The following is a 214142-nucleotide window of genomic DNA, read 5'->3' as shown; positions in this document are numbered from 1 at the left end:
GCCATAATAGCGGGAACAGAAACCGCAAGGAACGTACTCAGGGTAGACGAGATAGTCCCCAGAAAATGAAAAATGAGTACGCGGAAAAAGCCGGAAAAAAAATCAGAAAACGGAAATCAGGAATAAAAATTAAAAAATCAATCACGCTGATGACAATGCCTTTATCCCTCTCTCAATGGGCATTGTTATCATATCCCCCAGATAGTGAGTTAGACCTGCAACGCCTTCCAGGACAGGCATAAGTTTGCCATTTAAGTGCCCTCCGGGAAGAAGAAAGTCTAGATCCACAAAATCCCCGGAAAGAGCGGTTAAGACCCGGCTTTGCCATTTGCCGGGCAAATGCCTGCCAGAAACCGGAGATAAAATGTCAGGTGCTTTCGTGCCCTGTACCTCCGGGCAAGGAAAAGCACCGAACGGAAAACAGGAGGAATCTGCTTTATCCGACCCTTTTGCCATTTTAAGGGCCTGAAAGCAGTATTGATAGTCCTGAAAAACGGAAATGGATCGGAAGTCCCCACTTGCTGCCTGAATCCTCCGGGCAGGAGAGGGGCTCAAACCGGTCTTATCAAACCAATTTACGGTCGTCTCACGCTTTTCAATTCCTGCGGATAAAACCTATAGAAGGTGGCAAAGCCATGAAGTGCATGATAATCGGTGGGTTCCTCGGAAGCGGAAAAACCACAACAATAAGAAAACTTGTGGAACACCTGGGAAAACAGGGACAGAAAACTGCAATCATAGTCAACGAGATAGGGGAAATCGGGATTGACGGGGACACAATTTCGCAAGGCGGGATTGAGACCCGGGAGATCACAAGCGGCTGCGTCTGCTGTACCCTCAGGATCAGCATGGAGCATACCCTGAAAAGCCTGATGGCAGAATACAGCCCGGACACTATTATAATAGAGCCCACAGGAATAGCCTTCCCCAGGCAAATAAAAAACAATATCGAAAGCATGGCCCTTCCCGGACTTTCCTTTGCCCCCGTAGTGAACCTGGTGGATGCCAACCGCCTGAGCACGGACCCGGAAGAGCTCCAGAATTTCATGAGAAACCAGATTGAAGAAGCCGATATCCTGGGCATAAACAAAGTCGACCTTATTAAACAGGAAAGGCTCCTTGAAATCTGCATCTTCCTGCGCAAACTGAACCCGAAAGCCAGGATGTTCCATTTCTCAGCCAGGACAGGAGGAGAAACCCTCGGCACCCTGCTGGAAATGCTTGGAGAGAGCAGCAGGAAACAGGATGTTTCAGCTTCAAGGAACTCGGTCGACATGTCAGGGGTTTCGGCCTATTCCTCGGAATTCGAAATAACATCCCCGGAAATCCCCCTTGAAACAGCGGTTTCGGTTTCCGGGCAGATCCTGGAAGACATAAGAAACAGGGCCAGGGAGCTGAACCCCGAATTCATAGGCCATATCAAGCTTTCCTTCACCCATGGCGTGACCCTTGTAAAGGGGAGCATAACCGCAGCCCATGAAAATCCCGAACTTGAAGTCCTTAAAAAAGAGGGAAATCCGCGCTCACGGATAAAGGTGCTTTCTGCCGTAACAGCCGTGCCTCGGGAAGAACTTGCCAGAGCCGTAGATGCAGCGGTGTGCGGAGGGCTCGGAAACCGGCAGATATCATTCAAAAAACAGGAGCATAAAACCCACAGAGGACACAGCCCCGTATCAATCGGGCCTTTTAAGCCGGCAGGGCTTTAAGGAAATATGTTTCCGGTTCAGGAAAGCCCCGGGCCGGCACGCGAAAAGTTTAAATATAATAAAAAGGTCATCGCCCCCTGTACAGGGAACTCCCCTCCCCTGAAAGAAAAACGTAACTCTTTCACGGAACTCTTTCAGCCAGGTAGAAGAAACGGGCTTCACGCGGGCAGCAGTCCAAAAGCTTGCTGCAGAGAAAGAAAATCCGGACAGAGACATAATAAGTTGAGAGGGCAAAGTTCAACAAAAGCCAAAAAAACGGGTAGAAAAACGGCAAAAAATTGACTTCCACCTTATTAAGGAAAAAAATACGGAGTTGAATTTTGAAAGCTTTCTCCTGTTATTCCGAAAAGCGGGAGAAATACCCGGCATCTCCTGGAAGATTGCCGAAAGGTTCATTTCACTTGCACGCTTTCAAAAAAAAGACTTGAACATCTGATTTTGCCGGCATGGATCTCCCGGAAGAAAAACAATTAAACTTGAGTGAGCCCGGAGTTTGGAGAAAACCCCGGAATTCAGACCCCCCGTTGCAGCAATAAATTCTCCCCGACAGGAGAACAACGGCCCTGCAAATTTTAAAGGCATTGATCAGATCAATGCAAGCAAAAAACCTACTTCTTTTTTATTAAATCATTCACATGGAAATTTGTGTGAAGTATTATAAAATTACAGGAGCCTAAAAATTAGCATCGGTGAAGGTATATGCAATTAAATCCAACTGTCATTTGCAAGTGCAGTCCCGAATAATCAGGGATTAAAACCCTGTAACTCACTGGGAAGAGAAAAGGCCCAAAAGGCACCGGGATACGAAAGATCGGAAAAGAAGGAGTTCCTGATCTATATATAATCCCATGGGTGCCAGGAACCGGAACTTATTGAAAGGTGCCTGAAAAACGAAATATTCTAAGAAGGTGCCTGAAAACCGGGAAACGAACGGGCCTTAAAATATCAGCACATTGGTGCTGGTCTGGCACATCACCAGGAAGTTATGCAAACCCTCAATGTGAGGAGTTCGATCTGGAGGTTTTCGAATTCGTTCACATTTCTAATAAGGAGCACGCAACTTGCAGAATCAAGGATCTGAGCGGATCCGAGATCTAATCTTTCAAATGGAGGTTAAAATATGTTGGATTTGAAACTGGAAGACATCGATGGCATATTAGTACGCTACAACGTCGCCCTCGAAAAGGAAATGACTCCTGACGAAGCAGCAGAAGAGCTCTATCCGAAGGATGAACTTATCTACCCGATTGCAAAGTCAATCTATGAGGGTGAAGAAGACGATGTAGTTGACGGACTTAAAGCCGCAATCGCTGCTGGAAAGAACCCAATCGACCTCATCAACGATGCCCTGATGGTAGGAATGGGTGTTGTTTCCCAGCTCTACGATGATGGTATCATTTTCCTCCCGAACGTTATGATGTCTGCTGACGCAATGCTTAACGGCATTGAATTCTGCAAGACCCAGACCACCGAAGTACCCGAGCCCAAGGGCAAGGTCGTCTGCCACGTAGCAGAAGGTGACGTCCACGACATCGGTAAGAACATTGTTGCTGCCCTCCTCAGAGCAGCCGGCTACGACGTAGTCGACCTCGGCAGAGACGTCCCTGTTGACGAAGTCATCGAGACAGTCGTAAAAGAGAAGCCGATGCTGCTTACAGGTACTGCCCTCATGACAACTACCATGTACGCATTCAAGGAAATCAACGACAAGCTCCTCGAAAAGGGAATAAAAATGCCCTTTGCATGTGGTGGCGGTGCTGTGAACCAGGACTTCGTTTCCCAGTATGACCTTGGTGTCTACGGTGAAGAAGCCTCAGACGCAGTGAAGATCGCTGACTTCATCAATGCGAACGGTACCGAAATTGAAAAATTAAGAGAGGAATTCCACAAGCACTAATCGGAGGGAGCAAGAATGGTACAGAAATACACTTCAATGGCTTATGCCAAAGCAGACGACATGCTTTTCGGGAATGCAAAGTTCCCCGTAAAGGCAGGACTTGGCCTCGAGATCGGTGCAGGCTATGCAACCCCCGAACTGAACTACGCCCCAAGGCCCCAGGCAGGCAAGTCCAAGGACAAACTCGTAAAGGAATACGAGAGGATCACAACCGACGCAATGGCAAGGATGGTCCAGATCGGTGCACCCTCTGTAGTGCTTGAAACCGAACACGTCGAACAGATGTCCAACAACCCCGACTGGGGAGCAGCAGTTGCACACGCCCAGAAGACCATCATGGAAGAATACCACGATGAATACGGCATAAAGTGCGCACTCCGCCACACCATCGGTGACATCCGTGAAGACCGTGACTACCTCCAGCTCAGAGGAGACAAGTACAACACCTTCATGGAAGCCTTTGAACAGTGCGCCCAGAACGGTGCTGACCTGCTTTCCGTTGAGAGCATGGGTGGTAAGGAAGTCTTCGACTACTCCATCCTCAGGAACGACACCGCAGGTATCCTCTTCGGTATCGGTGTGCTCGGCAGCATGGACATGGAAATGGTCTGGTCTGACATTGCAGCAATCGCAAAGAAGAACGGCGTAGTTGCAGCCGGTGACACAGACTGTGCCCAGGCAAACACTGCAATGTTCATCGCAGGCGGCCTCCTTGACAAGAACCTTGCCCACACCATCGCAATCGTTGCAAGGGCAATCTCTGCAGCAAGGTCCCTCTGTGCATACGAAGCAGGTGCAACCGGCCCGGGTAAGGACTGCGGATACGAAAACACCATCATCAAATCCATCTCAGGTGTTCCGATTGCTCAGGAAGGTAAGACCTCAACCTGTGCCCACTCTGACCTGATGGGTAACCTGACCATGCAGTGCTGTGACCTGTGGTCCAACGAATCCGTTGAATACCACGGTGAATTCGGCGGTACCACCGTTCAGTGCTGGGTCGAGTCCCTCGCATACGACTGTTCCATGATGAACACCTCCCTGAAACTCGGGAAGGCAAAGGACCTCAGGGACATTCTCGCCCTCTCTGACAAATACAGAGACCCCCAGGGATACGTGCTTGCCTACGACAACGCCTACAGAGTAGGAGAGGCAATCGCAAAGGATGGAAGCGACAACTACCTCCGTGCAAAGAACGCTGCAGTCGAATGCTGCAACATTGTCGAAGAAGGTATCGCATCCGGCAAGCTCAGACTCACAAGGTTCGAAACCAATGCTCTTGCAAAGGTTAAGGCTGACCTTGAAGCCCTCACGGACGACAGCAACAAGTTCATGAGTGACTGCCTGACCAGGTTCAAAGAAGAAGTTGCAGTTTTCAGGCCCGAAAACTACGGGCTTTAAACTCTAAACTTCTTTTTTTTAATTTTTTGAAAAACTGGCTTCAGGGGGATATTGAATGACACAAAACGAAGGAGTTGCCACTTTAATCCTTGACAAGACTGCTGACCCCGCCCCGCTCGGTTTTACCGGTCTCGGCCTGTCTGCAGTCCTGTTGAGCCTTAGTTACATAGGTGTATACCCTGTAGGGTCCATGATCGTATCCATGGCAATATTCCTGGGAGGCTTTGCCCAGGTGTTTGCAGGGATCATGGCCTGGAAAAAAGGAGACATCTTTGCAGGCACTGCATTTTCGGCTTTTGGACTCTTCTGGTTCTCACTTGCCGGATTGATCATTATGCCTGCCCTTGGCTGGGTTGAGGCCCCCTCTTCCATTGCCATGGCTGCATACCTCGCAGTATGGGGCGTGTATACCTTTGTTATGCTGATTGCTACGATGAAGATTGGAGTCCGCGCCATTCAGTTTGTATTTGTGACGTTATTTATATTATTCATGCTGCTGGCCGTTGTAAACGCAACCGGAAGCACCGGGCTGCTTGTAGTGGCTGGCTTTGTCGGACTTATTATGGGCCTTGGCGCCCTCTACACCGCGTTATCCATAGTACTGAACAATGTCTACGGAAAGACGGTGGCTCCACTCTGAAGATAAACTGGTAACAGCATACAAAATCCTGGAAAAACGACTACAAAGGATTAATAGCGACCTCGAAAGACCTGCATAAAAACCAAAAAAACGGCAGGGGAAAAAACAGAAAAGATATCCCTAATAGAACCCTGAATTGGAAACACGGGTCTCAGGATCTGTGTTTCCAATTAACCCTCTCTAAACCAATCTGTTGCTCTCTTAAGTAAGTAAAAAACGCTGCATTATCGTACCGCGCTCAAGAAAACTGTCGTCATTCGAGGATCTACTTAATTTTTTTTAAATCCCCACATTCCCCCTTATCATTCTACTGACCCGGCTTAGAAGGGTCCGCTTCACGAGGGAGGATTCGAAAATTTAGAAGGTGAGTTCTAAATGAAAGCGGACAAAAACTTGAATAGGGCCCGGGGAATATCATACACCAGACTTTTTTTAAGCCTTCTGCTTACAGTTTTAAAATTTTTCGCGGGACTTTTTGGAAACAGTACCGCACTTCTGGCAGACGCTGTCCGTTCTTTTTCGGATTTCCTGGCCGAATCCGTGAAGCTCCTTGACCTTTGCATAGCCAGCAAGCCCAAAGACGAGAGCCATAATTACGGGCACGGAAAAGTTGCAACCCTCTGTGTGGGAGCAGGAGCGCTCTTACTTCTTATCACCGGAATTCAAGCCTTTTCCCTGGGTCTTGAAGAGCTGTTTCTATTTATACATGAAAAAGAGCCGGGAACTCCTGAAACAATTGCACTCGTCGTAGCAGGTGGGGCTTTCATATCAAGAGAAATTTTCCTCCGTATCAGCAGGAGAAGAGGCCTGGGGCCTGACAGCAGCAGCTATGCAAGCTTCCAGCTCCCCGGCAAAAACACCTTCATTTCGGGTGTTGTTCTTCTCGGAATCGGGTGCACGTTCCTTCCCGGGAATGGGTGGGATGCAGCCGATTCCTTTACTGCGGTGCTGGTGAGCCTTTATCTCCTCGGAACTTCGGCCAAACTTCTCTACGGAACCGTCGATGAGCTGATAGAAGCTTCCCTTGACGAAGAAAGCAACCGGCAAATAAGGAAAATAATAGACGAAACTGAAGGAGTTATTGCTTCTCACGAGCTAAAAACCCGGAAGATCGGAAAAGGCATTGCCATAAATGTCTGCATCAGCGTACATGAAACCCTGAACGTCCAGGAAGCAGCAGAGATCTCAAAAAGGGTTGAATCCCGATTGAAAAAAGCCTGCGGACCCGAGACTTACACCCTGATAAAAGCAGAACCTGACCCCGGAAGGAACTGTCACATCCATAACCGGAACCGGTTCAGGAACGGGCTTGCAGAAGAGGGAGGAAACAAAACAGCAATGTGAAATAAACCATGTAGATGAATAGTATCCAAAGATTAAAATAATAATATGAATATAATTGACGCTGATAAAACTTCAGATAGAAAAAAATTTTAAAGTTGCCCGCATATCCCTCTAAGACTTACGATCTCAATTCAAACTTACGATCTCAATTCAAACTTACGATCTCAATTCAAACTTACGATCTCAATTCAAACTTACGATCTCAATTCAAACTTACGATCTCAATTCAAACTTACGATCTCAATTCAAACAGGCAATACAGGTTAAATCACTATATGACTAACTCCCGCACAGGCTTCAATGACTATCCGGGCTTAAAAAACAAAAAATATTCAGTCGCAAGAGTGACTGACAAAAAAACAACTATCCAATTAGCTACTACATACTTTAACAACTATTCAAGCTTAAATTATTGCGGGCTTTAAGCGCACCTGGCTTTATTGCAATCCGGACACAAACTCATCTATAAGATAAATATGATTCTCCGAAATCTAAAAGCCATGGGAGAAGCCTGGAGAAGTCAAAACCAAGTTTACAAAAGAGGTTCATAATAATGCATTATAGTCTTGGAATCGATGCAGGGGGCACCTATACGGATGCCGTTATCGTAAGAGATTCAGACGGATCAGTCATCGAATCCAGCAAGGCGCTTACAACCTATCCCGACCCCCTGCCGGGAATGAGAAATGCAATTGACAGGCTGGACCCCGGATACATGAAGGACATAAAACTCGTATCCGTATCCACAACCCTTTCCACAAATACGATCCTGGAAGGCACCGGTTTTCCCGTCGGGCTGATAATGGTAGGGGACTATGTGATTCCCGAAGACCTCCCGAGCGACTACTGGATAGCCGTATCCGGAGGGCATGACAGCGACGGGGAAGAGTTAAAGACCCTGGACCTGGCTTCAGTTGAGGAATTTGCCCTGAAGGTAAAGGATAAGGTTTCGGCTTTTGCGGTTTCTTCCTACTTCAGTACCCGAAACCCCGAACACGAGTTTGATGTCAAAAAAGCTGTAAAGGAACTAACCGGGCACCCTGTTGTCTGCGGACATGAACTGTCCCAGGACCTGGGGGCTTATGAAAGGGCTGTAACGGCTTTTTTGAACGCACAGCTTATCCCGATCACCCACAAATTCATCCAGTCAATTATCGAAGAGTCTGAAAGCCGTGGAATTGACGCAAACCTGCTGATGCTGAAATGCGACGGTTCCGTGGTGGGAATTGAAGAAGCCCTGGAAAAACCCATCGAGACCATTTTCTCAGGGCCTGCAGCAAGCCTTGTTGGGGCTTCCCACCTGAGCAAGCTCGAAACCTGCGCCGTAATCGACGTGGGAGGCACGAGCACGGATGTGGCCATGATGCAAAACGGTCTCCCCGAACTCAGCAACACCGGCGCGGTAGTCGGGGGCTGGCAGACCAGGGTGAGAGCCATCCGCATGGAAACCTCGGCAACCGGGGGAGACAGCCATGTATGGATAAAGAACGACAGGGTCCATGTGGGCCCGAGAAGGGTGATCCCCCTCTGCAGGGCTTCGAGAATTTACCCTGGCTTTCTGGAAAAGTTAAAGCAAAACCGGGTTGCAAAGGGATACCTCTGTGAAAACATCCAGGTTACGAAATTTTTTGTCCGTACGGACTTTCCCCCTATCGAGTTGAAACCAAGGGAACGGGAAATCTACAGGTATATAGAAAAAGAGCCCGTATCCTTCGGGGACCTGCTCATAAAACTGAAAAAACGCCCTTCCCCCATGGCCCTGGATTCCCTTGTCCAGAAGCGGCTGATCCAGGCAATAGGTTTTACCCCCACGGATGCCCTGCACGTGCTGGGGGAATATAACGAATGGGACACCGACGTTGCAAGGGCCGGGGCTTCAATGCTGGGAAAAATGCTGAAACAGAGCCCCGAAGAGCTCAGTGCCGATGTGAAGCAGAGGGTCTCACGCAATATTGCCGAAGACCTGATAGCCTATCTCGTGCAGGGGATGCCGAGAAACGAGATTGACAGGGTACTTAAAGGAGGGCATTTCACCCGCTTCAGGGTAGAAATCCCGGTAATTCTTCTGGGCGGGCCCGTAGGGGCATACGCCGAAGACCTGAGCAAACTCATAGATGCCGACTTCAGGGTCCCGGAACATGCCGATGTTGGCAATGCCGTAGGAGCCCTTGTGGGAAAAGGGATCAAGAGAGTAGAGATTCTCATAAAAACCAGGGTTGTTTCGGCCGGGGAAGAAAACCCGGAAAATGTGGAGTCCGAAAATGTGGAATCCGAAACCTCTGTAAGTGAAGGATCCGGAACTCAGGAAAGTGAAGTAATAAAAGACACCCTGAAAAAGGAAAAGAAAACCGAGTTCCTGGTATTTTCCCCTGCCGGCAGAAAGAGATTCGATGTGCACAGCGAGGCCCAGGAATACGCAGAAAAACTTGGCAGGCAGCTTGTTATGGATTACATGATCAATGCAGGACTTGAAAAAGAGAATATAAGGATAGATGTCAGCAAAAAACACCTGGCTCCGAAAGGATGGACTGAAATCCCCCTGGAAACTAAAATCGTGTTTGTAGGGGTTGGAGTCCCCAGAAACCTCCTGGTGGGCTGACAGAATGAAGAGATAGAATTTAAAAACTCAAATAATAAACAGAGATATATATCCCATGGGCCGTAATTTAGTAAAACCATCTAAAAACGAACTGGATCGCCCAGGAAACGAACGCTAAAAATGGGGCTGTTTTAATATGCAATATAGTCTGGGTATTGACGCAGGTGGAACTTACACCGATGCTGTAATCCTGAGGGATTCGGACAGCAAGATCCTTGATACCAGTAAGGCACTTACCACCTATCCGGACCTTATGACCGGAATTAGAAATGCGATAGAGAAGTTAAATCCGGAATACCTTCAGAAAGTAAAACTTGTTTCGGTTTCCACAACACTCTCAACCAATACGATTCTGGAAAGGACAGGGTATCCTGTGGGCCTGATCCTTGTAGGAGACTACACCGTACCTAAGGAGCTGCCTGCCGAGTACTGTATAACCGTGAGAGGTGGGCATGACAGTAACGGAGAAGAACTCCAGCCCCTGGACATTACCACGGTAGAACAGTTCGCAATGAGCATGAAAAAGAAAGTCTCCGCATTTGCCGTTTCTTCTTATTTCAGTACCCGGAACCCGGAACACGAACTGAGGATAAAGAAGACGATCCTAAAACTTACCGGCCACCCCGTAGTCTGCGGGCATGAGCTTTCCCAGGAACTTGGAGCTTACGAAAGGGCAGCAACCGCAGTTTTAAACGCCCAGCTGATCCCCATCACCTACCAGTTTATCCATTCCATTATTACCGAAATAAGGGAGAGAAACCTTGACGCCAAAGTGCTCATGCTGAAATGCGACGGCTCTGTCATAGATATCAAGGGAGCAAAATTGCACCCCATCGAAACCATTTTTTCAGGCCCTGCAGCAAGTATTGTCGGAGCGTCCCACCTTTCCGGGCTGGATACCTGTGCCGTAATCGACGTGGGAGGGACCAGCACGGACGTTTCCATAATAAAAAACGGGATCCCTGAGCTTTGCGAAAAAGGAGCTGTTGTGGGGGACTGGCAGACCAGGGTAAAGGCAATCCGGACGGAAAGCTCCGCAACTGGAGGAGACAGCCATGTATGGATCAAGAAGTGCGTGAGGATAGGCCCCAGAAGGGTCATGCCCCTCTGTATGGCTGCGATAAAGTACCCGAATTTCAAAGAAAAGCTGGAAAATAACCCTGTACCCCTGAGGACAATGCTAAACGAGCATATCCAGCCGACCAAGTTCTTTGTCCGGACAGGGCAGATGCCAGTTAACCCCACAGAAAGTGAGACAAAACTACTTGAAGTGATAGGAGACGAGCCCCTTTCAGTCCATGAAATCTTGAATAAAATGAAAAGATTTCCCTCCCCTGCCGTCCTCGACTCCCTGATCCAGCAGCGGGTGATTCAGGGCATAGGCTTCACCCCTACGGATGCCCTCCACGTCCTGGGAGAATACACGGAATGGGATGTAGAAACCGCACAGATAGGAGCCAGAAAGCTTTCCCGCTTTACCCATATGGGGGTCCACACATTCTGCAAAAAAGTAAAGAAGCAGATTGCCATTAACATGGCTTACAGCCTGATGTCCTTTATTTTGGAAGGCCGGGGCAAAGAAGGGATTAAGAAGATGCTGGAAGGGGAAATCCCTGCCCAGTATAAGGTAAACATCCCTATTGTCCTGCTCGGCGGGCCGGTAAAAACCTATTATGAAGAACTGAAGGACCTGATTGATGCGGACATCATAGTCCCGGAGCACTCCAGCGTAGGCAATGCCGTGGGAGCTCTTGTAGGTAAAGGAATCAAAAGAATTGAAATCATGATCAGGCCTCAATCCATGGACAAACCGGACCAGAATTTCCTGGTATTTTCCCCTATGGGAAGGAAGAAATTCGATCAGTACAGGACTGCACTTGAATATGCCCAGAAAACAGGAGAAGAGATGATCCGTGACTCGATGAAGGATTTCGGACTTCCTGAAGGTTCAATAAAGATAGACACCAGCACAGAATACCTCATCCCTCCGGGATGGAAGCACATCCCGATGGAGACAAAAATGACATTTGTCGGGGTCTGTGCTCCGGGCTATTCAGGAGACGGCCCGGATTGAGATTGAAGGTCCGGAAAGGCAGCCTGAAAAAGAATCCCGGAGAAATCCCGATTAGAGCGAACAGTCAAAGAACCGGCCAGCCGAGAAGAAGGATCGGCGGCACAGCAGGAAATATATAAAGGAAGTAAGGAGATATGGAGTCTTCACTTATTGACCTGGTTTTTCGCTCCGAAAAAAGAAAAAATCTTCTCATAATGCTGGACAGCGGGTCTAAAAATATTGATGAAATCAAGGACGAACTTGATGTTACTGCCACATCCATCCTTCCCCAGATCAAGAAACTGATAGATAATGACCTGATAGTACAGGAAGAAAAGGTCTATAAACTCACCGTACTGGGGGAGTTTATTATCAGGAAGGTAAAACCGCTGATCAGCGCTCTTGATGTTGTGGAAAAGAGCAACCATTACTGGACAGGGCACGACCTGAACTCAATCCCCCGCCACCTTCTTGAAAGAATCGCCGAACTCGGGGACTGCACCATGATAGAACCGGACCTCAATCACATTTATGAGCCGTCCCAGAAAATCATTGACAGCATGGCGAATTCAAAGCGTGTGGCAACATTTGCTTCTTATTTCAATCCTGCTTACCTGCCCCTTTATGTGGAACTCGGCAGGAAAGATGCCGAACTTTCCCTTAATTTCACCCAGTCGGTCTGGGACCACCTCTCAAACGAGCACTCCAAAATGCTAAAAGAAGCCATAGAGATGGATAACGTAAGCCTCTATATTTCCAAAGAAGGAATAAGGATTACCGAAATCACTGTGACGGATAAGATCATGCTTCTCGGGCTTTTCGATAAAAATGGCAAATTCGACCAGCAGTTTATTATGAGCTTTGAGCCGAGTGCCCTGCGCTGGGGACAGGAATTGTTTGATTATTTCAAGAGACTCTCAAAACAGGTAAATAAGATATAACTCTGTTTTGAAAAAAAATGGCAAGAGACGAAGAATATCCCGAAAAGATTCACAATGGAGTCCAAAACGGTTTTTGGCAACAACCGAAGTTTCAACCTTCCGGAACACAGTAAAAAAATGGCATGAAGAAATTCTTATGTAAGGTTTCTTCACGAGGACACGAGAAATAAAGGTAATGATAAATAATTATATATTTTATAGTAGTGATATATTGAGAGGATTTACATAAAAAGAATTTAGGATTCTCCGGATGTCCTCGGGTTTATTCCCATACAGCCATCTCTCCAAAAAACAACATAAAAAGATAACATAAAAGGGGTAGAGGCATGGGAATCGTAAAGTAGTTGATATCGTATATATATACAATGTTAGATATAATGGGAAGAGACATAAAGAGAGAGGGAATCAGAATGGAGTCATCATTACTGGACGTTCTCTTTCTTTCGGAAAAAAGGAAAAATCTCCTTCTGCTGCTCCTTGAAGGACCAAAGAACATCGAAGAGATCAAAGATACACTTGATGTTCGGTCAAGCCCTATAATGACCCAGATAAAGATCCTCATGAAGCACGACCTTATAGTTGAAAACAACCGGCTCTACAAACTGTCAAATATAGGGGAGATTCTGGTCCCCAAGATGAGGACAATTCTCGAAACATTCAACGTTTTTGATAAAAACCATGAGTACTGGATAAACCAGGACATGACGTCAATTCCTCCGGAGTTTCTGGACCGGATCGGGAAGCTTGGAGATTATACGGAAGTGAACCCTGACCGCAACCATATCTTTGAATACCCCAAAGAAGTGGTAAAGCACTTATCGGAATCCCAAAAGGTGATGATCTCCTCGTCCTTTTTCCTGCCCATCTATCCGTCCCTCTGCATCGAACTTGCCGCCAAGGGTACGGAAATCACCCTGGTGTTTACGGAATACGTCTACGACAGGATGCTGAACGATTACAGACGGGAACTCGAACATTTCCTGAACCTTAAATATACAAAGCTCTACGTCTGCAACAACAACAACATGAAAATCGCCTCAAGCATCGTCACGGAAAATTTCATGGCGCTTTCCCTCTTCTGCAACAGCGGGATCTACTACAACCATAACCTGGTAAGCTTCGATGAAAGTGCACTTAAATGGGGCAAGGAACTTTTTGACCATTACAAGAGCATGGCAAGGCCGATTTCCAGAGTTTGAGTAAAGAAACCGGAATATTCTTCCGGAGAACAGGGAGTTCGGAACAGGAGAATTCCCGTCCATACATCTTAAAAGAGCCGTCTGTTTAAACCCTCAATTCCATGAACAATTTTTCCCTCCGTACGTTTTACTCTTTTATAGGCTTGCCTTTTGACAGTACTGCAATTTCTTGTAGTCCATTAGTCATATTACATCGTTTTTGTCCCCGGGGATCAAGCCCGGAATTTAAGCCCGGAATTTAAGCCTGGAATTTAGGTCCGGAATTTAAGCCCGGAATTTAAGCCTGGAATTTAGCCCGGCTTTTATTTATTTTTTGTTTCCGCAGTCAAGAGAAGTAATTCTCAGGCCAGCCAGATCATTCCTCCAAATCCAGGCTCTCTCTACGGTATTCAGATGGCAGCTTTTTTGGGGTTTAATCCGGACAAAGCAAATGTAACCACATAGTTCAGTTACCCCTAAAAACCTCTTTAGACCTATTTTTCAGATCCCTGCGCTCTCACCGTCTGCGAAGCAGACGGCCTTTTCCAAAAACATATTTGAATGGATAAAAAGAACATTACGATGACTGAGGAAGTATATTTGAATGAATAAAAAGGGCATCAGGATGACTGAAATAATACAGATGGACAAAAAAGATCCAATTGACTGAAAAGGGCATTAGAATAACTAAAAAAGTTATCCTGATGACTGAAATAATGCATTGATAACACAAAATATTTGGTTGACTAAAAAGGGTATTGGAATGACTTAAAAGGTCAGTGAGATGACTAAACGGCATATAAGAAGGGGATTCAGGGTGCCTTAAAAGTGTATTTGCATGAATAAAAAAGCATCCTGGAAACTGAAGATAGGGGGATCAGAAAAATAAGGATTTAATTTTGAATCGATCTGCCAGTATCCCTCCGAAGAGATTCTTATGGAACCTCTGCCCTGCAAATTGTGCAGGAGATCTGCCCCCAAATAACCCAAAAATCTTTAAAAAAAATTGTCCAAAAAAGATAGGATATCTAACTAAAGCTCTGAAATACATTTTTAAAATTTATCTTAAAATAAATAAAAATTAATTGTTAAAGTTTCGCTGTGAACACAATAAATATAGTAAATTGTTAAATCAGAAAATCCCGATCTTGAGCCGGATTCTAGACCTTTATCTTATTCCCTAACACAATCAAAAGCCACTATATTCAGGAGATCAGCCCCTGCCCGGGGGAATTACCCGGCTTTACAGTCCAATGCAAAACCTCATGCAAAGTCACAAGTTCTTTTTTTCAAGGCACCTGACACTTGATTTCACTTCAGTTTAATGTAATGGCAACGAGGGAAAAGAAACAGAAGAGTTGGATTTTAGAGGGCACCTGCTGGCTTTTTAGCAGGACAATATAAAATAAATGATCAGTAACATAGTAAGAATTTTAATTACATATATTAATAATTTATATACAATAAGAAACATTTTTTAGATATGTTGAGAATTGTTTTAACTGTTTAAGATTGTTAACCACTTTAGGATGTATAGAAGAAGCTTACCCTAAAAAACTGTAAAGGGAAAACTATGAAAAAAGCATTAAAAACCCTCAGTATATTATTGATAATCTGCTTTATTTTTAGCCCTTCGCTGGCTTCGGCAGATTCAAACTTTTTTTTACAAAACACAAGTTCAGGAAACTGGGAAACAACAGTTTCACCTGAAACAGTATTACCTGAAATTGAAATGCTGAATGGAGAAACCTTCCTTGCACCGGAAAACCCCGAATTTATCCGATACCGGGAAAATGCGGCAAAAGGAATGCAGGTCCGGGTTGAAAAAGCATCAACCGAAAAGTATTCGGTTCTCTCCGCTTTTTCCACTGAAATCCCGGCTGCAGAACCCACTCTAGGACTTGTCCCTGCCCCTGTGGACCTTTCCCACCTGTCCAGCACACAGGACTTCCAGGAAGGAGTGGAAGAAATTGCCTTATACGCGGGTGAAGATGTCGGAGCACCTGCCCTGTATGACCTCAGGGCCCTGAACCGGGTAAGCTCCGTAAAAAACCAGGGATCTGCAGGGGTCTGCTGGGCCTTTGCAACATACGCCTCTCTTGAATCATACCTCAAACCGGGAGAAGAAAGGGACTTTTCCGAAAATAACATGAAAAACTTACTTTCCTCAGCATATCCCGACGGTTTCGACCGCGAACATGATGACGGAGGAAACCACTTTAAATCAACGGCATACCTTGCCCGCTGGACCGGGCCTGTGGACGAAAAAGACGACCCTTACGCCCCAACTTCAGGATACTCGCCTGCCGGTTTGCCGGCCCGGAAACACGTCCAGGAAGTCCTTTTTCTTCCAGACAGGACCGGGTACCTGGACAACGACGACATAAAATGGGCAGTCCAGAACTACGGGACGCTGTACACTACCATGTACTACAGCAGCAGCGATTACAACTCCCTGGAACACAGCTACTACTATAGAGGCACCCTGGGCGCCAACCATGCGGTGGCCATCGTGGGCTGGGACGACTCCTATGACAGGAATAAATTCTCCCAGGTACCCCCCGGAGACGGGGCTTTCATAGTAAAAAACAGCTGGGGAACCTATTGGGGCGAGAGCGGATATTTCTATATTTCCTATTATGATTCGAAGATCGGCCGGAGCAACGCCATCTTTACCGCGGAAGCCGCAGACAACTACGAAGAAGTTTACCAGTACGACCCCCTCGGCTGGGTGAGGACCACAGGCTATGGGAAAAGCGTTGCCTGGGGAGCAAATGTCTTCAGCGCAAAAGCCGAAGAAAGCCTCAACGCCGTGAGCTTCTATACAACAGGATCGAACACCGGGTACGAGATTTATATTTATACGGACCCTGAAAACGGCCCCCTTAACCCTGCAGGCCCTGCCTTTACGGTAAGCGGGACAATCCCGGCTGCAGGTTACCACACCATACCCCTGGAAACCGGAGTCCAGCTGAGAGAAGGCCAGAAATTTTCAGTGGTGGTTAAGTTCAACACCCCGGGTTACTACTACCCGATTGCCCTGGAGGCCCCGGTCTCCGGCTGGAGCAGTAAAGCCACGGCAAACTCCGGAGAGAGTTATATCAGTTCCGACGGGAAGTTCTGGACCGATGCCACGAAAAATTATGCAAATTCGAACGTCTGCATCAAAGCTTTTACAGGCAGGAGTTCGGAACCCTCGCCTGTAGAAAAGCCTCCTGTAGCCGGGTTCTTTGCGGACAAAAGGGTGGGGCAGACCCCGCTGACAGTCCTTTTTGCAGACGAATCCACCGGAAGCCCCACAGCATGGAAATGGGAATTCGGGGACGGATACACATCAACACAGCAGAACCCCACCCACACATATGAAAACGCGGGAAGCTACACAGTGAAACTTACGGCAAGCAACCCGGCAGGAACAGACACTGAAACTAAATACGGGTACATAACTGCAGAAGAAACAGTTAGTCCGCCTGCTGCCGGGTTCTTTGCAGACAGGACATCAGGGCAGGCACCTCTGGCAGTAAGGTTTGCCGACATAAGCACAGGGAGCCCCACAGCATGGAAATGGGAGTTCGGGGACGGATACACATCAACACAGCAGAACCCCACCCACACATATGAAAACGCGGGAAGCTACACAGTAAAACTTACGGCAAGCAACCTGGCAGGAACAGACACTGAGACTAAATACGGGTATATAAGTGTGGGAGAAGCAGCCGGACTTCTAAAAGCTGATTTTTCCGCAAACCAGAGAGCCGGAAATGCACCCCTGACAGTCATATTTACCGATGAGAGCACAGGGGATCCGACCTCCTGGAGATGGGAATTCGGGGACGGATACACCTCAACCCGGAAAAAACCGTACCATATTTACAAGAATGACGGGAGCTACACGGTAAAGCTTACGGTGAGCAACTCGGCCGAAACGGACACGGAAACAAAATACGCATATATAACCGTGGGAAGCGGCCAGGAATCTCCGGATTCGGCCTTTTCTGCGGATGTCACAGAGGGAAAAAACCCTCTTACCGTCAGGTTTACAGATGAATCTTCCGGGAACCCATCGTCCTGGACATGGGAGTTCGGAGACGGATACACATCAACCCGGCAAAACCCCGAACATACTTACTTAGAGGCAGGGAGCTACACAGTAAAACTCATTGTGGGCAATTCGGCAGGCACTGACACGGAAACAAAAGACTCATACATAAATGTGGAAAACGCCGCAGGGCTTCCTGAGGCTGAATTTTCCGCGGATAAGACGTCAGGACAGGCCCCTCTAGGAGTAAGTTTTACAGATAAAAGTACGGGTGCCCCCACAGCATGGAAATGGGAGTTCGGGGACGGATACACATCAACCCGGCAGAACCCCACCCACACATATGAAAAAGCAGGAAGCTACACAGTAAAACTTACGGCAAGCAACCCGGCAGGAACCGATACGGAGACTAAATACGGGTACATAACTGTGGAAGAAACAGCCGGACTTCTAAAAGCTGATTTCTCCGCAAACCGGAGATATGGGAATGCACCCCTGACGGTCTTGTTTTCCGACAAAAGCACGGGAGATCCGACAGCCTGGAAATGGGACTTCGGGGACGGGTACACCTCAACCCGGAAAATGCCCTACCATATTTACAAGAATGCCGGAAGCTACACAGTGAAACTTACAGTGAGCAGCGCTGAAGGGACGGATGTGGAGACAAAGTACGCATATATAACCGTCACTTAAACCCTTTAACCCAAACCCATTAAGCCAAACCCTTTAACCCAAACCCAGTAAGCCAAACCCAGTAAGCCAAACCCTTTAAGCTGCTGGCTTATAAATAGAAAAAACTTAGGCCAAAAACGGGAATAATGAAGGAGGGTTAAAAAAGATATACCCCTCCTGAATACCCTGGAAATAACCTGCAACTGAGAATATGCCTGTGATTTTCGAAAGAATTACAGGCAGCTTTTTTGAATGGAAGGTGGGCAAGGAAACCTGTGGAACGTTTGCGTCAGGCCCCAAACCCAGAAAAAGACCTGTTCAGCTCACCCTGACGGTCATGTTCATAGCAGGCACGTCTCTCACACCGAAATGATAGACTCCGGCCTCTTTGAACGTATAACTGAAAGGAACACTGTACGACAGTTCCGTATCCTCAAAGAGCCCTTCTTCACTGAATAGCACATAAAGATCACCCTGCCTTTTGTAGCTCCACCAGGAAATAGTATCCCCTCTCGGGATATCAAGCTCCGAAGGTCTAACCACTTCATAATACTCAAGGCGCATAACGTGTTCTTCGCCCTGCCCTACAGAAGTGCTTTCTTCGGTCTCTTCAGATACAGCTTCCGTGACCACCGCACCATCTTCCCCCGGCGCAGGTCCCGAACCATCCTCCGCACAGCCGGAGGCAAATAAGAACGCAAGTACCAGGAACAAAACCAAAAACTTCCCTTTCATAAACATCCACTATCCTTCATGCTTCATTGTATGAGTTTTTATAAGGTTCGACTTTTTTAAGGTTCAATAATAATCTTACATTATCTTTTGCCTATTTATTCATATACATTTAACGATCTGTTTCAACTGTCTGCTTCGCTTCCTATTTATGTTCCCGTCTCACCCCATTCATACCCCCATTTCAGCCACTCTTCAGTCATATAACAGGTACGAATACAGCCTCAAAAACATTATTTGATCTATTTTTTATTTCTTATGGGGAAGCGCCGCCGGGCACGCGTGCGGGGCATTTTATAGAATTTGGATTGAAAAGAGGTATAAGGGGTTCATGAATAATTTCAACTGATTAATAAGGAACCACAAAAAAGTGAGCTTGAGGAAAAACCGGAAGCTAAGGGGCAGAAAGCAAATTCAAAGATAGAAAGAAAAGAGCAAAAAAATAATCAAAAATAAAAAATTACGTCCCGACTGAGAATTGAACTCAGGTCTAAGGCTCCGCAGGCCTCAAGGATATCCGCTACCCTACCGGGACGCACTGAACAAGCGAACACCATCCATAAGCACATTCAATGATATAAAGTTTATTCCCCGAAAGCCTGGAAGCCCCTTTCCGGCCTGGCCGGGAATTTCCGGGGGTTTGCCTGAAAAACCTGTTTCCCTGGCATCAATATCAATAAAGATTAAATGCAACTAGTTCGTTTTTATAATTTATGTCGATGACAATAGGACTTGCAGGAAAACCCAATGCCGGGAAATCCACTTTTTTCAAAGCTGCAACCCTTGCAGATGTTGAAATTGCAAATTATCCTTTCACAACCATCAATGCCAATCACGGCGTAACTTACGTGCGGACGGAGTGTCCCTGCAAAGAAAAAGAAAAAACCTGCGGGAAGTGTCTGGACGGGGTCAGGCTCGTCCCGATTGACATCATTGACGTTGCGGGGCTGGTCCCGGACGCATACAAAGGGAGAGGGCTCGGAAACACTTTCCTGGACGAGCTGCGGCAGGCCCAGGCGATCATCCACGTGGTCGACGCCTCGGGAGGGACGGACGCGGAGGGTAATCCCGTAGAGGTGGGGGACCATGACCCCCTCGAAGATGTGGCCTTCCTGAACAGGGAAATTACCATGTGGCTCTACGGGATCCTGGAGCGGAACTGGTTCAAGCTTTCCAGGAAAATCCAGGCTGAAGGGCTCAAGCTGGAGATCGTGATTGCCGAACAGCTGGCAGGAGCAGGGATAAAGGAATCCCACGTAAACGCCGCCCTTATGGAAACCGGGCTTGCCCGGGTGGACCACGTAAAATGGAGCGAAGAGGACATGATCCGGCTCTGCGACTCCATGAGGGAAATCAGCAAACCCCTGCTCATTGCCGCAAACAAAGCCGATGTCGCCCCCCGGAATAACCTGGAAAAACTGGAGGAACTTGACAGGATAGTCGTGCCCACAAGCGCAGCCGCCGAACTTGTACTGAAGTCTGCAGCAAAGAACGGGGCAATAAAGTACTCCCCCGGCGACGGGAGTTTCGATCTGCTGAAAGAAGACCTCACAGCCGCCCAGAAAAAGGGACTTGAAGCCATCCACAAGGTAATTGAGCGGCTTGGCAGCACCGGCGTCCAGGAATGCATCAACAGGACAGTCTTCGAACTCCTGGACCTGATCGTGGTCTATCCCGTGGAGGACGAGGGAAAATGGAGTGATAAAAACGGGAATATGCTCCCGGATGCATACCTCATGAAACGGGGTTCCACCTGCCACGACCTGGCCTACCAGATCCACACTGAAATAGGGAACCGGTTCCTGTATGCAGTAGATGCCAGGACCAGGCTCAGGCTAGGGGAAAAGCATGAGATGAAAGACGGAGATGTAATTAAGATCGTATCCACCGCAAAGTAAATACAGGAAATGAAGGAGCCTCTTTTCATCCAATTAAAGGGATTTTCAAGATGAACCGGCTTTCTTTTGCATATCCGCTCTACGAGCGATACCTTACATGGCAGATGGCAAAATCCTCTTCGAATACCCCGGGGCACATAGCGGTCATTCTCAAGGAAACCGACCTCCTGGACCCCGAGGGGATGGAAAAGCTCCTGTCGGCTCTCCTCTACTTAGAGAAGTTCAAAGTCAAACTCGTAAGCATTTATGTGGATATCCTCAATGCCGACCCCGAACTAAAAGCAGAACTCGCATCCGGGCTCGGGGCCAGGCTTGAAGAGAGCTTTGCCGGCCTTCCGGAAACCGTGGGATACGAAATCTGCGGCCTTGGGGGGGAAGTGGAAAAGCAGAGAAAAGGTGGGGACTTTTTCGTATACGTCTCGCTGGGCTTCGGAGGCAGGGGGGAGATAACAAGGGCTGTGCTTTCCATCCTGGAAGATGTGAAAGCAGGAAATGTCAGGCCTGAAGAAGTGGATGAAAAATTGCTTGAGTCCCGTCTCCTTATCAGGCACGAACCCGACATCATTATCCGTTCGGGAGGACAGAAACTTGCGGATTTCCTGGTATGGCAGTCGGTGTATTCGGAACTGTATTTCACGGACGTAAACTGGAAGGAAGTCCGGAAACTTGACCTCCTCAGGGTGATCAGGGATTTTCAGAAAAGGCAGAGAAGGTATGGGAGGTGAGCTTGCTGGAGTTTGGAGATAAACCGGGAGAATTCCGGTATATGGTGATTGTATGTCCCAGATGCAGGGAACATGCCCAGATAACCGAAGCCGGGAAAAAAACCCTTAGCTGCCAGCACTGCGGGGCTCGCCTGCAGGCCAGGAAACTGAGAGTATTGTATTTTTCCGAGGAACTGGCCGAAGCAGTGGCATTCAGGACCAGCCTCCAGGCCAGGCTTTCGGGAAAAGGGAAAGAAGGGACTGCAGGAAAATTCTCTTTTGCGGAGCCAATTGCCGGGAAATCCTCTTTTGCGGAACCAATTGCAGGAAAATCCTCTTTTGCAGAGGCTATTGAAGAGGAAAGTCTCTTTACAGGGCCGGAAGCTTCTAAACACGGAAACAAAAGGTCCCTTACCGAAAACGCCGGAAAAGAAAAGACCTGTAGTGAAAACGCCGGAAAAAAGTCAAAAGTGCCAGCAAGCCGGTCATCGGAAGCAACGCCCCCTAAAAAAGCCCCCAGGATAATTGTTTTGGGGCTCCTTGAGGCTGCCGGAGGAAAAATGAAGCTTGAAGACCTACGGGAAAAAACCCTTGAGAAAGGGATTTGCCCGGAAAAATTCGATAAGACCCTTGAAAAGCTTCTGGAAGCAGGCAATATATATTCCCCTGCCCCCGGAGAAATAAAACTGGTGTGAACTACTGCCGTCTTATGAACTACTGTCGCCTATTACCGGCGTATGAATTGTTATCGCCTTAACAATGACAATTTAGTTACGGAATTTATAAGGGACCAGACATTTAAAGAAAAGAGAATATGAATTCCCATGAGATTGGTTTCCCCGGATTTTTACGGGACCTTTTCTGAGTTTCCGGAGACAAACTTAGACAAACTTATATTAAGTACGAAAAGATTTACTATAATTGAATATTTAAAATCGATGTTGAATCCGCTTTAAGAAGCGGAACGAGAATCAGCCAGACCAGAAATTATTATATTTATCTTAAACGTTTCATCTGAAACTCGTTATTGTTGGTCGTGGGTATTATCACGATTATCCGTAAAGGTCATGTTTATCGATACTAAAAGTCATGTTTATCGATACCAAAGGTATAACGGGATTTACAAGGGAATAACGGTTACAAGGATATAACGGTGTTTAACATGATGGATCCGCAAATCGAGCGAAAACTCATAGAGATCATGAGGGTGATTCACGAAAGTGACAAACCCATAGGAGCCCGGGCTATAGCTGATGAACTGAATAACAGGGGCTACGATATAGGAGAAAGGGCTGTTCGCTACCACCTGAGGATCCTTGACGAGAGGGGTTTTACGCGCAAGCACGGGTATGCCGGGCGCACACTTACGGAACTGGGAGAAAGCGAAATGAACGACGCCCTCATAGGAGACCGCTTCGGTTTTGTGATCTCCAGGATAGAGGAGATGGCGTTTCGGACAACCTACAACCCCGAAACCAACAAAGGGGACGTGGTGGTAAACATATCATATTTTGATAAGGATGATTTCGAAACCGTCGTTGATGTGCTTTCATACACGGCCCATTCCGGGTACATGATAAGCCCCAGGGTCAGGATCTTTGAAGAGGATACGGAGGCGGAAATTTATCTCCCTCCGGGGAAAATCGGAATTGCTACCGTCTGCAGCGTTACGTTTGACGGGCTCTTCCTGAAAGCCGGGATCCCTGTGGAACCGGCATACGGAGGAATCCTCCAGATTGAGAACAGGAAGCCCTCCCGCTTTCTGGACCTGATCTCTTACAGCGGGACGTCCATCGATCCGATAAAGATCTTTATGAGTAGAAAACCTACCTCAGTGCTCGATGTGCTTGAGAAAGGGGAAGGCAGAATCCTTGCCAATATGCGACAGATCAATGCTTCAGCTTACGACCAGGCTCTGGAAATAATAGGAAAAGCAGAAAAAGCAGGGTTAAAGGGCTATCTCCCTCCGGGGGAAGTGGACGAATTTTTGTTTGGGGCTCCTGTAGAAACAGGAAAGTTCGGGATTGCGGTCGCGGGAGGAATTAACGGGATCTGTGCCCTTGAAGAAACCGGGGTTGCAATTGAGACAAACCCGATTTCAACCGTGCTGGAATATCAGACCATGTCCGAACTCTGAGGCAGAAATTCTGAGGCCGGAAATGATCCGCCTGAAAGTGATATACGATAACGAGGCAAAACCCGGGTTTACAGGGGGCTGGGGCTTTTCCGCCCTGCTTGAAACGGAGGCGGAAACCCTTCTTTTCGACACGGGATGGGACGGGACCCTTCTCCTGGAAAACCTTGAGAAAATGGGAGTCTCCCTGCCCGATGTCCGGAAACTTGTCCTTTCCCACCAGCACTGGGACCACATAGGAGGCCTGCCCGAAGTCCTGAAAGCAAACCCCGGGCTTACGGTCTACGTGCCTTCATCCTTTTCCAAAAACCTCAAAGCGGAAATCGCAAAAAGGGCAAAACTTGTGGAAATCGGAGAAGCCCAGCAAATTTCCCCCGGCATCCGGAGCACAGGCGAACTCGGGGATAAAATCAAGGAGCAGTCCCTCCTTCTCGACACAGGAAAAGGGCTTTATGTGCTTACCGGCTGCGCCCACCCCGGGCTTGCCGAAATCCTGGGAGCAGCACGGCGTTTCGGGAAAGTGAGGGGAATAATAGGTGGGCTCCATGACAGCAAGGAATTTGGCGAACTTGAGGGGCTGGAACTGATAGCTGCAGGACACTGCACCACCCATAAAGAAGAGATTAAAGAACTGTACCCCGCCGAATTCGTTGAAATCGGGGCAGGACTTTGCCTTGAACTCGAGTGAGTTATTCTTATATTCCGTGACTTTACTTATTTATTCAGTGATTTTACACTTGAGATATTTTTTATTCAGCGATTTTACACTTGAGATATTTCTTAAAGGATTAAATTTGAATTTTTGAGATTTATCTTCTGCTTCTGAGAAGAAAATGTCCGGATGTCAGGAGGACATATAACTAGAAATATGATGCATCCTTAAAAATAATACAGGATTTATGCGGGGAAAGCGGGAAGTTAAACAGAGGTGCCGGAGTCACTGGAGATTTGCCGGTTTTCTTGCTTTATAAGAAATATAAAAGTGCGTGAATTTTTTTAATAACCTGGTTTTTAGATAAGCGGATTTTGAAGGACTGCTTTCTCCGGATACGGAAAAAAGGGAAGGGAGCCGTAAAGGAAAGAAATTGAGGGAGAAAAAGAACAATGTTGAAAATAGAGGACCTGACGGTGGAGGTCAATGGGAAGACCCTGCTCCGTGACGTCAACCTGGAAGTCAAAAAAGGGTATACCAATGTGCTTTTCGGGCCGAACGGGGCGGGAAAATCAGCCCTTATGAGGACGATAATGGGCTTTAGCGAGTACAAAGTCGTGAAAGGCAGGATCCTGTTCAACGGAGAAGATATTACCGGCCTGCCGGTAGACGAAAGGGCCCGCAGGGGGTTAGGAATTATGATGCAGCGCCCGCCTGATATGTCGGGGATCAAGCTCAGGGACCTTGTGAAAGCGGTGTCAAAAGAAAAGAAGGACCCTGAAAAACTGGCAGAAAACCTTGATATGAAGCGTTTTCTGGACAGGGATGTAAATGTGGGCTTTTCTGGAGGGGAAATCAAACGTTCCGAACTCCTGCAGCTTGCAGCCCAGAACCCGAGCCTCTACCTTCTGGACGAACCTGAGTCAGGAGTGGACCTTGTAAGCATAGAACAGGTAGGAAAGACGATCAGGGAACTGCTTGAAGACGGACTCGAGTGCCCGGGGGAGCGCTGCACAAGAGGGAAATCAGCCCTTATTATCACCCACACCGGCCAGATCCTTGATTACGTGCAGGCGGACAGGGGGTACATTCTCTGCAGCGGGACAATCATGTGTTCCGGAAATCCCCTGAAACTGCTTGAAGAAATAAAGAGCAAAGGATACGAGGAGTGTATAAAATGCAAGCTGATGAGGTGAACCTGAAAAAGAGAGCCGAGAGTGCAGCCGAAAAAAAGGCGGCTTTCGGAGAGGATTTTGAGCTGGAAAAATTCGGGGAAGCTTCGAAGGTCAGCAAACCCGTCGAAGACCTTCAGGTCCTGGACGAAGAAAGCAAAAAGACCCTGCTCCAGGTAGGGGTAATCCCCAGCGGGGAAGGCAGGGCAGGAAGCCTCCTGATGCTGGACAACGCAATCTCGCACTCTTCTCTCAAAGACGAAAGCGTGGAACTCACGTCTACCAAAAAAGCCCTGGAAAAGCACGAATGGCTAAAAGACTACTTCTGGAAACTCGTGCCCGTGGATGCGGACAAGTATACGGCAAAGACTTACCTTGAAGATGCCGACGGGTACTTCATCCGGGCGCCTGCGGGCAGGAAAAGTGCCCTTCCGGTCCAGACCTGCCTCCTCCTCGGAAGCAAAAAGGTCTCCCAGACCGTGCACAACATCGTAATAGTCGAAGAGGAAGCCCAGCTCGACATCATAACGGGGTGTACCACAAAAAAAGGCGTGGAAGAAGGGCTGCACCTGGGAATTTCCGAGATGTACGTTAAAAAAGGAGCCACCCTTAACTTTACCATGATCCACAACTGGGCCGAGCAGATAGGGGTCCGCCCGAGGACCGTGGTCCATGTAGAAGAAGGCGGGACTTTCATAAGCAATTACATCTGCCTCAAACCCGTGCGTTCGGTCCAGACCTACCCCACGGTCAGGCTCGAAGGAAAAGGAGCCGTAGCCAGGCTCAACACCATCGCAATTGCCCATCCGGGCTCCGAACTTGACCTCGGGAGCAAAGCCCTCTTCAATGCCCCGGGAACCAGAGCCGAACTCATCTCCAGGACAATCACCACAGGCGGGAAAGTAATCGCAAGAGGTGAAATGATAGGCAATGCCAAAGGTGCAAAAGGGCACCTGGAATGCAAAGGGCTGGTCCTGAGCGAAAAAGGCAGCCAGAGGGCAATCCCCATCCTGGAAGCAAACGTGGACGACATTGAGCTGACCCATGAAGCAGCCGTCGGAAAGATTGCCAAGGATCAGGTGGAGTACCTGATGGCAAGGGGCCTTAGTGAAGAAGAAGCCGTGGGCATGATTGTGCGCGGGTTCCTGGATGTAGGGATCAGAGGAATCCCGGAGGAGCTGAGAAGCGAAATTGAGGATACGATCACCCAGACGGCTCTCGGGATGTGAACGCCTCTCATTGAGAAATTCGGAAAAAGATCGAAACGGAATATCAATAGAAATATCAGTTGGAATATATCGGAATATCAATCGGAATATCAATAGAAATATCAATCGGAATATCGAGCCGCGAAATCAACAATAGTTTAATTAAAAAAGAGGTGTGGAGCCGGCAGGGAAAAAGGATCAAACCTGCCGGCTGTTTTCGTGGAGTATTGTGGAGTATATGTGGATTTCAATGAGCTGAAAGCATGACTCAGGACCGGATTTCTTTGTGGAGAAGAAACCAGGGAGCAAGTACCGCTCATTAAACCGCAATTTTCAAATTAAACAGGGGATATAAAAAGGTATCCGTCCCAGCCAGGAAATGGCCAGCTATTGAGACAATAGTAGAAAAAACTCTGTGGATTAAAAAGACACTAACACAAAAAGAGAAAAAAGACAGCTATTCCGGATAAGATAGATTTACGGAAAAGACCCGGAGCCCGGGGAACCAGGATAATGATTAATCAAGTAGATTTGATTTAGATTTATTTATGAATAATCCGGAGATTCCCGGAATAGGAATTATTCGGGGCGATTTAAAGGCCCAATAAAAAGCCGTATAAAAAGCCCAATAATGATAAAAAAGCTACAGTGCTTATGTTTTGTTGAAGACTGTAATTCAGACCCACCATTTTATATTCGATGCTGTGATAATAATACAGTACCGTAATATTACAGAGGGATGGAATGATAGACTTTGCATGCAAGGAGTTCAAGGTAGAAGACGTAATAAAATGCGCCCTGAACCTTACCAGGGCTGACCTGAAGGTATTGAAGCACTTCATAAACGATACCGAACACTGGTTTGACACTGACACCCTTTCAAAAGCCCTGAAACTCGACATCTCTACGGTCCAGCGCTCCGTCAAAAAACTGCATGAAAAGGAGATCCTGCAAAGGTCACAGCAGAACCTGGACGGGGGAGGCTATGTCTTCATCTATAAAGTCCATTCAAGAACAAAAATCAAAAACATAATAATGGGCGTTGTCCAGAGCTGGGCTGAGAGGCTAGGGCAGGAACTGGAGCAATGGGAAAGCAGAGCCTGATCACCCTCTCAAACCTCCCGGGATAACAGATACCCGGAAATTCCGGCCCTTATCGAAAGCCTTTGAAAAGGTCGGCATGATCCTTGCCGTCACCTGCCTCGTCACAACTTAAACTGTAAGTTACCCATGAGGCAGGGCAGGGATATTTTCTAACTCACTCGTTTTCTACCTAATGGTCACCCACTCTCTACTTGATGGTCACATGTTCTTTATTTATGTTATTTATTCAACGGTCACCCACTCTCAATTTGAAGGTCACTTGTTCTCGATTTGACAGCTGAAGCTGCCTGAAACATTTCCCTTTCAGGAATACTAATGGGAATCAAGAAATTACAGAACTTCGGTTTTTTGACGGCAGGATTCCGTACTTCTCAGCGTATATATATGGCGGCCAACTTATAACAGTACTGCAGTAGTTATGAGGTAATGCGATGATAGATTTTGCCTGTAAAGAATTCAAGGTAGAAGACGTAATAAAATGCTCCCTGAACCTTACAAGAGCCGACCTGAAGGTATTGAAGCATTTCTTCAATGACACTGAACACTGGTTTGACACTGACACTCTTTCAAAAAAACTTGAACTCGACATCTCCACAGTCCAGCGTTCCGCCAAAAAACTGCATGAAAAAGAGATCCTGCAGAGGTCACAGCAGAACCTGGACGGGGGTGGCTACATCTTCATATATAAAGTCCATTCGAGAACAAAAATCAAAAACATAATCATGAACGTTGTCCGGACCTGGGCTGAGAGGCTCGGGCAAGAACTGGAACAATGGGAAAACGGAGCTTGATAACTTGTTAAAAATAACACCTTACCTGGGAATCCTGGTACTTATCGTCTCAATCGGAGGGCTCTGGTATCCGGCCCTCGGGTATTTCATGCTGCTCATCTTTGCCGCAATCTTCCTTATCAGCCCCTTCAGGGGCCGGTGGTTCTGCGGGAACCTCTGCCCGCGGGGAAGCCTGGTTGACTTCTGGGTCAGCAAGATTTCAAAGAGAGGGAAGATCCCCGGAATTTTCAGAAGCCTCTGGATACGCCTTCCGATCTTTATCCTGCTCATGGGCTTCATGGGCTACAGGATTGCAAGCATAATAGGGACACTGAACATTTTCGAAAAAGTCGGCATGGTCTTTGTTACCATGTGTATTGTGACAACGGCAATCGCAGTCCTTCTCGGCAGCTTCCTGAGCCCGAGGGCCTGGTGTTCCTTCTGCCCCATGGGAACAGCCCAGAACCTGCTGGGAGGAAAGAAGTACCAGCTGAAACTTGAAAAAGACAAGTGCATCAACTGTAAGAAATGCGAAAAAGCCTGTCCCATGCAGCTTAAGGTCTGCAAAAACGAGACAAAGCCCGACTGCATCAAATGCGGACGCTGTGTGAGTGTCTGCCCGAAAGATGCCCTGCATTTCTAATTATTATTTAATTTGAAGATATTTTTTAATTTATTTTTTAAATTTATTTATAAGTAGTTTCAATTTGTTAAGTTTTTCAGAAAAAACGGAAAGAAAAAAGAAAAAAATCCTGCAAACGGATAAAATATCTTAAAAAGAATATTTTTAAGACATCGTTATATAATATAATATATAGGACCGCCTGATAAAATCTGTATAAATCAAGTTGCCTGACGGTCAAAAGCGGCCATCCGTGCACACCTCCGCAACTGTGTGCAATCCGACCGCAACTCCAGGAGGAAAAGAACATGACAAGCCGCGTCCCGGAACTATCAGCTGCACAGAAAAAAGAACTCTCCGAGCTCTTCGGAGAATGCGTCAATCTTGACAAACGCGAACGCCACTACTACAACCACGATATAGGAGCCCTACCCCCTCTTGTCAAAAAAGTGGTAGGGAACACTGATCCGGCAGCTGTTGTAAAAATCCGGACGGAAGAAGACGCCGTAAAGCTCCTGGAATTTGCAAACCGGCACAGGATTCCTGTAGTCCCCCGTGCAGGGGCATCCTCGGGGTACGGAGGGGTAATCCCTACAAAAGGAGGGATTGTTGCCGATGTCACCCTGCTGAACAGGGTGCTCAGCATCGACCCCGAAGGGCAAAAAGCAGTTGTGGAGAGCGGGATAATCTGGGAGAAGCTTGAGAGGAAGCTGAATGAAGAGGGCCTCTCGGTCAGGGCAATTCCTTCAAGCGCCCCTTCTTCGACCGTCGGGGGCTGGCTCATGCAGAGTGGGGCCGGATATGGAAGTTATGAGTTCGGCTGGGGCCACGAGAGCATGGAAAAAGTCAGGGTTGTCCTCCCCAACGGAAAAATAAAGGAATTTTCAGGCCCCGAACTCAGGAAGATCACAGGGACTATGGGGACGACGGGCATTATCACCGAAATAACCCTGAAGGTCCAGAAACAAGAAGAGAGAAGGGCTGTTTCCGCAAGTTTCCCTGATGCTTCAAGCATGAAAAAAGCAGTCGAAACCATAAGGGAAAAGAAAATCCCGCTCTGGTCGATCTCATTCCTGAACCCCGAATGGGCGGACATGAAGAATAAGGCGCCCAGAAAACTCCACTACGGGGAAATCGTGGACAAAGATAGGCCAGTGCTGCCCGTGGCTTACGTCTGCACCTTCATGTACCCTGCCTCGAGGGCCATCTCAGGCTTAAAAGAAGCAATAGAGAGCGCTGGCGGCACGGTCCTTCCCGAGGAGATTGCAAAGCACGAGACCGAGGAATGGTTCAAGTCCATGAAGGTCAAAAGGCTCGGCCCCTCTTTCATCCCTGCCGAGGTCCTGGTGCCCCTTGAGAAGATGGACATTACTTTTGAAGAGATAAAAAAGAGGGTAAAACTCCCGGTACTTACCGAAGGCATGGTGATAGGGGATGGAAACGTCGTGCTCCTCTGTTTCATGCGCCACTCCGAGCGCTCCGTCCTTTTCAACACAGCTTTTGCCCTTTCCCTGAGCATCCTGAAGGTTGCGGAAGAAAACGGGGGCAGGGCTTATTCTTCCGGGCTTTTCTTCGCCTCAAAGAAAAAGAGCGTCTTTGGGGACAGGCTTTCGGAAATCGAAGCCCTCAGGAAAGAATTCGACCCCAACGGGATCATGAACCCCGAGACCCTGGAAGGAAAGGGGCTCCTGAACACCGCAGTCTCCCTTGGCTCTTCTTTCGAACCCATGGGCAGGCTTGTGGGGAACATGTCAGGGATCGGGGAAGTTTCCTTCAAAGACGAAAAAGGCATTCCGGCCGACATTGCCGAACTTGCCTACTCCTGTTCCCAGTGCGGGTACTGCGTGAGCGAATGTGACCAGTACTACGGAAGGGGCTGGGAGTCCCAGTCGCCCAGGGGAAAATGGTTCTTCATCAAGGAATACCTGGCAGGCCGGGAAAAGCTTGACCAGAGGCAGACAAACACCTTCCTTGCCTGCACCACCTGCCAGATGTGCGACTCCCGCTGTGAACTGGACATGCCAATCGAACATGCCTGGATGACCATGCGCGGAAAGCTGATTGAAGAAGAGAAAAAAATGACCTTCCCGCCCTTTGAGATCATGGCTGCAAGCCTCCTGAAAGAAAGGAACATCTGGGCAAACTACAGGAAAGACCGGGACAAATGGATCCCGGACGATATCCGGGCAAAGATGAAGGACGAAGCCGAATACGCTTACTTTGCAGGCTGCACCGCCTCCTTTGTGGAAAAAGACGTTGCTGTCGGAGCTGTGCGTATGCTCGATGATGCAGGTGTCGAATTCACGGGGCTTTTTGACAAGGAGGCTTGCTGTGGAATTCCCATGCTCGTTGCAGGAAAGTGGGACGTATTTGAAAAGATCATGAGGATGAACGTCGCTAACATGAAAAAGAAAGGCGTAAAAACCGTGATCACTTCCTGCCCTGCCTGCTGGCTCATGTGGCATACAGTCTATCCTCAGTGGGCGGAAAAACTGGGGATCGAGTACGGGCTTGAGACAAAGCACTATTCCGAAGTCCTGGTGGAGCGCCTGGACGTGCTGAAGCCCAAATTCAAAAAACCTCTGAATAAAGTGGTTGCCTGGCATGACTCCTGCCACCTGGGAAGAGCCGGCGGGAAGGTGTACGAACCTCCGAGAGAGCTGTTGAAAGCCATCCCCGGCCTCCAGTTCAGGGAACTTGAGCACAACAGGGAACATGCCCACTGCTGCGGCTCGGTGGTGAGCCTTATTGCCGAGCCTCCGGTTGCATATAAACTTGGAGGTATGAGGCTTCAGGAAGCTGTAGATGTGAATGCAGACATCCTTGCGGCCCTGTGCCCCTGCTGTACGGTCCAGTTCCGTGTCGCAGCCGAGAAAAACAACATGAACATAGAGTCCCAGGACCTCGGCGCCCTTGTGGCCAGAAGCCTCGGCTATGACATCCCGGACACGACAAACTTCGCCCTGCAGTCATGGGTGCCTTTTGAGAAAATGATCGCACTCATGCAGCCCGAAAACATGACCGACTTGATGGTAGAACTCCTGCCCGAGATGATGGCAGCCATGCCCTCTCCACTTCAGGCCATGATGAAAATGGTCAAATACGTGCCTGGCATGGATGCCATGATGAAGCCCATGATGCCCATAATGATGCCCAGGCTCATGCCTTCGGTCATGCCCAAAGTCATGCCTGACATGCTCAAGGCCGTGGAAAGGCGGGTCCCGATGCCCGATCACATGAAAGAGCAGCTCCCTGACCTCATGCCAAAAGCCATGGAAAACCTCATGCCTAACATGCTGCCCCAGATTATCCCGCTGCTGACCCCGAGGATGATCGAGTACATAAAGACGCACTGAAACCTGAAAGCAGTGAATTCAGGAACAATTGAAACCTGAGTAATGAGAAACTGAGTAATGGAGAAATACTCCACATGACACTGGAAGTTTTCCCTTGACCCCGGAAACCGTTTTTCATTTCAGGTGATACGGGAGGGCACCCCGCCAGCTTGCCTGGCGGCGCCTCCCAAAAATGAAAATAAAAGATAGAATGTTCCTAAAAAGTAGAATGTTCCTAAAAAGTAGAATGTTCCTAAAAAGTAGAATGTTACTCTGAAAGAAGCACAAAATTAAAAGGATAATATATTTTCAGGTTGTGACGGCCAGCAAATTAATCCAAATTGGACCCTGTACTTTTTTCTTAGAGGCTGTCTTAAAATTCAAACCATTTCTACATTTGGATAGTAGGGTTTGTTGATCTTAAGTTCAAACTGTAAATTAATTACATCAGACTTATTTGCCCGATGAATAATATCAAATGCATTAGACATCATGGTTAAAATTTACACTTTAGACATTTAACGGTTTAACGCTACCGATATGGGATCCAAATCCGTGAGTCCTATCCCAATTGTATAGTCAAATTGAATTTTAAGACACGCTCTTAGATCTCACACGTCATCGGACTGTTCTTTTTTGTTATACCGATACAGTTTCAGGTCACTCAGATGCCCTTTATGGGCATCAAAATATACTTGCCATAATCTGAATACCCCTTTATACGAGTTATCCAGCTGCTTTTTGCTTCTTCATATACATTTTACGGAAAAGGCCGGCTGCTTTGCAGCCGGAGAGAGTATCGGTACCTGAAAAGCAAATTGAAAAAGGTTTTATTTTTTTGATTTAACCAAATAAATGCCAACAGTGAAAAAGAGGAGAAACAGAAAGCCTGCGGATATTTTATACTGCAAGCCCCCGGACCGGCATACTGAGCCTGCCAGGAGATAGCAGGAAAAGTTTCCAGCCTGCTCGAACTTAAAGGTCCGTCAGGTCAGCTTAAAAGGCCGGACATTTAAAACAGAGTCTATGAATCGCGAAACCCACGCCCAAACATTGAAATATTTTTTATACGTAGTGGTTATTCACATTTTCGGAGTTTCTGCATGGAAAGTACCCGAACTTATCTAAGTACGGTACGTATGCAGGAGTTCAGTTTTCATAATGTTGGGGCTTAAAATAAGAGAAGGGGGACATCAAAATATTAGAAGAAAGGATGTAAAAAAGAAAAATTAAAAGATAAATATTTTTATGATAAAGACCTACAGGTAATTAAATAGGTTCTCAGGGAATTTATCAAAAAATTTATAAGCAGTACAAGTAGCCTTCACGAAAAAGCTCCAAAAATATTAATTGAGAAGTGGAAGCCTGGATTTCAGGGAAGGTTTTGTTTTAAAAACGATATAATGAAAAGGAGAAAGAAGATTGAGCATTGCCCATGGAAAGGAGAGAACATGAGAAGATTTCTGGCCAAAACGTTGATTTTATTTGCAATACTGTTCACAGCTTTTGATTGGGTATACAAAACAGTAAACGACATAAATTACCTTTCCAAGGAACAGTGCTTTGTTTATGCGAATCTTCCCGAAGTTCAGAGGCTTTTCTTTGAGTATTTTGTAGAATCCACAGTAACACTTCTGGTAAGCGTCTTCCTGGCAGTGCTCCTGAGCCGTTATTTTGCAAGATTCGGGAAATTTTATCCCAAAGGGCAGGTCACCGCCTTCATTTACGCATCCATCCTGCCTTTATGCTCCTGTACGGCAATTCCCTTTGTCGAAACCATGAAAGACAAGATGAAACTGAGGACACTCGTAACCTTCCTTGTAGCGGCACCTATCCTGAACCCTTATATCATCATACTTTCCTTCTCCGTACTGGGCGTGGAATTCGGCATCTTCAGGATTCTCTGTGCTTTCGTGCTTGCAGTGTCCACCGGAATCATTGTGGAGAAGCTAAGAACGGAAAGCTGGAAAGGGCCTGAAAAAGTTTCCGCAAACCCTGCAACAGCTCCCGGGACTTCACGGACACTTTCCCTGCACCCCATTCAGGGAAACCCCGGTTTGAACGGAGTGACCGAAACCGGACCCTCGACAAGGAAACCGGAAAAGGACGTTTACGAGTCAACCTTTGATGTATTCAAGTCCGTGTTCCCCTATCTCATGCTAGGAGGAGTCGCAGGGCTTTTATTCGAGCTGTATTCCCCTGAACTTGCCAGCTTATCCTCCCTTCTTTCGAGTAAAGTTGGAAGTATCTTCGTTGCCCTGGGCCTGGGCATCCCTGCATATTTGTGCAACGGAGGAGATGTTTTTGTACTGAGGCCTCTTATGGAGGGAGGCAGGCTGCCCATGGGGGCTTCTCTTGTGTTTTCCCTTAGTTCGACGGCAATATGCGTGACCTCGTTTTTCATGCTGCTCAAGGTCCTCGGGAAAAAAGAAACAACCGTACTTCTGGCAAATATTGTAATTATGCTATTTTTGATGGGTTATGCCCTTAATGTCCTGTTCTGAAAGTTCAGGATTTTTTACAAATTTCCCGGAATACTGAGCAGAGGGGCTCAAAGGGGGGAGGGGGGAGAAAACTCCCTGAAGGGCTTTTCATTTGAAGCAGGAAAAAAGGACCTGCACTAGAAAGTGTATACGGCCAGGCCCATACACCCGGACTTCGGGACAGAGCCTGAGAAAGGGACCCGAAAAGAGGATGAAAAGGATCAGGAGGCGCATTTCACACATTTAAAGTGCTTCTACCCGGAGGAATTCTTATATAGAAGTGCTTGCATTAAGAATAGGAAAATTACGCAGCAAAAATCGCGTGTTCAAGGATTCAACTAATAAAAAATTCATATAAAATTCATATCATTATAAAGGAGATTGAAGCTTGGCAGCACAACCAATCTTTATTTTAAGAGAAGGCAGCAAGAGGACACACGGTTCCGACGCCCAGCACAACAACATCATGGCCGCAAAGGCCGTAGCTGAGGCAGTCAGGACCACTCTTGGGCCAAAGGGTATGGACAAGATGCTTGTAGACTCCATGGGAGACGTTGTCATCACCAACGACGGGGCAACCATCCTCAAGGAAATGGACATCGAGCACCCGGGTGCGAAGATGATCGTGGAAGTTTCCAAGACCCAGGACGCTGAGGTAGGAGACGGGACCACCACCGCAGCCGTACTTGCAGGAGAACTCCTGGAAAAGGCAGAAGAACTGCTGGAAAGTGGCGTGCACCCCACCCTGATTGCCAGCGGGTACAGGCTCGCAGCAAACCAGGCCGAAAAGATCATTGACAGCATCACAATCAGCGTTTCTCCGGAAGACACCGAAACCCTTGAGAAACTGGCAGCAACCGCAATCACAGGAAAGGGAGCAGAAGCCCACAAGGACCACCTCTCCAACCTTGCAGTCCAGGCCGTGAAGTCCGTTGTCGAGGTAAGCGAAGATGGGAAGATCACCGTTGACATCGAGGACGTAAAGACCGAAAAGAGGCCAGGCGGAAGCATCAGAGACTCCGAGATTATCCAGGGCGTTCTTGTTGACAAGGAACGTGTCCACACCGCTATGCCGGAACTTGTGGAAAACGCAAAGGTCCTGCTCTTAAGCGTGCCAATCGAACTCAAGAAGACAGAAACAAAAGCCGAGATCAAGATCACCACCCCTGACCAGATGCAGCTCTTCTTAGACCAGGAAGAAGCCATGCTCAGGGAAATCGTGGAAAAGGTCATCAAGACCGGCGCAAACGTAGTCTTCTGCCAGAAGGGCATTGACGACCTTGCCCAGTACTACATGACAAAGGCAGGCATCTTTGCCATGCGCAGGGTCAAGAAGAGCGACATGGACAAGCTCTCCAGGGCAACCGGCGCAAGCGTAATCACCAACCTTGACGAGATCGAGGATTCCGACCTCGGCTACGCAGGCCTTGTGGAAGAGAAAGATGTCACAGGCTCCAGGATGACCTTCGTCACAGGCTGCAAGGACAGCAAGACCACCTCCATCCTCCTCCGCGGCGGGACCGAGCATGTGGTTGACGGCCTGGAAAGGGCCCTTGAAGATGCCCTCAGAGTCGTGGGCGTTGCCCTTGAAGACCAGAAGATCGTCGTGGGCGGCGGCTCCGCAGAAGTCGAGCTGGCCCTCAGGCTGAAAGAATACGCAGCAACCCTGAAAGGCAGAGAGCAGCTTGCAGTGATGAAGTTTGCCGAGTCCCTTGAAGTCATCCCCCAGACCCTTGCAGAAAACGCAGGTCTCGACCCCATCGACATGCTCGTTGAGATGCGCTCCCAGCACGAGAAGGGCAACAAGAGGGCAGGCCTCAACGTCTACACCGGCAAGGTCGAGGACATGTTCGAGAACAACGTCATCGAACCCCTCAGGATCAAGACCCAGGCAATCAACGCAGCAACCGAAGCTGCAATCATGATCCTCAGGATTGACGACGTAATTGCATCCTCAGGCATGAGAGCAGGCCCAGGCGGCGCCGGCGGAGAAATGCCTGAAGATATGTAAACTTTCCTTCAAAAACTCACAAACCACGGGTTACCGGAAAAGCCCAGGATTAAAAAATTCCCGGGTTTCCGGAAACCATCTTTTTTATTAATTAACTCGCCGGGTCGGAACTGACAATCATAACGGACCGGGATCGGAGAACAACTGACAGAGGTCAGAGATCAGAACTGACAGAGATCAGGGATCAGAACTGACAGAGATCAGAACTGACAGGCAAGGGATTCTATTCGCAATAAAGGGATTCCATCCACAATAGAAAGAAGATCCTGCGAACCTTTTTGAAGAAAAAAGAGAAAAACCGTTTTTTGAAGAGATTTGCACCTTTTAAACGAATTTTGGTTCCGAAAAGGAAAAACTTTTCAGGTAATAAAACGGGATAAGTACCGGAAACTGTTTTGTTAGAACAATTAATTTATCGGGCTTCGTAGCAGGAAATCTCCCTGGCATCTACAACTACCGGTTTTCCCAGTTCGTTTGAGACGACATTGCGGACCCTTGCCATGCACCTGCACTCAAGCTGGATGCGGGCAGAGACAGCTTCACGTTCCTCAATGTAGAACTCACTTGCACTTATCACGGAATGGGTAGAGATCTGCCTCTGCAAAACTTTTGCTACCAGGCCTGTGGTCCCATCAGTCAGGTCGTGGAAGCTGGTGGAGGTGAGGAGGACATAGTCCCCTGCATTGAGCCCGAGCACTCCGAAGAAATTTTGAGGGGTCCGGATCTCAAGAGTCCGGATGGTGTGGTTTTTCAGGACTTCGATCACGGAGTCGGCAATCCCTGTTAATGCAATATACTCCATAGAATCACCCGTACATTGGGAATTCCTTTTTAACTTCTCCCTTCTGCTCGGTGGTGCTTACATCTTCAGCAAGCTTTTGGAGTTCGGTTTCTATGCGCTCGGCCTGTTCTATAAGCCTCTCGGTACTGACCGAAAGCCCGTAGAGTTCATTCAGGACTTCAATGACAGCAGAAGCAGCTCGCGGGTCCGGGTTCTGGGTCCTGGTAGCTCCGAGCAAACTCAGTGCAGGGATCCCGCGGAGCAGGCACTCGGCCATTACGCTGCCTGAAATCCCTGAAATCGTCCCCATCTGGAAAATTTCCACCTTTTCCTTGATTTTTTCCAGCATGTCCTTAGTGGTGGCTGCCCCAAAGACTTTGTGTTCCTTGTCCATGATGGCAATTCCCGCAATTGAGGCAATCTCCCTGACGTTTATGGACTCAGCCCAGTCAACCAGGGCGTTGCTGACATCGTAGGAAACCGAATGGCTGATCGGGATATCGGAGATCACGATGATCAGGTTGTGTTCCACACTTTCGTAGATCCGGACAGGCATGTTGATGAGCCCCTCATAGAGCACTGCAATCGAGGGGAAATACCTGGATTCGATGGAACCGATGTATTCCATATTCATTTCTTCGATCAGGTGCTGACTTGCAATATTCCCCACAAGCCCGATTCCGGGAAAACCTTCAATCAAAACAGGGTTTTTTGACTGCACAGGTCTGGTAATAATCTTTACATCATTGTTATCATAGTCCGTAGTCGACAAAGAACCACCTCAATGAAATAAATGCATACGCCCATATGACTATTGAGCTAAATGCATACGCCCCTATGATTATATTTGAGCTAATCCTACATAAACAAGTTTCCCAGCGGCCCGGCCTGCGGCGCCTCCTGTGCACCTCACGGCAAAAAATATAGATAGTTTTGAGGCTCTTGAAAAACCATACCCTCTCTATTAGTAAAAAAGAATCTTTTTGATATATATCTTTTCTTCAGACTTTAGAAAATAATTAACATGAAAAAAATCAAGACGGAGCGGGACTTCCCCTTTTTTGACCGGAGCCGTACTGAGAAAGCACCGGAAAAGAGAATATAGGAGAAAAAAGGGAAGGGGAAAAAGAGAAGGGGAAAAAGGAAAGGGAAGGAAAAAGAGGGGAAAGAGAAGGAAAGGGGAAAAAGGAAAGGGAAGGAAAGGGGAAAAAGGAAAGGGAAGGAAAAAGAAGGGAAAGAGAGGTAAAAAGAGAGGAGTACCGCAAAAAGAAAAAGAAAAAAGAGCCCTACAGGAAGTAAAAAAATCAGAACATAAGAATAAGAGGAGAAAAATACATGGAAAAACCAATTCTTTACCTGGACAATGTAGGAGAAGTAAATACCTGCGCCGTTGTGGAAGCATCGGCAAAGAGAGCCGCAGAACTGGGGATATCCCACATCGTGGTCGCAAGCACCAGCGGAAAAACCGCTCTCAAGATGGCAGAGGCGGTAAAAGGCAGCGGCATAAAGGTAATCGGCATAAGCCATCAGTACGGGCAGAAAGAGAAAGGCGAATGGGAAGTGGAAGAAGAATATAAACGGAAACTTGAAGAGCTCGGAGCCGTAATCACAACCCAGTCCCACATGTTTTCCGGAATAGAGAGGTCCATTACCAAAAAGTTCGGAGGCTATTCCCGGATAGAAGTGATTTCCGATACCCTGCGTTCCCTCTTCGGGAAGGGCTTTAAGGTCGCAATAGAGGTTGCCATAATGGCCGCAGACTCCGGGCACATCCCCGTTTCCGAGGATACGGAGATCATTGCAATCGGCGGCACGCGGTGGGGCGCAGACGTGGCCCTTGTGCTCAGGCCTGCCCACAGCGGCGACTTTTTCTCCCTGCAGGTAAGGGAAATCATTGCCATGCCCCGGGCAAAAGAAGACTAAAAAAGAATAAACAGAAAAGTAAAGAAGATAAAAAGTGAATGGGCCCCAGCCTCAAAGAGGCAGTCCATTTCTATTTTAAAACAGTTTTTAAGCCATCCTCAAAATGGGATTTAAGCCATCCTCAAAATGGGATTTAAACCATCCTTAAAACTGATTTTAAGCCATTCCAAGCCTTTTGAGGATCTCCATCCGGTCTTCTTCTGTAAAGGACTCACCCTGGAAGGTCTCAACCGCGTTCTTCAGGAGGGTCACTGCAAAGGACATAGAAGGCCCGCCGCCAAAGGCAACCGCAACCATGGAAGCCTGCATGATCTCTTCTTTTGTGGCTCCGGCCTCAAGGGCATTGAAAGCGTGGAGGGAGATGCAGTAAGGACAGCGGTGGTAGAGAGCAACGCCGATAGCAATCAGCTCTTTGGTTTTGAAGTCAAGGACCGAAGTTTCAAAGCTTGCCCCGACCATGCCCATAAACGCTGCAGCCTGCTTTCCCTGAACTTCGGTTTCGGAAGCAAAATCTCCGAGTCCGGCCGTAAAGTCAAATAACAATTTTTTCGGGTCTTCAGTCATATTATCACCTGTACGTTTTCTGCTGCATAACTCTTGATTGTAGAGGGATATAACGGTTGTGCATGGATGAGGCAAAACTATACAAAAAGGAAAAATGCTTAAGGACCCGGCAGAAACTGAAATATTCCAGGAAAAAATAAAAGGTAAAGAGGAAAACTGAAAAAAAGTGCAGGAGCCTTCTGAAAAAACCCTGCCAAACCCGCCCCACCCGGGCATCCCTTTTAGTTCCCAAAGTTAAATATATCTGAGAGGCATCTATAACGCCGGCATGTCAGCTATATTCGAAATTCTCGACAAGGACGCAGGCGGCAGGATTGGAAAACTCAGGACCCCTCACGGGACCGTAGAGACGCCCACCGTCATGCCTGTGATCAACCCGAACATTCAGCTTATCCCCCCGAATGAGATGCGAAGCTTCGGGGCAGAAATCCTGATCACCAATTCCTATATCATCTACCGGAAGGAAGAACTGCGAAACGTTGCCCTGGAAAAGGGGCTGCACGGGCTTTTGGGCTTTGACGGGCCCATCATGACCGACTCGGGGTCTTTCCAGCTTTCCGTATACGGTTCAGTGGAAGTTACGAATGAGGAGATCCTGGGCTTCCAGCAGAAGATAGGAAGCGATATCATCGTCCCCCTGGACATCCCGACACCACCGGACGTCCACTACAGGAGAGCAGAGGAAGAACTTGCAGTCACAGCCGAGCGCCTGGAAGCCGCCCGGAAATTCGTGCAGGGAGAACAGCTCCTGGCAGGGCCGGTCCAGGGCTCAACTTATCCGGAACTCAGGGAAAAAGCAGCCTCCCACCTGAAAGACCTTAATTTTGAAGTATACCCCCTCGGGGCGGTTGTCCCACTTATGGAATCCTACCGGTATGCAGAACTCGTAGACGTGATTGCCGCATCCAAAAAAGGGCTTTCCCCGACAGCTCCCGTCCACCTCTTCGGAGCAGGGCACCCGATGATGTTCGCCCTTGCCGTGGCCCTTGGCTGCGACCTCTTTGACTCGGCAGCTTACGCTCTCTATGCAAAGGACGGGCGCTACATTACCGCAACCGGAACATACCACCTGGACAAACTTAACTACCTGCCCTGTTCCTGCCCGATCTGCTCAAAATACACTGCTGAAGAGTTGAAAAAGGCCAAAAACCGGGACGAACTCCTGGGAAGGCACAACCTCTACGCAACCTTTGCAGAAATCCGGCTGATCAAGCAGTGCATAAAGGACGGAAAACTGCTCGAACTTGTGGAGCAGCGCTGCCGTGCCCACCCGAAGCTGCTTGACGGGTTAAAAAAGCTCTACACCCATTCCTCCTGGCTGGAACAGTTAGACCCCGCCACCAAAGGTACCTTTTTCTACTGCGGGCCCGAATCCGCCTCCCGCCCCGAAGTCCTGCGCTTCGGAAAGCGCCTGGAACGGTTTAATATTGAAGGAAAAGCCCTTATCCGGGCAGGTCCCGTAAAAGGCGAAAGAAGCTATGACCAGGTCCTTGCCTTCAAAGCCCCGTTCGGAGCATTTCCTGTGGAAATGGAAGAAGTGTACCCCTTCAATGCCGAGGTCTCAAAAGCTCCCGATTACGAAGCCCTGAAAACAGCCCTTTCAAATACCCTAAAATTGATAGAGCTGAACCCGAAGGCAGAGTTTACCTTCGTCTGCGAACCTGAGTTCGAACACCCCCTTCTCGAAAAGATAAAGGAAAAAGCAGAACTGGTATACAGGGACGCCTGGAAAAAAGAGTAAAACTCCGCCTGCAGGAAGAGGCCCTTCCTGCGGACACCCACCTTTCTAAAAAGGATAAAAAAGAAAACTTTTTTGATATGCGAACGTTAATAGGACTTGCTCCTACTCTCAAAAAAGAAATCCCCGAAATCCCACACCACCCTTAAAAACAACCCCCTAACATAACAAACCCCGGATACAAACCAGAAAAGCACAGGTGAAAAGATGTCCCTTACAGCAAGAATAGGGGAACTCAGCCCTTATCTCCGGTTGCTGAGACCCGAACTCTACTACATGGACCTGACCCTCCCCGCCGCAAGTGCAATCCTGGCTTCCTACCTGGCAACCGGAGGGCTCCCTGAATTCCTTCCCTTCCTTATTGCCGTTATCGGAGGCTTTGCGGCCATCACCAGTTCATACGTTTTTAATGACTGCTTCGACATTGACATTGATACCATCAACATTCCGGACAGGCCCCTGCCCTCCTCGAAAATTTCAAGGAACTCGGCAATGGGGTACGCCCTCTTTCTTCTATTAATCGCAGGCGCAGCAGCCCTGTACCTGAACCCGGAATCCCTTGTAGTCCTATTTATCGCAGCTGCAACCATAACCATCTACTCCATCTTTGCAAAGCGGAACACCTTCCTGAGCTTCCTGCCTGTGGGCATCTCCTACGGGCTCGTGCCTGTGGGGATCTGGCTGGCCTTTGACCCTGCAGGGGTCCTGAAAGGCAGTGACGGGGTTATCCTGCCCCTCGCAGGCGTCTGCTTCGGGCTTATGATGTGCGTTACGGACTGGGCCTTTACCCTGGGAGGCGTGGCCCGGGACGTGGAGGGAGACAGGCTGAAAGGTGCCCCGACCATGCCAGTTACCTTCGGCATCCCCTTTACCGCCAGGTTTGTTACCTTCTGGTGGATCGTGGGAGTCATAGCTTCGGTTATCATAGGCTGGTCAGCCGGACTGGGGCCCGTGTACTTCGCAGGTGCCCTTGCCTCAGGGCTCTGGATGCTTGCCCAGTGTTTTGACTTTATCAGGAACCCCACACCGGAGCGGGGCGGCAGGCTCTTCCTGAACGGCTCGAACTACAGGGCAATCATGTTCGGGTCCATGATCCTGGACGTTATGCTGTGCATATATCTTGGAGCTTACACCTCCATCCTCTGGTAAAAACCCTAATAAACGGATGCTTAAGGCAGAAGGAGAAATTAAAGCTTAATAAGGATAGGAAAGAATGGATGCGGATATCATTGTAATCGGGGCATCTCCGGCAGGGCTGATGGCTGCCCGGAATGCCTGTGAAAAAGGCGCGGATGTCCTTTTGCTGGAAAAAAAAGAAGAGATCGGGCATCCCCCCCATCCGGCAAACTCTTTTTTCAAGGGGATGCTTGACAGATGCGGAGAAAAGGCAGACCCTTCATACGTGGTCCACAACCTCAAAGGCATGCGCATCATTTCGCCCTCAAAGCGCGAGATAGTGGTGGAAACCCCGGGATACTCCATTGACAAGACGAAGTTTGACAGGTTTTATGCGGAGAAAGTCACAAAAACAGGTGTTAACCTCCGCACCGGGATAGAAACTTTCAATATCCTCAAGGACGGGGGAGAATTTGCAGTCAGCAGTTCGGACGGGGTGTTCAGGTCAAAGCTTGTGATCATTTCCGACGGGATCAATTCAAAGATGGCATCCCTGCTTGGCTTAAAGACCATGAAACACCCGGAAGACATCGCCTGGGGCATTGAAATGGAAGTCCGGGCCCCTGGCCTCGGGGAACAGGACATGTTCGAGTACTATGTGGGAAACCACGCCCCCGGCTGGAAGACCACCTACGCCCCCAGGGGAGGGGATAATGCCGCAATCGGGGCCTATGTGCGCAGGTGCGGGAAGGACGCAAAACCCTACCTTAATGCCTGGGTTGAGCGTTTCAAGAAACTCAAGGGCATAGAAGAGCTTGAAGTCGTAAGGAAACTTGCAGGAGGAGATCCCATCGTGACCATCCCGAACGAGTACATAAGCGACGGGGTAATGGTTGTAGGGGGCGCAGCCGGGCAGTCAGGGATCGGCTATGCCATGCGGGCAGGGCAGATCTGCGGGGACGTGGCAGCAGATGCAGTCAAAAAAGGCGACGTCTCAAAACATGCCCTCTCGGAATACCGGAAGACCTGGGAAAAAGAGTTTAAGACCGAGCACTACATTGGCAGGATAGGGCTTGAGACCCTCAGGAAGATGACGGACCGGGAAATTGACGACATGGCAAAAGTCTTTGAAAAAGAAGACCTCTCTTTTATCCACGGCAGTGCCTTTGACCAGGCAACACAGGTCTTTTTCTTCATGCTGAAGAAAAACCCCACGGCAATGCTCAAGTACAGGGCACTTCTCAGGAACAAATGACCCCATTATTTAAAGCGGAAACCGGAATAAACAAAAAACGGGAAAAGTAAAACAGGGACAGGACAGACACAAGAAAAGCAGGAAAAGCCAGGGACCGGAAAAGACATGCAGTACGATTTTTACAAAAACCCCCTCTTCAGGGCCTATGCCGAAATAGAAAACGGGCGCTTGCGGATGAAGACCGGGGGGATAGCGTCCCCCTTCATGAAAAAAGCCGTTTCAGGGAACTTCTCTATCTTCGAAGGCGAAAAGCCTGCAAAAGTGGAGGGCGGCCGGCTGATCTATTCTACCTGGATGCCCCCCATCCCGGGGCCGGGTTTTGACCGCCTGGTAAGAAGCCAGCTCCTGGCAATGTTCGGGAAAATGGTCCCTGACCAGGTTACGATCTCCATTACCGAGGACTGCCCGAACAACTGCATTCACTGCGCCCTTCCGGACACGAAAAACCGCTCGAAACTTGCCCCCGAAACCGTGAAAGCCGCAATCGACCAGGTGCTTGAGATGGGCACGACCTTTGTAATCTTTGACGGGGGCGAACCCCTGACCTATCCCGGCCTGGAAAACCTTATAAGGTACGTGGACCCCGAAAAGGCCATCACCGGCATGTTCACCTCGGGGGTCGGGCTGACCGAAGAGCGGGCCAGGAGCCTCAAAGCTGCCGGGCTCTACTCCCTGACCGTCAGTTTTGACAGCGCCTTTGAGGAAAAGCACGATTACGTGAGGGGCAGGGAAGGGGTCTTTAAAAGTGCGGTATCCGCCGTCAAAAACGGGCTTGCTGCCGGGCTGCTGGTAAACATCTACGTGGTGCTTTCGAGGGACAACGTAAACGAGCTTGACGAAATCTACGCCCTTGCCGCAGGACTCGGCGTCCACGAACTCTCCTTTTACGAAATCGTGCCCACGGGCAGGTGGATGGAACACGCAACCGAGATCCTGACCCCCAAAGACCTGAGAAAATTTGACGATTTCGTGGCCAGGGCAAGGGAAAAAGAAGGCCCGAGGGTCTTTGCAATCCCCCAGGTAATGAGGACCACAGGCTGCATGGCAGGCCGGAAATGGCTGCACATCACCCCCGAAGGAAACATCCTCCCCTGCGCCTGCATCCCCATCCCTTACGGAAACGTCCATACAGATAAGATACAGGACGTATGGAAAAAGATCAGGAGGGACACCGCATATAATGCAAAGTCCTGCCTGATGAGGGACCCGGAATTCAGGGAAAAGTACCTGAAACTTTCGGACTGAAAAATTATAGCATTGACAAATATAGCATTGACAAATATAGCATTGACAAATATAGCATTGATTATCGTACGGGATTGAAACGAAAGGCATTATGCAGCCGTTTCATTCGCTTCCCCGTTTTCCGGGACGTAAATCACCCTGCCGTCTGCCAGCCTGTAGGCCGTCCCCAGGGCTTCTCCGGTTTCCCCGCCGATATTGTTGGTCATGTTCAGGACCTCAATTGGCTGCCCTTTTTCCTTGATGATGATCTTCATATCTGGGCCCCCGGGTTTTTCACGATGGTTATGTCCTCTTCGGGGTTAAGGAGTTAGGGGGAGGTTGAGGCGTGACCAGGACTACCAGCAGGGCAACGGAAAAGGCCACAGCTCCGGCTAAACCGGAAAAATTTCAAAGGAAAAAAAGAGATGCAGGTTAAAGCCTGCACCTGCTACGGAAATTAAATATCTTCAGGGATGCAAATATCCGTGATCTGGATTAAACAAGGCCTGATCTCTGAAGAGTCATCAGGTCTTCAGTGGTGAGTTTTGCGCCGCCCTTGAACTTCTCGAAGATGGATTTGGCATCTTTCTGGAGTTCGGACTTGACAACGCGGGACTTACCGTCCTTGTCCTTTTTCTTAAGCTTGAAGAGTTCCTTGTCAATTTCCCTGATTTCTTTCTGGGCATTGATGAAGACCTTATGCTGCTCGTCAGCTGCTTCCTGGGCTTTTACAAAGTCCCTGTGGGCGATGTCCGACTCTGCCCTGGTCTTGTCAGCTTCTTTGAAAGCGGCAATCATCTTCTCATGGTATTCCTGGGCCTGCCGGGCATACTCTGCCAGCTCATTGTGGAACTCAGAAGCCTCGTCGCGGATCTTCTGGGCTTCGTCCAGGATATCCTTCAGTTCGAGGTTGTTCTCGAGCTGGACTTTTTTAACATGATACTGCTTCTGGAGTTGAGTGATCTTGCCGACGAGTTCCCTTTCCTTGCTGGTGCTCAGCACTTCGGTCTGCTGGGCAAACTCAAGGCGGTCGATGTCCTTCCTAAGGGCCTTGATCGAGGGGCCACCCAGGTTGTTTTGCTTCCTGATGGAATCGGCCTTTGCAAACAGTTCATTTGCCTTGGCATTGGTATCGTCGCGCTTGTTCTTGTATTCGCTGACCTTCTCGTTGATTTCATCCCTGGCAACCTTAAGTTCCTGGGCTTCGTTGATGAGGTCCTTCGTCTTCTTGTTCAGCTCGTTGCGCTTTGCAGCGAGGGTGCTTGCTTCTGCATTTAAAGAGTTCCTTTTTTCCTTGGATTCCTCGGAAATGGTCTTTAAATCAGTTCTTTTTTTCTGCAGTTCTTTTAGCATCTCTTATTGTACCTCCCGGTCCAGCAAAAAAGCTGGCATTTTAGTAGCTCATTCCTGTTCGTTGTCGACATGCTGTGCCTGGTTACGAGATGGATGAGAAAGAGATTCAAGGATAGGAATTATGGTTTTGAGGTCTTTTCTGGTTATGACCACGTCCGCATATTCCTTCAGAATGGGCTTGGGGTTAAAAGCTATTGCAAACCCTGCCCGTTCAAAAATACAGGCATCGTTTGCGCCGTCACCGACAACCACGCAATGTTCAGGCCTGACCCCGTTGATTCGGGCCAGTTCCTCAAACACCGTTGCTTTGGAATCACTTTTTGTGATTGGACCGATTACCTCACCCGTGAGGCAGCCGTCTTCCACAAGCAATTCATTGGAAACCACGAAGTCGATATTAAGCGCCTTTCCGACCCTGTCAGCTGAGATGGTAAATCCGCCAGAAATCATTGCAGTCTTATAACCCAGTTCCTTGACATAACGAACCAGCTCTGCTGCTCCCGGCATAAAGGGGATCCGGTCCACCGCTGCCAGGGCATTTTCAAGGGAAAGACCTCTAAGGAGGCCGACCCTTTCGGCAAGCGACTGCCCGAAATCGAGATCTCCACTCATCGCTCTCTTCGTAATCTCCTCCACTTTGCTTACAACACCTGCGGCCCTGGCGAGCTCATCGATAGTCTCAGCGTCTATAAGGGTGCTATCCATATCAAAAACGATCAGCTTACATTCACTGGAAATATGCGTAGGACAGTTCACTCAATCAAAACCTGGACCTGATGATGATAGATATATACCGGGACCATTTCCCGAAAAAGGGCACACTACCCGAAGTACCGCTTTAGAGGTACCCCCGCAGATTAGTGTAACATATTTGCCCTGACATTAAAAGCCCACCAACGGAGAAAGCTATTTCAAATCATAATATGGATTTTGCCAGAAACAAAACCACAAAACAACAGCATTGATCTCAACGTTTTTGACTGAAATAAATCACATCCCTTTTAAGCTTTTCGGAGGGGAGGGAGAATGTGCCGAATAATCATTATAAATAGGAAGAATATTTATAAAATATCGTTGATAAGAAGAGGGAATCTCCAAAAGGATTATAAACCCTATGGGAATTCCAATATTGATTAAAAGGTCAACACAGGATTTTGAAAAAATGGTCAACATAGGATTCTTAAAACTGGGCAACCTGGGAATGAGTCAGGTTATCAACCTGATCCAGGATGAAATTGCAGCACGAGAGGGAATCACCGTACGCGTTTTCGGGACAGGCGCCAAGATGAGCCCCGCTGAAGCCGCAGACACTGAAAGCTTCAAGCAGTGGAACCCTGACTTTGTAGTCATCATCAGCCCGAACGCAGGGGCTCCGGGCCCGACTGCCGCCCGTGAACTCTGGAAAGACACACCCTGCATCGTGGTCTCTGACGGCCCCACCAAGAAGGAAGCCCGCCAGGCGTTTGAAGACGAAGGCTTCGGATATATTATCCTGCCAATAGACCCCCTCATCGGAGCAAAGAGAGAGTTCCTGGACCCCGTAGAGATGGCATCTTTCAATTCCGATGCAATGAAAGTGCTTTCAATCTGCGGTGTTGTTAGGCTTATCCAGGAAGAACTCGACAGGGTAACCGAGCAGGTAGCCTCCGGGAAATCCGGGAAGGAACTCGAACTCCCCCACATCTTCGCAAAAGCCGAAAAATGCGTAGAGCACACAGGCTTTGCAAACCCCTATGCAAAAGCAAAAGCTCTTGCTGCCCTGCACATGGCTGAAAAAGTCGCACAGGTCAACTTCCCTGCCTGCTTCATGTTAAAGGACATAGAACAGGTATGCCTTACAGCCGCAGCCGGACACGAGATCATGGGAGCCGCTGCCCAGCTCGCAACCCAGGCAAGGGAAATCGAGAAATCCAACGACACAGTCTTCAGGCAGCCCCACGCAAAGGACGGCAGACTGCTGAAAAAGACCGGACTGTACGAAAAGCCGGAATAAACACCGGAAAAAGTCTTTCAAGGATTAAAATAAGGATCTTAATTGGAGGAAACCGGAAACTGTCCCGGGCTAATCAAGCAAGGGACAAAACCCTCCAATAATACATCCCTTTTTTTATTCAGGAGAATACATCCCTTTTATTACTCAGATTTGTTCTTCACCAGATTCAAGCTTTTTTTCTTCCACACACTTCTTTGCTTCCTCGACTTCCTCCAGTACGGAAGGGTATCCCTGGAAGACAACAGAGAGGTCAATGGTTGCCAGCAGGTCCACTATCCCGAGTGCTGCAACAACCTCGCCTTCCTTTGAGCGGATGGGAGCAACTGCCACATGTTTTCCCCTGTACATGCCTTCTTTGGGGACCTCATGTGCGATTTTGTTGGTCCTGAGCACCTCTTCGAGTATCGGGCCCGTGTAGTCCCTGTCAAGGATTTTTCCCTTTTCCAGGCGAAGCCCCTTTCGCTTGAGACTTCGGATGGTGGTTGGAAGCCCCACCAGCGAATGCACGGCAAATGCTATTGCTTCGAGTTCTTCAGGCCCTGAGTCTTCGGATATTGTCATGGATTTAATGTTCTCACCCCCGGCACGGCATTAATAACCTGTGCAGGTAGAAAAGCCGGCAAATTCTCAGAAAAAACCGAACCCCACGAAAAAACCGGCCATATATAGAAGATATTTTTTCAAAGAATATATAGTCACTCCTCATTTTCAAGTGCTTTTATCAGCGCCTGCTTATGCAGTTCCCCGGACATATGGATCCCGCCCATTTCCCCCCGGACCGCACGGCAGGGGTACTGCTGGACAATAAGCCCGGCTTTAGGGGGGGCGTCCTTTACGGGAACTCCTACGAGTTCTTTTGCCATGTGCCAGGTGCTTCCGCAGGGTGCGCCTTTTATAACTTCAACCCCGGCAATTTTTCCATCCTTTGTCTTTACTTTCAGGACAGGAGACCCGAAAATATCCGCAAAGGGCCGGTTGCAGGCGTTGGCTTCCAGAGTACAGCAGATCTCGTCCACTTCAATGTCCATGCCAGAGTCTGCGGAGATCTTTTCAAGTTCCGGAATGGAAGCCCTGGAAGGCCCGCCCGGCACGATCAAAGAGCGTACACCGGCTCTGGCTGCAAGTTTGGCAATTGCAGAGGTAAGGTCCGGATGCAGGGAATAGGTAATCACTATCTCAGCCGAAAATACCCTCCGGTCAAAATTCAGGTTCTCCAGAAATTCATCAGGCTCCTCAATGAACACGGGCACAAACTCAGGCAGGTCGGTAGAAACAACCGAAAAATCACTGTGTTCCCTGACGGCCTCAATCAACCGGTGCCCGTATTTGCCCCGGGTGATAACTCCGATTACAGTCATTACTGTAAGTTATTTTTGATATTGTATATATAGGTGCTTATTTTATATCGGATTCGGCCGTCTGTCCCTCCTTCGGCCCCTCTTCGGCCTCCCTTTGGCCTCTCCTTTGGTCTCTTCTTGGGCCTCTCCTTCGGCCCCTCCTTCGGCCCCGGGGAAAAACCCCACATAGAGATATAAATAACAAAAAGCATTTCAGTAAAAACCCTGTAAAAGAAGAAGAAGAAGAAAAAGAAGAAAAAGAAAAAGAAGAAAACGGCGGTCGTATGAAAGGCAAACTGATAACTCTTGAAGGCATTGACGGCTCCGGCAAAAGCACGGTTGCAAGAAAACTGCAGGAAAACCCGGAACTCCTGAGACTTAACCCGGTATTTACCCGGGAACCCACCCGCGGGACTTTGACCGGGGATGCAGTTGAACAGGCCATCCAGTCGGACACCGACCAGCTTGCCGAACTCTTCCTTTTTACCGCCGACCATGCCGAACATCTGGCAAAACTCGTAAAGCCCGCCCTTGAGGACGGAAAAGCCGTAATATCGGACCGCTACTCGGACAGCCGTTACGCTTACCAGGGTATGACCCTGAAAACCCGCATGGAAAACCCCCTTGAATGGGTCAGGAACCTGCACAGGGGCTGGACCGTTGTCCCTGACCTGACATTCCTCTTTGACATAGAACCCGAAACCGCAGTTGAACGCTGTGGAAAGAGGGGAGAGCAGACAAAGTTCGAAAAAATCGAGTTTTTAAGGGGAGTGCGGGAAATCTTCCTGAAACTTGCCGCAAAAGAGCCCGAACGTTTCATGATAATAGATGCCAGCAAACCCCAGGAAGCCGTGGAAAGGAAAGTGGTGGAAAAACTCCTGGAATTTCTCCGGCAGTAATTGACAGAGAGTGAAGGAGAGAAAAAAGAAAGATAAAAGGAAAAAAAGCCCCCTGAAAGACCTTAAGAGACTACCTGGGGCAGAGGTATACAGGTCACAGCCCGTTGTCATCTGCAAATTTGATAAGGGCTTCCCCGAGCATCCTGACATGGGAGGGGTTCAGGTTGAACCGGGACTTTTTTACGCCCCCCCGCTCTTTTGCGAGTTCGACGTATTCTTTTTCGAAGCGGTCGCTGTGAGCAAGGGAAACAGTCATGTACCATCCGCCTCCCATTTTTATTTCCACATACCCGTCTCCGCTGCTTTCCTCAGAGCTTTCCTCAACGCTCTTTTCGGTACTCTTTTCGGTACTCTCCTCGGTACTCTCCTCAATGATCTCCTCGGTTATTTTCTTCTTTGCCATGCTGTAAACCTCATGAAATCTGTGTTTAAGATGAAATCAACTGATCTCATATAAATGATACTCAAGATCTTATATAGTCCCTATCAGTCCCTACACACCCTGACTACACACCCAACCAGGGCCTCAAAAAAACTCCTTAAAGCCCTGACCTCAGCACTTCCGGAGAGACAGCGCCCGAATGAACAGCTGTTGCTACCAGAGCGCCCCTGACTCCGAGCTTATCAAGGGTAAAAAGGTCATCCATATCCTTGACTCCTCCTCCCAGCAGCACGCTGTGTCCCGATTGTTCGGCCAGTTCTTTGAGGAACTCAGAATCAAACCCGGAAGCAGTCCCGACCCTGTCAAGGTCAAGGAAAATGAGGTCTTTAAGGGGAAGCCCGTTAAGCATCTTTACGATTTCGAAGGGGTCTTCCGGGAGTTCAGGGTCCTGCTTCAGCACTTTTCCGTGCTTCATATCAATGCTGACACTTATCCTCCCCGGATTTTCAAAAGCCGCTTCCCGGATCGATGCAAATGTGCCGGTCTCCGTGCCTACGACTGCCGTGCCCGCAATAGACAACGCTCTTTTTGCTCCTTCCGGAGACGAGACCCCGAAATCAAGCATTGTGTCCGCCTTCAAACTCACGGCCCTGACTACCTCCGCATTTATGTCAGGGGAGCCTTTGCCCTGCAGTACATTGAGGTCGGCAATGTAGACTTCCCGGGGCTGCAGAGCCCCAACGATCTCCAGTGGGTCCGAACCGGAGCACACGCTGCTGGAATCCGAAACGGGACGGTAATGTTCCCGGACTCCTCCTTTTGCAAGAACCACGTTACGGTTAAATATGTCCATTACAAAAACTACTCGGAACATACTTATCCCATAGTTACATCATCCTATAAAAAAATATAAAAATAAGATGCATTGTATAAAAGAAAAAATATTCATTATTTGAAATCTAATCCCACGGCATTATAAGAGATATTTTATAAGAGGCATTATATGAAACTGCTTGTAAGTCCAATTAACAGGGAAGAAGCGGTCATCGCTTCCAATGGCGGCGCAGACATCGTTGACGTCAAAAACCCTAAAGAAGGTTCCCTCGGAGCCAATTTCCCCTGGGTCATCAGGGAAGTAAAAGAAGCCGTAAACGGCAGGCAACCTATCAGCGCAACCATAGGAGACTTCAACTACAAGCCCGGGACCGCCTCCCTTGCAGCCCTGGGGGCAGCAGTTGCCGGGGCAGACTACATCAAGGTGGGGCTGTACGACATCCAGACCGAAGCCCAGGCTCTTGAACTGCTCACCAGAATTACAGAGGCTGTAAAGGATTACGACCCCACGAAAAAGGTAGTTGCTTCCGGGTATTCGGACTACAAACGCATCAATTCGATCTCTCCCATGCTGCTCCCCGCAGTTGCCGCAGAGGCCGGGGCAGATGTGGTTATGGTGGACACCGGAGTCAAGGACGGAAAATCCACCTTTGAATTCATGGACGAAAAAGAACTTACCATGTTTGCGGAACTTGCCCACGAACACGGACTTGAAGTTGCAATTGCCGGTTCCCTGAAATTCGAGGACCTTCCCGTACTCGAAAGGATCGGACCCGATATTATAGGAGTCAGGGGCATGGTCTGCGGCGGAGACCGGAGCACGGTCATCCGGCAGGAGCTTGTGGAAAAGCTGGTAAGTGAGTGCCAAGCCTGAAATATTTCACGAGTTTTGAATAAGAAAACCTGAACTTTGTGCCGGCAGGTCATTTCGGCAGGTCGGCTCAACAAACATTATAAACAAATAGATATGTTATAAAAAAAAGGCTTTTTTAAAACCCGATGTTCATTTTCGGGCATATAGGAATCACCCTGGGGATTTTTTATTCACTGGACCATTTATTTCCTGAAAAAAACTTCAGGTTCGATTACCAATTGGTTGCCTTTGGGTCGCTCTGTCCTGACTTCATCGATAAGCCCCTGGGAAGGATAATCCTTGCGGAAACTATCGGAAGCGGCCGGATTTTTGCCCATACCCTGCTCTTCGTGATTTTGCTAGGCCTTGCAGGGTATTTAGTTTACCGGAGGAAACTGTATTCACTTCCCCTGGTCCTTGCAGGAGCCTCTTTTTGCCACCTGCTCGAAGACCGGATCTGGAACAGCCCCGAAGTCCTGTTCTGGCCGCTTTTTGGCTGGGGGTTTCCACAGGACACGATTTACGGGAATTTTCTTGAGTACTTCATGGTAATTCTCGGCCGTGCTTATGACCCGGTTTATGCAGGGGTTTTCGCGTCCGAAATAATAGGGCTTGGGATTACCCTGCTGTTTACGGCCAGTTACGTAAGGCTGAAAATGAAAAGCAGCAAGTTAATGAAAAAAAATGGATTCTTGATAAAATAGGTGAGATAAAAAAGAATCATAAAAACGGTGAGATGAAAATGCCCTTACCGGGCTTCCCGTCTCACACGTCAAAAATCAATTCTACCACTTTCACTCCTTTTCTTTTCGGCCTGCATGTCAAAGAGCATCCCGAAAAGAAGCATCTGTACCCCCATGCCCAGCATGAAGAGGTCAAGCATGGTGTAGTAGGAGGGAAGAGGGTTTTGCAGCAGTGACTGTAAAAAGATCAGGAACCCAAGGATCATGCCCGCAGGCAGGGCAAGCATCCCCACCACATAGAAGAGAACCAGCGGGTGGAAGTCCAGGACAGTGTACTTGACCCTGAGCCTCCAGAGAAAGCCCCTGAAAAGCATGGGTGAGACCTTGAGGATATATTTGCTGTATTTTATGGACGATTTCTCCCTGCCGTAGCGGGCCGGGATCACCACGTCCATAACCCTCATTCCGAAAGCGTTCAGTTTGATCAACAGGTCGTTACAGTAGCCATAGTATGGATAAACCGAGTCCAGCTCAAGGACCTCGAGCGCACGCCTGGAAATGGCTGTATAGCCGTTCTGGGGGTCCATGACCTGCCAGTACCCGCTCCCGATCTTCGTCAGCAGGCTGAGGAGCAGGTTCCCAAAAGACCTCCACCTGCTCATCCCGACCATGAAATCTTCGGAGAGAAGCCTGTTGCCTTTGGTGTAGTCTGCCTCCCCTTCAAGGATAGGGAAAAGCAGCCTGGGAAGCTGGGCAGGATCCATCTGGTTATCCCCGGCCATAACTGCAACTACATCCATTTCGTCCCTTAAGGCCAGTTTGTACCCGTTAACTATCCCTGCCCCTACCCCCTTATTTACCTCATGGCGGAAATACACGACCCTGGGGTCTCCGGAACTTTTCACGACCTCCCCTGTCCGGTCCGTGCTTCCGTCATCGATCACATAAATCCTGTCCACATACTCCGGAATCCCCTTCAGAGTATCCCCGATGAGCAGTTCTTCATTGTAGGCCGGCACCACAACTCCGATCCTGCAGCTTTCAAGCTTCCTGAACAGAGGGTCCGCCTCAAAGCTCATGTAATTAATCTTCAGGTTTTCCGCTTTTGCGGCAGAGAGCAGAGCTTTTAAAGACAGGTTCTCCTGGCCGGAACTGAGTTTTTGGAGTGAAGCCGCGGTTACGGCAAGAAAGCCCACATTATCCCTGGTAGTTTTTTTCCCGTTAAGAAGCATGACGTTTTCCAGTTCGCATGAGAGCCTGCACGGCCAGGAACCCACCGAAAGTTCACAGCCGCCCTGTCTCAGAGGCTCAAGGACGTGAGACAGCAAGTCTATGTCCTGCATGCACTCCGGATAAATGAGCGCCACAAGTTCCGAATCAAGGGAAGCCCTGTAAAGAGACTTGAGAAGCGCTTCCTCTCCCCCGTTAAGAGGTACGACCCTTGCCCCCCCAAGAGCCGCAACTTCCATAGTCCGATCAGTAGAACCCCTGTCAAGCACAAGCACACGGTCAGCATAACTTGCCGCAAGCAAAACTTCACTGCCGATGGAAGATTCCTCATTAAAAGCCGGGATCACGACCGTAAGTTCATGCCTTATCAGCCTATCGGAAAGCTGGGACGAAGACGACACTATATTTATAGGATCGGAGATTAGAGAATGAAGTCCTATAGCAAGGGCTGAAGACATACCCTATTCACTCCCCTGGTACCTGTACATATGAATATAAAACCCCCCTTACGGATATAAATGCAAAAATATTAAAGGCTATCATATAAAAAATAAATAAACAAAAATATAATATAAAGTTTAAAGTATATAGAAGAAAGTTTTTTAGGGATATCCGGCCCCCAAAGAAAGAGGCATCAGGAAAAAGAGGGACAGGAGACCATGAGATCCGGGAAATCAGAGCAAAAATCCAGAAGGTGTCCCTTAGCCAGGCTCAAAGGCAGTATTTGCAGCCCGCCTTCTAAGGACCGGTTCTCAGGAATTGACATCTCCCCGGGCCTGCACCGGTTCCCTTAACAGCAGAAAAGTATTATATCTCCTCCTTAGATACATTTAACGAGGGGTAGAAATAACGAGGGGTAGAAATGGACTCATCCGCTGCCAGAATACATCAATCTGCAAAAATATATGGCTCCACCGTAATCGGCAAAAACAGCCTGGTCCTGGAAAATACTATTCTCGGGTATCCAGAATTCAGGATCCTCAAGGAAATAATGGAGCTTGGGAAAGAAATAGAAGAACATGACTTCCAGGGCTGCATAATAGGCCCTGACTCAGCAATCCGTCCCGGCACGACTATTTTTTCAAGAGTGAAAACCGGAAGAAATTTCAAAACCGGGCACAATGCGATGATCAGGGAGAATACCGAAATAGGGGACAATGTACTTGTAGGGAGCAACGTGATCATTGACGGGAACGTGAAAATCGGAAACAATGTCAGCATCCAGGGAAACGCCTACATCCCTACCAATGTCCTGATCGAAGACAACGTGTTTATCGGGCCCTGTGCCGTGCTTGCAAATGACAAATACCCTATCCGGAAGGAATACGAACTAAAAGGGCCCGTACTCCGGAAAGGGGCTTCAATCGGGGCCAACGCAACCCTTCTTCCGGGTGTTGAGGTAGGGGAGGGGGCAATGGTTGCAGGAGGCGCTCTCGTAACAAAGGACGTACCCCCCTGGAGCCTTGCCATAGGAGTCCCTGCAGAAATCAGGAAGCTGCCCGAAGACCTGAAAAAGCTGAACAGGATATGAGTAAAATACCGGAAAAATAGGGGCCGGAATTTCAATTTAAATGGACAGTAAGGGGTTGCTGCCAGGGAAAGACCACTGAGAAATAATTTTAGTATAAACCTAAAACTTATATTGTAATAATATTTATTCAAATAGGGGGATACTTTTAGAATGATAGGTATTGCAGAGCCTCAAATAGGGGTAGAAGAGGTTGAGGCTGTCCAGGGGGTTCTGCGTTCGGGGATTCTCGCACAGGGCCCGAAAGTTGCGGAATTTGAGGAGGCATTTGCCGGGTATGTGGGATGTGAACATGCCGTTGCCGTGAATTCCGGAACGGCTGCACTGCACTGCGCCCTGCTTGCCCACAGGATAGGGAAAGGGGACGAAGTTGTGACAACGCCGTTCAGCTTTGTTGCAAGTGCAAACTCTGTCCTGTATACGGGGGCAAAGCCCGTGTTTGCAGACATCGAACCCGAAACGTTCACTCTTGACACTGAAAAGATCCAGGAGAAAATAAGCTCGAAAACCAGAGCCGTCCTTCCGGTGCACCTTTACGGGCACCCTGCGGGAATGAAAGCGATTCTGGAGCTTGCAGAGGACTACGGGCTCACCGTAATAGAAGACGCCTGCCAGGCGCACGGGGCGGAATACCGGGGAAAGAAGGTAGGGAGTTTAGGGACAGGGGCGTTTAGCTTCTACCCTACAAAGAACATGACCACGGGAGAAGGAGGAATGCTCACAACCGACGACAGGGAGGTTGCAGAAAAAGCAAGGCTGCTGCGGGCACACGGTTCAAAAGCAAGGTACCTGCACGATGTGCTCGGGTATAACCTGCGCATGACAGACCTTTCGGCGGCAATAGGGCTTGTACAGCTGGGAAAACTGGACAGTTTCAACGCCTGCCGGCAGAAGAATGCGGAATTCCTGTCCCGTGGGTTTTCGGGGCTCCCGGGGATTAAAACCCCTTCGGTGAAAGAAGGGTGTACCCATGTGTTCCACCAGTATACGGTCCGGGTTGAGCAAAGGAACAGGCTGGCAGCCTTCCTGGGAGAAGAGGGAATAGGGAGCGGAGTCCATTATCCTGGAACAATTCCCACCCAGCCCCTGTACGAAAAGCTCGGATACGGGGACATGCTGCCTGAGGCTGAGAGAGCTGCAAAAGAAGTGCTTTCCCTGCCCGTGCATCCTGGGGTTTCGGGAACCGACCTGGAAAAAATAGTAGAAACAGTCACAGCTTTCTTTACTGATAAATGAAAACCGGATTTGTGGTGTCCTGATTCATTTTTGCAGGAATTCCGGAAAATTGGACGGGGAAACCCGGAACATGGAAAAATATTAGGGGGGTAAAAAGCGTTGATACGCGTAGGAGTCATTGGAACGGGTTACATGGGGGAGAACCATGTCAGAATTTACAGTGAAATGGAAGACGTAAAACTTTTCGGGATTTCCGACCCGAACGTTTCCAGGGCAAGGGAACTGGCAGACAGGTATGAAACAAAACCTTTTGCAGACCATAGAAAAATGTTTGAAAAACTTGAGCTCGATGCAGTAAGCATTGCAGCCCCCACCACCCTGCACTATCCGATAGCTCTTGATGCACTGCGGGCCGGAGTTGACGTGCTTGTAGAAAAGCCCATTGCCGACAGCATCGAAAATGCAGCCGCAATGATCGAATCGGCTGAGGAAACCGACAGGCACCTGATGGTTGGGCATATAGAGAGGTTCAACCCCGCAGTCCTGAAACTAAAGGAAATAATCGATTCGGGCGCCCTGGGCAAAATCGTATCCATCTCAGCCCGGAGGGTCGGGCCTTATAACCCCAGAATAAGGGACGTAGGGGTAATCCTGGACATAGGGGTGCACGACATCGATATCATCTCCTACCTCTACGGAATGAAGGTAAACCAGGTCTATGCCGTGGCCGGTTCCGACATACATTCATTTGAAGACCATGCAAGCATCCACCTGCGCCTGAACCATGCATACTCGGGCCTTGTGGAGACAAACTGGCTCACCCCACATAAAATCCGGCAACTCACGGCTGTGGGCCTGAAGGGGGTGGCTTATCTGGACTACCTGGAACAGAGTGTGGAACTGCACGACGACGGCTGGATCAGGAAAGCCAGGGTGGAGAAATCCGAGCCCCTGAAAAAAGAGCTTTCCCATTTCATCCGTTGTACCCGGGACGGCACCTGCCCGAAACCCTCAGGAGAAGAGGGTAAGCACGCCCTGGAAGTGGCAATGGCTGCAATCCGGTCTTACACGGAAGAAAGAATGGTTGAGATCTGATGATTGAGATCTGATGATTGAGATCTGATGATTGAGATCTGATGATTGAGATCAAAAATCCAACCGGAAATCCAACAGTTTGAAGTGGTTACATGGACTTGTCCTCTAGCAAACTCCGAGCCCTCCTTGAAAAAAGAGGCCCCATCAAAAAGATAGGGGTAATAGGAATGGGATATGTGGGAATTCCCGCAGCAGTGCTTTTTGCAGATGCCCCCTGTTTTGAGAAGGTGCTGGGTTTCCAGCGCGACTCAAAGACTTCGGGACACAAGATAGAGATGTTAAACCGGGGGGAAAGCCCGCTTAAAGGGGAGGAGCCCGGGCTTGAGCCTCTTTTAAATAAGGTTGTCGCTGCCGGGAAGTTCGAATGCACCTCCGATTTTTCCAGGATATCCGAACTTGATGCAGTCACTCTGGCAATCCAGACGCCCTTTAAGGACCAAAAAGACCTGGAGCCTGATTTTTCCGCCCTTGTCGAAGGCATCAGCAAGGCAGGGAAATACCTCAAACCTGGAATGCTCGTGGTGCTGGAATCCACCATCACTCCCGGTACAACTACAGGCATGGCAAAGCAGATCCTGGAGGAAGAATCGGGCCTTAAAGCAGGGGAAGACTTTGCCCTGGCCCACGCCCCCGAGAGGGTGATGGTGGGCAGACTCCTGAAAAACATCAGGGAACACGACAGGATCGTTGGCGGCATTGACGAAGCCAGCACTGCCCGGGCCGTGGAACTGTATTCCCCCGTGCTCACTAAGGGAAAGGTTATCCCGATGTCTGCCACCGCAGCCGAAGTCACAAAGACTACAGAGAACACTTTCAGGGACCTCCAGATAGCAGCTATCAACCAGCTTGCCCTCTACTGCGAAGCCATGGGCATAAACGTCTACGATGTGAGGACCGGGGTGGACAGCCTCAAAGGCGAAGGTATCACGCGAGCCGTCCTCTGGCCCGGAGCCGGGGTAGGAGGCCACTGCCTGACCAAGGACACCTACCACCTGGAAAGGGGGGTCAAACTTGCAGGAAACGCCCTGGACTACCCTGAAGCTGCGGACTCGATCTATGTGCTTGCCAGAAAGGTTAATGACTTCATGCCGCTGCACATGTACAACCTGACCGCCGCAGCCCTTGAGAAGGCAGGGAAAAAGATGGAAGGGGCAAAGATTGCCATGCTCGGCTGGGCTTTTATAAAGGACTCGGACGACGCGCGGAACACGCCTTCGGAACCTTTCAGGGACCTCTGCCTGGAAGCCGGAGCAAAAGTAGCGGTGCACGACCCGTATGTCCGGAGCTATCCGGGAGTGGAGATTTCGGAGGAGCCGGAAGAGGTTTTAAGGAATGCGGACGCAGCCGTGGTCTTCACAGGGCACAGCATGTACTTCGCCCTTGGGCCTGAAAAGTTGAAAGAGTTTATGGAAAAAGCCCGTCCCGTAGTTGTGGACGGGAGGAACGTGGTTGACCCAGACGCTTTTATAGAGGCAGGGTTCGTGTACCGGGGGATAGGGAGAGGAGACAAAAACGGGCATGAGTTAAAATAAAAAAGCATTAAAAAGCATTAAAAGGCTATAAAATGCCTTAGAAGACACCAGGAGACCCTTGTAAAACTTAGTTCAGCTGCAGCAGCAGCTCGCCTTTTTTTAATGATGTTCATGAAAAGAGCTCAGGACCGGAGAGAAGAAAACCACAGGCCTCAACACAGGCATCAAAACCGGAAAGCTCAGAACTCCCTGGTTAGGGAATCGGGTTCGAGTTAAGGGACCAGGCAGGAGATCAAGCTAAGGGATTGGGTTAAAGTATCAGGCAGGAGGATCGGGCATGGGGATCAAGCTAAGGGATCGGGCCCAAGGTCCAGGGTTCACACCCCATCACGGCCTGCCTGCCCGGAGAAGGTTTGCAGCTTTTGGCACAGAATTACACCGGAGTGAAGCAAACCCCGGGCCTGGCATGCCCCAAAACCCCAGGTGCCTGTTTTATTGCCCTGAAATGCCCCGAAATATACTGAAATGCACTGAAATAACTGAAATATACTGAAATGCACTGAAATTTGAGGCCATAAAATATAAGGAAGTAAATAATTTAAAGGCGATTAACGTAACTATGTGCTCAATAGAACTACTTTCAAATTCCGGGAAACAGGGATACTCAGTAAAGCATTCATATTAAAAGAAGCCTGAGTACAGGGAAAAAGAAGCCTGGGTACAGGTAAAAAAACGTAACGAAAAATATGGAAGAAAGGTTTTCAAATACATCCCGACTTTCGGACAAAAAGAGGAACATCAATGAAAGTTTCGGTAATAGGTTCAGGGTATGTGGGTTCGGTCACTGCCGCATGTTTTGCCGATGCAGGGCATGAAGTAGTCTGCGTGGACGTAGATGAGAAAAAAGTGGAGCAGATAAATAAGGGAGTCCCCCCGATCTATGAGGAAGGGTTAGAGGAGCTTTTGCAAAAGTATGCCGGAAAGAGGCTCATTGCAACCACTGACTACGAGTTTGCGGTAAAAGAAACTGAAATCTCATTTATTTGCGTCGGGACCCCTTCGGGAGAAGACGGAAGCATCGACCTTTCAATCGTCCGGGCAGCGGCAGGCAGTATAGGGGCTGCCCTGAAAGAAAAAGAAGGGTACCACGTTGTGGTGGTAAAGAGTACGGTGGTGCCCGAGACTACGGAAAAAGTCGTCCTCCCGATCCTTGAAGAAAAATCGGGGAGAAAAGCCGGAAAAGACCTGGGAGTTGCCATGAACCCCGAGTTCCTGCGGGAAGGAAAAGCCGTCTACGACTTCATGCACCCGGACAAGATCGTTGTCGGGGCAATCGACCGGAAAGCCGGAGACCTGGTCTCGGAACTTTACAGGGACTTCGGCTGTGAGGTCACCCGCACGATTCCCAGGACTGCGGAAATGATCAAGTACGCAAACAACTCCTTCCTGGCGACCAAGATTTCCTTTGCAAACGAGATAGGAAACATCTGCAAGAAAATGGGGATTGACACCTACGAAGTCATGCAGGCTGTGGGCAAGGACTTCAGGATCTCCCCGAACTTCCTTAACTCAGGGGCCGGGTTTGGGGGGTCCTGCTTCCCCAAAGACGTAAAAGCCCTGATAGGAAAAGCAAAGGATATCGGGTACTCTCCCGTGCTTCTGGAATCCGTGATTGCCGTAAACGAAAAGCAGCCCCTCCTTATGACCGAACTGCTGCAGAAAAAAATCGGAGATCCGGAAGGCAGAAAAATTGCAGTCCTGGGCCTGGCCTTCAAGAACGATACCGACGACATAAGGGAATCAAGAGCGATCCCCGTCATTGCCGAACTTTTGAGGCTGGGGGCAAAAGTTTCCGCCTACGACCCCATGGCTGCCGACAGCATGAAAAAAGTCTTCCCGACAATCGAGTATTTCGAAAGCGCAGCCGAAGCCCTGAAGGACGCCGAAGCCTGCCTGGTGATGACAGAGTGGGAAGAGTTCAAAACCCTTGATTCCGAATTCGAGGGCATGAAAGAAAAAATAGTGATCGACGGAAGAAGGGTCATCAAGGCGAAAAACGTGGATTACGAAGGACTCTGCTGGTAAAAGACCTGCAGAACCTCGTTCCCTCTTTTAAATTTCCCTCTTTTCCCTTCCTCTCTTTTAAATTCCCCTCTATTCCTTTTACCCAATTCCTTAATCCGGGTTCCATGCCCGGGCTTATTTTTCCTTGGCCTGTGCTTCCGGGGCAGGGGTTTGAGAGGCCAGGACTTCTCCGAGGTATTCGAGCACGTCGTCCCGGAGGGTATCGTTTTCCAGGGCAAAGTCCAGAATCGCCTTTACATACCCGAGCCTGTCCCCGGTATCAAAGCGTTTTCCCCTGAATTTGCAGGCATAGATGGTCTGGGACTGGTTAAGGACCCTGATCCCGTCCGTAAGCTGGATCTCGTTTCCGACCCCTGAACCGGCTTCTTTGATGCAGTCAAAGATCTCGGGGGTAAAGACGTAGCGCCCGATTGCCCCTATGTTTGAGGGGGCGGCTTCGGGAGCAGGCTTTTCCACTATGTCTTCGAGTATGTAGAGGAGGTCTTCCAGGGGGCGGCCCTTTATGATCCCGTAGCTGCTCAGTTTTTCATAGGGCACCTCTTCCACCGCTATCGTGGAACGCCCATATTTTTCGAAGTTGTCAATAAGCTGGGCTGTGCAGGGCTGGCTGTTTACGATGATGTCGTCTCCGAGGAGCACGGCAAAGGGCTCGTTTCCGATATGGTTTTCTGCCCTGAGGACCGCATCACCCAGGCCGTTTGGCTCTTTCTGGCGGATGTAGTGGATGTCCACAAGAGAAGAGATGTCCCGGACCAGTTTCAGCATGTCAGTCTGGTGCTTTTTTGCAAGGTGCATCTCAAGTTCGGGAGACTCATCGAAATAGTCTTCTATGGCCCTCTTTCCTCTTCCAGTGATGATGATTATATCCTCGATCCCCGAAGCTATGGCCTCCTCTACCACGTACTGGATGACGGGCGTGTCGATGATCGGGAGCATTTCCTTTGGCATGGACTTGGTAGCAGGCAGGAAACGGGTCCCAAGGCCTGCAGCCGGGATGACTGCTTTCTTTACTTTCAAGATGGACACTCCGGTGAAGGGAAATATTGCAAATCAGGCAATGATCTATATGTTTGCTATACTATGTTTACTCTACTACATTTGATCTCTATATTTGATCTCTATATTTGATCTCTACGTTTGATCTGCTACGTTTAATCTGCTATGTTTGATCTACTATGTTTAATCTGCTAGTTCTGGTTTAGGTTCCAACTTATGTTCCAACTTATTTTACGGTTTATGTTACGGTTTATGTTACGGGTATTTTTACATCGCAATAGAATTAATTTTTTCCTGTTAGATGGGCGGAAAACAAATGAATAAAAATATTAATACGGAGAAGGGAGATAACTGGGAGATTCTTATGCCCGCAAAAAAGAAAATACTCGTAACCGGCGGGGCCGGCTTTATAGGGAGCAACCTGGTCGACCGCCTGATGGAAAGGGGAAACCGGGTCGTGGTTTTTGACAACCTCAGTTCCGGACACACGGAATTTATAGAGCAGCACTTTGAAAACCCGGACTTTACGCTCATCGAGGGGGACGTCCTGGACACCGGGGCCATAGAGAAGGCCTGCCAGGGCACCGATTTTGTCTATCATGTGGCCGCAAACCCTGACGTCAAGCTGGGAGCTTCGGACACGAAAGTCCATTTCGACCAGAACATAACCGCGACCTACAACCTCCTGGAAGCCATGCGGAAAACCGGGACCGGAAAAATTGCTTTCACCTCAACCTCCACGGTGTACGGGGAAGCAAAAATAATGCCCACCCCGGAGGACTACGGCCCCCTGATCCCGATCTCCCTTTACGGCGCCTCCAAACTCGCCTGTGAGGCCCTGATAACTTCTTACTCCCATACCTTTGACATGCAGGCCTGGGTCTTCCGCTTTGCAAACATAGTCGGCCCCCGCTCCACCCACGGGATAACCGTGGACTTCATCCGGAAACTCCGGGAAAAACCGGAGCAGCTTGAAATCCTGGGGGACGGCAAGCAGGAGAAGTCCTACCTGCACGTCTCGGAATGCGTGGACGCAATCCTCTTTGCCGTGGAAAACAGCCCTGAGGAGGTCAACATCTTCAATATCGGTTCGGAAGACACCATCAGCGCCACAGGGATAGGAAAGATCGTTGTTGAGGAGATGGGACTTTCAGGAGTGAAGTTTACGTATACGGGCGGAAGCCGGGGCTGGAAAGGGGACGTGCCCAGGATGAGGCTGGGGATTGAAAAGTTAAAGGCACTTGGCTGGGAACCTGAGTATTCCTCAGAGAGGAGTGTAAGGGAGACGGCAAGAGCCCTTCTGGACCTGGAGAAAAACCCGAAGGTGGACTAAAAGCCCAAAGCCCCAGGCATGCCAAAAAAGCCGGAGAAATTCCGCCAAGAAGAAAAGAACACAGGAAAAGCGGACCTGTTTATACAATTTACAGTGAATGAAAAATTTAGTTAAAAATTCCTGCAAAATAAAGCTTCCTGAAAAGTAAATCCCAAAAAACCCGAAAAACAAAAACCCGAAAAACAAAAACCCGAAAAACAAAAACCCGAAAAAACAAAAACCCGAAAAAACAAAAACCCGAAAAAAACAAAAACCCGAAAAAAACGAGGTCCCATGAATACCGCCCGGAAAGCAGCTAAAAACGCAGGAATCCTTTTTTTCTCCCAGCTTATGACTTACCCGCTGGGTTTCTTATACATCGTGTATACTGCGAGGTACCTGGGAACGGAAGAGTTCGGGGTCCTTTCGTTTGCCCTGGCTTTTGCTGCGATTTTCAAGATCCTTGTGGATATGGGCTTCGACGGCCTGGGTGTAAGAGAGATTGCCAGGGACAGGGAGCTTGCGGGAAAGTACCTGGGAAACGTCATCCCTGTAAAGATCGTGCTGGGCATAAGCTGTTTTGCCCTGATCGTCCTTTCCGTAAAGCTTCTGGGGTACCCGGAAGAGACTGCCAGGGCCGTGTACCTGGTCTCTGCAGGAGTGCTTTTTACTTCATTTACCGAGATGTTCAACGCCATTTTCCGAGCTTTTGAAAGAATGGGACCGATCTCCGTCGGACTGGTTACAAATAAGGTGACCCTGCTTTCCCTGACCCTGCTTGCAATTTCCATGGGCTTAGGGCTTGAGGCGATTTCGGCAATTTATTTAGTGGCAAGCGGGCTTGCCTTTGCATACGCCCTCTTTACCTGCACCCGGAAATACGTGCTCCCGGCAATCGAGATCGACCGGGTTTTCTTAAAGGAGACACTGAAAAAATCCCTCCCCTTCTTCCTCTCCGCAGCCGTAAACATAATCGCCTTCAAAATAGACATGGTCATGCTCTCCATGCTCAAAGGCGATGCCGCGGTCGGCTATTATTCCGCAGCCTACAGGCTGATCGAAGCCCTGCACGTAGTCCCGGTATCCCTAGCAGGCTCCCTCTACCCGGTCTTTTCCACGTTCCACGTCTCTTCAAAAGAGGCCCTGAACTCTGCATACGAAATCTCCTTCAAGCTCCTTTTAATAGCAGGCCTCCCTATAGCAATCGGCACCACCCTACTTGCCGACCGGATAGTCCCGCTTATGTACGGAAGCGAATTCGCCCCTTCAATTCCTGCCCTCAAAATCCTGATCTGGACAATCCCCCCGATCTTTCTTTCCTACATTATCGGGACCCTTTTCTCCTCCATAAACCGGCAGGTCCTCTCCCTGAAAATTAACACCTTCACGACAGCCCTTAACATCGTCGCAAACCTCCTCCTTATCCCCGGGTACGGCTTTTTAGGGGCAGCCTTTGCCACGGTGCTGACCTACACCACATCCTTCACCCTGGGCTTTTATTTCACTTCCAGGCTGACCTGCAAAATTCCCCTTACCGGTTTTGCCCTTAAACTCCTGGCAGCAAATGTGGGGATGGCACTTTTCGTTCTCAGCCTCCCGGGGGCAAATCTCATTTTGCTTATAGCGGGCTCGGCAGCCGTATACCTCGGGGTGCTGAACGTGTTCGGGGTTGTGTCGAAAAAGGACTATGAAATGTTATTCCGGCGGGAAGATGAGATGCAAGGACCATCCATGGATGCCGTGTAAGAACCACTCACGGATGCCGCATGCGGACCTCTTTTTTCAAGAACAGCTCAGGACCAGAACCGCAAGCTCGAACAGGAAAACCGGCACCGCGATATGATAAAACGGCTTCCATTCTCCCCCGCCCCTCAAGATCACCACAAGCAGCCCGAGCCCGAGCTTCAACCGGTTTACATAACCACCGGCTGCCCCGGGACTGCCCCCGGATCCCATTATTTGTATCCGGAGCCCTGCTCTTTCCGCATCCCCGAGGATTTCGCGGCCTGGGCCCGGGCCCGAGCCGCAGGACTCAAACCTGAAGAGGCCTGCCGCAGATGCTGAGAAAGCCCAGAAACCACTATGTCTTTCCCCGATTTTGAGCCCGATGTTGGAGCCCGGCCACCTGCTCCCAATAACCAGGTCAGCCGCCCCCTCAAGGACAGGCGCAGCCAGGTCAGGGATTACGGCAGGGTCGTGCCGCCAATCCGCATCGAACGCAACGACCACTCCCTCCCCTTCAAGGGCATCCACTGCAGCCTCAAACCCCATTTTCCAGGCATCAAGCGCCCCCACCCTGCCAGACCCCCTGAGCACCACAGCCCCCGCCCTTTCTGCGATCTCCGCAGTCCAGTCAAAACTCCCGGCATCCACAACAATCACCAGCCCCGCATATTTTTTCGCAAGCAAGACAAGGCTCCCGATGTAAAACTCCCTGTTATAAGCCGGAATAACCACCGCTATCCTGCAAGAACCCCGGTCCACGCACTCCCCCCCGTATACAAACAAAGTAAGAAATTCAGAGATATCAGAGATATATGAGATTCAGACATAAAGTAAGAAACTCAGATACATTGGAAAATGAGGTTAACGAAGAAATAGTCTTAAGAAAGATTGTTTCTGAAAAATGTTCAGCAAAAGTTCATAAAAAATGTTACCCAGGGGCGAAAAACTCCGCAGGAACAAAAAGTTCCCTCCCCCGGAAAAACCTGAATCAAAAACACGAAAACAAAAAAACTACCCTTGAATTTTATACCAAAGCAGTCATATACCAATTTTAAGGAAAAAGCCGGCTGCCTTCGGCACCCTGTGAGAGCCCTGGTACCTGAAAAAGAAAAGGAAAAAAGGTTTTCCGGGGAGAAAAAATTGGCTGATCCAGCCGAACTGCTATTTGGAAATGAGAGCAAATGCATAATTTCAAAACTCATTTTTTATATTTCACCTGTCGGTGGTATACTCTCCGAACTCCCCCAACATAACCTTAGCCGAATCACGCCCAACTCCCCCAACATAACCTTAGCCGAATCACGCCCAACTCCCACGACAACCTTTTCATCCGGTTCGCAGCTCCACGATGAACCGGCAGTTTAAACCCGCTGAGCTCACCCAAACTTACTTCCTTAAAAATTCATAGAAAAAAAGTAGAAACCTGAAAGAAATCCGCCGAAACTTACTGCTCAGCCGGCAAAAAGCCTTCCCTGTTCCCTGACGTTTCCTGAACCTTTGCCAGGCATTCAAGAGTGCAGTAAACCGCCTTTTCTTCCGCATTTTTCAAAACGGAGAATTCGCTGCCGCAGACCGGGCAGATTTTTCTTACATAGTTCATACATATATCACCAGGGCGTAGACTTAATAGTGTGAAAAACTGTACATACTTGTTACTTTAATATATATAAATAAATCGAAACATTTCAAATTTTAATATGCAACGGATAACCGGAGGTTTGTGCTCCTCTTGATGGGAAATAAGTCCTGAGGCTTATATTTTTTGCTCGGGACTCAGGCAACATTTATCTGCACCTGAGGGGTAGCTGATGGAAAGTGGAAACGTTAAAAAAATGAGGGAGAGCGCTGCTTTATTCTGATAACCAAATCACTTAAATAATTATGAAGTGTATCAGGGCAAGATTTTTAGATAGTTGTCAAATTAGCTTTATGAAAATCAAGAGAAAACGCGTGAAAGTTGTGATCATCCTCGGGACCCGGCCAGAGTTTACCAGCATTCATAGAATGTATAAATTCTTGAGAACATTTAAGTTCACTTGATAAGCTAAAAGGTCAAAAAATGTGAATCAAAGTTGCGCTGGCGCACCCCACTGCAAGCAACGGGGTATGTTCGCGCCACCGCTGAAAATTCCGTAAAAGAAGACAATAGACCTGACGCGGTTTAGTTCGAGCAGAAGTTAACAAACAAAAAATGGGTTTGAGAAATCGTATATCATCAACGGTTCTCGGGGAAGTGTCCATCCCCGCAGCAAGCTGCGGGGTATTCGACTGAAATAAAAAATATTAGGAACTAGTTATAAGGAGGCAAAAATATGAAATGTATTATTCTCGCGGGAGGTTCTGGAACCCGCCTTTGGCCACTGAGTCGAGAACTATACCCGAAACAGTTTTTGAAATTTGGCAATCACTCTCTTTTCCAAGACACCGTTCTTCGCTGCCTTGAAATATCAGACATTTCTGGAATTTTTGTAGTTACAAATGAAGCCCAAAAGTTCTTTATTCGAGGTCAGATAGAGGAACTTGGATATGAAATCCCAGAAGAAAATATCCTTATAGAGCCTGATGGAAAAAATACGCTTCCTGCAATAACCTATGGGATGTGGGAGATAAAGAAAAAATATGAAGAAGTAGTAGTAGGAGTCTTCTCATCAGATCATATACTGGACATAGAGGCAATGAAGACGATCGAAGATGCAGAAGAACTGACAAACGAATATCTTGTAACTTTTGGAGTAAGTCCAACTCATCCTCACACAGGTTATGGTTACATCAAAACCAACAAGATTCTCTTGCCAAGGTGTGGAAATAAAGTGTCAGAATTTCGAGAAAAACCAGATGTTGAAACTGCAAAACACTACATTGAAGAAGGCTGTCTCTGGAACAGTGGAATATTCCTTTTTAACACTGAGATTTTCTTTTCCGAACTAAAAAGACATTTTCCTGAAATTTTCAACAAATTTTCAGAAAATGAAGACATACTTGAAATTCCCAAAATCTACCAAAGCCTCCCATCTATTTCAATAGACCATGGGATAATGGAAAAGTCCTCTAGGATTGCAGTAGTCGAACTCACAAAACATTGGAGCGATCTTGGCAACTTTACTGCCATTTATGATGAATTTGAGAAAGATGAATCGGGTAACTGCATAAATGAATGTGACTACATTCTTCTTGGTTCAGAAAAAAACATCGTATACTCAAGACCCAAAAAAATGATCTCCTTAATTGATGTCAAGAACATGGTCATTGTTGACACCCCAGACGCCCTTCTAATCTGCCCAAAAGAAAGTAGTCAAAAAGTAAAAGAAATAGTTTCTGAACTTAAGGCAAGAAATGACGAAAGAGCTAAAATAGGACAAACTGTTTACCGACCTTGGGGGTGGTACACACTGCTTGAAAAATCTGGGAAACATAAAATCAAAAAGATTACAGTTTTCCCTAAACACAGCTTAAGCCTGCAACTCCACTATCATAGAAGCGAACATTGGGTCATCGTGAAAGGTATGGCTTGCGTGCAGGTTAATGAAGAGAAGTTCTTCATTAGACAAGGTGAGAGTACTTTTATCAAAGCTGGCGAAAAGCACAGGCTATCGAATCCAGGAAAAGTTCCACTCGAAATTATTGAAGTGCAGTTAGGCGAATTCGTAGAAGAGGAAGATATTGTAAGATTTGAAGATATATATGGAAGAATATAATAGAAAAATAATTTCAATATTAAAATAAGTCAGTAGTGCATAAAAATTTAGACACTTCTATTGACTCGGTTTTGAAACAATAATTCCAGATTAAAAACACTGAGAAGATTGACAAAAGATTGACACATATTCGAGACCTAGGTTCCATACAGATAGTGTCCCGAATTTACTGTAAAATAACAAATTTCAATAAGTAATGTTGAAGGAAATCCCACTTCAAGAGAACCAAATTTACAGCAAATTCTCGACACTACCCACATAAAGTAAAAGCGTGTTTATTGTTGAATGTATAGGATGCTTTTTTAGAGAGATGTCAAAAGGCATCATAAGACCCATATTCAGCGGATGTCCACAAAAATCATCTAGTTTCTTAAGATGAAAACCGCTTAAATGATCATATCGCTTAAAATGAACTATATTGGACAAATCGGCAACTAAATTCTACTACTGTGTACATCCGTGGAACGTAGGATAAGAAATTATCCAGTAAATACAAATTACCTGCAAAGTGTAGGATAGATTGATGAAAACTCAAAAATTTTATCTTCAATATACAAAGTGAAATCATATTTTATTTTAGGACTTATCCTGTACACTTTGAAAGATAGACAAAATCATACATCATTCATGGCAAATCCAAGAAGATAGATTTTAGCATTAGAAGTGGATGAAAATGATAAACATATCTGTAAAGAAGATCATAAAAAACATAGGATTGATGATGATTTCTAATGTTGTTAGCAGAATGTTTTTGTTTTTTTTTATAATGTATACTGCGCGTTATCTTGGCGCTGAAAATTTTGGAGTTCTCTCATTCGCTATCGCATTTACAGGAATTTTTGGAGTTTTTTGTGACATCGGGATGAATACGTTAACAACTAGAGAAGTTGCAAGGAATGAATCCCTTGCCTTAAAGTATTTTGAGAATATTACTTTGATTAAAGTAATTTTTTCCATAGCAATGGTAGTAATAATTGTCTTAGCATTAAAAGTGTTAACGATACCTAAACAAACATTTGTTGTTGTTCTTATTATTACATTATCCATAATTTTTTCATCATTCACGGGATTATTCAATTCAATATTTCAAGCAGCTGAGAAAATGGAATATATATCTGTAGGGCAAATATTGAATAGTATTTTTATGTTAATAGGCGCCTTATTTGCCATAAAACAAAAGTTAGATGTAGTAAGTTTTGCTTATATATATGTAATCGTAAATGGCATTATTTTAGCATATAGTTCAGTAATTTGTTTTAAAAAATTTTTTATTCCTAGAATTAGAATCGATTTAAAATTTTGGACTTATGTTATAAGATCTGCACTGCCTTTTGGATTATCAAGTCTTTTCATAATAATATACTTCCAAATAGATTCCATAATGCTAGCCCTGATGAAAGACAATAGTGCAGTTGGATTCTATAGTGCAGCATACAAGCTGTTGACAGTATTGATTTTTATCCCAAGTGCAGTGACTTCATCTTTATATCCTGTATTTTCTAAATTACATTTAACTTCAAAAAACTCATTAATAAGATATTATAAAGTATCTTTGAAATTAATGTTGATTATTAGTATTCCTATCTCTATAGGCACAACATTATTAGCAGAAGAAATCATTACATGGATATATGGCAATTCATACATTCAATCGGTCTATGCACTCAAGATTCTGATTTGGGCAACAATTCCAATATTTACCGGACATGTATTTGGAACAATACTGAATTCAATAAATAAACAAGCTTCGCACACCAAAATTACGATATGGGGGACAATCGTCAACCTCGTTTTAAATTTTATATTGATCCCCAAATTTAGCTATATTGGAGCTGGGGTAGCAACAGTGATCACAGAAATGATGGTTCAAACGCTTCTGTACTACAATATTTGCAAATATTTAAGTAAAGTAGAAATGAAAAAAATGGTATTAATTCCATTCATATCTGCAATACCGATGTCTCTATTTATATTGTATTTCAAAAATAGTAATTTATATGCCTTAGTATTTACTTCAATAATTATTTATTTTACTTGTTTATATATAATGAAAGGAATTACTAAAGATGAGGTGAAAATTATTACATCGTTGAAATCCTCATATTAACTTATATATTTAAGCCAGTATTTAATGCAAAAAACAAAATGATTACTCACAAAGTAATATTGCATTATTCACAAAGTAACTATGTCTCACATTTGCTATCTGTATATTAGCACCAAAATAACCTACTTTCGGCAGGTCGACATTAGGAATTAAAATATGTTTCATGATGTCTTTTCAAAATCGCCATCAGCAAAAATTATGAAAAACTAAATGTCAACCTGCCGAAAGAAATAAATAAGGTATTCCAGAGAATGATAGAGGAAGTAACTTATAAAAATAACAAAATGTGAAATTCATGAGATACAAATGGATAGATGCACTTAAAGGATTTGGAATTATATTGGTAATTTTGGGTCATCTTCCTACATTTCCAGAACTCCACACGTACATCTACTCTTTTCATATTCCGTTATTTTTCTTTATTTCGGGATACTTATTCAGCAAAGAAAAATATACGACAGCAAAAAAATATGTAACTTCGAGAATTAGAGGACTAATTTGGCCATATTTTTCATTTACACTTCTTAGCTACATAATTTTTGTCATGACAAGTTATTCTCTTTCTGAGCATAAATTTCTTCTTCCATATGAAGGAGATATTATGAAGACTTTCTATTCTATGTTATATGCAAGTGCCAATTCTACGCATTTTGAGCTGGTAATAATTAATCAGACTTTATGGTTTTTACCTTGTTTATTTATTACATCAATGATTTTTTATCTGTTGTTCAGATTCTTTGGACATTCACCAAAAGCATTCATTTCAGCCACAATTGTGACTTCATTGATTGGGTACTATTTAATCAAGTATTTACCTCGATCTTTACCTTGGTCTGCTGACACCGCATTAAGCGCTGTGACGTTTTACTCCGGCGGGTATCTATTCAGAAATTACTTTGAAGAGAAATTTTTTAATGTAGGAGATTTTGTTGTTGTCAACGCCGATTTAATTTTCCCCTTTTTGGCCGGTTTTAATTTCCCTCTTTTTTGATATAAATTTTACTCAGTTTTTCATGAATTCTTTAGAAATTACTGGTACATATTTCCTGTTTTTATACCCTGTTTCTTCCTCTCTTTCAGCCTGTAACTTTCCCCTCTAATGTTGATCGTCGTTGAATGGTGAAGTATCCTATCAAGTACAGCCGCCGCTATTACATGATCCTTGAATATCTCTCCCCATTCTCCATACGACTTATTTGATGTCAAGATCGTTGAACTCTTTTCATAACGTCTGGAAATCAGCTGAAATAGGCAGTGAGCTCCTTCTTCGTCAAAGGGGAGATATCCTATTTCATCTATTATCAGCACTTTATATTTCATCAAGTCCTTGAGTTTCTTTTCAAGCATCCCTTCTCGATTTGCTATTTTCAACTTCTCAATAAGGTTTCCGGTATTGGTAAAATGAACCGAAATCCCTGCTTTTGCTGCTTCAATCCCAAGAGCTATTGCAAGATGAGACTTTCCAACTCCAGGAGGACCGAGGAAAACAACATTCTCTGAATTATGGACAAATCTCAAGGTTGCAAGGTCTTCGATTACTTTTTTATCAATAGATGACTGAAACTCAAAATCAAATTCCTCAAGATTCTTTTTAACAGGAAAAGCTGCACTTTTCATCCTTCTCTCAATTGCAACAGCTTCTCTGTGCTTCTTTTCCTGTTCAAACAGATAATCAAGGACTTCCATTGTTGTCTTGCTGTCCCTTGCAGCAATTTCAAGGCAGTTGTCAAGGAGCTCTTCAACAGTATTCAGTTTCAGGTACTGCAGGTTGTTGTGAAGCCTCTCGTATGTGAAGTTGTTCATTCAACACCACCTTCGCTAAATGTTTCATAGACATCAAGAGACCTCTTTTCAACTTCAGGACCTGAGAATTTCAACGGAATCTGTGAGCCTTTCTTGCATTTCGAGTTCTCTTTAAGAATCTCACTCAAGAGACCCTGGAAATGTTCCTTTTTCTTTGAAACTCTGCAGTTTCCAGGAAGGATTTCATGTTCACAGATCTTCTCATAATCAACATAGACCTCTAACTTTCCTTCAAAAATCCGAAGTTCTGCAGTTCTTCCTGCAAACCTGTAAGGAACAGAATACTTATTTCCAAGGAACGAAATATAACAGTCTCTGGAGACCTTTCTGGTCTCCTTATGGACAACTTTGTAAGAAGGAAACTGATCCAGAGGTTTCAGTTTTTCCTCCTTGAAGCGGTCAAGAGGGATTTCATGAGTAGTTCCATGGACAGTTGAATTTACCCTTTCCAACCATCTGTGAACTTGGGCGTTCAGGTCTCCGAGAGAGGTAAACCTTCTTCCAAGGAAGAAATCCCTTTTGACGTAACTGACTGTATTTTCAATTTTGCCTTTTGTCTGAGGCCTGTAAGGCCTGCATAACCTGGGAATAAAACCAAAGCATTTGAAGAAATCCTCAAACTGCGAGTTCCATTCAGAATCTGATGATTTCAAGGCTCTTTTGATAACAACCTGTTTCATGTTATCGTAGAGAATCTCCTGTGTAAATCCTTTAAAGTACTCAAAAGCATTAAGATGACACTGGATAAGAGTAGGTGTGTCTATGCTCAGTGTAAATTCAACAAATCTCATCCTGGAATATCCAAGAATCATGTTGAAGCAAAAGAGTTTCTTTACCTTTCCATCAACCTCAACTGTTCCTAACTCTCCCCAGTCAACCTGAGCCTGGACACCTGGTTTTGTTTCATAGCGGAGTACGGCAGGGATTCCCCGCTCAGGTCGGACTTTTTGGACGAAGTCCTTGACTATGGTTATTCCTCCATCAAAACCCATTTCTTTGATTTCCCGATAGAGGCGAGCAGCAGTATAGGGACCTTCTTTGAGTTTTTCAAGAATGTAAGGTTTGAAAGGATCAAGCTTGCTCTTTCTTCCAGGACGTTTCTGGGGTTCAGGCAAGGTTTTAAGCCGAAGATATTTCCTCACAGTTTTCTTGTCAAAACCTGTTTGTCTGGCGATTTCATTGATGCCAAAGCCTCGTGAATACAAATCTCGTATCAATAGCCATTCCTCCGTTTTCAGCATGATTTATGATCCTTGAGCTTTCTCAAGGATTGTAAATGGGGGAATTATAACCCGGCCAAAAGGAGGAATTATTCACCGGCCTTGACAGTTGTAGTTCCTCTTATGCTGATCCCCTTACTGTCCCTAGATGTGACTCATGGCACAGATATGAACACATGGCAATTCAATGAGAACTACTTAAAATTTTATTTTTATTCATTTAGTGGGATACTTTCATATGTATATATATTCAAAAAGATGGAATCTTCAAAAGTGTTGGAGTATTATGGAAAAAACAGCTTAATAGTTTTTAGTTTACATGGCCCAATTTTATGGATTATACATGATTTAATCAAAGTTATTTCTATAATCCAAGGAGTAGATATTCCACAAGAAAATTTTGGTTTTTCAATTTTGAAACTTTTTCTCGTTTTGATTTTAGTACTACCTTTTATTTTGGTCGTCCATTGTTATCTGATTGGTGTTTTGAAACACTTAAATGTTAGAAGGTCTCTCAGCTTCCACTTTGAATCGGTAATCCCTGCTTCTCTTGCTGGCGTATTCTCACATTCAACGCCTCTTTCATCTTTATATCTCAATCCACCATGTTCTCTGCAGAAGTTAAAATGGGTACAGTAGAGCTTCATTTGATTTACTAACCATTTTGCTACTTTAGAGAATCCGATTGTTTTTCTCGATACTCTATTGTTGTCCTGTCTGAAGGTTAGGTTTTGTCTTTCAATTAGGTTTGTTGAGATTGCGCTTTGCTCGATGTCTTTTCCAAATATGACCTTTTTCTCAACCTTCTGTAGCTTTCCTCCCTTTCTCTTTTTGACTACCTGTGCGTACTTCAGATCCTCAGGAGGAACAATCTTTGGATTCTTTGGTCTACCTCTTTTCCCTGTTTTTGGATACTCAACGCGCACTCCATATTGATTCAAGAGGGCTCCTCTGTAAAAGTCCAGCCCATCTGTGACATAAACAGGTATCTCTTCAGAAAGACGATTAGCCGTTAACTTCACTAATTCATCCGCAACATACTGTTTTCTTGGGCCGATGATAAAAGCAATTATTAACCTACTATTTGGTGCAAAAGCTACCCACATCCATGGACCATCATCTTCATATACTTCCATTCTTGGAACTACTTTTTTTCACTATCACCCACATCTCGTCCATTTCTATCCTTGGTACATTCAAATCCTTCATCATAGTGTCATTTACTTTATCACACTGCTCAGTTGCACGGGCTAACCATCGTTTTACGCTAGCTGGATCTACCTCTAAAACCTCTGCAATGGCTTCAATACTCATCCCTTTCATGGACATTTTTAGAGCTAAATCGATGGTATTCTCATCTTTGCGAAGATCATGATAGAAAGTGCCTGTATGGTCACAAAATGCTTTGCCGCAATGATGGCAAATGTATCTTCTTGTTTTTTCCCCACGGCTTATGTATGTTCCATTTCCAGTAACATTCTCTTGACCAGTTTGGCCATAGAGTTCACATTCCTTATTCGGACAGGAAACATTAGTGAATTGCGTTTTTGGACCTCGCTTTCCCATGGGTACCATATATATAACTAATGATATATAATGCCAATCGGATACAAATGGATGACCTTTATTTTTGCATTTAATAAATTCGGTTACAGTGTAGCGAAAGTTCGGGTCGGAAAAATAGATTGATTCTGTATCCTTTTTCCTCCACCATAACAAACAGGATGCAGAATCAATCATAGAATAAAACTTTAGCTACACTGCCAGGCTACCTAAATGATTGCTTCATCTTTTCGCTAATAATGATTCGTATATACGTTCTAGTTTTTCAACATGACTCTCCAAAGTGAAATTTTTATGTAGAAGAGAAATTGCGTTATTTCCAAAGTTTCTTCTCAAATCGTCATTAGATAGTAAATATATTATTCTTTCTGCGATTTGATCAGAATTTTGTGGTTCAACTAGAAAACCACTTTCACCATCTGTAATTAGATCTGGAATACCTCCAATATTGCTACCAATAACTGGCTTACCATAAGCCATTGATTCATAAACTACAAGTGGACTATTTTCCATCCATATAGAGGGTACTACTACTAAAGATGCTGCATTATATGCTTCATGTACTTCATTCTGAGACACAAAACCATGAAAAATAACATTTTCTTCAATTTTTAACCTTTTAACTTGTAACTTTAGCTCTTTTTCTTCAGGCCCACTTCCGATGAGATGTAATTTTGCTGTTGGAAAATTCGTAAGTACATTTGGCATTGCTTGAATCAAATAATAGATACCCTTTTCCGCTTGCAACCTTCCAATCGACAAGATGGAATAATCTTGTTCATCAGACGGTAACTCATTTGGCTTATTTTGTATTTCATAAACTGAAAAATTAGGAAGATTAACGACGTTTTTAAATCCATATAATTCAAGTTTCTCTTTCAAGCATTTACTAGGTGCAATCAATTTGTTAACAGATTTATTTACCAAAAAACATCTGATTCCATATAATACACTTTTCAATAAAAATGCCTTTAACGAGATACAGCCATTTTTTACGCAATCAAAGTTAATTCCACCGCAAACCTTAAAATATTTTTTATCCACATACCAAGAAGTGAAACATACTATTCCAAAATCATGAACTGTTTGAACTACGTTATTATTACGGCAAGCTAACAATACGGAAAAAGGGTACTTATAATTGTGGTGGATGTGAATGATATCGGGTTTAATGGCGTTGATTTGACGTTTCAATGAACAATAAACAGAAGGAGAAAATATGTAAGACTCAATTAATCGGGAGAATCTATTAGAGGGTTCTCTATAAAAAGAATAATAATTCTCGAAGTCAAGACCTGGACTAAAAGAAAAAATGGATACTTCATGTTGCTTTCTTTTTTGGCATTCAGCCAAGCCTTGGATGTATTTTTCAGCGCCTCCGTGCTGAATAAAATCATCGTGTATGTGTAAAATCTTCATATTAATCAACTAAATTTAAGTATATTTCCTTAATAAGTTTGCAGTTATTAATCCAATCATATCTTGTTTGAGCTTTTTTTCTTGCATTGTTGCCAAGCTCTTTTCTTAATTCCGGAGAGTTAATTAACACCTCAATGTAACGAACAAATTCATCAAGAGAGTTTGCTATTAATATATCGTGATTGTGTGATGCATCTAATCCTTCGGCCCCAATTGCAGTAGAAACAATTGCTTTTCCAGAAGCCATATATTCTAATATCTTTATTCTAGTGCCTCCACCACTAACCAAAGGTACAATAGCTATGTCAGCACTAGAAATATACTGATTAAGATTTTCCACAGGTCCCGTTATTATAATGTTTGGATTATCAATTGAAGGAGGATTTTTTCCGACTAACAGGAGTTTCACAAAAGGATATCTTTTATTAATTTGAGGCATTATATTTTTGGAAATAAGTTCTACAGCCTCTTTATTGCTGACATAATCTAAAGTACCATGAAAAATTAGAGTAATTGCATCAAGTGAAAATTCCATTCTCACATTGGGTCCAGAAGGGACATATATGTTACAATCAATAGAATTTGGAACAACTTGAATTTTCTCTTTCGATACACCATTAGAGATCAAGAAATTCTTGTCTACTTCTGAAACAACTATAATTACATTGCTTTTTCTACAATATTTTAATTCAAGTGATTGTAGAATTTTCGTGAATATTTTATTAGCTCCTTGTCTCTCAATTCGTATCCACTCAACATTATGTTCACTGAATACTGAGGGAAGTCCAAAAATTTTACTGATTTTTGCGCAAACACCCATGCCAGAGGGGTGTTCTCCTTGAAGGGCATCAATATTTTCTACTTTTGTTACATAAAATAGCTTCACGAGCATAAAAATGTTATATTCAGATAAAATATGAGATAGTTCATGAGAAGGACCAATCAGACATCCAATACTTTTCCTAAAAATAAACAAGAATATATTGAAAACATAAAAAAGTTTCACATAGGAAGGATACGGAAATTCATTAAGTGCAGCTTTCTCAGCATGATAATAATTATTTCGGTTCCCATCAACAATATAAACATCCACATTGCATTCAGAAAGTTTTTTTGCCATTTCAGTTATTCTATTAACTCCTCCAGAATATTTATCTTGAAGACTATGCGTTGTGCAAATACAAATACTCGGAGAGCTTTTTTTTTTCATAATTTAGACCTCATATTTACAACAAATAAACTTTGCTTTTTCCATTATTATAAAATAAAATTTGATGCGATAAAAACGATTTAATCTTAATCCAAGGAATCTCCACATTAAAACGAATTTTATAATAATCAAGTTTTTCGTCATGTGGTAAAAAGACGTAGTTCGCTCCATTAAAATCTGTATAGGCATGTTCCCAAGATAAAGAACTAGAAAAATTATCGATACTTATAAGGTTTGAACGCCCAGTCGGATTTGAATTATAAAAGCTTGCTTTTTCATCCACGGGAACGACAATGGATTCGTTCATTGAAAATTGAGTGACTTTTTCCATACAAGCCATTTCTTGTATAGAAACTTGAGTTTGTGGACTATTAACATGATCAATGAATCCAAAAAATGTGATAATAATCACAAAAAAATAAAAAATAAAAGTATAGTTCCCATGAATAATTTTAAAATGTTGGGCTGAAATGGAAGCTAGTAAGCAAAGGTATATCCATAAATATTGAGATAATCTCAAACCATAAGATGGAGCTAAGTATCTAAAAAGTATACCGCCAAATCCGATACAAGTTATTATGCAGATCAATGGTATTACAAATTCTTGTTCTTTTTTTGTCAACTTCTTGTAATTAAAGGAAATCCAAATTGCTAACAGTGCAATAATCCATCTAAATAAACTGGATATTTTTTTTATTATGAGAAGCATTTCTGAATTAGGTAATCCCAAATACGCAGGGATATTATAGGCAGCTACTAACTCTTGTCCAGACAAAAAATTATAGAGATTACTTACAGCGTCAGAAAAGATAAAGTAACTTATATAAATGTGATGGGCTAAAATAAATACAAGAAAAATAGCAACTAACCTTACTGCAAGTTTATATAAAGGAAAAATTTTGCTGATAATCAACACACTTAATATGAAAAAAAACGCAAACACGCTAGAGAAAAGATGAACTGTTATTATTGCTGGAATTAATATTAACAGAAGTATTTTCCAATTGACTTCATTTTGATTAGTCAATAGTTTAAAGAAACAAAATCCAATCATTGCAAAGAATAAAAGTCCAATTGTAGCTGGAACTAAGTAATAATAGGAAAATAAAGATCCTGTAGCCAAGTATAAGATACTCCCCAGATTAGTGTTTGAAAAATATTGAGAAATGAAAAAGATACAAATTACTATTAAAAAGGAAATTAAACCAAAATAAATGGGATAAATTTCGAATAAATCCATGTCTGTAACCAAACCTAAAATACAATTTAGGATCAAGTGAGCAGGATAACCGCCATATCCTACATCAGTTAGAGGTATCCCTTTCATTAGTAGTTCAACATCAGTAGTTACAGATAAAATATCTGAAGTTGGTATTGAAGGAAAAATCGAGACTTGTGATAAAAAATAAGGAAACAACAGTATGAGTGGAAAAAATATACTATTACCATTTAAAAAAGTACAGTTAGATCTCTTAGATATTACTGGAACTATGAGATACCCTAAAATAAAAGATTTAGAACTCAGACTAATTGCATTAAGTTCAGTAGAAACTACACCTTCATAATAAAATTTGAAGCAAAAAAAAGTTAAATCAAATAGAAATAAGAGATATGATAGCATAAATAAATTATTATTTAATTTGTTAAACTTCATCAAAACACCTTTGAATATTAAACCTACAGTTATTGATATAGAAATCAAATAAGTTCCTTATATATTCTCGATACTTCATCTCCAATTTTTTGCCAATCATATTTTTCTAAAACTACGTTCCTTCCATTACTCCCAATTGATTTGCATAATTTCTCATTATAGAGAAGTTTTTCAATATTCGCTCCAAAGTCTTCAACCGAGCAAATAATTGAATCCCCATTATTAAGAGTTAACCCTCTTGCTCCTACATCAGTAGTGATAATAGGAAGCCCAGATGAAAGATATTCCAACATTTTAAGGTTTGAGCCACTTCCAGATTTCATCGGGTTTATTGCTATATCAGCAAGTTTATAATAAGGTTCGACTGACTCAACTCTGCCTGTAAAAAGAATATTATTTAATGTGTTGTTGTTATCATAAAGGAATCTTTCACCCACTTTCCCCACAATTAAAAAAACTAAATTATCATCATTTAATTCTTTAGAGATACGAATAATCTCCTCCACTGCTTCATAATTAGGTTGATACGCCCAACCTGTGAACAAAACGATTTTTTTCCCCACAAGATTAAACTTCTGCTTCAATAACTCTTTCTCTTTTTCCGTTGATGGCTTGAATAGAGCAGTATCTACCCCATTAGGAACAACATAAATTTTGCTCTTATCGACATCATAATACTCTATCAATTTATCTTTATCTTCATTAGAAACTGAAAAAATAGCATTTGATTTATCTAAAGCGAAAGCCTCATTTTTTTCCACATATTGTAGAAAATTCTTTGAAAATTTTGATCTTAGGAGTTGATCTTGAAGACATAACTCAACATTATGCTCTACGAAAATAATAGGCGTGGTTGTATTTTTATTTGAAAATGCATATTTAAATTGCCAAGGGTGTTCTACTTGGATTAAATCGCTGGTTTCAAGCCTATCTTTTAAGGATGAAGGATTAATGAATCTTAATATATCGTTAAAAAATACAGGCGGTATTGTCATTTTTGATAAAAGGTGAGTGAAGAATAAAGAAGGAATATTTATAAATCTATATTCTGTATAATTGGGATTAATTTTAGTGACCCATGATTTAGAAGACAATCGAAACTCGTGAGATCTTAACCCTTGAGAAAACAAAAAAATATCATATTCCTTAGACAGTCTCATATTTAAACTGTTTATCCGAATAGATCCTCCATTAGTCGGAGGGAATACCCCAAAAGGAGCAATATCAAGAATTTTTTGTGGATCCATAATAAAATCACCGGCTCGATTAATATTCATCAGGAAATAAACAATTAAATAATTTTTAAGAAAATGATACAATATAATTTAAAGTATCAGTTTCATACAAATGCAAAGAGATTATAATTTGGCATAAAGTTTAATATACTGATCAATCATTTGATCTGAAGAAAAAAGATTTTCGACTCTCCTCCGATTAAATCTGCCCATTTTTAATCTCATATTCTCATCATTTGCCAACAAACGTATAGATTCAACAAACTCTTGTGTACAGTCAACGTTGCATAAGAATCCTCCTTTTCCATCCATAACCAGCTCAGGTAATGATGAACAATCCGTTGTAACAATAGGTTTTCCACATGACATAGCTTCTGCAACAGCCAAGCCAAAACCTTCTAGTCTGGATGGAAATAAAAAAATATCACATAAATTATAAATATTCACTAATTCGTCTTCACTGAGCCTTCCAAGTGTCATTATATTAGTAAAATGATCTTTAAAATTAGAGCGAAGCCCTGAAGTAGTTACTAACAAAAAATCATCACCTAATTCCCTCATAATCTTAGGCAATAAATCTGCACCCTTTCTTATAGATAAGTTCCCTGCAAAAAATAACACCGTTTTGTCGGCATCTACCCCATATTTTTCCTTAATTATTGAAATTGGCCTAAAAACATTAGTATTTACTCCATTATAAATAAGTTTAGAGTCGTAATATTCAAACACCTCCTCTAATTTTTGTTTAGTATATTTACTAACGCAAGTGACTGTATCAGCTACTTGCAGACATTTTTTTTCAGATAGATATACAAATTTATAATATGCTTTTTGTGAGAGAGATGTATATTGAGAGAAAGAAGGATCATGAACCAAATGATGTTCAGTAACAACTAAAGGACCACTTGTTTTAAAATAAGACCCGTATGCAATGTTTGAATGAGTTATATAAAAGTCATAAGAATCTTTTTTTAAAGAGAGAGCTTGCGGAAAAAATGCATAGAATGGAGAAAAATATGAAACTGAGCTATCAATCCCATTTTCTACCAGGCCACTTGATAGATTATTAGCCCATACATCTACGCCAGAACCACCGACTATTTGCTTAAAAATCACTTTCATTGAAATACCCTCTGATGAATAATTTAAATTTATCTTACAAAGACTAAACCATATGAGACCAATAGACAATCAAACATCATAAATATTCACACAGTCATAATATATAGTCGAAAAATCATCGATTACCCGATCCCAAGAAAACTTATTCTTAATAGTGTTAAAACCATTATAAGTAAATTTTATTGCAATCTCCGAATCAGATAACAATTCAATAATTTTAGTAGATAATTCACCAGGAGATTTTTCAGGAACTAAAAAACCATTATAACCATCTATTATAATATCCTTTATTCCTCCAATATCGCTGCCAATTACAGGAGTTCCGCATGCCATAGCTTCCAATAATACTACACCCAACCCTTCTACAATACCACCAATATTTTGTGAAGGCAAAACGAAAATATCTGATGATGCATAAAGTGATGGTAAAAGAGAATGCTCTACAGAACCAACAAAAACCACATTTTCATTTAAATTCAAATTCTCCACTAATGTCTCTAGTTTATTTCTTTCGGGACCATCACCAACTATGAATAATTTTACATCTGGAAATTTAATTACCACTTCTTTCATTGCAAGTATCAAAACATCTACACCTTTTGACTCCACCAATCTCCCAACACTTAGGATTTTAGAATCCTTTTGATGCATTTCTTGTAAAATTCGTCCCTGTTGTAAAAAATTAATATCTACTCCAATAGGCACGATTGATACTTTTTCCCCAGCACTTGGATCGATAGATAAAATCAGTTCTTTTGTATAATTACTATTCGTAGTAATCCAATTAGAATTCTTGATAATAAATACACATATTCGCCTAAGAATCTTGGATTTTTTTATTGTATTTATATCACTTCCATGAACCGTTGTAACATGTGGAATCCCAAATAACTTGTGACAAATAGCTCCAATTAATCCTTGCGGCAATAACCAATGTGTATTTATGAGATCAATTTTTTCTTTTTTGACGTGAATCAAAGCACTTACGAATTCACTGAGAACAAACAAAGGAACCTGAATTTTTGCCAATATATTCTTTTTTATATTGTATGGGATTCCATCCCCATACGCAAGTTTCTGTGAAGAAAAAGGGAAAAAATAGGGAAATCTTAAAACATTTACACCATCAAACGATTCTGTAAATTTGGAACCATAACAATGAGGAGACAAGACAACTACATTAAATCCTTTATTTGTCAATCGTTTACAAATCTCATGAACAAACCAACCATAGGAGCTAGTAGAATTTATAGGATAGTTACTAGCAATTACCATTATGTTTTTCATAGGAAAACACCAAAAATGAATAAAATCGTTTATTCAGTTATTTATATCTACTATTAATCAATTCATCAAAACCAATTTGGATAAATTTTAAACTGGGTAATGGATCACATAATGAGAAAACGTCATCTTTAGCAGAGAATGGGAAAAATTCCTTTACCAATTTGAAGTCCTTATTTTTTTGGAAACTTTTTATAACTGCAAAAGAATCTATAAACATATTTCTTGTCTTGACACCTACCTTATAATCTAATACAGGTTTAACGTCCCCTTCCAATGCCATGGTGTAAAGAAGATAAGGGAAGTCAACTCCAGATTGTACCGCCTGATTTATTGACCCCCAAAATCTGGGATTGATTTCCATCAAAACTGGCTCATTATTTTTCCGATCCAGTTTGAATTCTACCATGGCGACACCATGCCAGCTGAAGTAATCCAGAAGTTTAGTGGCTATTTTTTCCATTTTAGGGTGCTTTACACTGATTCTATAGGTGCTGGGACCTCCACTAATAGGATATTCTCTTAAACGCTTATGAGTAAATTTGGCCCTCAATGAACCTTGGTTATACAAAAGTGAAACACCATATCCATCACCTTCAATGTACTCCTGAATAAGGGGGTATTCAGAAGGGGAAAGATTGAATTTTAAAATTGTTTCTTCATATTTTTTGAATAATTCTTCCTTTGAATAGACATATGAAAGACCAATACTACTAAAACTATTTCTCAATTTGATGACCAGAGGAAAACCAATCCCATTTGCAATGAAATCTAGTTCATTCAAATTTCCTGGGTAAAATGTCTTCGGAACCCTGACACCGAGATTATCTGCAACTTTCATCAAATACCCTTTATCATTAACATTCATTATCGTAGAATAATCATGAAGTGGGATTTTTGTATAGGGCTCAAACTTGGATTTGTACTTTGCAATAAGATAGGTATCTTCGGAATGAACTGGAATTAAAACATCATATTTGTTTTTAGAAATAGTTTGGATCAAAGAAGTAACGAATTCTGAAGGAAACTTTTGAGGAGAGGGATAACTTACAAAGTTATTTGAATATATTGAATAAGAACTTAAAGAAGAATTACTTTTATCCCCGGTAGTAACTTCAACTCCTTTTCTTCCCAAGCTCCGAGCTACTACCAGTGCTTTTAAACTATTAGAAGAAGTGATAAACGCACTCATGAATACTCCAAACCCATTAAACGTGATATGAAATGTCAAAAGATATGCATTTTCTTTAAGAAATGACTTAAAAATATACACGAATCCCTTACGAAAATATTATTCATTTTACGGAAGAACGTCAAGTTATTGCTCAAAATCCTTTTTCTCAACTCCTCTTCCTCAAAGAATGGAGATTTAGTGCAATTCATAAAATTACCTAACTCAAACGAAAAGTGAGCGTCACTGCCTCCGACTACAGGCAGACTCAAATTTTTCGCAAGAAATTGAGCTTTGCAATTCAATTCATCGGAAGTTCTCCCATTTACTTCTTCAATAACATTTACATTTTTTAGCATCTCAGTAGTTGGAAATCTCTTTCTTCGATATGGATGAGGTAATATTACAATACCATCTTGTGCCTTAATTTCATCAGCAACATCTAGAAATGATCGAGATCTAATCTCTTCATTCAAGAACAATCCGATCAAATCTCCAAAATCAGTCTTGATTTCCGCTCCAATAATTACCATCACTGAATCTTGGCTAATTGACTTTGCTTTTAAACCTCCAAGAATGGTATCATGATCGGTAATTGCAACTGCATCAATGCCTTTTGCTTTCGAAATTTTAATGATCTCATGGGGTTTCAGGAGAGAATCTTTAGAATAGATAGAATGGACATGGAGATCAAAGTAGAAATCTTCTCTCATTTCCTGACCGCCATTAACCCCTTTTTCACAAAGTTGACTGCGAAGTCCATGCCGAAATATAATCCCCAGTCGAACATTGAGCAGGACCATCTTTCGGGGTGGCTAAGGATGTAGATGTTATTTAATTTTTTGCTCTCAACCAAGTCGATTAGTTCAGGTGTGGTATCGACGGAGAAATTTTCTGTTTTTCCGGGGATGAAGTCCCTCAGGCTGTTCTTTGAGCCCCAGCTCCTGCCGGTGTCGGAGAAGTAGTTGAGTTCTTTGCCTGCGGAGAGGTAGGCTTCGCCGAGGAGGCCGAACTTCCGGAAATCGTGGACTTTCCAGAGGTCGCGGTTGTCGAATTTAGAGAGGGGGCGACCGTGCATGCAGATCGTATTGACGTCGCAGATCTTGCGGAACTTTTTGAGGTTCTTTTCAAATATGGCTATGGCTTTGTCGTAGTCGCCGTTGGTCTCGCTCAGGACTTCGTAGTGGTAGCCTACTTCGTGGCCGAGGTTGGAGACTTCTTTTATGATTTCGGGGACAAAAACGTTCTTTGTTGTCCTGAAATAGTAGGTGGCTTTTATTCCGAGTTCTGATTCTATTCGAGCGGTTTCCAGGGCGTTTTCAGGCAGACGGTCCACATCATGGCGGATTAGCGCAAACTTTTCAGGAAGCTCTTTGGAACTCAGGTATTCGGACATTGTTATTGTGTCGTAGTTGCTAACTAACGCATTTGATAGTTCCCAGAATTCATGGATTGTGAAGTCAAGGGTATCGAAACTTAACATGGGGGGTCACCTGGGGGAATGGGTTTTTTAATTAAATTTTAATAAATAAGTTTAGCATGTTTTGCAACATAGCAATACTTTTCAGCCTCATCTGTTCAAGGACCTCTTTTTAAAATCAAACAGCCCTTCCATCTGTGCTCTTGTTCACCTGCATGCCAAGTATGGGGTAGCATGAGTATTTCAGATGCCATACAGCAACCTCTTCAACATGACTTTTCGATATCTAATTGCATCATTCAAAGTAGGACTGGGATAATAAGTTGCTAAATTTGGATTGTTTTTGATTAGCCTAGATTCATAATTTCCGGACCGGATAACCTCTATTGCTTCAAGCATAGCATCAGGCACAACAGAAAATACTTTTTTCAACAAAGAGTCAAATGTATCAAATCTTTTAATCGGGATCTTTTTCTGGACAACTATGTCGCCGTTGTCGATCTTCTCATCTATGAAATGGATGCTGACACCGGTTTCGTTTTCCATATTGAGGTATGCCCAGAAGGGAGCAAGCCTGCCCCGATATTTAGGGAGAAGTGCTGCATGCCTGTTTAAGCAGCCTACAGAGGGAATGGAAAGGAAATCCTTTTTCAATATTGCCTGGGCCTGGTTGATAACGAGGTCCGGCTCCAGGTCTTTCAAATATGCAAGGAATTCTTCCGAATTGATATCTGCAACATATTTAACAGGGATATTGTATTCCTTAGCAACCTGTGAAACGGATAATGGATTTTTACTTTTCAAAAATCCTATTTTGTTGAACAGATTGAAAGAAACAAGCAGGAAAAATCTCCTGAACAACTCCACAAGTCCGCTAATTAAAGCAATTGTAAGCAGATATTTGATTTTATCAGATAGGCTTTTGCCGCTGACAAGGGAACCGGATACAATGCCAACACCTATAATTTCCGAGGGGATAGACTGGATAACTTTTTTTAGGAATGGATTAATGAATAGGGGTTCTTCCGTAATAGTGATATAAATTCTCATATTTTCACCGCAGATTTATATTTAAACAATCCAGTCTAAGAGATCAACCTCTTTTCCAAACAAAAATTTCAAACAGCCCTTACATCTGTGCTATTGTTAACCTGCATGTCGAAGAACATCGCAAAAAACAGCAACTGGATACCCATCAGCGAAATGAACACGTCCAGCAGGGGATAATTCGCTGAAACCGGACCGTGGAACACAACTTTCTGCAGGACGATCCATACTCCGAAGAGGAAGCCCAGGGGGACAAGCACCATGCTTGCAATGTAAAACAGCACGAGGGGATGAAAGTCAAGGACCATGTACTTCATCTTGAGCCGCCATAAGAAACCCCTGAAGATCATGGGAGCGACTTTGCGGATGTACTTGCCGTACCTTATTTTGGACTTCTCGGTGCCGTAACGGGCAGGCATTGTGACGTCGACTACGCGCATCCCGAAAGCGTTCATTTTTATGAGCATGTCGTTGCAATAGCCATAGTAAGTGTAAATTGAGTCAAGGTCGAGGGTTTCTAAGGCATGGCCTGAGATTACGGTGTAGCCGTTCTGGGGGTCGGCGATGTGCCAGTAGCCGCTACCTATTTTTGTGATAAGGGAGAGGAGGCCGTTTCCGAAGGCACGCCAGGCTGGCATCCCGGTGCGCATTTCCCGGGAGAGGAGGCGGTTGCCTTTGGTGTAGTCGGCTTTGCCCTCGATAATGGGCATGATGAGTTTGGGGAGCTGGGTGGGGTCCATCTGATTGTCCCCGGCCATGACTGCGACCAGGTCCATCCTGTCGGCAAGGGCACGTTTGTATCCGTTTATGATGGCTGCACCTACGCCTTTGTTGACCTCGTGGTGGATGGGAACTACGCGGGGGTCGGTCGTGCTGTTAATGATCTCAGCTGTGCGGTCCGTGCTGCAGTCATTTATGACGTAGATCTTGTCCACGTAGGCAGGGATGCCGTCAATTGTCTCCTGGATAAGGTTCTCTTCGTTGTATGCAGGGACCACGACTCCTATTTTGTAGGCCCTGAAAAGGGATGATTCGTGCTCTTCCTGAATGTCAATATGCAAGATTCTCAGGTTGGCTTCCTCAGCTGAAGTCATGATAGAGTGAATGGAAGACAGATAAACATGAGAAAAGTTGATTTTCGAGAGACACTCCCTTGAAAAGGCCATGAAACCCACTGGCTTGCTCTCGGATTCCTTGTTGTTGATGAGGAAGACATTCTCGGAACCTTTTCTTTGCTTGCTAAAACAGGTACCTACAGCAAGATCAAAATCCCCATCTCTAAGCGGAGCAATCATTCTTGGGATCAGACCGGGATCATGGCAGACGCCGGTTTCCATTGTTACGATGAAATCCGAATCATCTGCAGCTTCAATTCCTTTTTTTAAGGAAATCTCCTTTCCTCTGGTTACGGGGTTACGTACAACTCTGGCACCTGCCATTTCAGCAACTTCTACAGTGTGGTCAGAACTGGCATCGTCAACCACAATAACTCTATCAGAAAACTTTCTCGCTCGCAGAACCACACTGCCGATTGAAACCTCTTCATTATAAGCAGGAAGGATTACGGTTATGTTCTGGGGAGCAATCTCCCTTACGCGAGAGGGGTCCTCGAGTGCGGTGCACAGGGAACCGGCATCCAGAAGCAATTCGGTATTCATTTTTGATACGACCCCTTTGAAAGATTGAGATAGTAATAGGAATTTTATACTCTGATTAGTCCAGCATCATATGTAAATTTTACTAAGAGTATATAAAACCATACAGAAATTTTTGAGGTTGTTTTTTTACGAGGTAATAACTGGAAACGATTATATAAATATATTGATAGCACGACTTAATAAAATAAAAAGGTAAATATAAAAATATTCGGCAAGCGGCTAAGTTTATGCTTGAAAAATTATATGATTGAGCCAATCCCCGGGAATCCGGGCTGTGTTTAAACACATTCTGAATATAATACTATATAAAAATATTGATCCGGAAGTTGAAAAAGAGTTGCAGGAAAACTCAAACCTTCATCCAGGCGGTGGCCGGGGTCCGGGACACGGCATGGAATATTTTTTATTAGGGCACCGGGATTCGGACTGGCCCTGCTTTAAGGCAGCAACTTGCCGCAGTTAGGAAGGAGGAATGTAAGGGGGGTGCAGGACAATAAAAGGGAAGAGAGCAGACGGTAGAAAGAAGGTAGAAAGAAGGTAGTGAGAGAGAAGGAGAAATTGGGGAAAAAGAACGATAAAAAAGTAGATGAAGATAGTGAGACGGAGAAAGAAGGAAGTGAGAAAGATCACGATAAAAAAATAGAGAAGATGGAGGGAGAGAAAACGTAAAACTTTCATACCAGAAAGAAAAACATCAAGGAAAAAGGAGAGATAAAAAATTTGAGAATTGAGATAGTAGGGGAGGAGGACTGAAGGAGCGGTGAAACAGAGGACATAAGGGGGCAAAAAGGCCTGGAAACGGGGTTTTAAGAGGGAAAACTTACGTCCGGATACTTCCGCAATAAATAAGGGTGCATGCAAAAATTAAAGCAAAAGAATAAAAAGGATGAAAAAGTACTAACCCTTCCTGAAAGAGACATACAAAATATAAAATTTTTGATTAAGAGCCGGATGACCTGAATGACCGGAAAAAAAGTTTCTTCTGACCTCTCACTTGTAACGGGCCTTGTGCTCCTCACGGACATCTTCGTGCTCATGCCGGGGCTCAACGAGACCTTCCTGCGGACCGTGCTCGGGCTGCCCATGGTGCTCTTCTTGCCGGGGTATGCCCTGATTGCGGCCCTCTTTCCCGCAAAAAAAGACCTGGACGGGATAGAACGGGTTGCGCTCTCCTTCGGGCTTAGCATAGCGGTCGTGCCCCTGATCGGGCTTGGGCTCAACTACACGCCCTGGGGGATAAGGCCACTCCCCATCCTCATCAGCCTCTCGGCATTCACTCTCCTGATGTGCGGGCTTGCGTACTACAGGAGACAGCAGCTGCCTGCAGCCGGGGCTTTTGAGGTGCCTTTCAGGGAAGGGGCCCTGGCCCTGAGAGCCGAGCTCCTGGAAAAGCCGGAATCAAAGCTCGACAGGGCGCTTACAATCATCCTCATCTTCTCCATCCTGCTCTCGGTCGTAACCCTAGTCTACGTGATCGTGACCCCGAAAGAGGGAGAGCATTTCACGGAGTTCTACATCCTGGGGCCCCAGGGAAAAGCGGACAACTACCCAACGCACTACATGCCCGGGGAAAGCGGGACTGTTATCATAGGGGTCGTAAACCACGAGTACAGGACGGTTAACTACAGCCTGGAGGTCAGGCTTGAGAACAGGTCCCTGCCCCTTCCGGAAAAGCTGCGCCACGTAAGCCTGGCCCACAACGTGACCTGGGAAAAGCCCCTCACCATTACCCCCCCATTTGAGGGAAAGGACATGAAACTCGAATTCCTGCTTTACAACGACACGGAAAAAACCGTACCCTACAGGGACCTGCACCTCTGGATAGACGTAAACTCAACAGGGACTGCAGAGGCAGTAAGGACAGTAGAAGCCGTAAGGGCAGCAGGAGAAGCAAAAGCCGCGGAGGCTGCAGGAGCATGAAAGAGGATTTTCCGCCCCTCAGGGCGCTCAGGGAGCTAAGGAAGCCCGGAAAAGCAGGAAATCCCGGAAACCCCGGAAAAAACCCTGACCTCCCTGAAAAAAAGGAAGCGCGAGAAGGGGGCTGGAAAAAAGACACACCCGAGTTCAGGAGGCTTGCCCTTCTTACCGGCATTCCCGTCCTCAGCATCGCCCTGGCCGAGCTCCTGATCTACTCCGGAAAAATGGGAGCTGCGGTCTGGCTGCACATCGCGACCCTGATAGCCCTATCTCTCTCTTCCATGTCCATAAAAACCCGGGGCGTCAACCAGATCTACCAGGCCCTTATGCTGCTCCCCATCCTCCGCCTGGTCAACCTTTCGATGCCGGTCTTTTTTGAGACAACACTCTATACCTTCATCTTCATCTACGGCCCCCTGGCAGTTCCGGCAGCGATTGTGGCAATGAGCCAGCAGCCCACCCTCAAACAGATGGGGGTCACTTCCGAAAAATTAGGACTCTACCTGCTCCTCTCAGTCCCCCTGGGCTTCCTGCTCGGGCTTGGGGAATATGCGACCATCCGGACAGGCTACCTGATCCCGGACCTCTCTCTGGAAAACGTCCTCAAACTCACCTTCATAATGATCTTTTTCGTGGGCCTGATCGAGGAGGTCATCTTCAGGTCGATCCTCCAGACGCGGCTCGAGGAGGTGCTGGGAATGCGGGAAGGAATGATTATCGCAAGCCTCCTTTTCGGGCTCATGCACTCCGGATACGGCACTTTCTACGAAATCCTCTATACCGGCTTTGTAGGGCTTTTCATGGGCTTTGCCTTCCAGAAAACCAGGAGCCTCCCGTTTGTTGTCACCCTTCACGGCTTCGTAAACGTCTTCCTCTTCGGGATCATACCCCACCTGAGTATGGCAGCTGGCCACCTCTAATTTATTCTGCCCGGAACGTCTCTTTCAATCCCAGAATTCTCCTTTCCACTATCTTTCTTCCTATTCTCTCCTCCTTGCTCCTCAATCCACCATCTTCTTCCCCTATCTCCTATTCTTCCTTCATATTCGTCTCTCCTTGCTCCACAATCCACCATCTCCTTCCCCTATTCTTCACTCCGTATCCTTCGATCTATCTCTTTCCTCTATTCCCCTCTGTCCTCTATCCTATTAATTTCCTGTATTCACCTCCATGCCCATCTATCAATCATCTCCCCTCCTCCATTCTCTCCGTATCCCCCTGAAAAAGCGGCAGGATAGAAAAAGGATCGGTGAACGCATAAAGAGAGTGGAGAAGAAGAAAAGATAAAAAGAAAAGATCTGGTTTGGAAAGCAGAAGAAATGAAGAAAAGATAAAGAGTTAAAAAAAGAGAAGAGTTAAAAAAGAGAAAAAGTCAAAAGAAGAGAAGAGCTAAAAAAGAGAAAAAGTTAAAAAATAACTAAATGGTTGTCGGGATCAGGAATCAGAGGATCGCGACAATCTTAAATAAGACAATCGCTGCAAAACAAACAAGCAGAGGCATGATTGCCAGGTTAAAAGAATTATTCAGGGATTTGTTCCATTTGTCGGATGCGGACAGGACCTCTTTTAAAGAGAGTAGAGCTATGAGCCCCACTACTACTGCAGCCCCGTACTGGGGGAGGCCCGGGCTTGTAACCATTGAAATGGCGCTTGAGGAAATAGCGCTTGATGAGATCGCACTTGAAATTATACTTAAGAGTATAAAGGATACCTCCTGCAAATGACTACGAAGAAATAAATTTAATATGTGAGGTACTACATCTCCATCCTATAAAAGAGTTCTGCCACATGATATACGATTAATATATAGAATAAATTAATAAAGTAAGCAGTAAATTTAGAAATTACCTTAAAAAAAGATATTAATAAGCATCTTCTTAAATTAGCAAGGAAATTTTAAATATGTATAATTGGAGTATTCATTATATCAGTAAAAGATAAAATTTTTAATAAAACTTTATTTTTTCATATGTAGTAGGTAGTCAAATACCATAAAAACCTCTATAAAGAGCCTTTAACATTATAAATTATTGATTGAATATATGGTACAAAATTTTTACATTTATACGTATAAAAATCAGACCCGGACCTGAAAAGAGTAATTACATGAAAAAAGATGCGAATTCCCATAGAAGACTGAAAAAAGCTGCTGGTTTGATAGCTACCGTATCATTCCTGGCCTTTTTTTTACTTGCTATTTTTCCTGCGGGTGCATCAGTCAATGATTGGGAAACCTCCCCCCAGAAACCGATTGTAGGTGACACCCTCAGGATAAAGGGAAGTGCGTTCCCGGAAGAGGAAATAGATGTGACTGTAACTTTTGAAAAAATAGTCCCGGTATCCGGGGGAAAGTACGAGTACATCTTAGAAGACGTAAATATCCCGGGAGGTTTTGATAACAGCTTTACTGTCCGGGCTACCAGCGCAGAAAACCTGAACGTAAGGGTGAAAATGGTAGTCTGGATAACGAAAAGCTCAGGGGCCTCGGGGAGCACCGCAACAGTCTCCCAGTCCGGGGTCCCGCCAGGAACCTACAAGATAAAGATTGACGGGAACGCGAAAAGCGGAGCCTCAACTGTCGAACTGAAAATTACAGCCCGCCAGCAGATAAAAGCTGACTCTGAAGGGGACTTTATCTACTCCTATAACACAAAAGCCGTCCCTCCGGGAGACTTTGAAATAAAAGTGGGCGACAGCACAAAAACAATTACCCTCAACCCCGAATCTGTGCAGGTCATACCTCCCGCCCCCCCGGAACCCCAGATCACACCTGTCCCGGAACCGGAACCTGAGATGGAACCTCCCGAAGCCCTGAAAGAAACCCGGGAGAGGGAAACAGTCCACGAAGAAAACGAGGAGGACGAAAACTCGAAAACGAAGGTTACAGGAGATGAAACCCCAATACCCGAAACTTCCCTGAAAAAAGAATTCCTGCTGGATAACACCTATGTGCTGGGAGGAATCGGGGCATCGGTTCTTGCTCTGATTATAAATTCAAGAAGAAATGGGAAAAAGAGAATCCCTTGAATATCCCCCGGGGGACAGGAATTCCGGGAACCGGCAACCCGGAAAAGTAACAGGAATAACTGGAGGCATACAATTTGAGAAAGGGTATGTTGATATTGTTAGCATTAATCTTCTTCATTATAACCTCTTCAACAGCAATGGCAAAGAATTCAGGACCCATTGCCAACCTGACATTTAACGACACGGATGTTTACTTCCTGGACCATACCGATGACCCGGAGGAAGGAAACTGGATAAGCCTGGGAAGCCCTGCGGATGTAAGGAGGATTCAACTCCCCGACCCTATAAAGTTCACATATGACGGCCCGAAGTCCAGAGAATACGGCGGAGTTTCCGCAACCCTGAATAAAGACGAAGATGAAGAGTATACGATAAGCTATCCCTATACCACCCATCCCGTATATTTGCCTGATGAAAACGTGACCATGAGCTTCCTCGGGGAGTCGGGGCTGACAGGGGATGTGGACATCTACCTCTTCAAAATTACCTGCGATTCTGCATACGGGCTTATTGATGCCCTCATGGCAGGCGAGAACATCGGCAATTTAAGTGCCCTTTTCCACGACAACATGGACGGGAACTATGAAATGTTCTCGGCTGACCTGGACGGAAACGGAGACCTTTTAGACTATGACTTCGGCCCCCTGGAAGCCGGGCAGTACTGCATAGTGCTGCTCCAGAAAAACGGGGACAATAGCCTTACAGCCCTTTCAGCAACTGCTTTTGTGGTTGTGGAATACGAACTGGATGTCACAGCCCCGGAAAACATCGTGAAAGGCAATGACCTTGGCATAGTCCTGGAGATGCCGGGAGCATCCGGAAATGACAACTGCACCTATGGAGCAGTGCTGATAAGGGACAGTGCCTATAAAGCCAACATTGAAATCGATTCCGACGGCACAAAGTCCGGAACTTCCGTCATAGTAAACGAAATTGACATTATTGAAGAATTTGACATAAATTCTTCCAACTACAGGTCAAAGCTGACCAAAAACGAACTCCAGACAGATATCCAGACAATGATAGGAGAGGGAAAAGGCACCATATCTATAGGGGAAGCCGGCCAGAATTCACTTTCACTTACTACCTTTGACCTTCCACCAGGGGACTACTTCCTGCTTGCCGGCGTATACCAGCCAGGGAGGGGACTTATTGCCCTTGACCAGAAAGAACTGGAGATCTTAAATAAAGGAAATAAGGGCAAAGGAAGCGGCAGCTCAGGGTCAGGAGGAGGAGGAAGCGGGTCCCCCGAACCTGCAAGTAACGTTAAGGCAAAAGAACTGGCCCAGCAGTTTGTTTCAAACGGGCACCGTGTGAGGTTTGAGTTTACAAGGGAAGGCTCCTCAGTCGGTTATGTGGAATTTGACGCCAGAAAGACTGCCGGAAAGATCACAGCTATCATTGAAGAACTGAAGGGAAAATCTTCCCTGACTCCCACCAAACCTGAAGGAGAAATCTACAGCTACCTGAACATCTGGGTTGGAAACGAAGGGTTCCCCACTCCGGAAAACATTGAAAATCCCATTGTGGGCTTCAGAGTGAGCAGGGCCTGGATAACTGAAAACAAAATTGGTGAGGACTCAATAGTTCTTCAGCATTTCAGCGAGAATCAGTGGAATCCACTACCGACTGTAAAAGTCAGTGAAGACGAGGAATACATTTACTTCGAAGCCGAAACCCCGGGATTCTCCCCATTTGCAATCACATCAAGAAAGAAAACAATAGTGATTGAGGCAAAAAGTGGAGAAAAAGAAATAATGTCCATAGAAACGAATCAGGAACCAGGAGCAAGCCAGGAGCCTGAAACCACCGGAGGAAAGCTAACAACAGTCATTTCAAAATTCATAAGCTTCTTTGTAGGGGTCATGATAGTAATCATGATGACATTGACCCTGAAGAAGAAAAAAGAGCCATAAACCAGAAAGAGTCATGAACCTGAAAAAATAAAAAAACAGAAGGCTTCATGTCTTCTGTTTAAATCCCATTTTTAAAAAAGGCTTGCCGGTTTGTCCATGTTGTTCAGGCTTCCGGATAAGAAGAAATTGATAAACCAAAAAGCATCCGGATCTCTTTTATTTAGGAGTAATAAACCTGCCAGCAGCCCAGGACCAATCGGCCGATATAAACGGACGTAAGACTAACTGAATTCCGGTTGTAAGGACCATAATGTAGGATTTCGGGCCGCGTTATTTTCTGGTGGGGGGCCATATATTAAAAACCGCAAGTATTAGGAGAGCTATTAAATTTATCCGAAATTTTATTGAGTTGCCCCGGACTTATAAATGTTTTTCATCAGGACCCCATCAGGACATGGAGCGGGCTTCCTTTGAAAAAAAGATGAAACTGAGAAAGCGGCCCGGGGGCAGAAGATACGGGTAAAACCGAAAAATGAACCAGAGGTACCAAAAGGAGTAAAAGGAGTAAAAGGAATTAAATTGAGTTCCGGGATCCGGAATCAGAGGATCGCGGAAATCTTAAATAAGACAATCGCTGCAAAACAAACAAGCAAAGGAAGGATTGCCAGGTTAAAAGAATTATTCAGGGATTTGTTCCATTTTTCAGACGCTGACAGGACCTCTTTTAAAGAGAGGAGAGCTATGAGCCCCACTACTACTGCAGCCCCGTACTGGGGGAGGCCCGGGCTTGTAACCATTGAAATGGCGCTTGAGGAAATAGCACTTGATGAGATCGCACTTGAAATTATACTTAAGAGTATAAAGGATACCTCCTGCAAATAAATGATAAATTGATAATGTCCACCTTACTTTATAAAATAACTAATTGTAAATCTATCAAATCCTATAAAAAACTTATGTATATTATTAGAACAAACAGCCTTTTAATATATTAACAAAGAAAGTAAAGCCACATAGATATAAAAAATTTACATAAATGTCCGGAATTAACACCTTAATAAGTCGCAATGAAAAAATAGAATAAGTTTTGGTTTTAAGGACCCGTAAATTAATGTTTATGAAAAAGTAAAGAAACCGAAGCAAAAAAGTATCCTTTTATCCGGCAACTGTAAACATTTCTGCAAAAGACTATCAACAAAACTTTATTATAGGTGTGGTGTAATATTCACCAAAACTTTATAAAAAATAAAGTCAAACAGTGTTCCACAAGAATTCTTTTACATAATCATAAATTTCAGATATAGAACTTAAAGGAGTTATTTCTGTGAAAAAAGACATTGGTACTCATTACAGGCAAAACAAGCTGCCGGGTTTTGCAGCCACCCTTTTAGGGCTGTTTCTGGCCTTAATGATCGTTTCCCCCGCGCTTGCCGTCCCGGCCGCGGAATGGGAAGTCTCCCCCTCAAGCCCCTATGTAGGAGATACGCTTGTTATAACAGGGACCACCGACCCCAACGTAGGGCTCCGGGCAGACGTCTCGTTTGAAAAAACCGCATCAGTATCCGATGGGGCATACTCTTACAGGCTAGCTGAAGTTAAAATCCCTTCAGGGGAAGAAAACTGCTTTACCGTAGAAGCCGAGCCCGTGCAGAGCCTGCAGGTCGCAGTGAAAAAACTGATATGGATCACACTCAACGGGAATGTAAACGAAGGCGTTGGCACAGTCTCCCACTCAAATGTCCCCCCCCTGACCTATGAGGTCAAGATATACGGGAACGCCCAGGAAGGGGAATCCAGTGTAAACCTGACGATAACGGCGTCCCAGACCATAACCGCCGACTCCGAAGGGAACTTCAGGTATGAATACGACACCGACTCAATGCCTGCAGGGGATTACGAAATAAGCATTGGCGGGGATTCAAAAACCATAACCCTCAGGGAAAGAAGTTCTTCCTCCGGAGGAGGCTCTGGCACAGGGTCTGCAACTATCAGACCTGCCGAGCCCGAAGAAGAAGCTCCGGAAGTAACGGAGAATGAGAGCGAAGAAGAGGGAGATGAAGACGGATCTTCAGGAGCAATAACAATAACTCCCGATCAGGGAGCTGACGAGGCAGAAAATACAGGATCCGAAACCCAGGACAAAACACCTGAGGAAGAAGAGCCTGCCCTTAATGGAAGCTTCATGGTCTTCGGAATTATAGCAAGCCTCCTCGTGATATCCCTCTTCCGGAAATCAAGGAAATAAAAACATTTTTGAAAAATAGGACCTGCCTGTTAGGTGAACCGGATAAAAGGCGGATGCCTGCTTGAAAAGCAGCCTGCCTTCTTATTCTCTTTTTAATCTTTAACGGTAAAACCTCAATTGTTTAAAGCAGGTCCTTTAACCCGTCCCTGAGTTCGACCTCTCCTCTCCACCACCCGGAAATTTTTGAGACATCAGCCCGGGAATCCCGGACGTCACCTGCCCTCTGCCCGGCATGGACGATCTTGCTCGAAGAGCCTGTGAGCTCAAGGATGGTTTCCGCAAGTTCCAGGACTGTAACGCTCTTGCCCATTGCCACGTTAAAGACCTCTCCGTCCCCGTGTTCCAGGGCCGCAGCGTTTGCCCTGACAACATCTCTTACGTGCACGAAGTCCCGGCTCTGAAGCCCGTCTCCATAGACAACCAGGTCCTTTCCGGCTTTTGCCCGCTCAAAAAAGATCGGGATCACTGCAGCATAGGGGGACTTTGGGTCCTGGCGGGGCCCGTAGACATTGAAATAACGCAGGCAGGTGGTCCGGAGCCCGTGCTCCTCGTAAAACATCCTTGCCAGAAACTCCCCGTCCAGTTTGGAAATCGCATAGGGAGAAGCTGGCTCAGGGTACATGTCTTCCCTTTTCGGAAGGACCGGGTTGTTCCCGTAAACCGCAGCAGAAGATGCAGTCACGAACTTCTCGACCCCGGATTCCACACAGGCCTGCAACACGTTCAGGGTCCCAAGAGTGTTAATCCGGAACGCCTCAACCGGTTTTTCGCAGCTAAGCGGAACGGACACAAGAGCCCCTTCATGGAAGACGCAGTCCATGCCAAAAACAGCTTTTGAAACAAGAGAAGGGTCGCAGATGTCCCCTTTAATAAACTCGATGTTTTCATGCAGAGGAATGTTCCCAGGGAAACCCGTGGCTAAGTTATCCAGAATCCGGACTGTGTTTCCGGCTTTTGCAAAATACTCAGCTATGTGTGAGCCTATAAAACCTGCTCCGCCTGTAACCAGCACTTTCATGTTTCAAGAGAAAGGGAAAACACAAAATAAGATTTTCCATGCAAGTCCGGAAATCAAGGGTTATATCGGAGATATTGCTCAAAATCCATAAAAATGTTCCAGGGTTCTAGGAGGGCAACTAAAAAATGCCGAAAAATATTTCATAGAATGAGACAATATGGGTAAGGGGAGCTAAAAAACTTGGGGAAATTCCAGGGGACTTTTCAGCAGGAGAGAATCCGGAAAAGGGGAGCGAAGCTTATCCCAGATTTCGGCATCCGGATACGATAGGTACGATAAAGGGTTCCGGAAACTAATACTTTTTTTCCCATGTTTTTCCTGAAAATCCGGATTATCGGAACGAATAAAGCGGAATCAACCGGAGTCCGGGAAAAAGAAAAACGGCAGAGTTGACTGGTGGATTCAGAAAAAATGGATTCAGAAACGAAAATGTAAAAAATTACCACAAGTGGTAAAAATGGCCGGAAACAGACAATTTCCCTCGGACCTGATGTTAGTTGCGGGTCTTGTTATCCTTACGGATATCTTCGTGCTAACACCGCCTCTAGGCGCCAGTTTTATCCGGACAGCCCTGGGCCTTCCAATTGCGCTCTTCCTTCCGGGGTATGCCCTGATTGCAGCCCTTTTTCCCGCAAAAAAAGATTTGGACGGAATTGAGAGAGTTGCACTCTCCTTCGGAATGAGCATTGCGGTGGTGTCCCTGATAGGACTTGCGCTCAACTACACCCTCTGGGGAATAAGGGAAATTCCAATCCTCCTGAGTCTTTCCATATTTATCCTCGTAATGTGCGTTGCGGCATACATCAGGAGAAGCCAGCTGCCAGAGGGGGAGGTCTTTTCTGTTCCCCTCAAAGTTTCTTTCCTGGCCCTTAAGGCCGAAGTACTGGAAAAACCAGAATCGAAAACCGACAGAATTCTCACAATCATCCTGGTTCTCTCCATCCTTGCCTCGGTTGTGGCCCTTGTCTACGTAACCGTGGTCCCGAAGGAAGGGGAGCACTTCACGGAGTTCTACATCCTGGGGCCCGAGGGCATGGCGACCAACTATCCTACACGCTACACGCTAGGAGAGAGCGGGACTGTTATCATCGGGATAGTAAACCACGAGTACAGGACCGTTAATTACAACCTGGAGGTCAGGCTTGAGAACAGGTCCCTGCCCCTCCCGGAAAACATGCGGCATGTAAGCCTGGACCACAACATGACCTGGGAAGAGCCTCTTACCATCACTCCACCTTTCGAAGGTAAGGACATGAGCCTCGAGTTTTTACTCTTCAACGAAAGTGAAAAGGAAGTGCCTAACAGGGACCTCCGGCTCTGGATAAACGTGAATGAAACAGCAGAGGAGGCCTGATGATGGAAAGTTCGGAATTTACAGGCAGCCCTGAAGAACTGGAGAAAGATTACTCCTCTCTACTGGGACTGAAAAAGGAACTTGAAACGCATAATGAAGAAAAAACCGAATTCAAAGAAGAAAAAACCAATCTACTTAGAACGCTTCCCTTTGTAGTTGCTCCCATAATTGCGATTGTTTTTATAGAACTGCTGCTCTACGAAGGAAGGACAAAAGAAACCGTGCTTGCGCATACCCTCCTCCTTCTGGGCTTTTCTTTCATCATCACGGCCACAAAAGACAGGGAAATGAAAAAACTCTACCAGGCTTTTATGCTCCTCCCCATCCTCCGCCTGGTCAACCTTTCAATGCCCATCTTTTTCGACGCCTCCCTGTATTGTTTTATATTCGTTTATGCCCCTCTGGCAATTCCTGCAACAATGGCTTTCATACACCAGGGAATCACCTATGAAAAAAAGGAGAGGACTCTCAAAAATATATGGATTTATCTTCCCTTTTCCCTCCTTGCAGGCTTACTCCTGGGGGCAGGAGAGTACTCATTCATCCGGACAGAGCCCCTTATCCCGGACCTCTCCATCGTAAACCTTCTGCAACTTATAATCGTAATGGTCTTCTTCGTAGCCCTGATAGAGGAGCTCATCTTCAGGTCAATCCTCCAGACAAGGCTGGAAGAGTTTTTTGGATCTGCAGGAGGCATCTTCTTTGCAAGCCTTCTTTTCGGGGTCATGCACTCAGGGTACGGAAGCCCTTACGAAATTGCGTATGCTTTCTTTGTGGGGATTTTCATTGGAGACATATATCGCAGAACAAGGAGTATCTTCCTCATCACACTGATTCACGGTTCTTTAAATGTGTTCCTGTTCGGGATAATTCCCCATCTGAGCCCCTTAATAGGACTCTATTGAATAAAAGGCAACTAAATAAAAAAACCTTAAGTGAAAGATAGACCTCCCATTAAATTCCAAAGAAGAGACGGGCAAGAATCGTAAACTTCTGATTGCCTGGTCTTATAAAAGGTTAGTTTAAGAATTACATAAAATAGATTAATTAAAATCAAAATAGTTTAATTGATGTAAAATTAAAACAGTTTAATTAATTAAAATCAAAATAGTTTAATTGATGTAAAATACATTAAAAAATAATCGTATATATTTTAAAGAAATTATTATATATGTTTCCAGAGAAAATTCTAGAAAAACTTCTCTAATAAAGCTCTTAAAATCATAAAGCAGCTAACTTACAGGCTTTAGATAGACAAAACTTATAGCAAATTTTGAGAAGAATGTCCTTGAAAAAAATGAAAAGTATAAGTACTTTGAATCAAGAAAAACTGAAGATTTAAAAACCTGGAAAAATGCAACATAAATAAACTTAAGAAGAAAAAAAAGAAGATGCGGGAGAAGATTTTATGAAAGCTAAGGCGCCCAAACAACACTGGATAGGGGGGACAGCGTCAGGCTGCCTGCTTTTTATAATCCTGATCATGTTAATCGGGATGACGGCCCTTCCTGCTGCTGCAGAAGTGAGCAAATGGGACATCATCCCTGAAAACCCTGAGGCAGGAGAAGCCTTTAAGGTAAGGGGAACTGCTGCTCCGGGAGAAGAAGTAGAAATTTCCATCTCATTTGAAAAGACAGTTCCGGTCTACGTCGGGGAATACAGTTACGAACTTAACGATGTCGAGATCCTGAATTTTGAAAGCCTTTTTACTGTCAGGGCAGAAGAAGTAGAGAACCTGAAAGTTAAAATGAAAAATGTCCTCTGGATAACAGAAAGTGCCTGGGCAAGCGGTGGGACCGCCAGCGTGTCCCATACAGGAGCCCCTCCCGGAGAATACCATGTCCTGATAGACGGCAAAGCAAAAAAGGGAGTTTCGGGCGTGAAACTGAAAATTATCTCTCTTCAAAAACTGAAAGCAGGCCCTGATGGAGCATTCAGCTACACCTACAATACGGAATCGGTCCCTGCAGAGAACTTTGAAGTGGAAATTAAAGGTTCGGAGAAGAAAATTATTTTAAGCCCGGATGGGAGCGAAACCGTCCAGCAGGTTCAAACCCTGCCTGAAGAAAACGAGGGTATAAGCATCTCAAGTGTACAGAGCATTTCTGAACAGCGCGAGAACATAGCCCAAAACGAAAATTCTGAGATTACTTCAAAAGAGTTCACCCCGGAGAGCGAAAGTTCCTGGATGGGTGAATTCGCTATTAACTTATTATATTTGTTTGCAGGAAGTCTAACAGGTGCGGTGTTTCTTCTGACAACCTCCAGGAAAAAAAGAAACGATGGAGAGGAATAATTTTGCTGGACCAGTTCACTGCAAACCTGAATTGCATACGAGAAAAGAATGGAGAAAATGGAAAAAATACAGAATCACCTATCTTTCTGCCAGATAAGAACAGGAATGAGAAAACTCGCGGGGGAATGGGATCTGAAAAATAAACCAGGAATATTATTGGCATTTATAGTGTTGAGCTTGAGCATCACAGCCCCTGCTCTTGGAGGAACCTTCCCGGACGATACATACATCGCCAGAATGGAAGACGGCGGAGAGTACCTGTGGTTTGCGGACCACAGCAGCAGCCCTACCGAAGGAAACTGGGTCGTCTTCTGTGGAGGAAAACAAGTCAAAATCCCGGAACTTACGTTCACATATAACGGGGTAAACCACATGAGGTACGGAGGTGCCGACCTCTACCTTAATGTGAACAATTACAGCGATTACTTCCTGAGCTATCCATACTCCACCCACAAAATTTACACGGTCAACGATGAAGTCTGTGTGGAATTTAAAGGTGCTGATACCTTCAAGAACGAGAAGGTCGACATTTATCTGGCCAATGCAAGCTCCGGTTCACTTGAAAACGGAATTGATTACCTGATAAATGGGGAACTTGCCAGCTGCAATGCCTTTTTTGACAATATTACCAATTCTCATGAAAAAATTAATACAGTGACCCTGAACGCCTCAGGGGATTTTTCGGCCCTGAACCTCGGAAAGCAAAGTGCAGGCCTTCACGGAATAGTTATCCTGCTTAACGGAAGCAATTCCGGAAACATAAAAGTTCTTTCTGCGACAGCCTTTGAAGTCGTGGATTACACAGTCAACGTCTCAGCTCCCTCAAGCCTTGAAGAAGGAAATGACCTGGAAGTGTGCATGGAACTGGAGGATTCAGCCGGAGAAGCAGAGTATACTTACGGAGCTTTGCTGATTGAAGAAAGCGCATACAGAGCTGACATAAGGCTTGAATCCAACGGTACATGGAACGGGACCGACCTCTTCATAAACGGTATAGAAATGATCGGAGAATTTGGGATTAATTCCTCGAACTACAATTCCAAACTGAATAGAAATGAACTCCAGGAAAAAATCCCTAAGATTATAGGAGAAGGGAACGGGAGCATTATAATAGGTAACCAGAGTGCGTTTTCCCTTACAACCGAAGACCTTCCACCAGGAGACTACGTCCTGCTTTCCGGGGCATACCAGCCCGAAAAGGGGCTTGTTGCCTTTGACCAGAAGGACCTGGAAATCCTCGAAAAGAAGACGGGTGGTGGCGGAAGCGGCGGAGGCGGTGGAGGAGGTTCCTCAAGCGGAGGCGGCGGAGGTGGTGGAGGAGGTTCTCCCGAGCCTGCCAGTAACGTAAGGGCCAGGGAACTTTCTCAGCAGTATATTGCCAGCGGCAACCACGTGAAATTCATATTCCCGATGAACGTGACCTGTGTTGATTATGTGGATTTTGACCCGAAGAGAACTTTAGGAAAGGTCACCACCATAGTCGAGATGCTAAGGGGAAAGTCCACACTTGTCCCGGAACTGCCCGAAGGGGAAATTTATGAGAATATGAATATATGGGTAGGAAATGAAGGGACCGCAAGCTCCAAAAATATCGAAAATGCAGTCATAGGGTTCAGGGTCAGGAAAGAATGGCTCACCGAAAACGGCATTGAAGTCGGCTCAGTAGCTATGGAAAGGTTTAATGAAGGAAAATGGACCCGGCTTACTACCCGGCAGGTGGGCGAGGACAGCAGCTACCTATATTTTGAAGCCGAAACTCCCGGGTTTTCTCCATTTTCCATAGCTGCCCGGAAAATAACTGATCCCGTAGAAATAACCCCTGAAAAGGACCCGGAAACGGCAATCCAGGATAAAACAGGAGGACTTGCGTCAGGGGATTCAGCTGTTGAAGAAGCAGGAGCCGTCCCTTCTGAAGTAAAAGAGTCTTCCTGGATAAAGAATATGCTTAAGGCAGCCAGTTTCATCATTGGGTTTGTACTTATAATCATGTTATGGGTGGCTACAAAGAAAAAGAAGGAGTAAAGGAAAAGAGGAGGTAAAGGAAAGGAGGAGGTAAAGGAAAGGAGGAGGTAAAGGAAAGGAGGAGGTAAAGGAAAGGAAATGAAAAACCAGTGGAAAAGGGAAAAAAGAGCGAAAAAACCAAAAACCTTTTACTTTTTTCCATTCCCTACTTCCCGAAAAAAAGACCTGAGCCTGCGTTTGGATCTCACTTCCGAGCCTATTTATATAGGAGGTTTCATAGGTTTTTTCAGGAACGTATTCCAATGCACCTGCAAACAAACCGTTTCCCGGAAATCGACTTAATAAGGGGGCTAGCTGTCCTTTTCATGCTGGTATACCACTTTCTCTATGACCTTGATTTTTTCGGGATTGCCGAATTTAAACTCAATTCAGGACCCCTGCTCTGGGCGGGCAGAGGTTCGGCCTTTCTCTTCATTATGGTTTCCGGAACCGCCCTTTCGATCAGTTATTCAAGAGCTCACAAGAAGAAACCGGAAATTGAAGGAAATACCTCCCCGGGGATATTCCCGAAATACCTGAAAAGGGGAGTAAAACTCTTTTCCCTGGGGCTCCTGCTTACAGGCATAACCTGGATTTTTCTTCCCGGACAGTATATTATCTTCGGGATCCTGCACTTTTTCGGGGTCTCAGCCGTACTCGCTTATCCATTCTTGAAGTACGGAAAAGAAAACCTGTTTTTCGGCCTGTTTTTCGGCCTTTTCGGGCTTTACCTCAGACACAGGACTTTCGGATTTTCCTCCCTGCTCTGGCTCGGCTTCCGTCCCGAACACTTCCGGAGCCTGGACTATTTCCCGATCTTCCCCTGGTTCGGGGTGCTTTTGCTTGGAATTTACCTGGGCAGTTCCCTGTACACAGGGGGAAAAAGGCAGTTTGAAGTCCCCGGATTCGCTTCCGGGACAGATATTTCCTTTAAAGGCCTTTCCTCCCTGGGGAAACATTCCCTTGCCATATACTTCGCCCACCAGCCGTTTTTCCTGGGGCTGTTCTTCCTGGGCGGGTTCATTGACCCTGGGATCTTATAAAAAAAAGGAAAAGGGAAAGGGAAAAGAAGGGAAAAGAAAGAAATACAGGGTTTTCGGGAAATAATAAATACTTTCCAGATAATCTTTTTTCAGGGGATTATCAGGGGAATTATATGTTTTCAAGGCCTTTTACGTTATCAGACTTTTCACTTCTGGACCAGATTCTTGCCTTTGCAATTCTCGTTTATGCCCTTTACAGGAAAAAAAAGAGCATAAGCCTGCACGGGAAGATTGCTACAATCGCCTTTTTCCTGACCGTCCCATCCGTACTCTACATGCTGTACTCAGCAAGCATAGGCCTTACACTTCCTTCATACCAGGCAGTCCTTACCCTCCACAGGCTCATGGGAACTCTTACGATCCTCCTCGGGATAATCTTTGTCACTAACCGCTGGAAATGGAAGGGCAAAAAATACATGGACCTGGGGATCCTTTGCTGGGCAGGGACTTTCTTAATGGGAATCGGGGTGTATTTGCTGCTTTTCGGGTTCATCTCCTGAAAAACATTTGTACCCGGATGCATCCACGTTTAAATTACCGATATTTTAGGATTTAACATTAAATTTTGTCTCTTTTGGATTTCATCAAGCACAGGCCGTTACATTTAAGCTTCTCCGAATTCCCGGCTTTTATCCGCAGGAGTAAAACAGAATGGTTTTATATATTAGCTCATACACCTGATTCTTACATACCTTGCCCGAAGGGCTTAAAATGCCGGTTTTAGCCGGTTACAAGAAAAAAGAACGGAGAAGAGAATGTATCTGGAAATTGCAATGTTTGCCTACTTTGTGGTCCTTTTCCTGACCCTCCGGGACATAAGGATTTACAAAAGGACAGGCTTTCGCTCCTACCGGAAAGGAGCCCTCAAAGGGCTTGCAGCCTCGTCCCTGATCCTGGTAGGGGCCGCTGCCGTGGAGGCAAAACCGGACCTGGGCCTTCTAATAGTTTTGCTCGGGCTTTTTGTCAACCGCAAAGGAGCCAGGGAGAAAGTTTTCACTGATTCCGGGACCCTTGACCGGTTCCTTGGAAAAACGGACTACAGGAAATAAGGATCAAACGCAAGTAAATGGCAGGGAGCCTTAATAGGACAGGGAACCTTAATAGGAGAGAATCGGGAAAAGGCCCGACTTTCCGGGCAAGTCCCCGGTCCCTCCCTGAAAAAACGGAAGGCTCAGGGATTTATAAAAAGGTAAAGGCCATTGCCCGAAAATCTTTTTTACCCCAAAACTTATAAATCCCAAGTTACCTATTAGTCGACAAAATTATTAATTAATTAAATTTTTGCATCCAGTTTCCATTAATCACTTAAATCGGAGACGAAAGGAGGCCTGGTTCAGGTAATTACCCGGTGCCTCTCCGACTTTACGCTAACCGAATTCATAAGGAAACATGGTAGCCAATCCAAAAATAAACCATTAAGCTAAAACAAACCAGAAATTAAAACCCTGGAAAAACATCAAAAAACATAATGAGGAGATATACATGGGAAATATTCGCCAGACAAACATTAAAAGAACCGCATTCAGGCTGATTGAAAACTACGGTGACGTCTTTACAAAGGACTTCGAGACAAACAAAGTCCTTGTGACCAAATACACGACCATCGAAAGCAAGGTCATCAGGAACAGGGTCGCAGGCTACGTCACAAGAAAAGTTGCACGCATGAAAGTATACTGAAGGCTGAAGGAACGGCTTACTAATTTCCGGGAAACAGGTGGGGATCTGACATGTTTGAAGGAGCAATGCCTGCCCTGATCACTCCTTTTACGAAGGACGACAGGATTGACAGGGAAGGCCTGCAAAGGAACATCGCGTTTGTAGAAGAAGGAGGGGTTTCGGGGATAGTGCCCTGTGGGACCACAGGGGAATCTGCGACCCTCTCCGCAGCCGAGCACGAGGAAGTGATCGATATCGCCGTGGAATGTTCAAAAGTCCCGGTGATTGCAGGAACAGGGTCAAACAACACGGGAGAAGCCCTCCAATTCACAAAACACGCCGCAGATGCGGGTGTGGACGGCGTGCTCCTGATATCTCCCTATTACAACAAACCGAACCCTGCAGGCTTGATTGCCCACTTCAAGAAAATTGCCGAAGCTGTGGACATCCCTATGATCCTTTACAATGTTCCCTCCCGAACAGGTCAGGACATGCCTGTGGAAGTCATCGCCGAACTTGCCAGAGTAGGAAACATCGTGGGAATCAAGGAAGCCAGCGGAAACGTCGGCAAGGTTACCCAGATCCTGGAACAAACCGTAGACGAGGACTTTGTGGTCCTTTCAGGTGAGGACGGGCTGACCCTTCCGATCCTGTCTGTAGGAGGCAGCGGAGTCATTTCCGTTGCTGCAAATATCGTGCCGGACAAGATGTCCGGGATGGTGAATGCGGCCCTCAAGGGAGACTATGAAACCGCAAGGAAACTCCACTTTGAAATGGCCCCCCTGATCCGTGCCCTCTTCCTTGAAACAAACCCGATCCCGGTCAAGAAGGCCGCCGAACTGGTCGGGCTTGCGAGCGGGCATGTAAGGCTCCCCCTGGCTCCCCTCAGCGATGCAAACACTGAAAAGCTTGCAAACGAACTAAGGAAAATCGGGGTTCTGGCATGATCAACGCAGCAGTAGTCGGAGCCTGCGGCAGGATGGGCTCCTTAATTATCGAAAACATAACCTGCTCCCCGGAAATGCAGCTTGTTGCCGCCTTTGACATAGGCAACGTCGGAAAAGATGCAGGGGAATTCGCCCATGTGGGCAACCTGGGAATCCAGATATCGGACGTAAAAGACCTCGAAACGGTCCTGCAGAAGACCGAAGCCGATGTCCTGATCGACTTTACCGTAGCCGGCGCAACCGTGGTTAACGCCCCGATAGCCGCAGGGTGCGGAGTCAACCTGATCATAGGCACAACGGGCCTGACTCAGGAACAGAGGACTGTAATTGACGGCGCGATCCAGAAAAACAGGGTCAGTGCAGTGATCGCCCCGAACTTCTCGGTAGGTGTCAACGTCTTTTTCAAGATCGTCAGGGAAGCTGCAAAGTACCTTGCAGATTACGACATCGAGATCATCGAGGCCCACCACAACCAGAAGAAAGATGCCCCAAGCGGCACTGCACTCAGGGCAGCTGACGTGATCAGCGAAGCCCTGGGCGGCAAGGAATACGTCTACGGCAGGGAAGGCATTGCCCCCCGCGGCAAGGAAATAGGAATCCACGCCGTGCGCGGAGGAGATATCACCGGGGACCACACCGTACTTTTCGTAGGCAACTCCGAAAGGATAGAGGTCCGCCACATGGCCCACTCCCGCCAGATCTTTGCCAAGGGTGCAGTCCGCGCAGCCGAATGGGTCTGCGGGCAAAACCCCGGAATTTATAATATGGACGACGTGCTCGGGCTTTAATCAACAGGCCTGAACCAGTAATTCTGATAAACCGGCACGGGCCCTGCAAATATCCGGCAGGCCCGAGTCCAGAACTTTTTTTCTGCTATTGGTAGTTGATTTGTATCAGGCTTTTCCACTTTTTAATGCACCTTATATAAGGTCCCTTTTCCAGAAAATTTTCCCGGCATCTTGAGATATTTATAAATATCATTAGCTAGGAAAACGGATAGTGCTTGCTTGCAAGCAACCTCCCCCTGAAGCCTAAAAAACATCATTTTATCCACAGTACACAGGATGCTTGCCTGCGAGCAATACCTTCCAATAAAACCATTCCTTTCAAAGAGGCGGCCCGAGCTCCCTGAAAAAAACGCAAGCTAAAAACCAGATCTCATGAACCGGAAAAGAGCCCGGGCAAAAACAAATAGAACTCATCCTTTGCTGAAAATTAATCCAGAACTGAGGTTTTCGATCCTGTCCGCAACAATAACATTCCCTCTTACCCCGATTTTTTTCCCCGGGCGCTGTTTTCCGTTAATGATAAGCCTGTCACACCTTTCGAAACCAGGCAGACCCCGTGATACAGAACAACTGCCGATCCTCCATCATATTCCATGGAAAACAAGCTCCAATACATGCTAAAAACTCCTCCGAGCACGAACCCGAAGGGTATGCCAAAGAAGAGAGAAGGCTTTTCATAAACTTTTGAGTCGCTAAAAGCCTCTGATTCAACTCCACGCCCCCCGGATTCCCTGCCCTCACTTTTCCAGGAAAAGGCAAGAGGATCCGTAAAAACGAGAATAAAGAAAAGAAAAAACGAGATTAGAATAATTATTCCCGCAGCTATAATTCCCCAGAGGAGCTGGGCTTTAAAATAGGAGTAAATAAGGATACACAGGATCAGTACAGCCAGAGCTGCAGAAGCGGCGATAAAATGAGCAAATTCTTTTTTGTCCAATATCATCCCTCCAAATCTAACAATTTATTTTCTCACCAGAATCTTCAATTCAAACGGTAATCTCCCCTATGGAAAGGGACCGGCCTTCCGCATAATCGGCATAGAGTTCGACTTCAACAGTATTCCAGGGCTGGATGTTCGTACTGTACGTTTCCGTAATCATTCCATCCAGTGTGAATTTGAACGTATAATCCACAATCTCAAAACCCGGAACCCGGAACCTGAAAGGTTTGGGGTGGCTGATTCTTTCATCAGGTGCCAGTTCGTATGTTTCGTCAAGCACGGAATTATTCTCCGAATCAAAGACCTCCACCCTGAGCTCATGCACTTCGGTGTCATGGTTCCTGGCAGTAAAAAGCGGGGTTGGCGGCCCGGCAATTAGATATGGAAGAGCTACGAACAGCAATACGAACAATATTACTAAAACTGCGCTTCCAATCAGGATTTTTCTATTGAGACCTGTCATGCTATGCCCTCCGGCATTGCTCCGATATTTACCCGGCGACATTCCACGATAACGGCAGGCTTCAATGCCCCCTCGGCTCCGAGATTAAGATAGGCTGGTCTTCTTCTCCGTATACCACAATCTCAACGTTACTCCAGGTAGAAACTTTAGTACTGTACGTTTCCGTAATCATGCCGTCCAGTGTGACTTTGAACGTATAATCCTCGTCCCCGATACCCGGTGGCACCCGGAACCTGAAGGGTTTTGGGTGGCTTATTCTTTTAAGCGGGGTCAGTTCGTATGTTTCGTCAAGCACGGAATCATTCCCCGAATCAAAGGCCTCCACCCTGAGTTCATGCACTTCGGTTTCGCAGTTAATGGCAGTAAAAAGAGGGCTAGGAGGCCCTACTATTAAATAGGGCCCGACTGTGAACAGGACTGCCAAAAGCAAGACAAGAATAAACGCACTTATAAGGGCTATCCTTTTGGGATTTTTCATCGGATTTTGTCCCCCTGTCAGCTTTGATTCCCATCATCAATTATTCTCAGCAACTCCTCAAGCTCGGCGGTCTCTCCGGACTTTACGGCTTTCCCGTCCCCGGTCAGGGCATACTTACCCTGAAAAGACCCGGTGACCCGGAAATGTTCAGGCTCCAGGTCCTTCGTAGCCGGCTTTGTATCCTCCACCAGGAAAAGAAGGACATCTTCCCCCGACTCAAAAGAGGGTTCGTCTTCCACATCCAGTGTAAGGTTTCCGACTGTCCCTCCCAGCACCCTCACAATAACCTCATTTGAAGAGAGAGGGTTCTTGAAATATTGGTCCACCGAAATCACAACATCCCTGTAAATCACATCATTCAAGCCAGAGCCCTCAAAGGCGTTTTCAGGCTGCTTCCCATCAGGAGTATTCCACCTTGCAGGCAGAATTTCCTTTACCGAACCGATAAGGATCAGGTAGGATTTATTAGCAAGATCTTCAGGGCTCAGGTATTCGACCAAGGCGCTGACTGCAATGGTCAGAGGTGCATCGGGAGCATTTAACTCCTCAACTGCCCCCTTTTCGGAAGAAGAGCCGGGCTCCAGAAGTGAGGAGTTGTTTTCAGCCTCCACGAAAATAGTGACATTATTCGAGCGAGCCCTGCCTATCCAGTAGGGTTTGGTGATGCTCTCCCCTGAGGAAGTGTGGTACTCGGTAAAGAGGGTGTATACCCCCGGTGGTAGAGTCCAGCAGCTCGAATCCCGCCATACCTGCAGGAACTCTCCGGGCTGCAGTTCTATAAGGGCGTCGTCCGTCAGCTGTACTCTTTCAATCACACCGCATTCGTAGAACACATACGAACCATTGGGGTACAGGAAAAAGATGTCATAACTTACCTGCTCTTCCATTTTCCACACGTTTATGTTTTTACTGCCCGTGTTTTTCAGGAAAAGCCCAATGTCAAAAACTTCCCCTTCCGCGACCCGGGTTTTTTCAGGGATTACCGTGAAATTCAGTTCCCCTTCCTGGGAAGCCGGCTCTCTGCCCCCGATGCAGCCCGCTGCACCCACAATAAAGCATAAGATAACAGAGAGCAGACACATCGCATAGAAAGCTTGCTTTGCTTTTATCGCATTTACCGGGTTTTCAGGTTTTGAGGAAATTTCCCCTTTTCTTGCCTGCATTTAGACCTTCCTCCTTTTTGCGTCGATCCGATACCTATCCTCGCCTGCGGTATTGATCCCCTTTATGCTACCTCCGATGAAATTACCTTTCAGGGTATTGTTTTTGGAGGCATTTTCCAAGATCCAGGCCTGCCTCTTATCAGAGCCATCAAAGCCCCGGGCTCCGCTCAGCAAGTAATTGTTTAAGTAAAAGAGTTCGATTCCGTACCTGCAGTTTATGCTTACAGTGTTGTTACAAAGAAGATTCAGGTCCGAAAAATTCAGGCCTATGCCCCTGCGGCTGTTTGGGACAGGATTGCCCTCCAATTCATTCCCCCGGGCTTCCTGCAGCAGGATACCGGAGTATGTAGTGTCCAGAATTGTATTCCTAATTGTATTGTTTTCCAGCCGGTTGCTTCCGGCCTTCTCAAGCCGGATGCCGTAGCTGCCGTTAACCTCTACAGTGTTATTCATCAGGCTGCAGCCGTCCGAATTTTCCAAGAAAATGGCACAGGTATTGTTCCTGAACACGTTGTCTGCAAGTGTGCAGCTCCGGACCCCATCGAGAAAAATGCCGGTACTTTTTTCAGGATCGTTACTCCCGTTCGCTCCTTCCACAGTAAACCCACTTATCTCCACCGCCCTCCTTGTCACATGGAAAACGGGAGAGCCAGGATCTGCTGCCCTTATCACAGTATCCTCCGGGTTCCCGGACTCAGCCCGGATCGTCACCTGGGAATCCACAACCAGGTTTTCAGTATAGGTGCCAGGGGCAACAAGAATTATTTCCCCGGCAAAAGCATACTTCAGGCCCTCTCCGATTGTCAGGAAGGTCCCACCCCCGCTTCCGTCCACCCTTACAGTTAAGGGGGGCCAGCCGAAACATGTAAAGTTATCAGGAGAATATACGGGAAGTTCGGCATCTCCCGTGCAAGCTACGGGAACTGCAGTAAAAAACAATATAAGAGTTAGCAGAACCCCTGCTTTCAGACTTTTATTTAGCTTCATTTCAACACCTTACTTAAAGACCCTGCATTTCCGGAGTTGTGAAAAATAAACCATGGAAGAAAAATTAGACAGGGTAGAGGTCCGGATCATCCTCCATACACTCCTGAAGCAGGCCGGAAAGTGCGGTTCTGGTGACAGTGTTTCTCCCCGGAATGAGGATTATCAACTTCTCGACAGGCTCGTAGACCTTAATTTTTCGGCCTCTTTGACTCCATTTTACCTCCGAAATCCGTATAAGGTCGGCTTCAAGCAGTGCATCGAGATGGTACTGGAGGGTGTTTAGCCGCAGGTCAAGCCCGCCTGCAAGCTCACTTGCAGACATATCCCCGGTTTCCAGAAGCTGCAGGACTCGGATTGAAGTTTCGTTTGAGAGGGTCTGTATGATTTTTCTGGAATCATTAGAAAGAGACAGAATCCGCAGTTTTTCTTCAAAATCTTGTGTTTTCATACCTGATCCTCTGTTCTTATCCATTGATAACTCCGGGAATATTCCGGTTACCCGACAAGCCTTTCAAAAAGGCATAGTACAGGTCATTTCTTTTAATCAGGAGATAATAACAAGCCAGATGGCCATTCCTGTTGGAAATCTATCTTATTAATTTTTTATATATGACTAAAGAAAATTGAGATAGCTTACATATACCTTTTGTGGCCAAACCATCAAACTATTTGAAGAACAATATAAGAACATGTGATAAAATTAGTCCAAAACTTGAATTTTTATAAATACGGCATGGATAAATATAAAAAGATCACAAAATATAAGTAGTCAACATCCGTATGTTTACATATGTTCCTTCCGGCAGGAGATAAACAGTTCGAATTCTGGGTCCTGCGCCGAAACGGCCTCCCGAACATCAATATAGCCAAACAATTCGGAGTTTCCAGGCAGGCGGTCTCGCGAGCCCTCCTCAGTATGGATAAGCGAATTGAAGATACCCTGCTTGAGATGGCGCAGGCAAACCGGATAGAGGTGGAAAGGGTCAACCCGAAGAAGGGAATCCTCTTCGGGCACTCGATCCCCTTCAAAGCCAGCGCAATTATTTTTATTTCGGCCAAACACGGGATGCAGGTCTGGTACGAACATGAAGGGGACTGCGGGTCCTGCGAGCGGTACAGGGAATGCATCGAACTGCTATGGGACTTTGCAGAGGAAATGCAGATAAAACTCAAGAGCTCAGAGGACCCGACAAAAATTGCAGATGAGTTGTTCGGAAAATTGAAGGAGTTGACTGAACAGGCCTGAGACCGGTTAGGCAAAATTGAAGGCAGGGTAAAGAATGAATGAATTCACAGAGGGTATAAGGAAACTTATGGGCTGGTGTCCAAATGCAAAAACACTTGAAACCAGGCATTCCATCTGCCCTGGATATTTTGGTGCGAATACCGGCGCCGGAGACAGAGATTCCGGAGACCCGGTAAATCCCTGTTGGTCCCGGAAACTGAGCAGCAGGTTCCTCCTGGTTGATTCTTTCCTTACACTTGCATATCTCCTTGTAATGGCCCAGCTGGGTGTGAATAAAGAAGCATTCCTTGCCGGTGTTTTCATTTCCGTAACGTTTTTCGCCTCTGGCTGGAAGAAACAAATGCACAGGTACGATACTCTCGCACAAAAACCATTTCTCGATTATTCCGGTAAGGAAAAACCGTACAGGAGACTGTTCCGGACAATAACTCTAATTTTTTATGCCGCACTTTTTTGCTGGATTTTTGCGGGAGGTCCGGAAAGGAATTTTCTCATGAAAGGGACCCTGTCTTTCTTTGCAGGCGGGCTTGTATCCCTGTGGTTTTGCTATCTCCAGATACTCTACTGGGAGCGGAAAAACCACAAAACGATTTATCTCAACAAAAGCTTCGGAAAGTGGAAAAGATCGTATTTTATCAGGGAGAAATGATAAATGCCTGCGAAAGCTGTTGCTTTTGAGCAGATCAAAAAGCTGATGGGATGGTGCCCGAATGCAAAAACTGCTGAAGCCGGACCCTGGATTAGCTCTGTGAATTTTGAAGAATATGGAAGACCAGGAGAGGAAAAAGCAAGAAGTCCGGCGGTTCCCGGCCAGCATTCCAGGCTTGATACCCAACTCCTCCTGTTACCAATTTTCTTTACTCCTGTTTATATAAACCTATTTCAAAAAGGTATAAACACCGAGGCTTTCCTTCTTGGCCTTTCACTTTCTTTACCGATATATCTGCCCGGCTGGAAAAAGCAGATGCATCAATACGATGCCGCGAAAAAAAATCCTGTTATTTCACCTTTCTTTAGAAGATCGTTATTCTGTGTTATCTTATTCCTGTTTTTAGGTTTTACTTTGCTCATGGCTTTCTTGCCTTATATCTCATCTCATGCGGCCCATCTTCTTAACGATCAGACACTGAATTCTTTTGTTTCAGGAACTCTGATTCCGATGTGGGGCTTCTATTTCCAGCTAATTTACTGGGAGAGGAAAAACCATATGAAAATGTTTATGAAAAGAGAAAAGGGACAGCAAATGCTGTATGCACTTGGGGAAAAGGGGGGAAAACGATGAACCTGAATACCGATTACGTCAAAAAGCTGATGGGGTGGTGTCCGGCCTGCAAGAAAATCGAATCGGAAAAAGAGCAAACATTCTGCTTTGCAAACCGGGCCGCAGTTTCCGATAGAATAGGGAACTATCAGGACATCCAGACTTCAAACGTAATCTTTCCTGCAAATAACTCCCTCTTTTGCCTCCTGTTTGCAGCAGGCTTCAACCTGCTCCTGAGGTTCGAAGACCTTCAGCCCTTTCTGGCCGGCCTGGTACTGCTAAACGCAGTATACTGCTTGTTTGTCATCAAGGTCTTGAGCGCGGGGATTCTGGTTGACAGTAGAGGGGTGCATTTGCAGGCTTTCAGAATGAGGAATTTTGAAATACCTTACGAAGAGATTGAAGCTGTCGGGGAATACAAACTCGAAAAACGTTCAAAGAAAAACTCTCGGCTCCTGTACATGCTGGGAGTAATTGCCCTTTGTGGCATTGCCTATGTGGCCCTGGCGGGAGAATGGCGAGCTTTTGTGCTGATAATATCCACTCTTCCTCTTTCCCTGTGCCTGGAGAAAAAAAGAAAAAGTCAGTACCGGGACCTGGATACGCGGCTCTACATAAAAACCAGGAATAAGAAATGGTATGAGTGGACACCATACTACTCCATAATAACGGACGAAGCTTCAGCTGCCAGGCTTAAGTCCTTTATTGAAAGGAACTCGGGGAGAAAGTGAGATGGTTTTTCCGGGCTACTTCCGAAAACTTATGGGCTGGTGCCCTATGAAAGATGCCCTCCGGGAAGAGAGGCAGGAAGACGGCTTCCGAAGTTTTGGACTGGAAACCGGAAGCTTCCAGCAAGGGGCATCCCCTACAGACCTGTCAAAAAGCAAGACATTAAAAATGTATGTCAGGCTTTCCAGGGGCGAGGGAATTGGAAAAATCATATTTCCGGCCTTAATAGCCTCCTTCGTTCTGGGCGTATACAGTCCTGCCGACTCCTTTCTCAGCATACTCTCCGCCCTTATCCCGTACATTGCCCTCCTTTTCCTGGTCATTTATCATCGCACTTCCGTGGAATTAACTCCCGAAAAAGTGGTTATTCTCAGGCCTCTGCTCAGGCCGCTGGAGATACGAAAAGAAGACATTGTGCAGACCTCGATAAAAAAGAATGAAAGCCATTCCCTCCGCTGGCCGTTCCGCTTACTTTACATAGCTGTAGTGCTGCCCCATGCCATAGAATGGATAGCAAGGGCTTTACAGAACCTGGAAGGACCAGCTCCCGCCCCCGCAAAATTCAGCCTCTTCCTGGTGCAGCTATGGGGAATCGCATTTCTTCTTGTGCTTTATTACAACTTCGAACTCCTGGCGTCTTATCAGCATGCCCTCAAAGTTGCCACAAGCTCAAAAATGACGATGTGGTTCTATATAAGAGAACCGGAAGAACTTGCCATTTCCCTCAAAAAATAGAATGAGTGAAAAAAGGATAAAAAGAAACAAGCTTCTCACTTCAGGCTCTTTATAAGCTCCTGAAAGCGCTTTTCGTCCGAGACTTTCTGGGCGTTGAGCATCCTTTTGAGGTCATCGGCTGCTCTCTCCCCGCCTTTCCCCTCGAGCCTGTCCTTCAACTCCATAGCCGCCCGCAAAAGCCCGACGGCTTCTTCATAGAGGGATTCGGCTTCGGCTTTTGTAAGCTCTTCTACCTCAAGCATTTCCTCGTCTGCCTTTGCCCTTTCCCTGAGTTTGGGGATAAGAGCCTTTAATTCGGCAGTTTCTTCAGGCTCGTGGAATTCCTTGTCCCCAAAGGTCCGGACCATGTCCCTGAGCCTGTACTCTTTCCCGTCTATTTCGATACTTTCCGGGATTTTCTTTCCTGCCCAGGCAAAATCGCTTCTGAGGCTCCAGAGCAGCTTATTGCGCTCAGGCGTGCTGATATATTCCGAACCTGTGTCTTCCGTGTCTTTTCCTTCCTGAAACATGCAAAGCGTTCCCCCGAAAACCCGATAGATTCCGGATAAGTTTATCTGAAATTCACAATAAATTCTCTGCGATATTTTCCGAAATTACATGTTCACAGTAGAGGCAGCGGAGGGTGACTACGCCGTCTTCGGACTGGAGCACAGAAAATTTGGATTTTATGGGTTCACTGCTGTTGGAGATGCAGTTTGAGTTGGTGCAGCGGACCACGCCTTCAACATAAGAGGGGAGCACGACCATGTTTTTCTGAACGACTTCAAAGTCCCGGATGATGTTGATGGTGGCTTTTGGAGAGATCAGGGCAATCCGGTTGAGTTCCGCAACATTGAGTTCCCTGCCTTCGATTTTCACTACATCCTTTCTGCCCCCGGAGCCGGGAGCGTTCATGACAAAACTGACCGTGCCCTTACAACCCGAAGAGATCCCCAGGATGCGCAGGACGTTTAAGGCCTGCCCTGCCTTGATGTGGTCGATCACGGTCCCTTCTTCGATTGCCTGGATTTTAAGGTCCCGCTTATCCTTCACTCAATCACCCCCATTGCAAGAGCCAAGAGCGCCATCCGGGTAGGGACCCCGTAAAAGGCCTGCTGGAAATAGCATGCATGCGGAGTTGAGTCCACCTCGGGAGCAATTTCGTTTACCCTGGGCAGAGGGTGCAGGATCTTTAAGGAAGGGTCTGCACCTTTCAGCAGGTCGCCTGTGATTTTAAGCCTGTTTTTGACCTTTTCGTACTCCTCAGGGTCAGGGAAGCGTTCCCTCTGGACCCTTGTCATGTACAGGACCTCAACGTCCCCTATTATGTCTTCGAAGGAATCTGTCTCCTTTACCCTGATCTTTTTCTTTTCAAGGTCCCGGACAATTTCCTGCGGCATCCGGAGTTCCGGAGGGGAGACAAAGGTCATTTCCGCCCCGTAAAGGGAGAGAGCGTGGCACAGGGAGTGCACGGTCCTCCCGTACTTCAGGTCCCCTGCCATAGCAATCTTAAGGCCTTCAAGGTGGCTTTCCCTGCGGATGGTGTAGAGGTCAAGGAAGGTCTGGGTAGGGTGGTGGACCGAGCCGTCTCCACCGTTGATTATGGGCACAGTTGAGAATTCCGAAGCCATCTGCGCCGAACCATCCAGAGGATGGCGCAGCACTATAAGGTCGGCATAGTTGCTGATCACGCGGATGGTATCGGCAAGGTTTTCCCCCTTCATAACCGAGCTTGCCTCCACGGAACCCAGGTTAAGAATCCGCCCCCCAAGCCTCTGGGTAGCGGCCTCAAAAGAAAGTCGGGTCCGTGTGCTTGGTTCAAAAAAAAGAAGAGCAACGATTTTTCCGTCAAGCAGCCTGGATTTTTCCTCGCCCCTTGCCACAGACTCAAGTTTCTCGGCGGTATCGAGGACGTGGTCGATTTCTTCCCGTGAAAAATCCTTCATTGAGATAACGTGTCGGTTCTTAAATGACATTCAGTTTTCATAAAGGATTCCCAGAGATATAACCTTTGCTCCGAAAATTTTGTAAGTGAGTTTACCCCGTTTTTACCCCCGTTTTACCCCGGTTTTCAGGCGATTTTCAGGCGATTTTCCAGGGGGGTTCAGGAATTTATGTTAAGTTTGCACGTTCATTCCTTCACTTTCTTGAGGAATTCAACCCAGAGTTTGGCATCCTTCACCCTCTGGGATAAAAACTGTTCCTGAAATCGCTTTGCATTCTCTTTCATTGTTCCGTCCTCGATTTCCCTGAGGTCCATGATTGTGCGCAGCAAGCCTGCAGTTTCGTGATAGAGTGTCCTTGCCTCTTCCCTGGTAAGGGGCTTTTCTTCGAGTTCTTTTTCGTCTTCCATTTCCTTTATCGAAAGGATCTCGATACAGTTTTCGATCTGCTTCTTTTCCTCTTCTGTGATCTCTTCTTTCTGAATCATTTCCCAGACATATTCATGAAGGGGACAATTTTTCCCCTCAAGTTCCACACTATGAGGAATGTACTGCCCTACCCAGAAAAGCCTGGAATGCAAAGCCGAAAGCAACTGCCTGCGTTCCCCTTCGGTAATGTATTCTTCCGCTTCTGTCTCTTTACCCTTAAATTCTTCTGCCTTTGTGGATTCTGCTTTTGCTTTAGAATCCTTCTTTGAATTCTGGTCCGTAATCTATCCCCACAGATAAATAGCGCTCTTACCCCAAAAAAATTTCGGAATGCCTGCTCCATCCCGGAGGCTTGCAAACTGAAAGGAAAATTTGATGGGTTTCTTATGACAGGGTAGGGGTAATTTCCCCTTTCCAATTATCTTTGAAAACCTTTTTTCAATCTGCTTTTCAGGTACCTGAACTCTCACCGGTCTTCGAAGACGACCGGCTTTTCCAGAAAGTATACTTTAATATGTCTAAAAAAATTAGTAGAAATTCCTTTTACTGCTTTCGTGTCATGATTTTCTTTGAGGCAGGGTGTAAAAAACAGGGTGTAGAAAACAGAACGTAGAAAGCAGAATGGAGAAAGCAGAATGAAGAAAGCAGAATGAAGAAAGCAGAATGAAGAAAGCAGAATGAAGAAAGCAGAATGGAGAAAGCAAGATACAAAATCAGAGTGGAGGGTATCGGCGACAGTTTATTTTTCATTCGTTTTTTCTCAGTTTACCTGGAAAAAGCCGCCCGCCTCAGCGGGCGGTGAGAGCCCCGGGAATGATTAAACAGAAAAAGACCAGCCTTAACCAGGACCAGGAATCGGACACATCCCCGACCCTCTTCCAAAATACAACAGGATTTCTACGGAGCCGAAATGACACGAAGTTAAAAAGTACAGTAAAAAAGCACACTTAAAAAGCACAGGATATAAAGGGGATCAAAAAATTAATCATGTTTCGGAACCAAAAAATTAAGGATTAATAGATGTTATGAGACAAAACAAAAAGCAATTTACATAATAAGGAATCTGCATATTAAAAATAAGGATGATAAAAAACGGGAATAAAAACTGGAATATAATAATGGAAAAATAAAAAATATTGGGAAGCCGTTCAGGAAAAGAACTCCGCTGGCACTTCATTCATGTAGCCCCGGTTTCCCTTTTGAGGTGATACTATAGTTCCGATAATTCAAGTTGCACTTGATCTCCTGGAGTTGGACCGCTCGGTAGAGATTGCGAGGGAAGCCGTTTCCGGGGGAGCTGACTGGATTGAGATAGGGACCCCCCTTATCAAAAGCGAAGGAATGGACGCAATCCGCACCATGCGGAAAGCTTTTCCAGACCGGACAATCCTGGCCGACATGAAAACCGTGGACACGGGGGCCATGGAAGTTGAAATGGCAGCAAAAGCCGGAGCCGATGTTGTAATCGTTCTCGGGAGCGCAGACGACTCCACAGTGCTTGATGCGCTTCGCTCTGCCCACAAGTACGGGGTCAGGCTGATGGCCGACCTGATCTCTGCACCTGACCCGGTTACCCGGGCCGTAGAACTTGAAGCCCTTGGAGTGGACTACATCAACGTCCATGTAGGCATTGACCAGCAGATGATGGGGAAAGACCCGGTTACAATCCTCATGGAGATTGCGGAAAAGGTAGGTGTCAAGCTCGCTGTCGCAGGAGGACTTGATGCGGAAAGTTCCGCACAGGCAGTAAAAGCCGGAGCGGAAATCGTAATCGTTGGTGGGAATATCACCCGCTCGGACAACGTAACCGAAGCTGCCCGGAAAATCCGGCAGAGCGTGGACTCCCCGGATGCGGTGGAGATCCGGGGCAGAGGGACCCTGGACGAAGAGATCCGGGAAATCCTGAGGGAAGTTTCGACCTCCAACATTTCAGACGCCATCCACAGGAAAGGGGCAATGAAAGGCATCCACCCCCTGGTCAGGGGAAAGATGGTCGGCACTGCAGTTACGGTACAGAGCTTTGCCGGGGACTGGGCCAAGACCGTGGAAGCCATTGACATCTCAAAAGAAGGCGATGTTATTGTTATTTACAACGAAAGCAAAGACATCGCCTGTTGGGGAGGGCTTGCAACCTTAAGCTCCCTGAACAAGGGCATAGCCGGGGTGGTGATCGAAGGTGCGGTAAGGGACATTGACGAAGTGGAAAAACTGGGCCTTCCGATCTACACCAGCAACACCGTCCCGAACGCAGGAGACCCTAAAGGTTTTGGGGAAATCAACGCAGAAATCACCTGCGGAAGCCAGACTGTAAAGCCTGGGGACTATATAGTGGGCGATGAAAGCGGAGTTGTAGTAGTCCCGAAAGAGAGGGCTTACGAAATCGCAAGGCGGGCAAAAGAAGTCTACAAGACCGAAAAAAGGATCTTCGATGAGATCAGGAGAGGCGGGACCCTCTCAGAAATCCTGGAACTCAAGAAGTGGGAAAAGCTCTGAACAGGAACGAACTGAAACTGCCCCGCACCCGGAATGAAAAACGGAACTTAGTGGATGAGCATTAGTGGATGAGCAGGAAAAAATAATAAAAGCAGGAACACCCTGCTAGGCAGGAAAAAATAATAAATGCCGGGAAAAACGTTCTGGAAGAACTGAAATACAGGAAATGGGCATAAAAGAATAAGAATATCACAAAAAGAAACAATAAAAAATCAGAAAAATTCTCAACATGATAGAATTATTAAAACTGGCAGCCTGCCTGCCCTTCTTGCTCTATTCTTCTTACACGGACCTTACAACAAGAAGGGTCCCAAACAGGGTATGGAAGCTTATGCTCCTCTCCCTTTCAGGTTTCGTCCTCTATGAAGCAGTGGTGGGAGGGACACCCTATATCCTTCACCTCCTCTTTTCTTTTTTTTTAATTTTTGCCCTTACGTACCTCCTTTTTAAGGCAAAGGTTTTCGGAGGTGCGGATATGAAAGCCCTGGTAGTGCTTGCAATCCTGGTTCCTGTTTATCCGACCCTTGAATTCCACGGCCTGAACTTTCCCCTGCTGGGGGTTCCTCCCATTAAGCTTTTTGCTTTGACTGTCCTTGAAAACGCCCTTTTTCTGACTGCTGCTGTCCCTCTGGGGCTTTTCTGCTATAACCTCCTCCATTTCAATCCTGAGATGCTCAAAAAACCTCTCTACATGCTCATCGCGTACAGGGTAAAAATCAAAGACCTGAGAGTACTCCTGGAAAAAGGCAGGCACCTGAGGCTTGCCGAACGTTTTGAATTCAAGAACGGAAAATTAAAACCCCACTTTGCAGGCAGTGGAATAGTGCTTAACTCCAATGTCCTTTCCCGGCTTGAGGCACATGAGGAAAACGGGCTTATGGACAGCTTCATATGGGTCACCCCGGGGCTTCCGTTCATGGTTCCCATAACAGCCGGCTTTATTATGACAGCTTTGATAGGGGATCTTATATTTCATGTTGTAATGAAATTTTTTGCTTTCCTGAGGCTTTTTGCCTGAATTTGTTTAAAATCACAGGCATGAAAAATAGAATTAATTTATAGAAACCAGAAATATTGTAACTTTTTTATACATGAAAAATCTATACATTATAATATTAATTTTAGAGAACTGAAATCAATTTATAAAGAACTGAAATCAATTTATAAAGAACTGAAATCAATTTATAAAGAACTGGAAATCAATTTTCAAAAATCTGGTGAAACCATGCCCAGCTCTGGATTTTTAAGAGATGAAAGAGCCGTAAATCCTGGCGCGCTTGTAGCGGCGGCAATATTGGCTGTTGCAATCCTGGGTTTGCTGCTGGTAGGTGCACTCTTAGGAGAAAGTGCAGGAAGAGCCATCAATTCAGGTGCGTTCATAAAACTCGAGGTCCAGGTGCTTGACTCAAATACCCTGAAACTTGAACACCTGGGAGGAGACGCTCTCGATTTTGAAGGAAAAAACGGGATTTATCTCTACCAGAATGGAGTTGAGCACAAACTTGAAACTGCAGAGCCTTCAGTACTCGAAGTAGGAGGAGCGATGAAGATTTCCCTTCCTGAGGGAGTTGAAATCGAAAAAGGAAATTCTGCCCTGTTCCTGATAAAGGATGAGAAAAAAAAGAAGGAGATTTACAGAAAAGAGATTTCCTCATGACTTTCGGTTTAAAGGAAACATAACTTCGAAAGGAGAAGCATCCTGGCAAGCCTCAATTCTTCCTCAGTAGAATTCTCTCCCAGCCTTGCCCGAAGCATGGAATCAAGCTCTTTTTCCAGGCCTGCAACGGCCGCTTTTATCCGCTGCTGTCCCTCAGGATGGAAAGTGCCTTCAATAATTCCCTCAATGTCCATGATTTTACCGGCAAGTACCAGCTGCTCAAGCTGCCTGCAAACGTTACTGACACTAATGCCCTCGATTTCAGCAATTTCATTGATCCCCAGCCCCTGTTTACAGAGAGAAAAAGTCATCTCAAGGGACTCCGGCTGCTCCCTCTGAACTTCAAGCTCATTTTCAAGCTCATTTTCAAGCTCATTTACAGGCTCGTTTTCAAGCTCATTTTCAAGCTCATTTACAGGCTCGTTTTCAAGCTCTTTCCGGTGTACCCGGGGAAGTCCAGCTTCTGACCATTCCTGGATGCTCGTATCCAGGTACCTTGCCTTTCTTTCCCTTTTTCCCGGAGAAGCAAAAACTCCATCAGATCCTGTGGCTTCAGGTCCTGTGGCTTCAGGTTCTGTGGCTTCAGGTCCTGTGGCTTCAGGTCCTGTGACTCCTTTTTCAGGCAGAGACATTTCAACACCACTGCCAGCCTCAGGCGCCCTGGCTTCAGTTCCGGCCCCGGACTTCCTGCCAGGTTCGGTTGTTCCATTTCCGGGAGCTGTGATACTTTCGGCCTTTTCTGGAGCCGCAAGCCCGTAGTCCAGGCGGTAATTATCAATCTCGCGCAGGAAGATGTCCCCATATTTCCGAAGCTTGTGGTCTCCCACTCCTGTGATTGAATGGAATTCTTCATGGCTGCGCGGGAGTTTTGATGCCATTTCTTTCAGGCTGGTATCTGAAAAGATGATGTAAGGAGGAAGATTCTTCTTCAAGGCAATCTGTTTCCTGAGAGCCTTTAACCGTTCGAAAAGGATTGGGTCAGGCTCATTGGGTGACTTCGCATCCTCTCTGGCTTTTTCTTTTTTCAGGATATCCACAGCATTGGCATATCCCTCAGCAGCCGCCGGAAGCATATCCTTTTCATATTCACCCCTATCAACTGCAGCCCTTTCATATTCACCCCTATCACCCGAACCTCTTTCAGGTGCAACCCTTCCAGGCGCACCTTTTTTACCTGCAGCCCTTTTAAGTTCTTTGGCCTCAGTTTCCGGGAACTGGGAAGCTTCTTCGGCTTCAGGCACAAAACCCTCAGGGCAGACGAGTTCCACCTGCTCCGAACCCCGCAGAATTTTTCTGCTTATAGCGTTAAGTTTCAGGAGAGGGTAGCGGGCTCCGCTGACATCCAGCAGGCCCGTATTGGTCATTTCGGAAGCTATTGCTCGCCACTGGTCCTTTGTAAATTCCCGGCCGATTCCGTGTGATTTGAGACGCTCGTGGCGGTTTTCCTTGATCTTTTTGGTCCTTGAACCCGTAAGGACATCGATGACGTAATTCGTGCCGAAGCGCTGGGAAAGTTCCTGGACGCAGCTGATAAGTTTCTTTGCAGCTTCCGTCCCGTCAAAGCTCTCTTTTGGCTGGAGGCAGGAATCGCAGTTCCCGCAGGCTCCGGGGGCTTTTTCCCCGAAATACTCGAGCAGTACCTGGCGCCTGCACTTATTGCTCTCGCAGTAAGCCACCATCTGCCTGAGCTGCACCAGGGCCACATCTTTTTCCTTTTCATTAGTTTTCTGGGAAATGAAGTACTCGATCTTGAAACGGTCTCCCCGGCTGAAGAAAAGGATGCATTCGCAGGGGCTCCCGTCCCTTCCTCCACGCCCGGTTTCCTGGTAGTAGCTCTCAAGGTTACGGGGGAGGTCATAGTGGATAACAAAGCGCACGTTGGACTTGTCAATCCCCATCCCGAACGCGATTGTGGCAACGATGATGTCCACGTCATCTTTTATGAACTGCTCCTGGTTTCGGGAACGCTCGGAATCGGAAAGGCCTGCATGGTAGGGAAGGGCCCGGAAGCCCGCAAGGTTCAGTTTCTTTGTAAGAGCTTCCACATTGTTCCGGCTCTGGCAGTAGATGATTCCTGCCTCCCTCCTGTGCCTGCGCAGGTAGTCCGTGATTTCCGAAAAAGTCTCTTTCTTGGGCCTGATTTCGTAGTAGAGGTTGCTCCGGTTGAAACTTGCCACGTACGGGCCTTTTTCCGTATCGATTGCAAGGCCCAGCTGGGATATAATGTCTTTTCGGACCCTTTCGGTTGCTGTAGCTGTAAGCGCAATCACGGGAACTCCCGGAAAACCCTTATCCATCCCCCTCAGAAGCTTCAGCTTCCGGTACTCGGGCCGGAAATCGTGCCCCCACTCGGAAATGCAGTGTGCCTCATCGATTGCAAGGAGGCTGACCTTCCCCTTCTTCAGAAAAGCGAGGGTCTCGGACATCATGAGCCTTTCAGGAGCAACATAGAGGATTTTGAGCCGGTTTTCAAGGAAAGCGGTTTTCACGTCCCGGATTTCCCGGGAACTCTGGGTGCTGTTCATGCAAGCCGCAGCAATCCCGTTTGCCTCAAGCCCGTCGACCTGGTCCTTCATCAGGGAAATCAACGGCGAGACAACAATGGTGACCCCGTCCTGCAGAAGGGCCGGGAGCTGGTAGCAGAGAGACTTGCCCCCACCTGTTGGCATGAGCACGAAAACGTCCCTCCGGCCCAGGACATCCCGGATGATATCTTCCTGCAGGGGGCGAAAAGAAGTGTATCCGAAGTACTGGCGCAGAACAGCATGCATCTTAGCCGACAGGGAGACCCTGGACTCCAGCTCGGCCCTGCTTTCCCTTAAAACATCACAATCAATCCCGGTTTTCTCACCGCTAAAATCTGCAGAATTCATGCTGTCCTCGATCAATGAAACCCCGGGAAAATCCGGGAATCAATAGTTGCATATAAACAGAATATTTTCCTGACGTACAAAGAAAGGCAAACGCTCACACAGAATACGTTTTACTGCCCTGAATACACTTTACCTTATCGGGTGTTTCTATCCGTAACGCTGAATATTTTCGGGCTTATTATATTTAAGATACAAGTGTGCAGGGTGAAAGTATTTGGACCTAAAAAGGGAATGGACTAAAAAAACATATATTGAAAATGAGAAAAGTAAGTGAAATTTCAAAAAAGTATAAAAGCACCTTTCCCGTTACAGGGAAGGTTCCGGTTTTTCAGGACTTAGGAGATCCGAAAGCTCCACAGGCTTGAGCCCCATCTCCTGAGCCGCAAGTCTTCCTGAAGGGGATATGACAAGGACAGGCTTTATGCCGCAGGCTGCAGCTGCAGCCAGGATCTCAGCGTCTTCGGACAAAATGCCGTACCTTTCCATGATTTCACGTACCTGGCTAAGTTCAGTGTCAATGACCTTTATGCGGCCTTTTGCCACGGTTTTTCCAAGAGCCTCTAAAAGACCCGTCAGTTCCAGTTTTCCAAACTCATTCCTGCTAATGACCGCTTCCCTTCTTCCGGAAAAAAGAAGTTCCAGGCCGCCTGAAGCGTAGATCTTCTCTACCGAACTGCTGCTGACAGCTATCCGCTTCTTTTTGAAGAACGGGACAAAGGGCAGGAGTTTTCTTCCTGTAAGCACCGCCAGCCCCACCAGAAGCGGCATCAAAAGGGTAAATGTGTCGGTATCCTTCATTTCATCCCTCCGCGGAGCGTCCCCTTCCTCATTCTGGGAAACAGCTTCAGGAGATTCCGGCTCCTGCTCGGGGGCGGGCAAGATGGTTTTTATGATTGTAAGCCGCCTGGAATCCCCATCGTGATGCCGGTCTTCATTTTCGTCGGGAACAGCAGGATCGAGGACATTATCCCCGGTTTCTCCGGAATCAAGGGGGGTGGAGCTGTTCCCACTGTCTCCGGAAACAATGGAATTGATGACAAAACCCCCGCCTTCCACGGAATCAAGGGGCATGGAACTGCCTGAGATGGTGTACGGGATTGTGTAGTAAACCTTTGCAAAGAAGACCGGAGTTCCCGAATATTCATACGTGAAGAAATCACGCCAGCTTTCCCCGGGCCGCAGGTTCAGGTCCAGGGCATAGTCCCTTATCAGTTTCGTTTCATTGAGCCCGGTGTCGGAGACGTAGACCTCCACACCATAGAGAGAACAATCAAACTCGCTAGCATCCTCGACAACGACTCCGACCTTCCACTCTCCTTCCCCGACTTTCTGCTTTTCAACCGCAAATCGGGTGCTTGTAACCGCTGAAAGCGAAAGGTCTCTTGAAGCCGCAAAGGCAGGAACGGTGAACGAGAAATTCGAAGGCTGAAGCACAAGATCGGATGTCGGAACGGTTTTGAACACAAGCCTGAGGCTTTCTTCGGACCCCGGGGAAATGCTGAAATCTTCCCAGAGGAAGCTGTTGCCTGTCCTGTTAAGTTTTCCCGCAGAAAGCGTATACCCGACAAACTCCAGCTGTTCCGGAAAAGCCCTGTCAAACGTGAGGAGATCAAGGCTCTCACTGCCAGGATTGCTGATATCTACCCTGAAGACAATTTCCTGTTCCACACCCTGGTAAAGAGAAGAAGGCTCCACCGTCTCGCTTACGGAAGGAAGAGGAACCGTATCCGAACCCGGCAGCTCATATGAGACTATCGCGGTGCTGTTCGGCCCAAGTTCGTTGATGTACGTACCTGAAGGTGTTATTCCATCACTGAAGCTGATATCGATTGACGAAACCGTATGGTTCAGGGAAGGGTTTGTGACTGAGAGGTAGCCTATAACGTTTCCGCAGGAATGGGTCCCGTCCTGATAGAAGACAAGGTCATTCAGGTACTCGACAGCATCGAGTTCAAGGTTAAGGGAAACGGCTGAGGCCTGTAAGCTCAGGCCCTGGAGACAGAATAAGAAGCACAGGATAAGTACGAATCCGCTTCTCATTGAGGAGCCACCCCCACTATGTAAGCCTCCCTGAGGGAATAGCTTCCTGTACCTTCAAGAGTATAGGTCACGGTCCTTTTCTCCCCGGCTGCAAGGTCCAGGCTCCAGTAATAGATACTGCCCTGGGAACCACTGCAGGCAGGAACAGGGTCTGCTAGTGTAAAGTCGTCGGGAATAAGGTCATAGACCCTTAAACCTGTGCAGTTGAAGTCCACCTGGCTTGTAAGGTTCAGGGTGACCGTATAACTGTCAGGAGCCGGGCCCTTTTCGAGTCTCTTGCTGACACTTAAGTTCACATAAGCTTCATTAACAGTTACGGGCACCGTTTCAGAGCCATTCAGTTCCCCGTCAGATGCAGTAAATTCCACATAATATACCCCGCTGTCCACCAACCCGGGAGTCCAGGTAAAGGTGCTGCCTGCAAGGGTCCCGAAAGTTGCATTAGTGGCGTATGTTATCGGATCCCCGTTAGGATCGGTTGCCAACAGGCTGATCATGAGCTCTTCGGACTCGTTTACTTCTACGGGCCCGATGGGGGAGAACACAGGCGGGGAGTTAATTACGGTGAAGTTTCCGGTCTCTGGGACTGCAGGATTTCCAGTCGTGTCGTTGGCATAGACTGTATAATTATGGATCCCGGTGAGTAAGGAGGATGTGTTTAAGGAATACTCATACATGTCAGCCTCCACCTGAGAGGACATTGTGTAATTGGTTTCCCCAAGCTCCAACCATACAGTCCCCACGTTGACGTCGTCGGTAACGTTTGCGCTGATAGATATGTTTTCCCCGCGCTCTACAGGGTCAGGGGAATCAAGGATCAAATTGATTACCGGGACCTCAGTATCAGAACCAGGTAGCTCTCCACCTCCACCTCCGGTAGGGTCTGTTCCGGAACCAGGATCAGAAGTTTCCAGGACTGTGAAATTCCCTGTTACCGGAACCGCTTCCTCCCCGGAAGCGTTTATGGCATAGATAGTGTAGTCGTACACCCCCGGAGATAGGGATGAGGTATTGAAAGAATACTGGAAGGGAACTGAACCTCCCTCGTTTATCTTTAATTTCACATCATCTATACGGGCAGCATCAGAATTTCTGGAATAACAGGTAAACCTTAACTTGAAATCGGAGCTGTTACAGGCCCCTGAAGGCAGAACGGAATCAAAAAGAAGGTATGAATTCTCCTTTTCGGTTGTATTTAATAGGGCGTGCCACTCTGCTCCATCATACCAATCAGCAGAAAAGTACTCATCTTTTTTATCGCTGAGCCCACCAGGCGAGTAATAGAACGAAAGATTGAGATCACTATAGCCGGTCGTATCTATACCCTTCTCTACTGTACTTGCTCCGCTTCCCTCCTTTCCATCAGTATATGTAACCGCCAAACTGAAATTTCCGGCATAGGCTTTGTTGGACTTATTATAGATAAACCATGGTTTTCCAGTACCTGAAATGACCCAGTTGTTTGTTGATAGATTTCCGGATTCAAAACCGTCAAAAAAGAGATATCTCTCAGCGCTGACCCCTTCATCCATCGTATAATTTACCCCGTAGATATTGACCAGAACATTGCCGACTTCAAAAGTGTCGGTAACATTTGCATAAATCGTGATGTTGCTCCCCTGTTCTACGGGATCGGGAATGTCGGTGACCGAGTTGATGACAGAGCCGTTGGCCGGGTCGGATGCAAGAAGCAGCAAGGACCCACCAGAATTAGCGCTCCCCTCCGGCGGGGCCGAGAATAGGGGCGCCGGGAGAGCAGGTGCAGAAGAGACAGGTGAAGGTTCTGTCACATCGAAAGGAACCTTAACATTCTCTGTTGAACCGTTATTTTGAACTTCGGCTTCAGCCCAGTATTTCCCCAGGACGACCTGGCTTTCAAGGTAGAATTCCCCCAGATATGTCCCCTCCATTCCATTCACAACCAGGTATGTGCCTTCCGTTTCATTCACAACCAGGCATGTGGGGTTTCCCAGAGGGTCGGTAACCCATATAGTGGGGACCCCCGTTCCAGTGGACACATAAACCTCAACATTCTCCCCGGCTTCATACGAATTATTTGAGGTGCTGATAGCCAGGTTTTCCGCAGTAGATGTGTAAACCTCAAACTCCGCCGAAGCCGAACCTGTAATGTTCTCGGCATCAACGGCAGTTATGCTCACGGTTTTTGTGCCCCGGGAGTCAGCCAGGTACTCTGCGGAAAAAAAGCCATCTTTTGCCAGTGTACTGAGGACCTGCCCGTCCACAGTAATGTCTACCGATGCATTTACGGGCACAAGGGTGGCCGAATCCACCACAGTTCCGGAGATGGGAATAATTCCCAGGGGATACAGGCCCTCGAGTTCGGAACTTACGTAAAGAGACCTGATTTCAAAATTTACGGTTTCGAAAAAATGTTCTCCCGTAACCAGGACAGTGTACGTCCCGAGCACCACGCCCTGCTGGGGGAAATACTCGGCTGCATAGCCATTCCCGGCAGGAACGAGAGGAAGATATGTCTGAGCGTAAGAGGGGCTGAGCACGGAGGCCGTAAGGTTAGAAGTCCCGTTGAGGGCACTGACGTTGATGAAAATATGTACGGGATCTCCCGGAGAATAGGCTGCCCTATCCGTGCTGACAGGCGGCTGACTGCCAAGCGCATAAGCAGCATACTGGAATATCAGCACTCCAAGTAACAAAAGCATCAACTGCCTGAAATGCCAGGATCCCATAAATCATTCCCCCACATGCTTTTATCCCCAAAATTACGGTTAATTTGCACATTTAAGGCAATAACTTACATAAAGGCAATAACTTCCATTGCCAACTTCAATAACTTCATTACCTAACTTTCCACTGGCGGTATGACCATAGACCGATAATTCCGAACAACAGGCCCAAGCTCATGTCTGCCCAGTGTACTGGCGAGTGCGGGAGCGGCAGGGCGCTGTATTCAAAGTCCAGCTGCCAGGCTTCGTTTTTAAGCCCACTGCGTTCCCAGGTGACCCTGTCCCCCACTGAAGCAGGCGGGACGCTTGAATATGAGATATGCCTGTCCCCTCCGAGATCAGCCTGGATTCGGGCATTCTCTATGGGAATGCTTGAAGGCTGCACCGTGTAGCTGATGCGGTCAAACAGCAGCCCTTTATCGACGATGTCATCTGAAGTATATTCTATGATGATTGTCCTGGACTGTCCGGGCATAATAGGAGTCCAAAACCCGTACCTTACAGTAGTACCGTCCTCCTCCTCCGTCACAAGGACATCCGTGATCAGGCTTCCGTCATCCAGCCTTGCTGAAACGTCCCGGACCTTCAGGGCTTTTGGCTCCTCTTTATTAAAAGGCAGGGACAGGCCCAGATATGTGGGACCCTGATCCCTGCTAAGGGATATGTACCCGTACCCCGGGACTACAGGTTTATCTATTACATTCTTAATAGTGAGTTCTTCTATTATGCGGGCTGTTTCGGAATCCGTCCTGATGGTAACATTGTAGTGGTCCCATACCTCCACTACGTCCCCGGCACTCACAGCTGCGGCCAGCTGGGAGATGAGAAGCAGACTCAGTAATATTCTAATTCTTGTTCCTATGTCCAACACTCCCGACTATTTCATGCAAAGGACATTGTTTCAATAAAATCTTTGTAAAAAATTTCACTTAACTTGTATATAATTTTTGTTCTTAACATGAGGATTATTAAAGAATCCATTACTTGCCAGACCCCTTTGAAAGGAGGATAGAAAATGAAAAAATCGAACAAATCCCGGGAAAAACTGAAAGAAGAGAATTCGTATATCAAGAATAAAAATATAATATGGAGTTTGGATTCGATCAATGCAATAAAATTCACTAATATACATTTCAAAAAAGTTTATATATGGACACTGCATAACTCACAATATTAGCACTTGAAGTTATAAAGTACACCATGTCTGTAAATAGCCGTTCTTGACCCTCGGGGAGGGAGAGAACAGGCATAGACATAAGTGGGGGAGAAAATGAAAATTCCTGCTGAATATAAGAGCTTAAGCTATGCTCTCATAGGGATAGTATTGATAGGCTTCCTTTCTTTGCCAGCCTCTGCAGGCACAGTACTCGACATCCAGGTCACGGAATCGATGAACCTGGAGGATGAGTTCGATGGGGTAACGCTCACACAGGGGGCTTCCACAGGCGAGGGGGAGATCATCATAACAAACACGCTTGGATCAACATACCTCTATGACATTTCCCTGAATTTCAGTACAGGGAGTACTTCAGGATGGGGCGTAAACGACCCATCGAATGTCACCCTTACAAACGGGGACGGGTATGCCACGGTCCACATCAACCTCCTAGGGGCAGGTGAGTCCACAACCCTGAGCTATGACTGTTCGGGTTCGAGACCTGTTATCTTCCAGGAGAGTTACGAATCCGAAAAGCTGCTCGTAGGGGGGGCTACAGACGTATCCCTGACCCTGGTAAACAATGCATCAGGCTCAACAATCACCAATATCCAGCTCGTTAAGACAGCTTCAGACAGCAACGGGAATTCCACGGCCGACTTTAGATTCTCTAATGAAGATGCCGATGTGGGAACTGCGGCGATAGTTGGCGGAACCGAAATAAACTGGACAATATCCGAACTCAACGCCACGGTCAGCCAGGCAACGCTCAACTTCACGGCCACCGAAAACGACGAAGGAGCCCATTCCAGCGGGGGAATCCAGAGCTCAATGAAGTACTACATGGGAAACGCAACCCTCCAGTTCACAATTGACGACGGGACAGTATCCGCAAGCGGGATCCGGCTCAACGAAGACCCGACGGCAACAACCGCAAACTTTGAGATAACCCTCCAGAAAGAACAGCTGAGTTCAGGCGATGGAAACGACTGGGCATTCACGCCAAGGATAGAAAACACAGATGATGAGACTATAAGCTTCAGTATATCCTCAGTGACAGTATACGTGACCAACAGCACAGTGCTGGAGAAAGATTCGGCTTTCAGTACCCACGAATATGGGTCAGGAGAGATTGCAAAGGAAGGGATATGGTCTGCCTATGATTTTGTTGTAGAAGACTTCCCTGACCCGGTACCTGTGGGCTGGATTGATGTTGACCTTTCCGTGGACCTTTCGGATTCTGGTAACCAGCTTGAGGAAAGCTATTCAACAGCAGGAGGGACCTACAAACTTGTTGAGACAATATACATCATCAACGGGTACCTTGTGGAGGCAAAAAAGTCCATAACCAAAAATGCGACCAATGAGGACCAGTACGACATCACCCTCTGGGTCCACAACCTGGGCAACCTTGAAACGCCTCCTGTTGTGGTTGTGTATGACATAGTCCCAACGGATTTCTCAATGGTATACAATGAGACAGACCCGGACGGAAGTACTGCAGTAAGCTCCCCGATAGAGGGATATGCCTACTGGTGGGATGTGGGGCCACTGGCACCTGCAGACATGCCAGGAAACCAGACTTACATCAATTACACCGTACAGGGTACAGGCACCTACAGTCTTACAGACCTCTTCATCCTGGGTATTGACCCGAGCTATTCCCTGAACATGCAGAGCACACCCGTGCTGAAAACCGGGGCAAGGGTAGTTTCGGGCTCAGGAATTAAGGCTGCGATAAACATGCTGATGATGGCATGTCTCCTCCTCGGAATGGTAGGGCTCAAAAAGAAAAGGAAAGACAGGTAACCGTAGAAAAGCAAATCGGAGGAAAGGGGAAAAACGAGGTAGCATAACAGCTGCCACATTACCCGGGGACTTGCAGTTCAGGCATATCCCGGGTAAAATTAAAAGGATCGGAAAGGCAGTGCTCCCGGGAACCTCCTTCTACCTCCCCCATTTGCAAATCATTTCTTATTTTTCCGTTCTTTAACGTCAATTCCTTATTTTTTAGCTTTTAATTCAGTCCGTAATTCCAAACCGCTTTTTCAGGTAGTATCCCGAATAAATGGCTCCCAGGGGGTTGTGGGCGAGCACCCTGTCCTTGACCGCCAAAGTCGTCACCGGAGCTTTGGAGTTCTGCGTAAAAAGGATGTCGTGCCCGATGCAGAGCCCTACGATGATGTTAAGGTCGGTCCCTTTTTTATTCAGGATTTTTGCCTGGCCAATAGGGTTGCAGGTTGCTTCGAAGCCGTCCCCGTACAGCTTCTCAAGCCCGAAATCGTCCTTGGAAAGCCCGCAGACTTTGCAGCAGACCGATTCAACCTCAAAATCCCTGGCAAGAATCCTATGGATGACCCCGGCTTCCTTTTCAAGCCCGATGCAGAAAGCAAGCCCCAGTTTTTTGTACCCCATCCCCTGCGCGTAGAGGACCAGTTCTTCCAGCCGGGTCTTTTCCATGTAGTAGCGGGCCTCGATTTCGGCAGAGACCTTCATGGAAACAAGGTCTTTTCCCCTGTAACTGATTTCTTCAATGATGTCAGTGCAGTCCTTTCCCGTACGGCATTCCTTTTCATTGCAGAGCGCACATTTCATATTTTATTCATTCCTTGAGTTTCTTACAGATTTTTGACCTGAAAGTCTGAAAGGAATGTGGTGAACTACTCCTCCCTAAAACCTTTGCCTTGCGGCTCAGGTTTTGAGGAAGGGGCTTCCTGCTTCATTCCCCGGAGTAAGCTCCGCAAGTCCACAGGCTCTTCCCCACGTTCCGCAGGTGTCAAGTTACAATCAGATTTTGAGCTTGAAGTGCAAATTTTTTGATATTAATAGCGGCATTTATGTCCCGGTCATGTTTTGTTTTACACACAGGGCATTCCCATTCCCTAACATCCAGAGTTATGTTTGAATTGTGATACCCGCAAACGTTACAAAGCTTTGTTGATGGCTCAAACCTCCCTATCCTTAACAGGGTTTTCCCGAACCATTCAGCTTTATACACTAACTTTGTAACAAAACTGCTCCATGAAGAATCACAGATTGCCCGTGCAAGACAATGGTTTTTAAGCATACAGTTAATGTTTAACGTTTCCACAGCTATTGCCTGGTTCTCGCGTATAAGTTTAGAGGAAAGTTGGTGCTGGAAATCGTTTCGCTGGTTGCGGATTTTTTCATGGAGTTTGGCAAGCCTTAATTTGGCTTTTTCCCTGTTCTTTGAACCTTTCGGTTTTTTGCTTACTCTTTTTTGCAGGACTTTCAGGCGTTTCATAGAGTTTTTCAGGTACTCAGGATTCTCTATTTTTTCTCCTGTTGAGAGAACTGCAAAATCCTTGATACCCACGTCAACCCCTACAGTTGTATCAGCCGAAAATTCCTGTTTTTCGGGCAACTCTTCACCATTATCCACAAGAATACTGAGATAGTAGATTTCAGAAGAGGTTCTGGAAACCGTTGCTGTTTTTAGTTTTCCCTCAAACCTCTGGTGGAGAACTGCTTTAACTTTACCGATTTTAGGGAGTTTGACAACGTTATTCTCAAAATCGACAGTGTAGTGTTGAGGGATAGGAAAAGACTGTATGGGGTTCTTTCTTGATTTGAAATTAGGAAAACCATTATTTTCCCTGAAAAACATGGTAAAAGCGGAATCTAAGTTTTTCGTCATTCCCTGCAATGACTGTGAATTTACTTTCTTAAGCCATTCATGTTCTTGTTTCAGTTCACGAAGCCGTTTGTTCAGGTCATACTGGGATAGGGATTTCCCGTCCTGCTCGTAAGATTTGATTTTCTGTTCTAAAGCCCAGTTATAGACGAACCTGCAGCTACCGATATGGTTAGCTATCATGGTTTTTTGTTCGGCGGCAGGATACAACCTGAATTTATAGGCTTTTAACATCATATCAATAAACGTTTTACGAATTTATATGTATATAGGCAAGTTAACTAATCGTGTGCCGGAAAGTGGACGGCTTTCATCCCCTTCCGCGCCTTAAGAGATAAAATGGCAGAAGCAGTGGCAGAGGGAGCCAGGGAAATTGAAAGGGCGGAAGTTCAGATCTACCAGGTACCGGAAACTTTGCCCGCTGATGTAATTGAGAAAATAGGGGCAGTTGAGACAAAAAAGCTTTTGCCCACATACCTGTGCTTACCAGGGATATGTATGAGGAGGTACTGGCAGGTCAGATGCCCCGATTTTCGGGACTCCTGCACGCTACGGAAACATGGCCGCCCAGATGCGAGCCCTGCTGGACGGAACCGGGGGGCTCTGGATTCGGTATGCTCTGGTCGGAAAGGTGGGAAGTGTCTTCACTTCCAGCGGAACCCAGCACGGAGGCCAGGAAACCACAATTATCAGTTTCCATTTCACTCTCCTTCACCATGAGATGGTCATCGCGGGCCTGCCTTACCTGGAGATGCGGCAGACAAGGATGGACGAAATCACCGGGGGAAGCCCCTATGGGGCTTCAACGATTGCCGCAGGGGACGGAAACCGTCCAGCCTTCGGAAAACGAACTTGCAATGACCCGCTACCAGGGGAGGCATGTGGCAGAAATCGCAAAAAAACTGTCCCGGAACTGAAGAAGAGAACTCATTCTCCAGAACCCATTCTCTTACTTTTACTTTTTTGCAAAATAGAGTCCCAAAGGATAAAACAGGGCCCGGAAGGTACTGGCGGACTGAAGTTTGCAAAATTAAACCTGCCTTATGGCCATTTTCCAATAAAAAAAGACTGGGAAACACTTCTCATCGGAGTGTTCTCCCTCCCAACTTTGATCCCCTTTTACCCCCTACGAATGCTCAGGCCGGACTCAGGCAGATCGCGTTCCTTGCTTCGAGCTTTTCCTGTGCTGTTGTCAGGCATGCCATGGTACAGTATACAGCCTTTTCCTCAGCATTCTTAAGGACAAAAAACTCATTCCCGCAAACGGGACAGGTTTTTCTTATGTAAACCATTTGAAAACACACACATTTTTTTTGTATGTGATTTGTTTTACTTCTGATGCTCTGTTTTTAGAAAGCATAAATAAAATGGGCACAATAAAATATAAACTTTCTTATGTAATTTATATATATTTATGTGATGATATTAAAGTCTGATTGCTTCACCTACTTTTCAAAATCAGAGGTCCCTTTCCCTAAACTATTTGAGGGAATACATTCAATTCTCATGTGAAATCTCACGTAAATTCCGTGGAAAATTCCAGGGTAAATTTTCATGATACATTCTCATGATACATTCTCATGATAACTTGAGGGGGAAGGGACTTGAAAAAAGAAGCTGGGGGTGTCCAGGGATAAGGCCGCTGATTTTCGGAAACGGAAAAATTCTGATCTGCGAAGATGAGAAAGGAACTATAAGAGATGTCTACTTCCCTTATGTTGGGCTTGAGAACCACGGGAACTTGATAAAAGTGGGGATCTGCGACCTTGATTCTCTCTACTGCAGCTGGCTTGAAAACTGGAAGATCCGGCAGCGCTACAAGTCCGAGTTTGAAGAAAACTTCTGCGAGCAGTTCCTGGAAATTTCAAGCCCACAGGAGTCAACGGAAGAGAAAATAGAAGAAAAAACGGAAAAGGAAACGGGAAAGGAAAAAATAAAAGGGAAATTAGAAGAAAAAATAGAAGAAAAAGGTCCGGAAGCTTGCAGGGCAGCGGTTTCCAATATCGGGGAAACCATGTTCGAAAACCCCGAACTAGGGCTCAGGGTAACGGCCTGGGAGGCTGTGCATCCTTCCGTTAACATCTTCTACAGGACCTTTGAAATTAAGAACATTTCAGGGGCTGTAAAACATCTTCGCTTTTTTTCCAACCAGAACTACCGGATTCTTGAAAATAAGATAGGGGAAACTGCAGTAATCGATAAGCAAACCCTTATCCACTACAAGCGCGACCGCTATTTCCTGCACGGGAGTGATCCGGTTTTCGACCAGTATGCAGTGGGGACAGCGGAGTGGAAAGGGATGGAAGGCACCTGGAAGGATATGGAAAACGATGCCTACCTCAGCGGCAATCCCGTAGCTCACGGCTCAGTTGACTCTACCCTGGGCTGGACCCTGCCAGAACTGAAACCCGGGGAGTCAGCGAGGGTGCATTTCTGGATCGTGCTCGGGAAAAAATACTGCAACGTGCTCAAGGTCCATAAGCGGGTAAAGGAAGCCAGAAGAAGCGCCCTTTTTCACCACAACTTCAATTTCTGGGACTCTTTTACCGAAAGGATCTCCGTCCTCCCGGAGTTTTCCTGGTTGACGCAGCTTTCCGAAAGGGTCGTAATGTGCTTTTACCGGAGCCTCCTTACCATAGTCGCCCACATGGACATCTCGGGTTCGGTGATTGCGTCCTGCGACTCGGATATCAAACAGTTTGGGGCCGACCTCTACACCTACTGCTGGCCTAGGGACGCAGCCTGGGTCTGCCTAGCGCTTGATAGGGCGCGGTACCACCACCTGAGCACGGAAACTTTCGAATTTTTCTCAAAAACCATTACCCACCGGGGTAATTTCCTGCACAAGTATACCCCTGCAGGAGACTTCGGGAGCACCTGGCACCCCGTGCCCATGGTCCAGATAGACGAGACCGGGCTTCCCATTTATGCCCTCTACAACAACTGGGAGATTGCAAGGAGCGTCTGGGCTACTGGCAGGTACTACCGTGGCCTTGTAATCCCGGCTGCGAACTATCTTACAAAAGCCCTTGACAGGGAGACAGGCCTTCCGGTTTCAAGCTTTGACCTATGGGAAGAGCGAAAAGGGGTGCACACCTACAGCGCCTGTACGGTCTATGCCGGCCTCCACGGCGCCTCCGAACTGGCCCGTACCATAGGAGACTACGACAAGGCCGACCTCTGGGAAGAAGCCGCAAAACGTGTTAAGCAGGCAGTCCTGGAAAAGCTCTACGATAAGGAACTGAAGCGCTTTCGGCGCTCTCTGGATGACCCTACCCTGGACTCTTCAGTGTTTGCTGTCTGGTACTTCGGGCTTCTCCCACCCGATGACCCCAAAGTAGTCCTTACAATGGAGGCAATCGAGCGTGAACTCACACGCCCCTCCGGCGGCATTGCCCGCTACCGCGATGACCGCTACTACGGTTACATGAACAGCTGGCCCATCTGTACCCTCTGGCTCGCCCAGTGGTACTCTGCGGTAGGGGACCTGAACCGGGCCCTGGAACTCATTGACTGGTGCGCAGCCCACACCCATGCCTCCGGCCTGATGTCCGAACAGGTGGATGACGGAGGAAGGCCCCTTTCTGTCCTCCCCCTCGCCTGGTCCCACTCAGCCTATGTGCTGGCAGTGCTTGAATACCTTCAGGCCCTTGAGAAAAGAGAGGGAGGTTCCTGCCAGTTATCCCGCAAAATGAAATGATTGGGGCCAAATAGAGGGCTAAATAAGAGAAAACGATTAGAGGGCAAAATTAAGAAGGCAAAAAGAGAGAGCAAAAAGCGGACCTGGATTTTACTGCTGCCCTTCAAAACGCTTTTCAAAATACAGGTATTCGAATTCTTCATTCGGAGACCCGCTTTTTTCCGTCAGAAGGGAAAAGCCTTGCTTAAGGTACATATCGATAGCCTTCGTGAGGACTTTGTCGGTTTTAAGCACGGCGCTTGAACAGTTCTTTTCGGCAAAACCCAGGGCCGCAAGAAAGAGCTGTTTTCCGTGACCTTTGTCCCTGAACTCCTTTTTCAGGTAGATCCTCCTGATTTCACAGCTTCCGTCCTCCAGTTTCCTGACCCCGGCTGTGCCCACTACCCTGCCGTCCGCAATTCCTACAAAAAAAGTGCCTCCTTTTGCGAAGTAGTAGCCTTCGATATCCTTTAAGTCGGCGTCCTTGAGCCTGTCGTACTCAAACCCGTGCTCAAGAAGGACTTCGAGGACAACGTCCCTGACTTCTTCTTTTCTGGACTCATCGTATGTCTGTATGATCATGAGTTTTCTCTCCCGAAGGCAAAAAGGTATTTTCAGGCAGCTCCAAGGTATTTTTTGGGATTTTTCAGGAAGTCCAGGGCGAGGGTGTGGAAAACTTTCGTGCCCTGCAAAAGGATCTCCTCATCGATGTCAAACCTGCAGGAGTGGTTGATTTCCATGATCCCCTTTTCCGGGTTTAAGGTGCCAAGGGAGATGAAGATTCCGGGCACTTTTTGCAGGTAGCTTGCAAAGTCTTCGGCGGCAAAGGTCTTTTCCATATCAGGATAGATTGTGAGTTCCGGGAAGCTTTCTTTCAGTTCGGAATGGGCAGCTTCCGTGAATGCCGGGTCGTTGACCAGGACCGGGTAGCCGTGGAGGACATCGAGCTCGTAGTTAGGAAGACCTGAAAACTCTTCTCCTTCCTTTGCATACCTTTCAGTGACCCTGTCCAGGCATTCCTTTATCGTCCGGTCGATTGTGTCCGTGGTGCAGCTGTCAAAGGTCCGGTAGCTCCCAAGGATCCCGACCGTGTCCGGGGTCCGGTTGAATTGTGCTCCTCCCTGGATCCTCCCTACCCCCAGGACGTACCTGTCCTGTTCAAGCCTCTCGTCCAGGGCGGGGTAGAGGCTGCTTATGAAGTCCGTTGCCATCCGTACAGGGTCGATACAGTTTGCAGGCTTTGAGATGTGGCCCCCTTTTCCCACAAGGGTGACCTCGAACCGGTTGGTGCTTGCCATGAAAGGCCCGGGGCGGAAACCCACGCTTCCGGATTCGTGGTTTGTAAAAATGTGCATGCCCAGGACGGCGTCAACACCCTCAAGCCCTCCTTCGGCAATAACCCTTTCCGAGCCTCCTGGGGGGATTTCTTCGGCAGGCTGGAAGATCAGGCGGACCTCTCCAGGGAAGTCCCTGTTTTCTAAAAACAGCCGGGCAGCCCCAAAAAGCATGGCCATATGCCCGTCGTGCCCGCAGGCGTGCATGATCCCGTCATTTCTGGAGATGTAGTCCCTGTTTCTCTGCTCCAGCGCTTCCTGCACTTCAAGCCCGTCAGTATCCGTGCGGAGGGCGATACAGGGCCCGGGTCCCGTGCCGCAGATGCTTGCAATAACGCCGGTATCTGCGATTTTCCGGGCTTCGATTCCCAGTTCGTCCAGAGTCTTCAGGATTTTCTTCTGGGTCTCATATTCTTCAAAACTGAGTTCGGGGTATCGGTGAAATTCGCGTCTCAGCCCGATGATCCAGGCTTCAAGCGCTTCTGCACTCGGGTCTTTTCTCAAAAAAATTACCTCGGATTTTCTGCTCATGCAGGGTTTTTCCGTTTACTTTCTTATTCCGTTCTCTCAGTAACATTTAGTTTAATTCGGTTATTTAGTTCAATTCGGATATTTAGTTTAATCCTGTTTATTTTCTTATTCTGTTTTCTCAGTAATATTTAGTTTAATTCTGTTTACTCCCGGTAATATCCATTATACTTTATTTTATTACTTCACTGTATATTATCCAATCTGTCAGGTAATTTTATTGCTTTAAGTATCATTCAAGCTGTTCGGAAATAAAACTGCTTGAGAATTGACTGTTCGATAAAAACTGTTCGATAATTATATACGTGGCTGATACAATACATTTTTTGATCTGTTATGAAATCAAGGCCCTGCAGTCAAGCCGGCTGTCGTACTTACGAATCTGTACCGCCATGGTAATTATGGCATTCTAGTTATAAAAATGATATAATAATATTATAATACCCATAATATTTATTCCATTTTCAGGACTGGTACCCATGCTCAAAACACGCCTCCGGGATTTTCTTGTTACGAAAGATGACTGGCTTTTTGCGGTTTCCGACTACTTCCATAAAGACGGAGTCCGGGCAACCCTCCGCTACGTTCCGGACGAAACCGGGGAGCGGGAGTTAAACGGGAAACGGTATAGAAAATACGATTTCGGCCCCGCTTTCGATTTCATGCGGGAGCACAGGCCCGAATGGGTGCAGGACTTGCACGTGGTCCCCCAAACCGAGATCAAACAGGTGCTGCGCCCTTCCGACTGTATTCCGGAACTCCTGAAGGTCGATTCCCGCGTGAGGGCAATTGTAAAAGCCCTGGACGAAGCCGGGATTCCCAGGACAAGCATGGGGGTTACGGGCTCGATGCTTGCAGGGCTCCAGAACGAAAGCTCGGACGTAGATTTCGTGGTCTACGGCCCTGCCTGGTTCCGGGCAAGGGATGCCATCACCGCTGCAAAAAAGCAGGAAGGGCCCATAGAGGAAATCGATGAGGACATGTGGCAGCGCATCTACAGGAAAAGGATTCCCGAGATCTCCTTTGAGGAATTCATGCTGCACGAGTCCAGGAAAGGTAACCGGGGCATGGTGGAAGGCACCTATTTCGACCTCCTTTTCGTGCGGGAATGGGACCAGATAAAAGAGCCCCTCCTGCGGGGAAAAGACACCGTCAAGCTGAAAATCGAAGCTGAAGTCAAGAACGCCGATTTTGCCTTTGACAGCCCTTCGTACTATAAAGTCGACCACGAGGAAATCGACCACGTACTCTCCTACACCCATACATACGCAGGCCAGGCCCTCCCCGGCGAAATCATCGAAGCCCGCGGCGTGGTCGAAGAATTCGGGGACATGAAAAGACTGGTCGTTGGCACCTCAAGGGAGCCGAAAGGAGAATGGATAAGGTCCCTTACCTGGCTTGAGCAGTGCGGGTATAAGTGAAAAGTGTTTCAGGTGCCGTCGTTGTAAAATGAGGATTAACACTTCGCTAGATCCCGAAAACCGTTTTTCTTCCCGGGTGTTTTGGGAACACATTGCCAGTTTATATTGAAAATATTTCCCTTTACCCCAAAAACCTTTTTCAGTCAAGGCGTAAGAGGGAAAAAACCCGCCAGCTTGCCTGGCGGCGCCTTCCCAAAAAGAAATAAAATAAAAATCTGAAACAGAATATTTTTTAGGTTGTATGGCTTTTCTGTTCTACTTACATTTTTACCGTTTATCCGGCATCTTTTACTTTTTGCCTTCTTCAGCTAACACAATATAAAATTCAGTTATCAGGTGCCCTTTTTTGATTCTCCCAATGTACTTATACAGTCATCTGGCTGCCCTTTTTGGTCATTTAATTATACTTCGTCAGTCATCTGGCTGCCCTTTTTGGTCATTTTATTAAACTTCTGCTGTCACCTTGCTGCCCTTTTTGATCATTCCAATGTACTTCGTCAGTCGCCTTGCTGCCTTTTTTTGTTTATCCCAACGCTCTTTTACATTCATCGGACTGCGCTTTTACTTCTCCATATTTTATCAATCTTTATGGAAAAGGCCGGCCTCCTTCGTCGGCCGATGAGAACGCCAGTACCTGAAAAAGCAAATCAAAAAAATGGTTCTCCGGGGATAAAAAAGTGAAGTGCTGAATTCCGGTTAGATGGGCTCAAACTCAGGCTTTCGACGGTATAACTCAAAACCGCCTCTTAAATTTACTCCTGCTTCTTTCTCTTCATCACTGAATATGAAGTCAGCACTCCTGCTGCCGCAAATACTGTGCCGGGGCCAGTAGCATATTTTTCTCCATTTTTCTCACTTTCGTCTTCGCGATCAGTTTCCGAAGTTTCCTGGCTTTCTTTTCCGGATATTTCCTCTTCACTCAGCAGGCCTTGAGACTCCGGATATTCTCCGGTTTGGGTGGGCAGGAGTTCTATCTTCCGGGTGTTTTCTGATGTGCCGGAGATTGCGAAGGGCGAAAAGCCGGGGGTTTCAGCTGTGAAGTAGAGGCAGGTTTCGTCTTCCCCGCTCAGGGTTGTGGGCAGCGGGTCCCAGGTGCCTTCACCGTACCTGTAGAGGGTTATCGTGCTTTTGTTGATGTCCTGTTCCGAAATCCAGGTCAGGTTTACCCTGAAGCTTATTTTTGCGTTTTCAAGGTTTTCGGGGCTTGAAAATCCGCTGTTTCCTACCCAGATGTTCATGTTCCTGTAGACTGTGCCGGGGGCGGGCCCTGCGACCAGTGTGGACGTGTTTTTAAGCATCTCTATGATGGCAGTTGTTTTCCCGAAGCTCTTTTTCGGGTCAAACTCCACGGACACTATTTCATTCGTTTCGCCTTTGAAGGTGTAGCGGGCGTGGGACCCTTTGAAAACCTGTTCGTTTGAGATTTCCTTAAGCTCTATGTTGCTGTTGGGTTCTGCGGAACCGGCACCTCCGCCACCTCCTCCGCCCCCGCCTCCTCCGGAAGACGCGGTCTTTATTACGGTTATGTAGCCGATTTTGGTCTCGGTATCGCTGCCGGAGCTGCTGTTGACTGCCCGGAGTGTGACGTTATAGGTGCCCGGGGTCTCGTAGGTGTAAGTAGGGTTTGTTTCGCCGGAGTCGAAGTTTCCGTCCCCGTCAAAGTCCCACTCCCGGGAGTCCGGGGAATTGTCGGAGAGGTCCGTAAACAGGACTGTAAGGGGGGCTGTCCCTGAGAGGGGGCTTGCGGAAAATTCGGCTTCCGGAGGTGGGTATGTGACCACTACGTCCGAATCTCCTCCAACAGCAACGGAAGCGAGGGAATATGCGGACACCGTACCTGAAATGGTATAGGTCCCGGGTTCGGGGCTTGTGGGGATTGTGACCCTGTACACAATGTTCTTCCCTGCACCTGCGGAAAGGCTCTCAGTCCAGACCCATTCCAGGGTCGACTCCTTAAATAAAGCCCCGTCATTTACCACAGGGCTTACGCTCCAGCCTTCAGGGAGGTCTTCATCCAGGGCGGGAGCCTCAAGGTACTGTCCCGCCTGAAAGGTTATATTTACGGTAAAAGCCCCGCCGGCGTACACGGGTCCCTCCGGGATCTCCCTGCTTGCCGTAATCCCTGCGGCTGAAACGGGGACTGCCGTTCCTGAGAGCAGGAGAATCAGTATAAGGCCGGAGATAAGGCCAGGGGTAAGGCCGCGGGTGAGGCCGGGTATGGGGCCTGAGATCAGGCTGGAAATGAAACCGGAGGTCCTGCGCAGGTTTTCTTTTTCAGAGTTTTTTTCAGTGTTCATGAAATGAGACCTTTGTCATTATTTTTTTCAGGGGTTTTCCGGGATTTTTTTCAGGGGTTTGGGCCCCCGGGCATCCGCTACAGGTCTTAAAATATGTGCTTTTTTTGTATATATTATTATACTGTGTATAATTTCAGGTGTGTCTGCCGATGTTTCTTATATTGCTGTCCTGAATATCTCCAGGCATTCTTTCAGGCTTAATATATTTTTGAAAACCGGAGGCAGGCGGGATAACTTCAAACGAATCCGCAGTCAAAGTCAAATATAAATAAAACAGTGCCCTATTTCCTGCTATGAGAAATAAAAGGAGTTATGTATGGCTTATGCTGGCAGTTATCGGGGTTGCAGCTGCGGCTGCAGCTTTCATGTATCCACTCTCTACCGGGGCACCGACTCCGGTAGCTACATCGGATATCGCTGCAAACGGGGTAGAGTCCCATGTAAGCGCGGTCAGCAAAGTGGAGCCTGCAAACCCGCTGGAGGTCCTGACCGCAGGGGCCGTGGGAACGGAGGCTGCTACCGAGGTTACGGTCTACAACGACAACCTTGCCCTCGTGAAGGAACGGAGGGGACTTGAGCTCCAGGCAGGGGTAAACAACGTTGAGTACACGGATGTGGCAGCCCTCATTGACCCCACATCTGTTATGTTTGAAGATACAAAAAACAAAGAAACAGCGGTCCTGGAGCAGAACTACGAGTACGACCTGGTAAGCGGCTCAAAACTCCTGGAAAAATTCCTGGATGAGGAGATCACAGCTACCGACAAGGAAGGAAACACCTATACTGGAACCCTCCTCAGCCACGACGGCGGGGTGGTGCTCAGGCTCAAGGACGAAAAGGTCGTAACCCTCTCCGAAGTCTCAAAAGTGGAATTCCCGGACTCGGCAAACCTTCTTACAAAGCCCACCCTGGTCTGGCAGGTCTACTCTCCCGTGGGGGGCACACGTGATGTCCTTACCTCCTACCTTACCGGAGGCATGAGCTGGAGAGCGGACTATATTGTAAAAACCAATGCCGATGACACAAAAGCTGACATCCAGGGCTGGGTCAGTGTTGATAACACTGCAGGGACCACTTTCGAGAACGCCAGCCTGAAACTGGTTGCAGGGGAGGTCCACAGGGTCTTTGTGCCCCAGCCGAGATTTACGTATGATGAAATCGTCGAGGAAGAGGCAGCGTATGAAGTGGCGGATAAGGGCGGTTTTGCCGAAGAGTCCCTCTTTGAGTACCACCTCTACACCCTGGAAAGGCCTGCAACCCTCAAGAACAACCAGGTCAAACAGCTCTCCCTGCTCTCTGCGGACTCCGTCCCGGTAGAAAAGGAACTCATCTTTGACGGGGCGAGGAGCGACAAGGTCCAGGTAGTCCTGAACCTGGAAAACTCTAAGGAAAAAGGCCTGGGTATGCCTCTCCCTGCAGGAGTGGTTAGGGTTTATAAGGCTGACTCCGAAGGCCAGCTCCAGTTCCTGGGCGAAGACAGCATCGACCACACCCCGAAGGATGAAGAAATCGAAGTGGCTGTAGGAAACGCTTTTGACGTTACCGGCACCAGGACCCAGACCAATTACAAGAGAGTCAGTGACAACGTGTGGCGGGAAAGCTATGAAATCGAACTCAAGAACCACAAAACCGAATCCCAGGCCGTCACAATCGTGGAGCACTTCTACGGGGACTGGGAGATTACCAGCAACTCCGACAAATACGAAAAGACGGACGCATTCACCGCCGAATGGAAAGTAACGGTTCCAGCAGACGGGTCAAAGAAGATCTCCTTCACCGTGGAACACAGGTATTGAGTTTTCGGCAGTTTTTGAGTTCCCGGACTGGAGCTTGAAAATTTTCCGGAACCCGGTTTAAGGGAAGAAATCTGATAAATATCTGTAAGGGGGCTTTGCCCTCTTACTTTTCAAACCGGCTTTTCATACTTCTTTCAAAAAATTCTCCTATTAATCCTGGCTTATAGTGAGATTTAGTCATATTGCTGTTCTGGGAATCTCAGAGTATCCTTTCAGGTTTTATATATTTATGAAAACCGGAGGCAGGCGGGATAACTTCAAACGCATCCGCAGTCAAAGTCAAATATAAATAAAACAGTGCCTTATCTCCTGTTATGAGAAATAAAAAGAGTTATGCCTGGCTTATGCTGGCAGTTATAGGGGTTGCAGCTGCGGCTGCAGCTTTCATGCATCCTCTTTCTCCCGGGGTTGTTCAGGCTCCGGCAGATGTATCCGAAATCGCTGCAAACGGGGTAGAATCCCATGTAAGCGCGGTCAGTAAAGTGGAACCTGCAAACCCTCTGGAATTCCTTACGGCAGGGGCTGCGGGAACGGAATCGGCTACCGAGGTTACGGTCTACAATGAAAACCTCGCCCTCGTGAAGGAAAGGAGGGGGCTTGAATTCCAGGCAGGGGTAAATCAGATCGAGTACACGGATGTGGCAGCCCTCATTGACCCCACCTCGGTTATGTTTGAAGACCCGAAGAGCAAAGAAACCGCTGTCCTGGAGCAGAACTATGAGTACGACCTGGTAAGCGGCTCAAAGCTCCTGGAAAAATTCATGGATAAGGAGATCACAGCTACCGACAAGGAAGGAAACACCTATACGGGAACCCTCCTCAGCCATGACGGAGGAGTCGTGCTCAGGCTCACGGACGGAAAAGTAGTAACCCTCTCCGAAGTCTCAAAAGTGGAATTCCCGGACTCTGCAAACCTGCTTACAAAACCAACCCTGGTCTGGAAGGTTTACTCTCCGGTGGGGGGCACGCGAGATGTCCTTACCTCCTATCTGACCGGAGGCATGAACTGGAGGGCGGACTATATTGTAAAAACCAATGCCGATGATACAAAAGCTGACATCCAGGGCTGGGTCAGTGTCGACAACACCGCAGGCACCACTTTCGAAGACGCAAAACTGAAACTGGTAGCAGGAGAAGTCCACAGGGTCTATGTGCCTCAGACGCAATTCGCCTATGAGGTGATGCCCACGGAAGAACCAGCGTATGGGGCTGCAAGGAACAGTTTTGCCGAAGAGTCCCTCTTTGAGTACCACCTCTACACCCTGGAAAGGCCTGCAACCCTCAAGAACAACCAGGTCAAACAGATCTCCCTGCTCTCTGCAGACTCCGTCCCGGTGGAAAAGGAACTCATCTTCGACGGGGCGAGGAGCGACAAGGTCCAGGTAGTCCTGAACCTGGAAAACTCAAAGGAAAAAGGCCTGGGCATGCCTCTCCCTGCAGGGGTTGTGAGGGTATATAAGGCTGACTCAGACGGCCAGCTCCAGTTCCTGGGCGAAGACAGCATCGACCACACCCCGAAGGATGAAGAGGTCGAAGTGGCTGTAGGAAACGCTTTCGATGTGACCGGCACCAGGACCCAGACGAATTACAAGAGGGTCAGCGACGACGTGTGGCGGGAAAGCTACGAAATCGAACTCAAGAACCACAAAACCGGGCCCCAGGCCGTCACAGTCGTTGAGCACTTCTATGGGGACTGGGAGATTACAAGCAGTTCCGACAAATACGAAAAGACGGACGCATTCACCGCCGAATGGAAGGTAACGGTTCCTGCAGACGGGTCAAAGAAAATATCTATCAGTCTGGAACACAGGAATTGAGCCCGGGTTCCTGAAAAATCCGTAGAAAAGAGGCTATGAAGCCTTTTTTCTAAACTTTTTTGAAAAAAATAAGGTTTTTTTGGCATAATTTGCCGTAAATCTGTATTAAATTATGTATTTAAATCACGTATATATAAATCTGAAACATATTAATTACTATGGGAGTGAAAAAGCGCTTTTTGTGCCTTACAATGGCATTTTTCGGGGTTATTTTACTGTTTTCGGCCTTTGTGCTTCAGGACAACGGGAGCAGGGCTCAGGCATACGGGTCCGGAAGTGAAGGGGATGGAATAGGGTCTGAACCGGGTATGGATTCAAAAGTTCAGCCTGCAGACCCCCTCGGGTTTCTGGGTTCCGGGGCAGCCGGGGACGGAGGGGACATCGAGATTACGGTCTATGAGCAGGACCTCGCCTTTGTGAAGGAAACGAGGGAATTCGAACTCAGCAACGGAGTCAATCTTGTGGAGTATACGAATGTTGCGTCCGGGATCGACCCTGCTTCGGTTATGGTCGAGGACCCAAAAAGCAAGGAGACCGCTGTCCTTGAGCAGAACTACGAGTACGACCTGGTAAGCAGTTACAGCCTGCTAGAAAAGTACCTGGGCAGGGAAATTTCCGCAACCGGGGGAGACGGGGCAACCTACACCGGGAAACTGCTGAGCTATGAGGGAGGGGGGCTTGTCCTTGAGCAGGAAGGGGGAAATGTCGTGGTGCTACAGGACGTGATGAAAGTTGAAGTGCCCGACACATCGGGGCTTTCCACAAAGCCTTCGCTTATCTGGCAGCTCTATTCTCCTGTCACCGGAAAACGGGAGCTTCTCGTGTCATACCTTACAGGGGGGATGAGCTGGAGGGCGGATTATACCCTTAAAAGCAATGCCGATGATACGAGAGCCGATATTGCGTCCTTGGTGAGCATTGACAACAGGGCGGGAGTTGCCTTTGAGGATGCCAGTATAAAACTGGTTTCCGGGGAAATCAACCGGGTTTCTGCCCCCCGGCCGGTATATGAGTATGCCGAGGAAGCCGCTGCAGAAGCTCCGATGGAAGAGCCCTTTACGGAAGCAGCCTTCTTTGAGTACCACCTCTATACCCTTGAGAGGCCGGCAACCCTGAAAAATAACCAGGCCAAACAGATCTCTCTTTTCTCTGCCAGTTCCGTCCCTGTAAAAAAAGAGCTTATCTTTGACAGTTCCCGGGGTGATAAGGTAAGGGTTTTCCTGAGCCTGCCGAACTCAAAAGAAAACGGGCTTGGAATGCCTCTTCCGAGAGGTATCGTGAAGGTATACAAAACCGGGGCAGGAGGGGATCTTCAGTTCCTGGGAGAGGATATGATCGAACACACGCCCGAAGGCGGGGAGTTAAAGGTAGCAGTCGGTTCTTCTTTCGATGTGACAGCTACCCGGACCCAGACAGATTACGAGCGCATCAGTGATAATGTGGAGAGGGTCAGCTATGAAATCGAGCTTAAAAACAGCAAATCTGAGGCTCAACCCGTAACGGTTGTCGAACACTTCTACGGGGAATGGGAAATCCTCGAGAGTTCTGACAAATACGAAAAGACCGATGCCTTTACTGCCGAATTCCGGGTGACGGTCCCTGCAAAAGGCACGAAAACCGTTACTTACACCGTGGAAAACCGGTTTTAAGTTCCGGGTGGTTCCTGCCAGTTAAAAGTCAGAACCTGATGTCGGCAGAACTGTGGTCAGAAGTAAGATGTTTTCAGGGAATAGATGTTGTTATAGCTGGATGTAGTCAGAAATAGAACTGGAGTAGAACTAACTGGATGTTGTTACATAGACAGAAATCCTGTCAAAAGAATGTTGTTAGAAATAGATAGTAAGGTTAGAAATAGATAGTAAGAGTTCCAGATGGTAAGGGTTCCGGCCTGCTGGAAAAATGCCATACGGCCAGCCGCCGGAAGTTTCCTGAAAATAAAAATATGAATTAATTGGGATTCCAGAATAGGGAAAGAAAAGGAGTTTGTAAGACCAGTTACAGAATGGTTCTGTAACCTGGATCTTTAACATTTATCCTTCGAGAACGATCTCGATGTTGATGTCTTTCGGGACCTGGATTCTCATGAGCTGGCGAAGCGCTCTTTCGTCGGCTGCGATGTCAATGAGCCTCTTGTGTACGCGCATTTCCCAGTGGTCCCAGGTTGCAGTCCCGTCCCCGCTGGGGCTCTTCCTTGTAGGAACTACCAGCTTCTTTGTGGGAAGCGGAACCGGGCCGGAAATGTTTACTCCAGTCCTTTCGGCAATGGACTTTACCTGGTTACAGACTCCGTCCAGATCCTTGGGACTGATGCCTGACAATCGGATTCTAGCTTTTTGCATAACCTTTTTTCTCCTTCAAAAATAAAAAAGGAGAGTGTTTATTTCTGTTTAACACTCATGCACATACCGGCGGCAATGGTCATACCCATGTCGCGGATAGCGAACCTGCCGAGCTGCGGAATTTCCTTGACAGGTTCCATGACCATCGGCTTTGTTGGTTTGATTGTAACGATAGCTGCGTCTCCGGCCTTAATGAAGGTCGGGTTTTCTTCCTTGACCTGCCCGGACTTGGGGTCGAGCTTCTTGTCAAGAGAGATGAGCTGGCAGGCTACCTGAGAGGTGTGGGCGTGGAAGACCGGGGTGTATCCAGCGGTGATAGCGGATGGGTGCTGGAGGACCACAATCTGTGCTGTAAACTCGTCAGCAACGGTTGGTGGGTTGCTTACAAGGCCACAAACGTCTCCTCTGCGGACATCGTTCTTGCCGATACCACGGACGTTCCAGCCGATGTTGTCACCGGGGACTGCCTGCGGGATTTCTTCGTGGTGCATTTCAATGGATTTTACTTCACCGGATACTCCGCCTGGCATGAAGACGACTTTGTCGCCCTTCTTCATGACCCCTGTCTCGACCCTGCCCACAGGCACGGTTCCGATACCGGAGATGGTGTATGCGTCTTCCACAGGGATCCTGAGCGGGAGGGTGTCCGGCTTTGTGGGTACCTTGAGGTTGTTGAGGGCTTCCATGATTGCGGGGCCCTTGTACCAGGGGGTCTTCTCACTGAGCTTGACGATGTTGTCGCCCTGGAAAGCGGAGGTCGGGATGAAGGGGATTTCGCTTGGCTTGAACCCGATCATTTTAAGGAGACCGGAAACCTGTTCCACGACTTCCTTGTACCTTGCTTCGCTGTATTCGACTGCGTCCATCTTGTTGATTGCAACAATCAGCTGGTTGATGCCGAGGGTCCTGGAAAGGAAGATGTGTTCCCTGGTCTGGGCCATAACACCATCAGGAGCTGCGACCACAAGGACAGCGGCGTCAGCCTGGGAGGCACCAGTGATCATGTTCTTAACGAAGTCACGGTGACCCGGGCAGTCCACGACTGTGAAGTAGAACTTGTCAGTGTCGAACCTCTTGTGAGCGATGTCAATGGTGATACCTCTTTCACGCTCTTCCTTGAGGGAGTCCATGACCCATGCGAAGGCGAAGGATTCTTTACCCTTCTGCTTTGCTTCTTCTTTGTACTTCTCGATAATGTGTGCAGGTACAGCTCCTGCATCGTACATTAAGCGTCCTACGAAGGTTGACTTTCCGTGGTCAATGTGACCAATAACTGCTAAATTCATGTGCGGTTTTTCTGCTGCCATCTTAATTTCTCCTTTACATACTGATGAGTTTCATTGCTATATCAGGTAATTACTATATTAACATTAGGGCGGATTTCAATATTGACCTGCTCTTTGCAACATCCGGCTTCGATCAATATTGGCAGATTCCGTCTGAAACTATTTTATCGAGTCGACGTAATCTGAATTTCCAGCTGCCTGGAGTATTTTTCCCCAATATAGGCATACCTTGTTTTAAAGCTTTCCGATTGGCTGTGTTTGAAGGGTTTATCGAGTTTCCCTGAATCCGGAAGAGGTTTTGCCCACCCGGCAGGGAAATTCTACGGAACCCGAAAATATGGGAGAAGCGGAATTTCCGCTTACATCCCGAGGAAGTCAGAGGCCTTGGGAAGTTCCTTCTTCAGGCCTTTCCTTTCTCTGATCTGTCCTACGATTTCAGTCATAAGGCTGGTAGGCACAATATCAAAGCCTCCGAACTCCGTGCTCCACATTGCACGGCCTTCGGTTGCGGACCTGATTTCTCCGGCAAACCCGAACATTGCGGCCACAGGCACTCTGGACTCGATAATTGCCAGGTCTCCTTCGGTGGTCATGTTCAGAATGATGCCTCTGCGGCCCTGAATTTCTTTTGTGGCGCCGCCCATTGTGAGCTGGGGCACCTGGACAAAGACCTTCTGGTAAGGTTCGAGAAGGCTGTCCTCTGCGATAAGCATCCCGGCCTGGATAGCCTGCCTGGCTGCGGGAATGATCTGAGCCGGGCCCCTGTGGATTGCGTCTTCGTGGAGTTTTGCGTCCACAAGCACACACTTCACGTTTGCCACGGGTTCCCTGGTAAGGGGGCCTGCCCGCATGACTTCCTCAAACCCATCGAGCACCAGTTCCATGGTTTCGTTCAGGTACTGGATACCCTTGGTCATGTCGATGAAGATGTTAGAGCTGTAAATGCCGACAATGCTCTTTGCTTCTTCCTTGTCCATGCCGACTTCCATGAGCTTCTGCCTGCGTTCAAGTTCAGGCATGCTCATGCTTACCTCACCGGACTTGATAAGGTCAACAATTGCAGAGTCAAGGGGCTCCACAAAGATATAGAACCTGTTGTGCCTGTTCGGGGACTTTCCTTCCACGGGCTCGATCTTTCTCTTGATGGTTTCCCTGTAGACCACAATTGGCTTGCTCGTGGTGATTTCTACGTTCTTGTCCCTTTCGATCCTGTGGGCGATGACTTCCAGGTGGAGTTCTCCCATTCCGGCCATCAGGTGTTCGCCGGTTTCCTCGTCCAGGGTGATCTGGAGAGTCGGGTCTTCCTTTGCGACCTGCCTGAGGACTTCGACCAGTTTGGGAAGGTCCTTGGTGTGCTTGGCTTCAACAGCCACTGTCACCACAGGTTCGCTTACGTGCCTGATGCTTTCGAAGGGGGTCATGCCTTCAAGGGTGGTTACGGTAGACCCGACGATTGCATCTTTCAGGCCTGTAACGGCTGCAATGTTACCTGCAGGGATCTTTTCCACTTCGAGCCTTTCGGGGCCCATGAAAATCCCGACCTGCTGGACCCTGCTCTTCTTGACGGTCCCTGAGGTGTAGACTTCCATCCCACGGGTAAAAGAGCCGCTGAAAAGCCTCCCGGTTGCGACTTCACCTGCGTGGGGGTCCACGGAAATGTCCGTTACCATGAAAGCAAGGTCACCGTTTGCGTTAGCGCTGGCCATTGACTTTCCGATCTCGGTGTTATCATCTCCGTGCCAGATTACCGGCACCCTGCCCTTCTGGGCTTCGAGCGGGTTTGGCAGGTAACGGATGACCATGTCAAGGACAGCTTCGTGCAGGGGGCACTTTTCTGCAAGGCTCTTCATGTCGCCTACTTTACAGTAGTCGTAGACGTCCTTGAAGGAAATCCCTGTCTTCTGCATCATGGGCACACTGATTGCCCAGTTGTAAAGGGCTGAACCGAAGGCCACGGTTCCGGCTGCTGCATCGACTTTCCAGCCGGCCTTGAACTTCTCCGGGTTCATGTTCTTAATAAGCTTGTTAACGTGGTCGATGACTTTCCCGAGGCGGACCTGCATTTCCTGGGCGTCGACCTGAAGCTCATTGATAAGCCTGTCGACCTTGTTGACGAAAAGCACCGGTCTTACGTGCTCCCTTAAGGCCTGCCTGAGCACGGTTTCGGTCTGCGGCATGGTGCCTTCTACGGCATCCACGACAACGACGGCCCCGTCCACGGCCCTCATGGCACGTGTAACGTCTCCACCGAAGTCAACGTGTCCGGGGGTGTCGATCAGGTTGATCAGGTAGTCTTCATCATTATAAGTGTGGACCATGGAAACGTTTGAAGCATCAATAGTAATGCCTCTTGCCTGTTCCTCTTCGTCCGAGTCCATGAATAACTGTCTGCCGGCAAGCTCTTTGGAAATCATTCCTGCGCCTGCAAGCAGGTTATCACTTAATGTGGTTTTTCCGTGGTCAATGTGCGCAACGATCCCGATGTTCCTGATTTTTGCGGGTTCATTCATGAGCGTTGTTACGCGCTCGACCATCTTCTTCCTTCGTCCCATGCTGATACCTTTTAAATAACGTAAATTTTGTTATATTGTAAACTTAAAAAAATCGGGGCAACCCCGAAAAAATGCTTAGCGGGCTGCCTTTGCTACTCTTTCCTTTGCATCCTTCCTGTTGATGGAGAAGCACTTGGAATCGCGGTTTGCGGCGCCGATGAGTTCGGAAGCCAGGCATTCTGCGGCTGAGCGCTTGGATTTGAAGGCTGCGTTGTTTGTTCCCATGCAGATGTAGCGAAGAGCTGTGTCCACGCGCCTCTGGGGTGCTGTGTCCACTGCCTTTGGCACGGAGATTCCACCGTACTTGAGCCTGACAACTTCTTCCCTGGGGCCAGCGTTAGAGAGGGCATCTACCAGGATCTGGATCGGGTTCTGCTGGGTCTTCTTGTTAACGATGTCGAAGGCCTCTTCCACGATCCGGAGGGTCAGCTGCTTCTTGCCGGTGTTGTATTCCGTCCTCATGAGGTTGTTTACCAGACGTTCCACAATGGAAATCTCGGATTTGTTAAACTGCTGCCTGGCATGCTTCCCGCTGCTGTGGGGGATGATGACCGGAGTGAGGCTGACGTAGCGCTTCATCCCGAGATCCTTGACCTCCACTTCAGAGGGGTCCCACTTCCCGAAAATCTTATACAAAGCCAATCATCTCCTCGGTTTTTCCATTCTGGCGATAACCATTTCGTGTAAGGATACGTTGTTTACGGCAATTACCTTGAAACGTACCCCGGGGATGTCACCCATAGCACCGCCCATGCGGCCTCCGATCCTTTCCACGGTAACTTCGTCGTGTTCGTCGATGAAGTTCACTGCCCCGTCACCCGGACAGAAAGCAGTTACCTGACGCCCGTTCTTTATGAGCTGGATCCTTACGCATTTGCGGATTGCAGAGTTAGGCTGTTTTGCTTCAACTCCTACTTTTTCCAGTACAATACCCCGGCCCTGCGGTGCGCCACCAAGGGGGTCGGCTTTCACGTTCAGCCCGAGGACACGCCTGCTGTAGTTAGTGTCCTTCCAGCGGGCATCCTTCCTGTTTTGTTTAAGGATATGAGCTGCATTCTTTCCTTTTGCCATGTTAATTCTCCGAATTTAGCAATTTTAGCAATTAATATATTCTGGCATTCAATGCCATATTTCCTTCAACGCCGGATTGATAAATGATCAAAGTAAACTTGTTCTGTGAGTTGTTCTGCAGGTATTACTGCAGGACCACATCGTCTATGTTGTGGTGACGGCGAGCAAGCATCTTTACTTTCTCTATATTCTTGCCGCTGCGGCCGATGGCAAGCCCCTTCTCTTTATTGGGTACGTCTACATAAGCTAAACGCTTGCCATTTTTAGTTATAATGTTCACGGAACTCACGGACACGGGCCCGAAGGAGTTCTTTATGAAAGTGACAGGGTCCTCAGAATACTCTACAAGTTCGATGGGCTTGTCCAGGGTTTTTTTAACGCGGTTTATGTTTTCCCCGTTCTTGCCTATGGCAAGTCCCATGTCTCCCTGCTTTACGACGTATACGAGCCTGTCCTCTTCCGGAACGCAGTCAAGGATCTTGGCCCGGGTCATATTTTCAAATAATGCAATGTACTGGATGCTTTCTGCCGTAAGTCTTATTCCACCCAAGACGCTGCCAACTCCTTTCGATCAGGCTGTAGCTGCCAGGATATCGGATTCTCCCGCATCGAGGATTGCCATTGCTGCAATCGTAAAGGGCTTTCCGCAGACAGGGCCCAGCTCTACACTTGTGCCTGTGTATTCCAGGACCGGGACGCTTGTTGCCTGGATCTTCTTTTTAATGTCTTCCGGGCAGTTTGATGCCAGAACCACCAGTTTTGCAGTGCCTGTTGCAGCTGCATCAATGGTCCGGTTGGCTCCAACGATTACTTTTCCAGTTCTCATCGCCTTGATAAGAGATTTATCAACATTGATCTTCATTTTCATCAACTCTGTCTCAAATTAGCTCGTCTACTCTATCTCATTTCCAATAAGATTTCAACGCTCGGTGAATATATGGTACTCTAAATACCTGATGCCTTATATCAATTTTCTGGTTATGAACCTATGCGGTCCAAGTTCCTGCAGCAGGATTTGATGAGTGTTATGTTGAGAATTTAGTTTGTATGCACGTTATGAGCACAGGTCCCTCTATTCAGCTTATACATTTAAATAATGGTAGGGTGGAAGATCGGGCCCTGAGGCCTTCAAATCCCACATTCGTCCTGTACTTCGATTTCTTTTTCTCTCTTCCTGGTAATCAGGTGCACATCTCCGGTACCCATACGAATGGGCTGCCCGACAATGATGTTTTCCGTAACACCCTGCAGCTCGTCCACGTCCCCACGCATTCCTGCGTCCAGGAGGTGGTTGACAGTAACTTCGAAGGCTGCACGGGCAAAGACACTGGCCTTTTCCCCGGAAATACCGTGACGTCCGATCTGTTTAACTTCCCCGTCGCAGGTCATGAGGTCAGCTACAAGCATAATGTGCCGGATATCCACGGTAAGACCCTGTTCTCTCAGGGTGTCTGTGGCCTCCTTAATGATGGCATTCCTGGCTGCCTCGACTCCCAGCACCTCATAGATCTCATTGATGTTATTGGTGCTGGTCCGCGTCTTGTCCACTCCTTCGAACTGGAGCACCTCGCGCAGGGCCGAACCTTCGGTGTAGAGGGTGTATTCTTCCCCTTCTTTCCGGACCACTACCCTTTTGATCCCTTCGATCCCTTTCATGGTGACGTTGTGGATGTTTTTTGCGAGCTGGAGCAGTTCCCTGTAGGAGGGTTCTCCCGGAGCGATAACTATCTGGTTGTCTATGTCCGGGGAGATTGAAGCCATAACGTTCAGTTCTTCATTGAACTTTTCCTTGACCTGTTCAATAGTGATGTTCCTGGCGTCCATGGCTTTTTCGTGCAGGTCGATGATAAGCTTCATCTGGGAGAGGTCAGTGGTCACGTCTGCGATGTGGTCGATTTTGGTCGCTTCAATCTCCCATGCAAGAGCCCTGGTCTTTTCCCTGTCATAGGCGTAGTCTTCCGGGTTTTCCTTGGACAGGGCAATGGTCATCATCGGGGTGCTCGGAATCTTCCGGGCATCCACGATTTCGATAAGGCGGGGCAGACCCAGGGTAACGTTGATTTCAGCGACACCAGCGTAGTGGAAGGTACGCATGGTCATCTGGGTACCCGGTTCCCCGATGGATTGGGCGGCAATGACCCCTGCAGCATCGCAGGGCTCGATACACGCCAGATCATACTCTTCCATCACATGCTCTACGATCTCTTCCATTTCCTTCTTACTTACTCCGGCTTTGATCACATCTTCCCGGAGGGTCCTCAGGGTGTTTGCAGGAAGAGGCAGGTCTTTTATCATACTGTCAATTGTAGCTTCACTGATGCTCATAAGGCCACCTCCCTGTTTACCACGGTACGTACAATCCGATGGATCGTCTCAGGCTTGCTGAAGTCGTTCTTGGTGGGATTGATCCCGTCTTCCCCGTACTTGAACTGCACAAGCACGCCTCTTGTATCCCTTACCGTGAGGTCGTACTGGACTTCCAGGTCCTGAAGGGCGTTTACGAGCCTCCTCTGGAGATACCCTGACTGAGAAGTCCTGACTGCAGTGTCCACAAGCCCTTCACGTCCACCGATGGCGTGGAAGAAATACTCGGTAGGGTTTAAGCCGCTCTTGTAACTTGCCTTGACGAACCCGTGGGCATCCGAACCAAGGTCCCCTGCTTCGAAGTGGGGCAGGGTCCTGCCTGCGTAACCTCTGCGGATACGTTCACCACGCACTGCCTGCTGCCCGACACAGGCCGCCATCTGGGTAAGGTTCAGGATGGACCCTCTGGCACCCGAACGGGCCATGATAACTGCAGAGTTTTCAAGCCCCATGTGGCTGTCTGCAATGTTACCGGTCCTGTCTCTGGCTTTTCCGAGCTTCTGCATGATGCTCATTTCAATGGTTTCATCAAGCGTCCTGCCCGGGAGAGGTTCAAGCTCCTTGTTCTGGTAGGACTGGATGAGCTTTTGCACTTCTTCTTCAGCCTTCCGGAGCTCATCGTCGATCTGGATCCTTGCTTCTTTCGGGATATCTTCATCGGCAATCCCGAAACTCAGGCCGGTACGCATGATTGCCCTGATTGCAAGCTTTGTCATGTCATCAATGAAGAGGGACCCTGCCTCGGAGCTGATCTGCTTGATGATCCTGTCCTGGATCTTGCCCTTGAATGCCCCTATGGCCGCTTCGTCGATGGTGCCCATAAGGAGTTCCCCTTTCCGAATTACCACGTAGGCGTCGTTCGGACACTCCTCTTTCTTGCAGACGTCGCAGTGGGAGCAGACCTGGGCCGGGAATTCAATGTCCAGACCTTTGGGAAGGATCTGGCTGAAGATCTGTTTCCCTGTCCAGTAAGGCTTTCCGGCTTCGTACCCTGCAGGTTCGGGCAGGACACGGGCTTTGCTTTTCCGGAGGATGTCAAACGCATCATGTGCAGAGATGCGGTTTTCAAAGCGGGTCAGCAGGAAAAGCCCTGAAATGTGGTCGTGGATTCCTCCGATAATGGGACCGCCGAAACGCGGAGAGAGGATGTTTTCCTGGACCTGCATCAGGATCTTTGCTTCGGCCCTGGACTCCTCAGTCTGGAGGGCGTGCATGTTCATTTCGTCCCCGTCAAAGTCGGCGTTGTACGGGGGACACACCGCAGGGTTCAGCCTGAAGGTCTTATTGGGGAGGACCTTTACGGAATGGGCCATGATACTCATCTTGTGCAGGGAAGGCTGCCTGTTGAAGAGCACGGTATCTCCGTCCTTCAACTGGCGCTCCACTACCCATCCGAATTCGAGTTTTTCGGCAAGGTCGTCCTTGTTGACCTGGGTAACCTTTATACGCCTGCCGTCAGGCCGGAATACATAGTTTGCCCCGGGGTGGATGTCTTCGCCGTTCCTCACATAGACCTTGAGCTGTTCGATGTTCCTGGGAGTTACCACCGCAGGGATAGTAAGGATCCTTGCAATGGGCATGGGGACCCCGACTTCGTTGATGCTCAGGTTCGGGTCCGGGGAAATCACGGTACGGGCCGAGAAGTTCACACGCTTACCAGAGAGACTTCCCCTGAAACGCCCTTCCTTACCTTTCAGACGCTGGGAAAGGGTCTTTAAGGGCCTGCCTGACCTGTGCCGGGCAGGGGGTATGCCGGATACGGAGTTGTCAAAAAATGTAGTAACGTGATACTGAAGGAGTTCCCAGAGGTCCTCGATGATAAGCTGGGGGGCTCCTGCCTCCCTGTTTTCCTGGAAGCGCTGGTTGATCCTTATGATGTCGACAAGCTTGTGTGTCAGGTCGTCTTCACTGCGCTGCCCGGACTCCAGAGTAATGGAGGGACGCACGGTGACCGGGGGCACGGGCAGGACCGTCAGGATCATCCATTCTGGCCTTGCGTTCTTCGGGTCCATCCCGATGACCTTTATGTCTTCGTCGGGGATGTTTTCGAAGCGGTCCCTTATCTCCGTAGGAGTAAGCTTTTCCCCGTCTTCCAGATACTCACTGGGCTTTTCGAATTTGATTTCCAGCTGCTCCTCGTTACAGTAGGGGCAGGTCTTCACCTTGCTGGCTTCCTTGTAAATATCATTGATAAGGTCATCAGGCATGTGCCCGATTTCCTGAAGGGCTGTTAGCTGCTCCAGGGAGTGCTGTTTCTGAGTAGGGTCCAGCAGGATCCTGCTGCATTTCCTGCAACTTGCCCGGAGAAGCTTCCTGATTATCTTGTTAAAGCCTACGTGGACAACAGGAGCAACAAGTTCGATGTGCCCGAAGTGCCCGGGGCATTCCCCTGCCCTGCCGGAGCAGGTCTTGCAGCGAAGCCCGGGGTCGATTACCCCGAGTTTTGTGTCCATCAGTCCCATATCAATGGGGAATCCGTCGTCATCGTAAGTGTCGGCTGTAATGATGGGCGTTGCGCTCATCTTACGGATCTCTTTTGGAGACATTAAGCCGAATTTGATCGAAGAAATTCTTTTCGGAATAGGAGGTACGTTTGCCATCTGTCCACCTCACCTCATACCGCATCTTCCAGCTTGAGCCTGGGCGCAACTCCCAGGGACTTGATTTCGTCCAGCAGCAGCTTGAAAGCGTAGCTCATCTCCACGGGGTAGATATCCGTGTCCGCTCCGCAGGCGGGGCAGATAGAGATGTTCCGCTGCTTGTCGTACGTTGCAATCATTCCGCAGTGGGAACAGACCAGTTCCACAACCTTGTCGGACTCGTCCAGCAGCCTTTCCTTCAAGGACATGGCAGCCCCGTGCCCGACCAGCACGTCACGCTCCATTTCTCCGAACCTCAGACCTCCTTCCCTGGCCCTACCTTCCGTAGGCTGGCGGGTGAGTACCTGCACAGGCCCGCGGGACCTGGCGTGCATCTTGGAGGTGACCATGTGGTGCAGTTTCTGGTAGAGGATTACGCCTACGAAGACATCGGCCGGGATCATCCTGCCTGTTGCCCCGTCGTAGAAGACTTCCTTTCCTGTGTGAGCAAAACCGTGCCTCTTAAGGGCATCCCTTAAGTCTTCTTCATTTTCCCCTGAGAAGGCGGTTGCGTTTATTCTCCTGCCTTCCATTGAGCCAACTTTCCCTCCGATCATTTCCAGCACGTGCCCGACGGTCATACGGGAAGGAATTGCGTGCGGGTTGATCATGAGGTCGGGGGTCAGACCTGATTCCGTAAACGGCATGTCGGCAATCGGGACTTTCAAGCCGATAACGCCTTTTTGCCCGTGCCTTGATGCGAACTTGTCCCCGATATCCGGGATCCTTTCGTCCCTTACCTTTACCTTGGCAAGCCTGGTCCCGTTAATGGATTCTGTAAGAATGACAGTGTCGACGATACCCCTTTCATTAGACCGCATGGTAATTGAGCTTTCTCTTCTCTGCTCCACGGCAATCCCGAATTCGGTAGGTTCTTCCAGGAATCTCGGAGGGCTGGTCTTTCCGATCAGCACGTCGTTTGGGCCTACCTGGGTCTCTGGGTTCACAAGCCCGTCGATGTCCAGGTTTGCATAGGCTTCGGCACTGCGGGCTCCGCGGTATTCGGAGTCCGGGATTTCGAACTTGTCTTCCTGACCACCGGGATACCTGCGCTCTTCGCCTTCAAAGGTCCTGAGGAAATGGCTTCTTCCCAGGCCTCTCTCAATCGAACCCTTGTTGAAAATCAGGGCGTCTTCAATATTATACCCTTCATAGGACAGGATTGCAACCACGAAATTCTGGCCTGCCGGCCTATCGTCAAACCCTATGGATTCACAGGTCCTTGTCCTGGTAAGGGCTCTCTGGGGATAGTGCAGGACGTGTGCACGGGTGTCGGGCCGCAGTTTCTGGTTTGCGGTGGATACCCCGATACACTGTTTGATCATGGCTGCTCCCATGGTGTTACGCGGGGATGCGTTATGTTCCGGATAGGGAACCATTCCCGTGCATATCCCGAGCATGAGTTCGGGATCGATTTCCATGTGGGTGTGTTTTGAGGTGATGTGGGACTCGTAGAGGGCAATGAATGCATTTTCCTCTTCTTCTGCATCCAGGTACTCCACACAGCCTTCTTTCACAAGGTCCTCGAAACTGATTTCTTTAGTCCTCAGTTTCTCCATGTGCTCTTCAGTGACTTTTGCAACCCCATTTTCCACAACAACGAGGGGCCTTCTTGCCCTGCCCATGTCGGAGTTGATGATCACTTCCCTGGTGTTGTCGTTCAGGGCTATGTTGACCTGCTTGGAGATGAACCCCTGCCGTCTCATTTTTCGGAGTTCTTCTGCCAGTTCCTCAGGATTGTCGTGGGTCCCGACAAGCTCCCCGTTTATGAATACTTTTGCTTTTGTCATTTGGCCTCGACCCCTTAATCACCTAACATCGACCCGACATCGTCCAGGCTGTCGGAATAATCGAATAAGTCTTCGTCCTTGTACTTTTCTATTTCGTGGACTTCTTCGAACTCTTCTATTATCTCTTCCCCGAACTCGTCAAGCAGGGTTTCCCTAAGTTTGGCCGGAATCTCCGGTGCCTTTATTACTACCCTTTCGACGCTCAGGTCATAGAGTATCTTCTTTATGCTATCGGTTTCTTCCGCTCCCGTAGAAAGCTCTACCATCTGGGCAAAGTTCTTCACAAGGCCACAGTTAGGACCTTCTGGAGTTTCGGAGGGGCAGAGCCATCCCCACTGGGTGGGGTGCAGGTCCCTGGCCTCGAAGTGTGGCTGGGCACGGGAAAGCGGAGAGATAACGCGGCGCAGGTGGGAAAGGGTGGATATGTAGTCGTTCCTGTCCAGGAGCTGAGAGACACCCGTCCTTCCTCCTACCCAGTTTCCGGTTGCAAGGGGGTGCTGCAGGCGGTCCGTAAGAACGTCTGCCCTGACGATGGTGGCGACGTTAAGTTCCCTGTTCCTCATGTTTGCGCGTTCGAGCTGGTACTTTATGTCCCTTGCCAGCCTGTTGAACGAGACTCTGAAGAGGTCTTCCATGAGGTCACCTGCAAGTTTCAGCCTCTTGTTTGCGTAGTGGTCTTTATCGTCTTCAGCACGCTTGGCCAGGGCCAGTTCGAAGCAGGATTCTGCCATCCTTGCCAGGAAGTGGGCTTTTGGGACCCTATCTTTAATATCATTCCCGAGGTGGGGGAAGAGGTACCTGTCGATAACGTAATTTGCTCTCTTTATCTGGTACTCCTTGGCCTGCCCTGCTGCGACCCTTGCCCCGATCTTCTCGATTGCCTCTGCCTGGGTTTCGACCTCAGCTTCTTCCAGGTTTTCCAGCATGAACTTGATAATTTCCGGGTCGCTTGAAACTGCGTTTACGATATCCTCGTCAGTTACGATCCCAAGAGCCCTCATCAGGGTGATGAAGTAAACTCTTCCGGAGATAGAGGGGAAAGAGACTTCAAGGAGAGACTTTCGTCCCCTTTCCACGATTACGAGAGCCCGGTATCCCCGCTTCTGGGAGAAGACTTTTGCAACCTCAATGGAATCTCCGTAGCGCTCCCCGTATTCCACAAGGATCTTGTTCGGGGCAAGGTCCTCAAGGGTCATTACTACCCTTTCCGTGCCGCCGATGAGGAAATATCCCCCCGGGTCAAGGGGGTCTTCACCATAGCGGACCTTTTCAGGGTCACTCAAGCCCAGGAGGTTGCAGATCTTGGACTTGACCATGATCGGAAGCTGACCAATCTTTGCTTCCATGACCTCGGATTCTACCCCATCCTTGACGACGCTCATTTCCAGGTAAAGGGGACCCGAATAAGAGAGGTTCCGAAGCCGGGCTTCGTTGGGGTAAAGCTTTTCGATTGCCCCGTCCGCCTCCTTGACCACCGGATGCTCCACTCGGATCTTGCCCATTTTGAGGTAGGTATCCTCTATGTCAGTCTCTATTATTCTCTGTTCATCAATGATTTTCTGCAGCCCACTATCGATAAACTTGTTAAATGAATCAATATGGTGCTGCACTATCTTTTCCCGTGTAAAATATGCCCGCGACAGTACGTTGCTCTCTAACGCGATGATAGCACCCTCTTTGCTTTATTAAAGTGAAAATCGATAAACTATGGTGTTAAAATTTATGTACAGTCGTTGAATTTTATCCGTACGACGGTGCATGGAGATTCAAAAAATGTTCTACGAAAAACTCTGATCATACAAATTGTAATTCTGATCATGCAAGCTGTATAAACTCCCCCACGCGCTTACTCGATCACAAGTCTGAAATAATCTGCCTCCCCTGCAGTCTGACTTTTCCTTGTGATTTTTACAACATCTCCAATTACAGCTCCTATTTCTTTTATAACAGGATCCTGTACTTTGATTTTCGGAAGTTGCTCTTTTTCAATGGAATATTTGCTTAAAACAGACTTCAACTCGCCCTCGGGCATAATTTCATGTTTAGGGACCGACTCATGGTCAAGCAGGCTAAATTTTGTCAAATCCTTTCCTCCAAAAATAAAATCTCAAAAAATATTGGCCAAGCATGCCCCGCGGATGGCCTCTCCAGCGGGTGTAAATAGGAATCATAGCGGGCCCGTAGGGATTTGAACCCTAGGCCGACTGGTTAAAAGCCAGTCGCTCTGCCTGACTGAGCTACGGGCCCAGCTTGTCTTTTTCTTCACCTCTATGATTTGCACCTTTATATTTTTTGAAGCCACTCGTTCCTGCTGCCCCGCTGCATCAGGGTGCGCCTCTTACAAGGGTGCAACCCTCTAATTATAGCTATACTATTTATAGTTGGTGGTTGTCCAGGTTTTTCTCTTCCGTCCCCTCTTAAATATCTCTAAATTAATTCCCAATGTTTTCAGTCTCTGCAGGATTTTTTTCGGCTTTATAGGTAAGGTATAAGTACGATAATTTTCACTTTTTAAAAAGTAAGGCTAAAATTTAAAATAATTTTTTTATATGTCCGGAGAAAGGGCGTCTTTGCCCCACATTCTTCTGATAGCGTCCCGATTTCCGGCAAGTTCTCCCTCCAAAAATGAATCACTAAGAATCACTAAGTTAGATAAATCACTAAGTAAAGTTAGACAGAAGTTAGATAGGATTCATGCATGTAAGTATTTACACTCAAATCGTTCATCTGATAATATGGCAGATGAATAAACGTCCCGAAAGAAAATCCTTTCCTTACTGTTTTTCTGTTACTGTGAACCTTATCAGAAACTCAGTCCCGCAACCCATTTTTAATTCAAGTTCGCCATCTAACTGGTCTACCAGGATGGACACCAGCTGTATGCCAAGAGTATCTGAATTTTCCGAATTAAAGTTTTCAGGCATGCCTATCCCATTATCCGAAACTGTTAGAATAAAATTAGTATAGATACAGCCCTCTTTTTTGCTTCCCAGTATATTGTTTGTACCCTGTATATCAGTACATTCTGTGTTTTCTTCCCTGCAGAGCTTGATCCGGATTACCCCTTTATCCCTACCTTGAAATGCGTGCTTGAAGGAGTTTGAAACAAGTTCGTTGATGATTATGCCCAGTGGAACTGCGGTATCCATGTCAAAGAAAATGTTTTCATCCAGGTAGAGATTCAAGCTTGTATCAGCATTTCCAAGCTTATAAGTCTGGAAAAGGTTATCAGCAAGCCTCTTGAGGTATGGGGAAAAATTCAGTGTGCCGTTTCCTTTGCCTTCGTGCAGTTCTTCATGGATCAGGGCAATGGACATTACTCTGTCCTGGCTTTCCCTGAAAGCTTTCAGAACTTCCGAATCCTCAACACATTCTCTACCTCTGAACTTTTCAGCCTGAAGGTCAAGAAGGGAGGAGATTACCTGCAGGTTATTCTTGATCCTGTGATGAATTTCCTTTTTACGGGTAGTCTCAAGATTTACCAGAGCATTTTCAGCTTTTTTCCGTTCAGTAATGTCCTGAACTATTCCCTTTATTCGAACAGGGGCATTTTCTTCATTACAAATAAATTCCGATTTCAGGTGGACTGTGCGTTCTTCCCCATTAGCCAGGACAATTCTGTAATCAATACCAAAGGAACTTCCAGTTACAGCTTTTTTAATGGCATTACAATAGTAATCTCGATCATCGGGATGTATGTAACATAAATATTCATTGTAAGCCGGTGCTAATTTGTTGGGATCACGCCCGAAAATACGATACATTTCCTCGGACCAGTATGCTTTATCGGCTGCAATATCCCATTCCCAGTTTCCGATATGAGCCATTTTTTGAGCTTCAGCAAGGCCTTTTTCGCTTTCTTTTAAGGAGTGATAAGCCTTCCCAAGCTGGATTGTTCGTTCTTCAACTAATTTTTCTAAATTTTCGTATGCCTCTTTCAACTTAGCTTCTGCTTCTTTTCGCTCGGTGATATCAGTATGCATGCTTATAGAACCAATAAACTTGCCATCCTTATCAAAAAGGGCTTTGGAATTTACAAGAGCCCATAAAGGTAAACCATCTTTACGTAGTAGTTTGAATTCATGGCTCTCATTGATACCCTGCTGCCTCTTTTTCATATTAATCTCGAGAATAGCTCTACCCTCTTCATCGGTAAAATCCTTTACAGATTTGCCAATCATTGCTTCCCGACTGCATCCTAACATCTCTGCCATTTTCTCATTAACATAAGTGGTCCTGGCTTCAGCATCAATTGTCCATTCAAGTATCCATATACCTTCGTTGGCTGTCTCCATGAGATTGCGGTACTTTTCCTCTTCCTCCTTAAGCGCGTCCACCAGGATATCGCGTTCTGCCAGCGATTGGGTCAGCCTGATATTGCTGTAGCTTAGCTGTGAGATCATGTGAGCAAGCTTCGTTAAGAAGGCCATGCCTGTGTCCACAACCTCCCTGCTCAGGCGCGGAACTTTTCCAAGCGCTGCTATATATTTCTCCTCATTGAAGCCGTGTTTTCTGGCCTGGGCTCGAAAAAACCCATAGTCTGGAGTCTCGCCCTCAAAAAAGAACTGCCCTGAGAAGAGATTACCGACGTGCTGTCCGTCCACTATGATGGGGGTCGCCAGGTCCCACATGTTGTTTTTGCATTTGTACAGCTTAAATTCTCCAGGAGCAACGCCAGCGGATAGCTTTGTGTCGCTTTCTACACAGTGCTTGCAGGTTTCGGGGTGAACCCTGTGGAATCTGGTGCAAATATCCTGCCATCCAATGCTTACCAGAATATTGCCTTTGAGATCAACTAGAGCGATGGTAATGTGAGCAAACTCATAGAAATCATCCATTAGGGACTGGATTGCCCGGGCATCAATGATATCAGCAAGCTCCATGTGTGCCATCCCTCCAGCAGGCGAGATAATACTCTCCAGCTTCAGCCTGACGCGCTGTTCACTCAGGCGCAGCGCCTCTTCTGCTCGCTTTTGCCTGGGACTTTCTATCTGCTCCCATTCTCCTTCCTTTTTGATCAAAGCGAATTGATGGTTGTTGACCACGTCGATAATCTCGCTTACGTTGCACCTGTCAAGAGAATATGTACATAGAGCCAGCATACGATAGTTACCAATGACTCCATCCACTTCTTCCTCATATTGAACAAAATTATTCCAATTCTTTTCTTCCAGCCAGAAAGTATTCCCTGCCAATCTCAAACCGTCATAGCCGTTGCATAGGGCTTGATTAAGTTTTTCGACCCATCCGTTCAATACCCCCTCCGAATCGAAAATACCATCTTTTACGTACCAGTGAGTATAGGGAATAATTTCGAATTGCCCTCTATCCAGATAAAAATCAATTCCAGGTGCAACTTTTCTAAGGGCTTCTTTTGCGGCTTCAACTTCCAGGGGTTGTGATGTGACCCACATGCAGAATTCGTTATTCTCCAGCCCTGCTTTAAAGTACGGGATAAGTATGTCCATCAAATCTTCTTTTGTCTGGTAGAACTGGCAGAAGTGAGTTCCCCAGGGTACATCCCCAATAATGTCAATACCAGACTTTCTAAAGTTTTCTCTCATCCCACACCCTCTCCGACCATCAAGAATTTTTTTTCCTGAAAATTTATTTTTTCTCCCCGCGAATCCATTTCCATTTCAGGGGAAAGGCAAACTTTTCTGAAAATCCCTGTCACATCAAGCAGGGATACTTTAGTATCCTCCTCAAATTGTACGGGGAAAAGTAAATTTCATACAAAAAATAAACTTAAATATCTCTTGAAAAAAACTGAGTTTATTTCATGTGTGTTTTTTGGAATATTTACAAAACATACCATATTTATATCACAGTTGGAAGGATCTCTAAATATATTTCCTAGAATAAATCTTAAAAGTATTTACATTTTGCTGAAAATAATTTAAAAAGAATTGCAGTAAATACCATTAGTTTTCCAAAAAATGGAAAGCAATTCTGTATTCACTGCAAAAGGGTCAGAAATGCAGGGTTACTGAAAATAATCTTTTTTGCTTCTTTTGCAAATTACGTCCCGCACTCCCAGCCGCCCATGTAACATTCCTGCTCCCGGGTGAGTTCGTCTATGGTGATGCCCATGGACTCAAGCTTCAGCTTTGCCACGTAGGTGTCGAGTTCCTGTGGGACCCTGTGTACCCCGTTCAGAAGCTTGTTTTCGGCAATGTAGCGGACGCAAAGGGCCTGGTTTGCAAAGCTCATGTCCATGACCTCGGCCGGGTGCCCGTCGCCTGCGGCAAGGTTAACAAGCCTGCCTTCGGCTATGACATTGATGCGCCGGTTTCCGATGTCGTATTCCTTTATGTTTTTCCGGACTGTCCGGACCGATTTTGCCATTGAAGCTAAGGCTTCCATGTCGATTTCCACATTGAAGTGCCCGGCGTTTGCAAGGACTGCCCCGTCCCGCATGAGAGGGAAATGCTCAGCTGTAAGGATGTCCCTGTTTCCTGTGGTGGTAACGAAGATGTCCCCGAGCTTTGCAGCATCGGACATTTTCATGACCCTGTATCCGTCCATCCTGGCTTCAAGAGCCCTTATCGAGTCGACTTCCGTTACGATCACGTTTGCCCCCAGGCCTGCAGCCCTCATGGCAACCCCGCGCCCGCACCAGCCATAGCCTGCAACGACTACGTTCTTGCCTGCTACCAGAAGGTTTGTGGTCCGGTTGATCCCGTCCCATGCCGACTGCCCTGTCCCGTAGCGGTTGTCGAACATATACTTGGTCATGGCATCGTTTACGGCAATAACCGGCATCTTCAGGGCTCCGTCCTTTTCCATGGCATGCAGCCTGTGGACCCCTGTGGTGGTCTCCTCACAGCCTCCGAGGATGTTCGGGAGAAGGTCTGTCCTTTCCTTGTGGAGCTTGAAAATCAGGTCTGCCCCGTCATCGATGGTGATATCGGGTTCCAAATCAAGGACCCTGTCAATGGCATCGTAGTATTCCCGGTTATCGCACCCGTAAGTTGCAAAGCAGGATATGTTTTCCCGCGTGTCGAGGGCCAGGGCCACATCGTCCTGGGTGCTCAGGGGGTTGCAGCCGGTAATCGTTACTTTTGCGCCTCCGGCTGCCAGGGTTTCCACAAGGACAGCCGTCTTTGCTTCCACATGGAGTGCCATCCCCACTTTAAGCCCTTTAAGGGGCTTTTCTTCTTCAAACTGGTCCCTGATGATCTCAAGCACAGGCATGTGGTTCCGTGCCCATTCCATCTTCATGTTCCCGGATTCTATGAGTTCTTTTTCGGTCATGGTGATCCCGCTAAATCAGATAAGAGGTATTCACGTTAATTCAGATAAGAAGTATTCACGTTAAATCAGATAAGAGGTGTTTTAATTCGGGTTTCAGGTATTTATGTTTCCTGAGTCTAAAAACCTTTCATGTGTTGGCCCTTGATGCAAGCTCTTCTGCAGCTATTTTTGCCTCTTCCATTACTTTTTCCTCGTCAAACGCAAGCACCCTGTATTCATCCATAAGGACCTTTCCGTCCACGATTGTGGTCCGGACATCCGAGCCGCTTGCGGAGTACACCAGGTGGGAAGGCACGTCAAAGCACGGGGTCAGGTGAGGCTTTTTCATGTCCACGAGGATCATGTCGGCCTTTTTGCCTACCTTCAACATGCCGGTATCCGTGGCAAGGGCCTTTGCGCCGTTTACGGTTGCCATCTCAAGTACCTGGCGGGCGGGGAGGACTGTGGGGCTGAAGGTGTTTACCTTGTGGAGAAGGGCTGCGGTTTTCATTTCCCCGAAGAGGTCCAGGTTGTTGTTCGAGGCGCAGCCGTCAGTGCCAAGGGTGACGTTTACTCCTCTTTCAAGCATCTTGTGTACGGGAGCAATACCTGAAGCCAGTTTCATATTGCTTACAGGGTTGTGGGAGACGTTGACCCCTCTTTGTCTCAGGACCTCAATGTCCCCGTCCGAGAGCCAGACGCAGTGGGCTGCAAGCACGTCGGGGCCGAAAAACCCTATGTCATCGAGCAGGTGGACGGAACACTTCCCGTACCTTTCTTTCATTGCGTTCAGTTCGGCTTCGGTCTCAAGGACGTGGATGTGGAGGCCCGCTCCTTCCCTGTCAGCCGCATCCCTGACTTTTGCCAGGAACTCTTCCGAGCAGGTGTTGGGGGCATGGGGCCCGTACATGGTCTTAATCCTGCCGCCGGCTCCTCCCTGCCAGGCCCGGACAAAGCGTGTGCCTTCTTTTAAGTCCTTTTCTCCTTTCTCTTCGTTCCAGAGCTCGATCAGGCCGTGGGAAAGGGAAGCCCGAAGCCCGGAATCCTCAACAGCTTTTGCGGTCTCGTCCATGAAAAAGTACATGTCGGCAAAGGAAGTGGTCCCGGACTTTATCATTTCCAGGCAGGCGAGCATGCTCCCTTTATAGACGTCTTCGGCCCGGAGCTGGGCTTCGGCAGGCCAGATATGTTCCTGCAGCCACTCGGCAAGCTGGAGGTCGTCGGCATAGCCCCGGAAAAGGGTCATTGCAGCGTGGGTGTGGGTATTTACGAGCCCGGGCATCAGCACCGAGCCTTTTGCGTCAATCACGGTGTCGGCACTTTCCCTAGCCTTTTCTCCAATTTCCGTTATTTTTCCGTCCTCGATTACGACAGTCCCGTGTTTGAGGTCTCCTGCTTCGGGGTCCATCGTTAAAACGTAAGCGTTCTTTACTATTATGTCAGCCATTCGATTACACCTGGTTGGTCTGTGAAACTTAATGATACCGAATTTCGATTGAATGCCTGATCTCTATCAGTGTCCTGTTCCGATTGAATGTCGGATTTCTAATGGTACCGGATTTTAATTTAATGCCAAATTCTATCCGGTCCTGAACTTCAATCAAATATTGAACAGAATTGAAGAACTTATCATAAAAAAGTTGTTGCTGGTTTGGTTCTCCTTCCAGGCAGGGAAAATTGGAGTGGAAAACTCTGAAGATATTGGAAGAGAAAGGCCCTGATGATTATGAAGCCTGGCATATAAAGTCCCGCTGTCAGTGTATCTGGTTTTTCATTGTTTTTTTCATACTTTTTCCTCTGTCTTTCTTTTGTTTAAGAGCACAAGGAGAATGCCCAGCAAAGCAATACCAATACTATCGATGACGATTATTTTTCGCAGAACACTTCCGTTAAATGTCTTTTTCCATACGGAAACATATTCGCTGGAAATGTAATTTTCTGCAGGATATTCTTGAAAAAGCCTGTCCAGCACCGACTTTTCCGAGCCGTCCGCTGTAAAGATAAAGATTTCATTTGCATATTCCGGATGAAAATAATCATTCGTTTTCTTATAGTCGAGATTTCTTGTTACAAATTCATTAAAAGTGTCCGCCTCATACTGATAGAGTCCATAGTTTCTTTTTGCGTCAAAGGAGATGTAACAGATATCATAACTGTTTATGCCTGCGATGGTATAGGTTTCATTGTCATAGTTTACCTTGCTTCCGATTGCCCGGGTCAGCATTTCATCGGTATATGCAAAGTGCTTTTCCAGCAATTTCCTTGAAATTGTAATTTCGTGGGCGCCATCCCGGGGAAGCCTGCCTTCTTCCAGATATTCTGTCCCGTAGGGGATAACAGTCTGATTAAGATAATCCTGTGCTATAGCTTCAGGCACTGCAATGAGATTCAATTTATCCAGTAATCTGCCTTCTCTTACAGTTTTATAAATAAGGGCATCTAAATAACCGGTATCGTAAATAATTACATTTTCAACCCCGTCCATTGAAGCAATACGAGGAATGTCTTCGTAGCTTATCATCCGATCATATTTCTGGGGATCGATATCCAATCCGGCACCTTTGACATAAACCGCATTCAGGTCCCCATACGTGTGGTCTGCCTGATAGATAGCAATGATATTGCCTGGGGGTATGGTTTCCGTACAATAACCGTTGGTAATCTGAGAAAATGTGAACAGGAGTAAGGCTGTGACAACAGTGAATGTTAGTAAGGCTGACAAAATTTTGATTTTTTTATTTTGGGGGATTATTTTCAGCCACCTCCATGCTATAAATGGGGAAGTGTATCATTATATTCGGTAAATTTTACTCTACATCCCGTAATTTTCTTTTTTGTTTACTGACTCATTACTATATACTTTTTTTCCTGTGGATCAGGTCACGAGTTACACCATGCTCAATTATGGCTATGCTCTGCTTGAAGCTGAATGCCTGAGAGCCATTAATTCTGTATGTTGGGATACTCATGTTCGGGAAAGATTAGAGGAATGGAAAGGTGTATCATGTGAGAAGCAGTGTAATCAAAATCGCGAGGTTTATGAGGCTGCCGAAAATGGCATCTTTCCATGCGAGCACAGTCAAAACCAATGAGTACGTGGCTGCAGTGAATAACCCGGTTTGCCACCAATCCTGATTCGCGAACATGCCGTAGGCGGCAATGGTATAAGCAACTGTTGCCACCAGCCAGGCAAACCCCAGCACATAGACCCCTCGTTCCCCGATATCCAGTGCACCGCCCAGAACTTTAGTGGAATAGTGCTCGTGAAAACCGATTTTCCAGAAAGTGATTACACCGAATAGATGAATTAACCCATGCAGCAGGATAATTATTGCAGTCATTTTCAGTAACATAATATTCCTCCGCGTGTGGGGATTAATTTGAATATCAAGCTTCAACAAAATACAAATGCTGATGATCCGGACAATACATATCCGGCTCGACCTTCAGCCTCTGAACGATATCACAATAGTATTGTTCCAGGACCCCGAACTTGTCCCCGAGGATCTTGCAGAGCTCTGAGGTTGTCATGCCATTGTAGATGTGGCCTGCCAGTTCATGAAGGACGGAGGTGGCAAGTTCCTCTGGTGAGCAGATGTCCGCGGTCTCGGCTGCTATGACCTCAGATGTTGACCTCCGTCTGTAAAGTCGGATGTGGTGGGAGCAATTATCGCCACACGTTGGACAGGTTTTTTATGTACACTTTTTGGATCCCCCATTCATATATTATCCATATAGTGTAAAGAAATATAGATGTTTAATTGTTTCGACTGAAAAAATAGACTCGTCCAGGGGATTAATTCAGCCACCTCTATCATATAAATGGAGAATTGTATAATTATATTCGGTAAATTTTACTATAAATACATTAATTTGGCATGAAAGTACCGTAGTACTTTCATTTTTTGTGCCTGTAATTCAAATATTTCATGTACGTTTTTTGTTTACTTAAAGGAAGAGAATTAAAATATACAAAAGTGTACGTGGGGCAAGAAACCTAAACATATTTCATGAAGAAAAACTAAAAGCACAGCTCAGTAGTACTTTATTGGCAAATTATGAAAGATAGGAGTGAGTAAAATGAGTGAATACGAATTAACCGACATTGAAAAAAAAGCCCTGGATAATTGGATAATGGTAAATATACTCCCACAAAAAACACCAAATAAAAATTACACTAGTTATGCACTTAAAAATTTATTTGAACAAACACCAGATGGTTTCTTTATCACAAATAAGCAGTTTAAAGAAGCGATGGTCAGATGTAATTTCTCACCTGTAAACAAAAATAAATTAAATTGGGAATTCCGAATTTCCCTAAAATCTCCAGGGTTGAAATAATCTAAATGAGGTTATAAACCTAACATATATTGAAAAAGCTTATCCAATTTTCCCAAGTAAAGGAAATGTTCCAACAGAGTTTTAAAAAACGCATTTCTATTCATAAACAAAATCTGTTTATCAGATATCACCCTGCTTCCTTGAAGAAACATTCCTTTTGAATTGCATAATCGTAAAGATTTCAATTCCTCTTTTCGAGCAGTAGTGGACAGCCCTTAGAGTGCAGGGTACGCATACAAATTTACTTCCGCATTTTTAAGCACATCAGTGTCGCATGGTGACGATTCAAGCGCCTAACCTTAAGCACATCAGATGGAGGCATAATATCTAAACCGCAATCATCTTCTAAACCGCAATCATCTGGCCTCACAGATTTGCGGAAGAGGAGATATGCGCCTAAAAAGACGGAAGTCAGGTTACATGAGGTTAAGGGGGTCAGGGGCCAAGAAAATAGTGAGTGAGGTCTCTAACATGCTGAACCAGGCCGTAGGTTATGGGGATAAACAGACCTCTTGGGGGCCTACCCTGCTCTTAAAGGTCAGGGGGTTAGCCCATTACCTGATAGGGAAAAACAAAGAACTTGATATTGTTAGCCCCGAGTTTGGGGGTCAGAGGGTCGATTCCCACGAAATCTTACGATACCGGATCTTAAATCGATAACCTTTTGGTTTGGCTTGAAAATGTTGCAAATTTGAAGAAACCTTTTATCTTTGAGCTAATTCCAAAAATCAAACTAACATCTCTGATTTTTACGAACTTCATTGTAAATGTCAAAGATTAAAGCTCATAAGGTTAAAATACCAAGAATTTCTTTCTGATGTGCTATTCTTTACCCCGTGAAATTAAGCTACACCGGAAAATCGCTAAATTCGATTTCTTCGCCCCTTCTCAACCGGTTTCGGAGAAGAGTAAGTTTGCGGTCTACTTTTTCGAGGCCCTTCAGGTACTTTTTCTCATCCGGTGTGGTTTTTAAAAGTTTTGAAATCCCGCCATTTTGAATGACCAGGCGCTGATCTGCCGACAGGGCCAGAAGAGGATCATGAGTACTGATTAAAACGATCTTGTTATTACTTACCAGAAGCTCCAGAGACCTGACCTTATCGACTCCTGCATTCTCGATCTCATCGATCAGAACGACAGGTGCCGGACTGAGAAGTGCGGGATCCGCAATCATCAGGGCGCGGGATTGGCCCCCTGAGAGCTCCGTAACAGGGGTTTCCCTGCTGAAAGTTTCTCCCGCCAGAATGTTTGCAGTATCATATATTTTCTGAACGATACGGGAAACCTCATCGACCATACGGCTCTCGGCATGCAGGGTCAGAAACTTCCGGGTGAAAATTATGGAAAAATGAAGATTTCCCCTGTCAGGGAATGTTTCCTTCCGGTCCTGCTTCCCTGTTCAGGGCTTCAAGGTAAAGCCGCATGACCTTCAGCCTCTCTTCGGCGATTTCCTTTGCAGCTCCGGTATTCAGCTTTTCCGGGATCGTGAAGGGCTTGTACCGCATATATTCGTTAAAGCCTTCGATGGGGTCTTCGACATACACGGTTTTCTTGGACTCTCCCTTATCGATTCCCGTTGTGTGCTTGAGCATCCGGAGCGCACCCATGGAAAGGACCGCCCTGAAAATCCCCACGGCTCCAAGGGCATCGAGCCGGTCTGCATCCTGCAAAATCCTGGCTTCGACGGTCTCCGGCATGTGTCCTCCGCTGAAACGGTGGGTCCGGATACAGTATGTTACAGCTTCAACCACGTTCGGAGAGACCCCTGCTTTTCCCAGGAACTCGGAGGCAATTTCTGCGCTGTAGAGAGCGTGGTCCCCGCCTTCTTCGTGTTCCCTGATAACGCCCACGTCGTGGAGGAGGGCTGCAAGGTGGAGGATGAGGGGGTCTCCGCCTTCCGTCTCACAGATCTCCAGACAGAGGGCTTCTACCCTTCTGACGTGGGACATGTCGTGGGAACTGGGTTCCCCCTCAAGAAAAGAGGCAGCAAATTCCCTGGTTTTTTCTATCAGGCCCATCTTCATTATCCCGTTTCGTACTTCATAATCCTGCTTCTGGCCTCATTACCTGTTTCGGACTTCAATATCCTATTTCGGCAATCATGGTTTTGAGGTGCTCCTGGATTTCCGAGATGGCTTCGGAGAGGACTTTTTTGTTATCGTAAGACGTGACAAGCGTTACAAGTTCGTCTTTTCTCTCCTGCCTCATGTCTTTTGCAAACTTTGCCATGTTGTCAAGAGCCCGGGTGAGGTTGTCAACTATGGAAACCGTGGCGGTCCTGGAGGTCCGGGAAAGGGGGTTCAGGTCGATTGTGATAACGGTTTTTCCCATCTCAACAAGCTTTTCGCAGCGGTCTCCGTCCTCCAGGGGCACGAGCACCACATCTGCACTGTAGATCCCCTTGCTTTCCACAAGCCTCCGGGCATGTGGGAGGTCAAGGCTGGCATCGGGGTTCTTTCCCAGCACCTCGGAAGCCCCGCTGGCTTTCAGGTGTTCGATAATAAGGTGCACCCGGGTCTCGGTCCTGTGGAAGAGGTTTACTTCAATCTTTGCCCCGGTCAGGTCTGCAAGGGCAACGACTTTTTCCGGTGCGAGAACCGCAACGTTTCCGTTTACGGAAATTACCGGGTTCTCTGCCAGGAGGAGGGCAGCCACTGCCGCCCTTTCGGCATACAGGGCCGATTCGGTGCTCCGCTCACCAAGGATATAGTCAAAGCTTTCGCCTCTGCCCTGGGCAATAAGTCCCTGAATGCTTGTGATTCCCATCTTTACCCCGGCTGCTACCTTTTCACGGGCGAGCAGGGATTCGTACCTCGGGTGGTCTGGGGGTATATCGGTCATATCGGTCGCTTACCTTCTACTTTTATATTACTTTTTTTCGTTATTTTACCGTTATTTTACGTTATTTTACCGTTGTTTTACCGTTATCTTACTGTTATCTTACTGTTATCTTACTTTTTTCTAGCCTTTAATCTTGAGCTTATTTATTCGAAGCGTCCAGGATGATGCCCTCGCTGCTCGGGACGATCATGGTCTGGATTTCCTGCCCCTCAAGCATCTGGATGTATTTATAGCGGATGAGGTCAGGGTTTTTCTTGATTTCTTCGTTAAGGATCCTGAGGGCTTCGGCTTCCCCGCGGGCCTGGATAATGGTAGCGTTGGCAACTCCGCTGGCTTCAATCATTTTCCTTTCAGCTTCGAGTTCTTCTTTCTGCTTTACGAAAACCATCCTCTGGGCTTCCTGGTCGGCCTGCAGTTTCTGTTCGATGGCCGTTGCCACACTTCCCGGAAGTTCGACTTTCCGGAGCAGTACCTCTTCAACAATGATCCCGTCTTCTTTCATGCGGGACTCAAGTTCGGTCTGCATCTCGGTTGCCACTACCTGCCTCTGCTGCCCGTAGACTTCCATTGCGGTGTGGCTGGAGACAACTTCCCTTATCACGGACTTGATTGTAGGGCGGATGATTTTTTCGGCATAAGCCGTGCCAAGGCGCTGGTGCACGCTGCTGGCTTCAGAAGGAACCATCCTGTAGCGAACCGAAATATCAAGGCCCAGCATCAGCCCCTCCGAGGTAAGGGCATTGATCCGGTCATCTCCTACCCGTTCCCCTTCTTCCTGCTGGGAACTCATTGTATACACCTGGCTCTGCACGGAATATTTCGTAACCGATACCCAGGGAGGCACAATGTGCAGCCCTTCGTCAAGTTCGTCGGCCTGGACTCCTCCGAACTGGCTGAACTTCACTCCTACTTCTCCTGCCCCTATGGAGACGAAAATCGAACCGAAGGCCACGGAAAAGATGATCATAATCACAAAGATAAGAGCAATCGTTCGAAAAATCGGACCTGCAGCGGCAGGTATTTTGTCAAGCGGGCTTGCGGGCCTTCCTCTGTTCTTTTCGTCCCAGTCGTCATTGATATCCATTTTACCTTCCCCTCAGTGAATGAAATACAAGACTTTTTGATGTTGTTCTGCTATTTTAGCCCCCGGGAAATCTTTTCCAGGAGGGTTCCTGAAAAGCAGTGGGGTTTTCAGGAGTTTTGCGTCTTCTTATATTCACGCTTTTTTATTCACTCGATATTATTCACTCTTTATTATTTATGTAACAATAGTACCTTTTTCATCCCAATCCTATTTAAGATGTGGGGGAGCCGGAAAGTTTTTCCGTTTTCTACGCCTTCTTGCCCTTAACTATCCGGGAATAAGCTTTTTTTCTCCAGAACAAGTTATTTTTCTATTTTTCCCGGATCTCTTTGCTAGTTCCTGTTTTCGGACATTCTTCATCGAGATTTCCTATTTCAGGATATTCTCTCTATTTTCCGGGAGCAGGGGCAAAAACAGTTAGAAAAGTAAATGGAGCCTCTTTCCTGAAGCTCACTCATATATTAATTTAGGCACGCAGGTGCTGATACCGAATTCCAGCACTTCCCCGAATTCGTGGAGGGCTTCGTAGAGCCGAAACTCCTGGCCTTCAGGGGCAACTGCAAAGATCGTGTCCCCGAGCATTGCCTGGGAAGCAAATCCGCCGCTTGCGTTTGCAGCTTCAATAACATCCTTTGCCCTGCTGCTCAGAAGGCCTGTTTTGCTGGCGAATTCCTTTGACTGCTGCATGAAGTTTTCGAGGGTCGGCTTTTCGAGGAGCTTGACCATTGCGGCTTTTCCGGCGGCATTGATCCTGGCGGCTGCAGCCACATCGCTCAGGACAGCTCCAGTGGAAATCTCCCCCAGCACAATGCAAAAGACCCTGGCTTCGGGGGCAGGGATCCTGTCCACCAGGCCGAATTCGGGTCCTCCCGGGCGGAGCCGGATTACCACCCCTCCGTTTGACTGGGCTGCAATGTCTCCAAGCCCGCTCCGGTTGACCACCTCAGCCACATGGGCGGATTCTGTCAGGCCCCTTACGGTCTGGTTCAGGGAAAGCGCCCTGTTCAGGGCATAGGCTGCCCCGAGAGCCCCTGCCCCCGAAGCTCCGAACCCGCATCCCACGGGGATTTCCGCCCAGCTCTTCACCCTGACAGGCACGTCAGTTATCATCTCGAGCACTGTCCGGGTGGTCCTTCCTTCGACCTTTTTTCCGTTCAGGAAGATTTCGGTTTCTTTCACCGATTTTCCAACCTTCACCTCGGTGGTGACGCCCCCGTTCAGGACGATCCCGCAGCCTGTAGAGCCTTTTCGGTGCGGGTCTTCGTTTTCGTGGATCTGGAAAAAGCCCGTTATATGCCCCGGAGCGTAAGCTTTTGCCGAAATATCTGCCCCTTCACTCTCGTATTCATACATAGAAAACGCCTTTTTGTAGTTTTTAAGTGATTTTGTCCAGTGTTCTTTTCCACTTGCAGGTTTATCCTGTAGAATTATCCTGTAGAATTATCCTGTAGAATTATCCTGTAGAATTATCCTGTAGAATTATCCTGTAGAATTATCCTGTAGAAATATCCTGCAGAATTGTCGTTATTTCAAAATCTCAGCTACCTCTTCAAGAATGGAGGCGGCAAGTTTGCGCTTATTTCCGCTTACATGCCGGGATTTGCCTGTTTCCCGCCTGAGCAGGTAAAGTTCATTTTCCTCGGTGCCCATTCCGCCTTTTCCTACGTCGTTTGCGGCAACCATGTCCAGGTTTGCCCCTTCAAGGGAAGCGGCGGCCCTCCGGAGCAGTTCTTCCATGCCTACTCCCGTTTCTGCCTTGAAGCCGACGATCACAAGCCCGGGGTACTGCTCCCTGCATTCTTTTATCAACTTGCGGGTGGGCCTGAGTTTGAGTTCCAGCTCCCCTCCGGATTTGATCTTTTCAGGGGAGGGCTCGAGGGTATAGTCTGCAATCGCGGCAGCACTGATCAGGACATCATATCCGTTTTCCAGCTCATTCAGCACGGCTTCGGTCATTTCCTTTGCACTTTCGGCAAAGACCTCCCTGATCCCGGCAGTCCCGAGCCTGTCCCGGTGCACAAGGGTAACATCCGCTCCCTGCCGATAAGCTTCAAGGGCAAGTTCCTTTCCGGTTTTCCCGGAGGCCCGGTTTGTGAGGATCCGGATGGGGTCCAGGCTTTCGGCAGTGGAGCCGCTTGTGATAAGTACCTTTCGGTTTTTCAGGGCCTGTTTCCCGAGTATCCGCTCTGCCTCGAGCACGATTTCCTCGTTGGAGGCAATTTTTGCAATTCCCTCTTCCAGTTTCGGGCCGATGAAAGAAATTCCCCAGCTTTTGAGTTTCCTTATGTTTTCCACCACAGCCGGGTGCCGGTACATGGACTCGTGCATGGCAGGGACTATCATTACCGGGACGCCTGAGCCGAGGGCGGTTGTTGCAAAGGAGGTGACTGTTGTGTCATCGATCCCATTTGCGATCTTTCCTATGGTATTGGCTGTTGCAGGCGCTATCAGGAAGAGGTCAGCCCTTCCCTTAAGCCCGCAGAACTCCACATGCTCCACCCTGCCTCCTATTCCCGTAACCGCGGGGTTGCCGGTGGCATAGTGCAGGGCATCGGGGTGCAGGATATGCTGCGCAGCCTCGGTCATGACCGCATGAACCTCTGCCCCGTTCCGGATTAGTTCCCGGGCAAGCTCCACGACCCTCACTGCCGCAATGCTCCCGGTAACTCCAAGGGCTATTGTTTTTCCTTCAAGGGAAGAACTCTTCTGTCCCTGGATCCAGAGGGTCGGGTGAGGGTTTGGGGTCAGGTGGGGGTTTGCCGCCTCTGCACGGGCAGGGCTTTCTTTTTCTTCACTGTCCGGACTGTTCTGGTCCGGGTAATCTCTAGTGTCTTTCAATGGGCTTTTCATTTAGGCACCGGAATGATCGGTAAAATTTAAATGAATATGAAAATCTGCTGGTTTTTTAGAAAAAACTCCTGAAAACAAAGTGACATTAAATATGATATTCTTAAAACTTTCGAAATATGGAGAGCAATTAAAAAAGATATAGAGGTTACGTTTTATTAATTGTTGTTCAAATCATACCGCTTAAGTACGGATACAGCTTAAGTACAGGGACAACATGTTTTCTGAGTAAGGGCCAGGAAGGTAGGCAGATGACCGAGAAAAAAAGCGTTATGGACAGTATAAGGAAAAATAATAGTATGAAAACAGAAAAGGAAGACTCCGCCCCGAAAAAAGATGTAAAAGAAGTCACCGAAGATGTAAAAAAGGGTTTCAGCACTTTTTTTGGGAAGATTTCCGGGAAAGAACAGCTCGAACTCGAGATCGACCGGCTCAATTCCTATATAGTGGGACTGGAGCTCGACCGGCGAAGCGTAATGAACCAGCTTGAAAAGAAGGAAGCCCTCACAAAGCAGGCTGTGGCCGATAAGCAGGAGGCGGAAGCCCGCCTGAACCAGGAGCTTGTGCGGGTCCAGACCCTCACCCACGAAGTAGAAACCCTCAGGGCCGAAGTCCCGGAAAAGTTCAAGTTCCGCGGCACCGAAACCTTAAGCCCTTCAGCCGTGCGGGCCTACCTGTCAAAACTCAACTCTTTCCGTGCCCCTGCCGGAGACCTGCTCACCGTATACCTGCCTTACGGGATCCGCCTCTCCGACGTCCTGAACGAAAAACTTCTCAGCCTGATAGAAGAGGAAACCCGCACCCTGCTTGACCGGCTTGACCCCGAAACCGGCCTCGTCCTTTTCCATGACCTTCACCGCATGATCTCGGAGGCTGTGGTCCCCCCGGTCCCTGTCACCGGCTCGGCCTGGCACCTTCAGGACAGCTTTGAGACCGCCCCCCTCGAGGAAAGCCTGGACGCCGACTACCGCATGCTTGTCCTGATTATCCACGCAGGAGAGTCTTTCATAGGTTTTGCCTCCGATGCCCGGGTCTTCGATGAAGAAGAACTCGTCAAAAGCAGCGTCAAGGAAAAACACAGCAAAGGAGGCTTTTCCCAGCGCCGTTTCGAGCGCCTGAGAGAAGAAGACATCGCCCACCACCTGGACAAGGTGATGGAAGCCGTAAACAAGGTCCTTGAAGAAAATTCCTCCATTGACTGCATCATCATGAGCGGGGACACCCAGCTGATAAAGGAAGTCGAAAAGCGCCTCCCCCTTAACCTCGAGGTAATAGTAAAGCCAACGGACCTTAAAGTGGAAAAAATAAGCGGCGAAGATGTGCTCAGGAGCGTACTTAGCTGCCGCAGGTATTTGCTCTGATATTTTTGGCACTTTGTCTGCGGCTAAAATCTGCCCCTTCCAAGCTAATTACTGAGATAAAGGATTATTGAGATTAAGGCTGAAAAAAACAGGGCTTCCGTAATTAGCCTCATCCACGCCCGTCCTGTCCCGCTTGCTTGCAAGCGGCCTGAGCTTACCCGCATCTCACACACATCTTAAAAAAGAAATCATAAACGCGCCGCCTCCATTCTTCTCCTTTTTCTCCGCCGGGAATGTTAGTTGCCGGTTTTTATAAGAATTTTGTAACTTCCCTGCAATAGTGAGTATACTGGAGTAAAACATAACAGAAAATATATATTTAATAAATTAATTATATGCATACAGAGTATAGCCAGAAAAAGGAATTAACCGGAAAAAGGAATTAACCGGAAAAAGGAATTAACCGGAAAAAGGAATTAACCGGAAAAAGGAATTAACCGGAAAAAGGAATTAACCGGAAAAAAGAATTAGCCGGAAAAAGGAATTTTACGATTTTGCGTAAGCTATATCAGCTTTCAGTGCAGGGAAGGTAGCAATGGCAAGAGATAGAAGAGATTTTTATTATCATCAGGCAAAGGAGGATGGCTATCGGTCAAGGGCCTCTTTCAAGCTCAAGCAGATTAATGACAAACATAAGATCATAAACCGCGGAGACTCGGTTGTGGATTTAGGTGCGGCTCCGGGCGGGTGGCTGCAGGTCGCAAAGGAGCTTTCAGGTGGAAAGGTCCTGGGTGTGGACCTCCAGAGGATCCTTCCCATCGAAGGAGTCGAGACCATCGTGGGCGACATAAATGCAGATTCGACAATACAGAAGATTATCAAGATTGTCGGAACAAAGGGGGCCGATGTGGTGCTCTGTGATGCTGCGCCCAACCTGTCCGGGAACTGGTCCTACGACCATGCGCGGTCCATTGAACTGTCGACCTCGGCGCTGGAGTGTGCAAAGAAGATTTTGAAGCCAAAAGGGAATTTTGTGGTGAAGGTATTCCAGGGAGACATGTTCAACGATTATATGAATAAGGTTCGGGAAAATTTTGTCCGGACCATGGCGTATTCCCCGCAGGCATCAAGGTCTCAAAGCGCGGAAATCTACGTAATCGGGAAAAAGTTCCTAACAGCTCCGCTCCGGAAGGGAGATGAGTTTGTCGTGGATATTGAGAAACTCGGCTCAAGCGGGGACGGGGCCGTGCTCGTCGACGGGTTCGTAGTTTTCGTAAAAGAAGTCGAAGTCGGAGAGAAAGTGAAGATAAAGATCGAGGACGTCAAGCCGAACTTTGCCTTTGCCAGTGTGGCGGAACGGCTCGGAAAGCTTGAATGATTTTTAAGCCGGATGTTTTTTAAAGGTCGCCAGCAAAGAAAAAGTAAATTAAGATAAAGTGAACTTTAATAAACTTAAGTAATTATAAAAAACGAAACAATGCCGGATAAAACGAAGCAAAAACAACTGGTGATCATTTTTGATTGATCTTCACACTCATACTATTTTCAGTGATGGGGAGCTGATCCCCAGCGAACTGGTCCGGAGAGCCGTAGTCCACGGCTACAGGGCCATTGCAATTACCGACCATGCTGACTACACCAATATCGAACAGCTCCTTGAAGGGGCAAAGAAGGCAAAGTACCTGGAAGACGAATGGGACATCCGCGTGATGCCCGGGGTTGAGCTGACCCACGTACCCCCCAGGAAGATTGCCCCCCTTGCAAAGAAAGCAAAGCAGCTCGGGGCAGAAGTTGTGGTCGTGCACGGGGAAACCATTGCAGAGCCGGTAGCTCCCGGGACCAATGCGGCTGCCGTCGCCTGCGAGTACGTGGACATCCTGGCGCACCCCGGCCTGATCACTCCCGAAGACGTCGAAACCGCAGCCCAAAATGACGTCTGCCTTGAAATCACAGCCCGGAACGGGCATAACAGGACAAACGGCCATGTCGCAAGGATGGCCCTCGAAGTCGATGCAATCCTTGTGGTAAACACGGACGCCCACGCCCCGGAAGACCTGATAACGGACGAAACCGCCCTTAAGATCGCTATGGGCGCAGGCCTTTCGGAATCAAAAGCAAAAGAAGTGCTGAAGGCATCCTCCAGGATTGCCTGCATAAAATGAGGGCCTTTCCTTCATTTCCATTCATTTTCTTTCATATTTCCAAATTTTCCATCTGTTTTTGATTTTTATATTTTTTTTCGCTAATTTTCACACAAGCCCCCGGAATATTACCCTTGCCGACAGGGTGGATACGGCAAACACCAGGATTGAAAGGGGCAGCATGCAGGAAAGGTCGTACTTGAGCTGAGCCCTGTCTCCCCCGTATTCCACGGCGCCTGCGAAGCGGGTCAGGACAGCGCTTACCAGCAGCACGTAGATCCCTATTGCAAGCATGAACAGGTCAGGGGGAATCGACTGGACAAAAGCATCGGGGCCGACTTCGAAGGGCACGGAGGTCAGGTCTGCAGGGACCCTGCTCATCCTGCCCGAGACCTGGCTTAAGATCTTTGTAATTACTTCCGAGAGAGCGAGGGTGATTCCTGCGATCAGGGGGGCAAAAATTGCAGCCGTGGAACGCATGGTCGAAGTAACTTCATAGAGGGAGCGCCGGATGCGTTCTTCTACTCCGGCGAGCTCCTTTAAGTGGTCGGCCAGTTTGATTACGGCTGCTCCGGCTGCTTCATGGTTCTTGTGGACGCTTTCCGTAAAGAGGAGCATGGTATTTTTGATCCGCTCCGAGTAGACGTGCCGGAAAGCCCCGAACTCTTCGTCAAAGATGGCGGCTTTGAGGGTCGTCCTCATTCCGAGCAGGTTCATGGAGATGTTTTCAAAGGCTTCCCCGATTTTTGAGCCTTCCAGGGTCCTGGCAGTATGGGCAAAGGCTTCTTCGGGGGCTTTTCCTTCCGAAATCCTCCTCCCGAGCACGAAGAGAGAGTCTGCGAATTCCCGTTCCATCTCCTTTATCCTGTCCCTTATTCTCTTGTACGGGGCCGAGGACATGTACAGGTAGATGGAAACCCCTGCCGTAAGGCCCAGGACAGGGGGAAGGGTAGGAGGCAAGAGCCCCCCAAGGGCTTCGGTGGCAATGATTCCTTTCGGGTTTCCGGCCAGGAGCAGGAGGTAGCCCGAAGGGGCGAGCAGGGCGAAGGTGAGGACTGAAAGCAGGAAGGCGATTTGTTTCTTCTGCCTGACCCCGGAAAGTTCAGGATGGGAGTCCGGGATTTGCTGGGGGATGAACGCAAGAGGCCGCTGCAGGAGGATGTATTCGGCGTAGATTGCGGCAAGGGCCGGGAAGACCAGGTCGTAGAGGAGCACGAGGTCCGTAATCCTGGGCCTGATCCCGACGACTGTGACTGCAGGCAGGAGCGCGACCAGGGCCAGGGGGATCAGGATGAAAATCGAGTAGAGGACGTAGCTTGGGGTCTTGAGTTTTGCAGCAAAGGAGTCCATCAGGCTTTCCGTGCCCTCAAGGCTGATGTCAAGCGCCCGGTTTAAGGTGATCACCCTCTGGGCCTCATCCGGTTCGGCAGTTGAGCTCTTTATCAGGTGCAGGGAACGCTTGAAGTACTCGCTGTTCCTGCCCCAGAGGTCGGCAAAAGAGAGCAGGGCATCGTCCATCCCTGAATAAAGCCTCAGGTTCAGGTCCCAGGTCAGCTTTTTCAGGTCTTTTGCAAGGGGCCTCTCCGAGTTCCGGGCAGCAAAAAGCACAGCGTGTTCAAGGTTCGGGACCAGTTTCATGGACATGATGATGTAGCTCAGGACCTCCGGGATGTCACCCAGGGAGGCAATTTTCATAAGCCCGGCGCGGATTTTCACGTATTCGCTCAGGTAGTAAAGCACAACAAGGGGGACAAGGAAGGTAAGGGTGCCCATTATGACAAGGGTCCGGTAGTCAAAGCTCTTAGAGAAGAGCAGGAAAAGGTCGGTCCCGAGAAGCAGGAGAAATACGCCAAGCGTGCCCAGGTAGGAAAAGAGCACGGTCTCGAAAGCCTCCAGGTCAAGCCCCGTAAACCTGAGGGCGTCCCTGTACTCCGGGCTCACGCTCTTTTCACACTTCCTGCTGAAATTGTCCAGTTCCGGGACAAGCCGGCTGCAGTACAGGGCCGTGCTTTTACAGGCCTTTTCATACCAGTTGAGATTTTCCATCCGCTACCCCCATGACGGCGTCAGGCATTATCCTGAATTTCAGGAACGTTACCCCGGCGTACCCCTGCAAAGTTTTCGAACCAGGCTTCCCACCGGCTGTACAGGGCTTCGAATTCAGCCTCAAAATCGTTTTCATAATCGTTGTCAGTATCGAAATCGTTTTCGTAATTGTTTTCATAATCATTGTCGGAGTCGTTGTCGGAGACGTTGTCAGAATCGGTTTTAAAATTAGCTTCATTGCTGGCTTTACGGCCGGTCTTTTTCCTGCCTTTCAGGGAATCCGTAAGCAGCCAGAACATGTTGTTTGCCTCGCTCACAGCTTCGGCTTCCAGCAGGGACGGCCTCCTATCCCCTTCTTTTGCGATTTTATCCTTTATCCTTGCCCTGATTTCGATGTTTTTTAAGGCCCTGCCAATGGAAATTCCCCATTTCCGGGCAATTTTCCCTATCAGTTCGGATTGCCCCTGTTCCAGGACTTCTCCTGCGAGCAGGCAGTCCTGTGAGGCATCGTAACTCATGATGTCGGTAAAGAGTTCACCGGGTTCCGGGTTTTCCAGGGGTACGGCCGTGACTTCGGCAATCCGGCTCACCCGCTTGAGCTTTTTCATGGTCCCGCCGGGCCTGATCCCGGAGCAGATTATCACGGCGTCCGTGGCTTTAAATGAAGCCGGGGGGACCCCCAGGGTGTGCACGATCCTTTCATACACGTTTTCGGTAGAAGAGCCGTGAATGGTCCCGATCACGGAGTTTCCGGCATTTCCTACCTGCATGGCTTCATAGAGCACCTTCACCTCCGGCCCCCGGACTTCCCCTATCACGAGGGAGGAACTCCCGAGCCGAAGAGCAGCCCGGAGCGCAGTCTCGGGGCTCATTTCCGCCCCGGACTTAAGGACCGAGGAGTGCGAACTCATTCCCTGCACCTTCCAGCCCAGTTCCTGGAGCTTTTCGGTGGGAAGTTCATGGGTATCCTCGATTGTCAGGATCCGGTACTTCTGAGGGATTTCCAGAAGCATTGACGAGAGCAGAGAAGTCTTTCCAGCCCCAACTTCTCCGGCTATGAGGACCGAAGCCTGCCCGTCCATGAGGAAGCTTAAAAACCCGGCCGCATAAGCTGAAACCGAGCCCGTATTGATGAGTTTCGGGAGGGTCCAGGGAGAAAGTGAATGTTTGCGGAAAGCATATGCAAGCCCGCTTGCGCTCAGGGGATCCCCGATCACCGAGACCCTGACCCCGAAAGCCTCGAGGTTTAACTCAAGCACAGGCACGGCTTCCCCAAATGGCCTTCCGCTTATGGTCCTGAAGCGTGAGACCAGGGAGTCCAGGTCGTCCTGGGAAAGAAAGACGTTGCTTGTGCACTCTTCCCCTTCCATGACCACATGCACCGGGTTTTTGTCGGCAGGAGCGTTGATGTACACGTCGGTGACCCGGGCATCCGAAAGAAGGTCTTCTACGATCCCGAGCCCGTTAGTGTAGCGGGCAAGCAGGTCGGAGTAACTTTCAAGCTCTCCGGGAGTACAGGTTTCTCCTCCCGAGAGCAGCTCGTCGACCAGGAGATCCTTTGCCATCCTCCTGAAGTACTCCCTGGCTCCGGTCGGATCTGCAAAAGCAAGGTCCTTTGGCCTGTGCCTGATCATCCTCTTCCTGACCTTCTCAAGCAGCATCAGCTCCCCTGGCCGCAGGTTGTATTCGGGGGGCCGGACCATGTAGAGCTTCTCGGGCCTGTCCGTATACCGGTAAATCGAAACTTCAAGCATCCTCCCGTCCTTTCCACTCATATCGTAGCACTCAAGAAACTCGGTATTCTGCGGGGCTTCGGTGTAGATCCTGGAGGTTGAAAAAGGGGGCCTCACATGGGGCTTGATCCGGTTTTCGTAGTCAAAAAAGGCTGCGGCAAAGGTCCCGAGTTCTTTGTTATTTTCTTTCTTCCCCGGAGCAGGCGCCATATCATATGCCATATCAGATGCCGTATCAGATGCCGTATCTGATTCTTGATAAGGGTTTGAAGTAGGGTTCGCTTTCCACGAAAAGGAAATTTCCCCGGAAATGTCCTGCATCAGGTTTCCTGCCTTTTCCCTCCTTGCCTTTTTCCCTACTGTTTTTTCGCTCTCTGCTTTTTCATTCCCGCCTGCCTTAATATCTTGAAGGGGCGCCGGAATCACGGAATTTATCTGGGCAGGGATCTCGGGAAGGAAACGTGCTTTTTCCTTCATTTCACGGAGCATATCGTAAAAGCATTCGGAGCAAAACTCACAACCTGGGGAGGCATCGGGAACTTTCCTGAGCCCATTTCCCCGGACCAGTCCCCTGAGTTCCAGGCGGGTTTTCAGGGGATCTTTTTCTGCAGTTTCGGTAAGGAAGTCAAGAACCTCCTTTCTTTCCAGCCCGCACCCTTTTTTCTCAGGTCGCATGCATTCTTCAGGGACCGTTTCCGTGCTCCTGTAAGCTTCAATGCTTTCCCGGAAGCCCGCCAGGGCATAGAGGACTGAGAGGGCTTCTCCTTCGTAGTCCCTTTCATAGAGCCTTGAAAGCACCAGGCAGTCGGCATGCACTTCTTTTTGCAGGATTTCCAGAATGTTCCTGCGGCAGTGTTCATTGTTTAAGGAGGAACCTTCCCCGCACTCCTTACAGTTGATAATGATCGTTTTCCGGTTTTTCGTCTGCTTGCTCCTGTAAGGGCAGAGTTCCTCTTCCTCTTTGTCCTGTCCTCCAAAAAGGCCAGGACTGAGGGCGCTTACCGTGTCCCGAAGTTTTGTTATAAGATCCAGAATTAGAAACCCCCTATTCCCCAAAATCTTTTAGAATTTGTGTGTAAAGGTATTAAAGAATTTCGATTAATCGTAAGTCTGGACCATTAATGAGTTAGGGGTGCTGACTTCAAGATCCGGTTAGAGAAATTTCCAAATATTGGAGTGTGGGGAAAAAATAAGTTGTCTTGAGCCCGAATCAGTAAATTGAATCGTTGTAATTTCTTAATTTGTAGATTTATCTCCCTCTTTTTGGGAAAAAACGGTCACTTCGTGCTCGGGAGCTGCTGTCGGGACTCTGGATCAGTGAGGGCCGCGGGTTTTGAGAATAAGCAAAAAGGTGAACAGGAATGTTCATATTGATTTATTTGAAACTCTGACGGCCGGGATAGCTTCTCAAACCGTTTTTGTCTCCGCACGAAGTGCTTTCAGGAAATTGCTGCAAAAGAAGACTACGAATAGGCCACGAATGAGTCTTTAATGAATCATGGAAGGGTCAGGTAGAAATTCTGGTATTAATAAGTTACGTAAACTATACCGACAAGAATCTCGATGTGAATAGCTTTTGAATAGCTTTTGAATAGCTTTTGAATAGCTTTTGAATAGCTTTTGAATAGCTTTTGAATAGCTTTTGAATAGCTTTTGAATAGCTTTTGAATAGCTTTTGAATAGCTTTTGAATAGCCTCCCGATCAGAAATTGAGCACGTAAATTACCTGCTGGCCCATTTTCCCGTTTTGTATCAGGAGTTTTTTGTCGAGCATATCCTGGATGTCACGGTTTGCGGTGGGCTGGCTGACATCACATATTTCCTGATACTCATTGCTTGTGATCTGCCCCTTTTCTTTTAAATATTCAATCGCCTTTATCTGCCGGCTGCTCAGCCCTACCTGTCCGAATTTCTCTTTCATCGAACGGTCGCTGCTCAGCTTCAGGACCGTTTTCTCTACCCTTGAAATTTCCACGGCAATGCCGAAAAGGAAATATTCGAGCCATTCGGTCAAATCCCTGTCCCCCTCATCAGCACTTGAAAGGGCGGAGTAATAGGAGTGGCGGGCTTTGTTGTAGTACTCCTCAAGAGCGAAAAACCTCTTGGTGTCAAAGCCTCTCTTTGTCAGGATAAGGGTGGCAAGAGCCCTCGCAGACCTGCCGTTCCCGTCGACGAAGGGGTGGATCCTGGCAAGTTCGTGATGTGCGATTCCTGCCTGCATGGCGGGCATGAGGTCAAGGGCTTCTTCGCTGTTTAGCCACTCGACAAGGGCTTTTGTCAGGGCAGGGACTTCAGCAGGTCCCGGAGGGGTGTAGGTGACTTTCCCGGTTTTCGGGTCTCCAACTATGACCCGCACTTTCCGGTAGTTGCCGACAGAATCATCAGGAAGGATATTTTTTGCCGTAAGGCTGTGGATTTCAAGGAGAATTTCTTCGGTTATGGGGTCGTTTTCCGGTAGTGAATCGATGTATTTCAGTACGTCCACGTAATTGCGGACTTCCTTTTTGTCCTTTTCGTGGGCGAGGACCTCTTTTCCCTCGATAATAAGCCCAACTTCCTCAAGAGTCAGGGGGTTTCCCTCTATGCTTGTAGTGTGGTGGGTCTGTTTTACCAGGGCTTCTTGCTGGAGCTGTTTTTCCCACGCCGGAATCAGAGGGCTGTTTATGATGACTTCCCTTGCAGCCTGGATCCTTGCAAGCAGGCGCACGATTTTGTTTGTGTATTTGAAATTAGGCTGAAACATCCACTTATCCGCCTTTTCCATCCCTTATTAAAAGAGTTACTCCTTTTGTTATTAACTTAGCGGAAATTTTTTTCCACACCCATTACGGCTATTTCCATAAAATTGCTGAAAAAGACGAAACTGAATCCGAAACCCGGAAACCGTGAATTCCATTTCAAGGCAGTTTGCCATGTTAATATTCAAAAATAGCTTCAGTAGCCGGCTCTGCCAGTTTCAGAACTTCCTCTTTAAGTGAAAGCAGGTCCTCAAAAACAGCTGACTCTCCCCCTTTAAAGAGTTCCTGCTTCAATTTTCTTCCCACTATATCGTCATTTCCTGCAGCAAGCCTGATAATGACCGAACCCGGAAAGATTTCTGTCCTGAAGGCAAGGTCGTCGCAGTCCCCGTCCGTGATCCCAAGGATAGGGATTCCGAGCCTGTAGAGGATGTCGCCTGCAATGGCTGTGGTGTCGTCTCCCACGGTTACGGCAAGCCTGGCGCCATCTGCCAGTTCGAAGGTATGTTCTGCGGCATGGTCGATCAGCACGACTTTCCCGGCTCCTGCAAGAGATACTGACTCCAGGCCTCCGGTTTCTGATGTCGTATTAAGAGGACGGCGGCATCCGGGGGCGCTTCTCCTCACTGCACCGCTCTTTACCCAGGCTTTTGCGAGGTCAACAGGGTTCCTTTTTTCATAATTGTGAAGCTTTTCCAGGCCGTGCTCCTTTACGGCTCCCCCTTCGATTGCGGTGATAAAGCCGTCTTCGGAGACGATACTCACATCAGGGGACTCGGCTCTTCCGATAATGATCCCGTTTACCAGGATGTTTTCTCCGGGGAAGGCTCCCGAAAGTTTTCGGACAATGCGCTTTTTTCCGGTTTTCTGGCAGTTTTCAGTGCGGACCGAATCTATTTGAGGCTCAGGCGAAACTTTGGTTTCGGCCGGGATTCCCAGGGTTTCCGAGAGTTTTTCGATGTACTCACCGGCTTTTTGGTTAAGCTGGATCAGCTTTCCGCAGGCGCAGCCCGGGCTTTCGATCTGGATGAGGGGTTTCTTTTCAGGGTCCGTAAGGCGGGAGACTACAATTGCCCCGAAGGCCTTGCCTGTTTCAAGCGTTTTCCCGTGGTTCAGGAGGCACACAAGGTCCGAGGCATCAAAAAAGGATTCTATGCAGGCGCTTGGCTTAAGGTGCCGGCTTATGTCTATAACGTGCTCAAGCCCGGCATCAAGGACTGCGGTCTTTCCCATGGTCCCTCCGAGTTCTGCTTTTACTTCACCCAGGCGGGAGAGCTTTTCAAGGACTTTTTCTGCCTGCCCCGAATCGATCACCTCGGGGCCGTGGATAACTACGCCGATCTTCATCTTCGGTTATTTTTACCCCGGAGGATGCATATTAAAGTAACTCCGTTAAAGCAGCTCCGGAATATAAAAGTCCGTACCGTAAAATACCGGAGGTTTCTTTAACTTTTATGGCGAGTTACGGGTTGAAATAAGCTTGGCAGAGAAAGTTAATAGAGAAAGCTTAGCAGACTAGGTGAGAAAATGGCAAAGGTAAAGATAACCTGGCTTGGACATGCCGCTTTTTTATTTGAAACCGAAAAAAAATTGCTGATAGACCCCTTCATTACCGGAAACCCGAAAGCTCCCTGCACCCCGGAGGAACTGGACCCCGACATCATAGCCGTGACCCACGGGCACCGCGACCACCTGGGGGATACCATCGAGATCGGGGCCAGAACCGGCTGCCGGATTATCTCTATCCACGAGGTTGCAAATTATATCAAGTCCAAAGGAGTCTTTGCCGAAGGCATGAACAAGGGTGGGACCGTAGACGTCGAAGGCGTCACCCTGACCATGACGCAGGCGCTTCATTCCTCCTCAGTTGACGCTTCATGCTTCAGTTTCGACGGAGGCAGCCCGGCGGGGTTTGTGATCGGGATAGGAGGGCATTCCATCTACCATGCCGGGGACACGGGCGTTTTCGGGGACATGCAACTTATCGGGGAACTTTATGAACCCGAAATTGCCCTGCTGCCCATTGGGGACAGGTTCACTATGGGGATAAAAGAAGCCGTGAAAGCCGTGGAACTCATCCGGCCGAAGACCGTTGTACCCATGCACTACAGCACCTTTGATGTGATCGAACAGGACCCGGAAGAGTTCAAAAGGGCTGTGGAAGCAAAAGTCGATACGAAAGTCGTTATCATGGAGCCCGGGAAATCAATCGAACTTTGATTTCCAGGGTTTATTCGTTCCTTTATTCGTTTCTTCTTTTTCTCGTTCTTTTTCTCGTTCTTTTTCTCGATAGTCATTTCTTTTCTTAGTCTCATTCTTCTTTTACTCAATAAAGATTAAATTTAAAAAAGAAAGAATGGGACAAAAAGAAAGAAAAAAAGAAAAAAAGCTGCCCTTTTTCAGAAAGGGCCATGAACCACCAAACATTTGAGAACAACCTCAACCACTACTAACCCGAGCACCACCAGCAAAAAAAGAATCAACAGGTTGAGGATGATCTGGCCGACTTTTGAGCGAGCGCCCGCCAGTTCATGCATCTATATACCCATATATATATATGTGGAGAACGTATATAACCGTTTGGAAATTTTCATACATTTACAAATAGTTATACCGGAAAAAATAATATAGAAGTAATAATTTAATAATATAGAAGTAATTTTAATAATATAGAAGTAATATTTTTGCCTGAATTTTCGGAATTTCCGGAGCGGGACGTGTCTGTGATCTATTGGTCAATTCAGAAAAAGCGAGTACATCTCCCGTATTTGGGGAATATGGACAGAGGTTCTTATGCTTAGGGATTTCAATAACTCACGCTCATTACCTTAATTGCAATAGGTGAAAATGGCGTATGAAATGGTTTTACGTGGTTGAACTGAAAATCAATAGCATTAAACCTTTATGTATAAATAGTGAATTTGACCACAACGCCGATAGGATTTGATTTTGTGCTTCAAGTGAGTAAGTCCTAATATTATTCTCCGTTAATTAATGGTCATTTGGTTTGCCTGTCTTCTATAAGTTCTTATTCCTAATCCGATTAATAAGTAAAGAATTGAAGTAATAATTCCAATGATTGGTGAAATAAGAATTTCTTTTCCTGCTGCAATGCTGATAAAACCTGATATAACTAAAGGATTTATTAGTAAATCCTCTACCGTATGTAATACAACACACGGCCAAATTGATTTTGTTACCCTGAAAAGCTCAACATACATCACCGACCAACATATAATTGTTATAATAAAAACAATGGAAAATATAGCTCGGCTGACAGGAAGCACTGCCAGAATAACTGTATCAGGTAAAAAGACCAGAAAATACGGAGCATGCCAGATTCCCCAAAGACTGCCAACAATGAGATATATCTTCCAGTCATTAGTATTTAATTTTGAGAGTTGTGAAGTTAGATAACCATAAAAAGGAGTCCCATCAAAAATATTTTTAATAAAAGTAAATAACAGAGTACTGGAAAACAGCAAAATAAAAGGCCTGAGGTCGAATGCTGATAAGTCAATCCATTTTGTTGTAGCCCCGATTATCAGGACGATTGCTGTTACAACAGGAAAAATCAAAACAGCAATCAAGTACCATTTTATGTTTCCTTTGAAATTCGGCTTGAAACCAATATCATTCCAATTGCCCTTTGAAAATATAGTGATTGCAATTGCAGTCAGCATAGGCAATACTAACCATATCCCCATACCAAGAGAATCACCTTTTGGCTGCTCGGTAAGGACAGAGTCTACAAGAACACCTATCCACCCACTGAGAATAACAACAACAATAAACACAACAATATTGTGAATAACTTTTTTATTCACATAAACACCTCCCCGTTTAGCAGATATAAATACTCTTTATTACGAAATATCTTATGGTTGAGACTTAATTGTGCTATTATTGCTAAATTCAGTACTTCGCTAAAAATCCGGTCGTGGGGATCAGTTACTGAAAACTGCAAACAGAACGATCGTTTTCAAATTTAGGCAAAGAAGGTAGATGTGCCGGTTTTACCGGAATTATTCAATAACAAGGTAGATGTGCCAGTTTTACCTGAATTACTCAATAACAAAGTAGATGCGCCAGTTTTACCGGAATTACCCAATAACTCACGGACAGTACTCTGGAGCGAAAAACGGCTTAACCCCTTATTTTTTCCCGATAACCTCGACAAAGTTCCTGTCCGAAAGGTCTTCTTTTCCGGACCAGAAGATTGCCTTGTGATACTTCCAGACTTTAGGGTCAAGTTCAAGGATACCTACGTGGAGCGTGAGTTCAAACAGGAACCAGTAGGTAGCGGCAAGGTGCCCGACCCGGACCAGGCCCAGGGGCTGCACATCAAAGTAAGGGGCAAAGACCCCGAAAACGGCAAGTATCCACTGCGCAACAGGAAGGCCGAAGAGGGACCAGTTAGGGCTGTAGAGCACTATTCCCGTTACTGCAATCAGGAAAATTGCCGTGCTTTCGAGAATGATCAGGAGCTTGAGCAGGGGATGAAGCTTTGTTACATAATGCCCTTCCCGGACATCATATATCGTGAAAGCCGGATAATCGCCCTTGCCGAAGAAATTGAGAACGATTGCTTTGAGGCGTTTTGCATCCTCGGGCCCGAAAATGTAGCTATCAATAAAATGCCTGAGCCGGAACTTTATGTCGCAGGCCTCTTCCCCACAGGAAAAAACGTTATAGGGGACCAGGATCCAGTTTGCAGCCAGGAAAAATGGGACCGCAATCATATGCAGGGTCCGGGCCTTATCGAAGGCCATGAAGTCCCAGCCCAGATAGATCTTAAGCCCCGTGATAACCAGGGTCAACATGGAAAGCAGGTGGATCAGGTGCGTAATCCTCTCAAGGAGGGTATAGCGTTCGACGACCATGCTTTCCCCCGGCTTTCCGGAAGCTTCCTGCCCTTTTCTCCCCGCCATACCAAAACCCCCCGTCAGATCACCCTGACCTGCTCTTTCCGCTTCCCGGTCAGGTCGATGGTATGGATGGCACAGGCCAGGCAGGGATCATAGGAACGGGCCGTGTGGAAGATTCCGAGAGGGTTCGTATAATCCACCCCAAGCGCATTTCCTGCAGCCGAGATCTTTATCCCTGTAAGGGCCTGTTCTACCGGGCCGGGGACTCCTGCCGTGTTTCTCGGAGCCAGGTTCCAGGTGCTTGGGACTACCGCCTGGTAGAGCGTGACTTTGGAATCAGAATCCGTTGCGACCCAGTGCCCCAGAGCCCCTCTGGGAGCCTCCCAGAGCCCCATGCCCTGCGAGTCCTTTGCCATGGAAAGGTCGGTAGGGACTGCAAACTTTCCGCTTGGGTCAAGGTCTACGGTCAGCCATTTGAGGAGTTCCGCTGCCACCACCAGGATTTCCTGCATCCGGGCAAGCATGCGGAGGAAGGTGTTGGGAGCAGGGTAGCCTTTTTCCCGGAAAAGGTCCATAAGGCCCATGATGAGGGGGTCTTTCATAACAAGCATGCGGGAAAGGGGCCCTACCTCACATGGAATCCCGCCATAATGCGGAGCCTTTACCCAGGAATACCGGCTTTCAATTCCCCGGCTGTAATCGATCTCATCCGGCTCGGGTTCCGGCTGGGTGGTCCCTTCAAGAGGGGTCCTGTCTGACTCGGAGTCCACGTAGAAGGAATGGGCAATGCTTTCGGTGATTTTGCTGTGGTCGAACCTGCTCAGTTTGAGATTACCGTTCAGGAACCCGGAAGGAATGACCCTGGATTCAGGAGGGCTTGTCGGGTCATAGCCGTCTCCGAGCTCGGGCTTGAAGAAGACCCCGTAAGTAAGGAAACCGATCTTTGAGGGGTCGCTGTAGCCTCCGATCCTGTCCAGCCTCATGCTTGCCGGAAGCCCCAGGACTTCCTCGCCTATGAGTTCGGAGCCAAATGCCGTATACAGGGGCACATCTCCCCAGCCCGCAGCATAGGAGAAATCATTAGAAACAAGGGATGCATCAACGAGCTCCTGCAGCCGGTCAACCACGAAACCCACGGCTTTTTGCGGGGAAGAGGCAAACCGGGTGTTTTCAACCCAGGTCTCCGGAGGAACCCCAAGGGTGAAGTGCTCGACAAAATCCATAACTTTCCAGTAATAAGAAGCAAGCTGCCCTATATCTGCGGCAGTAGGCCCGTAGGTTACGCCTCCCACATGGGACAGCACGGAATGGGGCATCTTTGCCGCAAAAAGGGAGATTGCCTCATGCAACCGCCGCTTCTCCGCAATTGCCGCCGCATACCCGCGGCCGACAGGGATGTCAACGCCGTCCAGCCTGTAACTGATAGGGGCAAACCTCCCGAGCAGTTCGTCCCAGACAGCTTTTCCCGTATCCCCATAATTGCCGAGAAGGTCCCTGTAGGCGGGGTTTGCAAGGTCTGTCCCCCAGAGAACATAGACATGGGTGGCATGGCTTGCAATCAGGTTAAGGGCCTGGTGGATATTGCGCATGACAAGGGCATTTTTAGGGACCGCATCTTCAACCCCGAAGAGCTGGTCAAGGGCATTTGCGGCCGCAAGGGAGTGGGAAGTCGGGCAGACCCCGCAGATCCGCTGGGTGAGAAGAGCGGCATCCCTGGGGTCCTGTTTCTGGAGGAAGCGCTCAAAACCCCTGAGCATAAGCCCCATGCTCTGGGCTTCGGTAACCACACCCTCCTCATTGACCTGGGTGGTAATCCTGTAATGCCCTTCAATCCTGGTAAGCTGATCAACCGTAACCTCAACCATTTACTCATCCTCCCCGCCCTTTTCTGCTGATTCTTTACCTTTTTCTTCTTTCTCTTCCTTTCTTTCAGGCTTATCTTTCACGGCAATTCTCCGGACAGCGTGGGCACCTGCCGCAAGCAGGGCACCTCCGATAGCAACCTTTGCAACGGTATCGATATTTGTCCCTACAATTCCCACATCTTCAATCTCCTGGAAGAAGGGACGAGAACTGTCAGGGAAACCCGGAGAGACACAGGCTATGCAGGGGGACCCTGACTGCGGGCAGAGGCTGTGGTAACCGTTCCAGCGGCGGATAGCACAGTCAGCATGGGTGTAAGGAGCCTTGCACCCTAATTTCCAGAGGCACTTTGGGCCGCTGACCACGGTGTCAAACTCTCCTTTATCATAGTAGCCTCTTCTCGGGCAGTTGTCGTGGATGACGTGGTCCGGCGGGAAAAAGACTTTCGGACGCAGCAATTCGTCAAGAACGTAGGGAAGGTCGTCGGGGACTTTGATCTTTCCGAGCACAACTGCAGCCAGAGTAAGGAGCATCCAGTCGGCATGGGGAGGGCAGCCGTTGATATTGATGACCGGCTTCTCAAGCCCGTATTCCCGGAGTATCCCTTTTTCCCTGTCCTCCATGGTAAAGGCAACTCCCCGGAAGTCCATAAGGTCCCGGATCTCGCTGTCTGCAGAATTCACTCCCCCGTTGGTTGCACACTGTCCCACAGCCACAATGAAAGCGGCATTTTCCGCAGCCCGCCGGAAAATATCCTTGTAAGTCTTCCCGCCGAGGATGCAGTACTTTCCGGTGCCCCTGGGCCCATTGGGAATCGCACCTTCTGCAACCAGGATGTAACCTTTTTCCTCAATAACTTCCTCAAAAAGAATCTCGGAATTGAGTTCGGAAGTATTTGCCATTTTTCCGTCCACGTAAATCCCCTGAGGGCCGAGGAGGACTTCATGGTAAGCAAGCCGCATGTTCAGGCGCTTGAGGGCCTGAAGCAGGTCAGGTTCGCCCCCGTTTAACAGGGACTCGGAACATCCGGTACATTCTCCTCCATGGACCCAGACGATCCGGGTCTCAGAAAACTCCAGGGCTCTTACGATTTCACTCCGGTAGGTTTGCAAAAACAAAGACGCTCCCAGGGCGCCCACGGCTTTAAGGAAGGCCCGGCGATTCATTTTCATGAAATCTAGGTGTTTTAATCGGTCAAGGTAGCCATCTTCGCCCATTCGACACCACCACAAGGAATAGAAAAATTTTCTATAATAGGTATTAATAAACACAAATCCAATCAATAAAAAAGTTATCCGAAAAGATAAAACACCTACATAAACGCAAAGAGCTGTTTGTTTTTATCTCTTCACCCGGGGCATTTTCGCATACACCTGATCTTAATTGCGGAAAGATTAAATATACATTCGCTTTCCGAGCCTTTTTGCCTTACAGGAGAAGTTAAACCGGACTTCAAGAGCCACTTCACTAAAAAATAATAGGCAGAGAACAGGAATAGAAAAAGAGCCAGGAAATAGAGAGAACAGGAATAAGGAAAGGGCAGGAAATAGAGAGAACAGGAATAAGGAAAGGGCAGGAAATAGCAGAGAACAAGAATAAGAAAAGGGTCGAGGAATAGGAGGAGAACAGGAAATCAGGAGAACAGGGAATAAGAATATACAGAAAATTTCAGAACAGGTCAGAGACTTCTTCCCTGATACATTCCACTGCCTCATCCACAGACGCAAGGACTTTGGGGCTCAATTCCCGGGAGATCTCCGTGGCAGGCTTTCCGATTTCTATGCCGAATACCACGATTTCCGGAAGGTCCTGCACCTGTTCCCCGATCCTCAACACATCGGAAATGCTCAGGTCGTGCACCGAGACGAGCACGGAGGGAGAGTCACTTTCTATAAGGTCCCTGCCGTTGAAGCGGTGAATTGAACCTGTGAGGCTGCCTGTCAGGATTGCATCCACTATGATGACTTTCCTGGCACCGTCAAGCAGGTTCAGAAGGTCCAGTCCGCATACGCCGGCGTCTATGATCTCAAGGCCTTCGAGCCCTTCAAGTTCCGTTTTTTTGAGGGCCTCAACAACCTTCAGGCCGACACCGTCGTCTCCCATAAGGGGGCTTCCGCATCCCAGGATACGGACCGGAGCATGTAATACAGGCATATTCTCACGTCAACACAGGACTTTACAGGATTTTTCAACACAGAGTTTACAGAATTTATTTCGAGAGGGATATGCCTGTATTAATTCCATTTTCTATGCATTTTTCCTATGTTTATTCCTTTGCAGTTTTTTATTCTGAATTTTTTCATTCTGCAGCTTTCTATTCCTTTGAGACATCAACAACCCTTTCAGATGAATCGTGCCAGAGCTCCCCGTCCGGAAGGTGTTTGGGAGTGTGTTTGACAATTTTCACATAGTGAGGGTCTGAAAGGTCCTCTTTTCCGGACCAGAATATAGCCCAGTAGTACTTCCAGATATGAGGGTCAAGCTCCAGGATAAACACGTGGACTACCAGTTCGAAAACAAACCAGTAGGTCATGAGCAGGTGGAGGGCCCTGTAGAACTGCAGGGAAGTCATCGCAAAGGCAGGTGCGACCAGGTCTCCTGCGGAAAGGATCCAGGAACCAACCGGAAGCCCGAAGAGCATCCAGTCAAGCCTGTAGATGACAATACCTGAGACCGCAATAACGAAGATAGCGGTACCTTCCAGCACGACCAGGATCTTCATTACCGGGTGAAGTTTGGTCTGGTAGTGGCCCGAAACTTCATCATAGATGGTAAATGCGGGGTACTCTCCCTTTCCGAAGAAATTAAGAAGTATTGCCTTCAGGCGGGTTACATCTTCGGGACCGAAGACATAGTGGTCCATAAAGTGTGCCAGCTTTTCCTGAACTCCACCCTCAATTGCAGAGAAGATGTTGTAGGGAATAAGGATCCAGTTTACTGCAAGCAGAACTGGAACCATGATCATGTGAAGGGCACGGGCATTATGGAATGTCATAAAGTCCCAGCCCGCGTAGATCTTTAACCCGGTAATGATGAGCACCAGCATTGCAACGGCATGGAAGGTATGAGCCGTCCTGTCAAGTACCGTATAGCGCTCAACAACCATCGGGTTGTTCTTGGCTTTCATTATGGGTCATCTCCTTATACTATTCTTAAAGTACGGGGAGTGTTTTTCCCGGTAAGGTCAATGGTATGGACAGCACATGCTGAACAGGGGTCATAGGACCTACCGATATGAAGGATGTTTACAGGGTTAGCGTAATCGACACCGAGAGCGTTTTCCGCCGCACTGATCTTTGACCCGATAAGGGCCTGCTCCAGTGGGCCCGGGACGCCTGCACTGTCTCTCGGAGAGAGGTTCCATGTACTCGGGACCACGGGCTGGTAGCTTATGACCTTAGAGTTGCTGTCTGTGGAGACCCAGTGCCCGAGGGCACCGCGGGGGGCTTCCCAGAGGCCCATGCCCTGCGAATCCTTTGCCATGGAAAGGTCAGTGTGCACGGCAATCTTGCCGTTAGGGTCGTAGTCAACGGTTACCCATTTAAGGAGCTCGTTTGCAATAATTGCGGTTTCCTGAATCCGGGCCATCATCCTTGTGTAGGTGTTGGCCGCAGAGTAGCCGTTCTCCGCAAAGGCAAGGGCAAGCCCGGTAACCAGCGGCTCTTTCATTGCGAGCAGGCGGGCAAGGGGACCGACTTCACAGGGGACACCGCCGTACCTCGGGGCCTTTGACCAGGAGTAACGGCTGTCGGATCCACCTTCATAGCTGATCTCTTCAGGGCTTGTAACCGGGAAGGTCTCACCTTTTGATGGGTGGAGGTCTCCACTGTCTTCGAAGAAGGAGTGGGCAACACTTTCGGTGATCTTGCTTGCGTCAAAGTTCTGGTATTCAAGGTTTCCGGTCACAATGCCGGATGTCTGGAAGCGGTCGCCTGCAGGGCTGTTAGGGTCATACCCGTCCCCATTTTCAGGCTTGTAGAAAGCGCCGTATGCAAGGAAAGCAATCTTTGAGGGGTCGCTGTACCCGCCGTTCCTGTCATGCTTCAGGCTGGCAGGAAGCCCGAGGAGGGTTTCTCCAACAAGTTCGGACCCGAAGGCAGCATAGAACTCAGCATCTCCCCAGCCGACTTCCCGGGTGAAGTTGTTGGAACCTGCGGTTTTGTCAACAAGGCCCTGCAGGTGTTCAAGCACGAAAGAAACGGCCTTCTGGGGGGAACTTGCCTTATAGGTGTTTTCAATCCAGTCTTCAAAGGAAACCCTAAGGGTGTACTTTGAAACGAAGTCCATGACCTGCAGGTAATAAGAAGAAAGTTTGCCGATGTCTGCAATGGTGGGCTTGTAAGTGTAGCCGCCGGGATAGGAAGTGACCTGGTGGGGCATCTTGCCGCCTATTACGGCTATGGCTTCCTGCAGGCGCTTCTTTTCAGGGATCGCTGCAAGGTAGGAAGAACCTACGGGCACGGGGACGCCGTCAAGCTTGTAGCTGATGGGAGCAAAACGGCCCAAGAGTTCCTTCCACACAGCGCTTCCGGTTTCCCCGAGAGGGGTGAGGACATCGCGATAGGCGGGGTTTGCAAGGTCAGGGCCCCAGAGGACATAGATGTGGGTTGCATGGCTTGCAATTGTGTTTAAAGCCTGGTTGATGTTCCTTGCAACAAGGGCATCCTTGGGAACGCTTTCGGCAACCCCGAAGAGCTGGTCAAGGGCACCTGCAGCTGCAAGGGAGTGGGAGGTCGGGCAGACCCCGCAGATCCTCTGGACGAGGAGGGCTGCGTCTCTGGGGTCCTGGTTCTGTAAGATACGCTCAAAGCCCCTGAACATCAGGCAGGAACTTTGGGCATCAGTAATAATACCATCAGAGTTTACTTCAGTGGACAGGCGAAGGTGGCCTTCAATCCTGGTTAAGGGGTCGACTGTAACGTTTACCATTTTTTAATCACTCTCCTCTCATTCTCCTGATCGCATGTACCCCTGCTGCTACGGTAGCAGCGCCAACCGCAACTTTGGAAAGGGTATCGATGTTTGCCCCGAGGAGCACGCCCTTGTCTTCGGCTTCGACATAGAGAGGTCTTGCTGCGTCAGGGAAGCCCGGTTCCACACAGGCGATGCAGGGAGAGCCTGCCTGAGTACACATGCTCACTGACCCGTTCCAGCGGCGAATGGCACAGTCTGCGTGAGAATAAGGAGCCTTGCAGCCTAACTTCCAGAGGCACTTGTCCCCACCAATCTGCTCATCGAACTCTCCGCGGTCGTAGAAGCCGCGGCGCGGGCAGTTTTCGTGCACGGTGTGGTCGGTCGGGAAGAAAACCTTGGGCCTGCCGTACAGGTCCAGAACGGCATCAAGGTCGTCGGGGATCCTGATCTTTCCGAGGATCACCGCACCGACGGTAAGGAGAATCCAGTCAGGATGAGCAGGGCAGCCAGGAATGTTTATTACAGGCTTCTTAAGGTTGAGTTCCTGGAGCATTCCTTTTGAGCTGTCTTCTTTTGTGAAGGCAACTCCCCTATAATCGGTAACCTTTGCAACTGCACTGTCTGCGCAGTTGATGCCTCCGTAGGCGGCACAGGTCCCGACTGCAAGGATGGCGTTTGCATGTTTTGCAGCCTTTGCGAAGATTTCCTTAAAAGTCCGGTTCCCGATCACGCAGTAGCGGCCGGAACCATCAGGCCCGTTTGCAATTGCGCCTTCTACAACCAGGATGTAGTTTCCTTCTTCAATAAGCTCATCAATGAGAATTTCGGAGTTAAGTTCGGAGGTGTTTGCAAGCTTGCCATCAACGAAGATTCCCTGCTGGGCAAGCAGAGTTTCATGATAAGCGAGGTTAACATTAAGCTTGGAAATCGCCTGGACAATGTCAGGGTTTCCCCCGTTTAAAACAGATTCGGAACAGCCAGTGCATTCCGCACCGTGCAGCCAGATGATCTTAGTCTCTGCAAATTTAAGCGCACTTACGATCTCTGTCTTATAGGTACCCAGGAATGCTGTTGCTCCCACTGCACCCACCGCTTTCAGGAAAGTACGCCGATCCATTTTTAAAAAGTCCACACTCTCCAGTGTACGGACAAGGTTATTTTTTCCTGTATTCATCTCTACCACATCTTGTTTTTTAACCCAAATTATATGTCTGAAAGGAAAATTATTCTTTAATGTCCACCGCAATTATATAAATACCTTTATAAATCTACCGATAATGTTCTCAATGAGGGGATAGTATTTAAGGGTTTTTACATCTGAAAATAAATATATAATTAAAAAGAATGTAAGATTTTATAATTTTGCAAATTATATAAAAAATAGCCAAAATTGACACCGTACTCTGGTGCACATATATATCCAGCAAACCACAAAGAAAGAGGGCGGATGGAAGTATAAGTAATAAAAAATGATAAAAGTTGGAAAACCGATTCTGAAAATCAAAAAGATAAAAAACGATGAAAAATTGTTTAATAATAGTATTAATACTATGAAAAAAGATACTATAGTGTATTAATTATACAAACTGAAATTTATACAAAATAAACAGAAAAACATAGCAAAATCTAATAAAGATTTTCGTATATAAAGGGTAAACAATAGAGAAAACACCAAACAGGTTCAAAATAACAAATAAACCCGAAAAAGAGATATTTCCTTTCATTTTTCAGCCTGAGCTTTTTGAAAGAATGCCATTTATCAGAATGCCTTTTCCCCTGAACGACAGAACAGGAACGCCAGGAAACCAGGTTTCCCCGAGAAAAAAGATTTGCAGCACAGGCAAACCCATCATGCCTCCGTTCAAGTTCCTCGAAAAAAAGCATGAAAAGGGGCGGTACCTTTAAACCATGGATTTAAAGGATACCGACCTTCCTTTCAAAATTCCGGACCTGGAGGATGGCTATCCGGATGGAAGAGTTAAATCCGGAGTCCCTCAGACCAGCTTTAAAGTAGCTGGAGTGTTTTTCCCGGTAAGGTCAATGGTGTGAACAGCGCAAGCAATACACGGATCGTATGACCTTCCGACATGGAGGATGTTGACCGGGTTAGCATAATCGACACCAAGAGCGTTTTCTACCGCACTGATTTTAGTCCCGATCAAAGCCTGTTCCACAGGACCCGGAGTTCCCGAGCTGTCCCGTGGGGAGAAGTTCCATGTACTCGGGACCACGGGCTGGTAGCTTATGACCTTAGAGTTGCTGTCTGTGGAGACCCAGTGCCCGAGGGCACCGCGGGGGGCTTCCCAGAGGCCCATGCCCTGCGAATCCTTTGCCATGGAAAGGTCAGTGTGCACGGCAATCTTGCCGTTAGGGTCGTAGTCAACGGTTACCCATTTAAGGAGCTCGTTTGCAATAATTGCGGTTTCCTGAATCCGGGCCATCATCCTTGTGTAGGTGTTGGCCGCAGAGTAGCCGTTCTCCGCAAAGGCAAGGGCAAGCCCGGTAACCAGCGGTTCCTTCATTGCAAGCAGGCGGGCGAGAGGCCCGACTTCACAGGGAATACCATCATACCTCGGGGCCTTTGACCAGGTATACCTGCTATCAGGTCCCCGATCATAGCGGATTTCGGCAGGATCGCCCACAGGGTTGGTCTCACCCTTTGAGGGGTGGAGGTCGCCCGAACCTTCGTAAAAGGAGTGGGCAACACTTTCGGTGATCTTGCTTGCGTCAAAGTTCTGGTATTCGAGGTTTCCGGTCACAATGCCGGATGTCTGGAAGCGGTCGCCTGCAGGGCTGTTAGGGTCATACCCGTCCCCGTTTTCAGGCTTGTAGAAAGCGCCGTATGCAAGGAAAGCAATCTTTGAGGGGTCGCTGTACCCGCCGTTCCTGTCATGCTTCAGGCTGGCAGGAAGCCCGAGGAGGGTTTCTCCAACAAGTTCGGACCCGAAGGCAGCATAGAACTCAGCATCTCCCCAGCCGACTTCCCGGGTGAAGTTGTTGGAACCTGCGGTTTTGTCAACAAGGCCCTGCAGGTGTTCAAGCACGAAAGAAACGGCCTTCTGGGGGGAACTTGCCTTATAGGTGTTTTCAATCCAGTCTTCAAAGGAAACCCTAAGGGTGTACTTTGAAACGAAGTCCATGACCTGCAGGTAATAAGAAGAAAGTTTGCCGATGTCTGCAATGGTGGGCTTGTAAGTGTAGCCGCCGGGATAGGAAGTGACCTGGTGGGGCATCTTGCCGCCGATTACGGCAATGGCCTCCTGAAGGCGCTTCTTTTCGGGGATCGCTGCAAGGTAAGAAGAACCTACGGGAACGGGGACGCCGTCAAGCTTGTAGCTGATGGGAGCAAAACGGCCCAAGAGTTCCTTCCACAAAGCGCTTCCGGTTTCCCCGAGAGGGGTGAGGACATCGCGGTAAGCGGGGTTTGCAAGGTCAGGGCCCCAGAGGACATAGATGTGGGTTGCATGGCTTGCAATTGTGTTTAAAGCCTGGTTGATGTTCCTTGCAACAAGGGCATCCTTGGGAACACTTTCGGCAACCCCGAAGAGCTGGTCAAGGGCACCTGCGGCTGCAAGGGAGTGGGAAGTCGGGCAGACCCCGCAGATCCGCTGTGTAAGAAGTGCTGCGTCCCTTGGGTCCTGGTTCTGGAGGATGCGTTCAAAGCCCCGGAAGAGTAAAGCTGAACTTTGAGCATCGGTTACTATGCCTTCGGAGTTGACTTCGGTGGACAGGCGGAGGTGACCCTCGATCCTTGTTAAGGGGTCTACTGTAACTTTTACCATTTTTAATCATCCCTCCTTATTTTTCTGTAATCAGAGCTCTTGTCACGGGAATATTTTTCATAAGAATCTCCCTCATCTGAATCCGAACTGTGTGAATCACCCTCCAAAGAGCTGCCCGACCCCGGCTGGTAAAAAGGCCTCGAAGAGTCAGGGAATCCCGGTTCCACACAGGCTATACAGGGAGAGCCCGCCTGGACGCACATGCTGGCCCCACCGTTCCACTTGCGAATCGAACAGTCCGCATTTGCATGTTTGCCCTTGCACCCGAGTTTTAAAAGGCATTTATGCCCGCCGATCTCAGTATCGAATTCGTCCCTCTCATAATACTCGTGGCGGGGACATTCATCATGAACATCTTCATCGAAATAAGCCCGGGGCCTTCCGTACCGGTCCAGGACCGAGGGGAGATCGGAAGGAACCTTTATTTTTCCGAGTACCACAGCACTCAGGGTCAATAAAATCCAGTCCGGGTGTGCAGGACAGCCTGGAATGTTTATAACCGGCTTGTTTATGCCGAGTTCCCGGAGCATACCCCCGGAACTGTCGGCCCCTTTGAAAGCTACCCCCCTGTAGTCCGTAAGCTGTGCGATTGCACTGCTGGCAGAGTTGATACCGCCATAGGCTGCACAGGTCCCGACTGCAAGGATTGCGCTGGCATTCCCGGCAGCTTTTGCAAAGAGTTCCTTAAAAGTCCGGTCCCCTACCACGAAGAAGCGCCCGGAACCGTTTGGCCCGTTCGGGATTGCACCTTCGACGACCAGGATGTAATTTCCTTCCGTTATAAGTTCGTCAACAAGAATTTCGGAATTCAGCTCGGCATTGTTTGCAGGCTTATCGTCTACAAAGATGCCCTGCCCGGCAAGAAGGGTCTCATGGTAGGCAAGCTTAGTGTTAAGAGCAGAGAGAGCCGCAATCACGTCAGGGTCACCTCCGTTTAAGAGGGACTCGGTGCAGCCCGTACATTCGGCCCCGTGCAGCCAGACGATCTTTGTCTCCGCCATCTCCAGGGCACTTACGAGTTCTGTCCGGTACGTCCCCAGGAATGCAGATGCCCCAAGGAGGCAGGCAGCCTTCAGGAACGTTCGTCGGTCCATGTTAAAAAAATCGGGTTTTTCCGTTTTTTCGGAATCATGTGGGTTGTTTTTGTTCATCATATGATCACAAAAAAGGTTTTTCGGAATTTTTCCGGGATAGGCATGCAAAAGAGCATGAAACTGAATTTTACACAACTTTATAAAATACTCAACATTATCAAAATATAAGACGAATATATATAAATTTTTTTGAATACTTTGAAGAAGCTGCAGGATCAGAAGGAAAAAACAACTGAAAGTTACTTACAAAAAACCTAAAAACAAAAAGGTTATAAAAGAGAACTATAGAAATGCGAAAAATAATTTTCACCGGATATTTATTTTCCAGAAAAATCTGCAGGTTTCCAATGTGCTTCACCCACCTGCGAAGTCTTGCCCCGGCAGGAAGAAGGAAGTAGAGAGATGCATTTTTGGGAGAAATAAACGGTTTAAGTACGGCAAAACTAATATTGTACAGGTTAAAGACGTGTACACAAAACATGTACATAAGTTCCCGGGAAGCAGGCTCCCTTTCAGAAACAGAGCCTATAAGGAATAAAGTCCTGAAAGGAACAGAGCCTATAAGGAATAAAGTCCTGAAAGGAACAGAGCCTATAAGGAATAAAGTCCTGAAAGGAACAGAGCCTATAAAGAATAAAGTCCTGAAAGGAACAGAGCCCTGAAAAAGATTTTCACATATTGGTTTTTACTTATCAACGCTTTTAACAAAAATATCCCATAAATTAATATCTGTGAGAAAAACAGCAGAGGTAACATGTGTATAGCTATTCCTGGAAAAGTCAAAGCCATCGTCAGCGAAAACATCGCCACTGTTGACATGGGCGGGATCTGCAGAGACGTGAACATGGACCTTCTGGGGGGGGCCAGCGAATCCCTGCTCGGGAAATACGTGCTTGTCCATGTGGGTTATGCGATTTCGGAGATCTCGGAAGAAGAGGGAGAAGAGACCATGCGCCTCCTCCGACAAATGGCCGGCCTGGACGGCGGAGAAGCCCTTTGAAGGGCATTCCCTGAAGAAACGGACTGATGGAAATGGAAAACGAAAACTCCGCTCCAAAGCAAACTATTCCTGAGCTTGAAAAAAAGCTCCTTGAACGGATCGAAGCCTCTGCCCGTCCGCTTCGCATCATGCACGTCTGCGGCACACACGAGAGGACCATAGCAAAATACGGGCTTAGAAGTGTGCTTCCCGAGGAAATTGAGGTAATCAGCGGCCCGGGCTGTCCGGTCTGCGTTACTCCCGAAGCGGATATCGACATTGCAATCGCCCTTGCAAAAAGCGGAGCTGCCGTGGTCACTTTCGGGGACATGATGCGGGTCCCCGGCTCGGCCGGAAGTTTGCTGGACGCAAAGTCCGAAGGGGCAGACGTGAGGATGGTCTACAGCATCGACGATGCCGTGGCCCTGGCCGAAAAGAAACCCGGCCAGGAAGTGATCTTTTTCGGGATCGGGTTTGAGACCACGGTCCCCGCAAACGCAGCAGTGCTCCTCAGGGGAGTGCCGGAAAACTTCAGCCTCCTGGCTTCCCAGAAGCGGACCCCCCCCGCTATCGACCTGCTTGCAAAAGATACCGAGGTGGATGCCTTTATTGCCCCCGGGCATGTTGCAACCATCATCGGGACAAAACCCTTTGAACCCCTGGCAAAAAAAGGCTTTCCTGTTGTTGTTAGCGGGTTTGAGGCCCGGGACATCCTCCTCGGGATAACCCTTCTCCTTGCCCAGGCCGAAGCAGGAGCCGCAAGGGTGGACAACGGTTACCCCAGGGCAGTGAAACCCGAAGGAAACCTGATTGCCCTGAAAATGATGGAGGAAGTGTTCGAGACCTCAGGCTCCGAATGGAGAGGAATCGGGGAGATCAAGGATTCGGGGCTGGTTTTAAAGAAGGAGTTTGAGGGACAGAATGCCGCAAAAAAGCATGAAGAACTCTATTCTTCTGCCCTCGAGGAAATCCGGGAAAAAGCTGAAAGAAAGGATAAAAAGCGCTGCATCTGTGCAGCTATCCTCACAGGAAAAGCAAAGCCCTCCCAGTGCCCGAACTTCGGGAAAGAATGTACCCCGAAAACCCCTTCAGGCCCCTGCATGGTCAGCCTTGAGGGGATGTGCTACAACTGGTTCAGGTACTCCAGGGAAGGAGGCAGCAGGCTTGCATGAATACTCCATTGCCTGCGAGATCTTCGAACAGGTGATAGCAGCCGCCAGAGCTCACGGAGCTTCCGAGGTAAGGTCCGTGACCCTTGAGATGGGCAGGCTTACCCACACGAACCCCGAACAGTTAAGCTTCTGCTTCGGGGCCCTTGCCGAAGGCAGCATTGCCGAAGGTGCAAAATTCATTGTCGAGATGATACCCCCCTCCCTTGAGTGCGAATGCGGGTACACGGGCACAGTCGATGAAGCACAGGCCGGAGAAAGGGACGAACTCCTGAGCGAACTGCTGGAGTACGTCGCTGCCCTCAAATGCCCTGCATGCGGGAAACAGGCCCGGATCACAGGCGGCCGAGAGCTGGTCATAAAAAGCATCGATATTGAAACTGAACAGGTACAGTAAGCCGGCTCAGGAAACTGGCTGAACATGCCAATCCAACTAATCGATCCATTCGAGAAAGCTAATTGACCCATTCAACCGAAAGAATTGGTCCATTCGATCCAACTAATTAATTGATCCATTCAACCGAAAGAATTGGTCCACTGATCCAACTAATTAATTGATCCGTTCAACCGAAAGAATTGGTCAATTCGACAACTAATTGGTCCTTCATTCGAATCGGTTCCCGAACTTAAATAAATCAAAAGCCTGTCAAAGGACTGACCAGGCAAAAAGTGGCTGATTAAGAATTCTGAAGTGATATTTATGTTGATGCACGTAATCCACATGGGACATGACGTCTTTAAGGCAAACGACAAGCTTGCCGAAAAAAACAGGAAGAACCTTGATAAGCACGGCATCTTTGCCGTAAACGTCATGGGGGCAATCGGGTCAGGTAAGACCACCCTGATCGAAGAGGCGATCAAACACCTGAAAGACAGGTACAGGATCGCCGTGATTGCAGGCGATGTGATCGCAGAAATGGACGCTTCCAGGTTCAGGAAACTCGGGGTGCCGACAGTCCCTGCAAACACGGGCAAGGAATGCCACCTGGACGCAAAGCTGGTAGAAAACGCCTTAAAAGAGATCGACCTTGAAAACACGGACCTCCTGCTAATCGAGAACGTGGGCAACCTGATCTGTCCCGTAGACTTCAAGCTGGGAGAACACCTCAGGGTCGTGGCCGTGAGCGTGAGCGAAGGAGACGACATCATCCTTAAACACCCGATGATTTTCAAGACTGCCGAGCTTGCAATCATAAATAAGGTAGACCTTGCCGGAGCCGTTGACGCAGATCCGGAAAAAATGCATGAGGACATCCTTTCCCTCAACCCCGACGTGCCTGTCCTCCTGACTTCGAAGCACGACTGGGAAAGCCTGGAGACCTGGATAGGCTTCATCGAAATCGGGCTCATGAAAGCTAAAGAAGGCAAAAGTAACTGAAGAGAGGCCAGTATGAAAGCCGGTACGATTTCCCTTGAACACGGCGCAGGCGGAGAGGTAATGCAGGCACTGATCGGGGAGATAATCCTGAAAAACTTGAGCAGCAAGAGCGCAGGCTCTGTCGGGCTTGAGAGCCTGGACGACGGGTCCACGGTCAGGCTTGAAGCCTTCGGCCCGAACTCCGAACTCGTGCTGACAACGGACAGCCACGTGATAACCCCTGCCTTCTTCCCGGACACGAACATAGGAAGGCTGGCTGCTGCAGGCACGATCAACGACCTCACGGTCATGGGGGCAAAGCCCCTGGCCCTGACCTGCGCAGTTATCGTTCCCGAAGGTTTCCCCCTTAAAGACTTTGAGGTAATCATCAAAACCCTGGGAGATACTGCAGCCGAAGCCGGCGTCCCCGTCATAACCGGAGATACCAAGACCGTGGAAAAAAGCGCTCTTGACTCGATCATCCTTAACACCGCAGGCCTGGGGATCACGGACTGCCCGGTAAGGGACTCGGGGCTCTCCCCGGGAAACAAAATCCTGGTCACGGGCACCATTGGGGACCACGGGATCTCCCTCATGGCCCACAGGGAAGGTTTTGACTTCGATACCGACCTGGTATCGGACTCAGCACCCCTCTGGAAGCTCATCGAGCCCCTCCTGAAACTCAGGACCCCGGAAGGTAAACCTGTCATCACCGCCATGAAAGACCCGACCCGCGGGGGGCTTGCAAACGCCCTCAACGAGATGGCAGCCAAATCCGGAGTAACCGTCCTGCTCGAAGAAGACAGAATCCCCTATAAGCCCGCAGTCACTGCAGCCTGCGAGATGCTCGGCCTTGACCCCCTGGAAGTCGCAAACGAAGGCAAAGCCGTCATAGGAGTGAAAGCCGGCTTCGAAGAAGAAGTCCTTTCCATCCTCAGGCAGCACCCCTACGGCAGGGATGCAGCCCTCATAGGGGAAGTCACCTCCGAAAACAAAGGCGAAGTACTCCTCAGGAACCGTTTCGGCGGTATGCGTTACGTGGACGTGCCTGCAGGAGACCCGATCCCGAGAGTTTGCTAAACTTGAAAATTGCATATAGGTGATGTTCCGATGGGAGATTTTCCGGGCAATGTTCAGAGGAAAATACCGTTAGAAGTTTCCACGGATTCCACAGGAACATTTTTTATTGCTATACGAATGAGTCAGGGTGACTACTCCCATCACTGAAGTGACGGGCATCTATCAGAATTCTGAAGAGATTGTAGCCCCAATCTCAGAATGTTAATAGCAGCATTATGATCTCTATCAAGAGTAAGACCACAATAAGGACAACTGTGTATTCTCTCTGATAGGTCTTT

179 protein-coding genes, 2 tRNA genes and 3 pseudogenes are annotated in these 214142 nt (G+C 47.4%); 93 read left to right on the top strand and 91 right to left on the bottom strand.

The window, feature by feature from the left end:
* The 11 genes from FTO70_RS05695 to FTO70_RS05645 all read left to right on the top strand — a co-directional run.
* Positions 1-242, top strand: a 242-nt coding sequence (locus FTO70_RS05695; RefSeq protein ID WP_255334752.1) for a hypothetical protein, incomplete at its 5' end; no start/stop codon positions are given.
* A 393-nt stretch (positions 243-635) separates the two neighbouring features.
* Positions 636-1706 carry a GTP-binding protein gene (locus FTO70_RS05690; RefSeq protein ID WP_255334750.1) on the top strand — a complete coding sequence of 357 codons (1071 nt, stop codon included), beginning with the start codon at positions 636-638 and terminating at the stop codon, positions 1704-1706.
* 1120 nt (positions 1707-2826) lie between these two features.
* The gene (gene mtaC, locus FTO70_RS05685; RefSeq protein ID WP_255334749.1) at positions 2827-3603 is read left to right on the top strand and encodes a methanol--corrinoid protein MtaC; all 777 of its coding nucleotides are present in this window, start codon (positions 2827-2829) and stop codon (positions 3601-3603) included.
* Between the two features lie 15 nt (positions 3604-3618).
* The gene (mtaB, locus tag FTO70_RS05680) at positions 3619-5004 is read left to right on the top strand and encodes a methanol--corrinoid protein co-methyltransferase MtaB (protein ID WP_255334748.1); all 1386 of its coding nucleotides are present in this window, start codon (positions 3619-3621) and stop codon (positions 5002-5004) included.
* Between the two features lie 55 nt (positions 5005-5059).
* Entirely contained in the window at positions 5060-5644 is a 585-nt protein-coding gene (locus FTO70_RS05675; protein WP_255334746.1) for an acetate uptake transporter, read from the top strand.
* A 375-nt stretch (positions 5645-6019) separates the two neighbouring features.
* Positions 6020-6988, top strand: coding sequence for a cation diffusion facilitator family transporter (locus FTO70_RS05670; protein WP_255334745.1), 969 nt, complete (start codon positions 6020-6022; stop codon positions 6986-6988).
* Positions 6989-7541: 553 nt separating this feature from the next.
* The gene (locus FTO70_RS05665; protein ID WP_255334744.1) at positions 7542-9587 is read left to right on the top strand and encodes a hydantoinase/oxoprolinase family protein; all 2046 of its coding nucleotides are present in this window, start codon (positions 7542-7544) and stop codon (positions 9585-9587) included.
* Positions 9588-9723: 136 nt separating this feature from the next.
* Entirely contained in the window at positions 9724-11661 is a 1938-nt protein-coding gene (locus FTO70_RS05660; RefSeq protein ID WP_255334742.1) for a hydantoinase/oxoprolinase family protein, read from the top strand.
* Between the two features lie 134 nt (positions 11662-11795).
* Entirely contained in the window at positions 11796-12581 is a 786-nt protein-coding gene (locus tag FTO70_RS05655) for a winged helix-turn-helix domain-containing protein (RefSeq protein WP_255334741.1), read from the top strand.
* Positions 12582-12991: 410 nt separating this feature from the next.
* On the top strand, positions 12992-13780 hold the full coding sequence (locus tag FTO70_RS05650; RefSeq protein WP_255334740.1) for a winged helix-turn-helix domain-containing protein: 789 nt from the start codon (positions 12992-12994) through the stop codon (positions 13778-13780).
* A gap of 1711 nt (positions 13781-15491) precedes the next feature.
* The gene (locus FTO70_RS05645; RefSeq protein ID WP_255334739.1) at positions 15492-18491 is read left to right on the top strand and encodes a PKD domain-containing protein; all 3000 of its coding nucleotides are present in this window, start codon (positions 15492-15494) and stop codon (positions 18489-18491) included.
* Between the two features lie 297 nt (positions 18492-18788).
* On the opposite strand, the gene FTO70_RS05640 is transcribed toward FTO70_RS05645, so the two are convergent.
* Together FTO70_RS05640 and FTO70_RS05635 are read right to left on the bottom strand one after the other, a co-directional pair.
* Entirely contained in the window at positions 18789-19205 is a 417-nt protein-coding gene (locus FTO70_RS05640) for a cell surface lipoprotein (protein WP_255334738.1), read from the bottom strand.
* A 460-nt stretch (positions 19206-19665) separates the two neighbouring features.
* Positions 19666-19737: transfer RNA gene (locus FTO70_RS05635), tRNA-Arg, on the bottom strand.
* 178 nt (positions 19738-19915) lie between these two features.
* On the opposite strand from FTO70_RS05635, the gene FTO70_RS05630 reads away from it, so the two are divergent.
* From FTO70_RS05630 to thsB, 13 genes are all read left to right on the top strand, one after another.
* Positions 19916-21100 (top strand): redox-regulated ATPase YchF, encoded by a 1185-nt coding sequence (locus FTO70_RS05630; protein WP_255334736.1) that lies wholly within the window; start codon positions 19916-19918, stop codon positions 21098-21100.
* A 50-nt stretch (positions 21101-21150) separates the two neighbouring features.
* The gene (locus FTO70_RS05625) at positions 21151-21825 is read left to right on the top strand and encodes an undecaprenyl diphosphate synthase family protein (protein WP_255334735.1); all 675 of its coding nucleotides are present in this window, start codon (positions 21151-21153) and stop codon (positions 21823-21825) included.
* Between the two features lie 41 nt (positions 21826-21866).
* Positions 21867-22499, top strand: a complete 633-nt coding sequence (locus tag FTO70_RS05620; protein ID WP_255334734.1) for a hypothetical protein — start codon at positions 21867-21869, stop codon at positions 22497-22499.
* A 467-nt stretch (positions 22500-22966) separates the two neighbouring features.
* On the top strand, positions 22967-23941 hold the full coding sequence (locus FTO70_RS05615; RefSeq protein WP_255334733.1) for a DUF128 domain-containing protein: 975 nt from the start codon (positions 22967-22969) through the stop codon (positions 23939-23941).
* A gap of 22 nt (positions 23942-23963) precedes the next feature.
* On the top strand, positions 23964-24626 hold the full coding sequence (locus tag FTO70_RS05610; RefSeq protein WP_255334732.1) for an MBL fold metallo-hydrolase: 663 nt from the start codon (positions 23964-23966) through the stop codon (positions 24624-24626).
* Positions 24627-25042: 416 nt separating this feature from the next.
* Positions 25043-25786, top strand: a complete 744-nt coding sequence (locus FTO70_RS05605; RefSeq protein WP_255334731.1) for an ABC transporter ATP-binding protein — start codon at positions 25043-25045, stop codon at positions 25784-25786.
* Positions 25768-26991 carry a SufD family Fe-S cluster assembly protein gene (locus tag FTO70_RS05600; RefSeq protein ID WP_255334730.1) on the top strand — a complete coding sequence of 408 codons (1224 nt, stop codon included), beginning with the start codon at positions 25768-25770 and terminating at the stop codon, positions 26989-26991. Before FTO70_RS05605 ends, FTO70_RS05600 begins: the two co-directional genes overlap by 19 nt.
* A 723-nt stretch (positions 26992-27714) precedes the next feature.
* Positions 27715-28074 carry a helix-turn-helix domain-containing protein gene (locus FTO70_RS05595; protein WP_255334728.1) on the top strand — a complete coding sequence of 120 codons (360 nt, stop codon included), beginning with the start codon at positions 27715-27717 and terminating at the stop codon, positions 28072-28074.
* A 431-nt stretch (positions 28075-28505) separates the two neighbouring features.
* Positions 28506-28865: a MarR family transcriptional regulator gene (locus FTO70_RS05590; protein WP_255334727.1), complete on the top strand. Its 360-nt coding sequence runs from the start codon at positions 28506-28508 to the stop codon at positions 28863-28865.
* Between the two features lie 4 nt (positions 28866-28869).
* A complete protein-coding gene (locus FTO70_RS05585) occupies positions 28870-29487 on the top strand; it encodes a 4Fe-4S binding protein (RefSeq protein ID WP_255334726.1) in 618 nt (205 codons plus the stop codon).
* A gap of 287 nt (positions 29488-29774) precedes the next feature.
* The gene (locus tag FTO70_RS05580) at positions 29775-32822 is read left to right on the top strand and encodes an FAD-binding and (Fe-S)-binding domain-containing protein (RefSeq protein ID WP_255334725.1); all 3048 of its coding nucleotides are present in this window, start codon (positions 29775-29777) and stop codon (positions 32820-32822) included.
* A 1430-nt stretch (positions 32823-34252) separates the two neighbouring features.
* Positions 34253-35305 carry a permease gene (locus FTO70_RS05575; protein WP_255334724.1) on the top strand — a complete coding sequence of 351 codons (1053 nt, stop codon included), beginning with the start codon at positions 34253-34255 and terminating at the stop codon, positions 35303-35305.
* A gap of 367 nt (positions 35306-35672) precedes the next feature.
* On the top strand, positions 35673-37295 hold the full coding sequence (gene thsB / locus FTO70_RS05570; protein ID WP_255334722.1) for a thermosome subunit beta: 1623 nt from the start codon (positions 35673-35675) through the stop codon (positions 37293-37295).
* A gap of 412 nt (positions 37296-37707) precedes the next feature.
* Here thsB and FTO70_RS05565 read toward each other — a convergent pair whose 3' ends face one another.
* Positions 37708-38097, bottom strand: a complete 390-nt coding sequence (locus FTO70_RS05565) for a DUF473 domain-containing protein (protein ID WP_255334721.1) — start codon at positions 38095-38097, stop codon at positions 37708-37710.
* A gap of 4 nt (positions 38098-38101) precedes the next feature.
* Complete coding sequence (locus FTO70_RS05560; protein WP_255334720.1) at positions 38102-38848, bottom strand: proteasome assembly chaperone family protein; 747 nt, start codon at positions 38846-38848, stop codon at positions 38102-38104.
* Between the two features lie 563 nt (positions 38849-39411).
* Here FTO70_RS05560 and FTO70_RS05555 point away from each other — a divergent pair.
* On the top strand, positions 39412-39999 hold the full coding sequence (locus FTO70_RS05555) for a pyruvate kinase alpha/beta domain-containing protein (RefSeq protein ID WP_255334719.1): 588 nt from the start codon (positions 39412-39414) through the stop codon (positions 39997-39999).
* Positions 40000-40155: 156 nt separating this feature from the next.
* Here FTO70_RS05555 and FTO70_RS05550 read toward each other — a convergent pair whose 3' ends face one another.
* The gene (locus tag FTO70_RS05550) at positions 40156-40563 is read right to left on the bottom strand and encodes a carboxymuconolactone decarboxylase family protein (RefSeq protein WP_255334718.1); all 408 of its coding nucleotides are present in this window, start codon (positions 40561-40563) and stop codon (positions 40156-40158) included.
* A 268-nt stretch (positions 40564-40831) separates the two neighbouring features.
* On the opposite strand from FTO70_RS05550, the gene tgtA reads away from it, so the two are divergent.
* The 4 genes from tgtA (at position 40832) to FTO70_RS05530 (ending at position 45917) form a co-directional block, all read left to right on the top strand.
* A complete protein-coding gene (gene tgtA, locus FTO70_RS05545; protein WP_255334717.1) occupies positions 40832-42304 on the top strand; it encodes a tRNA guanosine(15) transglycosylase TgtA in 1473 nt (490 codons plus the stop codon).
* 204 nt (positions 42305-42508) lie between these two features.
* Positions 42509-43450 (top strand): UbiA prenyltransferase family protein, encoded by a 942-nt coding sequence (locus FTO70_RS05540; protein ID WP_255334716.1) that lies wholly within the window; start codon positions 42509-42511, stop codon positions 43448-43450.
* Positions 43451-43514: 64 nt separating this feature from the next.
* Positions 43515-44672, top strand: a complete 1158-nt coding sequence (locus tag FTO70_RS05535) for an NAD(P)/FAD-dependent oxidoreductase (protein ID WP_255334715.1) — start codon at positions 43515-43517, stop codon at positions 44670-44672.
* A 105-nt stretch (positions 44673-44777) separates the two neighbouring features.
* A complete protein-coding gene (locus tag FTO70_RS05530) occupies positions 44778-45917 on the top strand; it encodes a radical SAM protein (RefSeq protein WP_255334714.1) in 1140 nt (379 codons plus the stop codon).
* An 89-nt stretch (positions 45918-46006) separates the two neighbouring features.
* Here FTO70_RS05530 and FTO70_RS18015 read toward each other — a convergent pair whose 3' ends face one another.
* The 3 genes from FTO70_RS18015 to serB form a co-directional block, all read right to left on the bottom strand.
* A complete protein-coding gene (locus tag FTO70_RS18015) occupies positions 46007-46171 on the bottom strand; it encodes a DUF2149 domain-containing protein (protein WP_369694338.1) in 165 nt (54 codons plus the stop codon).
* Positions 46172-46391: 220 nt separating this feature from the next.
* Positions 46392-47249: a coiled-coil protein gene (locus tag FTO70_RS05520; RefSeq protein ID WP_255334712.1), complete on the bottom strand. Its 858-nt coding sequence runs from the start codon at positions 47247-47249 to the stop codon at positions 46392-46394.
* A 48-nt stretch (positions 47250-47297) separates the two neighbouring features.
* A complete protein-coding gene (serB, locus tag FTO70_RS05515) occupies positions 47298-48005 on the bottom strand; it encodes a phosphoserine phosphatase SerB (protein ID WP_255334710.1) in 708 nt (235 codons plus the stop codon).
* Between the two features lie 406 nt (positions 48006-48411).
* Here serB and FTO70_RS05510 point away from each other — a divergent pair, with 406 nt between their 5' ends.
* The gene (locus tag FTO70_RS05510) at positions 48412-49242 is read left to right on the top strand and encodes a F420-dependent methylenetetrahydromethanopterin dehydrogenase (RefSeq protein WP_255334709.1); all 831 of its coding nucleotides are present in this window, start codon (positions 48412-48414) and stop codon (positions 49240-49242) included.
* Between the two features lie 144 nt (positions 49243-49386).
* On the opposite strand, the gene FTO70_RS05505 is transcribed toward FTO70_RS05510, so the two are convergent.
* On the bottom strand, positions 49387-49803 hold the full coding sequence (locus FTO70_RS05505; protein ID WP_255334707.1) for a DUF2111 domain-containing protein: 417 nt from the start codon (positions 49801-49803) through the stop codon (positions 49387-49389).
* Between the two features lie 134 nt (positions 49804-49937).
* Positions 49938-50600, bottom strand: coding sequence for a DUF166 domain-containing protein (locus tag FTO70_RS05500; RefSeq protein ID WP_255334706.1), 663 nt, complete (start codon positions 50598-50600; stop codon positions 49938-49940).
* Between the two features lie 263 nt (positions 50601-50863).
* On the opposite strand from FTO70_RS05500, the gene tmk reads away from it, so the two are divergent.
* Positions 50864-51478: a dTMP kinase gene (gene tmk / locus FTO70_RS05495; protein ID WP_255334704.1), complete on the top strand. Its 615-nt coding sequence runs from the start codon at positions 50864-50866 to the stop codon at positions 51476-51478.
* A gap of 94 nt (positions 51479-51572) precedes the next feature.
* On the opposite strand, the gene FTO70_RS05490 is transcribed toward tmk, so the two are convergent.
* Together FTO70_RS05490 and FTO70_RS05485 are read right to left on the bottom strand one after the other, a co-directional pair.
* Positions 51573-51881 (bottom strand): hypothetical protein, encoded by a 309-nt coding sequence (locus FTO70_RS05490; protein WP_255334703.1) that lies wholly within the window; start codon positions 51879-51881, stop codon positions 51573-51575.
* Between the two features lie 136 nt (positions 51882-52017).
* Positions 52018-52734, bottom strand: a complete 717-nt coding sequence (locus tag FTO70_RS05485) for a HisA/HisF-related TIM barrel protein (RefSeq protein WP_255334701.1) — start codon at positions 52732-52734, stop codon at positions 52018-52020.
* Positions 52735-52863: 129 nt separating this feature from the next.
* On the opposite strand from FTO70_RS05485, the gene FTO70_RS05480 reads away from it, so the two are divergent.
* Positions 52864-53568 (top strand): (5-formylfuran-3-yl)methyl phosphate synthase, encoded by a 705-nt coding sequence (locus tag FTO70_RS05480; RefSeq protein WP_255334700.1) that lies wholly within the window; start codon positions 52864-52866, stop codon positions 53566-53568.
* 125 nt (positions 53569-53693) lie between these two features.
* On the top strand, positions 53694-54251 hold the full coding sequence (locus tag FTO70_RS05475) for a metal-dependent hydrolase (RefSeq protein ID WP_255334699.1): 558 nt from the start codon (positions 53694-53696) through the stop codon (positions 54249-54251).
* Between the two features lie 68 nt (positions 54252-54319).
* Here FTO70_RS05475 and FTO70_RS05470 read toward each other — a convergent pair whose 3' ends face one another.
* Positions 54320-55918: a glycosyltransferase gene (locus FTO70_RS05470; protein ID WP_255334698.1), complete on the bottom strand. Its 1599-nt coding sequence runs from the start codon at positions 55916-55918 to the stop codon at positions 54320-54322.
* A 404-nt stretch (positions 55919-56322) separates the two neighbouring features.
* Here FTO70_RS05470 and FTO70_RS05465 point away from each other — a divergent pair, with 404 nt between their 5' ends.
* The 5 genes from FTO70_RS05465 to FTO70_RS05445 all read left to right on the top strand — a co-directional run bounded on the left by FTO70_RS05465 (position 56323) and on the right by FTO70_RS05445 (position 62816).
* Positions 56323-56991 (top strand): acyltransferase, encoded by a 669-nt coding sequence (locus tag FTO70_RS05465; protein ID WP_255334697.1) that lies wholly within the window; start codon positions 56323-56325, stop codon positions 56989-56991.
* 150 nt (positions 56992-57141) lie between these two features.
* A complete protein-coding gene (locus tag FTO70_RS05460; protein WP_255334696.1) occupies positions 57142-58224 on the top strand; it encodes a DegT/DnrJ/EryC1/StrS aminotransferase family protein in 1083 nt (360 codons plus the stop codon).
* Between the two features lie 99 nt (positions 58225-58323).
* Complete coding sequence (locus FTO70_RS05455) at positions 58324-59259, top strand: UDP-N-acetylglucosamine 3-dehydrogenase (protein WP_255334695.1); 936 nt, start codon at positions 58324-58326, stop codon at positions 59257-59259.
* 92 nt (positions 59260-59351) lie between these two features.
* Complete coding sequence (locus tag FTO70_RS05450; protein WP_255334694.1) at positions 59352-60791, top strand: nucleotide sugar dehydrogenase; 1440 nt, start codon at positions 59352-59354, stop codon at positions 60789-60791.
* A gap of 741 nt (positions 60792-61532) precedes the next feature.
* Positions 61533-62816: a UDP-glucose/GDP-mannose dehydrogenase family protein gene (locus FTO70_RS05445; RefSeq protein WP_255334693.1), complete on the top strand. Its 1284-nt coding sequence runs from the start codon at positions 61533-61535 to the stop codon at positions 62814-62816.
* Between the two features lie 114 nt (positions 62817-62930).
* On the opposite strand, the gene galU is transcribed toward FTO70_RS05445, so the two are convergent.
* Entirely contained in the window at positions 62931-63833 is a 903-nt protein-coding gene (gene galU / locus FTO70_RS05440; RefSeq protein ID WP_304364407.1) for a UTP--glucose-1-phosphate uridylyltransferase GalU, read from the bottom strand.
* Between the two features lie 343 nt (positions 63834-64176).
* On the opposite strand from galU, the gene FTO70_RS05435 reads away from it, so the two are divergent.
* Both FTO70_RS05435 and FTO70_RS05430 read left to right on the top strand, forming a co-directional pair.
* Complete coding sequence (locus FTO70_RS05435) at positions 64177-65145, top strand: NAD-dependent epimerase/dehydratase family protein (RefSeq protein WP_255334692.1); 969 nt, start codon at positions 64177-64179, stop codon at positions 65143-65145.
* A gap of 273 nt (positions 65146-65418) precedes the next feature.
* Positions 65419-66870, top strand: a complete 1452-nt coding sequence (locus FTO70_RS05430) for a flippase (RefSeq protein ID WP_255334691.1) — start codon at positions 65419-65421, stop codon at positions 66868-66870.
* Between the two features lie 36 nt (positions 66871-66906).
* Here FTO70_RS05430 and FTO70_RS05425 read toward each other — a convergent pair whose 3' ends face one another.
* Complete coding sequence (locus FTO70_RS05425) at positions 66907-67608, bottom strand: glycosyltransferase (protein WP_255334690.1); 702 nt, start codon at positions 67606-67608, stop codon at positions 66907-66909.
* A gap of 53 nt (positions 67609-67661) precedes the next feature.
* On the opposite strand from FTO70_RS05425, the gene FTO70_RS05420 reads away from it, so the two are divergent.
* A complete protein-coding gene (locus tag FTO70_RS05420; protein WP_255334688.1) occupies positions 67662-67904 on the top strand; it encodes a hypothetical protein in 243 nt (80 codons plus the stop codon).
* Complete coding sequence (locus FTO70_RS05415) at positions 67867-68214, top strand: hypothetical protein (RefSeq protein ID WP_255334687.1); 348 nt, start codon at positions 67867-67869, stop codon at positions 68212-68214. The genes FTO70_RS05420 and FTO70_RS05415 overlap by 38 nt, the downstream gene beginning before the upstream one ends.
* 79 nt (positions 68215-68293) lie before the next feature.
* Here the strand turns inward: FTO70_RS05415 and FTO70_RS05410 are convergent, their stop codons facing one another.
* Positions 68294-68449 carry a hypothetical protein gene (locus FTO70_RS05410; protein WP_255334686.1) on the bottom strand — a complete coding sequence of 52 codons (156 nt, stop codon included), beginning with the start codon at positions 68447-68449 and terminating at the stop codon, positions 68294-68296.
* Positions 68450-69161: 712 nt separating this feature from the next.
* Here FTO70_RS05410 and FTO70_RS05405 point away from each other — a divergent pair.
* From FTO70_RS05405 to FTO70_RS05395, 3 genes are all read left to right on the top strand, one after another.
* Positions 69162-70544, top strand: a complete 1383-nt coding sequence (locus FTO70_RS05405; protein ID WP_255334685.1) for a mannose-1-phosphate guanylyltransferase/mannose-6-phosphate isomerase — start codon at positions 69162-69164, stop codon at positions 70542-70544.
* Positions 70545-71211: 667 nt separating this feature from the next.
* Entirely contained in the window at positions 71212-72651 is a 1440-nt protein-coding gene (locus FTO70_RS05400; protein WP_255334684.1) for a flippase, read from the top strand.
* A gap of 295 nt (positions 72652-72946) precedes the next feature.
* The gene (locus FTO70_RS05395; protein WP_255334683.1) at positions 72947-73642 is read left to right on the top strand and encodes an acyltransferase family protein; all 696 of its coding nucleotides are present in this window, start codon (positions 72947-72949) and stop codon (positions 73640-73642) included.
* Between the two features lie 38 nt (positions 73643-73680).
* Here FTO70_RS05395 and istB read toward each other — a convergent pair whose 3' ends face one another.
* Both istB and istA read right to left on the bottom strand, forming a co-directional pair.
* A complete protein-coding gene (gene istB / locus FTO70_RS05390; protein ID WP_255334681.1) occupies positions 73681-74454 on the bottom strand; it encodes an IS21-like element ISMac3 family helper ATPase IstB in 774 nt (257 codons plus the stop codon).
* Positions 74451-75695, bottom strand: coding sequence for an IS21 family transposase (gene istA / locus FTO70_RS05385; RefSeq protein WP_255334680.1), 1245 nt, complete (start codon positions 75693-75695; stop codon positions 74451-74453). The genes istB and istA overlap by 4 nt, the downstream gene beginning before the upstream one ends.
* 12 nt (positions 75696-75707) lie before the next feature.
* Here istA and FTO70_RS18010 point away from each other — a divergent pair.
* Positions 75708-76118 (top strand): annotated as a pseudogene (locus tag FTO70_RS18010) (acyltransferase family protein); the annotation flags it as partial.
* Between the two features lie 26 nt (positions 76119-76144).
* Here the strand turns inward: FTO70_RS18010 and FTO70_RS05380 are convergent.
* The 12 genes from FTO70_RS05380 to FTO70_RS05325 form a co-directional block, all read right to left on the bottom strand.
* A protein-coding gene (locus FTO70_RS05380) for an IS1 family transposase (RefSeq protein WP_255334679.1) occupies positions 76145-77240 on the bottom strand; the annotation gives its coding sequence in 2 pieces (ribosomal slippage) (positions 76145-76829 and positions 76828-77240; 1098 coding nt in all).
* Positions 77241-77459: 219 nt separating this feature from the next.
* On the bottom strand, positions 77460-78656 hold the full coding sequence (locus tag FTO70_RS05375; protein ID WP_255334678.1) for a glycosyltransferase family 4 protein: 1197 nt from the start codon (positions 78654-78656) through the stop codon (positions 77460-77462).
* A 1-nt stretch (position 78657) separates the two neighbouring features.
* The gene (locus FTO70_RS05370; RefSeq protein WP_255334677.1) at positions 78658-79866 is read right to left on the bottom strand and encodes a glycosyltransferase family 4 protein; all 1209 of its coding nucleotides are present in this window, start codon (positions 79864-79866) and stop codon (positions 78658-78660) included.
* Positions 79867-79882: 16 nt separating this feature from the next.
* On the bottom strand, positions 79883-81520 hold the full coding sequence (locus FTO70_RS05365) for a hypothetical protein (RefSeq protein WP_255334676.1): 1638 nt from the start codon (positions 81518-81520) through the stop codon (positions 79883-79885).
* Positions 81521-81564: 44 nt separating this feature from the next.
* Positions 81565-82797, bottom strand: coding sequence for a glycosyltransferase family 4 protein (locus FTO70_RS05360; protein ID WP_255334675.1), 1233 nt, complete (start codon positions 82795-82797; stop codon positions 81565-81567).
* Between the two features lie 81 nt (positions 82798-82878).
* Positions 82879-83877: a glycosyltransferase family 4 protein gene (locus tag FTO70_RS05355; RefSeq protein WP_255334674.1), complete on the bottom strand. Its 999-nt coding sequence runs from the start codon at positions 83875-83877 to the stop codon at positions 82879-82881.
* Positions 83878-83946: 69 nt separating this feature from the next.
* Entirely contained in the window at positions 83947-85164 is a 1218-nt protein-coding gene (locus FTO70_RS05350) for a glycosyltransferase family 4 protein (protein WP_255334673.1), read from the bottom strand.
* A 37-nt stretch (positions 85165-85201) separates the two neighbouring features.
* Positions 85202-86296 carry an ATP-grasp domain-containing protein gene (locus tag FTO70_RS05345; RefSeq protein ID WP_255334672.1) on the bottom strand — a complete coding sequence of 365 codons (1095 nt, stop codon included), beginning with the start codon at positions 86294-86296 and terminating at the stop codon, positions 85202-85204.
* A gap of 92 nt (positions 86297-86388) precedes the next feature.
* Positions 86389-87045, bottom strand: a complete 657-nt coding sequence (locus FTO70_RS05340) for a PHP domain-containing protein (protein WP_255334671.1) — start codon at positions 87043-87045, stop codon at positions 86389-86391.
* Entirely contained in the window at positions 87042-87815 is a 774-nt protein-coding gene (locus FTO70_RS05335) for a hypothetical protein (protein WP_255334670.1), read from the bottom strand. Before FTO70_RS05335 ends, FTO70_RS05340 begins: the two co-directional genes overlap by 4 nt.
* 180 nt (positions 87816-87995) lie before the next feature.
* On the bottom strand, positions 87996-88802 hold the full coding sequence (locus tag FTO70_RS05330; RefSeq protein ID WP_255334669.1) for a methionyl-tRNA formyltransferase: 807 nt from the start codon (positions 88800-88802) through the stop codon (positions 87996-87998).
* 68 nt (positions 88803-88870) lie between these two features.
* Positions 88871-90457: a glycosyltransferase family 2 protein gene (locus tag FTO70_RS05325; RefSeq protein WP_255334668.1), complete on the bottom strand. Its 1587-nt coding sequence runs from the start codon at positions 90455-90457 to the stop codon at positions 88871-88873.
* A gap of 540 nt (positions 90458-90997) precedes the next feature.
* Between FTO70_RS05325 and FTO70_RS05320 the strand changes: the two genes are divergently transcribed.
* The 3 genes from FTO70_RS05320 to FTO70_RS05310 all read left to right on the top strand — a co-directional run bounded on the left by FTO70_RS05320 (position 90998) and on the right by FTO70_RS05310 (position 93294).
* Positions 90998-91126, top strand: a complete 129-nt coding sequence (locus tag FTO70_RS05320) for a hypothetical protein (protein WP_255334667.1) — start codon at positions 90998-91000, stop codon at positions 91124-91126.
* 291 nt (positions 91127-91417) lie between these two features.
* Positions 91418-92377 (top strand): DUF1616 domain-containing protein, encoded by a 960-nt coding sequence (locus FTO70_RS05315; protein ID WP_255334666.1) that lies wholly within the window; start codon positions 91418-91420, stop codon positions 92375-92377.
* Positions 92374-93294, top strand: coding sequence for a CPBP family intramembrane glutamic endopeptidase (locus tag FTO70_RS05310; RefSeq protein WP_255334665.1), 921 nt, complete (start codon positions 92374-92376; stop codon positions 93292-93294). The genes FTO70_RS05315 and FTO70_RS05310 overlap by 4 nt, the downstream gene beginning before the upstream one ends.
* On the opposite strand, the gene FTO70_RS05305 is transcribed toward FTO70_RS05310, so the two are convergent.
* Entirely contained in the window at positions 93291-93449 is a 159-nt protein-coding gene (locus tag FTO70_RS05305) for a hypothetical protein (protein ID WP_255334664.1), read from the bottom strand. The two genes, FTO70_RS05310 and FTO70_RS05305, sit on opposite strands and share 4 nt — an antisense overlap.
* Positions 93450-93795: 346 nt before the next feature.
* Between FTO70_RS05305 and FTO70_RS05300 the strand changes: the two genes are divergently transcribed.
* The 5 genes from FTO70_RS05300 (at position 93796) to FTO70_RS05280 (ending at position 99502) form a co-directional block, all read left to right on the top strand.
* Positions 93796-94098 (top strand): hypothetical protein, encoded by a 303-nt coding sequence (locus tag FTO70_RS05300; protein WP_255334663.1) that lies wholly within the window; start codon positions 93796-93798, stop codon positions 94096-94098.
* A 382-nt stretch (positions 94099-94480) separates the two neighbouring features.
* Complete coding sequence (locus FTO70_RS05295; RefSeq protein WP_255334662.1) at positions 94481-95401, top strand: hypothetical protein; 921 nt, start codon at positions 94481-94483, stop codon at positions 95399-95401.
* Positions 95402-95538: 137 nt separating this feature from the next.
* Positions 95539-97317 (top strand): TIGR04279 domain-containing protein, encoded by a 1779-nt coding sequence (locus FTO70_RS05290; RefSeq protein ID WP_255334661.1) that lies wholly within the window; start codon positions 95539-95541, stop codon positions 97315-97317.
* Between the two features lie 519 nt (positions 97318-97836).
* Entirely contained in the window at positions 97837-98139 is a 303-nt protein-coding gene (locus tag FTO70_RS05285; protein ID WP_255334660.1) for a hypothetical protein, read from the top strand.
* A 442-nt stretch (positions 98140-98581) separates the two neighbouring features.
* Positions 98582-99502, top strand: coding sequence for a hypothetical protein (locus tag FTO70_RS05280; RefSeq protein WP_255334659.1), 921 nt, complete (start codon positions 98582-98584; stop codon positions 99500-99502).
* A gap of 121 nt (positions 99503-99623) precedes the next feature.
* Here FTO70_RS05280 and FTO70_RS05275 read toward each other — a convergent pair whose 3' ends face one another.
* The gene (locus FTO70_RS05275) at positions 99624-100520 is read right to left on the bottom strand and encodes an NAD-dependent epimerase/dehydratase family protein (protein WP_255334658.1); all 897 of its coding nucleotides are present in this window, start codon (positions 100518-100520) and stop codon (positions 99624-99626) included.
* Positions 100521-100977: 457 nt separating this feature from the next.
* Here FTO70_RS05275 and FTO70_RS05270 point away from each other — a divergent pair, with 457 nt between their 5' ends.
* The 10 genes from FTO70_RS05270 (at position 100978) to dapB (ending at position 110605) form a co-directional block, all read left to right on the top strand.
* Positions 100978-101874 (top strand): DUF1616 domain-containing protein, encoded by an 897-nt coding sequence (locus tag FTO70_RS05270; RefSeq protein WP_255334657.1) that lies wholly within the window; start codon positions 100978-100980, stop codon positions 101872-101874.
* A 2-nt stretch (positions 101875-101876) separates the two neighbouring features.
* Entirely contained in the window at positions 101877-102779 is a 903-nt protein-coding gene (locus FTO70_RS05265; RefSeq protein ID WP_255334656.1) for a CPBP family intramembrane glutamic endopeptidase, read from the top strand.
* Positions 102780-103282: 503 nt separating this feature from the next.
* Positions 103283-104170 (top strand): hypothetical protein, encoded by an 888-nt coding sequence (locus tag FTO70_RS05260; protein WP_255334655.1) that lies wholly within the window; start codon positions 103283-103285, stop codon positions 104168-104170.
* Positions 104171-104326: 156 nt separating this feature from the next.
* Entirely contained in the window at positions 104327-106192 is a 1866-nt protein-coding gene (locus FTO70_RS05255; protein WP_255334654.1) for a TIGR04279 domain-containing protein, read from the top strand.
* 242 nt (positions 106193-106434) lie between these two features.
* Complete coding sequence (locus tag FTO70_RS05250) at positions 106435-107214, top strand: heparan-alpha-glucosaminide N-acetyltransferase (protein WP_255334653.1); 780 nt, start codon at positions 106435-106437, stop codon at positions 107212-107214.
* Positions 107215-107327: 113 nt separating this feature from the next.
* Positions 107328-107714: a hypothetical protein gene (locus FTO70_RS05245; RefSeq protein WP_255334652.1), complete on the top strand. Its 387-nt coding sequence runs from the start codon at positions 107328-107330 to the stop codon at positions 107712-107714.
* A 255-nt stretch (positions 107715-107969) separates the two neighbouring features.
* Positions 107970-108263: a hypothetical protein gene (locus FTO70_RS05240; protein ID WP_255334651.1), complete on the top strand. Its 294-nt coding sequence runs from the start codon at positions 107970-107972 to the stop codon at positions 108261-108263.
* Between the two features lie 433 nt (positions 108264-108696).
* Positions 108697-108891 (top strand): 30S ribosomal protein S17e, encoded by a 195-nt coding sequence (locus FTO70_RS05235; RefSeq protein ID WP_255334650.1) that lies wholly within the window; start codon positions 108697-108699, stop codon positions 108889-108891.
* A 50-nt stretch (positions 108892-108941) separates the two neighbouring features.
* A complete protein-coding gene (gene dapA / locus FTO70_RS05230) occupies positions 108942-109817 on the top strand; it encodes a 4-hydroxy-tetrahydrodipicolinate synthase (RefSeq protein ID WP_255334649.1) in 876 nt (291 codons plus the stop codon).
* Complete coding sequence (gene dapB / locus FTO70_RS05225) at positions 109814-110605, top strand: 4-hydroxy-tetrahydrodipicolinate reductase (protein WP_255334648.1); 792 nt, start codon at positions 109814-109816, stop codon at positions 110603-110605. Before dapA ends, dapB begins: the two co-directional genes overlap by 4 nt.
* A 478-nt stretch (positions 110606-111083) precedes the next feature.
* Here dapB and FTO70_RS05220 read toward each other — a convergent pair whose 3' ends face one another.
* From FTO70_RS05220 to FTO70_RS05195, 6 genes are all read right to left on the bottom strand, one after another.
* On the bottom strand, positions 111084-111542 hold the full coding sequence (locus FTO70_RS05220; protein ID WP_255334647.1) for a hypothetical protein: 459 nt from the start codon (positions 111540-111542) through the stop codon (positions 111084-111086).
* A 49-nt stretch (positions 111543-111591) separates the two neighbouring features.
* On the bottom strand, positions 111592-112008 hold the full coding sequence (locus FTO70_RS05215) for a hypothetical protein (protein ID WP_255334646.1): 417 nt from the start codon (positions 112006-112008) through the stop codon (positions 111592-111594).
* A gap of 61 nt (positions 112009-112069) precedes the next feature.
* A complete protein-coding gene (locus FTO70_RS05210) occupies positions 112070-112486 on the bottom strand; it encodes a hypothetical protein (protein WP_255334645.1) in 417 nt (138 codons plus the stop codon).
* 17 nt (positions 112487-112503) lie between these two features.
* Complete coding sequence (locus tag FTO70_RS05205) at positions 112504-113649, bottom strand: hypothetical protein (RefSeq protein WP_255334644.1); 1146 nt, start codon at positions 113647-113649, stop codon at positions 112504-112506.
* Positions 113650-114636 (bottom strand): nitrous oxide reductase family maturation protein NosD, encoded by a 987-nt coding sequence (locus FTO70_RS05200; RefSeq protein ID WP_255334643.1) that lies wholly within the window; start codon positions 114634-114636, stop codon positions 113650-113652.
* Positions 114637-114700: 64 nt separating this feature from the next.
* Positions 114701-115084: a transcriptional regulator gene (locus FTO70_RS05195; protein ID WP_255334642.1), complete on the bottom strand. Its 384-nt coding sequence runs from the start codon at positions 115082-115084 to the stop codon at positions 114701-114703.
* A gap of 342 nt (positions 115085-115426) precedes the next feature.
* Between FTO70_RS05195 and FTO70_RS05190 the strand changes: the two genes are divergently transcribed.
* From FTO70_RS05190 to FTO70_RS05170, 5 genes are read left to right on the top strand one after another with little or no spacing between them, the layout of a single operon-like run.
* On the top strand, positions 115427-115882 hold the full coding sequence (locus tag FTO70_RS05190) for a hypothetical protein (protein ID WP_255334641.1): 456 nt from the start codon (positions 115427-115429) through the stop codon (positions 115880-115882).
* Positions 115883-115916: 34 nt separating this feature from the next.
* Positions 115917-116531: a DUF1673 domain-containing protein gene (locus FTO70_RS05185; protein WP_255334640.1), complete on the top strand. Its 615-nt coding sequence runs from the start codon at positions 115917-115919 to the stop codon at positions 116529-116531.
* A 3-nt stretch (positions 116532-116534) separates the two neighbouring features.
* Positions 116535-117164, top strand: coding sequence for a DUF1673 domain-containing protein (locus FTO70_RS05180; protein ID WP_255334639.1), 630 nt, complete (start codon positions 116535-116537; stop codon positions 117162-117164).
* A complete protein-coding gene (locus FTO70_RS05175) occupies positions 117161-117874 on the top strand; it encodes a hypothetical protein (protein WP_255334638.1) in 714 nt (237 codons plus the stop codon). Before FTO70_RS05180 ends, FTO70_RS05175 begins: the two co-directional genes overlap by 4 nt.
* A 1-nt stretch (position 117875) precedes the next feature.
* On the top strand, positions 117876-118607 hold the full coding sequence (locus FTO70_RS05170) for a DUF1673 family protein (protein ID WP_255334637.1): 732 nt from the start codon (positions 117876-117878) through the stop codon (positions 118605-118607).
* A gap of 35 nt (positions 118608-118642) precedes the next feature.
* On the opposite strand, the gene FTO70_RS05165 is transcribed toward FTO70_RS05170, so the two are convergent.
* From FTO70_RS05165 to FTO70_RS05150, 4 genes are all read right to left on the bottom strand, one after another.
* Positions 118643-119116, bottom strand: coding sequence for a DUF5788 family protein (locus FTO70_RS05165; protein WP_255334636.1), 474 nt, complete (start codon positions 119114-119116; stop codon positions 118643-118645).
* Positions 119117-119168: 52 nt separating this feature from the next.
* Complete coding sequence (pyrI, locus tag FTO70_RS05160; protein ID WP_255334635.1) at positions 119169-119639, bottom strand: aspartate carbamoyltransferase regulatory subunit; 471 nt, start codon at positions 119637-119639, stop codon at positions 119169-119171.
* Positions 119636-120562 carry an aspartate carbamoyltransferase gene (gene pyrB, locus FTO70_RS05155; protein ID WP_255334634.1) on the bottom strand — a complete coding sequence of 309 codons (927 nt, stop codon included), beginning with the start codon at positions 120560-120562 and terminating at the stop codon, positions 119636-119638. Before pyrB ends, pyrI begins: the two co-directional genes overlap by 4 nt.
* Positions 120563-120717: 155 nt before the next feature.
* Positions 120718-121146: a DUF5788 family protein gene (locus FTO70_RS05150; RefSeq protein WP_255334761.1), complete on the bottom strand. Its 429-nt coding sequence runs from the start codon at positions 121144-121146 to the stop codon at positions 120718-120720.
* Positions 121147-122170: 1024 nt separating this feature from the next.
* Between FTO70_RS05150 and hxlA the strand changes: the two genes are divergently transcribed.
* The 3 genes from hxlA (at position 122171) to FTO70_RS05135 (ending at position 125108) form a co-directional block, all read left to right on the top strand.
* Positions 122171-123451: a 3-hexulose-6-phosphate synthase gene (gene hxlA / locus FTO70_RS05145; protein WP_255334760.1), complete on the top strand. Its 1281-nt coding sequence runs from the start codon at positions 122171-122173 to the stop codon at positions 123449-123451.
* A 229-nt stretch (positions 123452-123680) separates the two neighbouring features.
* Positions 123681-124469 (top strand): A24 family peptidase C-terminal domain-containing protein, encoded by a 789-nt coding sequence (locus tag FTO70_RS05140; protein WP_255334633.1) that lies wholly within the window; start codon positions 123681-123683, stop codon positions 124467-124469.
* Between the two features lie 207 nt (positions 124470-124676).
* Positions 124677-125108 carry a hypothetical protein gene (locus FTO70_RS05135; protein WP_255334632.1) on the top strand — a complete coding sequence of 144 codons (432 nt, stop codon included), beginning with the start codon at positions 124677-124679 and terminating at the stop codon, positions 125106-125108.
* Positions 125109-125116: 8 nt separating this feature from the next.
* Here FTO70_RS05135 and recQ read toward each other — a convergent pair whose 3' ends face one another.
* The 4 genes from recQ to FTO70_RS05115 form a co-directional block, all read right to left on the bottom strand.
* Positions 125117-127879 (bottom strand): DNA helicase RecQ, encoded by a 2763-nt coding sequence (gene recQ / locus FTO70_RS05130; protein ID WP_255334758.1) that lies wholly within the window; start codon positions 127877-127879, stop codon positions 125117-125119.
* Between the two features lie 408 nt (positions 127880-128287).
* Complete coding sequence (locus FTO70_RS05125) at positions 128288-130021, bottom strand: hypothetical protein (protein ID WP_255334631.1); 1734 nt, start codon at positions 130019-130021, stop codon at positions 128288-128290.
* The gene (locus FTO70_RS05120; protein ID WP_255334630.1) at positions 130018-132729 is read right to left on the bottom strand and encodes an Ig-like domain-containing protein; all 2712 of its coding nucleotides are present in this window, start codon (positions 132727-132729) and stop codon (positions 130018-130020) included. Before FTO70_RS05120 ends, FTO70_RS05125 begins: the two co-directional genes overlap by 4 nt.
* A gap of 109 nt (positions 132730-132838) precedes the next feature.
* A complete protein-coding gene (locus FTO70_RS05115; RefSeq protein ID WP_255334629.1) occupies positions 132839-133594 on the bottom strand; it encodes a hypothetical protein in 756 nt (251 codons plus the stop codon).
* A gap of 402 nt (positions 133595-133996) precedes the next feature.
* Here FTO70_RS05115 and FTO70_RS05110 point away from each other — a divergent pair, with 402 nt between their 5' ends.
* Positions 133997-135691 (top strand): hypothetical protein, encoded by a 1695-nt coding sequence (locus tag FTO70_RS05110; RefSeq protein ID WP_255334628.1) that lies wholly within the window; start codon positions 133997-133999, stop codon positions 135689-135691.
* A gap of 213 nt (positions 135692-135904) precedes the next feature.
* On the opposite strand, the gene FTO70_RS05105 is transcribed toward FTO70_RS05110, so the two are convergent.
* Complete coding sequence (locus FTO70_RS05105; protein WP_255334627.1) at positions 135905-136477, bottom strand: DUF1847 domain-containing protein; 573 nt, start codon at positions 136475-136477, stop codon at positions 135905-135907.
* 181 nt (positions 136478-136658) lie between these two features.
* Positions 136659-137771 carry an IS200/IS605 family element RNA-guided endonuclease TnpB gene (tnpB, locus tag FTO70_RS05100; RefSeq protein ID WP_255334626.1) on the bottom strand — a complete coding sequence of 371 codons (1113 nt, stop codon included), beginning with the start codon at positions 137769-137771 and terminating at the stop codon, positions 136659-136661.
* 325 nt (positions 137772-138096) lie between these two features.
* Here tnpB and FTO70_RS05095 point away from each other — a divergent pair.
* Positions 138097-138312, top strand: a pseudogene (locus FTO70_RS05095) (NAD(P)H:quinone oxidoreductase); the annotation flags it as partial.
* Between the two features lie 19 nt (positions 138313-138331).
* Positions 138332-138454 (top strand): hypothetical protein, encoded by a 123-nt coding sequence (locus tag FTO70_RS05090; RefSeq protein WP_255334764.1) that lies wholly within the window; start codon positions 138332-138334, stop codon positions 138452-138454.
* A gap of 219 nt (positions 138455-138673) precedes the next feature.
* On the opposite strand, the gene FTO70_RS05085 is transcribed toward FTO70_RS05090, so the two are convergent.
* On the bottom strand, positions 138674-138829 hold the full coding sequence (locus tag FTO70_RS05085; RefSeq protein ID WP_255334625.1) for a hypothetical protein: 156 nt from the start codon (positions 138827-138829) through the stop codon (positions 138674-138676).
* Positions 138830-139125: 296 nt separating this feature from the next.
* Here FTO70_RS05085 and FTO70_RS05080 point away from each other — a divergent pair, with 296 nt between their 5' ends.
* A complete protein-coding gene (locus tag FTO70_RS05080; protein WP_255334624.1) occupies positions 139126-141237 on the top strand; it encodes a glycoside hydrolase family 15 protein in 2112 nt (703 codons plus the stop codon).
* 90 nt (positions 141238-141327) lie between these two features.
* Here the strand turns inward: FTO70_RS05080 and FTO70_RS05075 are convergent, their stop codons facing one another.
* Together FTO70_RS05075 and FTO70_RS05070 are read right to left on the bottom strand one after the other, a co-directional pair.
* Entirely contained in the window at positions 141328-141798 is a 471-nt protein-coding gene (locus FTO70_RS05075; RefSeq protein ID WP_255334623.1) for a GNAT family N-acetyltransferase, read from the bottom strand.
* 32 nt (positions 141799-141830) lie between these two features.
* Positions 141831-143081, bottom strand: a complete 1251-nt coding sequence (locus tag FTO70_RS05070; RefSeq protein ID WP_255334622.1) for a M20 family metallopeptidase — start codon at positions 143079-143081, stop codon at positions 141831-141833.
* Positions 143082-143557: 476 nt separating this feature from the next.
* Here FTO70_RS05070 and FTO70_RS05065 point away from each other — a divergent pair, with 476 nt between their 5' ends.
* Complete coding sequence (locus FTO70_RS05065) at positions 143558-144499, top strand: nucleotidyltransferase domain-containing protein (RefSeq protein ID WP_255334621.1); 942 nt, start codon at positions 143558-143560, stop codon at positions 144497-144499.
* A 752-nt stretch (positions 144500-145251) separates the two neighbouring features.
* Here the strand turns inward: FTO70_RS05065 and FTO70_RS05060 are convergent.
* Complete coding sequence (locus FTO70_RS05060; protein WP_255334620.1) at positions 145252-146796, bottom strand: PGF-pre-PGF domain-containing protein; 1545 nt, start codon at positions 146794-146796, stop codon at positions 145252-145254.
* A 293-nt stretch (positions 146797-147089) separates the two neighbouring features.
* On the opposite strand from FTO70_RS05060, the gene FTO70_RS05055 reads away from it, so the two are divergent.
* The 3 genes from FTO70_RS05055 to FTO70_RS05045 all read left to right on the top strand — a co-directional run bounded on the left by FTO70_RS05055 (position 147090) and on the right by FTO70_RS05045 (position 152058).
* On the top strand, positions 147090-148592 hold the full coding sequence (locus tag FTO70_RS05055; RefSeq protein WP_255334619.1) for a DUF4139 domain-containing protein: 1503 nt from the start codon (positions 147090-147092) through the stop codon (positions 148590-148592).
* A 314-nt stretch (positions 148593-148906) separates the two neighbouring features.
* Positions 148907-150409, top strand: a complete 1503-nt coding sequence (locus FTO70_RS05050) for a DUF4139 domain-containing protein (protein WP_255334618.1) — start codon at positions 148907-148909, stop codon at positions 150407-150409.
* Between the two features lie 158 nt (positions 150410-150567).
* The gene (locus FTO70_RS05045; protein WP_255334617.1) at positions 150568-152058 is read left to right on the top strand and encodes a DUF4139 domain-containing protein; all 1491 of its coding nucleotides are present in this window, start codon (positions 150568-150570) and stop codon (positions 152056-152058) included.
* Between the two features lie 381 nt (positions 152059-152439).
* Here the strand turns inward: FTO70_RS05045 and rpsJ are convergent, their stop codons facing one another.
* The 17 genes from rpsJ to FTO70_RS04960 all read right to left on the bottom strand — a co-directional run bounded on the left by rpsJ (position 152440) and on the right by FTO70_RS04960 (position 174408).
* Positions 152440-152748 carry a 30S ribosomal protein S10 gene (rpsJ, locus tag FTO70_RS05040; protein WP_011021276.1) on the bottom strand — a complete coding sequence of 103 codons (309 nt, stop codon included), beginning with the start codon at positions 152746-152748 and terminating at the stop codon, positions 152440-152442.
* 38 nt (positions 152749-152786) lie between these two features.
* The gene (gene tuf, locus FTO70_RS05035) at positions 152787-154055 is read right to left on the bottom strand and encodes a translation elongation factor EF-1 subunit alpha (RefSeq protein WP_255334616.1); all 1269 of its coding nucleotides are present in this window, start codon (positions 154053-154055) and stop codon (positions 152787-152789) included.
* Between the two features lie 338 nt (positions 154056-154393).
* Entirely contained in the window at positions 154394-156586 is a 2193-nt protein-coding gene (locus FTO70_RS05030) for an elongation factor EF-2 (protein WP_255334615.1), read from the bottom strand.
* 75 nt (positions 156587-156661) lie between these two features.
* Complete coding sequence (locus FTO70_RS05025; RefSeq protein ID WP_255334757.1) at positions 156662-157222, bottom strand: 30S ribosomal protein S7; 561 nt, start codon at positions 157220-157222, stop codon at positions 156662-156664.
* A 6-nt stretch (positions 157223-157228) separates the two neighbouring features.
* A complete protein-coding gene (locus tag FTO70_RS05020; protein WP_255334614.1) occupies positions 157229-157657 on the bottom strand; it encodes a 30S ribosomal protein S12 in 429 nt (142 codons plus the stop codon).
* Between the two features lie 124 nt (positions 157658-157781).
* On the bottom strand, positions 157782-158207 hold the full coding sequence (locus tag FTO70_RS05015; RefSeq protein WP_255334613.1) for a NusA-like transcription termination signal-binding factor: 426 nt from the start codon (positions 158205-158207) through the stop codon (positions 157782-157784).
* A gap of 21 nt (positions 158208-158228) precedes the next feature.
* Positions 158229-158519, bottom strand: coding sequence for a 50S ribosomal protein L30e (locus FTO70_RS05010; protein ID WP_255334612.1), 291 nt, complete (start codon positions 158517-158519; stop codon positions 158229-158231).
* A 266-nt stretch (positions 158520-158785) separates the two neighbouring features.
* The gene (gene rpoA2, locus FTO70_RS05005; RefSeq protein WP_255334611.1) at positions 158786-159982 is read right to left on the bottom strand and encodes a DNA-directed RNA polymerase subunit A''; all 1197 of its coding nucleotides are present in this window, start codon (positions 159980-159982) and stop codon (positions 158786-158788) included.
* Positions 159979-162621, bottom strand: a complete 2643-nt coding sequence (locus tag FTO70_RS05000) for a DNA-directed RNA polymerase subunit A' (RefSeq protein ID WP_255334610.1) — start codon at positions 162619-162621, stop codon at positions 159979-159981. Before FTO70_RS05000 ends, rpoA2 begins: the two co-directional genes overlap by 4 nt.
* 14 nt (positions 162622-162635) lie before the next feature.
* Positions 162636-164450, bottom strand: coding sequence for a DNA-directed RNA polymerase subunit B (gene rpoB, locus FTO70_RS04995; RefSeq protein WP_255334609.1), 1815 nt, complete (start codon positions 164448-164450; stop codon positions 162636-162638).
* A 14-nt stretch (positions 164451-164464) separates the two neighbouring features.
* A complete protein-coding gene (locus tag FTO70_RS04990; RefSeq protein ID WP_255334755.1) occupies positions 164465-166117 on the bottom strand; it encodes a DNA-directed RNA polymerase subunit B'' in 1653 nt (550 codons plus the stop codon).
* A 179-nt stretch (positions 166118-166296) separates the two neighbouring features.
* Positions 166297-166533, bottom strand: a complete 237-nt coding sequence (locus FTO70_RS04985) for a DNA-directed RNA polymerase subunit H (RefSeq protein ID WP_255334608.1) — start codon at positions 166531-166533, stop codon at positions 166297-166299.
* Between the two features lie 90 nt (positions 166534-166623).
* A tRNA-Lys gene (locus tag FTO70_RS04980) sits at positions 166624-166697 on the bottom strand.
* A 527-nt stretch (positions 166698-167224) separates the two neighbouring features.
* Positions 167225-170014: a PocR ligand-binding domain-containing protein gene (locus tag FTO70_RS04975; RefSeq protein ID WP_255334607.1), complete on the bottom strand. Its 2790-nt coding sequence runs from the start codon at positions 170012-170014 to the stop codon at positions 167225-167227.
* Between the two features lie 457 nt (positions 170015-170471).
* On the bottom strand, positions 170472-171707 hold the full coding sequence (locus FTO70_RS04970) for an adenosylhomocysteinase (RefSeq protein WP_255334606.1): 1236 nt from the start codon (positions 171705-171707) through the stop codon (positions 170472-170474).
* A 127-nt stretch (positions 171708-171834) separates the two neighbouring features.
* Complete coding sequence (locus FTO70_RS04965) at positions 171835-173133, bottom strand: amidohydrolase family protein (protein ID WP_255334605.1); 1299 nt, start codon at positions 173131-173133, stop codon at positions 171835-171837.
* A gap of 336 nt (positions 173134-173469) precedes the next feature.
* The gene (locus tag FTO70_RS04960; RefSeq protein WP_255334604.1) at positions 173470-174408 is read right to left on the bottom strand and encodes an ABC transporter permease; all 939 of its coding nucleotides are present in this window, start codon (positions 174406-174408) and stop codon (positions 173470-173472) included.
* 172 nt (positions 174409-174580) lie between these two features.
* Here FTO70_RS04960 and FTO70_RS04955 point away from each other — a divergent pair.
* A pseudogene (locus FTO70_RS04955) lies at positions 174581-174658 on the top strand (CRISPR-associated endonuclease Cas1); the annotation flags it as partial.
* Positions 174659-174688: 30 nt separating this feature from the next.
* Here FTO70_RS04955 and FTO70_RS04950 read toward each other — a convergent pair.
* Positions 174689-175039 carry a hypothetical protein gene (locus tag FTO70_RS04950; RefSeq protein ID WP_255334763.1) on the bottom strand — a complete coding sequence of 117 codons (351 nt, stop codon included), beginning with the start codon at positions 175037-175039 and terminating at the stop codon, positions 174689-174691.
* A gap of 727 nt (positions 175040-175766) precedes the next feature.
* On the opposite strand from FTO70_RS04950, the gene FTO70_RS04945 reads away from it, so the two are divergent.
* Together FTO70_RS04945 and FTO70_RS04940 are read left to right on the top strand one after the other, a co-directional pair.
* Complete coding sequence (locus FTO70_RS04945; protein WP_255334603.1) at positions 175767-176027, top strand: hypothetical protein; 261 nt, start codon at positions 175767-175769, stop codon at positions 176025-176027.
* A gap of 390 nt (positions 176028-176417) precedes the next feature.
* Positions 176418-176687 carry a hypothetical protein gene (locus FTO70_RS04940; RefSeq protein ID WP_255334602.1) on the top strand — a complete coding sequence of 90 codons (270 nt, stop codon included), beginning with the start codon at positions 176418-176420 and terminating at the stop codon, positions 176685-176687.
* Between the two features lie 187 nt (positions 176688-176874).
* Here FTO70_RS04940 and FTO70_RS04935 read toward each other — a convergent pair whose 3' ends face one another.
* The 6 genes from FTO70_RS04935 to coaBC form a co-directional block, all read right to left on the bottom strand.
* Positions 176875-177324: a hypothetical protein gene (locus FTO70_RS04935; protein ID WP_255334601.1), complete on the bottom strand. Its 450-nt coding sequence runs from the start codon at positions 177322-177324 to the stop codon at positions 176875-176877.
* Between the two features lie 67 nt (positions 177325-177391).
* Positions 177392-178045 carry an HD domain-containing protein gene (locus FTO70_RS04930; protein WP_255334600.1) on the bottom strand — a complete coding sequence of 218 codons (654 nt, stop codon included), beginning with the start codon at positions 178043-178045 and terminating at the stop codon, positions 177392-177394.
* 61 nt (positions 178046-178106) lie between these two features.
* A complete protein-coding gene (locus FTO70_RS04925) occupies positions 178107-178868 on the bottom strand; it encodes a 4-phosphopantoate--beta-alanine ligase (protein ID WP_255334599.1) in 762 nt (253 codons plus the stop codon).
* Positions 178869-179007: 139 nt separating this feature from the next.
* Positions 179008-179952, bottom strand: a complete 945-nt coding sequence (locus tag FTO70_RS04920) for a prohibitin family protein (RefSeq protein WP_255334598.1) — start codon at positions 179950-179952, stop codon at positions 179008-179010.
* 450 nt (positions 179953-180402) lie between these two features.
* Positions 180403-181305, bottom strand: a complete 903-nt coding sequence (locus tag FTO70_RS04915) for a pantoate kinase (protein ID WP_255334597.1) — start codon at positions 181303-181305, stop codon at positions 180403-180405.
* A gap of 171 nt (positions 181306-181476) precedes the next feature.
* Positions 181477-182802 carry a bifunctional phosphopantothenoylcysteine decarboxylase/phosphopantothenate--cysteine ligase CoaBC gene (gene coaBC, locus FTO70_RS04910; RefSeq protein ID WP_255334596.1) on the bottom strand — a complete coding sequence of 442 codons (1326 nt, stop codon included), beginning with the start codon at positions 182800-182802 and terminating at the stop codon, positions 181477-181479.
* A 248-nt stretch (positions 182803-183050) separates the two neighbouring features.
* Here coaBC and FTO70_RS04905 point away from each other — a divergent pair, with 248 nt between their 5' ends.
* The 3 genes from FTO70_RS04905 to FTO70_RS04895 all read left to right on the top strand — a co-directional run bounded on the left by FTO70_RS04905 (position 183051) and on the right by FTO70_RS04895 (position 186262).
* The gene (locus FTO70_RS04905) at positions 183051-184160 is read left to right on the top strand and encodes a Vms1/Ankzf1 family peptidyl-tRNA hydrolase (protein WP_255334595.1); all 1110 of its coding nucleotides are present in this window, start codon (positions 183051-183053) and stop codon (positions 184158-184160) included.
* A gap of 535 nt (positions 184161-184695) precedes the next feature.
* Positions 184696-185478, top strand: a complete 783-nt coding sequence (locus FTO70_RS04900) for a 23S rRNA (uridine(2552)-2'-O)-methyltransferase (protein WP_255334594.1) — start codon at positions 184696-184698, stop codon at positions 185476-185478.
* 139 nt (positions 185479-185617) lie between these two features.
* Positions 185618-186262 carry a histidinol phosphate phosphatase domain-containing protein gene (locus tag FTO70_RS04895; protein WP_255334593.1) on the top strand — a complete coding sequence of 215 codons (645 nt, stop codon included), beginning with the start codon at positions 185618-185620 and terminating at the stop codon, positions 186260-186262.
* Positions 186263-186349: 87 nt separating this feature from the next.
* Here the strand turns inward: FTO70_RS04895 and FTO70_RS04890 are convergent, their stop codons facing one another.
* The 4 genes from FTO70_RS04890 to FTO70_RS04875 form a co-directional block, all read right to left on the bottom strand.
* The gene (locus FTO70_RS04890) at positions 186350-188287 is read right to left on the bottom strand and encodes a hypothetical protein (RefSeq protein WP_255334592.1); all 1938 of its coding nucleotides are present in this window, start codon (positions 188285-188287) and stop codon (positions 186350-186352) included.
* Between the two features lie 20 nt (positions 188288-188307).
* On the bottom strand, positions 188308-191076 hold the full coding sequence (locus FTO70_RS04885) for a type II/IV secretion system ATPase subunit (protein ID WP_255334591.1): 2769 nt from the start codon (positions 191074-191076) through the stop codon (positions 188308-188310).
* 646 nt (positions 191077-191722) lie between these two features.
* Positions 191723-192763 (bottom strand): Fic family protein, encoded by a 1041-nt coding sequence (locus FTO70_RS04880; protein ID WP_255334590.1) that lies wholly within the window; start codon positions 192761-192763, stop codon positions 191723-191725.
* A 172-nt stretch (positions 192764-192935) separates the two neighbouring features.
* Positions 192936-194105, bottom strand: coding sequence for a DUF2117 family protein (locus FTO70_RS04875; protein ID WP_255334589.1), 1170 nt, complete (start codon positions 194103-194105; stop codon positions 192936-192938).
* 180 nt (positions 194106-194285) lie between these two features.
* Between FTO70_RS04875 and FTO70_RS04870 the strand changes: the two genes are divergently transcribed.
* The gene (locus FTO70_RS04870) at positions 194286-194978 is read left to right on the top strand and encodes a metal-dependent hydrolase (protein ID WP_255334588.1); all 693 of its coding nucleotides are present in this window, start codon (positions 194286-194288) and stop codon (positions 194976-194978) included.
* 767 nt (positions 194979-195745) lie between these two features.
* Here FTO70_RS04870 and FTO70_RS04865 read toward each other — a convergent pair.
* From FTO70_RS04865 to FTO70_RS04820, 10 genes are all read right to left on the bottom strand, one after another.
* Positions 195746-196585, bottom strand: coding sequence for a type II CAAX prenyl endopeptidase Rce1 family protein (locus FTO70_RS04865; RefSeq protein ID WP_255334587.1), 840 nt, complete (start codon positions 196583-196585; stop codon positions 195746-195748).
* 327 nt (positions 196586-196912) lie between these two features.
* The gene (locus tag FTO70_RS04860) at positions 196913-197689 is read right to left on the bottom strand and encodes a cytochrome B (RefSeq protein WP_255334586.1); all 777 of its coding nucleotides are present in this window, start codon (positions 197687-197689) and stop codon (positions 196913-196915) included.
* A gap of 14 nt (positions 197690-197703) precedes the next feature.
* Positions 197704-199491: a nickel-dependent hydrogenase large subunit gene (locus tag FTO70_RS04855; RefSeq protein ID WP_255334585.1), complete on the bottom strand. Its 1788-nt coding sequence runs from the start codon at positions 199489-199491 to the stop codon at positions 197704-197706.
* Positions 199492-200706 carry a hydrogenase small subunit gene (locus tag FTO70_RS04850; RefSeq protein WP_255334584.1) on the bottom strand — a complete coding sequence of 405 codons (1215 nt, stop codon included), beginning with the start codon at positions 200704-200706 and terminating at the stop codon, positions 199492-199494.
* A 451-nt stretch (positions 200707-201157) separates the two neighbouring features.
* On the bottom strand, positions 201158-201643 hold the full coding sequence (locus FTO70_RS04845) for a hydrogenase maturation protease (RefSeq protein ID WP_255334583.1): 486 nt from the start codon (positions 201641-201643) through the stop codon (positions 201158-201160).
* Between the two features lie 160 nt (positions 201644-201803).
* Positions 201804-202616 carry a cytochrome B gene (locus FTO70_RS04840; RefSeq protein ID WP_255334582.1) on the bottom strand — a complete coding sequence of 271 codons (813 nt, stop codon included), beginning with the start codon at positions 202614-202616 and terminating at the stop codon, positions 201804-201806.
* A gap of 14 nt (positions 202617-202630) precedes the next feature.
* Positions 202631-204418, bottom strand: a complete 1788-nt coding sequence (locus FTO70_RS04835) for a nickel-dependent hydrogenase large subunit (RefSeq protein WP_255334581.1) — start codon at positions 204416-204418, stop codon at positions 202631-202633.
* 7 nt (positions 204419-204425) lie between these two features.
* Positions 204426-205577, bottom strand: coding sequence for a hydrogenase small subunit (locus tag FTO70_RS04830; RefSeq protein ID WP_255334580.1), 1152 nt, complete (start codon positions 205575-205577; stop codon positions 204426-204428).
* Between the two features lie 820 nt (positions 205578-206397).
* Entirely contained in the window at positions 206398-208185 is a 1788-nt protein-coding gene (locus FTO70_RS04825; RefSeq protein ID WP_255334579.1) for a nickel-dependent hydrogenase large subunit, read from the bottom strand.
* 2 nt (positions 208186-208187) lie between these two features.
* Complete coding sequence (locus tag FTO70_RS04820) at positions 208188-209279, bottom strand: hydrogenase small subunit (RefSeq protein WP_255334578.1); 1092 nt, start codon at positions 209277-209279, stop codon at positions 208188-208190.
* 479 nt (positions 209280-209758) lie between these two features.
* Between FTO70_RS04820 and FTO70_RS04815 the strand changes: the two genes are divergently transcribed.
* The 6 genes from FTO70_RS04815 (at position 209759) to hypE (ending at position 213864) form a co-directional block, all read left to right on the top strand.
* On the top strand, positions 209759-209941 hold the full coding sequence (locus tag FTO70_RS04815) for a hypothetical protein (protein ID WP_255334577.1): 183 nt from the start codon (positions 209759-209761) through the stop codon (positions 209939-209941).
* A gap of 92 nt (positions 209942-210033) precedes the next feature.
* The gene (locus tag FTO70_RS04810; RefSeq protein WP_255334576.1) at positions 210034-210279 is read left to right on the top strand and encodes a HypC/HybG/HupF family hydrogenase formation chaperone; all 246 of its coding nucleotides are present in this window, start codon (positions 210034-210036) and stop codon (positions 210277-210279) included.
* A 26-nt stretch (positions 210280-210305) separates the two neighbouring features.
* On the top strand, positions 210306-211430 hold the full coding sequence (hypD, locus tag FTO70_RS04805; protein ID WP_255334575.1) for a hydrogenase formation protein HypD: 1125 nt from the start codon (positions 210306-210308) through the stop codon (positions 211428-211430).
* Positions 211423-211824, top strand: coding sequence for a hydrogenase maturation nickel metallochaperone HypA (hypA, locus tag FTO70_RS04800; RefSeq protein WP_255334574.1), 402 nt, complete (start codon positions 211423-211425; stop codon positions 211822-211824). The genes hypD and hypA overlap by 8 nt, the downstream gene beginning before the upstream one ends.
* 309 nt (positions 211825-212133) lie before the next feature.
* Positions 212134-212805, top strand: a complete 672-nt coding sequence (gene hypB / locus FTO70_RS04795; protein ID WP_255334754.1) for a hydrogenase nickel incorporation protein HypB — start codon at positions 212134-212136, stop codon at positions 212803-212805.
* A gap of 12 nt (positions 212806-212817) precedes the next feature.
* On the top strand, positions 212818-213864 hold the full coding sequence (gene hypE / locus FTO70_RS04790; RefSeq protein WP_255334573.1) for a hydrogenase expression/formation protein HypE: 1047 nt from the start codon (positions 212818-212820) through the stop codon (positions 213862-213864).
* 140 nt (positions 213865-214004) lie between these two features.
* Here the strand turns inward: hypE and FTO70_RS04785 are convergent, their stop codons facing one another.
* A complete protein-coding gene (locus FTO70_RS04785; RefSeq protein ID WP_255334753.1) occupies positions 214005-214124 on the bottom strand; it encodes a transposase in 120 nt (39 codons plus the stop codon).
* Between the last annotated feature and the right edge of the window lie 18 nt (positions 214125-214142).

This window comes from Methanosarcina sp. KYL-1 (assembly GCF_024372725.1).
Classification (GTDB): Archaea; Halobacteriota; Methanosarcinia; order Methanosarcinales; family Methanosarcinaceae; genus Methanosarcina.
This window is presented reverse-complemented; position numbering and strand designations above follow the sequence as displayed.

Coding starts and splice junctions, on each gene's coding strand:
- tgtA (WP_255334717.1), top strand. CDS start 40,832: ATGTCAGCTATATTCGAAATTCTCGACAAGGACGCAGGCGGCAGGATT.
- FTO70_RS04835 (WP_255334581.1), bottom strand. CDS start 204,418: ATGGTAAACGTTACAGTCGACCCCTTAACCAGGATTGAAGGCCACCTT.
- FTO70_RS05190 (WP_255334641.1), top strand. CDS start 115,427: ATGTTCCTTCCGGCAGGAGATAAACAGTTCGAATTCTGGGTCCTGCGC.
- FTO70_RS05030 (WP_255334615.1), bottom strand. CDS start 156,586: ATGGGACGAAGGAAGAAGATGGTCGAGCGCGTAACAACGCTCATGAAT.
- FTO70_RS04875 (WP_255334589.1), bottom strand. CDS start 194,105: ATGAAGATCGGCGTAGTTATCCACGGCCCCGAGGTGATCGATTCGGGG.
- FTO70_RS05590 (WP_255334727.1), top strand. CDS start 28,506: ATGATAGATTTTGCCTGTAAAGAATTCAAGGTAGAAGACGTAATAAAA.
- FTO70_RS05120 (WP_255334630.1), bottom strand. CDS start 132,729: ATGGGATCCTGGCATTTCAGGCAGTTGATGCTTTTGTTACTTGGAGTG.
- FTO70_RS04845 (WP_255334583.1), bottom strand. CDS start 201,643: ATGCCTGTATTACATGCTCCGGTCCGTATCCTGGGATGCGGAAGCCCC.
- FTO70_RS05540 (WP_255334716.1), top strand. CDS start 42,509: ATGTCCCTTACAGCAAGAATAGGGGAACTCAGCCCTTATCTCCGGTTG.
- FTO70_RS05395 (WP_255334683.1), top strand. CDS start 72,947: ATGAGATACAAATGGATAGATGCACTTAAAGGATTTGGAATTATATTG.
- FTO70_RS05360 (WP_255334675.1), bottom strand. CDS start 82,797: ATGAATATTAATCGAGCCGGTGATTTTATTATGGATCCACAAAAAATT.
- FTO70_RS04870 (WP_255334588.1), top strand. CDS start 194,286: ATGGCAAAGGTAAAGATAACCTGGCTTGGACATGCCGCTTTTTTATTT.
- FTO70_RS05000 (WP_255334610.1), bottom strand. CDS start 162,621: ATGGCAAACGTACCTCCTATTCCGAAAAGAATTTCTTCGATCAAATTC.
- FTO70_RS05010 (WP_255334612.1), bottom strand. CDS start 158,519: ATGAAGATCAATGTTGATAAATCTCTTATCAAGGCGATGAGAACTGGA.
- tmk (WP_255334704.1), top strand. CDS start 50,864: ATGAAAGGCAAACTGATAACTCTTGAAGGCATTGACGGCTCCGGCAAA.
- FTO70_RS05265 (WP_255334656.1), top strand. CDS start 101,877: ATGGAAAGTTCGGAATTTACAGGCAGCCCTGAAGAACTGGAGAAAGAT.
- FTO70_RS05290 (WP_255334661.1), top strand. CDS start 95,539: ATGGCAAAGAATTCAGGACCCATTGCCAACCTGACATTTAACGACACG.
- FTO70_RS05690 (WP_255334750.1), top strand. CDS start 636: ATGAAGTGCATGATAATCGGTGGGTTCCTCGGAAGCGGAAAAACCACA.
- FTO70_RS05505 (WP_255334707.1), bottom strand. CDS start 49,803: ATGACAATATCCGAAGACTCAGGGCCTGAAGAACTCGAAGCAATAGCA.
- FTO70_RS04810 (WP_255334576.1), top strand. CDS start 210,034: ATGTGTATAGCTATTCCTGGAAAAGTCAAAGCCATCGTCAGCGAAAAC.
- FTO70_RS05475 (WP_255334699.1), top strand. CDS start 53,694: ATGTTCATTTTCGGGCATATAGGAATCACCCTGGGGATTTTTTATTCA.
- FTO70_RS05270 (WP_255334657.1), top strand. CDS start 100,978: ATGGCCGGAAACAGACAATTTCCCTCGGACCTGATGTTAGTTGCGGGT.
- FTO70_RS04920 (WP_255334598.1), bottom strand. CDS start 179,952: ATGGATATCAATGACGACTGGGACGAAAAGAACAGAGGAAGGCCCGCA.
- FTO70_RS05595 (WP_255334728.1), top strand. CDS start 27,715: ATGATAGACTTTGCATGCAAGGAGTTCAAGGTAGAAGACGTAATAAAA.
- FTO70_RS05650 (WP_255334740.1), top strand. CDS start 12,992: ATGGAGTCATCATTACTGGACGTTCTCTTTCTTTCGGAAAAAAGGAAA.
- hypB (WP_255334754.1), top strand. CDS start 212,134: ATGCACGTAATCCACATGGGACATGACGTCTTTAAGGCAAACGACAAG.
- FTO70_RS05240 (WP_255334651.1), top strand. CDS start 107,970: ATGTATCTGGAAATTGCAATGTTTGCCTACTTTGTGGTCCTTTTCCTG.
- FTO70_RS05195 (WP_255334642.1), bottom strand. CDS start 115,084: ATGAAAACACAAGATTTTGAAGAAAAACTGCGGATTCTGTCTCTTTCT.
- FTO70_RS05470 (WP_255334698.1), bottom strand. CDS start 55,918: ATGTCTTCAGCCCTTGCTATAGGACTTCATTCTCTAATCTCCGATCCT.
- FTO70_RS04970 (WP_255334606.1), bottom strand. CDS start 171,707: ATGACCGAAAAAGAACTCATAGAATCCGGGAACATGAAGATGGAATGG.
- FTO70_RS04820 (WP_255334578.1), bottom strand. CDS start 209,279: ATGGACCGACGAACGTTCCTGAAGGCTGCCTGCCTCCTTGGGGCATCT.
- FTO70_RS04905 (WP_255334595.1), top strand. CDS start 183,051: ATGACCGAGAAAAAAAGCGTTATGGACAGTATAAGGAAAAATAATAGT.
- FTO70_RS05665 (WP_255334744.1), top strand. CDS start 7,542: ATGCATTATAGTCTTGGAATCGATGCAGGGGGCACCTATACGGATGCC.
- FTO70_RS05260 (WP_255334655.1), top strand. CDS start 103,283: ATGAAAGCTAAGGCGCCCAAACAACACTGGATAGGGGGGACAGCGTCA.
- mtaC (WP_255334749.1), top strand. CDS start 2,827: ATGTTGGATTTGAAACTGGAAGACATCGATGGCATATTAGTACGCTAC.
- FTO70_RS05430 (WP_255334691.1), top strand. CDS start 65,419: ATGAATACCGCCCGGAAAGCAGCTAAAAACGCAGGAATCCTTTTTTTC.
- dapA (WP_255334649.1), top strand. CDS start 108,942: ATGTTTGAAGGAGCAATGCCTGCCCTGATCACTCCTTTTACGAAGGAC.
- FTO70_RS05480 (WP_255334700.1), top strand. CDS start 52,864: ATGAAACTGCTTGTAAGTCCAATTAACAGGGAAGAAGCGGTCATCGCT.
- istB (WP_255334681.1), bottom strand. CDS start 74,454: ATGAACAACTTCACATACGAGAGGCTTCACAACAACCTGCAGTACCTG.
- FTO70_RS04855 (WP_255334585.1), bottom strand. CDS start 199,491: ATGGTTGAGGTTACGGTTGATCAGCTTACCAGGATTGAAGGGCATTAC.
- FTO70_RS05335 (WP_255334670.1), bottom strand. CDS start 87,815: ATGTTAAGTTTCGATACCCTTGACTTCACAATCCATGAATTCTGGGAA.
- hypE (WP_255334573.1), top strand. CDS start 212,818: ATGAAAGCCGGTACGATTTCCCTTGAACACGGCGCAGGCGGAGAGGTA.
- FTO70_RS05660 (WP_255334742.1), top strand. CDS start 9,724: ATGCAATATAGTCTGGGTATTGACGCAGGTGGAACTTACACCGATGCT.
- FTO70_RS05205 (WP_255334644.1), bottom strand. CDS start 113,649: ATGCAGGCAAGAAAAGGGGAAATTTCCTCAAAACCTGAAAACCCGGTA.
- FTO70_RS05625 (WP_255334735.1), top strand. CDS start 21,151: ATGAACCGGCTTTCTTTTGCATATCCGCTCTACGAGCGATACCTTACA.
- FTO70_RS05180 (WP_255334639.1), top strand. CDS start 116,535: ATGCCTGCGAAAGCTGTTGCTTTTGAGCAGATCAAAAAGCTGATGGGA.
- FTO70_RS05670 (WP_255334745.1), top strand. CDS start 6,020: ATGAAAGCGGACAAAAACTTGAATAGGGCCCGGGGAATATCATACACC.
- FTO70_RS05340 (WP_255334671.1), bottom strand. CDS start 87,045: ATGAGAGAAGATTTCTACTTTGATCTCCATGTCCATTCTATCTATTCT.
- FTO70_RS05300 (WP_255334663.1), top strand. CDS start 93,796: ATGGTTGTCGGGATCAGGAATCAGAGGATCGCGACAATCTTAAATAAG.
- rpoB (WP_255334609.1), bottom strand. CDS start 164,450: ATGACAAAAGCAAAAGTATTCATAAACGGGGAGCTTGTCGGGACCCAC.
- FTO70_RS05170 (WP_255334637.1), top strand. CDS start 117,876: ATGGTTTTTCCGGGCTACTTCCGAAAACTTATGGGCTGGTGCCCTATG.
- FTO70_RS05135 (WP_255334632.1), top strand. CDS start 124,677: ATGCCCAGCTCTGGATTTTTAAGAGATGAAAGAGCCGTAAATCCTGGC.
- FTO70_RS05250 (WP_255334653.1), top strand. CDS start 106,435: ATGCACCTGCAAACAAACCGTTTCCCGGAAATCGACTTAATAAGGGGG.
- mtaB (WP_255334748.1), top strand. CDS start 3,619: ATGGTACAGAAATACACTTCAATGGCTTATGCCAAAGCAGACGACATG.
- FTO70_RS04945 (WP_255334603.1), top strand. CDS start 175,767: ATGAGTGAATACGAATTAACCGACATTGAAAAAAAAGCCCTGGATAAT.
- FTO70_RS05675 (WP_255334746.1), top strand. CDS start 5,060: ATGACACAAAACGAAGGAGTTGCCACTTTAATCCTTGACAAGACTGCT.
- FTO70_RS05460 (WP_255334696.1), top strand. CDS start 57,142: ATGATAGGTATTGCAGAGCCTCAAATAGGGGTAGAAGAGGTTGAGGCT.
- FTO70_RS05020 (WP_255334614.1), bottom strand. CDS start 157,657: ATGGCAAAAGGAAAGAATGCAGCTCATATCCTTAAACAAAACAGGAAG.
- FTO70_RS05630 (WP_255334736.1), top strand. CDS start 19,916: ATGTCGATGACAATAGGACTTGCAGGAAAACCCAATGCCGGGAAATCC.
- FTO70_RS04830 (WP_255334580.1), bottom strand. CDS start 205,577: ATGAATACAGGAAAAAATAACCTTGTCCGTACACTGGAGAGTGTGGAC.
- FTO70_RS05275 (WP_255334658.1), bottom strand. CDS start 100,520: ATGAAAGTGCTGGTTACAGGCGGAGCAGGTTTTATAGGCTCACACATA.
- istA (WP_255334680.1), bottom strand. CDS start 75,695: ATGCTGAAAACGGAGGAATGGCTATTGATACGAGATTTGTATTCACGA.
- FTO70_RS05175 (WP_255334638.1), top strand. CDS start 117,161: ATGAACCTGAATACCGATTACGTCAAAAAGCTGATGGGGTGGTGTCCG.
- pyrB (WP_255334634.1), bottom strand. CDS start 120,562: ATGTCATTTAAGAACCGACACGTTATCTCAATGAAGGATTTTTCACGG.
- FTO70_RS05165 (WP_255334636.1), bottom strand. CDS start 119,116: ATGTTTCAGGAAGGAAAAGACACGGAAGACACAGGTTCGGAATATATC.
- FTO70_RS04890 (WP_255334592.1), bottom strand. CDS start 188,287: ATGGAAAATCTCAACTGGTATGAAAAGGCCTGTAAAAGCACGGCCCTG.
- FTO70_RS05070 (WP_255334622.1), bottom strand. CDS start 143,081: ATGAGCAGAAAATCCGAGGTAATTTTTTTGAGAAAAGACCCGAGTGCA.
- FTO70_RS04925 (WP_255334599.1), bottom strand. CDS start 178,868: ATGACCGATATACCCCCAGACCACCCGAGGTACGAATCCCTGCTCGCC.
- FTO70_RS04880 (WP_255334590.1), bottom strand. CDS start 192,763: ATGTTTCAGCCTAATTTCAAATACACAAACAAAATCGTGCGCCTGCTT.
- FTO70_RS05215 (WP_255334646.1), bottom strand. CDS start 112,008: ATGACAGGTCTCAATAGAAAAATCCTGATTGGAAGCGCAGTTTTAGTA.
- FTO70_RS04950 (WP_255334763.1), bottom strand. CDS start 175,039: ATGTTACTGAAAATGACTGCAATAATTATCCTGCTGCATGGGTTAATT.
- FTO70_RS04860 (WP_255334586.1), bottom strand. CDS start 197,689: ATGGCGGGGAGAAAAGGGCAGGAAGCTTCCGGAAAGCCGGGGGAAAGC.
- FTO70_RS05295 (WP_255334662.1), top strand. CDS start 94,481: ATGAAAAAAGATGCGAATTCCCATAGAAGACTGAAAAAAGCTGCTGGT.
- FTO70_RS05435 (WP_255334692.1), top strand. CDS start 64,177: ATGCCCGCAAAAAAGAAAATACTCGTAACCGGCGGGGCCGGCTTTATA.
- FTO70_RS05075 (WP_255334623.1), bottom strand. CDS start 141,798: ATGATCATACAGACATACGATGAGTCCAGAAAAGAAGAAGTCAGGGAC.
- FTO70_RS04915 (WP_255334597.1), bottom strand. CDS start 181,305: ATGTATGAATACGAGAGTGAAGGGGCAGATATTTCGGCAAAAGCTTAC.
- FTO70_RS05500 (WP_255334706.1), bottom strand. CDS start 50,600: ATGACTGTAATCGGAGTTATCACCCGGGGCAAATACGGGCACCGGTTG.
- FTO70_RS05580 (WP_255334725.1), top strand. CDS start 29,775: ATGACAAGCCGCGTCCCGGAACTATCAGCTGCACAGAAAAAAGAACTC.
- FTO70_RS04930 (WP_255334600.1), bottom strand. CDS start 178,045: ATGGGCCTGATAGAAAAAACCAGGGAATTTGCTGCCTCTTTTCTTGAG.
- FTO70_RS05420 (WP_255334688.1), top strand. CDS start 67,662: ATGAGATTCAGACATAAAGTAAGAAACTCAGATACATTGGAAAATGAG.
- hypD (WP_255334575.1), top strand. CDS start 210,306: ATGGAAATGGAAAACGAAAACTCCGCTCCAAAGCAAACTATTCCTGAG.
- FTO70_RS04815 (WP_255334577.1), top strand. CDS start 209,759: ATGTACATAAGTTCCCGGGAAGCAGGCTCCCTTTCAGAAACAGAGCCT.
- FTO70_RS04975 (WP_255334607.1), bottom strand. CDS start 170,014: ATGAGAGAAAACTTTAGAAAGTCTGGTATTGACATTATTGGGGATGTA.
- FTO70_RS05400 (WP_255334684.1), top strand. CDS start 71,212: ATGAAAATGATAAACATATCTGTAAAGAAGATCATAAAAAACATAGGA.
- coaBC (WP_255334596.1), bottom strand. CDS start 182,802: ATGAAAAGCCCATTGAAAGACACTAGAGATTACCCGGACCAGAACAGT.
- FTO70_RS05370 (WP_255334677.1), bottom strand. CDS start 79,866: ATGAAAAAAAAAAGCTCTCCGAGTATTTGTATTTGCACAACGCATAGT.
- FTO70_RS05060 (WP_255334620.1), bottom strand. CDS start 146,796: ATGAACACTGAAAAAAACTCTGAAAAAGAAAACCTGCGCAGGACCTCC.
- FTO70_RS04965 (WP_255334605.1), bottom strand. CDS start 173,133: ATGGCTGACATAATAGTAAAGAACGCTTACGTTTTAACGATGGACCCC.
- FTO70_RS05210 (WP_255334645.1), bottom strand. CDS start 112,486: ATGAAAAATCCCAAAAGGATAGCCCTTATAAGTGCGTTTATTCTTGTC.
- FTO70_RS05245 (WP_255334652.1), top strand. CDS start 107,328: ATGTTTTCAAGGCCTTTTACGTTATCAGACTTTTCACTTCTGGACCAG.
- FTO70_RS04935 (WP_255334601.1), bottom strand. CDS start 177,324: ATGGTCGATGAGGTTTCCCGTATCGTTCAGAAAATATATGATACTGCA.
- FTO70_RS05305 (WP_255334664.1), bottom strand. CDS start 93,449: ATGGTGGATTGTGGAGCAAGGAGAGACGAATATGAAGGAAGAATAGGA.
- FTO70_RS05200 (WP_255334643.1), bottom strand. CDS start 114,636: ATGAAGCTAAATAAAAGTCTGAAAGCAGGGGTTCTGCTAACTCTTATA.
- FTO70_RS05610 (WP_255334732.1), top strand. CDS start 23,964: ATGATCCGCCTGAAAGTGATATACGATAACGAGGCAAAACCCGGGTTT.
- FTO70_RS18015 (WP_369694338.1), bottom strand. CDS start 46,171: ATGAAGATCATCATCAAGGAAAAAGGGCAGCCAATTGAGGTCCTGAAC.
- FTO70_RS05350 (WP_255334673.1), bottom strand. CDS start 85,164: ATGAAAAACATAATGGTAATTGCTAGTAACTATCCTATAAATTCTACT.
- dapB (WP_255334648.1), top strand. CDS start 109,814: ATGATCAACGCAGCAGTAGTCGGAGCCTGCGGCAGGATGGGCTCCTTA.
- FTO70_RS05445 (WP_255334693.1), top strand. CDS start 61,533: ATGAAAGTTTCGGTAATAGGTTCAGGGTATGTGGGTTCGGTCACTGCC.
- FTO70_RS05050 (WP_255334618.1), top strand. CDS start 148,907: ATGAGAAATAAAAAGAGTTATGCCTGGCTTATGCTGGCAGTTATAGGG.
- FTO70_RS05600 (WP_255334730.1), top strand. CDS start 25,768: ATGCAAGCTGATGAGGTGAACCTGAAAAAGAGAGCCGAGAGTGCAGCC.
- FTO70_RS05065 (WP_255334621.1), top strand. CDS start 143,558: ATGCTCAAAACACGCCTCCGGGATTTTCTTGTTACGAAAGATGACTGG.
- FTO70_RS05090 (WP_255334764.1), top strand. CDS start 138,332: ATGGGGCTTCAACGATTGCCGCAGGGGACGGAAACCGTCCAGCCTTCG.
- FTO70_RS04825 (WP_255334579.1), bottom strand. CDS start 208,185: ATGGTAAAAGTTACAGTAGACCCCTTAACAAGGATCGAGGGTCACCTC.
- FTO70_RS05490 (WP_255334703.1), bottom strand. CDS start 51,881: ATGGCAAAGAAGAAAATAACCGAGGAGATCATTGAGGAGAGTACCGAG.
- FTO70_RS05450 (WP_255334694.1), top strand. CDS start 59,352: ATGGACTTGTCCTCTAGCAAACTCCGAGCCCTCCTTGAAAAAAGAGGC.
- FTO70_RS05355 (WP_255334674.1), bottom strand. CDS start 83,877: ATGAAAGTGATTTTTAAGCAAATAGTCGGTGGTTCTGGCGTAGATGTA.
- FTO70_RS05550 (WP_255334718.1), bottom strand. CDS start 40,563: ATGACTGAAGACCCGAAAAAATTGTTATTTGACTTTACGGCCGGACTC.
- FTO70_RS05530 (WP_255334714.1), top strand. CDS start 44,778: ATGCAGTACGATTTTTACAAAAACCCCCTCTTCAGGGCCTATGCCGAA.
- FTO70_RS05615 (WP_255334733.1), top strand. CDS start 22,967: ATGATGGATCCGCAAATCGAGCGAAAACTCATAGAGATCATGAGGGTG.
- FTO70_RS05485 (WP_255334701.1), bottom strand. CDS start 52,734: ATGTTCCGAGTAGTTTTTGTAATGGACATATTTAACCGTAACGTGGTT.
- FTO70_RS05410 (WP_255334686.1), bottom strand. CDS start 68,449: ATGAACTATGTAAGAAAAATCTGCCCGGTCTGCGGCAGCGAATTCTCC.
- recQ (WP_255334758.1), bottom strand. CDS start 127,879: ATGCATGCTGTTCTGCGCCAGTACTTCGGATACACTTCTTTTCGCCCC.
- FTO70_RS05330 (WP_255334669.1), bottom strand. CDS start 88,802: ATGAGAATTTATATCACTATTACGGAAGAACCCCTATTCATTAATCCA.
- FTO70_RS05055 (WP_255334619.1), top strand. CDS start 147,090: ATGAGAAATAAAAGGAGTTATGTATGGCTTATGCTGGCAGTTATCGGG.
- tnpB (WP_255334626.1), bottom strand. CDS start 137,771: ATGTTAAAAGCCTATAAATTCAGGTTGTATCCTGCCGCCGAACAAAAA.
- tuf (WP_255334616.1), bottom strand. CDS start 154,055: ATGGCAGCAGAAAAACCGCACATGAATTTAGCAGTTATTGGTCACATT.
- FTO70_RS05110 (WP_255334628.1), top strand. CDS start 133,997: ATGAAAATTCCTGCTGAATATAAGAGCTTAAGCTATGCTCTCATAGGG.
- FTO70_RS04840 (WP_255334582.1), bottom strand. CDS start 202,616: ATGAAAGCCAAGAACAACCCGATGGTTGTTGAGCGCTATACGGTACTT.
- FTO70_RS05310 (WP_255334665.1), top strand. CDS start 92,374: ATGAAAGAGGATTTTCCGCCCCTCAGGGCGCTCAGGGAGCTAAGGAAG.
- FTO70_RS05375 (WP_255334678.1), bottom strand. CDS start 78,656: ATGAAGATTTTACACATACACGATGATTTTATTCAGCACGGAGGCGCT.
- FTO70_RS05125 (WP_255334631.1), bottom strand. CDS start 130,021: ATGAGAAGCGGATTCGTACTTATCCTGTGCTTCTTATTCTGTCTCCAG.
- FTO70_RS05605 (WP_255334731.1), top strand. CDS start 25,043: ATGTTGAAAATAGAGGACCTGACGGTGGAGGTCAATGGGAAGACCCTG.
- FTO70_RS04850 (WP_255334584.1), bottom strand. CDS start 200,706: ATGGGCGAAGATGGCTACCTTGACCGATTAAAACACCTAGATTTCATG.
- FTO70_RS04940 (WP_255334602.1), top strand. CDS start 176,418: ATGCGCCTAAAAAGACGGAAGTCAGGTTACATGAGGTTAAGGGGGTCA.
- FTO70_RS05640 (WP_255334738.1), bottom strand. CDS start 19,205: ATGAAAGGGAAGTTTTTGGTTTTGTTCCTGGTACTTGCGTTCTTATTT.
- FTO70_RS04900 (WP_255334594.1), top strand. CDS start 184,696: ATGGCAAGAGATAGAAGAGATTTTTATTATCATCAGGCAAAGGAGGAT.
- FTO70_RS05140 (WP_255334633.1), top strand. CDS start 123,681: ATGATAGAATTATTAAAACTGGCAGCCTGCCTGCCCTTCTTGCTCTAT.
- FTO70_RS05555 (WP_255334719.1), top strand. CDS start 39,412: ATGGAAAAACCAATTCTTTACCTGGACAATGTAGGAGAAGTAAATACC.
- FTO70_RS05235 (WP_255334650.1), top strand. CDS start 108,697: ATGGGAAATATTCGCCAGACAAACATTAAAAGAACCGCATTCAGGCTG.
- FTO70_RS05045 (WP_255334617.1), top strand. CDS start 150,568: ATGGGAGTGAAAAAGCGCTTTTTGTGCCTTACAATGGCATTTTTCGGG.
- FTO70_RS05535 (WP_255334715.1), top strand. CDS start 43,515: ATGGATGCGGATATCATTGTAATCGGGGCATCTCCGGCAGGGCTGATG.
- FTO70_RS05520 (WP_255334712.1), bottom strand. CDS start 47,249: ATGCTAAAAGAACTGCAGAAAAAAAGAACTGATTTAAAGACCATTTCC.
- FTO70_RS05565 (WP_255334721.1), bottom strand. CDS start 38,097: ATGGAGTATATTGCATTAACAGGGATTGCCGACTCCGTGATCGAAGTC.
- FTO70_RS05465 (WP_255334697.1), top strand. CDS start 56,323: ATGGACTCATCCGCTGCCAGAATACATCAATCTGCAAAAATATATGGC.
- FTO70_RS05325 (WP_255334668.1), bottom strand. CDS start 90,457: ATGAATACCGAATTGCTTCTGGATGCCGGTTCCCTGTGCACCGCACTC.
- rpsJ (WP_011021276.1), bottom strand. CDS start 152,748: ATGCAAAAAGCTAGAATCCGATTGTCAGGCATCAGTCCCAAGGATCTG.
- FTO70_RS05365 (WP_255334676.1), bottom strand. CDS start 81,520: ATGAAGTTTAACAAATTAAATAATAATTTATTTATGCTATCATATCTC.
- FTO70_RS05655 (WP_255334741.1), top strand. CDS start 11,796: ATGGAGTCTTCACTTATTGACCTGGTTTTTCGCTCCGAAAAAAGAAAA.
- FTO70_RS05085 (WP_255334625.1), bottom strand. CDS start 138,829: ATGGTTTACATAAGAAAAACCTGTCCCGTTTGCGGGAATGAGTTTTTT.
- FTO70_RS05405 (WP_255334685.1), top strand. CDS start 69,162: ATGAAATGTATTATTCTCGCGGGAGGTTCTGGAACCCGCCTTTGGCCA.
- FTO70_RS05620 (WP_255334734.1), top strand. CDS start 21,867: ATGGTGATTGTATGTCCCAGATGCAGGGAACATGCCCAGATAACCGAA.
- FTO70_RS05185 (WP_255334640.1), top strand. CDS start 115,917: ATGAATGAATTCACAGAGGGTATAAGGAAACTTATGGGCTGGTGTCCA.
- rpoA2 (WP_255334611.1), bottom strand. CDS start 159,982: ATGAGCATCAGTGAAGCTACAATTGACAGTATGATAAAAGACCTGCCT.
- FTO70_RS05645 (WP_255334739.1), top strand. CDS start 15,492: ATGCTGAATGGAGAAACCTTCCTTGCACCGGAAAACCCCGAATTTATC.
- FTO70_RS05315 (WP_255334666.1), top strand. CDS start 91,418: ATGACCGGAAAAAAAGTTTCTTCTGACCTCTCACTTGTAACGGGCCTT.
- FTO70_RS05575 (WP_255334724.1), top strand. CDS start 34,253: ATGAGAAGATTTCTGGCCAAAACGTTGATTTTATTTGCAATACTGTTC.
- FTO70_RS05105 (WP_255334627.1), bottom strand. CDS start 136,477: ATGAAATGTGCGCTCTGCAATGAAAAGGAATGCCGTACGGGAAAGGAC.
- FTO70_RS05510 (WP_255334709.1), top strand. CDS start 48,412: ATGGTCAACATAGGATTCTTAAAACTGGGCAACCTGGGAATGAGTCAG.